Below are 190,235 nucleotides of genomic sequence, written 5' to 3' on the forward strand. Positions count from 1 at the left end.
GATAAGAATTGTCATATCTTAATTCTTACCAAAAAGGAGTCATTTTTTTCAAAAGACACAAGTTTATTTACACTACCAGTATAAGCATTCAAAATGATGACCCATCTTGTACTTCGGTATATTTATTTTATCAGATTTTTAAGAGCCTCTATAATTTGCTCATAAGTAATGTGGGCAGCATATGCAAACTTTTTCTGATACTTTACCCACATATCTTGTAAATCTTCGCTGGTCGATATAACTTTGACAATCATATCCGTATCTTTAATATCTTCAGTACTTCCTCTATGTTCAGCCGTTGCCGCCAGTGCTTCCCGAAACAGTTTTTTATCATAATTTTGCGTTGTGCTGAGGATATAAATATCGTAATAATCTCTCGGTCTTGTATTGAATATGCCGCGACTCAAAATCGTTTCAACTTTCTCCGCCATCACTGTTTCAATGTTATAGCCCCATAGTTTGATGCACACCTCATCATCGAAAATGCCGCTGAATTTATACTGCACTGCAGACGGCGTAATAACATCCCCGGTCGACACATCAATAGAGAGCGGTGTTACTATCGTATCATATACAGCGTTTAATCTTACACAGAATCCACCGTATTTGTCATCCTTGCGAATCGGCAAAATAGACACAGTTTCAAAAACCACATCATCCTCAAGATTGATGCTGCATATATTCTTCACTGCTTCCGCAACTTTTTCCTCGGTCAATGGCAAATTTTTCAAGGTTGTATCCAAGTCCATTGTTGACCGGGTATCCAAGCCTACAATAGCAGCAATCAGCATTCCGCCTTTTATCACAAATTTCTCGCTGTACTCCGATTCAGACATTCTTACCAGAAAACGTTCGAACATATAATTTTGAAGAACTACCTGAGCAGCAATATTGTTACTCTTGGCATATTTTTTTATCTTTGCCTTAAGGCTCATTGCTTTTGAACTCATAACAGTACCTCCAAATATTTTTTCAATTCCCTTGCAACTTTAAATTGTTTAGCATATACAGATAAGCGATTTAAGTCCTTTTTATCATATACAGCATAATTCTTGATAGCGCTAATGACTGTTTCCTCATCGCAACGATTACGGCATCTGAGAAAATCACAAATCGTTCTTTCCACATTATAACATCTGACGATGTTTCCAAAAGTCGTGTTCTTGTGGGTAATTCCAATATCATGCAGTTCCGGCTTCACATAAAAGCAAATGCATTCACCTTTTAATGAATTGGGCAAAGAAGTATTGCTTGGGATAGTCACTGTGTGCGTAAAAGGTGTTCGTTCTGACAATCCATTTAAAAACAGAGCCGTATCATGGGAAAACACGATTCTGTCAGAGCGAAGCATCATCGTATACATATCATCATGTACTGCATCCGGCAAAGTATAAACGCCATGTCTGCACCGTTCCAAAAGGCCCTCTTTCACATAATTCGTCAGCAGCTGTTTTGAATATCCTAATGAAAGCACCTGAGATGTGGTTATCATATTGTTATTTTTTTTAATTTCATCATAGATCGTCTGATTGATATTCATTTTACGCCTCCCATCATTGACTTTCAACAAAGATTGTATCTCTTTTCAATTCAAAAGTCAACATTTAGAGATTGACTTTTGAATTGATATAATTTATTTTTTCAATTTAAAAGAAAAAAAGGCATAGCCAATTGTTACAGCTATGCCTTTTCCTGATATTTCCTGAACAGCTCCATGTCCTTCTCAGTCAGCTTTATGTTCGCTGTGTAGTTCCTGCCCTCCTCTGTAGTGACAGAGACTTCTATCACTGTTCCGGGCCTGACGGCGTCTTTTGAAACTGCTTTGATGAACTTAGGGAGCTTGGGATGGTTTTTCGTAAATTGTGACCAGGCATTGTGAAACTTCAGCATTCTCCTTGGGTCAAATCCCATCCTGCATCACCTCATCTCGTGTTTATGTTTATTTCCAGTCATAATTTCTCAGATGGCCTTCCAGCCTCATATGATCGAAATTATTCTGGCGCAGCGCCTCGTAGAGTACGATAGCCACAGAATTTCCCAGATTCAGAGATCTTATATCACCGATCATGGGTATCCTAACGGCTGTCTCCTGGTTCTCCACAAGTATCTCCTCGGGTATCCCCGCGCTTTCTTTTCCGAACATGATATAACAGTCCGGCTCATAATGGACCTCCGTGTATACCTGCTTTGCCTTGGTGGTGGCCATATAGATCCTGGCTCCCGGATTTCTTTCCAGGAAATCCTCATAGTTGATATATGTAGTCACGTCCAGATCCTTCCAGTAATCCATACCGGCCCGCTTCAGGGATTTTTCATCCAGACGGAAGCCCAGCGGTTCGATCAGATGTAGCCTCGTGCCCGTGGCTACGCAGGTTCGGCCGATATTTCCTGTATTGGCCGGTATTTCCGGTTCAAAAAGCACGATATTCAACTCAGCCATCCTGTCTGCCCCCATCTCTCAGCCGCTTTATAAAGTTCTCCAGCCTGCCAAGGGCCACCTTCAAATCTTCCAGGGAGTATGCATAGGAGATACGCAGATAGCCGTCCCCACAGTCACCGAATGCAGAACCCGGGACTACTGCCACATGCTCCTCATCAAGCAGCCTGGAAGCAAATTCTTCTGAGCTCATGCCAAATTCTTTAATGCATGGAAATACGTAGAAAGCGCCATAGGGCTCGAAGCATTTCAGCCCCATCTCATGAAAGGCATGCATCAGATAACGTCTTCTGCCATTGTAGGCTTTCCGCATCTCTTCTATATCCTCATCGCCGTTTTTGAGGGCCTCAATAGCCGCATACTGGCTTGTGGTGGGCGCACACATGATAGCAAACTGGTGCAGCTTCACCATCTGGCTGATGATCTCCTCCGGACCGCAGGCATAGCCCAGCCTCCATCCTGTCATGGCATATGCCTTTGAAAAGCCGTTAATGAGGACTGTCCTCTCCTTCATTCCAGGAAGGCTGGCGATGGATGTATGTCCCGTCTCATAGGTCAGCTCTGAGTATATCTCATCAGAGAGCACATAAATATCCTTCTCAATGACAACCTGGGCAATCTCTTCAAGCTCTTCTTTTGTCATGATGGCTCCTGTGGGATTATTCGGGAAAGGCAGCACAAGTATTTTTGTCTTCTCTGTAATGGCATCCAGAAGCTGCTGCTTCGTCAGCCTGAACTGGTTCTCTTCCCTGAGTTCTATGATCACAGGAACTCCGTCCGCCATAACAGCGCAGGGAAGGTAAGAAACAAAGCTGGGCTGCGGTATCAATACCTCCTCGCCCGGATTGAGCATAGCCCTCATACACAGGTCTATGGCCTCGCTGCCTCCCACTGTGATAAGCACCTGGCTTGCCGCATTGTAAGACACCCTGCACTTGCGCTCCAGATAACGGCTTATCTCTTCTCTCAATTCCATCAGGCCTGAATTGGATGTATAAAAGGTACGCCCCTTTTCCAGGGAATAGATGCCCTCATCCCTGATGTGCCACGGTGTGTCAAAGTCCGGCTCGCCCACACCAAGGGACACTACCTCCTCCATCTGATTCGCGATGTCAAAAAATTTACGTATCCCTGACGGCTGGATTACTTTTACTTTTTCTGCTATCGGATCTCTCACGGTGTCACCAACATCCTTTCATCTTTAGCCTTTTTTGCGAAAATTGTTCCATGATCCTTATATTTCTTCAGCACAAAATGAGTCGCTGTACTGAGAACAGACGGAAGTGTAGACAGCTTGTCTGATACAAATCCCGCTATCTCCTTCAGGGTTTTGCCCTCCAGTATCACCAGCAGGTCATATGCCCCTGAGATCAGGTACACAGACTGTACCTCCGGATAATTGTAGATGCGCTCTGCAATGCTGTCAAAGCCCTGTCCCCTCTGGGGAGTCACACGGACCTCGATCAGGGCTGTTGTCTTTTCCTTTGATGTCTTGTCCCAGTCTATCAATGTATGATAGCCGCAGATGATCTTCTCCTGTTCCATCTTACTGATCTCATTTGCTATAGATATCTCATCTGATCCCAGGATGATAGCCAGTTCCTTTAAATCGATCCGGCTGTTCTTTTCTAAAAATGTCAAAATCTCTTCTCTCATCTTCTAACCTCCATATTTCCCGCTTTATCATTGCCGCGGGGTCTTTGACTCTTCTTCATCCGTCTGCCCCAGGGCATATATCTCATCTGCCCTTGGCCGCTCCAGAAAACGCCTTTCCCCGCCGTTTAATACGACCCTGTCATTGCCCGGCGTAGCCTTTCCTATGACAACGGAGGGGATTCCCAGCTTTTCCAGCTCCCTGACAAGGGAATAACCGTCCGGAGTGCCGATCAGCAGGGAGCCTCCTGAGATCAGCCCGTATGGGTTAAGCCCGTACATCTCACAGATCTCTATCGTCTCCTGCCGGATGGGTATTTTCCTGAGGTCCGCTTCCAGGCCCGTGCCTGCACACTCTGCCATTTCCCAGAGGGCGCCGAATATCCCTCCTTCAGTCACATCGTGCATGGCATCCGCCCCGAAGCGGCTGGCCGCCCCGGCCTCCTTCACCACCGAAAGGTATTTATCAAAGTCTCTTGCTTCTTCAAGCATTGCCTCCGGAAAACGTTCCGAAAGCTCTTTCCACTTTTCTTTTACAATTATAGATGTGCCTTCCAAGCCTATCCATTTAGTCACCATCAGATCATCCCCCGGCTTCAGCCCTGAGGAGGTAAGGTAGCCGTCCTTTTTAGCCTTCCCTATCCCTGTCACGGTGATAACAGGCATATTAACAGCCGGTGTGGATTCTGTGTGGCCTCCTAATACCTGTATGTGCAGGTAAGCGCAGGTCTGCTCGACCTGCGCCATGATTTCCTTAAGCTCTTCTTCTTCACAGGAAACCGGCAGCAAAATGCTCAGCATCACAGCGACAGGCTCAGCCCCGGCCGAAGCCAGGTCATTCACCGCCGCATGGATACCCAGTTTCCCACAATCCACCGCTGAGGCTGTGACAGGGTCCGTGGTGCACACGAACACTTCGTCAGGCCCCAGCTCCAGAACGCCGCAGTCTTCCCCTACCCGGGGACCTGTGAGCACTTCCGGCCTGGTGGTCTTTAATTGTCTCAAAACGGACCGTTTTAATACGGTTTCCGGAATCTTACCTGCTTTCATACATGTTTCCTCGCTTTAACCATGTTGTCAATACTGTATGGGCTGTCCATTTTCATCATAGCCCTGGGGTGCATCAGACGGAACCTGTTCTTCAGCCGGCGGATTCTCCACCGGGGCTTCTGTGGCATCTGTCTGAGGTGCATCTGTCTGAGGCGCTTCTGTCTGTGGAGCATCTGTCTGAGGCGCTTCCGTGGCCTCTGTGGGAGCTTCAGTCTCAGGCGGTGCCTCTGTCTCACTCTGTCCTGTGCCGCCCGCTCCATTTGCTATGATGCTGTTGACCATATCCAGGTCATTAGCCGCTATTGCCTCATAGATAGCCGCTGATACAGATGGGTCATCTGTGGCTGTGCCTATCTCATAAGAGGTGGGCGTAGCCTGATAAAAGCTGGAATTCACCTGTGTAGTCTCTGTTTCTCCGTTATAATATACATTTTTCCAGAGCACTGCTGTCAAGCCTTCCATGGCTGACTGTATCTGCGCCACATATCCTACATTCTGGTCAGGCTTTGCGTAGAGCTTCACGCCCTCCGGCGTAGTGCGGCTTGTAACTTCACTGACATACTCTACCACTCTGTCAGCAGGTCTTGTCTCATGCCCGTAGATCGTAAATGTCAGCTCGCCTCCATAGGCGTATCCTTCTATATAAATAGGTGCGTCTGTATTATTCTGGAATACCAGGTCCATCAGCCCTTCAGCGATAGCTGCGTCCTTGGACGGATCCACATAGGAAACTGTCATCGTGTGGTTGGAACGCGCCAGCACATCCAGCTCTGATTTCAGAACTGCATTATAAAGTGTAGTAGACACCTGGCAGATACCGCCGCCGTAGGAATCCACCACCTTGCCGCTCTCATAGGAGGGAGCCAGCTCATAGCCGTTTTCCGCTGTAAACGGCACTACTGCATCTGTCACAGAAAAGCTGTCGCCAGGATAGAGAAGATGGCCGTTCAGCCTCTGTGCCCCTACTTCCACATTTACATTCCTGCCGTAAGTAGATCCATAATATGTGGTAGCTGTCCCCAGTACATCCTGCACCTTGCTCAGCTCTTCTTCCGTTCCCTTAGGCTTCACTTCCTCAGCTGCCAGCTGTATGGACGCCGGACTTCCATTGAAAGCTGTGTCCATGTAGTCTGTGATAGCCTTTACTGACTTGTCCACATCCACCTTGACGCCTGTCACGCCCGGCACTATCTCAAAATATCCGTTTTCCCTGGTAAGACTGCCGTCCTGCGCCTCACAGTTGAGCTGTACGCACTCTGTATTCACAAAGGAGGCCAGCTTGCTGCTGTCAGTCGTATACGTCAGATTAAATGTCTTTGTCTCATTTTCCAGATCTTTATTATCTTTATAGCGCTTGATCAGGTTTCCTGACTTGCCCAGGCCTGCGGCCTCATTCACCACGCTCTTATTTTCCCATGTAAGTCCCAGTTCAGCAGCTGTCGTGTCCAGCTGCTTATCGGCTACTCTTAAAGTAACCTTTGTATTTCCCATCTCGGCCACCTTGGCCTCAACTGCCTGGGATGCCTCTTCTACAGTCATTCCTGAGACGTCTACCCCTCCAATGTAGACCCCCTTATTGATCGTTCCTGCGGAATCTGACGCATCCGCCTGAACAGAAAACAATCCGCCTGACAGAACTGCCAGACTCAGTGCCGCTGCCGTTAACAACATTCTCCTTAATTTCATATAAACACTCCTTATCATTATCTAACCCTGTTTGTTGTGAATAGTACTGCGTGTTACATCACAAGTTCCAATACTACAGGCAATATCATCGCCACGACCAGCACGATAATAATTACTGCTGCAATTTTGCGCCTTGTTTTACTGCTGTTAAAATTAATCATATTTGATTCACCTCTTGATCCTGCCATGCTGCAGTATAATTTTATCTATCAACCTGGATGCCTCACTTTTTGTCAGCGTGTCCATAGGCACGTCTAGGTCTATTCTATGATATTTTATCAAATCTATCAAGTATCCTTTTTGGATTTTTGTGGCAGGACACTCTTTTTTCACCCTGCACACCATTGGACAGGCCTCAAACACCTCCGGCGCCTGCTCATAATAGCGCTGTGCCAGCTTTCTGTACACCTCGCTTGCCGCCAGGGCATCATCCAGGGCCCTGTGCTGGTTCTCAGTCTCAATGGAAAGATATCTGCACAGATATTCCAGCTTCCTGCTTGGGAGCTGGGGAAGGCATTTTCTGGCTATCTTCAGGGTATCAATGCCATGGCGTTCAAATTTCAGGCTGTTGTTCACCGCTGCCTGCTTTAAGAAGCTGTAGTCAAAGAGGATATTGTGCCCCAGCAGAACATCATCACCGCAGAAGTCCAGAAGCTCTCCCATGGCCTCCCTGATCTGTTTTCCCCCTGACGCCATCTCATCATCAATACCTGTCAGATTCGTTATAAAGTACGGAATGGGAATCCCCACATTAATAAATGTCCCGTAAGTCTCTGTGACCCTCCCCTCCACGATCCTTGCTGCGCCTATTTCCAGTATTTTGTCACCGGATGGGTTCAGCCCTGTAGTCTCCAGGTCAATAGCTATATACGTATTATTCTTCATTTCTTTTTCGCTTTCTTTTGTTTTTCCTTATATTCCACGCAGTAATACTGAAGGAAACAATCCTCGCACCTGGGGCTCCTTGCAAAGCAGATCTGCCGTCCAAAGGTTATGATCTGGATATTATACAGGATCCAGTGGTCCTTTGGCAGCACCTTCATAAGCTCCATCTCTATCTTTTCAGGATCACTTTCCTTTGTCAGCCCCAGTCTTCTGGATATCCTTTTTACATGGGTGTCCACAACTATACTGGGTTCATGGTAAATGTTTCCCCTTATCACGTTTGCCGTTTTCCGTCCCACTCCCGCAAGTGAGGTGAGATCCTCCAGGGATTCGGGCACCTCTCCGTTATATTCTTCCACCAGCCTTCTGGCACAGGCAATGATATTCTTTGCCTTATTGTGGTAGAAGCCCGTAGGCTTGATATCCTGTTCCAGCTCTTTTAAATCAGCCTGAGCAAATTTTTCCAGGCTGTCGTACTTCCGGAACAGATCCTTTGTCACGATATTGACTCTGGCATCTGTGCACTGGGCGCTGAGCATTGTGGCGATCAGAAGCTGCCACGGGGTCTCATGGTTCAGATAGCATTTATATTCTCTTGTATACTGCCCGTCCAGCAGATCCAGGATTTCTTTGGTGCGTTTTGTCATCTTTATCTCCTCTCATACATAGATGGCTCTGGCATCATCATTCAGCGGATCTCTCTGCTGATAATCAAACAATACCCTATATCTGCCTTTTTGTCCATCCCCCAATACGTCATGAGTAAAGTATTCCAGATGGGTCATTGTCATCATCTGCCTGGCTCTGTATCCTTCATACCCCTTCAGATGCACAGGCTCTTTCTCCTCAGACTTGTAAAATTCATACTTTTCGTCCTTATGAACGGCTTCATCCCCAGCCCACTCCGGCCTGCTCCTGCTGTTTTCCCTGAGATACCAGTCAAGGGTCAAAAGCTCCTCATAAAGTTCTGTCCTGTCATCCCCGCCCAAAGCAGGAACTTCTGTGCCTGAAGGCCTCCAGGGCTCATTTCCTGACGATCTCTCCGCCACAGGGCTGTGCATCATAATGAACTCTCTCAATATCTTAAACCTGGCCATCCTGGAATGGCTCATTTTGCTGTAGCCTCTCTCCCTGTAAAATCCGGCCAGCGCTTCATACATCCCAAAGGGATGTTCAAACTCTCTCTCCAGCCTCCGGACCGTCCTCTCAAACTGATGGCTGTTATAATATACCTCCACCATCTCCTCCACTGATTTTAAAAGAAGCAGACCATCGTATGGCAGCCAGGCTGAGCAAAGCACCTCATACTGGGGGCGGCTGTGGTAGAGGATACCATATTCTCTGGCCTTTTCATGCATCAGAGAGCCCTTCAGCACCTTCAAAAAACCCAGCTGGAACTGGTCCGGTGCAAGTGCATATACATCATTGAAGGAGCGTATAAAGCTGTCCATGTCCTCAAACGGGAGTCCCGCTATCAGATCAAGATGCTGATGGATATTGCGGGCTGAACGGATACTTAAGACATTTCTCTTCACTGCCTCAAAATCCATGACCCTGCGGATCTCTCTGACTGTATCTGTGTTCGTAGACTGCACCCCTATCTCCAGCTGCACAAGGCCCGGCCGCATAGTCTTTAAAAGAGCCATTTCCTCGTCATTCAATATGTCCGCCGCTATCTCAAAGTGGAAATTTGTAATGCCGTTGTCATGATCCCTTATATATTTCCAGACAGACAGGGCATGGCTGTGGCTGCAGTTAAATGTCCTGTCCACGAATTTCACCTGGGGGACTTTATGGTCCAGGAAAAACTGAAGCTCCTGCTCTACCAGATGAAGGCTCCTGAAACGCACCCTCTTATCTATAGATGAGAGGCAGTAGCTGCATGAGAACGGGCACCCTCTGCTGCTCTCATAATACACGATCCTATGCCTGAGGTCAGACATGTCACTGTACATAAACGGTATCTCATCCATGGGCGTAAAATCCCTGGGCGGGGTGGTCAGGATACTGCCGTCCTCCCGCCTGAAGCACAGCCCCGCAATGCGCGAAGCAGAACTGTCCGGCAGGCAGTATCCGCATCCCCTGTCCATCCCGCCCCTGTCCTGGATCTGCCTTCCGCTCCCGCAAATATCCCCGCATTCCAGGTAAGCCTTTAAAAGTTCCAGAAATGTCTGTTCCCCCTCACCAGCCATAACACCTTTAATATAAGGGTTCTTCTTAAGGAATGCACTGCTCTCAAAAGAGACTTCCGGCCCTCCCACCCAGATTTCCAGCGCGGGCATGATCTTCTTCAGCTCCTCCGCCACCTGCCTTATGTATTCCAGGTTCCAGATATAACAGGAAAACGCCGCCACATCAGGCTGCTCCTGATAGACCGCCTCAAGGATCTCATCCGGCCTGTGGTTTATGGTATATTCTAAAAGCTTCACATGCCCGGCATACTCTCCTGCATAGGCCCTCAGGCTGTAGAGCGCCAGATTTGAATGTATATATTTTGCATTTATTGCTGTCAATAAGAATTTCATTTTTCCTCCGTAATATAAAAGGCGGGAGTCCTCCTCCCACCTTCAGCCGCCGCTTTTTGAAGCGGCCCCGTTTTCTTTTTTCATGCCTTATAAATACTGAAGCAGCTCCTTCTTGTTGTTGGAATACTTCATTGCGTCATCCCTTGTGATCTTTCCCTCTCTCACAAGACGTGTAAGATCCATGTTCAGCGAGTGCATTCCAAGTGAAGCACCCGACTGCATAACAGTATTCATCTGGTGGCACTTATTCTCCCTAATCAGGTTTAATGCGGCGTCCGTACCGATGAGTATCTCAGTGGCAGGATAGCGCCCAAGACCTGAAGGCTCAGGAATGAGTGTCTGGGTGATGACTCCCTGGAGCACGCCTGATAACTGGGTCCTGATCTGATTCTGGGCCCCGGGAGGACAGGCATCAATGATCCTGTCAATAGTCAGCGCCGCCCCTGTGGTATGAAGGGTGGATAATACGAGATGTCCTGTCTCGGCGGCGGTCACGGCAGCAGAGATCGTCTCATAGTCACGCATCTCACCTACCAGGATCACATCAGGATCCTCACGGAGGGCGGAGCGCAGGGCAGAGGCGAAATCACATACATCCTCCCCCACCTCCCTCTGGTGGATGACAGAATGCTTCTGCTGGTATACATATTCAATAGGGTCTTCAATAGTCAGGATATGTTCCGCCCTTGTACTGTTGATATAGTCTATCATAGACGCCAGGGTGGTGGATTTACCGCTGCCTGTAGGGCCTGTGACAAGAATAAGCCCCCTCGGCTCATCAGCCAGCCTGCGCAGCACCGGGGGCAGCCCCAGTTCTTCCAGTACCGGGATCCTGTTGTTCAAAAGCCTGATAGTGGCTGCCAGCTTGCGCTGGTAACGGTAGACATTCACACGCTGCCTGTTCCCGTCAGGTGTCTGTATGGCAAAGTCCAGATCCCTGCCGCTCTCCAGCTCCCCTTTCTGAACTGAAGAAAGCATATTCATGATCAATTCCCTGCTCTCCGCAGCCGACATATATATGCCGCTGTCCATAAGACGTCCGTTGATCCTGAATGTCAGATCCATTCCTTCTGACACATGGATATCAGAGCATCCTTTTTCTCTGGCCATCAAAATCATCTGTTCTGCGTTCATATATTTGCTCCGCCCTTCCTATGAATAATAAGCTATTTTGACAAGCTCATCCATGGTTGTGATGCCTGCCCTGACCAGTTCCTGTCCTGCCTGCTTCAGGCTCTTCATATCCTGGGTGCGCACTGCATATTCAGTGATCTCCGCCATAGAAGCCCTGTTCGTTATCATCTGGCGTATCTCATCATCTATGTTCACTATTTCATGAATGGCAACACGCCCATTATATCCCGTAAAATTGCATCTGTTGCAGCCAACCGCCTTTTTCACTGTCATGATCTCTTCGCCCAGGATCTTGCGCTCATCAGGAGTTGTCTCTGCCTCCCTGCAGCAGTGAGGACATACCTTCCTCATAAGCCTCTGGGCCACCACGCCTACAAGGGAGTTGGCTATCATGTATGGCTCCATTCCCATATCGATCAGACGCACGATGGAAGATATGGCATTGTTTGTATGGAGGGTGGACAACACAAGATGTCCTGTAATGGCGGCTCTGATGGAAATAGAAGCCGTTTCCGCGTCACGCGTCTCACCTACCATGATAATGTCAGGGTCCTGGCGCAGAAGAGCCCTCAGTCCTGTTTCAAATGTCAGTCCTGCCATATTGTTGACCTGCATCTGGTTGATCTTTGCCACATTCTTCTCCACAGGGTCCTCAATGGTGGAGATATTCACCTGGCCCTTCGCCAGCTCCTCCAGCACCATATAGAGGGTTGTACTCTTGCCGGAACCCGTAGGACCAGTCAGATAGATGATCCCGTTAGGGGATTTAAGCATCTTCCTGAACTTCATGTAATCCGTTTCATTCATTCCAAAGGCATCCGCATGGTCAATGGCTCCATTGCTGGCCAAAAGACGCAGCACTGCTTTCTCTCCAAATACAGTAGGGATGACAGAAACACGGATATTGATCATCTCACTCTCTATCTTAGTCCGGAAATGACCGTCCTGAGGTATCCTTCTCTCCGCTATATCCAGATCTGCCAGGATCTTCATCCTGGCTATGAGGGATGCGTGGACAGACCTCTGAAGAGTGACATATTCAACGATCGTCCCGTCGATCCTCATACGCACAAGAGTCTTTGTCTCAAAAGGCTCTATATGGATATCACTGGCATGGGTGCTGTAGGCCCTCTGTATAAGGCTGCTGAGCAGCTTGATAATAGGAGCGTCACCTTCGCCCTCTTCCAGCTCAATCTCCTCTACTTCTTCCTTCATGCTGGTATTGGCATTCCTGGTGGCAGCCCTGGCCTCCACTTCCGCGTAATAATATTCTATTGCCCGCGCCACAGGCGCCTTTTCTGCCAGAAGGATCTCAAGGTCCTTCCCCACCAGCTGGCGGATATCCTCCAGCCCATAGAAATTCATAGGTTCATCTGTAACAACAGTCAGATAATGCTCGGATTTCCTGATGGCAAGGATATTATATTTCTCTGCCAGCGCCCTGGGAATCATCTCCACAGCTTCCAGCTCAGCCTGCACGCCTGACAGGTCTGTCAGCCTCAGGGTCAGCCTTTCCGCCAGAGCCTGAAGCTTCTGCCGCTCTGTGATAAATCCCATCTCGATCAGAAGGTCACCAAGACGCTTTCCCTTCTGGGCCTTCAAAGCCTCCTGAAGCTGCTCCTCTGTTATGTACCCATATTCTTTTAAAACCTCACCAATGGGGATATTCTTTATATTCACGCCTATTCCTCCATCTGCCGTCCTGCGCAGTTATCTATTTCTCGCACATGTAGATCTCCAGCCCCAGCCGGAGCACAGTGCTGGTAGAAGTGACAATTCCCTTCTTGTCTGTGATCTCATTAGTCTCATAATTCAGGTCTGTGATCCTGATTCCCGGATAATCATCTGAAAATACATCAATGAGCTGACGGATATGTACTGCATCTCCTTCTGTGGTAAGTGAAACTGCCGCCACAGAGATCATACTCTGCCCGTCTGCTGCTCCTGTGCCCACTGCTGCCGCTCCGCTGTCTGTTCCGGCGGCGGCATCTCCGTTCTGGGCTGCCGCTGCTGCCTCCTGCTTCTGCTGTTCCGCTAAAGCTGCTGCCTCAGAAGCATAATACGGCGCCAGCGACTGGGGTTCCGCCTTAAATGTAATGCTCATGTTCTTAGCTTCAAGACTGCATGAAAGCATCACACCTGTTACCAGTTTGTCAATCTCCTGGCTGCTCATCATATCGCTGAAGTTTAGGGCTTCCTCTTTCCAGGCCTTATCCGCCTCTTCATATTGTGCCTGATAAACAGGAAGAGAGGCGATCTTCTCTTCCATAACCTGTTTGCTCTGCTGGGCAACCTCTATCTCCGTATCCAGACTGGAACCCGTATCCAGCAGCGGAAGTATGCCAAAAACAGTAAACAGCACGCCTATGACAACTACCGCAAGAAATGCCAGCAGCTTCTTATCTCTCTGCGTTACCTCAAATGTCATACTCAATCCACCTGCTTTCCTGCCGTCTCTGCCAGATAGCAGACCACGTTGATATTGTAAACTTTTGCCTCTTCCATATAAGCATATCCTGTATATTCCACCCGGTCAAACAGATTGGCAGCTTCCAGCCTGTCTATGAACGCATTGATCTCCGTTACATTAGCAGCCGTTGCCAGCAGGCTGAGCGTACCCGTCTCCGCCAGATAACTCTGCACCTCAATCTCCACCGTTCTGCCTCCGCAGGCTATAACCGCATCCGTCACCCGGCTGTTCACCTTGGGATAGGAACTTAATGCTGCCTCCACCGTCTGCGCCGAGGCTGTCTTCCTCTTCAGGACTGCCAGTTCCGCTGACAGTCTGTCGGCTTCCATGGACATCTCTATATTATTCATATCCATCAGGTAGGCATCCAGCTCATCCAGCCCGGCCTGCTTGAAATAATTCCTCACAAATAATCCGCCGCAGACTGCCACGCAGATCCCCAGCACCACAAGCCCCGGAACAGCATAGTGTACAGCCTCACCCAGCGCTTTCTGCCTGGCCGGATTCTTCTTATATGCCTGCCAGAAATTAATTCCTTTGGAACGCGCAGCAAATGCCCCCAGCTCAGGAAGGTAATCTCTGGCCTCCTCACCATCCGGAAGGTTCAGCTTTGCATTCAGTGACAGGTCAAATTCCTTCAGTCCCAGACTCTCCACAGCTGATATACAGTCCTCCCTCTGCTTCAGGCCGCCGATACAGAATTCTTTGACAGGCACAGAATCCTTCTGTGTGGAATTAAACTGTATGATAGTGCTGACATTTCTGGCGATCTCCCTGGCGAACTCAGGAGTCCCCTCCTCATTGAAGAGCCGGACTCTTGTAGAATACCTGTAAGCTCCTTCTATCAGCAGAATACTTGTCAGATTGTTTCCGTCCAGGATCTGTATGATACACGTCTTTCCCGACAATTCAGGCAGATATGCAAATACACTCAGCATACTCGTCCTGACCATCTGGATTCCCTCTATAGAGATGCCCAGCCTTTGGAAGAGCTGCACATACTCATCGAGAAAGTTTCTCTCAACCATAGCGCCTATGATATGCATAGCGCCCTTCTTCTCCTGCTTCCGCAGATACATATAGTCGCATAGCGGCGCTTCCTTTCGTTCCGCGTCCGCCATTTCCCTTGGAAGCATATCTAATAGCTTCCTGCTGCTCATATTAGGCAGATCCAGCTCTTTCACTGTAAACTGAGAGCTTCCGATGACCAGCATGATATTCTTTTTAGAAAGCTTATTCTCCGCCCAGAATTCCTTCAGTTCAGCCTCCAGTCCCTGAGCATTGGTGATCACGCCATTTATAAGGCAGCCTTCCGGAAGCTGCAGCTCGCAGATCCTTCCCACCGCTAAACTGCTCCTGCCTCCTGTGCCTTCCAGCACACGGACTGTATTATTCGATAAATAAACTGATGTAACCATTAAAAAGTCCTCCTAATTGTATGCTGAAGTCTCGATTGCACTGTATGAGTCATAGATTGGAAGCATAACAGCAATCATGATAAATCCCACAATAACTGCCATAACCACGATAAGTACAGGTTCCAGCATAGTCACCATCTTGCTGATGGCGATCTCTGATTCATAATCAAGAGTATCTGAGATCGAATCCAGCATAGAATCTAGGCTTCCTGTCTCCTCACCGATCATGATCGTGGAAGAGAGCTTATTTACAAATCCATCTACTGTCTTCAATGCCGCCGATAGATTCCCTCCGGCCCGGACCTGGGCGATCACCTCATCAAACTGCTGGTCCATATAAGAATTGCCCACCGTCTTTCTGCCCACCTGCAGGGCCAGCACTATGGGAAGACCCGCTGAATACAGAGAGCTCAGGGTCCTTGCAAACCTGGCCGTATAGATTACCTTATACAGCTTTCCAAAAACAGGAAGCCGAAGCTTCATTTTATCTTTCCATATATGTACCTTGGGAATACTGAATATCCCTTTGATGACCAGCACCACAACAGCCACACCGGCCAGGATAAAATACCAGTAATACTGAAAAGCATCGCTCACTCCAAGAACCACCCTGGTGGGAAGCGGCAGCTCCTCCATCTGGCTGAACAGGTCAGAAAACTGCGGAATAACAAACGAAACAATAAATATAACAACCAATACGATCAGCACAAGCAGGATACATGGGTAGATCATGGCATTCTTCAGCTTTCCATTCAGCTTATAATCCTTCTCATAGTGGACAGCCATACGCATAGCCGTCTTATCCATGCTGCCGCTCTCCTGGGCGGCCTTTATCATATTTATGAGCAGGTCAGGGAAAGCCCCGTTCTGCTGCTCCATGGCGTCTGACAGTGATATACCCTGACGTATAAGACGGAGCACATCTTCATATATCATCTTCTCATAGAGCCTCAGACTCTCTTCCTGGCTTATGATGGACAATGCACGCACCAGCGATACACCGGCCCCCAGCAAAGTTCCCAGCTGCCTGCAGAATTCAGACAGGGCCTTAGTCTTTAACTTCTTCTTAGACCTCTGCCCGTCCGCCAGCACTGCCTTTTCCAGGTACAAGCCTTCCAGCTTCAGCTTATTATAGAGTTCGTCCTCATTGGGCGCTTCCAGAAGGCCTTTTCGCTTCTTTCCGTCGATGTCCCTTGCTTTATATTTGTAACTGGGCACTTTCATTCCCCTTTCATGATTCCTTTTAATTTAATATAAAAAACCGGCATACCAGTTTATGATCGGTGTCCCGATAAATACTGCAGCCGCCATCCCCGCACAGAGAAACGGCCCAAAAGCAAAATGTTCTTTTCTGCCCTTTTTCTTAGTAATAAGCAGCCATCCGCCATAAGCTCCTCCTCCCAGCACCGCCAGAAAGAACGACAGAAGAGTAAGCTGCCAGCCCAGAAACAGGCCGCAGGCTGCCATTAATTTAATGTCTCCGCCGCCGAAGGCGCCTGGGATTAAAAATGTGATCAGGAGCATTGGAAGGCTTACGCACAGAAAACCTATCAGCCGGGAAAGCAGGCTTATCTGTGGAAACAAAAAAATGGCGGCGATACCGCTAATTAGCGCCGCAATCACAAACCCATTTGGTATCTCCATTGTATCATAATCTACAAAAGCTGTAACAGTCAATATACATAAAAAGGCAAATATTAAAACGGACTGCAGCGACCACCCATACTGCCATACCGCCAGTATGGCAAACACTCCGCCGAGCAGTTCTACCATGGGGTAGCGCAGGGATATGGGCGATTTGCAGAAACGGCATTTTCCTCTTAAAAAGACCCAGTTCAATATAGGGAACATATCTATCGCCTTCAGCTGCTTACCGCATTTGGGACATATGCTGCGGCCTGTGATGAAAGACAGGTGGCGGGGGGTGCGGTAGATTACTACGTTTAGAAAGGAAAAAATGGCAGCACCGGTAAAAAAAACTAGTATATATAACATAATTACAATTAGTTCAATCATAACAACTCCTATAACTAATAAATTCAAATAAAATATGGCTATATAAGGCAATTAATAACTATTGATAAAAAATTACTTTACTCCCTTTTGTATCCATATTAAATCAATATAAAACTATCCCTATCACAGACCTTTGCCCGTGTAGGGATTACTTAATGCATTATTACATGCTTAAATTCATATACATTCCAAATATCCTCATCCCCCACCAGCCTATAATCCACAGCAAAACCATCCTGGATATATAAGAGATGCAGGGCTGAAAAACTTTCTAAATCCCAATCTACAAGATAAATGTCCCCATTACACCCGGTAACTTTTTTTAATTCATCTACTACTCCATCTTCAAAACCATTAGATGATTCCGGATCATAAAATGATTGATTTAGTCCATAGTACTCTAATGCCGTCATCTTTACAGCAAGATGAACTAATTTTGCTTCTTTAAGAACCCTTCTGGCTGACTCTCTCTGGCTAAACCAAATTGCTCCTATTGAAATTAAGAATAAAAATAATATTAGTGATAGTATAATTGTTACTAAATAATTTCGTTTATGTAGCAGGGGGCGTTCCTTCTCTATATGTATATTTTCTTGCAAATAGAACCCCCCCCCATTTAATTACAAAACTACGTGTATACTATATCTCTGCTACATTTCTATCATTACCGTCTCAAACCTAGTAATTACGGCGCAGGCGTAGTCTTATCCGATACAGTCCATTGTGGATTTCCCTTATCATCAAGAGATAAGACTGCCATTTTATCACCCTCAGTGTAAGTTAAAGCATTAACTTTAAATTTGTTTCCTTCAGTTGTATAAAATCCAATGCTTGTTACACTACCTGCTGGTAACTGTGCCAAAGTTTCGACTGCCGTTGTTGTTACATTTGCAACGTCTGGTTGGGTCTTTCCGTACTCTTCTGACGCTAAAGTCTGTGCTGCCAGATAAGCTGTTCTAGCATTCAATACGATCTGTTTCTCCTTAGCCTTATCAATCCATCCCAACAGCGCAGGTACAAGAATAGCAGCTAAAATAGCTAAAATAACAAGCACCACAATCAACTCTACCAGAGTAAAACCTTTTTTATTTTCTCTGGCTTTTTTTGCTTTTGCAAAAATACTTTCCTTCATTTTTCGTCCCTTTCTTTCCAATAGATTTTTGTAACCTATCTGATTACTGATTACATTATACATTCAAATTCGCGTTATTTCAATAACTTTCGATCCTGGGAATTTTTTCTTAAGATTTTCTTACATTAATAATTTACTGTATAGAATTATCCCCTTAAGATTTTATGGATCATATCTGATCCATGTGGCCTTCCCATCTTTTTGATACTCTTTGCTGGAAGGTGCTGCATCCAATACAGAGACATCAAAATTTCCTTTGTCTGTAATAGAAGCCCCATCCTTTTTCCCATAACCATTCTCGTGATAATAATAATTGCCATTATAAAACAGCAGATTTACATTTAAATTTGACGATGGTGCTGCAGCGCCCAATAATACTGTTCCATCTGCCATATATGGCCTCCACTCTAAATTATTATCGCTTGGCGCATCAATAAGCTGAGCCTCCCATTCTGTCAGGCCCGGAAACTCTCCGCCATTTTCTTCCTTAAACACCTTCTGAAGCTCCTGCGTGCCTTTTAAATCATAATTCAGGTTTTTGTCAACTCTTGCATCATCAACCCAGTCATAATACCCCTTGGCATCTGCAGAGTAGCTGCTTCCTATAACGTACCGGACATCTGCATCAATATTGTATGTGACCACGATCCCATCCGCTGTCCTATACCTCAGATAGTTAATAATATGGTTATTATTTATACTGATATTCTGAATAGTACCTGTCACATCAGCAAGTTTTAAAATCTCTGCCTTTGTTTCAGATGCCCTCACATCAAAAACTGTAACCTCCCCTTTCTTTCCATAGATTTCGGTAGCTGTAGCCTGGGATGCATGCACTACCTCCCTGCATTCCAGGATAACCCCCTTTTCCTTTGCCTTGTCAATCCAGCCCAGCAGAGCCGGTACCAGAATAGCCGCGAGGATGGCCAGGATGACAAGTACTACAATAAGTTCTACTAATGTAAAACCACTTTTATCCGATATCCCTCCTGTTGTATTTGCTTTTACATCCTGATTATATCTTTCCGTCATCATCATTATCCTTATTTTATCGCATTATCATCCAAATTATAACATTGGATTATTCTGCTGAATTCAAAATCCTGATTGCTTTTTTCTACTGTGAGTATCATAGTCACTTCAATTAAATTACCATTCAAATGTGCAAACTTCAGACTCGATATTTTTGTACCCAGATATGTACCTTCTTCATATCTCCACTTAACTGGCTCTTCTACATCCCCTGTGGCCGTTTCTACCTGCTGATAAGACAGAACCAGTCTGCCATCCTCTGCGGACATTATCACAGGATAAGCATTTTTATCCACAAATGATACTGTACTATCCGTTACGATCATAATTTCGCCGCTTCCCTGAAAGCTGGCATCTGCTGCGGAACTCAACTCGCTAGTGATTGTTTCCAGAAGCATATCAGCCACTGTCTGAGCATGGGCCAAACTATTGGCCCTTACAAAGACATGTATGGAAGAAGATAATACCACCACTGCAGAAGCCATGAAAATCCCCACGAGTGCAAAACCAACTATTAATTCTACCAAAGTCATTCCCTTTTTGTTTTTCATGCTTCACCTTCTTTCAATGTTCCTTCAAACAATCAGGATACCTTAATGAATTTCTCGCTGAGTTTCATTTCATTCAATTCCTGCTTTGATGTCGTCTTACCTTCTAATGCATCTGTCAGCTGCTGAATACTAAATTTGTAAAACTGGGATGTTTCCTGTGTAGTATTTGTTTTCACACCCAAAATCATCTCTGTTGCCGTAGATACATACAGATGACCATTAATATAAATCATATTCGCCCTCCACGGCTCCGGAGCGTTGCTTGCAATCAGGTAGTATCCTGACTGGCTCCTTTCGCTTGTATTATTGGCATGCCATGTTATTCCCTCCGGCATACTTATTGATTCACCATAAAGAGCTTCCAATGCTTTCTGGGCTGTATTTAATTCTGTAATCAGCGCCGGGGGATATTTTCCATCATTTTTAGACTTGATGTAAGTGTTATAGTTATTGCCGCTGTATGAATTATATCCATTCCCAAATATGGATTCATATTCTGTCCTGTTACTGAAAATATCATCCATTATGTTCTTAGCCCTTTTGTATCCAAGTCCTCCTTCTCTGGCAACAAAATATGCCAGTTGCCGGATACCTGTATCATATGTCCCAAGCTTGGCAGGCATAACAATCGACCCACCTGGTGTGGAGCCTGCCGGCACCAGATCAATATATTTAGGATTTTCAGCCGATGCCCCCCCATCAGTATAGAATATTTCCATTGCTTTCTCTGTATTCTGCCTGATGTCCACTGCTGTGTCAATCAGACGTGTAGCAAATGTAACTGCCGTAAAAAACATGGCAACTGCCAGTAGAAGGATAACAAAGGCTACCATCACTGAAACGATCGTAGAGCCGTCTTTATTTCTCAGTCTCTTCATATTATCTATTCCCTCCACATCCTCTGCCATTTCCACGATACAGGTGCTGTTTCTCCTTCATTTTTATCCACAGACTCCTCATATTGGCATTTTAGTGCATATTGGGATTTCACCTTCTGTGTCTGACCTTTATAGCTGCAAGTCACTACTACTACCAGTATGCTGTTGCTATATCTGAGTTCTTCGTCATCGATGGCAACTGTACCATCTGACTCCCAGTACATATCTACAGCTATATCCCCATAGGCGCTGTCAGACGGCAGGTTTTCTACAGTAAATGAGCGGGTCACTGCCTTTTTTGAATTATGTCCTGCTTCTGCCTCATTATAATAGAGCCATTGCTTAGAACTAATCGCTTCCCTCAGGTAAGTGCGTATACCTTCATTCTCTACCTTGAATGTAGGATCATCGTAATCCTCTGTAAGCTTTTCTTCCAGAGCTTCGCTGAATGTGATTGCTGTAAGCCTGCACTGTTCCCTGGTGGCCGCTTTCTGAGCATTTCCCATAACTACAGATGCAGAGAGAAGCACTGCCAATGATAGAGCCATGAGAACAGCCATGATACATAGTACCACTATCATCGCTGCTCCCTTGTTTCTATCTTTTCTGCAACAGTTTTTTAAAGAGTATACATTCATGTTGTCCCCTCCGTTCCGGATAAACCGCCGTCTCCCGTCTCATCCACAGGGGCTGGCTGCTGCTCGCTCTCCGTCTGTACAGAGACAGCTTCTGTCCCATCCGTAACTGGTGTATTGGTTTCTGACGGAGGCTCTGTGCCAGACTCCGTCTGTGCTTCTGTAGCTGCTTCTGTTGTTGGTCCGATGTTTTCGTTCCCAGGTTCTGTGCTTGGCTGTGATTCTTCCGTCTGACTATTTTCTTCTGTCTGTCCTCCTGTTTCTGTTTGATCACTTGTCTCTGTCTGATTTTGCTCTGTTTCAGCCGAAGTTTCTTCTGTCTGTTCAGTCTCTGTCTCTGTTTCTGAAGATGGTTCCTCTGTGGATTCCTGCAAATTCTCATCATAAGCGGCATTCATAAAGAAGTAATTCTCACCTGTCTGCTTGACAATGAATTTATCGTCTGAATCTACATTTCTGAATACTGTTGTATTAGTCTTTATCTCATTCTGGTCCGTCTGGACCCTTACCCACTCTTCCCAAAGTGAAGACGTATAGAATTCATCCGTTTCCGCCGTTCCCTGAACTGCGGCGTAACTAGTCCTGAGCATTTTTACGTCATGCAGCTCCTCCATATCCGGAAGAAGAATCCGGTAGCTGATATATTCCATAGTCCCTGTATCTGCTCTCTTGTGAACAACAGCTTGTATCCTCGCCGGAACATTTATACTATAGGCAGTACCGGGCTCTGTTTCTCCGTTATAATCAGCTGAGAAATCCTTCAGTTCAAATGAATAGATGTTTACATTCTGTTCATCTGTTACCTCTGGCTGCATCTCATATGTCTTGTCTACGATAACATAATTACCATTTTCATCCATCTCTGTTTCCTTAATTGTCACATGGAACGTAGTTTCATTAATATATTCCAGCTTAACAGGGTATTTCATGCTTTCATCCGCACCCAGGAATTTCATCCATATATTGTAATTCTTTGTCAGACCATCCTGTGCCCATTCTATAAATGGTCTGCTGACTATCACCTCTTTCTCTATTTCTCCCGCTGAACTATTCTGCTTTTCCAACAAGGTATCGCTCACAGTCCCCTGACTCAACTGTGGTTCATCCAGCCTGACTCTTGGCAATCTTACCCACTGGTAATCCGACCACTTAGAGCTGATTGCACTGTCGGAGGTTCTTCTGAACTGCAGGAACAGATACTGACCTGCATATGCTCTGGAAAGTCCGGTAATCGTATATTGAGCACTACTTCCATTATTAGCCATGGACAAAATATCCAGTCCGCTGTCAGAAATAATATCTGTGAGACGTATGCCTAACGGCTCACCTGTCTCTTCATTCATCCCCGGGCTGTCATAAACAGCAGCTTTCATTACAAACTTGATTCCATTATCCGTATTTGGAACAGATACAGTCAGACCTGCACTTTCAAAAACTACCGCTGCGATTCCATCTTCCATTGTCCCATCTTCCCTAGTATAACCGGGTGTCAGTACTGCTACATCTGCGGGCTTTTCCAAACGGGTCGGCACTGTAAAATCTCTCATGACTCCTGTAGATGAATCCTGATAAAGCAGGGAATCCGGCTTAGCATTTGCAATTATATAAAAGGATAATTTTATACCCCCTTCATAACCATCAAGATCAATAAGCGCTTCTGTAGGAATGCTACCTGTATCTACATCAGCCGTAACTTCTGCCAATAGCTGAATATCTGTCCCATCTGTTGCGTATACGGAATAACCTTTCAGATCAGCGAGCTGCCCTTCATCATTTATACCATTCCACGTTATCCTGTAAATAAGCTCGTTCTTTCCTGTTTCTTCATCCAGCTGCGGCGAGCCCGGACGGTCCACTGTATCCAACGGAAGACGCACATCGTAGGAAACCTCTGCACTATTATACAGCTTGCTGACATAATCTCCTGACAAAATCCCTTTTCTTGTCACAACAAGACGCAGTCTCTTGTATTTCCATGTACTGCCGTCTACTTCAACCTGCTTATCAGCTACTTCATTCTGACTGTAAACCAGTACTTCTGTATCATCTAAAGCATACCCATATAACTTCACAGCATATGGGCCTGCTGCCTCAGTACCATTATCCCAGCTGAAAGTATACCAGCCCTTTTCATATCCATATGTGTCAGCTATTATTGGACTGTCTACCCTCCCGGGATTTTCAACAAACGTTTTGGTTTTAACCTGGTTAGCAAATGTTGGCGATTCAAGCAGAAGGCTGTAAATTATATTATATGTACCGTCTACATTCTGCTCCACATCATAGCCTGCCTTTAACCTGTCTGCTTCAGACTCGCCTGCGAAAGCTTCAGGCACCGCCTGAATGAGGCCCTCTATAGAATCAGCTTCGATATTCCTTGCAAGGTAATACGCATATTTTACCAAATCATTTTGGCTGCTCCATGGATAAGTTCTTACTTTTATATTTTTCATATCAGTCGGCAGCAAGGGAAGATTTTTCAGAGTCACTGCTTTACCTGTCATCCCTGACGAAACATACGTTTCTGCCGCTGAACGAGATACCCATATTCCCAGGATTTCATCATAAACAAGATATTCAGCCCGGTAAGTCAGCTGCTTACTATTGATACACCCCATTGTCATATAATACTCCAGCGTATCCTCTGCCACTCCCTTAAAACCTGAGAAAGTAACATAAGCATCATTTTCTTTCAGTTTATCTTTCCACAAAATCTGGGTCTGTCCCGTAGAAGTTCTCGACAGACTTTTCCCATTGCTTGATTTCGCCTGAGCAGAGATTGTATTTACATCACTGTTCAAGGAAGAAGAGACTGGCAGCACACCTTCAAATACACCTGTCAGGCTGCTGAAAGTTATTTCATTTGAGTTTTCATATTTAATAAACGGACTTTTTACCTTAATAAAATACTCCTGATCTGTACCGTATTCTTCTGCATTTTCCAGTACACATGTATACGTAACCTCATTTTTTTCCTCTGCCGTCAACTGAAATGATACTTCCGGTGTTGGCAAAACAGCCGTTAGTTCGTATCTCTGATTTGCAAAAATCTCCTCAGAATCATAACCTGGCTGCGGTGACATACTCTTCGACTTAACAGAAAGTCCTAGGTATTTCCCTATCCACTCTTCCCGAATACTCAAAAAAGCTGTCGTCTGCCCCGTTACATAAATGACTGTTTCCGCACTTGGAGTGTCAGCGTCTATGCTATCATAGATTCTGGCGTATATCTCTGTGCTGTAAGCATCAGGATCCCCCTTCCAGGTAATTTTATAGGCCCCGCCTATATTTTCCCCGTTTATCTCAGATGGATTATCCAATGGCGAATTTCCAAAAACCTTCTGATAATACTGTTCCATTATTAGTGTATCCAGGCCATTGTAAACCTCCTGAGACAGATCCGCATTTGATTTATACGGATCTCTATTTGGATTAAGCGGCATATTCCGTATTATCACCGACCTGTCTTCTGAAAAAGCGGTATAGTCATTTTCACCCTTTTCCTGAACTTTAAGTTCCTCTCCTTCTCCTTTTGCCTGACTGTATACTGCCCGAGCCTCTCCAGATACAGCCGATAGTATTTGAGTGCCTCCGCTGCTGCCCAGCATTTCTATTTCATTAATAGATACCTTATTATAATCTTTTCCATCTGATACTACGGATAGAAGCTCCAATACCACCGTTGCTGTTTTTGCCGAATTCTCAAGACTATGTGCAACCATAACACTTTCCTCATTAGGATTCACTGTCACTTCTGCTTTATCTACAATTACTCTTTCCTCTCCGGTAATTTCTTCCCTATATTTCAGAGAATAGTTATATGTAACTGGCTTACCTTGTGTATTTCCCTCAATTCCCCAATAAATATTAATATCTGACAGCTGTATAGGCGCCTCAAATACTAATTCTATAGACGCATCCTTTTGACTTCCTCCCCCACTTGTACCTGTCCATTTATTCTCCAATGTACCATCATAAAGGGCTGATGTATCCCCATCATTTGAGAAACCATTTACAGCGACACTTGCTATTCTCAGTTTCTCCTCTGGTTCTTCCATGACTCCGTCTTCACCAAAATAATAATTATTACCACTTTTATTGGATAATGTATTAGCTGCCGCGATCGGATATACTGAACCTGAGGCAATACCAAAGCAATAATTAACATCCGGACTGGTATCATTGTTCACATCACTAACTATTCCTGAGAATCTGGGGCTGACAGAATGCCCATAATTTCTACATCTTAAGATTGTAAATTTTCCTGACTGCTTGAAATCAACAATACCGGCACTTGTTGAATTAGAGGATTTCGCTTTGATCTTACCTGTATTAACACTGTCTACCACATTAACAGAAAGATTTGACGATCCCCTGCTGTCCCCGATTATACCTGCCACAAATCCAGTTGCAGAAACAGCCCCATGATTTACTGTATTTCTAATGACAGCCGATTCACCGGCATCCATAGCAAAGAACCTACCCAGTATACCTCCGGCTATACCTCCTAATGTACTGATATCCCCGGTATTCGTACAGTCTCTGACGGTTCCACCTTTATACTTCCACTGGCCAATAATACCGCCCGCCCTTGCATATCCGGAGACAGCACCTTTATTCTCACAATCATAAATTTCCCAGGTACTTGATATCTTGACTTCCTGACGTCCTATAATACCTGCAACTGAATGACAGTTATTCTCATCATAGCCCTTCGGTGTTTTTGTAACTGCTGCTTCATTCACAAGCCCAAATATATCCTCACCTGACTCATTATAGCCAATACATCCGCCCATAGCATGGTCACCGGCAGAATTTCCGGTTGCATTAATTGTCCAGGCAGTACCTACACTGCTGTTATTTACTTTTCCTGTTCCGTAATTTATACCTACAAGACCGCCAATATTTCCGCTAAACGCCTCAACTTTACTTTTTTCTGTCCCGCTTAGACGGCATTCCGTAACTGTCCCATAATTGCTGCCTGATATTCCTCCAATATAACCTACTTTTGACTTTATTTCACCATATTTGACTTCTACCTTTGAGATAGTAGCATTCTGATAATTAATTCCAGCTGTACCTCCAACATTCGATATACTGCTTAACTCTCCACCAGCCTCAATATCCAAAATCGCTCCTGCTTTTGAGACATCTGTGTATAGATCACAATCATGGATTGAAGCAGCTACTCCCCCTGAAGTGCCATTAATCCCTGCTATTCCTCCCATTCCATATTTTTGAGAACTATTTCCAGTAATCGAACCGCTGAAGATCATGCCATATATCTCGCCTTCATTTATGCCTGCAATCCCTCCCATATTCGCCTGCACATTATCCTGTATTTTGTCACCAGACTGAATACTGACGATTATCTGGCACATTTGTCCATAAGTGTAATATTCTTCATTACCAATTGTACCTTTGTTGATTCCTGCAACACCACCTGCGCTTGTTCCATCGGTATATGCATAAATATTAACGTCACTGGCTGACCCAAAACTCATTTCAAGAGTGCCATTATTGATACCCGCATATCCTCCGATCGCACCCATTCCTCCTCTGTTATATATATTTAATTTTCTGACGGCACTTCCTTCTACCCGTCCATTATTAACTGCTGTCATGCCTCCAATATTTGCACTTCCCGAGATTACTACCTTATCTGAGCTTTCAGAAATTATATTGCAATTTTGCAGGGTACCATTGTTGACAGCCGTAATACCTCCTATATCTCCCGTTCCTGCTGTAAGAGTTCCATAATTGGCACTTTTCCATATCAGACCGCCTTCTGAATTTGTTGACATTATGCCGCCGACATTACCTGATTTTACCGCATTGACTGAACCATGATTAAAACATAGGAACATCTCATACCCCCCGCCGGTTGAAGTCCCAATTATGCCTCCTGCATCGCCATTTTGCGCAATTACCTTCGCAAAGTTTTCCAGACTTTCAAGCTTTTCTGTTCCCTCCTGAAGGCCAACCAGTCCTCCTACATTAGCCTCACCTGATACTAGTTCTCCTTCATTTTTTAGTCCGTCTGAAAGGCTTCCCGCATTTCTTCCAACAAAACCGCCAACATTTGTGCCTCTTCCTTCAACAGTTCCGCTTGACTTCACATTTTCAATGGCTCCGCCCTTCATATTGCTTCCCACAAGACCACCGACGTTGCTTCCCATTCCTCTGACACTTCCCGTCAGTATGCAGTTTTTTCCGCCTTCACTTTTAAGTTTCCCATAATTCTCTGAAACAAGGCCTCCCACATTATCCTTTCCGGTTATGATACCTGATACACTGCATCCTGATATTTCTCCTGTCTCTCCATTTACTCCGACAATTCCTCCCACATAGCTTCTGGTATTCTCGCCAAAGTTCCCGGCGTCACAGTTTTTAACTTTACCATAGTTAACTTCTACAAGACCGCCCAAATAAGTTCCTTTGCCTGTAACTTCACCGGAATCCTTATTTGAACACGCAGTCAAAGTGACATTATTTTCTGCAACCCCTATGATTCCGCCTGCAAAGGAATACGTCTTGTCATCTCCAAACTTTAATTCGTCTCCCTTGTCATCAATCAGCCCCGACGCAAGAACTCTTGTCTTATTCGTTATATTGTTAATATACAGTTCTGTATTCTTAGAACTGTATGCCACAATTCCAGCTGTATATACTGTACCTGTAATCTGGTTCAGTTCACTCTTGCCGCTTGTTATAGACTCACTGCTGCTGCCGCCGATAATATACATTTTATTGCCTGATGTACCAAAGCTATTCACTTCCTCTAAAGCTTTGCCGGTTCCTTCTTTTAGATTGACTGACTCCGCTGCTTTTTCCAGGCCTTCTCTCAGGCTCTCCATATCACTGTCCAGAGTCGTCGCCGGAAGAAGGGCATTTATGCCGATAAAGCCTCCTGTGAACGCACCTGTTGCATTGATGGATCCCAGGAAATTATCTGTATCACATTTCAAAGTAAGATCTGATTGGGACGGCACCAGATTAGCTCCGGCGATTCCTCCCACGTACCAGCCTCCCTTTACAAGATTGGGACTGGCAATCCTGTCCTTTTCAAAAAAATGCTCAGATGCATTCAGTCCGGCATAACCACTGACAAAACAATCACCGGAAATATACCCGCCTGTCACCTTATAGTCTGTAATCTCCGCCTTGACATCATTGTAACCTACAATACCGCCAACATAATTCTTACCGGCCGCTACCACAGTTATCCCCTGCATGCTCTTGCTCTTGATAGTCCCATTATTATATCCTGCAATACCACCAACATAACTTCCTGTACCGCCCCAGACCACAGCTGTTTGGAGAAGAGTCTCACCATTTACAGCAGATGTATCCACATCTGTCCTGCAGTCTTCCACAGTACCGCTGTTATAGCCTACGATTCCGCCAGCATATTGCTCTGTAGCTGAGATGATGCCTTCATTAGTCCAGCCCTTTACTGCGCCTTTTTCATTTTTGCCGGTGATTCCTCCTACATACTCTTCACCGATGACAGTAGCCTGATTCTTCATTCCATTCCCATCCAGAATTACTCTTTCGGCTTCTTTACCATCTGAGCCTGAGCTGTCCTCAGAACTTTCCATCAGCCCTACGATGCCTCCTACATATCTCTTCCCTATCACATAGCCGCCGCTTGTAGAACACTCTTCCAGAACGCCTCCCAAGCTGTAGCCCACGATGCCTCCTACATTTATTCCTTTTAGATTTTTGCTAAGTTCTTCTGTATTCTCCCCGGTGCTTAAAGGCGCACTTGTACATGCGGTAAGTTTGCTCCCCGCATTATAGCCCAGAATGCCCCCCACATTCTTATTGCCGCTTATTCCTGCTGTATTCTGCAACTGTATATAGGCACGCTCTCCGCCTGCTCCTTCAGTACCGCCCGTTACACTTTTATCTGCTGCCTCATCCTTTCCTGCAATACCACCAACATTTTCATTTCCGGCCACGCTGCCGCCTTTGACAGTGATCTTCTCCAGTGTCCCTCTATTGATTCCGCAAATCGTCCCCGTTCCAAAATCTTCCGGTTTAATCTCCTCTCCGTTTCCATCAATACTAGTCTTTTTTGCCGCCCCTTCATCCTTGCCTTCTTCTTTATCATTTTCTTTGTCAATTAGTATAGCATTATCTACAACAGCATTTTCAATTATAATATCTCTTATTGTTCCATTATTTTCACAAAATAGGCCCAGACTACTAAAAGTTTCTGCCCCCATGACAGGCAAATCTGTTTTATCCATATCGTTCTGCACAGAAATGCCAGACGCATCATCTTCTGCAGACTTGCCTTCTGTTCTGCTATCTTCCGGTACTCCGTCGTTTTCTGAATCTTTGGGCTCTTCCCCTTCCACCACTTCTTTCGCCTTGCCCAATACCAGTTCCTGTATGCTTACTTCTTTCTTGCCATATCCTTCATATGTACTGCCTTTTCCCAACATCGGAATAGCCGGGAATGCAGTCTCATTCCCTTCTGACCAGGATACGGTATCCCCTTTATCATATACATGCTTAGCAGCCAGTATACCATCTTCGCCCCCCCAGGCAAAGCTCTCTTTTTGTATATAAGTACCAACTGTATTTTCAGTCTCCCTGAATCGTATATTGAACAGATGTCTGGCATTTCGTACTGAAAATTCTTTATCTTCCATACTGCTGTCTGCGAAATAAGGACTCTCTGAATTAGACTGTTTCCATGCACTGGGTTTATAGTTAGCTCCTGATGCCTGTACCCTGGCATAAATTTTCTTACTTGTATCTAACTTCAGCCTGCTGATACTGTAAGTCCCGTCAATAACATTATAATCAGAACCTTTTGCTGTCTCCGTATCGCCTGATTCTTCCATCTTCTGAACATCTGCCGCCAAGTCCAGGCCGTCCAGCGTCAGGTAGACAACGTATTTCGAATCTACATAGGCCCTAAAGGTCAGCTCTTTTGTCTTTGCCAGGGCCTTCCCCTCATCGTCATAAAATGTCACAATTGTGGTTATTTTATTATTTGATGTCTCCTCCCCTTTTACCAACTGGTTATTGCTGTCCTTTGTATTATTTATATCAAAAGATGCTTTCAACTTTTTCTCTTCGTCAAACAGCCTGACTGTATAAATCAGGTTATTTGTTAGCACCTTATACTTATTTGTCATGTTAAACCGCAGATCTAAAGTCTCATCATTCACAAGGGTAACATCCCCTATGGCAGTCTTTTCGTATGAGGATGGTGCACGCTGAGAAAGAGCACTGCTGTAATAACCAAGACAGATATCTTTTCTGGTGCTCTCACGCCTGTCACAGATATTCATAACTCCGCCTGAAGAACTGCCCGCTTCTCCACTATATGTAAAGCTGTCCGCCCTGTCACTGTAGCACACGGCATAGACGACACCATCCATTACATCCATCTCCACACAGATAGATGCACTGAACACTGATTCATCATAAATATAATCGTCCAGCAGTTCATAAAGTGCTTTTCCAAATGGGTCAGAGGTATCCCCGCCCCTGATCATCAGATAGACCAGTCTGTCACCCGAGACATTCTTGCTCTCTGCATCCTCCGGATCCACCAAAAAAGCTGACGGGTTTACATCATGTCCCGTATCCTTGAGCAGTTCTTGCAGATCCTCCAGCTCCCCGCTGGCCTTATAATGCGTCAGCCCGGACTGAGCAGCGGCAAAAATGGTTCTGGCATATTCATTGTTCCGCTTATAATTAGCATATTTCTGATATGCCAGTATTCCAAAGATGGACGCCGACAGAACGATCGCCAGTATGGCCAGCGTGACTATCAGCTCTACCAGAGTAAAACCTTTCCTGCTGTTATTTTTCCTTAAATTTTTACTATTTATTTTCATGGGCTATACTCCACTTCTATGTATTTTCTAAAAAAAGGTACACTTATAGAATTATATTCCCATTTTACACCCCAAAGCCTACTAATTCAACTGTTTTGGCATTTCTACAAAGATACTTCATATTTTCATCACATATCTGGGAGATGTTGGGTAAATCACATGGAAACCACCACATTGCAAACGGCAGAACGAAAAAAAAGCCAGTGCAGGATACCGCCTTTGCACTGGCATATGATAATTACAATAGTATTACTCAAGAACGCTTCGGGGTTCTTGCTGTGAGACGCCTGTCATGCAGAGTATGACATAATACATCTGCACCAGCTCCTAACCTCTGCATTTTTGGTCTATCTCCGCATCCGTATCTTTTGGGTTGGCCCGGATAAGGCTGCAGACTTTCTCCACATAATCTACCTTCTGCTCCAGAAGGTCAGCGATTACCGCAGCCTCATATCCTTTGTTCATTTTAATCCTTATGCAGCGTATAGCCTCTACTGCACGGCCTCTCTCAATGCCCTGGTCTATTCCCTTCTCAATCCCCTGCTCAATTCCTTTCTCAAGACCTTCATCAAAAATAAGCTGAGCCACCTTTGTCATCATAATCGCTCCTTTCACATAATCCGCATATTCTTTGTCTATAACTTTATCCGCAAACGTAATGATTCCTGCCAATGCCTGAATCATTTGGTTTTCATCCGCAATCCCCTTTGCCAGCTCTACCGTATTTTTTACTAACTCCTGCTTAGGCTTTTTTCCCTCTACTGTCAGAGGAAGGACTATGATTTCCAGCAGTTCTTCATCATTTAATATCTCACCACTGTTAATTTTAGCCTTTAGCCTGTTATAGATATGCTCTGTATCCATATCGGTTAAAAATGCCGGTTCAATGCAAAGCTTCATACATCCAAAATCATAAATTTCCGTCCTTATACTTTGAATATCCGCTGAAAAAATAATAATTAAATGCAAAATAGGAATCTCTGTATTTTCCCTGCAAAATCTCTTCAAAATCCGTGCCACATAGTTTACATACTTTACAACATCCTCCATGGAGAATGTGCTCTCGTAGTCAATTAATGCAAGGGAATTATCTTCCAGTATAAACAGGTTGTCTAAACGCAATTCATTGGCCTCTATAGCCGGAAGATTTGTCGGCTGCGCGTCTCTGATCCTTATATGAGGCAGGCCATAGACCCCCAGGCTCTTATGTTTTAAGGCCTCCGTAAGGAATTTTAATGTAACATCCTTATTTTGATATGCAATCTCACTCATATTGCTATCCTCCTTATATTATAACGTCCGTCCTGATTTATTACAACAAAAAACTATACACCTGCGTGCATCCCATAACTTAAATCCTTTCGGATGGGCGTGCTTCGCACGATAAGGTATACACCTGCGCGCATCCCATAACTTAGATCCTTTCGGATGGGCGTGCTTCGCACGATAAGGTATTATTCCTGCATAGGTATCACCTGATTCATGTTTGTTTTTTAATGGGAAATAAAAGAAATATAATTGAAAAAAAATGAATAAAGAAAATTTACTTAGAAGGCAGAATGCCTTCCATGGATATATACAGGCTAACAGAATATAAACTGCTTGTCAAGTACTAAAATTCTGCAGAAGAATGGCCGTTACTATTCACATGACAATGTCCCGCGAGATGTTTTCGTGCCCATTTTGCACGAAAATTCCGGGGAATACAGCACGAAACGGCGTTTTTGCCGTTTCTGTGCTGCACAAAGCCACTGCGTTTTATACGTTCTGCACAGCAATCCCCTACACCGTCTGCTGAAACTGACTGTTATACAGCTGCGCATAGAAGCCTTTCCTCTCCAGCAGTTCTTCATGCCGGCCCTGCTCGATGATATGTCCGTCCTTCATAACAAGTATGATGTCGGCCTCCCTGATCGTGGAGAGCCTGTGGGCCACGATAAAGCTGGTGCGCCCCTTCATCATCTTTGCAAAGGCTTTCTGTATCCTGACCTCTGTCATGGTATCTATGGAGGATGTTGCCTCATCCAGGATCAGCATCGGCGGCAGGCAGAGCATGACTCTGGCTATACAAAGGAGCTGTTTCTGACCCTGGGAGATATTTCCCCCGGCCTCGCTCACGGGGGTGTCATACCCCTCAGGCATCCTCTCTATAAAGCTGTGGGCATGTGCGGATCTGGCAGCCTCTATGATCTCTTCCCTGGAGGCATCCGGCCTTCCATAGGCGATATTGTCAGCTATTGTGCCTGATTTGAGCCAAGTCTCCTGCAGCACCATTCCGTAATTCGTCCTCAGGCTGTCCCTTGTCATGTGCCTGATGGGAATGTCCGCCACCCTGATCTCTCCTGAATCCACATCATAGAACCTCATCAGCAGATTAATGATCGTAGTCTTTCCGCATCCTGTAGGGCCTACGATAGCTACTCTCTCTCCGGGACGTATGGAAAGATTCAGGCTGTCGATCAGAGGAGTATCCGGGCTGTAGGAAAATGCTACATTTTCAAGCTCTACCCTGCCGTCAGCCATCTGCGGTGTCAAAACTACTGCACCTGCATCCTCCGCCACCTGGGGTTCTTCATCAATAAGCTCAAATACCCTGGCTGCAGACGCAACTGCGTTCTGAAATTCTGTCACAACTCCTGATATCTCATTAAACGGCTTTGTATACTGGTTCGCGTAGCTCAGGAAACAAGTCAGCTGACCCACTGTGATCCCGCCTCTCAGCGCTATGAGTGCACCTGAGAGGGCCACACCTGTGTATACCAGTCCGTTTACAAAGCGTGTGGTGGGATTTGTCAGCGAGGAGAAAAATGTAGCCCTCAGGCTGCAGTCCCTGAGCCTTTCATTGATTTCATCAAACTGCTCCTGCGCCTCTTCCTCATGGGAAAAGGCCTTCACTGTCTTCTGGTTGCCTACCATCTCATTTACCAGAGAGGTTATCTCTCCCCTTGTCTTTGACTGTTCCTGGAACATGGAGAATGTCCTTTTGGCAATAAATCCCGCCGTAAACAGTGACACAGGAGTGATGATGACTACTACCAGTGTTATACTGAGGTTGATCGTCAGCATGAAGATCAGCGTTCCCAGTATAGTCACCACGCCTGTGAATATCTGTGAAAATCCAAGCAGCAGACCGTCTGAGAACTGGTCAACGTCTGTGACCACCCTGCTGATGATATCACCGTGCTGATGGCCGTCAATGTATTTCAGGGGCAGCTCTTCCAGGTGATTGAAGGCCTGTACACGGATATCCTTGATCACATGATAAGTGACTCTGTTATTGCACAGGTTCATGAGCCACTGGGCTGCCGCTGTTATCCCCACCACTATTGCAAACCTGATGAGTATGGGAACAAGACCGTCAAAGTCCACATTTCCTTTGCCTATGATAAGGTCAATCCCCTGGCCGGTCAGCACCGGTGCATAAAGTGTCAGCGCTACGCTCACCAGCGCGAATACAAGTGACAGGGCAATCAGATACCAGTATGGTTTTATAAGTTCAAATATCCTGAGATATGTCTCTCTATTACCTTTTTTCTTTTTCATCTCTTCACTTCCTCCTCCGAAAGCTGTGACAGGCAGATCTCCCTGTATACCTGACAGTTTTCAAGCAGTTCTTCATGGGTGCCAAGTCCTGCCTGACGTCCGTCATCCAGTACAAGGATGCGGTCAGCATTCTTAATAGAGGCCGCCCTCTGTGAAACAATAAATACTGTCATTCCCTCTGTTCTGTCCGCTATGGCCTGGCGGAGCCTTGCATCAGTTGCAAAATCCAAAGCCGACGCACTGTCGTCCAGGATGAGGATCTCCGGCTTCCCCACAAGCGCCCGGGCAATGGTAAGGCGCTGTTTCTGTCCTCCGGAAAAATTCTTTCCGCCCTGTGAGACCTTAGTATCCAGTCCCTCCTGTTTACTGTCCACAAAGTCCTTTGCCTGTGCGATGATCAGAGCCTCTTCTATCTCCTGATCCGTCGCCTCCGGCTTGCCCCATTTTATATTCTCACGGATGGTCCCGGAAAATAAGACAGCATTTTGGGGCACGATGCCTACTTTTTTGCGCAGCTGTCTGTAGGTATAATCCTTCACGTCAGTTCCGTCTACACATACCGCCCCTTTAGCGGCATCATAAAATCTGGGGATCAGGTTTATTACTGTAGACTTGCCTGAACCCGTGCCTCCTATGATACCGATAGTCTCACCCGGCATCGCTTTAAAATTAATATCTGTCAGGGATTCTTTATTACCTTTATATGCAAATGACACGTGGTCAAATGCTACTTTGGGCACCTGTTTCCCGGCTGTGCCGGTACCAGTAACGGCTCCGCTGCCTTCCTTCATATCCGCTTTCTGGGCGAATACTGCATTAATGCGGACTGCCGATGCTGAAGCCTTTGTAAATGTGATGATCAGGTTTGCCAGTGCTATCAGAGCCAGCAGTATCTGTGACATATAGTTAATGAGAGCGGCCAGCTCTCCCTGAGTGATGCCTCCCATATCCACAGTCCTGCCTCCTGCCCACAGTACCAGGATGACAGCCCCGTTGATAATAATATAAGTAAGGGGATTTAAAAGCGCCGAGATACGCCCTACCAGCATTTGTATCTTCATAAGGCCGCCGCTCTCCTGCTCAAAGTCCCTCATCTCATCCTCCTGCCTGGAAAAGGCCCTCACGACCCTCACACCGGACAGGTTTTCCCTTGTCATAAGCATGACCTTGTCAAGCCTTCCCTGTACCTTTCTGTAGATAGGTATGGACAGGAGCATGATTCCATAGATGACTACAGAAAGCACCGGAACAAGCACTAAAAAGATCAGAGCCAGCTTTACATCAATGGTAAATGCCATGATCACTGCACCCACCACAATGAAGGGGGAGCGCAGAAACAGCCTCAGCACCAGGTTCACGCCTGCCTGGGCCTGGTTGATATCACTTGTCATCCTGGTCACCAGGGTAGATGTGCCTATCTTGTCCAGCTCTGTGTAAGACAGCCCATTAATATGAGCGAACATGTCCCTTCTCAGCTCTGTGCCGAATCCTGCCGCCGCCTTCGCGGCAAAATACTGTGCCGTAAGTGAGCAGCACAGTCCCAGCAGCCCGAAGGCTACCATGATGGCACACATTTTCAGGATATATGGTATATCCTGGTTCCTGATGCCCACATCGATGATCCTGGCCACCACCAGCGGCACAAGAAGCTCAAAACAGGCCTCCAGCAGCTTAAAAAGGGGGCCTATTATACTTTCCTTCTTATAATTTTTCAGATATCTTACCAGTTTTAACATTTCTCCTCCTCATAATCAAAAGTACTGCTGTCACTCCCGCCAGAATCCCCAGGCTGATCCACTGAGATGTGGAAAGCCCCCAGAATATCCCCCTCTGCGCATCATCAAAGCGGAAAAATTCCAGTATAAAGCGCACTGTTCCATATACTCCCAGATAAAGAAAAACTGTATATATAGTCTTCCCTTTTTTCCATACAAATACAAATAAAACTGCCGCCAGAATGAGATTGCACACAGCTTCCGCCAGCTGTACGGGAAACAGCGGCACATCACACAGGCTGTAGGGTATATTGCGGTAGGTCACGGCAAAGGGTCCGTCATATGGTACGCCATAACAGCATCCGGCCAGATAACATCCGATCCTCCCAAATCCGTGAACCATGGGTATCACCGGAACCACAGTCAGCAGATACTCTTTTATCCTTATCTTATGCAGCTTTGCTCCCAGCAAAAGCCCCAGAACACCTCCTGCCAGGCCTCCGTAGAACACAAAACCGCCCTGCATAAGCTGATTTAGATATTCTAACTCTAACAGCCTTTCCCAGTCAATATATTTTATATTCAGACACAGATATAAAAGCTTGGCCCCTGCCATGCCAAAAAGAAAGCAGTAAGCATACAGCAGAAGGAAATTGTCAAAAACGAGCCGGTGTCTCCTGACCAGCACAGCGCCTGCGGCCCCGGATACAAGAACACCCAGCGCTATCATGACGCCATAGCACGGCAATGTCCTTCCCAAAAATATAAAATATCCTGTCATATATCCTCCCTTTATCATGTGACCGGCAGCACATACTCCGATATATACAAAATGCTGATTTCCCGGCATAAGACACCGAACCGGAAACCAGCATTTTATAATTCAGCCAAAATCAAGAACAAGCTTGACCTTAGCCCGCCCGCTGCCCGCAAAATAAGCTGACATGGGTTATTCTAATACTGAGCCATCCCCACCGCGCAGCCTATGCATCCCACACATGCCACATAGAATATCAGGCAGAGAATCGTCCCGACAATGGAACACACCAGGCCGCCTGTGGCAAGCCCGGCTTTCTGCGGTTCCTTTTTTCCAATTACTGCCAGGATAATACCTACTATACCGCATATACCGCCCACCAGGCTCATGTAAGGCACAAATGCAAATACGATCGACAAGATTCCAAGAACTAAAGATGCAACTGCCATAAATTCCCTCCTGTGTTCCACATTCCTCTTCGTTTATTTGATTCCGTTATACAATACTTTATTCTCAGGCGTGGGATATGTCTGTAAACTCAGATATCTCCCGGCTGATGGTACACAGATCCTCCACACTCAGATCATGGATATCCCTGTGTCCTGTGATCCTGGCAAATGTCTCCAGCTCACGTTTTGTACAGTTCAGGAAGTTTGCCACTCTCTGAGCCGCCGCATCACCTTTCAGCCTGGCCCTTAAAGTCTCATCCTGTGTTGCTATGCCCACAGGACATTTTCCGCTTCCGCAGATCCTGTACTGCTGGCAGGCCGCCGCCATCAGTCCTGCTGTCGCCACTGCAACCGCATCAGCTCCCATAGCTATGGCTTTCGCAATATCAGAGGATACACGCAGCCCTCCTGTTATCACCAGGTCGATATCTGCCCCGTGCTCATCCAGATACTTTCTGGCTCTGGACAGGGCATAGACTGCCGGCACGCTTGTGGCGTCTCGAAGCAGCTTCGGACTAGCTCCCGTAGCTCCTCCCCTGCCGTCTATTGTTATAAAATCTGGCTTTGCAAATATGCAGTATTCCAAATCCTTCTCAATTTTTCCCGCCGCTATCTTAATCCCGATAGGCCTTCCCTCTGATGCGTATCTGAGCTGTTCTACCAGGTCACGCAGATCTTCTTTCGTATTAATATCATGGAATTTAGACGGGCTGATCACATCCTGCCCGAGAGGCTTATTCCTGATCCTGGCTATCTCCGGAGTTACCTTATCCCCGGGCAGATGGCCTCCCATCCCGGGCTTCGTTCCCTGCCCGATCTTGATTTCAACAGCATCAGCCTTCTGCAGGTTCTCCGGTGTCACACTGTAGAGATTCGGCACATATTCAAAAATATACTTATCTGCAGCCTCCATCTCCTCCGGCAGAATCCCGCCCTCACCGCTGCACATGGCTGTCCCGGCCATAGCCGTGCCCCTGGCCAGCGCTACCTTCACTTCCTTGGACAAGGCGCCAAAGGACATATGTGATATGTATACCGGAGCTTCAAGAACCATAGGCTTTAAAGCATTCTTTCCTATTACGGTCCGGATATTAACCTGGGCATGCTCATCTAACGGAGGCGGATTCAGCTGCGCACCCAATATCAGTATATCGTCCCAGCCCGGCATAGGCATCTTTGTGCCCATGGCAGCTATAATAGTTTTTCCGGTCAGAGCCATCTCATGGATATCTTCCATATAGCGGCAGGACGGATCATGCCTCACATATGCGGGATCATATGCCAGGGCATCTCTCCCTGTATCCTGCAATGTCTCCGCCTTCACTGTCTCAACTGTTTCCGGGTTCACGCCATCATGTCCCGGCTCTGCGCCCTGTACACCTTTTCCGCTGTCTTCCCCAGTCTCCCTGATTCTCTCAAACATACTTGACGGATGTCCGCAGACCGGACAGTTTGTCAGTGTCTCAAATGATTTCCCCTCTTTTTCCTCATCAAATATGAATCCGCATACACTACATTTGTATTTTGCCATACGCTTCTCCTTTCCGCATAAAAACTGTACGTTTTCTGCGTGTATAGGACTATTTTAGCTTACCAGAGGGCTATTTACAAGTACACATTATATTTATTGGAGGGTACAAAAAAAGCGGGTGATGGGAATCGAACCCACGTATCCAGCTTGGAAGGCTGGTGTTCTACCATTGAACTACACCCGCATGTATATATTTATTTGTTTGAAACAGTGCCCAGAACCGGAATCGAACCAGTGACACGAGGATTTTCAGTCCTCTGCTCTACCAACTGAGCTATCTGGGCCTGTTCGAAATACTATCATAATTTTCATTGAAACGCAAGACCTTAATTGTACTTTTTTTTATACACGCCCGCTCTCCCCTGCTTACAATTTGCTTACATTATTTTGCGGACTTTTGTGTTATAATAATTTATAATTAATCATGTTAGTACCAGATTCCAAAACATTTTTATTCTCTTACATTCATGGCCCGGCAGCAATCCACATGCTGTCAGGCCGGAAAATGGGCGGGATTTCCTCTTTTGGAGGATACTGCCGGGATTTGGCCGCCTCTTAAGAAAATATACAGTTTTTCTTAAGAATTATTCATTTTTAATTTATGCAACAGACTGCAGATATATTTACACTGTACATATAGCATAGGGCCGCTGAAATGGCCGTTACTATTAATTACATTTATTTTTTCCAATATCCGCCGGTTCGGATTTGGAGGGGGAGAGTACATCATGAATCACACATTACGGCAATATTTTGTTTTATTAAAAAATGCAGGACTTGTGAAGGATTATGAGCTTTATGGAAGAGAAGAACTTGCAGTAAAAAATATGACTTATGATTCAAAACGTCCCGTAGAGGGCGGAATCTTCATCTGCAAGGGACAGAATTTTAAGAAAGAATATCTTCAGGACGCAGTTATGCGTGGAGCTGTATGCTACGTGAGTGAAAATGACTATGAGCTGGAAGGACAAGTTCCTTACATCCTGGTCAAAGACATACGCAAGGCCATGCCCATTCTTGGAAACTTTTTTTATGGGGAACCTTCTAAAGAACTGAGCCTGATCGGCATAACAGGAACAAAGGGCAAGACAACAACAGCCCATTACATACAGGCTATTTTTAACGAATATCTGGATGACTGCGGTGAGAAAGGGATTGGCTTATTCTCATCTGTCACTACATATGACGGCGTGGAAAAAACTCCCTCCCTCATGACCACACCGGAATCCCTTGAGCTGCAGCGTCATTTCAGAAATGCTGCAGATTCAGGCCTCCGCTACGTGGCAATGGAGGTTTCCAGCCAGGCTCTTAAATACCACAGGGTGGACAATCTCACATACGATGTGGGTGTGTTCCTGAACATCTCGGAAGACCATATCAGCCCATGTGAACATGAAGATTTTGAAGACTACTTCAGCTCCAAGCTTTCCATCTTCAAGCAGACAAAAACAGCATGCGTCAATACAGACAGCGCCAATGCAGACAGGATAGTCAAAGCCGCCAGACTGGCCCATGAGACTGTCACCTTCGGCACGACAGGGAATCCTGACATATATGGCTACAATATCCAGACACACAACGGCCAAATATCCTTCCATGTAAAATGTGACCGCTTTAATAAGACCTTCCGGCTGGCCATGCACGGGCTTTTCAATATAGAGAATGCTCTGGCCGCCATAGCCACTGCCTACGTTTACAAGATCCCTGTTAAATATATGGTGGCAGGACTGGCAAATGTTAAAGTGGACGGACGCATGGAGCAGTATACATGCGAAGAGGAACGCATCACGGCCATTGTGGATTATGCGCACAACCGTCTGAGCTTTGAGAGACTCTTTGACTCTGTACTTATTGAATACCCGGGCTACAAGATAGTTTCCGTATTTGGCTGCCCGGGCGGAAAAGCCTACAACAGGAGACGGGACCTGGGACTGATAGCCGGACTTTTTTCCAAACAGGTCTATCTCGTGGCGGATGATCCGGGCACGGAAAATGCCAGGGCCATCGCTGATGAGATCGGCAAGTACATGGATATCGTGGGCTGTCCCTATGAGTTTGTGGATGACAGGGGCGAGGCCATACGCAGGGCTATCGCTGAAGCTGACGAGAACACAGTTGTATTAGTCCTTGGCAAGGGAAATGAAGGCCACCAGAAATATGGAGATCTGACATATCCGTATCCCAGCGACAGTGAATTCGTTAAACAGGGGATCGGGCAGCGCAAAAAGAATGTCCGTGTTCAGGTAGCGCTGTAAAAACATGGCTTTAAAAAGGCCGGATTTTCAGAGATATACACTTATCCTCTCTGAAAATCCGGCTTTCTTCATGCAAATATGCAATACATATCCGCTTCCTGTCCTTATTTATGGTAATAGAGCCTGCATATCTCATCACCTTTGGCGATGGATTTCAAAAGCTTCAGCTTCCCGCCGTATGCCTCTCCGATCCCGTGGTCACCGCACATGGCAATGTCGCAGAGGACGGCAATCTGCTCGTCTGTACAGCCTGCCTTCTGCCATGCCTTTACCAGCGGACAGTAATGAAAATCAATAGCCAGCACATCATCTGTGCTCTTTCTTATTTTCATCTCAAAAACCCACTGGGCCGGTTTTGTGAACAGCTGCTTTCTCAGCCCTTTAAAGCTGTCCGTACCGCCCTTTTTAACGAGATCGGCCCCCTGCCCCTGCCCGCATCTGCGGATCGCGGCACTGCCGAACTCCTCCCAGGAAAGCCCTCTTTTTCCCGCCTCATCGCAGAGCAGGTAAAGCCAGGCAGCCCTCTGCTCCAGCTGCCCCCTTACGGCCTGGATCAGGGCGTTTTTAATCTTTGGTTCATTGTGGATCCTTGACACATGTAGTTCTGACATATTTGTTTCCTCCTTTTTTATATTTCACAAAAATGCAAAGGCTGTATCAGTTCAAAAACATCCCGCGTTCTTGAAGACAGATCAGACTCCTTCATAATTAAAGTCCGGTATGAAGCTCTCTTTCGCAGCCTCCCCTTCCTGTGTAAACCCGTTTTCTATCCCGATCTCCAGGCAGAAATCTATTACCTTCTCATATTCCCTGGCTGTCAGCCTCCTGGACAGTTCAGGATATTCCTTCGCCCATTCCATGGGAGTGTACTGGTTCATGATGCTGATATAGATGGTGTCGCCGTATGTCTCATGAAGATATCTGAGCACTTCCTTTGAGTCCCTTGTATGTCCGGGAAGGATCATATGGCGCACTATAACTCCTTTTTTCATCATTCCTTCTCCGTCAAAGACCGGCGTACCCGTCTGGCGTACCATCTCTGCCAGGGCCTCCTTTGCGCAGAAGCTGTACTCCTTCACTCCCGAATATTTCCAGGCCAGGTCATCGTCCATATATTTAAAGTCAGGCAGATAAATATCCACCCAGCCCTCCAGCATACGGACAGTTTCAGCCCGTTCATAGCCGCTGGAATTATAGACAACCGGTACTGCAAGGCCATTTTCCCTGGCCAGTTTAAGAGCCTCGATCACCTGGGGCACATAATGTCCGGCAGTCACCAGGTTGATATTGGCGGCATTTTTTTCCTGCAGTTCAATAAAGATCTCCGCCAGCCTCTCTATAGTCACTTCCCTGCCTATCTGCCCCGAAGCTATAGGACGGTTCTGGCAGAAAACGCATCCCATGGAACACCCTGAGAAAAATACTGTGCCGGATCCCTGTATGCCTGATATACATGGCTCCTCCCACATGTGCAGCCCGGCTCTGGCCAGCTGTACGGCGCTGTCTTCATGGCAGGCGCCTTTTCTGCCTGCATTCCTGTCTGCATGGCACCGGCGCGGGCAGAGCGTGCAGTCATCCATAGCTTTTGATTTTGTGACCCAATCCTGCATATATAAAACCTGCCTCCCTCTGTACTGTTATTTTACAGCTGCACTGCGTTCTCACAGTCTGTGGCATTTACTGCATAGGCCAGCTGAATGATTATTTTTCATTATACTATATTTTACTGGCTCTGACTAAACTTTTTATCTTTTCTGGTTCACTACAACTGAAAATTATTTCAATCCATATTTCCAGCCCATATATCAGTTAAATTTTTATTCCATCCACTTCACTTTTTTAATCTTATGCTGTATAATAAAAGAACATACGTTTCAGCAATCTTTACAGTTTATGAATTTCGAGGTACCGCTTATGGAACAGCTCTCACTTTTTGATAACAGGGAATTATCCAATCCTCTGGCCAGCCGCCTGAGGCCTCAGACTCTTTCTGACTTTGTTGGGCAGGAGCATCTTCTGGGTCCCGGCATGCTGCTGCGGCAGCTGATTGAACAGGATAAGATCTCCTCCATGATATTCTGGGGCCCTCCCGGCGTGGGAAAGACCACCCTGGCCAGAATCATTGCCGGACACACACACGCGGGGTTTGTGGATTTCAGCGCTGTGACCAGCGGGATCAAAGAGATCAAGACAGTCATGGCCCAGGCTGAGGAAAACAGGAAGCTTGGACAGCGCACCCTGCTTTTTGTGGATGAGATACACCGCTTTAACAAAGCACAGCAGGATGCTTTTCTTCCTTATGTAGAAAAAGGCAGCATTCTTCTTATTGGCGCTACTACGGAAAATCCTTCCTTTGAGATCAACGCCGCCCTTCTGTCCAGGTGCAAGGTATTCGTCTTAAAGCCTCTGTCCACGGAAAATCTTTTAACCCTGCTTTGCCATGCCATTGATTCTCCCAAGGGGTTTGGGGGCCAGAATATCATTATTACCCGCAACCAGCTTGAAATGATAGCCTCCTTTGCCAACGGGGATGCCAGGACTGCTCTGAACACTCTTGAGATGGCAGTCTTAAACGGAGAATTCAGTGAGAATGGGACACTGGTCACTGACAAAATTCTGGAGCAGTGCCTGAGCAGGAAGACTCTTCTGTACGATAAAAATGGCGAGGAGCACTATAACCTGATTTCCGCCCTGCACAAATCTATGAGGAACAGCGACCCCGATGCCGCCGTCTACTGGCTGGCCAGAATGCTGGAGGCTGGTGAGGACCCGCTGTATATAGCCAGAAGACTTATACGTTTTGCAAGTGAAGATATTGGGATGGCTGACAGCCAGGCGCTTCAGGTTGCCGTGTCCGTCTATCAGGCCTGTCATTTTCTTGGTATGCCTGAATGCAATGTTCACCTTACCCATGCCGTCGTCTATCTCTCCACAGCTCCCAGGTCCAATGCGCTTTATAAGGCATATGAGCACGCAAAGACAGATGCTGTGGAAACCCTGGCGGAGCCTGTTCCCCTTATCCTGCGCAATGCCCCCACAGGCCTTATGAAGGAACTGCACTACGGGGAAGGCTATCAGTATGCCCATGATACGGAAGAAAAGCTCACACATATGGAATGCCTGCCCGAGTCAATGGCAGGCAGGAAATATTACCAGCCGACTGAGGAAGGCGCTGAGGCCGCTGTAAAAGACCGGCTTAAAAAGATAGAAGAATGGAAGTATCCACAAAAGAAGCTGTAAACAGCAGTGAGGAAGCTGCCGGTGAAGATGCTATGATCGGTAACGAACCGATACGTTGATTCATCTGTCAGCCTGCCGCATCTTGTCTGGCTCTTCCGGCAGATGCGGGCAGGGCCGGCAAAATGAACTGCTCAGTGAACTAATAAACTCCAATGAACTTAGTGAATTAATTTGATTGAATTAATTTTTTGTTTTTTTCAAAAAAGTGCTTGCAATTTGTTCCCTGTTATGATATATTAAACGTCGTTGAGTCACTTTTGACTCAGAAGGAAAAATATGGCTCCTTGGTCAAGCGGTTAAGACATCGCCCTTTCACGGCGGTAACACGGGTTCGATTCCCGTAGGAGTCATTTCATAGAAAACTTCAGATTTTGTCGATAAGTTTTTCTATGAAGTGAGAGATAAAGACTTGACGTCTTGTTACTCTTTTGCTATAATAAAATAGCTGTAAGGCGACATAGCCAAGTGGTAAGGCATGGGTCTGCAACACCCTGATCACCAGTTCAAATCTGGTTGTCGCCTCTTAAAATCCAGGAATGCAAATTCCTGGATTTTTTTATTTCCGCAGGCAGCGGGCCAAGCGGCCATGCATGCATGAGGACAGATTTGCAGGTAAACTGCAGAAATTTATGATTAAATTACAGCTATAACATTTACAATGGATTTCAGCATCTAAGATGCAGGAGGATTAAAAATATGACTGAGCGTGAAAAAATGTTAGCCGGTGAACTATATGATTGCGGGGATCATGAATTATTGTCTCAATGGCATAAAGCTAAAAACCTTGTGCGTGATTATAACAGGACAGATTCAGAGGATTTTGCCGAAAAAGACAGGATCCTGAATGAACTGCTGGGCGGACGGGGGAGTAATCTTTGGATCACAGCGCCATTTTTTGTGGACTATGGAAACAACATATTCTTTGGAAATAACTGTGAAGTTAATATGAATTGTACATTTTTGGACGATAATAAGATAGTCATAGGTGACAATGCCCTGATAGCACCTAATGTGCAGATCTACACGGCATTTCATCCCACAAATGCAAAAGAAAGGTTCGGAGAGCCAAAAGAAGACGGCTCCTTCGAATTCTGCAAAACTCAGACTGCGCCAGTTATAATAGGAAACAATGTCTGGATAGGAGGAGGGGCAATTATTATGCCCGGAGTGACAATCGGCGACAATGTGGTAATTGGGGCCGGAAGTGTCGTGACAAAGGATATTCCTTCAGACAAAGTCGCCTGCGGTGTACCCTGCAGAATAATCAGGGATAATAACTGACAAAAAGTATTGACCCTCACGGAACGTCATAGGTTAAAATAAAATTACTGGTCACGGAGTGACCAGTAACACGCTTCGCGATGCACAGAAACGGCCAAAAGCGCCGTTTCGCGCTGCAGCCCTCGGGATTTTCGTGCAAAATACGCGCGAAAACACCTCGCGGGACGGTGACATGCGAAGTCATCAGGGGCAGGAGGTCTTATATATGAGGACAGTGAAGGAAATATCAAAACTGACAGGTATCAGCGTGCGCACGCTCCACTACTATGACGAAATCGGGCTGTTGAAGCCCACTAAAAAAAGTGATGCGGGTTACCGGCTTTATGACGATAAGGCATTGGAAACATTGCGTCAGATTTTATTTTTCCGCGAATTTGATATTTCATTAAAAGATATTAAAACTGTGATGGATAGTCCGGCTCTTGACAGAGATAAAATACTACAGATGCAGCGCAAAATGCTGATAAGCAAGAAGGAGCGCATAGAACGCCTGCTTGCCAGCATTGACGATATCCTGAAGGGAGGAAACAAAATGGATTTTGAAGTATTTAATAAATCCGAACTGGAAGAGCTTTGCCAGGCTTCAATCGATCATATGACGGATCTTATGCAGGAATGTATTATTAAAGAATTTGGCGGGATTGAACAGTGGAAACAGCACTATATAGAACGTGCCTCAAAGGAGGACATGCAGAAAGGCTACCAAAAAGTAATAGAATGGTATGGAGGTAAAGAAAGCTACTTAAAAGCAGCCACCAATCCCCCCAGCCCGGAGGCTGCCAAGGAATGTGAAAGACAGGTTGAAGAGCTACTGGAAAAGCTGATTGCAAAAAGGGATTATCCGCCCGATTCTCTTTGCGTGAAAGAACTGATCAGGGAATATGCCCTTCTGCTGAAGGAGTTTACACATGTTAAAGACGAGGAAGGAGTCATGCTGTCCACTGCATCCAGCTACCGGGATGAGAGATTTAGATCATCCCTGGATCAGCGGTACGGCAAGGGAGCCTCTGAATTTTTTGCACAGGCTATTGAGACATATTATAAGGAACATTAAAATATAAAAACAGTTTTAATGGTTCCAGTTCAGACGGGAACTGGAACGTTTAATGCAGGCGGTCACAATTATATGATTGTAGGCCGCCTTTAACTGTGATAGAATAGTTTCAGCAAGATGATTCACTCTGTTATACATACCTAAGAAATGGCAGGTAAACAAAATGACGTGGAATATTGCGCCAGAACTTATTTCTCTGGTAATTCTGGGGATCATATGGATCTATTCCAGAAAAGGCAGCCATCTCCCCTCTCTTAAGAACAGAATGTTCCAGGGATGTCTGATGGTTACTTTTTGTGCAATGCTTTCAAATGTACTTTCTACTCTTATGATCTATAACACAGATACAGTCCCCCTGCTGCTCACATGGATAGTCACTCAGATCTATTTTATCCTGACCCCGCTGATGGGAATGGCTTACTTTCTCTACACCGTTTCTGTCATCTATGCAGACAGTCCCAGTCTTAAGAAAATTATCTGGACAGGAATCACACCCGGCTGCCTGTATGCTGTCATGGTACTGCTGAATCCGGTTACCAGAAATATATTTGACCTGACAGAGGCAAACGGCTATACAAGGGGGCACCTGATCTTTGTCACTTATCTGATCTTTTATGCCTACTGCGTAGCCAGCATCATAGTTACCCTATGCAATCATAAGAAAATTGAAAAGGAGATCTACCGCATTCTGGCGGCTTTTCCACTGCTTGCAGTCCTTGTCATAATCATACAGCAGATCTACTCTGATATTATACTGTCTGGTTCTGCTGCCACCTGTGCGCTTCTGATCATTTATCTGCATCTTCAGAACAAACAGATCTCCATGGACTACCTGACTAATCTGCCTAACCGGCAGGAGCTGCTGAATATGCTGCATCTGCTTACAAACAAATATCCCGTCCGGGGCTTTACCCTGCTGGTAGTTTCCTTAAGGGATTTCCGTCAGGTAAACAATGCCTGCGGACAGCAAAGCGGCGATGCCTTTCTTAAAAGTGTGGGACATTTCTTAAGTACAATCGGTCCTGCCGGAAATGTATACCGCTTCAGCGGTGATGAATTCGCACTTCTCTTTACTCAGGAGAACAGTGATGAATTAGACAGCTGTGTCTCTGCCATCCGGGAGCGCATGGCCCTTCCCTGGCAGATCAATGACTACCGTTTTCTGATCCGGGCTGTTATGGGGATCATACGAAGCGCCGACTGCGATGGTTCTATTGAAAATACCATCGGTGGAATTGAATACGCAGTCTCACAGGCAAAATCAGGCAAATATGGCCGGGTCTGTTACTGTGATAAGGAAATGCTGGAAAAGCGTGAACGTAAGCACAAAGTGATACGCATCCTGAAGGATAAGCTGGCTGACAAAAGCTTTGAGATGTACTACCAGCCAATCTATTCTATCGAGACAGGTAAATTTCAGTATGCTGAATCTCTGATGCGCATAAACGACACTCCCATCGGTCCCATTTATCCTTCTGAATTTATTCCTGTTGCCGAGGAGACAGGGCTTATTATAGAAATCACTTATGTGATACTGGATAAAGTATGTAAGTTTATAAACAGGCTGCGCGATCTTGGTATTCAGATTGACTCCATACACGTGAATTTCTCTGCCATTCAATTTTCCCAGCAGGATCTGAGCAAAAAAGTGCTTGAAATCATAGAAAGCAACAATACTCCCATGCCTGCTGTCAAAATCGAGTTCACTGAGAGTACTCTTGCGGAAAATCCTACTGTGGTTGCCGAATTTGCCGAAGAGATGAAAAGCTATGGCATTATGATGGGGCTTGATGATTTCGGTACAGGATATTCTAATATTGCTACAGTTATCAATATTCCATTCGGAACCCTCAAGCTGGACAGGAGTCTTGTACAGGCCTCTATTAAAAACCCCACTTCTGCCCTTGCCGTCAAAAACCTGGTCAGGGCCTTCAAAGATTTGAATATGAAGGTCGTTGCAGAAGGGGTAGAGACTGAAGAACAAAGGCAGCTTGTTGAAGAATTTGGTGTAGACCAGATCCAGGGCTTCTATTATTCAAAACCACTGTCTGAGACAGAGATGGCAGAATTTATGAGAAACCATTGACGGCCATGCATCTCATGCAACTAACAGCATGAGATCATCTGCCCGCATATGACGTGTGCAGTTTCAGTTCAGCCTGATACTGAAGAGGCGTCATTCCCATCTCTTTCTTGAAGCTGTTGCAGAATGAGGCCGCATCCCTGAATCCACAGGAGTACGCCGTCTCTGTAACTGTATGCCCGCCCTCTGAGAGCATCTGAAGCGCCTGCTTCATTCTGAAGCGCTGCAGATACTGCTTAGGCGGGCATTTTTCTATGTCCATAAAAATCCTGTACAGATATGTCCTGTCTATTCCTATGTATTTTGCCAGGTCACTGATTTTCAGCGGATATCCATAATTGTTATATATATACCCGACGGCCTTTTCAAAGTACTGCTTCTCATAACCTGCCGCTGATAATTTTCTCTCCTGACCAAACAGCGCCAGAACCCTGCACAGGCTGCCCATCAGTTCAAGCCTGCTCTCTGAACGCTCAAAGGCCTCTACCAGCTCATATATCCTGGATTCATCTTTTTTTGTAAACCCGCCTGCTGATACATATCCCCCTTCTGCAAAACAGGTCTGCTCAAGGGCCTCTTCTGCCTCGTACCCGTTAAAGGCCACCCAGGCGTACTCCCACGGTTCCCTGTCATCCGCCTGATAATATGTGGTTTCCCCCGGATAAATTAAAAATGCCTGTCCCTTCCTCAAAGGAAAAGAACTGTCTCTCGTCTGATAAATTCCTCTCCCCTCCAGAATCATATGAAGGAGATAATGCTGCCGCACTGCCGGCCCGAAGGCATGTCCGGGAGGACATTTTTCATGGCCTGCGTAGAAAACATTTAGTGCACTCATATTGTCTTTGCCCGATCCTTTCTTTTATCGTAACTGTTCAGTACCTTCACAGTTACATTTTTGGCGGTCCATCTCTCCACCTGCCCAATAGTTACAACATTTTAACAATTCCCTTGAAACATTTCAAATATCCGTCCGCTATGATTTATTATACAATCAGCTCATAAGAACAACAAGCAAAAAGGAGAGAACTCTATGATAAAAATCACTTTTATGGGGGCTGGAAGTACTATATTTGCAAGAAATGTCCTGGGCGACTGCATGTGCACCCCCGCACTGTGCGAAAGCGAGATAGCCCTCTATGACATCGATAGCAAAAGACTGGCTGACTCTGAGATCATTCTTCAGGCTATCAACAAAAACGTAAATCAGGGGCGGGCTGTTATCAAGACTTACCTGGGCACTGCGAACAGAAAAGCTGCACTCCAAAATGCTGACTTTGTAGTAAATGCCATCCAGGTAGGCGGCTATGATCCATGCACGATCACTGATTTTGAGATTCCGAAAAAATACGGTCTTCGCCAGACGATTGCTGACACGCTGGGGATCGGCGGCATTATGAGAGGGCTGCGCACCATTCCCATCCTGAGGGAATTTGCTGCTGATATGGAAGAGGTCTGCCCAAATGCACTCTTCCTCAATTATACAAATCCCATGGCCATCCTCACAGGCTACATGCAGCGTTACACAAAGATACGCACCGTAGGGCTCTGCCACAGCGTGCAGGTCTGTTCCGAGATGCTTCTGAAGAGCCTGGATATGGAAGACAGGCTGGAGGGGCGCAGGGAACTTATCGCCGGTATCAATCACATGGGATGGCTGCTGAAGCTGGAGGATAAAGACGGAAATGACCTCTATCCTGAGATCCGCCGCAGGGCTGCCGAAAAGAATCTGAAAGAACGCCATACAGATATGGTGCGTTTTGAGTATATCAACCAGTTTGGATATTACTGTACAGAATCCAGCGAGCACAATGCGGAGTATAACCCTTTATTCATAAAGTCAAAATATCCGGATATGATTGAACAGTACAACATACCTCTGGATGAATACCCCCGGCGCTGTATCAAACAGATCGCCGAGTGGGATGCCGAAAAGGCCTCCATTTTAAAAGATGGCAGGATCACCCATGAACGTTCCCACGAATATGCCTCATACATTATGGAAGCTGTCGTATTAAACAAACCCTACAAGATAGGAGGCAATGTCCTGAATACAGGCCTTATTGACAACCTTCCCTCAGACGCCTGTGTGGAAGTTCCGTGCCTTGTAGACGGAAACGGCATCACCCCCTGCCATGTGGGACGCCTTCCTGTACAATTAGCTGCCATGAACATGACCAACATCAATCCTCAGCTTCTCACTATCGAGGCGGCAGTCACCAGAGACAGGAGCCATATCTACCAGGCTGCCATGCTGGATCCTCACACCGCTGCTGAGCTGAATATTGCCGATATCCGCAGTATGTGTGATGAGCTGATCGCAGCCCACGGCAGCTACATGGCAGATTTCTCCTGATAGGAGCAGAACAATATGGAACATTTTATACGCAGGATGCGGCCTGAAGATTATGACGGAGTTAATATCCTGATGACAATTCTGCACGAGGTGCACGCAACCAACCGCCCGGATTTATTTAAACCGGCTCTGGCGCCATATGACTTGGAAGAATTCAGCGGACTGCTGGAGGACAGTTCACGTATTGCTTATGTTGCAGAGATGAGCGGCAAGATTGCAGGGCTCTGCATGGCCTCTATTCATTACCCTGCCGAAAATCCCATTACCTATCAGATTCCTTACGCCTACATCACAGATCTGTGTGTTCTGCCCTCCTGTCAAAAACAGGGGATAGGAAAAATGCTTTTTACCCACATGGAGGATTTTGTAAAGAGCCTTGGAATCCGTCAGATCAGCCTGAAGGTGTGGGCCTTTAACAGCAGCGCCCTTTCTTTCTATGAGGATATGGGCTTTTCTCCCCGCAGTTATATTATGGAAAAGGATCTATGATCCTTTTCCTTTTTATTTATGCCGCAGCTATGGATAATAACAGCTTCCGTCCCATATCATAAGCTGTATATTACACATCTTTGTAACTGTTCAGTGCCTTCACAGTTACACATCTTTTTCATCTTATCATATATTATATAAAATCAGCTGCTGTTTTGTATCAGACAGCTGTCTGTATCCTAAACATCCGGGAGTTTCAACATGAAAAAAAGAATATACGATTTTGCTGTCATCGGGGGAGACCTGCGTCAGGCTGTCCTGGCACAGATACTCACCGCAAAGGGCTGCCGTGTCTGCCACTATGCACTGTGCAGGCCCATTGACGATCCGGGCTGTCATCCTGTCTCATCGCTGAAAGAGGCCGTGCTGTGCTCTGAAAATATAATCGCGCCTGTTCCCATGACTAAAAACAATATGGAACTGAACCATCAGATCCAGACAGGAGATCTCTGTCTCTCTTCCCTGATCAGTCTTTTCTCAGAGGAGCAGTATTTTTTTGCAGGCTGTATCCCTGCCAAATTCAGGGAGGCTGCACGCCTGAGGAATGTCAGAGTATTTGACTTTATGGATTCTGAGGAACTCTCTGTTTTTAACAGTATCGCCACAGCAGAAGGCGCTGTTGCAGAGGCTATCACCAAAAGCGGAAGAAACCTGCATGGCAGCTCCTGCCTCATCCTGGGTTACGGACGCTGCGCAAAGACGCTTACAGTCTGCTTAAGGGGGATGTTCTGCCATACTACTGTATGCGCCAGAAAGCCTCAGGCCATGGCGGAGGCAGCCATTCTGGCTGATAAAGCTGTCAGTATTTCGGATTTTGAAACACATCTGAACGAATATGATTTCATATTCAACACTATCCCTGCACCTGTTCTTTTAAAAGAACATCTTGTTAAAATGAAAAAGCATGTCACTATTATTGATATTGCATCTGCACCCGGCGGTGTGGATTTTGCCGCCGCAGCCAGGCTGAATCTGTCTGCATTTCTGTGTCCGGGGCTTCCCGGAAAATACGCTCCTGTTTCCTCTGCACAGGCTATTGCAGACACTATTTTCAATTATCTGGGGCAGCCGTAAACCGGCCCGCAGGACTAAAAATCGTAAGGAGTATGTCATATGTCATTAAAAGGAAAGAAAATAGGGGTCGCATTTACCGGCTCTTTTTGCACTTATAGAAATGTATTCACTGAATTACAAAAACTGTCTAATGAGGGCGCCGAAATACAGACTATTTTTTCTGATTCCTCCCAGCAGATCAGCAGCAGGTTTGGGTCACCAGAAGAATTTATAGAGAAGGCCCGGACTGTCACAGGAATTGAGCCAATCCTCACCATATCCCAGGCTGAGCCAATAGGCCCAAAGAGTCTCCTTGATATTTTGGTGATCATCCCCTGTACAGGCAACACCATTGCCAAATTGGCCAATGGAATCACAGATACGCCTGTATTAATGGCAGCAAAGGCACATTTAAGGAACGACAAGCCCCTGCTTTTATCTATCTCAACAAATGATGCGCTGGGAATGAACATGAAAAATATCGGCCTTCTCCTCAATTCCAAAAATATATACTTTGTTCCCTTCGGTCAGGATAACCCTGAAAAAAAGCCAAACTCTATGATCGCCCACACAGAATTGCTGATTCCCTCAATTGAGGCGGCTCTTCTGAAAAAACAATACCAGCCGGTCATCCAATAGGGCTGTTAACCAATTATAAAAGATATAGGAAAGAGGGGTATTTATATGTGTGGAATTGCCGGCTTTTGCAAGCCCAGCATCAATCTGGAAAATGAGAGGGGACGGTGGGAATCTGTACTGGATAACATGAACCGTTCCCAAAAACGACGCGGCCCTGACGATGAGGGTACTTATCTGAATAAATCCTGCGGTCTGGCACATGTCCGTCTGGAAATCATAGACCTCCTGACAGGCCACCAGCCCATGGTCAGAAAAAATCCTGCCGGAGAATATGCCATAGCATTTAATGGGGAGATCTACAACATGAAAGAACTGAAGAGGGAGCTGCAGCTGGAAGGAGCAGTTTTCACTACCTCAAGTGACACAGAGGTCATACTAAACGGCTATATGCTGCACGGGGCAGATTACGCCAAAAAGCTTAACGGTATTTTTTCTGTGGCTATATGGGATTCCTCTAAAGAGCAGCTATGTCTGTTCCGGGACCGCCTGGGCGTGAAGCCGCTTTTTTATACATTTTATGATGATGGGCTCATTTTTTCTTCTGAGATCAAGGGACTGTTTGAATATCCCGGCTTCAGTCCTGTAGTTGATAAAAACGGACTGTGCGAGATCTTTGCTCTTGGGCCGGCAAAATCATACGGCCAGGGAGTTTTCAAAGGCGTTCTGGAAGTGCTGCCGGGCCAGTGCATGATTTTTGGGAGATCAGGATGCACCTCCCACTTTTACTGGAAGCTGGAGAGCCGACCCCATGAAGATTCATTTGAAAAAACTGTGGAAAAGACAGCATGGCTTGTAGAAGATGCCATAAAAATGCAGATGCTCTCTGACATCCCTATCAGCACCTTTCTCTCGGGCGGAGTTGACAGCAGCCTGGTAACTGCCATCTGTTCAGCCCAGCTAAAAAAACAGGGTAAAGAGCTGAATACTTTTTCTTTTGACTTTGTTGACAACGATAAGTATTTCCAGTCAAATTCCTTCCAGCCAAGCCAGGATAGGCCGTGGGTGGAAAAAATGACTGCCTTTTCAAAAACAAACCACAGGTTCCTTATCTGCAGCAACCAGGACCAGCTGGACTGTCTGTACAAGGCAGTGGATGCCAGAGACCTGCCCTGTATGGCTGATGTGGAATCATCAATGCTCTATTTCTGTTCCCAGGTAGTGGGCTTCAACAAAGTCACCCTGACCGGCGAATGTGCTGATGAAATCTTTGGGGGCTATCCCTGGTTCCATAAGAAGGAAGCATTTGAAGGCAGCGATTTTCCCTGGTCCATGAGCATGGAGCCCCGGAAGGTATTGCTGGCAGATGATGTGATAAACGAACTGCATATGGAAGAATATGCCCATGCCGCATATGAAAAGACCATCATGGAAACCCCGCGCCTCCCCGGCGAGGTGCAGGAGGAGAAGAGGCGGCGTGAGATCTCCTATCTGAACCTGCGGTGGTTCATGGTCACCCTGTTGGACAGAATGGACAGAACCAGCATGTATTCCGGTCTGGAAGCCCGGGTCCCCCTGGCAGATCACAGGATCGTGGAGTATATCTTCAATGTCCCGTGGAAAATGAAATGTCCAGACGGTATTGTCAAAGGCCTCCTGCGCCAGGCCGGCTCAGATAAACTGCCCGAAGATGTCCTGTGGCGCCGCAAGAGCCCTTATCCAAAGACGTATGACCCGGCGTATGAGCGTCTCCTGGGTGAACGCTTAAAAGAAGTCCTCTCTGACCCCGGCGCTCCTGTGCGCGCACTTCTGGATACCAGGAAAGTAAATTCCTTCCTGAACAGTCCGTCCGACTACGGGAGGCCCTGGTACGGCCAGCTCATGGCAGGTCCTCAGATGCTGGCCTATATGCTTCAGGTCAACTACTGGCTTGAAAAATACAAAATACAGTTAGTATAGGGGAAATGCACTTCCGGAACGGAAGAATATGAGAAACGCGAGAATCACACAAGTATAGTGCGTGATCACATCTTGCAGTTAGATTATAACCCTTATTCTTATTTAAGTCAATGGCTGTCCCCGGGATGGTGAAATATAAAACTGTTTGTGATAAAATGTGAAAAAAGCCTTGACTGTAAAGTGGGTTTATACTCTATAAAGTACCTCAGGAGGATAAAGATGACTATCAAAGAAGTAGAAGAACGGTTAAATATCACCCGGGCAAATGTGCGGTTCTATGAAAAAGAAGGATTGCTGATCGCAGACAGGAATCCACTGAATGGCTACCGGGATTATTCTGAGGAAAATATCAGCACTCTGAAAAAAATCATTTTCCTGAGAGGTCTTGACATTACACTTGAAAATATCAGAGCCCTGCAGAACCGGCAGGTTACGCTTGATGAACTCCTGGAACAGCAGGCTGTGCTTCTGAAAGAAAAGTCGGACAGCTATGCTGCATCCTGCCGTCTCTGTACGGAGATGGTAAAGGAACACCCACTGAGCTATGATGACCTGTCTGTAGAAAAATATAATGAGACTCCCCGGGTATCAGACTATGCCCTTATAAAAGATACCTTTAACAGGATCCCCGGACTCGGGATGCAGCTACTCTTCTGGACACTTATTGTGCTGTCTGTCATAAGCGCTGCTGTCACATGGCCTCTTCTTCCATCCATGATCCCCCTGGAGGGCAACAGCCTGTTTACTGTCAGCAGCCTGGAAAAGTATGTCTTATTCTTATTTCCTGCTGCCGCCGTACTTCTGCATTTTTTGATGAAGCCGCTCGCCTATGGCATTCTATGCAGACAGGCCCCTGTATTTCTTCGTTATACAGATATGCTGGCCGGATATGGCGGGATCTGTTCCGCTGTCATGCTCTTTTCCTGCCAGCTTTACACTATTTTTTATAATCAGGGGCTGCCGCTGAATATAGGCATGGTACTTCTTACTGAAGCTGTATGTTTCATCTTTGTTTCAATGTTTTCTCTTATACTGAAACAATGTCCGCCGCGTTTCCTGAAAATCAGGCCCATCCGGACTTCCCGAAAGTTAAATGTACATGATGGGTCTGCTCCCCACGATCGAGTATGAAATGAGGTAATTGTATGTCCTTAACTTTATGGTACCTGCTACTCTATGCAGCGGCAGCAATAATAATCGTCTCTGTCTTCATTTACGAACACAGAAAAAACAGGCAGTATTTTCTGCAGCACGTACTGGGTACATTTGGCACTAAACCGCCAGATATAAAATATGATTTCGACGAGCTCCGGCTCTACTGGGATTCAATCGCCGAAGAAATTCCGGCTGCTGAAAAAATAGACGAGGTCACATGGAATGACCTGGAGATGGATCTCCTGTTTAAAAGAATCTGCCGCTGCTCTTCCTTTGCAGGGGGACAGGTTCTGTATGCCAGCCTGCACCACCTTGCCTCCCCGGAAGATAGCCTGGAATTTGACAAACTGGCAGGCTACTTTCAGTCTCACCAGGAACCAAGGGAAAAGGTACAAGCTGTTTTTTACAGGCTGGGCTGTGAGGAGGCAGGCTTCTGCATCCCTTCATTTATCTCAGATCTGGACAATCTTGACCTTTCCCACAAAAGTATCTACAGGCTGCTGCAGGTGCTGCTGGCTGCACTGCTGCTGGCCTCTGCTGTAACCTGGAGCCAGACGCTGGCCTTATCTGCTTTGGCAGTCTTTGTAGTGAATGCAGCTGTTTACACTATACAAAAACAGAAAATAGAAATATATCTGGATACACTGGGCAGTATCATAAGGCTGGTCCGTGCAGCAAAGAAGCTTTCCTCCATGAACCTTCAGTGCGGGACAGAACCCCTGTATAAACTCCCGGAACATATATCCAAAAATCAGGCGCTCTTTGACAGACTGGCACGGCGGACGGCAAGGCTTCAGAAGAAAAAACAGGCCGTCATCACAGGTGATATCGCCGGTATCCTCCAGGACTATGTAATAGGAGCCACCTTCTGGGATTTTACATGTTATACCCAGGTTATCAATCTTCTGAAGGGCCATGGAAGTGAATTTATGGAGCTCCTTAAGTACGCAGGCACGATCGATATGGCTGTGAGCGTGGCTTCCTTCAGGGAGAGCCTGCCGCTCTATTGTGTGCCCAGTTCCGTCACAGAGCCTGTCATACATGCAGAAGGCCTCTATCACCCTCTGCTGGATTCCCCGGTCTGCAACGACATCACTCTGAGCAGGACATGTATAATAACCGGCTCAAATGCTTCCGGAAAATCCACCTTCATCAAGGCTGCCGCCATAAATGCCATACTTGCCCAGACCATCTCTACCTGCACAGCAGCCTTCTTCGCACTCCCCCCGTCTCAGGTCATCACATCCATGGCGGTACGCGATGATCTTATATCAGGTGAGAGCTACTATATCCGTGAGATCAGATACTTAGGAAGGATCATAAAAAGTCTGGATACCGGAAGACTTGCCTTCTGCATCATTGATGAAATACTGCGGGGTACTAATACAAGTGAGCGCATCGCAGCTTCGGCCGCAATCCTTAAATTCCTCTCCCGCCCCGGGTGCCTTCCTCTTGTTGCCTCACATGACAGGGAACTGGCTGATATACTCGGAGACAGATGCCAATGCTCCTATTTCGGGGAGCAGGTAAAGGACAGTGATGTCTGCTTTGATTACAAGATTCATGATGGGATATGCAGCACTTTTAATGCCGTCAGGCTGCTGGAGTTCACCGGTTTTCCTAAAGAGATCATACGGGAGGCCCGCTGCCTGCTCATGCATAGTCCTCGATCCTGAGCATCCTGTATCCCATGCCTATATGGGTCTGAATATACTTGGGGCGGGAAGTATCCTTCTCGATCTTTTTTCTCAGAGTTGCCATAAACACGCGCAGGGAGGGGATATCGCTCTCTGCAGTACTCCCCCACACTTCCTTCAGGATATATTTCTGAGTGAGCACCTTTCCCACATTTTTTGCCATGAGACAGAGCAGCTTATATTCAATAGGCGTCAGATGCAGCTCCTCACCGTCCAGATATACGCACCCTTCCGAATAATCGATCTTCAGGCCTCCGTTTATAAATACGGAGGCGGCGGCGCCCGACTGTCCGCTTGTATAATTGAGCCTGCGGAAAGTGACTCTGAGCCTGGCAAGAAGTTCCTCCACGCTGAAGGGTTTTGTCAGATAATCGTCTGCCCCCGCATCCAGGGCGTCTATTTTGTCTCTGTCCTCACTCCTGGCGCTGATGACAATGATGGGCATATTGGACCATGTGCGCACCTTTTTAATGATATCCACCCCATCCATATCCGGCAGGCCCAGATCCAGCAGCATAATATCCGGCTGGTGCGAGACTGCCTCCATAATTGCCTGGCTCCCGTTTGCTGCAGTTATATATTTATATTCCTGTGTCTCAAGTGTGGTTGTGATCAGATTTTTCACAGCCTGGTCATCCTCAACAACCATAATAAGCGGTTTACTCATGTAATGTTACCTCCTCTGCCGGCAGCGTAAATTTAAACCTGCTGCCTCTGGGCTTGTTATCTTCCACTGAGATCATGCCTCCATGGGCCATCACAATGGACCTGCACAGGGCGAGACCCAGTCCCATGCCGCGCCGGCTGTCAGCCACCTTATTTCCCCCCGTATAAAACATTTCAAAAAGCTTTTCCTTGGCTTCATCCGGTATGCCCTCCCCGTCATCAGCTATCTCCACAGCAACAAATCCGCTTTGCCCCTGTCCCCCGGCCTTTTCTCTTCTTGCGGATATCTCAATATGTGATCCCGGCTGTGTGTATTTGATGGCATTATCCACAATATTAATGATCACCTGCACGATCAGCCTGGAATCCATTCTGGCCATGATCATGTCATCGGGGATGACCTTTGTGATACAGTGCTCACAGCCTTTTCTGTTAATGTGCGCCAGCGCTTCGTCAATCACTTCACTGACCAGCTGGGCTTCCATGTGAATATTCATGGTCCCGTCCTCGATCCTTGTAACTGACAGCAGATTTTCCACCAGATTTATGAGCCATATGGAATCATCGTATATATCCTGGTAGAGCTGTATCTTCTTGCTTTCATCAAGGCTGGCGCCATTCCCCAGCAATATATCCGCATTCCCCGATATGCTTGTAAGAGGAGTGCGCAGGTCATGTGAAATAGCCCGCAGCAGGTTGGCGCGGAGTTTTTCCTGCTGTGCCTGCATAGCTGCCTGGTTTTTTGTCTCATACAGCTCTTCTTTCTCAAACGCCAGGGCGCTCTCCCCCAGCACTGATATCAGCAGGTTGTTCTCAAAGCTCTCCAGCGGCTGGTCATTCAGCGCCACTCCCACTACAGCATATACCTTTTGGGAACCTCTGATTGCCAGATACATGCACTTTGCACTGGGCAGTGTATTTGTAAATGCCCCTGCATGCTTGTTATTCTTGTACACCCATGCCGCCACAGCCTGTTCCTCAGGCGTTATATAAAGGGAGGTGTCCTCCCGGCTGCCGTCTATTCTGGAAAATACCTTCGGCTGTACCAGTGTCCCATTCAGCACGGGATAATAGATCACCGTCCTTTTTAAAAGCCGCACCAGCTGATTGGCAGTCTCAAATATGATTTTGGGATAGCTGTCCGTCTGCTGGAGCTTCTGGCTTGTCTCCAGAAGGACCTCCGTCCTGTATGCCTGCAGGGCAGACTGCTTTGCCTGATGCTTTACTCTGGTGGTGAATGTCCCTGTGATCAGCGCCGAAAGGAACATGATCAGGAATGTCACCGGGTATTCAGGCGCATATGCCTGGAAAGTGTATTTGGGGACTGTAAAGAAGAAATTAAATGTAAACACGCTTACAAAGGAGGCAATGATACTATACTTCTTCTGCGATGTCACCACGGCTGTCAGAAGCACCCCCAAAATATAGACCATAATAATATTAGCCTCACTAAAGCCTGTCTGTTCAAATAAAATACTGACTATCGTAGCCCCTGCCAGTATACCTGCTGACTTTAATATATCCCATACCCACTCTGACGGGTCCTGGCTTTTCAGCCTGGCAGCCCTTTTTCTCCTGTACGGGACTGCCGTATTGTCGGGTATGATATAAATATCAAGATTGGGAGCCAGTTCAGAGAGCTTTTCTGCCAGGGACGGCCTGAAGGAGAATAAGCCTTTCTTTGTGTTCGTCCTCCCTATAATGATCTTGGACACCTGGGCCAAACGGGCATATTCTGCGATCTGAAGGGGTACATCCTCCCCATAGGTAGTCACTATCCTGGCGCCCAGCTGCTGGGCCAGCTTTTCATTTGCTCTGAGCCTCCTCTCATCCTCCCCTGACATACCCTTAGACTCAGGAGTCTCCACATAGAGGGCCGTAAAGCTTCCTTTAAAGGCCTTTGTCATTCTTGCTGCAGCCCTTATCACTTTTCCGTTTGACGGGGAAGGCGAGAGGCAGATCAGGATATGCTCTTTCGTAAAATATCCGCCTGAAAAAACCTGTGTTTCCTGCTTGTTCTTTTCAGAGGCCTGGTTTACATGGTCAGCTGTGCAGCGCAGGGCGATCTCCCTTAATGCAGTGAGATTCTCCTCGCTGAAAAAATTCTTTAACGCAGTCTTAGCCTGCTTTTCCCGATAGACTTTTCCCTCATTCAGTCTTTCTATCAGATCAGCAGGCTCTATATCCACCAGTTCTACCTGGCTGGCATTGTCAAATATTTTATCCGGTATGCGTTCCTGGACGATCACTCCTGTGATAGAAGCCACGATGTCATTCAGGCTCTCGATATGCTGCACATTCACTGTAGTATACACGTCTATGCCCGCATTTAACAGCTCCTCTATATCCTGATACCTCTTTTTATGGCGGCAGCCCTCAGCATTTGTATGGGCCAGCTCATCCACAAGTATAAGTGAGGGATGGCGGATCATAGCTGCATCCAGGTCAAATTCTTTAAGCTTTATCCCCTTGTGTTCCACAATGAGGGGAGCAAGCACCTCCAGGCCTTCCTGCAGGGCAATGGTCTCCGGCCTGGCATGAGGCTCCACATACCCGGCCACCACATCCACACCTGATTTTTTTACTATCTGGGCAGCTTCCAGCATGGCATAAGTCTTTCCCACTCCTGCTGCATACCCGAAGAATATTTTCAGCCGTCCTTTTTGACCTGTCTTGTCCTGCTCTTTTAATTTTTCCAGTAATTTATCCGGATCCGGCCGTTGTCCGATCACATTTACACCTCTTTCTGCTTCTCCTGTATAACAGGAAATAATATCTTGAGGAACAGTTTTTCCGCCTCCGAGCCTCTTCCATAGTCCATGCGCAGCCTTTTCCCGTCTTTATCTAAAACCTTAAAGTCATCCTCCTGGCTTTCCACTGATATCCCAAGCTCATCCAGCGCCATACGCAGCGCCAGTTCCCATGTAAACAGATAGACCATTGACCCGTCCTTCAGCGCATTTACCACATATTCGAACTCAACTGCACTCACCTTGTACTCCAGAAATAATATCCAGAGCATTTTCTTCTGGTTCATGCTCAGAGCATTCCAGAACTCCATATCTCCACCGCTCATGGGAAGATAGCGGTAATATGTGTCCGGGTAATCCTCCGCTATGCCTGCAAACAGCTTTTTAGCCAGAAGCGTCCTGGACACAGCCAGATAGTCCTGCCTGTAATCCAAATTAGCCAGGCAGCTGCACAGCTCATCCCGCTCGCCCTCATCCTCTATATAAAACCTGAGGCAGATATTAGATATTTCATCAAAATCTCTTCCCGAGGTACTGCTCTTGATGAGTTCCAGTTCTTTCCTGCCATTTATAAATCCTGCCTCTGCCCACACATGCTCCAGTTCTCCGCTGGTGCCGCAGACGCTGACAGGATATTTTTCAGAGATCAGCGCTGACAGCACTCCGTACTTTTCCAAAAAGTCATCACAGATGAAGCTGGTGTACTCATAGAACACCCACAGTGTCTTCTCCTGCCCTACAATATAGAACTGCGGTATCTTTTCCAGATCTGAAGCCACTGCCCAGACCATCTCCATCATATAGTATGGCGCATTACCCTCCGGGATATTATCCCTGAATTTAATTTTCTGCCTTGCGGCAATCACCTTTTTATGCATAACATTACCCCCATTCAGAGACAAGCCCCGTTCTAGTCAGTCAGAATACCGTCAAGTGCAAGATTTACTTTCAGCACATTGACTACAGGCTCGCCAAAAATACCAAGAAACCTTCCTGTTGTATATTTATCAATGATCTCATTTACTTCATCTGCTGTCATATTATTCCGGGATGCGATCCTGTCTGCTTGATACCTGGCGGCAGCCACGGAAATGTGGGGGTCAAGCCCGCTCCCTGAGCATGTCACCAGATCGACCGGAATCGGCTGCCCTCCTTTCTCAGGGTGGGCTGCCCTTATCTTCTCTGTCCGCTCAGCTACCAGAGCCTCATATTCAGCGCTGGCCGGATTGATATTGGAGGGGGCGGCGTACACAAGCGCCTGGCCATTGTCATCAATGTAGGTGGAGGTATCTATATTCATGATCCTGCCCCACATATGTTTCTCATCTGTATACTGCTGGCCCAGCAGCTCACTTCCGTATTTTTTGCCGTTGACTTCAATTATACTACCATTGGCCTTATCTGAAAAGAGCGCCTGGGCTGCCCCTGTTATCACAGCAGTGTACAGTATACCGCACACTGCTGAAAAAATCAGGAAGAATACAGCAGCTCTTGGTAAAACTTCTTTAAATGTCTTCATAATAAACACCTCTCTAATCTATACATGTACGCCAGTCTCCATTCCTTTATATATTGCCCACAAAGCCAAGCGCAACTATGATCATGTCGATCAGCTTAATGCACACAAATGGTGCGATTATTCCGCCAAGCCCGTAAATGAGAAGGTTCCTGGATAAAAGCCGGCCGGCTGAAACTTCCCGGTATTTCACACCTTTTAATGCCAGCGGGATCAGTGCAATGATGATCAGTGCATTGTAGATGATGGCTGACAGGATCGCGCTCTGAGCATTATGCAGATTCATGATATTTAATGCACTCAGCTGCGGATACAGTCCTAAAAACAGAGCCGGTATAATAGCAAAATACTTTGCCACGTCGTTTGCAATACTGAAAGTGGTCAAACTTCCCCTTGTCATCAGAAGCTGTTTTCCTATTCTGACAATGTCGATCAGCTTCGTGGGTGAGGAGTCCAGATCAACCATATTTCCGGCCTCTTTTGCAGCCTGTGTGCCTGAATTCATGGCCACTGCCACATCAGCCTGTGCCAGGGCAGGGGCATCGTTTGTGCCGTCTCCTGTCATAGCTACCAGATGCCCCTTGCTCTGGAAGTCACGTATCATGGCAAGTTTCCCTTCCGGGGTCGCTTCAGCCAGGAAATCATCCACACCCGCCTCCGCTGCGATGGCCGCAGCTGTCAGGGGATTATCGCCTGTTATCATGATAGTCTTGATGCCTATTTTCCTCAGATCAGCAAATTTTTCCTGCACACCCTGCTTTATAATATCCTTCAGATGGATGACGCCCAGGATCTTGTGGTTTTTTGCTACAAGAAGCGGTGTACCTCCCTGATTGGATATTCTTGTGACCGTCTCCTCACATTCCCTGCTGTATGGGTAACCCCCGTCCTTTGCATATGCCCTGATAGCGTCCGCTGCTCCTTTTCTTATCTCATTTCCCGGAAAATCAGCTCCGCTCATTCTCGTAGCGGCAGTAAATGGAATAAAGGTCATGTGAAGGTCGCTCATATTTCTTCCTCTGAGGCCGAATTCTTCTTTTGCAAGCACTACTATGCTCCTGCCCTCAGGCGTCTCATCTGCCAGGGAGGAAAGTTGTGCCGCATCTGCCAGCTCCCCCATATCAGTGCCGTCCACAGGAATAAATTCACATGCCTGCCTGTTTCCCAGAGTTATGGTACCTGTCTTATCCAGCATCAGGATATCCACATCTCCTGCTGCTTCTATTGCCCTTCCGCTCATGGCCAGGACGTTTGCCTGGTTCAGCCTGCTCATCCCCGCGATCCCGATCGCTGACAGGAGCGCTCCAATCGTAGTTGGCGCCAGACATACCAGCAGCGCCACAAGGGACGTGACAGATGTCGGGTTAACTATTCCCGCCTGCCTGGCTGAAAACAGGGAATATGCATACAGGGAAACTGTAACCAGGATAAAGATAATAGACAATGCCACCAGGAATATCTGCAGGGCTATCTCATTTGGCGTCTTTTTCCTGGCTGCCCCCTCTACCATGGCAATCATCTTATCCAGAAAGCTCTCACCCGCCTCGCTGGTCACCTGGATCACCAGCCAGTCTGAGATAACTGTCGTACCTCCTGTTACTGCGCTCCTGTCACCGCCGCTCTCACGTATTACAGGGGCCGATTCACCAGTGATGGCGCTCTCGTCTACTGACGCGGCCCCTTCCACAACTTCACCGTCCGCCGGGATCTGCTCTCCGGCGCGGACAATGACGTAATCACCTTTTTTCAGACTTGCGGACAGGATCTTTGTAATCTTCTCCTTCTGTGAGGGAGAGGGTATCTTATTTGCCTGCACATCTTTTTTCGCGGCCCTCAGGGAATCCGCCTGGGCCTTTCCCCTGCCCTCCGCGATCGCCTCAGCAAAATTTGCAAATATCACAGTAAACCACAGAATCACGGCAATCGCCAGTGTAAAGCCTGAGGGTGCATCCTTGATTCCAAACAGTGACACTACAAACAAAATGCTTGTCATTATTGCCGATATATACACAAGAAGCATAACCGGATTTTTTGCCTGGACTTTCGGATTTAATTTTATAAAAGAGTCTCTGACCGCTCTTGTGACCATTTTCGGGTCCGAGAGGGCTGTTTTCTTTTTTGTCTCCATTTCTATACCTCCTAGGGATACTTAAAACTCACGCCTATCCAATCATCTGAAAGAAATCAGCTATAGGGCCTAATGCCAGCGCCGGGAAAAAGCTTAAGGCGCCGACAAGCAGTACAACAAAAATCAGTAAGAATATAAACATGGCATTTGTTGTTGATAATGTACCTGCCGTAACAGCGATTTTTTTCTTTCCTGCCATGCTTCCTGCTATTCCAAGCACTGCCGCTATCGGCACAAACCTGGCGAAGAGCATGACAAGTCCAAGGGACACATTCAGGAACGGCGTATTCGCTCCAAAACCTGCAAATGCAGAACCGTTATTGCCGCCGCATGATGAGTATGCATAGAGGACCTCAGAAAATCCATGGGCGCCGCTGTTGTTAAGGCTGTCCGCTACTCCGGGCACCAGGGCTGCTATACCGCTTCCGGCCAGAATGGCGATAGGTGTTGCAAGGCAGGCCAGTACGGCCATCTTCATTTCATAGGGTTCTATTTTCTTCTCCAGAAATTCCGGTGTTCTTCCCACCATGAGGCCGGCTATAAACACGGCCAGGATGGCAAAAGCCAGCATCCCATAAAGACCGCAGCCCACGCCTCCGAATATGACTTCACCCAGCATCATCTGCAGCATTGTAATCATTCCGCCAAGCGGTGTGTAGCTGTCATGCATGGAGTTTACAGATCCGTTGGACGCTGCCGTGGTAAAGGCTGCCCATGTGGCTGATGAGGCTATCCCAAACCTGGTTTCCTTCCCCTCCATATTTCCGCCTGACTGTCCTGACTGACTCAGATCAACTGCACCGCCTGCTGCCAGCTGGGGTGTCGCTGCATGTTCATTGACGGCTATTATAGCAAGTGCAGCTGCCAGCATAATAAACATGGCTGCAAAGATAGCCGCTCCCTGCTTCTTATTTTTGACGTTCCTTCCAAACGTAAAGCACAGCGAAACAGGAATCAGAAGAATAGACAGCATTTCCAGCATATTAGAAAATGGCGTGGGATTTTCCAGTGGATGAGCTGAATTCACTCCAAAGAAACCGCCTCCATTTGTTCCCAGCTGCTTAATGGCAACCTGGCTGGCCGCCGGCCCCAGAGGTACCACCTGCTGTGTTATGATCTGTGCTCCGTCAACAGCTTTCCCGTCAACTGTTACAGTATCACCGTCAATTACAGCATCCTCTAAAATATTTCCATCTGCATCCACAGCTGCCGGTTCCAGCAGGTCAACTGTCTCATAGGGTTTCAGGGTCTGTACCACACCCTGTGAAGCGATACCGATCGATACGATAACAGCAAGGGGTATCAATACATAAAGGATGATCCTTGTCACATCCACCCAGAAGCTTCCCAGTCCCTGGGTCTTTACTCTTGTAAATCCACGGATAACTGCAAACAGGACAGCGATCCCCACTGCTGCGGAGACAAAGTTCTGTACAGTCAGTCCAAGCGCCTGGGTCAGATAAGAAGCCTGAGCTTCCCCGCTGTATGCCTGCCAGTTTGTATTCGTGACAAAACTGACTGCCGTATTAAAGGACAGGTGCCAGGACATTCCCTCTATCCCCTCCGGATTCCCCGGCAGCACTCCCTGCAGCATCTGCAGCAGAAAGAGGAATATGAGGCTTATGCCGCTGAAAGCAAAGACACTCACAGCATATTTTTTCCAGTTCATTTCCTCGTCTTTTTTAACATGCAGTATCCTGTATAGAAAATTTTCACAAGGTACCAAAATACGGGACATAAATACCTTTTCCCCGTTCATTACTTTTCCTATGTATGCCCCCAGCGGTATGGCTAGCGCTGCCAGGATCACCAGGTATAAAGCATACTGCAAAACCGTATTAGTCATTGTCTGTCACCTCGCATCAGAATAATCACATAGTAGATCAGCATTGCCGCTGCAGCCAGTCCAATGACTGCGATTAAGATATCCATAGTCTTTCACTCCTCCTTTTCGAAAAAATCTTATCATAAAGGAGATTAAGATGGTGTTAGGGGTTATTAATGCCATATTAAGATTGCATAAAGAAAGCCGGCAGCTGAACCGCTCCCCAAAGGCCAGACTTATAATCTGACGATTGGGGCCCGGTTCAGTTACCGGCTCCTTCTCTATTTCCAGGAACGCCCTGGGTTCCCGCCGCGGGGCTTGATTTTATTACTCACCGAAAACCATATATCTCCCGCGTCCTTCTTTTTTAGCCCTGTACAATACTTCATCCGCCTTCCTCATGAGCGCCGCATATTCCTGCACAACAGATTCAGCCTGCAATGCCCCGTCCTGGGCTGCAGTATCCCCATCAGTTCCTTCATACCAGGCAAGCCCGGATGAAATGGACAGGCTGCGGGTGGACATATCGGGGAACAGGATCTTCTTTTCCTCCACCAGGCTGTAGAATTCATCCAGAGCGCCAAGTACGGCCTCTTTAGACTCCCACCCGTGAAAACATATACAGAATTCATCTCCTGACCTTCTGGCCGTTATCCCTTTGTCATTGTCAAAGATTTTGAGGAATCTGGCACATATCTGAAGGTAGTCATCCCCCCAGTCGTGCCCGTACTGGTCATTTATTTCCTTAAAGCGGTCCAGATCCAGCATGACAATTGCCGTAGTTCCGGTTTTTCCGCTGCCTGCCAGGGCAGCGCACACATCCTTTTTAAAGGCGCTTATTTTCCTGAGTCCGGTGAGGGCATCATAGTCTCTGTCATGTTCCAGCCTTTTCTTTTCCCCCACCTCCTTTGTCATATCCATGACTACGCCAAAGGTTCCTTCCTCTCCTGTTGTCATATGGATCCTCACCCATTTTTCCGGGTCATCACTTAATTTATATGTCTCACCTTCACGTTTTTCCCAGGACATGACATCTTCCAGCCGTTTCTGGAAAAGCTCTTTATCTTCATAGAGCCTCCCGGCCTCCTCCTCTGTCCACATCATGATCTGGCGCAGACGCTCTGTTGCCATGACTCTGTCCATTTTCTGGCTGAATTCAAACGCACCGATGGGAAGATCCACAATGTCCATCACTTTTGATACCTTGACAGTCGTTCCCAGGATACTCTCTACCATCTTATTTATTCCCGCGCCAAGCTGCCGGAATTCCGGATTGTCATTTACCTGTATCTCCGTACCCAGCCTGCCTTCCGTAATATCCTCCAGCCCTTCCATGATCCTGTGCAGCCCGTCCACGATCTTGATCTTCAGCAGCCGCCTTATGGCAGCGACAGTAATAAGGCCTATGATCATGATTGCAAAAAATATAATGATCATCTGCCTTCCCCGTTCGGAATACAGCCCCTGCTCATCCTTTCCCACACCTATTATAAGGCCGTTGTGACGCTCCAGCACGAAATACATGCGGCCGCCCTCACCTGAGGCAAATCCGCCCTCTGAATACTCTTCTGTCCTGTCTTCAGACAGGCCCAGCACTTCCATATTCTTCCCGTTCATTATCTCATCAGTACTGGCAAGGATCACGCCAGTGGCAGAATCCACTGCGAATATGACACTTCCCGGATCCACAGGCACTCTGGAAAATATGTAGGAAAGTTCATTTTTCTTCTGCGCCTCCAGAAGCCTGACAGGAGCCATCCCTATCTGTACGATTCCTTTCTCGTCCTGCCTGGCTACTCCCACGTACTGGAATATCTTTTTCTCAGCACCGTTAGGCTGGATATCCTGCACCAGGAAATCGTCCGGGTCTTCCAGTATCTTCAGGAATTCTGCAGTCTGTTCTGTGCTTGCAAAGTCCATGCCAAAGTATTTAGGTATAGTTCCGGCAAAAAGGATGCCGTCACTGTCAATCACATGCAGCTCATCCACATTGAGTAATTCCTTGATCCGCCCAAGCTCCTCCTGGCTGTCCAGAACCTTTGGATTCTGCTGGATAATATAGGCGAAAGCCCTGGCTCTTGTCAGGTAATCCTCACTAAGACTGTCCTTAAGCCCTGCTATCTCTGCATTATTTCCCTCTATAGTACCTGCTGCCTGTTCTATCTTCTGTTTTGCATTCTGTACCATATGCTCCTGGGCAGCCTTTCCCTGGAGCAGCCAGCAGATCCCGGCCACGACCAGCAATGCAACTATGATGACTCCACTCATATATTTTGTGAATATCTTCTGCATCTGACCTTCCCCTCACATGCCTCCCCCTTCCGGGCTGACAGTTTTTCTTTTCATTTTACCGCCATTTCAGAAGAGACACAAGAGAAAGAAAAAAAATAAGCTGCTGCCCGCGTTCTTTATGAAAAAACTGCGGGCAGCAGTATTCTAAGCTTGTATTATTCTGTCATATCCTGGTATCCCACCTGCCGCAGAAGACATTCTCGTTATATCTGCCATGGAATCCTGATTTTCCTGTTATTTTCCGGATCGCCGCCTTCATGGCCGGCACTGAATTATGGTATGCGTTAATATACGTTTTTGCCATAGGCACGTCTATCAGATGATTTGGAAAGTTCAGTGACAGGAAGACAGTGGGCACCTCCGACACATACCAGGGCTGGTCAGTGGGGGAGGCCCATTTTATACGCATAGAGTTGAACTGGGCAAAGCCCTGTACGTTCAGGACCACAAGACATGCGTCATAACGTTTTCTAAACTCTTCCATACTTCCCTTGGCGGCAGGTGTGGAGGCATCCGCCTCGAATCCCTCTTCTTCAAGAAGACGCAGAAATTCTTCTTTTACTTTATCACTTCCGTCCTCTACCAGTTTGCCGGCTATGACCATACCCTCCCCTGCTATGAAGACTACCTTCAGCCGTTTGTGGCTCTCTGGTGTCAAAGGCAGGCATTTCTGGGTATCCTTTACTAATGTCACATACTGGTCAGCTATCCTCTCCGCCGCAGCCTCATGCTCCCGGCAGCCTACTATGTCCAGCTGCTCCCTGGGCGGCATAAGCGTCCCCTCCTTCTGCTTCCTGTTCAGGCCGATGGCAGCCTTGACACCAATAATGCGGCGGAGTGCATCGCTTAGTCTTTCTTCTGTAATGATACCTCTTCTGTAACCATCCATCATATACCCAAAATCTTCTTCAACATCATTGAAAAACAGGAACATGTCACAGCCGGCAGCTATGGCTCCCGGTACCTGCTCACTCCTGGGCATGGCAGCAAACATTCCGATCATGTGGGAGGCATCTGTGACTACAAGTCCTTCAAATCCCAGCTTTTCCCTGAGCAGGCCGTTTATCAGCTCTGGTGAGAGCGTGGCAGGCAGGATGTCGCTGTCCCTGAGTCCCGGACACAGTTTTCTTGAATAGGAGGGAAGGGCTATATGTCCTGCCATGATGGTCATCACTCCATCATCGATCAGAGCCTTATAGACTTTGCCGAAGGTGGCATCCCATTCTTCACAGCTCAGATCATTGATCCCCATGAGCAGATGCTGGTCATTTTCTTCAGTCCCGTCCCCTGGAAAATGTTTGCAGCATGTAGCAAGTCCGTTCTCTCTTGTACCTTTAAAAAATGCTTTTGCATAGCGTATAGTATCTTCAGGGCTGTTGTTAAAAGCCCTGGTCTGCACGATAGTATTTCTCCAGTTATATGTCAGGTCTACCACAGGGGCAAAATTCCAGTTGCATCCTATGGCAGCCGCTTCTCTTGCGCCTATGAGCGCTGTCTCATAAGCTGCCTGCTCTGAGTCAGCAGCAGCTATGGCCGCCCCGCAGGCAACAGTCGTCCCACCGTCAACGCCTCCGTTTCCTCCGGCCTCACAGTTAGATGCAATGAGAAGGGGGATTTTTGTATTCTCCTGAAGCACCTTATTCTGCTCATAAATAACTTCCTTTGCAGCGTTATGATAGCGTATTGCCCCTACATGGTACTCCTGCACTGTCTTTTTCAGGCTCTCAGACGATCTGTCAATCACCATATTCACGAACAGCTGCCCTATTTTTTCCTCATCCGACATACCGGCAATCGTGTCTTCCACCCATTTAATATCTTCATCTTTTAAATAATACGGCTTCGCCTTTAAATCAACCATCTGGTCCTCCTTGATCTTTTCTAACTGTTCATATCTTCACAGTTACAGATTACTCCAAAATTCATCCAGCTTCTTTTTCTGGTATGCTCCTGCATACGTTTCATCTGTAAGCCTTGCCAGCGCTTCATTTTTAAATTCCTTCCACGATTCTTCCTCATGTCCCACCAGAACGGGATAGAAAAAAATACCGTTTTTTCCGGCTGCACGGGCATCGCCCGGTGCGTCCCCCGCCATCAGGGCATGGCTCCTGTCATATCCTTTTTCCAGAAGCCTGCCTATACAGGCTGCCTTTGACCCATCCTTCTGCGTGAGCAGGATATCAGTAAATGTGAGCAGTCCATACCTGCTCCACTCATCCTCCACAGCCTTTCTGTTGGCAGATGAAACAATAGCAATATCTGCCTTTCTGCCTGCAGCCTCAAGGGCGTCCCTCACCCCGGTAAATGGTTTCTTTTCATCATCTGGTATCCTGTCTATTGCATCGTTCACTGCCCTGGACCAGGAAAGAGCCTTGTTCAGGATGAGCCTTCCTTCTTCTGTGATCCCCGGATCAGAGGCAGCCCTTTGAAGTGACCTCTCAGACAGCTCATCTGTGCTTTCTGCCCAATGCTCCAGCTCATCGATGCCGGGTATCTCCCCGTACTTACTGTCCGTCTCCCGCAGGGCTCTTGCCAGCCCCTGGAACCTGTTGATCCCTCTCGTCCTGGTATAGAGGTTCACCTCATTCCAGCTCTTCTGTATCTCATCTGCATGGCTCTCCAGAGACCATTCTTTTATCATACATGGCCCAAAACATTTCTTGTGTTTCAGGTCCATGGTATCCATAGCACATCCGTCTGAGTCTATACATATAAGGTACTCTTTCTTCTTAGTAAATCTAATAAAATTATCTTCCATAATCTATGCCCCTCATCTGCTCCCCTCTCTATTCCGTTTCTGACTCCCTGCGCTTCTGAAGTATTTCTGTATTCTCTTCCACCTTCCTCTTTGACAGCGGATATGCAAATATCAGGATAACAGCTACTGCCAGAAAACAGATACCAGGAACAAGAGTAGTGACAGAGTAAATACCATTATTCACCGCTTCCGTCTGGGCATGGGCCAGGGAATCATAGCCGATGGCCCCCAGAGCGAATCCGCTCAGGCCTCCTGCCAGCGCCTGTCCTATCTTACGCGCAAAAGAGTAGACAGCATAAACTGTACCGTCATCCCTCTGTCTCGTCATGACCTCCTGGTAATCAATGACATCAGTGATATTCGCCCAGATGACCAGGTTGAAAACACCGATCCCTATATAACCGCCCACGCTGACTGCTATATATACATAGGGGTTAGTCACTCTCATAAAGAAAAGCAGGATATAGCTGGCTCCTGCCAGAATCATGGCAGCCGCGGCAGCTTCTTTCTTTCCTATCCTTCTTGTGAGAGGGGTGACGAAGGTGGCTATAAGCAGTGTCACGCCTGTACTTATGAAGTTGATCACAGACAGGCTGTTCGTGTTCTTAAAGTAATCCTGGAACAGGTAATTATTCATGCTCTGTGACATAAGCTGGCTGAGCAGAAGCCCGATGGCCGCACCGATAATGGCCAGCAGCGCCCTGTTCCTGAAGATAGCTGAAAATGTCTGCCCCAGCGTCACTCTGTTTGCATCGGGCCTGGGTTCTGTCTTCACACGTTCTGTTGTCATTTTATAGAAGAGGATATAACAGATGATGGCACAGACAGAGAAAACACCTGCGATGACAGTCATTCTGGAACCCACTACTACCTGATTCCCTGCCGCATCTGTGGAGTATACTAGCAGCGGCCCTCCCACACCTATGATCAGGGATGCCAGAGTGGCTCCCACGGTACGGAATACTGACAGTGAGGAACGGTCCTTGGGATCTTCACTGATTGCAGACGCCATAGAACCGTAAGGAATATTAATGGCCGTATAGAATACGCTTCCCCACAGGAGATATGTGACATACATATACACCATCTTCAGAGCCATAGGAGCCCCCGCAAGCCCCGACTGGTACATCAGAAAGCTGGAAATTGCTACCGGTCCGGCTATCCAGCGGACCCAGCTTTTGAACCTTCCGTCCTTTCCCGGCCTCATCCTGTCAACCAGCCGGCCCATCCCCACATCTGTGAACGCATCCACACACCGGGCTACCAAAAAGAGAACACCTACTGCGCCCGGTTCAATGCCAAGTACCTTTGTATAAAATATCATCAGCCACGAGCTGGCAAATATAAAGGTAAAGTCATTGCCAAAGTCTCCAAACATATATCCCAGCTTATCCCGCAGGCCAAACGGCCTGACATTTTTTTCTATATGATTATCCATAAAAATTCTCCTTATTACAAATGATCCAAGAACGCTCTGCGTCCCTGCTCCAGACTCTCATTCTGCCCGGCAGTTATTTTTTATAATCCCGGGGAAGGCTCTTCCATCTCTCCCTGAAGTACCAGGCCGCATCCTTGGGCTGCCGCTGGCGGGTAAATATGCCTTTTTTATTCCCGTTTACCCTCATGATGCCCTCTGTAGTCTGAAAATCGGCAAAGTTCCATACCTGCTCTCCTTTAATGAAGCTGTAGGAATCAAATACTCTGTGGCACATCTTCAGATATTCCATCTGATATTCCTGGCTCCACATTACTGATGGAAGCTTATGCTCCATAGCGCTTGTATCAGCCCCGTATTCCGTAAACAGAAACGGCCTGTCAAGCCCCAGCTCCTTCCATTCATCCATCTCTCGCCTGAATGCCTCTTCTGCATCTGATATCTCATAACCTCCCATCATATACCATCCATAGTATCTGTTCAGGGAAATAATATCTGCGAACTGATAGCAGCTGCATGTACCCGGAAGTGAATTCATCACCAGGGCAAATGTCCTGGGCCTCTTCTGGACATCCAGTTCATGGGCTTTTGCAAAAACCTTCTCAAAATATGGTACAGCCGCTTTATCAGTTGTCTCCGGTTCATTTAAAAGACTCCATGCTATGACACATGCATGGTTTTTATCTCTTGTTATCATCTCTTCTATGGCTTTTAAATGATTTTCCAGAAGCTGGGGAGTTGTCTCTTTTTCAAAAAATGCCGTTTTCTTTCCTGTAGATGCTTCCATAAAATTCATAAGGCTCTCAAACATCCCCACCGCAGCCACTTCATCTATGACCAGGAAGCCTTCCCTGTCCGCCATCTGATAAATTTCCTCACTGTAAGGATAATGGGAGGTCCTGAAGGAATTGGCGCCTGTCCATTTCATGCACTCAAAGTCACGTTTCATCATCCCGATATTGAATCCGCGTCCCACAATATCACTGTCCTCGTGTTTCCCAAATCCTTTAAGATACACCGGCTTTTGATTGATCAGGATACTGTCATGCACAACCTCCACTGTCCTGATGCCGATCTCCTCCGTATATTCATCAATGATCCTGCTGCCATCCAGGATCCTTACTGCAAATGTATAGAGGTAACTGTCCAGAACCTCCCACGGCCTGACATTTTTGATCACAAGTTTTCCTTCTCTGCCGGAAGACAGGGCCACCTCCCGCCCTTCCTCATCCAGGACACGTACCTCCACGGGATGTTTACCCGTAGTCACCACGCTGTAAGACACTTCAGCGTCGCTGCCAAATAATTTATGGTCCACAGTAAAATCAAAGACATATTCTTCCGGGACCATCACCAGTTTAACAGGGCGCTGCAGCCCGGAATAATTATAGAAATCAAAGTAGGGTTTTGACATCTTTTTTCCATTCTTCAGCACTCTTGTCTCACCGCAGGGAATATTAGTGACTGTCAGCTCATTATTTACAAGCACAGAGACTCTGTTGAATTCATTAAACCTGGTGTTTTCTGTTATATCGGCCAGAAGGGGGAGAAAGCCTCCTTCGTGGGAAGTGATCTCTTTTCCATTTACAAAAACAACTGCCCTGTGTGTGGCACAGCCAAATCTGACAAATACCTTATTCCCCTTCCACTCCTCCGGCACAAAAACATCAGTCTCATACCAGAAATCTCCTGTATATTCACGGATATCCTTGTCCGTATAAAAATCTGCAAAGCTGGCGGGTACAGGTATCAGGTCTGCGTCCTTAAGCCCATCCTGCCATCTCTTTTCCCTTCCCTCTGAGTCCGGGTCAAATTTAATTTTCCACATTCCATCAAGGCTGACTGTACGCCTGGTTTTGCTGTTTCTCGGGTACAGCATCGAATTTTCCAACATATTTATCCTTCCTTTCCATCAATAGTTCTCTGACTGCCGGGCAGTATCTGAATAGCTAACAATATTGTTTCCTTTTTCTGCACTTTATACACTGTAAATGCTCAGACCTGCTGAAAAGTTACAAAATATGTATTATAATATATCCATATGAATAAGCCGCATGGTATTCATATGGATATACTGATGGATTTTTGCATTCCTGGTTTATTCTTATGGTCTGTGCAGTTAATGCACGGCCTTGCTGAATGGCTGCTGGAACATTTACACATTATATGAAAAGAGGGGATTGTATGTTTAAAGATAAGATTGCTGTTGTGACTGGCGGAGCCAGAGGAATTGGAAAGGTTATTTGTGAAGAATTTAAAAAGAACGGCGCTGCTGTCTGTGTGATTGACAGGCTTGAGAATGATTATTTTACAGGAGATCTGGCTGATGAAAAAGTGCTGGAGGCATTCAGCCGCAAAGTAATCTCTGATTTTGGCCATGTGGATTTTATTGTAAATAATGCTATGACATCTATGAAGGGTATAGCAGACTGTACCTGGGAGGAATTTAACTATGCCCTCCGGGTGGGTGTATCTGCCCCGTATTACCTGACTAAGCTGTTCCTCCCATATCTGGCGCCAGGGGCAGCTATTGTAAATATTTCTTCCTCACGCGACCGTATGAGCCAGCCAAATACTGAGAGCTACAGTGCGGCTAAAGGAGGGCTCTTTGCCCTCACCCACGCCCTTGCTGTAAGCCTGGCACAAAAAGCGAGGGTCAACTCCATATCCCCCGGCTGGATCGATACAAGCTTCAGGGAATACAGCGGACCGGACGCGGACCAGCATCCTGCCGGACGGGTGGGAAATCCCATGGATATAGCCAATATGGTGATGTACCTCTGCTCTGACAAAGCAGGATTTATCACTGGTGAAAATATATGTATAGACGGGGGAATGACACGCCAGATGATCTATCATGACGATTTTGGCTGGGAATTAACAAACCGGGACCTGTGAGATGGTCCCGGTACAAATAGCCTGCTCAAATAGGCAGACTGTCTCTCACACAAAGCACCCCATACCCCAGCATAGGGTTAGGATATTCTCTGTCTGCCAGAAGAGGCCTGGCTCCTCTTATGAGGTAGGCTTTCACCTTCTCCCCATACAGATAGGGGTCATTGCCCTGGACGATCCCCCACTGCATCAGCAGGGCTGAGGCTCCTGTCACAAAGGGCGTGGCAAACGAGGTACCCGTCATAGGCGCGTATCCTCCGCCGGGAGCCGTGGTCACTATTCCCACACCGGGAGCGGCAATATCAGGCTTTACCTGTGCACCGTCCCTTGTGTATCCTCTCCCGGAAAAGGAAGCATAAGTCCGCAGTCTGGAATCATAGGCGCCCACTGCTATTACCTTCCTGGCTGTGGAGGGAATCGTGAGGGTAGTCTCAGCTGTGGGCTCGTAAAAACGGGTCCCGAAATTAAGCACATTTGAACTGGGGAGCCACATATCAAAACGGCCGTCCGTGATCCTTTTGGGGATCAGCTGTATCCTCCACACGCCGCTGTCTATATAAGTGTCTGTGGGTATAAAATCCACATATATTTCCTGTGCAGTGCTGTAGGGGCTGGGCTCGCCGTAATATACAAGCAGCTGCGTGTTCCCTGCCTGAAACCGCTGGGGCCCCAGAACCTCCTGAAGAGGTCCGATGCGCTGCCCTGACGGGTGGACAAATACTATATCAAATTCATCCACATATGATTTCCATATCTGCAGATTGACAGATAATTCATTATCAGCTATGCCCAGCTCCACTTCCCTGGTCCCTGCCGTGCCCGCCGGAGGGTTTGCCAGCACTCCTGACGTATGTCCCCCTGTTCCGCCTTCATTCCCTGTTCCCACAGAGATCGTACTTTTCCAGAGATTTGCCATATCATCCAGGTATGTTTCCAGCAGAGAACTGCCGTCGTGGGAGCCATAGACATTCCCGAAGCTGAGATTAATGGCCACTGGAAGCTGGTATTCCAGGGACTTCCTCACTACATAGTCAACCGCCTCCATCAGCTCTGTAGTCCTGGGAAATCCGTCTTCACGGGGCACTCCCAGCTTCACCACAAGAATATCACTCTGTGGGGCTACTCCTCTGTACTGTCCTCCTGACGCCCTTCCGTTTCCGGCCGCTATCCCAAGCACTGCCGTACCATGGCCCGACAGATCTCTCTCCGGCACCAGCCGGCTGCGCTCCGCGGCCGTATCTGCCGCAAGAGCCTCATTTATCTGTTCTCTTGTATACTCGGCCCCTGTCCTGAATCCCTCCGGAGGGCCTGGAGGGGCATTTGCCGCGGTCTGATCCCATATATTCAGTATCCTTGTGCTCCCGTCTTCATTCCTGAAATCAGGATGCGTATAGTCCACGCCTGAATCAATCACTGCCACCAGTATCCCCTGACCCTGCAGATTGTATTGGGGCGTCTGCAGAGGACTGATACAAGAGGCCATCCTCCCCTGATTTACAGAAAAGAACAGCCTCTTTGGTTTTTCCACATATTCAATTTCCGGCTGTGCAGCCATATAATCAATCAGAGACTCCGGGAGTGTGATGATCGCATATTCATTTGACAGCTCTACCACCCGTATTGTATTGACCTCTTCTCCCAGCATGGCTTCAAGCCTGCTCCTAAGCCCTTCAAGTGAACCGGAATACTTGACGATCACATCCCAGCTCCTGTCTATAGGGTCATATCCCACGTCCAGCTCCAGGGATTTCCTCCGCTCCTCCTCAGTGGCGTCCAGCGCCAGATTCAGCATATTTTCTATCTTCTGATCCGTCATATTGAAACCTCATTCCACATTGTGTTAAAATTCTGCCTTTTGATTATACGCGGAGAAGGTCAGGATTATGACAGCTGATACAGAGAAAATGCTATTAAGCTGTTTCGTAACTGCACGGACCTGCCGAATAGTTACGCTGTTTCTTCATTCCTGGTCAGTGTCCTGATCCAGTTCCCATAGTGGGATTTCAGATATGCCGGAACACATTTAAAGATCTGGTCTGCATTCAGGCAGCAGACCACTACTGCCGGTGATGCTTTCACCACAAATGCCATGATAAGAGACAGGGGAATGACGATGCACCAGATACTGATAATATCCATCTTTACCACAAATATGGCACTGCCGCCCCCTCTGATGATCCCGTTGTTAGTCGGCATCTGATAAGACATTCCCACGCAGACTACACTCAGGATGATCAGAAATGTATCTGCCATAGCCTTAGTGGACGGGGACAGATCATAGAGGCTGAGGACCGGTATCCTTATAAAGAAGAGAAGTATGCCGGAAAATACGCCTATGATCAGAAACATCCTCTGCAAAGTCCGGGAGTACTCTTTTACCTTTGGAATATCCCCTGTGCCGATTGTTTTTCCGATAATGACAGAGGCAGTGGATGCAGCGCCCACGGCTGTTGATTTCACCAGCATGAACAAGGTAGACGCCGCACTGTTGGCCGCTATGGCGCCTGTTGTCATATGCCCCAGGATAACAGTCTGCATGGCAGTGTTCAGCCCCCAAAGCCCCTGAACAACAAGCATAGGCAGAGTTACCTTTATGTAGTCCTTTTGCAGCACCCGGTCTGTGTGAAAGTAGTCACTGAGCTTAAGCCTCAGGCTCTTCTCCTTTTTCACTATATAGACGATAACTGCTGCACATTCCACGATCCTGGCCGTCAGCGTTCCGATAGCTGCTCCGGCCACGCCCAGCTCCGGGGCGCCGAATCTGCCATAGATCAGCACATAGTTGATGCCGCAGTTGATGACCAGAGTGGACAGCGACAAGTAAAAAGCGATCTTAACGATCTCTACGCTCCGCAGTGTAGCCAGAAGAGTCATGGTAACTGCAAAGAATATATAGGTGAACCGCATGATATTAATATACCGCACACCCTCACTGATGATCGCGCCGTCCGTGGTGAACATGCCCACTGCCCGGCTGGGGAAGAGACTCACCAGAATAAACAGGATCACCGCTGTCCCCAGGGCCATGTGCATAGCCGTGGCAGATATTTTCTTCATGGGTCCCGTCTGCTTTTTCCCCCAGTACTGGCTGCAGAAGATCACCAGACCGTCACCTATAGCTGTCAGAAGCTGCTGGAAGATAAACTGGATCTGGTTTACAGCAGCCACTCCCGAGAGGGAAACTTCGCTGTAGGCGCCCAGCATCATATTGTCAGCCAGATTCACACTCAGTGAGATCACGTTCTGCAGTACCAGCGCTATATAGATAGTAAAAAAATTCTTATAAAAGCCCCTGTCTTTTGTCATGTGTAAACCTCATACTTTCATTTCCTCTTCATGCTGCGTATCATCTGCTTGGTTTCCTTGTCCACACACAGAGATTCTGTGATCTTGGCAAGCGCTTTATTGTAGGTGAAATCATCCAGGCGGGAACGTTTCAGATACTCCAGCGTGATATCCGCAAATCTGATAAAGCAGATGGAGATGGCCCATGCAGCAGCCATCTTCACATAATATTCTTCACTGCACACTCTATCCAGGATTTCAAGGTCAGCCTCTATGTGCTCTTCATCCACAAAATACTGAAGCATCATTACAATAGCAAAACGCACGCAGAATGGCCTTTTATCTTTAAAATAATCCTGGATGAACTCCCACATTTCTGCAGGATACTCTTTTGTGATCTTCAGTCCTGAGCAGAAGCTGTCACAAACAGACCAGTTATCAATCTTTGGTACAAAGTCTCTTATCAGACCCTGAACCACATCCAGATCTTCTTTTAAATAACCGATCACCATACCCTGAAGCATAATTTCCTCATACGAATCATCCAGAGCCTGCTCAAAGTATTCCTTCCAGTTACCGCGCGCCGCCTGTTTAGCGATCCTGCGCAGCGCTGGCAGGCGCACTCCAAGCACATTTCTGACACCCGGCATCAGCCCCGCGGTGAATTCTCTGAAGTCAGGTTCTGACAGCATATCCAGCTGCTTTCTTATCTCTCCAGCAGTCATATACGCCTTCACCCCTGATGTTCCATGGACCTGAGCATAGCAATCTCCCTGGTCCAGCCCTCATCGTCATTTGGCGTCTCCAGAATAAACGGAAGGTCATGGAGCGCCGGATGGTTGATGATCCTTTCAAACGCCTCCAGCCCTATCATGCCTTCTCCTATCCTGGCATGCCTGTCCTTATGGCTTCCCATGGGATTCATACTGTCATTGACATGAACTGCTTTGAGCCTGTCCATCCCGATCACTCTGTCAAACTCTTCCAGCACATCATCCAAATGGCCTGCAATGTCATATCCTCCGTCCCACACATGGCAGGTATCCATACACACTCCCAGCTTTTCCGTCACTTCCACTCTGTCAATAATGGCGCGCAGTTCTTCGAAATTCCTGCCCACTTCACTGCCCTTGCCGGACATCGTCTCCAGCAGTACAATAGTGCTCTGCTCCGGTTTAAGCAGTTCATTCAGCATATCCGCGATCATGGCTATCCCCGCCTCAGGCCCCTGCTTCACGTGGCTTCCCGGATGGAAATTATAATAATTGCCGGGTGTATATTCCAGCCTTTTCAGGTCATCCTCCATGATGTTTCTGGCAAACTCCCTCAGGCCCGGGTCCGCCGAGCACGCATTCATTGTATATGGAGCATGGGCCACAAGCCTTTCTATCTTCTGCTCCCTGGCCAGCTCAAGAAATGCCTCCACGTCTGAGGGCACTATCTCTTTAGCCTTTCCTCCCCGGGGATTCCTTGTAAAAAAAGCAAATGCGTTTGCCCCAAGCTTCACCGCCTGCTTTCCCATAGCCAGATATCCCTTGGAAGACGATATATGGTTTCCTATCTTTATCATTTCTTTCTCCTCCTCTGCTTCATTCCCGCACAGCAATATATCCTGCGTTTTCTTCCAGATATTCCCCTGTGTCATAATTCTGAAGCAGTTCCTTTACATACTGCATCCCCTCTGTAAATCTCTTGTTTTTATGATATACAAGGCTGAAGCTCCTGTTCCACGCATGCTCTCTGCTGTCGAATATCTTTACTTCCCCGCTGCGTATTTCTTTTTCCAGAAGCCTTGACGAGACTACTGCCAGGCAGCCATTCTCCAGAATGGCGCTCCTGATGACGTCGATCTCACTGGCCTCCATCCTTATATGTATGGATATCTTATTTTTGTCCAGATACTCTTCAAACAGCGCCCTTGTACCGCTGCCTTCCTCCCGCATGACAAAGTCCAGACCTTCCAGGTCCCTGACATCCAGGACTTCTTTCTCTGCAAATGGGTGGGTCCTGGCACATGCCAGTACAAGAACATCCTCTATCATAGGTATACTGACAAGTTCAGGGCTCTTTACCCTGCCCTCCACTATGCCAAGATCCAGTTCTGCATTTAAAAGGCGTTCCTCCAGCATCCTGGTATTCCCCACGTATGCATATATCTCTGTCTGGGGGCAGCTCTTCCTGAAATCCTGCAGCAGCCTTGACAGCAGGAAACTCCCAACTGTTCTTGTCACACCGATCTTCAGCCTTTCCTTCATTCCTTCCCCGGACATCTCTTCTTCCAGCCTGTCAAACTGTTCTACAGCAACTCTGGCCAGTCCCAGCAGATGCCTGCCGGCCTCCGTAATATACAGCTTTTTGGCATAGCGTTCAAACAGCTGCACATGGTAGTGCTCCTCCAGCTCACGTATAGCCTGGCTTACAGTGGGCTGCGATATATACAGCTGTTCTGCAGCCTGGCTCATCTTACCGGTGTCAGCTACCGCAATAAATATTTTCAAATGCCGGACCGTCATTGAATCACCTGCCTCTCCTCCTGCTTTGACCCTAAAAAGGCCTCCAAAGTCTTATGACTCTGAAAGCCTTACAAAATTCATATCCGGATTAATATCTTTTTTTAACCCGTGCGCCGCACTTCGAAACCCCACCACGGACGTTACTCTTACAGTTAACTCAGTCCAGGCTGCCTTACGGCACACAGGAGATTCTACTTAGTGCTGCTCCATTCCTGACCTGACACGGTTCATAGATTCCTGTTGCGTAAGACCCAGACGTCAACGCCACTTATAAAAGGCAGCTCCGCAATGAAAGCTCCTCAGATTGGCATCACCCCTACTGTAGCGGATTGTAGGTACAGGGCACCGCTGACTCCCCGGCTGCACGGATATCCTATACTATACCTTGTTTTTTATGTTTTGTCAATTCTTTCTGACCGCACAATTTTTGTTTTCTTGCGCTCTCTTAACTCCCTGAAAAACTCACTCAGCATCCTGCTGCACTCTTCCTGAAGAATTCCTCTCTCCACCTCAGCCTTGTGGTTGAACCCGTCCATCTCCAGGATATTCAGAACAGAACCGGCACACCCAGCCTTTGGATTCATGCTCCCAATGACCACGCGGTCCACCCTTGCCTGAATGATTGCCCCGGCACACATCTGGCAGGGTTCCAGCGTCACATAAAGGGTACAGCCCTCCAGCCTCCAGTCCCCCAGCTTTTTGCTTGCCTTCCTGATGGCCAGCAGCTCGGCATGTGAAAGTGTATTTTTATCCGTATTCCTTCTGTTGTAGCCTCTTGCAATGATCTGCCCCTCATGCACTATGACACATCCAATCGGCACCTCATCCAGGGCAGCAGCCTTCTTTGCCTGACGGATGGCTTCCTTCATATATTTTTCGTCGTCTGTCAATTCCTTCCCGCCTTCCAAATTTTAATTGTATATTTAAGGGTTACTATCCAGTCTACTACATTTCATGCAGCAGCTCAAATATTTTCTGGTCAACTATCTGAATCTGTGATAAAGTTGTTACTGGTCACACGTCACCATCGCGGAGCGTGTTACTGGTCACGGAGTGAACAGCAACATAAAGTTTAGGCATGAAAGGATGCGAGCTATTATGAAAATACATGGATTTAATACTCTGACTCTTCTTGACTACCCCGGGCACCTGGGCGCCACCTTATTCCTGGGGGGCTGCAATTTCCGCTGCCCTTTCTGCCAGAATGCAGGGCTTGTGCTGTCCCCTCAGTCAGAGCCATATATAGAGGAGGAAGAAGTCTTCTCCTACTTAAAAAAAAGAAGGGGTATACTGGAAGGGGTATGTATAACAGGCGGAGAGCCCACGCTGTATGAAAATGAGCTTCCCGGATTTATCAGCAGGATTAAAGATCTGGGATACCTGGTGAAACTGGATACAAACGGAACTAATCCTGAACTCATCAGGACTCTCAGAGAAAACGACCTTATAGATTACGCAGCCATGGATATTAAATCCTCAAAGGAAAACTACGGGAAAGTGGCCGGTGTAAAGGATTTGGATATCTCCTCTGTCTGCCGGTCAGTGGAATATCTGATGAACAGCGGTATGGATTATGAATTCCGTACAACTGTAGTCAGAGAACTGCACAGTACAGAAGATTTCGTGTCTATCGGAAAATGGCTGGCAGGCTGCCGGGCCTATTACCTTCAGGCCTACAAGGACTCAGAGAACGTGATCCAGAGAGGTTTTTCATCCTTTTCCCGGGAAGAGCTGGATGATTTCTGCAGGCTGCTGCGGCAAACCATGCCTCTTGTTAAGACCCGCGGGATTGACTAGAGCATTTTTCGAACAGGCGCTAAACTCTTATCTATAAAGTCCGCCTGCCTGGGTTTTCCCCGGCGGGCGGACTTTTCATTACTGGTCACTCCGTGACCAGTAACACGCTCTGCGATGCACAGAAACGGCAAAAACCGCCGTTTCGCGCTGCAACCCTCGGGATTTTCGTGCAAATACGCACGAAAACACCTCGCGGGATGGTGACTGTGAATAGTAACTGTCACGCCCCTCTATAGCCAAATACACATGCTGTCCTGTCAGTCAACAAGACGGCACCAATATCCGAAGCCTGGCCGCCGCCTTTCCCTGTCTGCTTTTTTAAACAGCGTAAAACCAAACATATTTGCCATGTAGCGTTCCTGGTTGTCAAACACTCCGGGAATACCCAGAATATACCCGCCCTTCTTAAGCCTGCCCATAAGCAGATGGCGGTAATTATAATACCCATGAAGAAGGAAGCTGTTCTTTCCCAGATTCCAGTGATTTTGTCTGAGATACTTAATATCATCAGGGCAGATCCTGATACACTCGATCACTTCATCGTCTCCAAATGGCTGGATAGACGGATACCGCTGCAGAAGCTGGCCCCACCGCTGTTCCAGACTCGGTGCCGGCAGCGGCTGCTGTCCGCCTCTCCTCTGCATATTGGCTCTCTGCTGCATGTTCCCTCTCTGCATTCCCCCAGTCGGTCCTCCCTGCTGTCCTCTCCGCTGTATCCCTCCTGACCTTCCCGTGCCTGCATTCGTAGCAGATCTTCTACCCATAACAAGGGCTTCTGCCGCCTCCTGGGCTGCCACGGCCGGCTCTCTGTCAGGGCAGTTCCCTTCTTCACTCAGACCATCACTGCTGCCATCCCCGGCGCTGTATGCTTCCTCTTCATATACACCGGCAGCTCCCTCCAGCGTATCAGCCTGCTCCGTACATGTCCCTTCTGCCGGCACACCATCCCCCGGCAATTTTCCGCCTGATATTTCAGGCTCCCTGATACGTGTACCTGCTGCATCTGTCGGGTCTTCTATATCTGACCTGTCGGTCTCATCTGGGGTATCTGCCGTTTCTATAGCTTCTGCTCCATGGATTGTTTTGGTTGGATCAAGTGTATCCGCTGGGTCTGCTGCATCTATAGCCTCATCTTCGTCTGCGGTATCAGCTGCATCCCTGGATTCCTCTGCTCCGGCAGTATCTACTGCATCCATGGTCTCCTCTGCCCCCGTAGTTTCTGCTGCATCTATGGTCTCATCTGCTCCTGCGGTTTCCTCTGCGTTTATGTTTTCCACTGCTCCTATAGCATCTGCTGCACCTGTGGTTTCCTCTGCTCCGGCAGCGTCTGTGGTTTCCGCGGCTTCCGCGGCTCCTATACTTTCCTCTGCATCTGTGGATTTCTCTGCTCCGGCAGTATCTGCCGCCTCTATGACATCCTCTGCCCCGATTATTATTTCGGCTGCGTCTGCACCATCTGCTGCACCTATGTTTTCCGCTGCATCTCCCTCCGGTACAGCATCACCAGACACTTTATGAATCTCCTCATCCCCAGCAGCCTCTTCCGTTTCCCGGCCTTCTTCCCCTGCTCCTGTGGGATCAGGTAAATCAGTCATACCAGACTGGCTGCCTGGGACCTCTTCCACCAGCTTAGATACATCCAAAGGCTCATCCACCCAGAAGGCAGCGTACATGCCTCCGCCCTCTTTTTGGATCCACAGGCCTACCAGATCCCTCAGGCTGTATTCTGAGCCGCCGATCTTATCTGAATCTGTCACAAATTTTTTCTCAGCGCTGCCCCCGCTCACAGGCATCATACCCAGATAGACACCGGGCAGCCATTCTCCTTCGCGGATTACCCCATAAACTTTACAGATTCCGTCGTCTTCCTGTGTATCCCGCAGGTGGATCCTCATCCTGCATTCTCCGTTTCTGGATTCTATCTTTGCGAATCCGGCACCGGCATCTTTTCTTCCTTCTCTATACCCGTAGACATAAGCCACAAAACGTCTATATTCCGCCAATCATGTCTCTCCCCGGAAATTCTTTACGCTATTATATGGCTTAAGACTCCAAAACATTCCAAACCTGGATACGCTTTAGGTCCCGAAGGTAGATAGTACGTTCTTCTCCCCCCAGGACTGTCCTGCACCAGCATCTCCTGTCCGGAGTAAACCAGGCCCTGCAGCCTTCCTTATCCCATTCAATATCAACTGTTATGCCTCCTCTGGCCCTCAGTCCATATACAGCTCCGCTCTCCCACTGCTTTGGAAGACAGGGCAGGATATGTATGACGCCGCTATGGCTCTGGAGAAGCATCTCTGCGATACAGCTCGTCAGCCCTGTATTGCCGTCCAGCTCATAAACATTGTCAAAAGACCCGGCTCCCCTTGTGGGCGGATGAATGATAAAGCAGTTAGGCTCTAAAAGCTTTTCCAGCATTGCCTGAATGTGACGGTACGCCTCATCGGGGTGATGAAGCCTGGCCTCGTACAGCATCAGCATGGAGCGGGCCCATCCTGTGTCCTCCCAGTTCTCTTCCGGGCTGAGCCTGGACTGGATCGTCCGCTCGGCTGCCTCTGCCAGCTCTTTATCATCAGCCGTGATCTGGTCAAAGGGAAACAGTCCAAGCAGGTGGCTGGTATGGCGGTGCTGCACGTCAGCTGCCGGATAGTCATGGCTCCACTCTGCAATAGTCCCATCCTCTTTGATCCTGTATGGCAGCAGCTTAGGAAGCTGTTCCTGGACTTTTTTGCGCAGCCTGTTCTGTCTTCTCAGGATCTCACATGTCTGATCATAGATCTTGTAGAGCTCACGGATCATGAGTATCTCATAAGTACACCCATTGCTCATCTGATATGTTTTTCCTCCCACCAGGAAGCTGTTTTCAGGTGAGATAGACGGTCCGCAGGTCAGCATACCAGTATCCCCATCCTCAAACACATAGGAGGTAAAGAATTCCGCTGCCTCCTTCACCGCCGGATACAATACGTCCCGCAGGAACAGCCTGTCCTGGGTGAATTGATAATGCTCCCACATATGAGTCAGTATCCATACTCCGCCCGTAGGACAGGGAGAGATAGGTGATGCCCAGTAAGGTGCAGTAAATGCCCAGCTGTTAGAGACGATCTCCGCCACCCAGCCCTTTCTGCCATAGCTCTCACGGGCTGTCTGCCGGCCTGAGGGAACAAGTCTGTCTGTAATATATCTAAAAAGGCTGTCCTCTGTCTCCGGCAGGCCCGTCACCTCGGCCGGCCAGTAATTCATCTGAGTATTGATATCCAGATGCATGTCACATGTCCAGCCGATCCTGCAGGCCACATTGTCATTCCACACTCCCTGCAGATGAGCCGGAAGCCTGGAATCTTTCCGGGAGCTGGACAACAGCAGATAACGTCCCATCTGGAACATAAGAGGTGCCATCTGTGCTGCCGCCTCACAAGAGCTGCTGCCGATCTTAAGGCTGGCCCTGTTCATCAGGGGCCTGAAATCATCCACATGCTCTTTTAGCAGCCTGTCCAGATCCATGGATTCCGCGCTTATCAGCCAGCGGTTCATCTGCATCTGGATCTCCCTGACCTTTGCTTCCCTGTCCATGTCCTCCATATCAAAATCCGTATTCATTAAAATATAGAGAAGAAGGCGGGATGCCTTCCTTATGGTGATCCCATCCTCTCCGATTTCCGGATAACCATCTGTTACCATAGCTGCTTTTCCCAGCAGCAATGTACCTGTACTTCCGTCACTGTGCATTTTCTCATGGGCATCGCAGATGAAAAAAACTCCACCATCATGATACCTGACATATTCCCCTTCTCTCTCAGATATAAAGCGCAGCGTCAGCTCCATTTCTTTTTTGGGCCCGGTAACCTCATATACCATCAGCCTCCGTACATTTGTGGCAAAAGCCCGTCTGGCAAAATGATCCTCCCCTGACTTATATGATACAGATACGATCCCTGTCTCCAGATCCAGCTCTCTCTCATAATCCGACACATCCTCCGCTCTGTGTCCAAACCCGATCTCCAGATGGCCAACTGGCAGATTCGTACCATAATTATTCCTTCTGCCTATGAATCCCTCCGAAGTCTTAAGTGCAGACTCATAGTCTCCCGCCTCAGTTTCCCTGCGCATCTTCTCAAATGCCCGGGCAGCACCCGGCTGATTGTCCTCTGTGCTTTTATTTCCGCTGAAGAATGTATTTTCTGACAGGTCAATTCTCTCTTTCTCAATTCCTCCGTAAAACATCCCCCCTATATGGCCGTTTCCTATTGGAAATGCTTCCCCCCAGCGGCTTGCTGGTATATTTCTGATTATCTTCATAATTGTTTATCTCCTCATCTTAATTCACTTATATACATTTTAAGGAGAAATTCCTCAAAACGCAAGTGAAACAGGGCATTTATTCATAACTGTTAAAATATTAAAAATACAGCGGTCCGCTCCATCTGTAAATGGCCGTGTACCCGCTGCATTTTTATATTGCCGTGCATTTTTGCACCCTTGCCTCATTTTCTTTTTATTCTTTTACAGCTCCTGATGTGAGTCCTCCCACGATATATCTCTGCCCCAGCAGATATACTATGATTACCGGGAGACATGTCAGTACGATGTCTGCAAAGATGTAGTTCCAGTAGTTGGTATTCTTTCCAAAGAACTGGTACACTGCCATGGTCATAGGGAACATGGAGCTCTTGCTGGACAAGTATAACGGTGTGAGGAAATCGCTCCATACACCCATAAACTGCAGGATAAAGCATGTCATCAGGGTTGGCTTCAGCATTGGGACAATGATTTTAAAGAACAGGCTCATAGGCCCTGCCCCATCGATCACGGCTGCCTCATCCATTTCCACAGGCACAGATGAGATAAAGTTTCTGATCGTAAAGACACAGAACGGAATCATTGCGCTTGTAAATACTATCAGGATACCTATCTTTGTATTGTTCAGGCCTATCGTAGAGAGTACCCTGACAAGTGTTACATAGTTTACAGGGAAGAAAAGACCGCACAGTACGAAATAATACAGGAAATTATTTACTTTATTTCTTCTCCGGCTCATGACAAATGAGGCCATTGCTGATGATACAACTCCCACAAGTGTAGAAACCAGCGCATAGAGCATACTGTTACTAAATCCCTGCAGCAGCTTTCCTTTCTCAATTACCTCCACATAGTTGGAGAACATCCACTCTGTGGGAAGGGAGAGGCTCATCCTTGCCGCTTCCGACTTTGTTTTAAAGGAGTTAATGAGCACCATGAAGAACGGAAGCACGACCGCCAGACACAAGGCTATCATCAGCGCATGTTTTAAGACAGACTGTATTCTCTTTTTCGTCATTGCTGCACCTCCTGCTTACTCATCTGTCTGACCACGAACACTCCGATGATTGCCGTGATTACCAGAAGTATAGTATTAAGCGCCGTGGACATTCCATACTGGCCTGTAGAATAGAGCTGGTATGAATATGTAGACAGTACCTCTGTGGCATGTCCGGGACCGCCGTTTGTCAGAACGTAAACGATATCAAATACTTTCAGGCCGTATGTAATACCAAATACCAGGTTGATCATGATAGATCCTGAAAGCATGGGCAGCGTGACATGGCGCAGCCTCTGCCAGAAATTGGCTCCGTCGATCTGGGCCGCCTCATAATAGGACTTTGGTATAGCGCTCAATCCTGCTATGAAGATCGTCATAACATAACCGATACCCCTCCAGGCGTCCACACCGAAAATAGATTTCCAGACAACGTCCAGGTCAGACAGCCATTTCTGCTTCAGGAACCCTAAATGTAATGCTTCTAATGTAACATTCAATAAACCTGTCTTATAATTAAAGATTGATTTAAAAATCAGGCCAATGATCACAAACGGAAGTATGGACGGAAGATATAACAGCGTCCTGTATAACCCTTTTGCTTTCATGCCTTCATTCAGAAGAATGGCAAGCAGAAGAGCCGGGATCAGTTTAATAATATTGGAGACTACCGTAAACATCAGGGTATGTCCTATACCCGTCAGGTAGTCCTTATCTGAGGTAAAGATCTCCTTGTAGTTTTCAAACCCGATAAAATTCACTTCTCCCAAACTTCTGGCATTCCAGTCTGTGAAGGAATAGCCCACGCCCAGAGCACTGGGAAGGAGGAAGAATATTGCATAGAGGGCAATCGGGATAATTAAAAACCAGGATGGATAAATTCTCTTTTTATTCACGATATCACCGCTTTCTTCTTATATGTCACGCGCCTGTCAAACTCTGCCATTGTGCATTGCCGCAGTACCCGTGTTAGATAGAATATGCCGAGAGCAGTACTCTCGGCATATATGCTTGATATACTGTCGGGTGACCCCTGCCAGTCCTTAGTTCCAAGCCTCGTCTTTAGCAACCTTCGCTGCCTCAGCCCTGTTTGTGTCCATGTTCTTTAAAACATCGTTCGCTTCCATTGTTCCCTGGCAGTAGGATACCAGGTCTGCTCCGAAGTTTGACCAATAATCATTTGTATATTTTGTACCTGTCTGAAGTACTGGTGTAGACATTTTAGTCTTGTCAATAGAATTCATGAACTCTTCTTCTTCCGGCAGCCAGTGCTGTTCGATTCCGTCATCATTCATATCCAGGTTTGTATAAGAAGGTGAGTTGTCCAGGATCTCCTGTAAGCTTTCTGTTGTTGTTACAAAATCAAAGAATGCTTTCACTAAATCCTCATGCTCTGTTCCCTTGTATCCAAACATTGTAGGTCCTGCAGGGTTAGTCGGGAATGTGTCATTGTCGCCTAATGGAAGGAGGAACAGTCCCCACTCATCATCAGAACCAGTTTCTTCCTGGAGTTGTTTGATATAGCTGGAGTTTGCCATTGCCATTGCACAGGCTCTGTCACCAAATTCATTTACCATGTTAGAGCTGTCTGTTCCGATCCAGTCTTCTCCGAAGTATCCTTTGTCAGAGAGTTCTTTGAACTGTCCCAGCACTTCGAGCATCTTCTCATTGTCTGCAAATGTAGCTGTATTATTATTCAGTCCCTCATACAGTCCCGGTGTTGCTTCTTCATATACGCCGCCGATCTGGAAGAAAGCCAGCTGGTGCTGCCATCCGTCTGCGCCCGGCAGGAACCACGGTGTGATGCCTTCAGCTGCGATCTTATCGCAAGCGCTTAAGAGTTCAGCATATGTTGTAGGAATTTCAATTCCCAGTTCTTCAAATAATGTCTTGTTATAGACCATTACATACTCCGGTGAATTATGCCAGATCTGAAGCCCGTATAATTTATCATTGAATGTACAGGATGAAAGTCTTGTCTCCGGCATTTTGCTTTCCCACTCAGCGCCTGTGAAATCGATGCAGTATTTTTCAGGATCTACGATCACAGAACCGATAGCAAATGGGTTTGACTGGATCCAGAAGATATCAGCACATGAATCAGTTGATAATTTAGACTGAAGCACATCTGAATACTGGTCAGCAGGAATTGTCTGAAGGTCAACAGTTACATCATATGTCTCTTCAAAGCGGGCTATTGTCTCATCATAACGGTTGTCCATCCAGCCTGTTGATACCAGGATACTGAGTTCCTCACCTGCAAAATCAGCTGTGGCATCATCTGCCGCCATTGCTGTTCCCGGAACCATTGTTGCTACCATTGCTGCGCATAACATAGCGCTGACTAACTTTTTCTTCATCTTGTTACCTCCCGTTTTTGGTTTGATTTGTTTTCTCCGCAAGCTTTTGTTTAATGTTTAAACTAATTGTACATGAAACGGTTCGTTCAGTCCATGCACTTTTTTTCACAGATTTTGGACATTTTTTACATTTTGCTTAATTTCAGCTGTATTTAAATCATTTTTTAGTCAAAATCACATTTATATGTTTCTCCCATTTAAAATACTCCTGGCTTTTTGTATATTTTAGTTATAATTGAACCCTTTACTGTTCTGCGGGAAGTTGTTGCTGTTCAATATTTTATTCTTTTCTTTTTTATATATTTTGATATACTGATATACAAGACACTGTAATTTATCTGAACTATACCACCTATAAGGAGCCTGCACAAATATGAAAAAGATGAAACTGCAGACCAGATTCTTTCTGGCTTATTTCTTTCTGGCCCTCGTTATCATATCTGCTTTTTCTGTCATCTTTTACCGCTATACCTCCCGTATCCTTATCGAGCAGGAGACAAAAGCGGCAATCAGCCTGAACTCAGGTTTTCTTACACAGACTGAGCAGATCATAGATGACATGGACAGCGTTTCTATCAATATCAGCTACAGCAACCTTGTCAAAGACAGCCTGTACGAGGATCTGGATATTGCAACAGGATCTGATGAATTCCGGAACCTGGCTAACCTTTTTGTGAGCATCAACGGCGCTGATATTAAAGTGGACCAGATCAACCTGTATGATTTTGAGGGTCACGTAATCCAGGTGGGCATCAAGTCAAAAGCCTCTTCTGTAAATCTGGAGGAATATGACTGGTTTGACACAGTCCAGGCTCTGGAAGGCAAAAAGTATATCAGCACCCCCTACCAGACGACAGCCCTTTCCGCCAACTTAAACACAAGGCTTTCTCCTGTGTGGTATATTTCCCTGTACCGCTCCTTCAATAATAAATACAAAAAGGAAATGGGCGTTATTGAGACAGTAAAAAAATGCAATTCTGTATTTAAATACATTATCTCTTACCAGAAAAAAAATGATAACCCTGCAGGCGTATATATCTACAACAGCGAAGGCACTCTGATGTATCCCTTTTCTATAGGTAGTGAAGAGAAGGACAAGATCCCTGATTATTATCATGCAATTGATGATTTTGTTTCCAGCAGAAGCTATACTAACCCCATAAGCGGCCTCAGAGAGATCATGGCTTATGAATCTTCCTCCTACACAGGCTGGACATATATTACTGTACAGCCCGAAAATATCATCCTGGCGCCTGTTCACAATCTGGTGAAGCTGCTCCTGCTGGTGGTATTCCTTATGCTGGTTTTCTCAGCTTTTTTGTCCTACCAGCTGTCCAGAAGCCTGTCACGCCCAATCAAACAGCTGCGCAGCATTATCAAAAAAACAGCTCTTGCCACACTTGGCCAGCAGCCCGCCCCCATCAACATGCCATATGATGAGCTGGAGGAACTAAACCAGGCATTCCAGAAGATGAGCTCTGACTTAAAGACTTCAATGGATGAGCTTATTGATACAAGACAGCAGGAGCTTAAATCCCGCAGCCTTGCCCTGCAGTCCCAGATCAACCCTCACTTTTATTACAATACTCTCTCCAGTATTATTGTGCTGGCGGAAAACAACCAGTCTGACGAGGTGGCCGTCCTGTGCAGGAATCTGACCAAGATCATGCGGTATATCACAAATTCAGGTACTCAGACAGTAATGCTTAAAGAGGAGATCGAATACGTGAAGGAGTACCTGTACTGTATGAAGGTGCGCTACCAGTCCAGCCTGGATTATGAGATCGATATTGATAATTCCATATTAGAGGAGCCTATACCGAAGCTGATCATCCAGCCTATTGTAGAAAATGCCCTCAAATACGGGACAGACTGCATCCCTCCATGGAACATCACTGTAACAAGCCAGGTCACTCCTGATTTCTGGCAGATCGATGTAACAGACTCTGGAAATGGCTTTACCGAGGACAGGATCGCTCTCATAGACAGCAGGATAAAAGAAGCCGGGGAGCGTACAGGGATGCCGGAGCTTCAGATAAATGGGCTGGGATTGTTAAATGTTTATCTAAGATGGAAACTTTACTGCCAGGATGATATAATTTTTACATATGGAAACACTGAGGATGGCCATGGAAAAGTATCCATAGGCCGAAGAAAGAAAATAACAGGAGAATAACAGATGGAACAGCCAGCTTATACCATAGTTGTGGCAGAGGATGAAGAACTGCTGCTGAACAACCTGATTCAGAAAATCGAGAAAGCAAGCCCTTATTTCACAGTTATAGGCAAAGCACAGACAGGCATACAGGCTTATGAGCTAGTCAAGGAGCTGAACCCGGACCTTGTCATCACAGACATTAAAATGCCTGTAATGAATGGCATTGAGCTCCTTGAGAAGGTACATAACCGTTATCCCTTTATTAAATTTATCATAATCAGCGGATTCTCTGATTTTGAATATGCAAAAAGCGCGATCCGGCTGCAGGTCTCTGATTACCTTTTAAAGCCTGTTGACCCGGAGGAATTAAGCTCTGCCCTTGCAGCCGTCCGCGAACGTTTTGAGATAGAGCGAAGCGCATATGCGGATATTTTCAATCCTGAAATGACACGCAATACCCCTGAACAGATCGCGGAAGCACTGAAAAATTACCTGGTGCACAATTACAATGTAGATATCAATCTGAACCTGATAGCCACCAACATGAATTACAGTTCCAGCTATCTGACAAAAATATTCTGCCAGAAATACGATGTGACGCCGTCCAGGTTCATCACTTCCATGCGTATCTCCCAGGCTAAACACTACCTGCTCCACAATCCCGAGCTGTCTATAAAGCAGATCGGCGAACTGGTAGGTTATCAGGACCAGGGATACTTCAGCAGGATCTTTAAGAAACAGGTGGGTGTCAGCCCCTTCGATTACCGGGAGAATCCCTTATAATGAAGCATGCTTATGAAGGGAAGAGCTTTTTCTTCCGGCTGCGGACCAGATGCTTACAGGAACCGTCAAAAGCTCTGCTGCGGGAACAACTGCCCACACTCCCTCCATCCCCCACAAGCGGGGAAAGATCATGACAAGAATGATATCAAGTACAACACCTCTTAACATGGCTATCAGCAGGGATGGGCCCGGCTGTCTTTTTGCGGCGCATAATGCGGATGCGACCACATTGATCCCCATTGGCACAAATGCCAGAAAATAAGTCTCAATCCCTCCTCTGGCTGTCTGCCAGAACCCATAATCACCTGAATGGTTAAAGACCCTGATAAGGAAATCCCTTCCCAGGATCCCGCCCACGCAGCAGGCTGTGCCCAGGAAAAGGGCCAGAATAAGGCCATGGGACCGTATATATCCCACTTCCTTATACTTTCCTTCCCCATATTTTCTGCTGACAAGCGGCTGTATTCCCTGGGCGATGCCTGTGAATACAGCTGCTGCTATGAGGGCAATATTAGCGATCACACCATAAGCCGCTACCCCTGTATTCCCTCCGATATCCAGAATGACAAAATTAAACATCAGTATCACGATTCCCGCCGATACCTCAGTAACAAATGAAGCACCGCCCAGGAGAACGATCCCTGTCACTTCCTTTATCTTAAGATGTGATCTCTGATACTTAAAATGATTCTTTTTCTTTATAAAATACAGTGACAATACACACATGCTGATGACCGGAGAGAGCCCGGTGGCGAAGGCCGCCCCAAACATTTCCCATTTAAATCCAAACACAAACAGGATATCCAGCACGATATTTGACATGTTTCCCGACATCATGGCTGCCATGGAAAGCTGGGGGCTTCCGTCATTCCTTACAAAACTTACAAGGACATTGTTGATCAGAAAAGCCGGGGAAAACAGCATCAGTGTCCTCATATAAGGAACCAGTTCCCTGAGCACCGAATCGTCGGCCCCAAGCGCAGTGCCTATGGCGCCGGTGAATATTCCCCCGGCCAGCATAAATAAAACTCCCGCGGTCACAGCCAGAATTACCGCCTGCGAAAAGGCCCTGTCTGCAGCCTCATACTCGCCTTTCCCCCTCGCCATAGAATATCTGCTGGCAGCCCCAATGCCAAGCATAAGCCCGGTTCCATTTACCGCCGCATAGACAGGCAGCACAAGATTCAGTGCCGTGAGTCCGTTATTTCCCACGCCGTTAGCAATGCACAGGGTATCCACAAATATAAAACAGGACATTCCGATCATGCTCAATATATTAAGTGTGACATATTTCCAAAAAGTATTTCTCAGCTGTATTTTTTCAAATTGTGTTATATTTTCCATTTTTCTCCTGATAGCTGCGTAAAAAGCACCAGCTCTCTATGCCCAAGGCCTGACGACATAGATGCTGATGCTTTTTGATCATGCTCCGCCCGGCGACGAAAGCATTAAGCTCTTATAATTTTTATTTCTCACTTCAAATGACTGTCCCTGCCTGGTGATATCCGCTACAGTCTCTATCCCGGGTTCATCCTTATACTGCTGTTTAAACTTATGTATCACTGTATAATCACTCCAGCAGTGCATTGGAAAGATGATTCCCGCTCCCACGCTCCTCATGAAATATTCTATTCCTCTTGCATAGTGCTGTTCGAGCCTTCCGTCAAGAGGCAGGAATGCCGCGTCAATCTCACGGCCCTTCAGCTTGTCTGTGTATTCCCGGTATTCCCGGCTCATCTTCTCATTGTCTTCTTCCGGCTCGCCTTCCCATGTCCAGTCATTCAGATCTCCTGCATGATAGACTGTATCCATGCCTGCACTTACCAGAAATGCCACCCCTTCATCAGTGGATCTGACAGTCTCAACAATGATCTGGCCTGCTTCCCTCTTCATATCCGGCCCCATAAATACGGTCCTGTCCATCATTTCATCAGGCACCCTGCCCTTACGTATATCATCTGACAGGATAAATACGGCCTTTGGAAACAGCTTCGGCAGATCAAAGATCGCAGGTGAAAAATGATCGCCATGCCTGTGGGATGCAAATACATAAAGAGGCTTTTCCCTGTTCATCGGCGGAAGCGTGCCCTTAAAGTAATCAAACAGAAGATATACAGAACTGCACTCCACCAGAAATGAGCTGTGATAAATATAGGTTATCTTCATTTCGTGTTACTCCCCTTAAAAATTAGCAGCTGCCATATTCCCTGGCGGCCTGCAGCTGCGCGATATTTGACTTCCGGCTCTATCCTATCACAGCTTGACCGCCTTTGTCTATCAGGTATTTGAATTCTTTATCGCAAGTTTCCCCTTTCTCTTCTCTCCGCGCTCGCTTTCTCACTCGTCATGTCGAAAACAGGTTTCCCGTTTGAAGTCAGACGGCATCTGACCCGGCATCTGGGCCTCTCCATGATAAACTGAGACATTCTGCCCCACCGGGGAGCTCTCAGGGCAATTCCTCCGCCTTTTTCCCTCCCTGCGGTCTCCTTACTGCTTTGCCCGGATGTCTCATACATCCTTACCTTAAGCAGCAGGTCCTTCTGCCTGATCCATATCTCATTTCCGTCATTTTTTATGATCCTGGCCCCTTTGTAGGTAGTTATCCTGTACTCCTCTCCGCCGATCAGTGCTGAAAAGATAATACCTGTAAACGTCCCTGGACTCTTAGTGATCTGACTGTCCTTACATAACCTTCCGGCCACAGGATGCCCTGCGAAGCCCGGAAGCGGTATTTCCGCCACTGCCAGCATAAGGCTGTGACCTGCACGTTCCCCCCAGCTGCACTGCAGCCATGTGTAGGCAGATGGGAATGAAGTGCCCCTGTCTTTTTCTATATATCCTCTGCCCCCGTCAAAATTAACCGTCCTGCCGTTTATATCAAGCTCGCCTTTAAGCTCATGGGACATGCTCAGTATACCGTGGTAGCACTGCATAAACGGGACTGCCGCAAAGGGACCCATGATATCCTTCTTGGGAGGCTTTACCTGACTGTATTCTATTTTGCCTTTTACACGCATTCCCTCACACTCAAAATCAACCTCAATGCTGTTAATGGAAAACCTGCTGTTTCCGATATGGCAGTAAAATCCGCTTTCCGATGCATAGAATCTGGACGCCGGGTATTCCATGAAGCCTGTTTTTTCATTTACAATGACCTGGAGAGAGGCAGATCTTTCCCCTCTTTCATCCACATGAAATGCAGGGATAAAGCACACCGTATCTTCCCCTGACTGATGTTTCAGGTACCATCCCTCAAAGTAACTGCTCTTTTTATTTCTCCCATGAAATTGTTTCATCGCAGATTCCCTCCTGTGCCGGATTATCCAGCAGATTTCCCCTGTAATCAAATCTCGAACCGTGGCATGGGCAGTCCCAGCTCAATTCCTGCGGATTCCATGTGAGCTGACAGCCCAGATGGGGACACCTGGTAGTCACAAAATGAGGCTCACCGCTTTCATCCTTATATACGCCCACCTTTTCTCCCTGATACTGAACTACTCCCCCATGTCCGGCAGGTATCTCATCCACCTTTTCCTTTGGCAGAGAAAAATTCTGGGCTATCAGGCTCTTCGCCGAATGAACGCCCTCTTTAAACATCTCCGGAACTGCCGTGCCAAGCTGGAACCGCTGCGGGCTGAAGACCTCAGCATATGGCACCCCGGCCCCTGTGATCATACCTGTAATGACAGTCGCTGCTGCCATAGATGAGGTCATTCCCCATTTCCTAAACCCGGTGGCCACGTACCAGTTGGCAGTCTTGGCAGAATATTTCCCGATATACGGCACCTCATCTATTGTCATGCAGTCCTGGGCGGACCAGGCCGTCTTAAGCCGGCAGCCGGGCCAGTAGGAATTCGCCGCTTCCTCCAGGCGTTTGTACTGTCCTCCTGCTTCATTTTCTCCGGTACGGTGCCCATAACCGCCTAAAAGCAGATAATCCCCATAACCTCGGAATGACAGCGCCCTGCCGTCATAATTCCCCACATGGCTGCCAGGACAAGGGTCTACCCCAAGATACATATCCTTCATCCGGGGGCATCCGGTAAATGCCGCCGCATAACTTCTCTCCTGATGCATCCTCATAAAATAGAAACCCGGAACATTGATAAAAGGGAAGTGAGAAGCGAATATAATATGTTCCGCCTTCACATTCCCATATTTAGTCTCTATGACGCCGCCCTCCACACGCTCCACAGGAGTATTTTCCACAATATCAAGTTCCTCCGAAACTGCCTTTAAAAACTTGAGCGGATGGAATCTGGCCTGATCCTTATACGCTATAGCTGCCCTCACCTGAAAAGGCAGCTCTGTCTGAAGAGTAAACTTGGCGCCCAGGCCCAGTTTTTCAGCCGCCCTGGTCTCTTCCCATATCTCTTTTTCTTCCATTACCGAGTACAGATATGAGGTGCACTCCTCAAAGTCACAGTCAATTTTTTTCTCTTCTATCAGTCTTTTATAATGGCGCAGAGCCTCCTGATTTGCGAACGCATATTGCTGGGCTTTCCCCAGTCCCATCTCGCGGATCAGGTTCTCATAGATCAGTCCGTGGGAAACTGTGATCTTGGCCGTAGTTCTCCCCGTCTGCCCGCTTCCGATCCTGCTGCCTTCTATGACCAGCACATCCATTCCCGCCTGTTTTAAAAAGTAAGCCGTGAGGATCCCTGCAAGGCCGCCTCCTATCACAGCAGCCTGGACGTTTCTGCCTCCGGAAAGCTGCTCCCGCCCAGGTATCTCAGTTGTCATCTCCCATATAGATTCCATGGTTCACCTTCTTATCTGTCATAATCCGTTATTTCCATCGGAAACTGTTCGATGCCTTCACAGTTACATGCACAGACCTGCTGAATAATTACTTCAATCGTTACTATTTGTCCGCGGAAATGAAACGGCAGTTTTGCTGCCTTTTTAGTATGTATAATTTACGAAATTTTATACAGTTTATTTTATCCTCAGTAAGTCAGGACACACTCACGGCCCATTTTGCAATCTGCTGAAACTTAAGGGTCAGCTTTCCTTCATAAATATTTACCGGAATATCTGCATCAATGGGATAGATTGCTGGTGAAACCTCACCTTTAAAAAAATATACCAGCACTCTCTTCTTGTAGGGATCTACGATCCAGTATTCATGCACTCCCGCCTGTTCATATTTATACAGTTTTGTAATATAGTCCCTGTGCTTAGTCCCCGGTGAAATAACCTCAAGGACAAAATCCGGGGCGCCCATTATGTTACGTCTTTCAATCTGGTCCGGATTGCACACAATGATCACATCCGGCTGGATCATTGTCTTCTCATCGTTGTCCAGCTGGACGTCTATGGGTGAGATAAAGGGCGTACAGGCTCCGCCCTGCTCCATAATGTAATTTGCTACCTGCCGGTATACTTCGCCTGCCATGAGCTGATGAAAGGTTGTGGGTGATGCCATATCATAAAAGTATCCATCGATCAATTCTACCCTCTGTTCATCCGGCAGCGCACGATAATCATCTATGGTATATGTGCCGGGCTTCCTCTCTGCTCCATAGGCCGAAGTTTCCCTCACCACCATCGGCTCCGCAAACACCCGCTCAAGCGCAGTGAGAGTATCATACCTGGGACTCTTCGTCTCACCGTTAAAAATCTTCTGAACCGTCCCAAGCGGCACGCCGGACAGATCCGCGATCTGGGCATATGTATATCCCCGCTCCTGCTTCAGCTGTTTCATTTCCTGAATCGTCATAAAATATTCCTCCTTTTATCCACTTTTGTTATATATATAATACCATTTAAATCACCGTTTGTGAACCTTATTTTAGTTTTTATTGGATTGTATGCGGTTATTTTTACATTTTTTATTATCATTTTTTATTATTATCCCCGTAATTAAACCGTTTTATATCCATGTCTCACAATGCTCTAAAAAAACCGTTGCTTATATTAGCAACGGCCTTACTATTTCTTATTCTAAACATTATTGTAATTGTTCAGTACCTTCACAATTACATATAAAAATCCATTTAAAATCGCCTTCGGCGATGGGATTTTTGCACCCTTGAATCATTTTCTTACGATCTGTGCAGTAAATGCACAGACCTGCTGAATAGATACACATTATTTCATATAACGTTTTAATTCCTCATAAAAATTCTCACGTGTACCTGCCAATATTACAACGACGACTTTATCATCCTCCTCATAAATGCGATAGGCTATTTCATAGCTTGTCAAGGAAGAAGCGGAAACTCTGTATCATCATAATTGTTAACTGTTAACTTTCTGAAAGCACAGCGGCCGCCGCCCCACTGCGCAGCAATTCACCCTACCCGTATAACCCCCTTCACTATCTCAGCCTTATTCTCAACGCATTCCTCTAACGCCTCCTGGATATCGTCCAGTTCAAAATAATTCGTTACTATATTTTGGATATTCACTTTTTTCCCGGCAACCGCTTCTATTGCCAGGGGATATATATTCCTGTAACGAAAAACAGATTTTAGTGTAAGTTCCTTATCCAGAACTGTCCCTATTGGGAGATTCATCATTCCGCTGGCGCTATAGCCGACAAAGACTATCACCGCTCCCTTCCTGGATGCTTTGATGAGACAGGAGGCTGTTATTTCTGAGCCGGCAGTCTCGACCGACAAGTCACACCCTTTTCCCTGGGTCAGCTCTATGATCCGTCTCACGGCATCCTCTTCCTTCCCGTTGATCACCTGGTCAGCGCCAAGCTCCAGCGCTTTTTGAAGCCTTTTTTCTATTACATCCACCACGAAAACTCTGGATACCCCCATGGCCTTTAATGCCAGAAGAGACACCAGCCCTATGCAGCCTGCGCCTGTCACCACAGCAGTTTGGCCTATTTTGGCCCCTCCCTGCATAGCCGCATGGAATCCCACAGCCAGAGGCTCTATCAGCGCTCCTTCAACCGTGCTCATGCCTTCCGGAAGTTTAAAGCACAGGGACGCCTCATGAGTCACATATTCCTGGAATACACCGTCTACAGGAGGTGTTGCAAAAAATACTACATCTTTACACAAATTGTATTTCCCGGCTTTGCAAAATTCACATTCTCCGCATGTTTTTCCCGGCTCTAATGCCACTCTGTCTCCGGGCTTCAGGCTTTCTACATCTTTTCCTGTCTCTACCACTATCCCGCTGGCCTCATGCCCCAGCACAAAGGGAGGCTCCACAACAAAATCGCCAATCCTGCCAGATTCATAATAGTGCAGGTCTGACCCGCAGATCCCCACATGTTCTATCTTCACAAGCACTTCATTATCTTTTGGCACCGGTATGGCAGCTCTGCGGATTTCTACTTTCCTTATATCCGTCATGACCGCCTGCTTCATTGTCTTTTCCATAATATCCTCCTATAACCCCTGATATACAAACCAGTCAAAATCGCCGTAAGCATCTGACTCTTTACCGTTTGAAGTCGCATATGGCCCCAGATATGCACCCGTGAATCCTTCATTTACATCGGAGCTGAGCAGGCTTGCCTCCATGTCTTTCTGGAATGGGATCATCTGATTTTCCTTATACCCGTAATAAAACTCATATGTCTCTCCTGTGCAGAATACAGTGAAGTATATCTGCCCGGCTATTTTCTGCCGGCATTCCCCGCTATCTTCTGTGTATTTTCTGTCTGTAGCCAGTTCGCGCGCAAGCTCCTTTTTAGAATCCTCCACTTTGTACAGCCTGATTACCTGTCTGCCGTCTCTCATACCTGTCACGAAGCTGTAATGATATCTGTCATCCTGCACCAGGCAGATACCGCATTCTTCATTTTCATTCTCCGGCACAAATTCCATCAGGGTTTTGGCCAAAAAACTCTTATGCTGCTGCCTTCTTCCTATAAATGACGGACAGCATATCTCTTCCATTGTCTCCTTTTTCAGATAAAGCCTCAGCCAGCCGCTCCTCTTGGAAAGCGAATAAAATGGCTCCCCGGGCGGATGAATAGTATTCCACTGGAAGGACAGCGAGTCCTCTCCAAAAGAGTCCCAGGAGGGCAGCGGCAGTACCGGGTGTTGCTTTAGATTTGGAAGCCTCTCTTCTATATTTACCATTCCAGTCTCATTATCCGCCATCGGCCAGCCGTCAGACGCCCAACGCATTGGTATCAGAAAAGTTTCCCTTCCTGTGTTGAAATGAGTCTCCTGGTAGGTACGGATTCCCAGAAGCACCATCCACCACTCTCCATTCTGCGTCTCAAACAGGTCACCATGCCCTACTACAGAGACAGGTATATCAAGGGGCATATGCCTGTGGGTGAGGATAGGGTTCCTGGGGCAGGGCTCGTATAGGCCCTCTATCTGTTCTGACCTTGCCATCATTACGCTGTGGTTTACAAAGGTCCCTCCCTCAGCCACCATCAGATAATAGTAACCGTCTTTTTTATAAAGATGAGGCGCCTCGATCCATTTACTTCTGGTGGCTGCACCATCCCAGATGACCGTGCGCTCCCCTTTAAACTGAAAGGTATCTGCATCCAGTTCACACAGGTAGATACCATGATGCCCCTCATACAGCGCTTCCCCGGTTATGAAATTACCTGTATACCACACTCTGCCGTCATCATCAAAAAATAAACTGGGATCGATCCCGTCAGCGCCTTCTATGAATATGGGATCACTCCATGGTCCTTCTGGTGAGTCTGCTGTGATAATAAAGTTATCCCTTCTGGCTTCCCTTCCCTCTGACACAAATGTGTTTATAATGTAAAATTTTCCGCAGTGCCACCGGATTGTGGGCGCCCACAATCCAAGTGAAGTTTCACAATTCTTATAATCCAGCTGTCCCGGCCTTTCTATTCCATGGCCTGTCTGTTCCCAATGTACAAGATCCCTGCTGTGGAACACAGGAAGGCCCGGAAAGTATACAAAAGATGATGTCACCATATAGTAGTCCTCTCCAACCCTGCATATGGAAGGATCAGGGTAAAAACCGGGCAGGATGGGGTTGCTGAATGTCCTTTTTTCCATTTTTCTTATGATCTCCTCTCTGGTATTGGCAGAAGTTTCACTGCCGCTATTCTTTTACTGCTCCCATTGTGATCCCGCTTATAAAGGTCTTAGCTGTCAGCATAAATAGAATAAGCAGGGGGATGATGCCGATACTGAGCGCCGTGATCTTTGCCGCCAAGTCATTCCTGTAGGCAGAATTCAGGTTGATGATCCCAATCGGGACTGTGTATGTATCTGATTTATTCAGCACGATCAGCGGTACTAAAAAAGAATTCCAGTTTGTCACGAAATTCATAAGTCCAAGTGAGGCGATCGCCGGTTTAATACATGGAACAGCTATGGAAAAAAGTATCCTGGGTTCTCCCGCTCCGTCAATTCTGGCGCTCTCCATCAATTCTTTCGGGAAATTGCTGCCTATAAAATTTTTCATCCAGTACACCCCAAAGCCTGTCGCAGCCGGAGGCACAATAAGAGGAAGCAGTGTATTCATCCACCCTATACTCTTCATCTCCACCACAAAAGCCACCAGCCCCAGCTGCGTTGGGATCATCATTGTCACTAAAACAAATGCAAACAGGAACCTGGCGCCTTTAAACTCGTACATGGCAAATGAAAATCCGCAGAGGGTGCTCACAAACAGGGACAGCGCCGTAGCTGACACAGCCACGATAATACTGTTTTTATAATACATTTCAAAATGTGCATTAAATACCGTCTTCAGGTTCTCTATCAGATAGCTGCCCGGAAGGAATGTTATTCCCTTGTAGATATCCTCTGTATACTGGGTGCTCATGATGATCATGAAGTAGAATGGGAGCAGGCAGATAAGAGCTACAAGAACCATGATTACAAAAATTATTATATTTTTTACTTTTTGAGTTTTCATCTGCCGTCCCTGTCCTTTCTCCCAAGAATTTTCATTACAATAAAGGCTGCCAGCGAAAATACCAGGATGAACATAAATGTCCCGTATGCCGCCGCTGCTCCCTTGCCATAGCGCATCTGTGATCCAAATGATGTATCGTAAATATACCAGATGGCAGTCATGCAGGATTTCAGCGGTCCCCCTACAAGACTGGAAGCACCTGTTGACGAAGTCCATGAGCTGAACAGTACCTTAGGTTCATCAAACAGCTGGAAGCCCCATATGATATTCATGATCACCAGATATTCGATAATCGGCTTAAGCAGAGGAATCGTGATCCTTGTGAATTTTGTAAAGCCGCTGGCCCCATCCACATCCGCCGCTTCATATAATTCCATAGATATGCCTGATATACCTGCGTTGAAGAATATCATATGGTACCCTATATACTTCCAGCAGATCATCAGAATGACTATCATCCTTGCCAGGGAAGGAGTCCCCAGAAAATTAATATGCTTGCTGATCAGCCCCGCCCTGGCAAGCAGCTCATTTATAGTGCCTGAATTCCAGTCAAAAAGCAGGCTGAATAATACGCCGATGGCGACAGGTATGGTAATGTATGGTAAAAAGGCAGCTGTCCGAAAGAAATTAGCTCCCTTCAGCTTTCTATTATTAAATGCAGATGCCAGGAGTAATCCGCCTAAAATAACAATAGGAATATCAAAAGCCATAAACAGCAGCGTATTTCCTATCGATTTAAGGAAATACGGATCTTCCGTAAATATATTTTTATAGTTTGACAGCCCTGTCATGACAGGCTCAGTAAATCCATCCCATTCATTCAGGCTGATAAAAAACGTGTAGATAAGCGGATAACAGTTAAATGCAATGTAAATAACAAAGAATGGCAGGATAAACATATAAGGCCACACCTGCCTGCTCCTTATCTTGCGCCTCCCCCCAGTACTGCCTGATGCTTTTACCTTGGGTACCGCCATTTTAAACACCCCTTTCCTTTAACTGCCCCGGCGTATATGACGGTGATGCCTGCCTATATGCCGGGGCTTTTCATTTATTTTTTGTCCGCAGCCTGTGTCTGCCTATTTTTTCAGTTCCGGAGCCAGAGTGTACATCTCATTTTCAAACATGGTGCAGGCTGCCTCAAAGTCAATAGAAGAATCACTGTTCACCGCTTCTGTAACCATTGACCATACTTCCATTATGGTTGCATCATGAGTGCTCACCGGACGTACCTGTATGTTTTCCATTGCCTTGTTAAACAGAAGTTCACCAATATTCTGCCCGCCGAACCATTCGTCATACAGCGCTGCAAATTCCGGATCCTTATAAGCCTCCACATTGGAAGTATTGTAATTTACCACTTCTCTCTGTGTCCTCGTTCCTTCTTCTGTATTCATCCATGAGATAAAATCATACGCCGCCTGTTTGTGCTTTGCATCCCTTGGTATCATGAAGGCTGATCCGCCCCAGCTGAAGCATCCCTGAGGCGGCACGGTCAGCCCCCAGTTTCCTGCCCCCTCCGGATCGTTTGGCTGGATGACGTAGTTAGGCGTCCAGCCCGCACACGGATAAAAGATGTGGAGATCATCCGCATAGGATGCGCTGTATGCAGTTGAGGATTCCAATATATTGTCCACAATGCCCTCGTCCCTGAATTTGATCATCCAGTTCAGAGTCTCTTTTACAGAGGTCATGTCAAGCGTATCATTCTGCACGATCGGCTGCGGGTTCTGCCCGTCCATGATCTGCTTCACATTTGTAAGACTTGCAAACATGTATACCTTTCCGCCGCTTTCCTCCCTGATTTCTTTTCCTTTCTCTAAAAATTCATCCCATGTCTGAAACATTGCCGATATTTCATCAGGATCATCTGTACCCAGATATTCCTTTGCCAGATCCCTCTTATAAGCCAGCCCTGCAGTGCTCACATCCCATGGGAGCGCACACAGCTCACCTTTTTCATTGCTGCACAGTGGGATCTCATATTCAAATATCTGGCTCTTATCAAAGTTGTATGGGGCCGCACTCAGATCCTCCCATATATCAAGTGAGAGCATCGTCCCCCTCTGATTCACCTCGCTGGGCACGATATCCGGAAGGTCCAGCCCTGCACTGATGGTAGTCTGCAGCTTCTGGAAAGATTCCTCCTGCTGGACAGTCACATAATCAAGTGATACGTCAGCTCCTGTCTCTTCTTTATACGCATTAAAGATCTTCTCTATATCTCCCGCGTTCCATCCCCACATAGTGATTGTCTCTGTTCCCTCCCCCTTTGTCTCTTTTTTAGGTTCTGACAGATCTCCTGCCGCCTCCGTTTTCACAGCCTCACTGCTTCCCTTATCGGCTTCAGATGATACACCCCCCGATGTACCGCATCCCGCCAGTGCAGAGCAGATTACAGTAATCACAGTTCCCGTTGCCGCCAGCTTTTTCAGATTTTTGTACCTCATTTTCAGTTCTCCCTTCTCTATGTGCATTTATTTCTTGAACATAGTTAGATTTTAAGCTGTAACATGACTAAAAACAATTATTCAAACTATAGTTTCTGTGTAGTATCTATATATTTGTGCTATGATATGTGCATAGGCATCAGACCTGCTTCACACAAACGCTAAAGGAGTTAACTCAATGGATGGAAAGCTGAATGTAATACTTATAGATGATGAAGATCTGGTTATAGAAGATATGCGGGAATTGATCGACTGGGAGGCAAATGGATTTCACGTTTCCGGTTATGCTTATAATGGAATGCAGACCATGAAGCTTGTCAGGTCTGTCTGTCCGGATATCGTATTTATGGACGTCTCCCTGCCTGACACTGACGGTATCCGGCTGTCCAGGCAGATCAGGGAGCTTTTTCCTGACGTGGTGATCATAATCTTAAGCGGATATATGGATTTTTCTTACGCCCAGGGCGCAGTGGAGATCGGAGCTCTCTCCTACCTGGTGAAGCATCAGATGACACCCTCCCGCCTTCTGGAGGTGTTGTTCCAGGCCAGAGAAACAATTGAAAAAAAGAGGCTTTCACAGCGTCTTGGAAACCGCCTTCTGCTGCGTGATATCCTGGAACAGAATGCAGTCTTACCGGAAGATACGCTGGAACACCTGGCCGCCTACCGGGATTCCTTTGTGCTCCTTCTTCTCTCCCCGGTTACACCTGTCTTTCAGACAGACAGCACCAAAGATCAAATACGCCAGCCCCACTCCTCTGCCTTTTGTACACTGAATGAACCTCAGATGAAGATCCTGGACTTACTGATCTGCCATTCCAATCTCGCCGTATTTATTGGAATAAGCCCGGAAGAAAAGGCCGGAAGGGGTTACCTGGCCCGGCTTGGCCTGTTCGTCAGAAGGCTTCTGGACATTATGCTGCAGACGGCCAAAACTCCTTTTTTTGCCGTACACCTGGGCCGGGAAACGGTAATTTCCGGTCTCCATGACGACTTTAAGCTGTTAGAGTCACATGCCGGGGATTACCGCTTCTGGCCCGGCCAGAATATCATTGACCTGAGCCGTATTCCGTCAGAAGCCTCGGCATTGCCGGCACCTGATACGGTTTTTCTGGACCGTGAGAATTTTCTTTCCCATAACCAGCAGTTTTACATACAGCTGTCAGACTGCTTTGAGCATCTGCTTAAAACAAAGGATGCCGTATTCCTGTCTTCTCTCTGTTCCGGGATCAGGCATCTCTTTCGGGACCTCGGAGAAGAACATCTCCTTGACGGCCTCACCTGCACTTATGCGCCGGACATCCTCCCCCAGGTACAGGAGCACTTCAAAAAAATATATGAGGAAGTACAGCGGCAGCAGCAATACTCTCCCTCTACTAATTACATGATCCGGTATATCCGGCAGAATTATAACCTCAGCCCGTCCCTTCTTGATATATCCGCCACTCTAAAGAGCAGCTCCATGTATCTGGGACAGAAATTTAAAAAGGATACGGGCCGGACATTCCATGACTATTTAAATGAATACAGGATAGAACAGGCAAAAGAACTGCTTTCTAAGACAAACATGAAGATCTTCGAGGTATCTGAGAGCATAGGCATCACAAACAGCCAGTATTTCAGCAGGATATTCAAGGAAATGACAGGCCGTACCCCCAATGAATACAGGGCAGAACATTTTTCTATATAGAGGTGTACTAAATGAATCACAGTTTAAAATTCAGAATCTTAAGCAGAATGGTCCTGAGCATCAGCATCATATTTCTGGTCCTTTCTGTCTCTATCTTATTTGTTATCTCAGATATCCTCCGCTTTTCACTGGAAAGCCGCGGAAAGGATGATATGCAGCTGCTGGCCTATTATATCAGCGATGCCCAGGAGGATGCAGAACAGGCCAGCAAGATCCTGGCTATCAATGAAAATGTGCAGCAATTCCTCATCAGGGAGCAGAAGGAGTCTGTATCCGATGAGGTGACTTCTGTGCGTTCTATGATGTCCTCCATAGAAAAAAGCGTACTTTTGCATGACTATGTCCAGAGCTTCTGTATTGTCTCTAATTCACACAGGGGCTACTGGAATACAAGTCCTAACAGCAATGATTTTCTGGAATGGTTTGAGGAGCATGCACTTGGAGGAAGCTCCGTCATGGATTTCCGCGGCTTTACTGATAATTATACATTCCCGGTCACTATAAACAGCTCACAGCCTGTGCAGCTTGTAAGCTATGTCTGCCCTGTCACCAGCATTACAAGAGATCACCAGTTGACGATTGGAAGGCTTATCATCAACCTGAACTTTGACCAGCTCATCTACAAGCTGAAAAACCAGTCAAATATATTCAGCCAGATAGCCATATTGAACCAGGACAGAGAACTGCTGTATCTCTCATCAGGTGATGAATCTGAATTTATGGAGGCTGCATCCGCCATCACCTCCAACTCCCAGAAAATAGGCGGAAACTATTATATTTCCCAGTATCTTCCCTCCACCGGGTGGTATCTGGTCACTGCCGCCGACATGTCCCAGTCCATACATTTTCTCCAGGGCTCCTACGTTGTGATCGGTATCATTATCATGCTTTTTATAATCCTGTGTATCCTGTTCTGCCTCTACCCTCTTCTGAACAAGATAACAGCACAGATCGGCGGCTTAAGCAGTGCCATTGACCAGGTCAGGCTTGGCAATCTGGACACAAGTGTACAGCTCACCGGTTCCAGTGAGCTTACTAATATCTCAGAGGGCTTTAATCTGATGACCGTGTCCATCAGGGAGCATATCCGGACGTCTATTGAAGAGACAGAGCGCTCCCAAAAATTGTCCTTTGAACTGCTGGTAGCTAAAATCAATCCCCACTTTATCTACAATACACTGAACTCTATTATTTATCTTGCCCGAAAAGAACAGTGCCAGGATATCATACAGATGACAGGTGCCTTTATCTATCTGCTTCAGGACAGTATCCATCTCGGACATTCTCCTCTGTATGCCCGGTGTGAGAATGAGGCTGAGGTCATCCGTCAGTACATCATCATACAGAAATACAGATACAGGGACCGTTTTCAATTCCATCTGGAATTCCAGCCTGAGCTGAAAGGATATTATATTCCCAGGAACATACTGCAGCCCCTGGTAGAAAATTCTCTAATTCATGGGATCTGCACCGATGATAAACCCGGTACGATCACACTCACCATGAAAAAGCAGCAGGATCTCATGGAGATCGTGCTGCTTGATGACGGTGTGGGTATGGACCAGGAATATGCAGATAAACTGCTTCTCGCCTCTGACGACACTGATGCAGACAGAAGAGCCAGAGTGCGGCCTATTGGCATCAACAACATAGCCGGCAGGCTGAATTACCTGTTTGAAGGCCGCCATGACTTCATTATAAAAAGCCAGGCAGGAGCCGGAACTAAGATAACTATACATATCCCTCTTGTAGATGACCCTGATAAAAACGGGAAATAAAATTGAAATACTTATCTGCTCTGCCCATTCAGAAAAACTCTGTACTTTTCTGTGTCTTTGCCCCGGATCTTAAAGACTATTTCATCTGTCCGGAGGCTCTGTGGTATTTCGGCCTGAATATGGAGCTCGTTATCTGTAAAACAGGCCTCCTTCACTTTAATCCCCCAAAGCCCCAGCGCCTTTTCCTTTGAAGGATCTGCAAAAATCATCCCCATCTTCTTATCCAGGTATTCTGCCGCTGTCAGTATGATGCCGCAGCCCCAGAGAAGGCTGGAATCGTACTGCATGCCCTCGTAACCACAGTGTGCCCAGTTCTCATACGGTAGGTTCTGGAATCCATCCTGCATGGCGGCCGCTGCTCTCTCCAGATATTCCCACCTTCCGGTATCAATATAATATTCATAAAGCAGGATTGCACATAATGCTTCCCTCGCATCATTCCATTCATTGTCTGTATTCTGTACTGTGAATCCGCCATATGTGTCTATTTTTATTCCTGGGTGGTCCCATACCTGCTGTGTCAGCAGCAGATAGTCCAAAACCTCCTGGGCCGCTTCCAGATGGGCAGGATCCCCTGTGATACGGCTTCGCTTCAGATAAGCAAACGAGGCAAAAATAGCCGACAGGTTGCACTGTGGGTACTGGGCTGTATATCCGTCATAGAAGCTGAAAGGCTTCTTGGCACATGACAGAAATGTCTCCAGATCAAACCATCTCTGACGCGGGCGCACATATCTCTCCACAAACTCCACCGCCTGCATACCGCAGGCCGTAAGATCTTCTCTGCCTGTGATTTCTCCCAGTTCCAGCAGGAAAATGGCACTTGCGGCAGTCTCAGCATTAAAATCGCGGAACTGCCGCCGGCTGGGATTTCCCTCCTCATCGAACCAGGATGGGATACAGCCGTCTTCATGCTGCACCCGGGCCAGAAATTCTCCATAGGGTACACAGAAATCTAATATCTCCTGCCTCCGCTGCGGAAATACACTCCTGGCCCAGCATACAAGAAGCCATGCCGTATACGACATCTGCAGCGTGTGGAACTCGTTCCTGTATCCGGCCCATCCGTCATCCCGAAGCCATGTCTCTTCCCCATCTTCTTCCAGATAGCATATGACAGGAAACATCCCCTTTGTCCTCGGAGCGCTCAATATCAAATCCAGGATCTGCTCAGAGCGTTCTGTCCACTCCCTCCTGCCAGTCTTTTCTCCATAACGGTACATCCCATAACCTGTAACCAGCTCCTGAAGCCAGCATGCAAACCATGCATCATGCTTATAGTCGGTCCGGCTGAACCATTCGCCCTGCCGTTTTCCGGTTATTGCCCCTACTGTCCTTCCATTCTTTTCATATGTATAGTAGTCTTCTACAGCTCTTTTATCCCATACTTCCTTTTCCCACTCCTTTAAAGTAAAGATTCCCGGAAAACGTATATTTTCAGCAAGCCCTCTGCTTGTCTTATCCCTGTAAGCGCTGTACCGCTCCCAGATATATCTCACTGCCCTGCGGTATCCCAGCTTCGGCTTCTCATCACTTACCATAATTGAATAACAGTACGTACATGACTCCCCTGATGCCAGATGGATCTGGATAAAAGACTTGTCGCTTCCCCTCACGATGTGGGTATGTCCTGCTTCGCAGGGCTGGTCAGGATCCACTCCCCTGATGCCGATTCCTCCATATGAGAACCATGGGTGTTCATTTTCTGTAACATCCAGATCCATTCCCAGAGGCATAGCTGCCAGATCTTCCTCTGTGATTCCCTCAAGCCCTGCGATGATACCGGCAAATATCTCATTCTGCTGCATCATCACTGCAGGGGTGCGGAAGTTGTAGTGGGAAACAACATCTGTCCTGAATGTCTTGATCCTCTGGCTCCAGACAAAGTCAAGAGGCCCTTCCAGCTCTGTATCACTTTCCCGTTTGGGGATCATATAATTCCACTTGTCTTCTATTGCCCTGAGATCCAGTTTTTTCCTGGCAGTAAGAGTCACTCTGAAATTTATCACATTATCTGCATTTTCTGCTGTCCAGTTGTTTCCCTTCATAAGTATCCTGTCCATACTCACTTCCCGGACCAGAGTATAGTCAGGATGCTCTATGCGGATCTTTGCATTTCCATCTGTACAATCGATCTCCTCTGTCCTGCTGTCATCCTGATAATATACTGCAAATAACCTGTCGTCCAGCAGGTTGGCCGCATGTGGAAAAGACTCCAGGACAAGCCTCTCCGTGGCACCATCTGTCAGGCTGATCCTTTCCCTGTACGGCCTTCTGTGTGCTTTGCCCTCTTCTGCTCCTCCTCTGTCAAATGATATTTTTAACTTCCCTTTTGTAATTGAATCTTTCATTTTAATATCCATCGCCCCTGTTCCTTTCATCTTTTAGTTATAAATGTGTATTTACCGCTGCCTGTTTCAAAAATGCAGTCATGTCTGTCTTCTCCGGCCTTTTTTATCTCCGTAACTTCTCCATTAAAAAGAATACGGCTGACACTCCCGCATTTCCCGGGTATGTATATTTGGGCCCTTGTATTAAACGGCACTGTCACCTCCAAAATGAAGTTCTCCTTTTCTTTCCTCCAGGAGGATGTCACTTCACCATTTAGTATTTCCATCTGTACATGCACCTTGTTTAATCCCTCCGGCACTGAAGGTCTTATGACAAGCTGCTGCAGACCGCTGCTTCCGGGCTGTACCCGGATCCCTCCCAGATATTTATAAAACCATACACAGACTGCAGCCAGCATGGGATGATTTCTGGAGTTCATGATATTATTGTCCTCATCTGCCTCCCATCGTTCCCAGACTGTTGTCGCTCCCTTATCCAGCATGTAGCCGAACCCCGGCGCTGTCCTCACTGTCATGATCTCATAAGCCTCATCGTCTCTTCCCGCCTGGCAAAGCACTTCCAGCAGAGCCTTTGTTCCCATGTTTCCTGTCGTCATATGCCCATTGTGCTTTCTGATATCTGCTGCTATGTTATCTGCCACTGCGTCCTTATATTCCCCGGGTACCAGCCCCAGGGCCAGAGAAAGTGCATTTGCGCTCTGACTCCCCATATCATACTGGAACGTCTTTTTATTTAAGAACCGCTCATTATATTTTTGCCGGACTGTCTCCTGAAGCCCTTCCAGATATTGTATATCGTCTTTTTTCAGTATCCGGGCTATCTCTTTTATCTGTGATATGGAATAATACAGATACGCCGTAGATACAAGTGTGGGAGTGACATTTTTAGATGCAGCGCCGGCTCCGTACTCTTCCCTGATGCACTCTTCCCTGGGGCACGCCCATTCCCCAAAACCTGTCCTGGAAATCAGGTAGCCGTCGGCCTCTTTTAAAAGAACCATCAGGTATTTCATCATACTGTCATAGCACTCTTCCAATATCCGCCTGTCTCCATACACCTCATACATCAGTAGAACAAGGCTGACCGGAGTATTTACCTGAGGGTCACAGGGCCTGCGTCCCCATCTGAACGGAGCTGTATCCGCAAAATACCCCTTTGTATCCTGCGTGTCATAGACATCCCTGGCCCATTTCTCAAAAAAGCTTCCCATATCATAGTGATATGTACAGCCTTCCGCCCGTGAAGTAGTGTCCGTAGTCCATCCATGGCGTTCATCCCTCTGGTCACAGTCTGTAGGTATCCCCATCAGATTGCATCCGTCTGTATGCCTCATGACTGCTGCCAGCCTGTTCAGAAATTCATCATCAGAGCTAAATACTGCATTCTGTTTGACACTGCTCCTTATGTATTCTGCTGTCAGTTCAGATATCTCTGCCTCCCCCTCAATCTTTACTGTGAAATACCTGAATCCATGATAAGTAAACCTGGGGGCATACTCCTCGCTTTTTCCAGTTCCTCTCAGAATATAGCTATCCTCGCATCTGGCCAGACGCAGAGCCCTCTTGTCCAGATCACCGCTTTCATCTAATACTTCAGCAAATGAAAGCGTTATTTTGGATCCGGCCTCACCTTTTGCCGTCAGCCTCACCCATCCTGACTGATTTTCCCCCGCATCATACAGTTTCCTGCCATCCTTAAAAGTCCTGATATATTCAGGCTTTGTCCTTTTCATCACCCGCACAGGCGGAAGCAGTTCCCCGGTCCTTTTTCCTCCCGGATCTTCCACCACAGTGGCCAGTATCCATCCATCCGGCCTCTGATGCTCCTTCAGGAACCGGGATTCATATTCCGGCGTATCCCATCCGTCCTTCTCCAGTCTGGCATCATAGTCTTCTCCATCATAGATACTGTTATAGACCACAGGTCCTTTCGCAACACACCATCCGATTCCCCAGTCTGTAAATTCCTCCTGTATGCTGCCATCCTCATACTCAATATTGAGCTGTACAAGCACCTTGGGCTGTCCGGCCCAGCCTGTGCCCAATATGAGACCTATCACATTTGCCCCCGTTCTCACATCCTCTGTTATATCGTAGGCAGAATACAGCAGCGTCCTGCTGTAATCACTTGGCGCCGGATCCAGCAGTTTATCTCCTATCTTCTTACCATTCATGCGCAGCTCATAATAACCCGCGCAGCAGACATATGCCCTGGCCCTCTCTATTTTCTTACCCAGACTGTTAAAAGAATAGCGCATGAGAATGCCGTTTCCTATCAAACCGCCTAAAAAGCCCATCCACTTCCCTTTCCAGTCTTCTTCCTCAAGCAGCCCCATCTCAAACCATTCCGGGGCGCTATATCCTGATACTTCACCGTTCTGATTCCAGATACATACCTTCCACCAGACTCTCTGGGCGCTTTTTAACGGTGAACCTTCATATAAAACCCCATAACATCGGCCGCCCATAACCTTCCCTGTGTCCCACAGGTCATAAACCTTTCCCTCAAGCTTCTCCTGATCAGATGCAGCCACTATCTGATATGCCGACTGAAATGCATCTCTCTCATCTGACTTTACCTGCCAGCTCAGCAGAGGCTGACTCTTTTGTACACCCATAGGCCTCATCTCATACTCGCACCGCAGGTTAACCGGAATATAATGGTTCATGTTCTCCTCCTTTAGCAAAATAATTCTATTTGATTGATAACCCCATTATCTTCGGTTTTGTACTGTGCTTCAATCATTCAAAGTATATGTTTTGTGTGTCTTTTATAGATTTTAATAGATTTCCCTGAAAAATATTAACGCTTGAACAATAATAATTAAAAAGCTGCCCGCTGCTGATCAATAAGCTTATTTCCATGTGACAAGGTTTTACTTGTCTGCCTGGAAAGCAGCATATTGATCAGAGCGCACAGCTTCTTACTTTATTATGAAATTTTTATAAATGCACAGACCTGCTGAATCGTTACAAGTTTTCTACATATTAAATTAACCACACATTTTAATCAGCCTGCTTATTTTAACAATCCTTCTGTGCGGCTGTCACTCTCATTTCCATCTGTTTTCTGCAGCTTATCCTTTGCTGTTTGAATATATCCCTCCAGTTCCGGATAATCAGCCTTATCCTGTATGCCTTCCCATATTTCCAATGCCGTCTTATACTGCAAAAGTTTATAATACGCTAATCCCAGCTTATATTCTGTATCCTGATAGTTACGTATTTTCAGATATTTATTTATCGCATTTACATATACTCCGTCATCCATCAATTTATTTGCTGACTGGTATATAATTTCCTGGTCTGCCATTTCTGGTTCTGGATTATAATCTATAATCTGGTATATTTCAGCCGCTTTTTCAGAGTCTCCCTCTTCCGATATTCTATCTGCCTCAGCTATCACTGCCTCTTTACATCTTGAACTGGCATTTGCAGCAGCTTTTATTCTCTGTTTTATCTCCATCACTTCATCGAGCCTGGAAGAGCTATAAAGGATTCTATAAAAATTAAATTGTGACAATAAAGCATCTATCAACAGCTCATCCGAATCTTTATATCCCAGCAATTTTTCAAATTCATCTGCCGCTGCATTATAACTGTGATTATTAAGCTCCCCCTCCGCATATTTGTAAGAACATTCCTGAGTCATTTCCTTTGCGTCCCTAAAATATCCTGCCTTCTCAAAATCCTCTGCTGCATATTTATAATCTCCGCTTTCCAAATGTACCTGTCCTTGCAGATAGTATTCCAGAGTTCTGTTTAGTAATAGTTCTTCATTTTGAAATAATTCAGGTTCCTGATATCCCAGTTGATCAAATAATTTCTTAGCCTCGGTATAATTACCCTCGTAAAATAAATTTACTCCTTCATTATACTTTTTTCTAGGCACTGTTACCCTATAGTGATAATTTACCCATGCAAAAACTATGACCGCTATTATGGCAGCACCTGCGCATAATATTCTCTTTATTAAGTGCGTCTTTTTCTCAACTATTCTGGAAATTTCGTCATTCAGTTCAGCTGCCTGTTCTTTTAATTTCTCTAACATCCCCTTCGCTGCAGGAATATCGGGTAAACAGTTTTCCAGATTTTCTCTATCTTCATTTTTAAGATATGAAGCCTTTAATACCAACTGGCTCCTTGTATTCCCGTATTCATTTATATATATCAATGCATCATCACAGGCCCCTTCCAAATTAGAGATAAGGATCTGGGTATCATAGTACTTACCCCTATATGGATTCATTTTTTTTGCTATCAGCCAATGTATACTCTTTTGAAATGTCTCTTTATTCTCTCTGATCTGCCTTATCAATTCATCTGCTTTCTTTCTATAATCCTCAACTTTTTCTAAGTCCTTGATTATTTCCTGCTTCAAAGTTTCTGTCTCTTCAAGCAGTTCATCATAATGTTCAGCCCAATAGCGGCTTTGTTCCTGCTCCTCCCTGATCCTTTGTGCTTCTCTGAGCGCTTCCTTTTCCTGCTCTTCAAATCTCTTTAGCTTCAGCCGAATATTTTCTAATTCCTGCCGTATTTCATTCCCGGGGATTACCTCCCCACTTCCAAGATAGTAAAGATCATATTTGGATGATTTCTGTAATGTATCATTTATTAAGCATTCCAGCTGCTCTCTCATTTCAGCGTTCTTGCATGTTATCTGATTGTCCAGCAGTTTAATTACATAATACCTTATGTAGCAGCACTTTTCTGCCACTTTCAGCAGTTCCTTCCCCATGTCGTTTTTTCTCTGCAGGATTTCTTGATCTGACTCGTAAATCTTACTGAACATTTCCAGCGAGACTTCTGCATACTTTACAAGTTCCCGGGCCTTTTTATCATTTTCCCGGCCCAGGCAGACCCCTTCCCAAAACACAGCCTCATAATTATCAGGATCCATCTCAAGCACACGTGAATAACGTTCTTCCGCCTCATGGTAATCTCCTGCCTTATAAGCAATCTGCGCCGCTTTCATAAGATTTTCTATTGCTGCCTGATTATCCACGCATACCTTCCTGACAGCTTCTTTCACAAGAATCTTGCTGCCGCAATACATACAAAATGCCTGTTCCCTGCTGTCATCCAACTGCAGTTCTCCCCCACAATTTGGACATATTGCAGCCTTAAACTCTTTTTGCCGTACACTTCCCGGTATAGTTTCCGGCTTATCCATATTTCCTTCCATATCCTGATCTCCCACAGTTTAATGTTATACTGATGTAACCTTTCCTTTAACGGGCACCAGGCTGCTGTTTCTTTACACGTCCTGATGCCCATACAGTAATTCTATATTACCGTCCTGTAATAATCAATATCCGCCTTCAGGCACTCCGCCCTGGTCCCGGCATATGTAGTCTCTCTCTCCACAATATATGCCTCACATCCATTCTGGTCTGCAGTCTCTTTCAGCAGTTTCCAGTCCACCAGCCCCTGGCCGGCAGGACAGTTGATCGCCCTGCTCTCTTCCATGCTCTTTTTCACAGCTTCCGGCAGCACCGGATTCCCATCTGCATCCTTGTCAAATGAACTGAAGTCCATGGGCGGCTGAGGGCCGATCACCCGGCTGCTCTCCTTTACATGGATCAGCTTAAATCTTCCGGAATACTGCTTAACCAGAAACATTGGGTCTGCCCCCGCTGCGGCACACCAGCCTGCATCCAGTTCAAAGCTGACATAAGAGGGGTCTGTATCCCTCACAAGCACATCTATGATCCTCTTTCCGTTACATGAATTAAATTCCTGTGTATGATTATGGTACGTCAAAGTAATGCCGTGGGCAGCACACTCTTCGCCCAGTTCGTTGAGCGTATCCGCAAAACTGTACACATCTTTTTCATTCTTCATCACTTCCATGCCTATCCCCATAAACTTCATGCCAAGGGCTTTGGCATACGGAATCATCTCCCTGATCTGCCCTGTCTGGGCGTGCATAGAAACAGCCTCCAGACCGTATGTCTCAAGCTGCCTCTTCATCTCTTCAGCCGGAACAGCAAAGTTTCCCCCGAACAGCTCCACGCCGTCATACCCCATAGCCGCGGCCAGTCTCAGGTTTTCGCATGTATCATTCATGGTACCGTCCATAAACGAATACATCTGCAGATAAATCTTCCCCATTTTAAATACCTCCAAAAGTTTTGATGTCACCATTTTATCATTCTTTATGCATAAATGCATTATATTTTTCTTCCGGTGTTTTCTGTGTATCGCGGTTTCTCCTGCGTAAGTCGCTTGGCGCCGCATTATAAAATTTCCTGAAGGCCCTGTTAAATGTCCTGTTGCTCTCAAATCCTGAGGCATAGCATATGTCTGTCAGTGAATCCTGTGTACTGCGGATCAGATAGGCGGCATAGTCCAGTCTGAGCTGATTTATGTAATCATTAAAATTTGTGTGCAGTTTTCCCGAAAAGATACGGGACAGATGATACTTGCTAACACACAGCTCTCTGGCAGCCTGCTCTAAAGAAAGTGGTTCCAGATAGTGCGCTCCTATGTAGAGCAGCGCCCTGCTGGTGAGGTCCAGAGCCGGATGTACCTCCTGCCTTTTAAATGTCATACACTCCAATAGGCGGGCACAGATTAAATGCAGCAGGGCTTTACAGACGTCAGTGTTCTGTGCCTGACCGCCTTCCCTCTCAAGAGAACCCATTGCATATGTAATATCCTGATGCAGGCTCTTAGCCCGGACAACAGGAGAATCAGGCACAGCTCCTGAAAACAGGGCTGCATACTCACCCAGCATTTCTGTAGAACAGACCACCATAATACATTTCCCTCCGGGATTTGAGTAGGCATGTATGGTATTGGGAAGTATCACTGCCAGATCCCCCTCATCTATTCTATAATCACATCCGCCTGCCATAACGTCAAGACTGCCGTCCAGCATCAGGACCATCTCCGTCTCCTTGTGCAGATGCGCCGGAAAGGAAAGACTGCATGTATTGACAGATACCATATGGTGTTCATGGTTTTCATAAAAAGGAATCATATTTACATCCTTTCATACAGCAATATTTGTCCAAAAAAAGTATTGATTTGACAATCATTATATGTGAGAAAACGATATAATTCAAGCATGAACAACAAAGGAACAGAGATAATTGCACAAGGACAAAAAGAAGGAGATTAGAAAATATGGCTAATAAGAAAGTTCTGATTTTTGAAGGCGGCTGGGACGGCCATGAACCGCAGCTCGTCTCAGCCAGGTTTGCCAGGATCATGGAGGCAAACGGCTGTGAAGTAACCATCAGCCATACTCTGGAGGTTCTCTCCGAAAAGGAGCGTCTGATGGAATATGATCTTATCGTACCCTGCTGGACAATGGGGCAGATCAACCCTGAATATACCCGCAGTATAATGGAAGCTGTAGCTCTGGGCACAGGACTGGCCGGCTGCCACGGGGGCATGAATGATGCCTTCCGCAATGACACTGACTGGCAATTTATGACAGGCGCCCAGTGGGTCAGCCATCCCGGCTGTGACGGCATACACTACAGGGTAAATATTTGCAGAGGATCCAGCCCCATAACAGAAGGACTGGAGGATTTTGATGTCTGCAGCGAGCAGTATTACCTGCATATAGATCCTGCCATAGAAGTTCTGGCCACCACCCGTTTTCCTGTATACGAGGGCTGCCACACTACAAACAAACCTGTGGATATGCCTGTAGCATATACGAAATTCTGGGGAAAAGGACGGATCTTCTATTCTTCCCTGGGCCACCACGATGATGTTTTTGACAAATATCCCACAGCGGAAACCCTGATGGAGCGCGGAATGCTGTGGGCATGCAGGAGATAAGGCGGCTGTGAATAGCTGCGGGGTTTTTGACCCTCGCGGCAGTCGCCAAGGTCAAGCGAGCTTGACTTTGGCTCGTTGCTCGCGGGAATAAGCACTATAATCCAAAGGAGGATGTGAAAATGAAACGGACAGGAATCGGAATTCTGGGGGCAGGCGCGATCAGCGGCATCTATTTAGAAAATCTATGCCGTCTTTTTACTGAAACAGAGGTGGTCGGCGTATATGACCTGGTAGAAGAAAAGGTAAAAGAAGCACAGGAAAAATACGGTTTTCGGAAATCATATAAAAGCATGGAAGAACTGCTGGCTGACTCTGAGGTGGATATTGTGCTTAACCTGACAAGGCCCTTTGAACACTATGAAACAACAAAAGCAGCCCTGCTGGCCGGTAAACATGTATACAGTGAGAAGCCGCTGGCCGCTGTATTTGAGGAAGGTGCAGAGCTTGCTGCCCTTGCCGCAGAAAAAGGCCTCATGCTTGGCGGCGCCCCCGACACATTTTTAGGAGCTGGGATCCAGACCTGCAGAAAGCTGATCGATGACGGGTTTATCGGACAGCCTGTGGGCGCTGCCGCTTTCATGATGTGCCGCGGACATGAGAGCTGGCACCCCTCTCCGGAATTTTATTATCAGCACGGAGGCGGCCCGATGATGGATATGGGGCCATATTATCTGACAGCGCTTGTCAATTTATTGGGCGGCGTATCCGGGGTCACGGGAATCACCAGAAAAAGCTTCCCCCAGAGGGTCATTACAAGCGAACCTAAAAAAGGTGCCCTGATAAATGTGGAGGTTCCAACGCACATCACTGGTATACTTGACTTTGACAATGGAGCCGTGGGAACCATTACAACTACATTTGACGTCTACTATGAGCATCAGTCCCGCCTGGAGATCTATGGTTCATCCGGCACCCTCTATGTTCCCGACCCCAACAATTTTGACGGCCCCATCTATTTGTTAAGGCCTGAGGACGGAACAAAAAAGGAGATCCCCCTGCTCTTTGATTACAGTCAGAACAGCCGGGGGCTGGGTTTGGCGGACATGGCTAAAGCCCTTTCGGCAGGCAGGCCGTTTAGGGCTGACATATCCCAGACCCTTCATGTACTGGAAATCATGACGGCAATAGAAAAAAGCAGTCAGGAAGGAAAATACCAGAAACTGCAGACCAGCTACCGCCGCGGGGACGCTATGAAGCATAATCCTGTCAGAGGCATATTAGATTAACAGCAGCTGTTCGTAACTACTCATCTCCGGAAGGGTAAATGCAATTAAATGAGGGCCAGGTGTAACTCTTACGAGTCGTACCTGGCCCTGTCTGAGACTGTCTGTTTCCCTGCTGCCTATTCCGCCACGGCGGCCGCATATCTCATGACTGCCTCTTCACTTGCTTCTTCTCTGCTGATCTCACCTGTGATCCGCCCTTCGTGCATGACAATGATCCTGTCGCAAAGGGAGAGCAGTTCAGGCAGTTCAGAAGATACCATAACTATGCCGATTCCCTGACTGGCTATTTTCTGCAGGATGGCATACACCTCCGCCTTGGCTCCCACATCAATCCCCCTTGTAGGTTCATCGCACAGCAGTATCCGTGGATCATTTGCTATCCACCGGGCAATCACTACCTTCTGCTGGTTTCCGCCGCTCAGTGTCATGATGGAGTCCTTTACATTCCCGGCTTTGATGGAGTATTCCTCCATCATCTCTTCCATGACCCCGGAAGCCTTTTTTCTGTTGATCAAAAATCTGCTCTTCAACCTTTTCATGATCGTCATCTGGGCATTCTGCTGGATGGTCATCTGAGCTATAAGCGCATCATCTCTTCTGTTCTCCGGTATCATGCTGATTCCATTTCTTATTGCATCAGATGGTGACTTAATATCCACCTTACTGCCATTGACCCAGATCTCCCCGGCATCAGGCCTGTCCGCCCCGAAAATGGCGCTTAACACCTCCGTCCTTCCGGCCCCTACAAAGCCTGCAAACCCCAGGATCTCCCCCTTTCTCAGTTCAAAGGAGATATCCCTGAATTTTCTGTTCCTGCTCAGATTCTTAACACTCATAAGTACTTCATCAGTGGCATAACTTTTCTTCCAGGCGGACTTTTCTATCTTTCTGCCCACCATGCCTGTCACAAGGTCATCGATAGTGATATCCTTTATATCCCTGGTGGATATAAAGTGGCCGTCCCGCAGTATAGTTGTCCTGTCGCCCAGCTCCATGACCTCTTCCAGCCTGTGGCTCACATACATGACAGTTGTCTGCTGCTCTTTTACCAGCTTGCGCACGATCCTGTAAAGCACTTCCCTCTGGTCATTTGTCATAGCTGATGTCGGTTCATCCAGTATGAGGATAGACGGTTTTGAATAGACAGCTTTTGCGATCTGTACGATTGCCTGTTCCGCAATGCTTAAGTTTCCCACCAGTTCTCCCGGGTCTGTCTTCATCTGAAATTCTTCCAAAAGCTCCTTTGTCTTTTCCCTCATATACTTTTCGTTAAGAAATATCCCTTTTCTTCCTTCCGGCGAGCCCAGGAATATATTGTGGGCAATAGTCATATTGGAGCAGAGAGGCACTTCCTGGTGTACAATGGCAAACCCCAGCTTCTCAGACTGCTGTACATTCTGGATGCGGACACTTTTACCGTCTATCAGGATTTCACCCTTAGTGGGGGTAAATACCCCGCCGCAGAGATTGATCAGTGTTGACTTTCCTGCCCCGTTTTCACCGCACAGACAATGTACCTCCCCTTTTCGGATCTCAAAGGAGACATCATTTAATGCAACCGTGCCGCCGAACTGTTTTGTGATATGCTGAAATTGTATATACGGTTCCACCTTATCCCCCCTAACTGATCCTCTCTTTGCGCCCGATCCAGGTATCCAGAAGAACTGCCAGAATAATAATGACTCCGATAAAGCCCGTCTGCCAGAACACAGGAACGCTCATCAGCACCATTCCGTTTTTTACAACACTCATGATGATAGCTCCTATGAAAGTGCCCAGAATGGTACCGCGTCCGCCGCTCAAAGCTGCCCCTCCCAGGATAACTGCCGCGATCACGTCCATCTCTCTGCCTTCTCCGGCAGTCGTTGGCACAGACTTCAGATAGGCGATGCTGATCATCCCTGCCAGGGCGCACAGGGAACCTGTCAGCATGAAACAGATGATCTTTATCCTGTCCGTATTGATCCCGGCCAGCCTGGCAGCCTTCTGGTTCCCGCCTGTGGCGTAGATATCAAAGCCCAGCTTTGTCTTGCTCATCACTATATGTGCTATCACGTACAATATCAGCATGATAATGACCTGTACAGGAATAACTCCCACGGATGCTCCAAGTCCAAATACCCAGCTGTTCATAGCTTTATCCGGGAAGACGCTGATACTCTGACCGTTTGAGATAGCATAGGCGATGCTTCTGAATATCTGCATGGTCCCCAAGGTCACGATGAATGCAGGCATCTTTGCCTTTGCCACCAGAGTACCATTGACAAGTCCAATAGCCGCGCCTGCCAGAAGCATCACAATAAATACAAGAGTAGGGTTAACCTCGTTTTTAAACAGGAGCGCACCCAGCATAGCTGCTGCCCCGAATATGGAGCCCACTGACAAGTCCATCTCAGCTGCGATGATCAGGAAAGACATCCCGATAGCCATGACCCCTATTTCTACAGTCTGCCTCACTATATTCACCAGATTGACCGGCTTTAAGAATACAGGGGACACAATAGAAAGGATTATGACAATAACACCCAGCACGATCAGGACACCCAGCTCCCGAAACCGCTTTATCCTCATCATTTACCTCTCCCCACCGTTATTCCGGAGTAGCGTCTGCTACATTATCCTGCGTAACAAGCTGTGCCCCTGTATTGATATCAATAAACGCTGCATCATGGGCCAGGTTCATATACAGCTCAGCTACCGCATAATATCCCTGCAGATACGGATTCTGACCTACAGTAAGCTGCATGGAGCCATTGGAGATATGCTTTAATGTACCCTCTGTCAGGTCAAATCCGGCGCCCTTTACCTCACCTTCCAGCTTATAGGCTTCTACAAAGGTACCGATTGCTTCGCTGAACACATCCACGCCCAGTATGGCGTTCACGTCCGGATGTGCCAGATATGCGTTTTCTATGACACCATAAGCATTTGTCAGGTCTGTACCAATATCAATGATGTCAATGAACTCAATGTCGGGATATTCTTCCTGCGCCTTTTTGATTCCGTTGGCTCTGGCTATGAGCGCCGTGTCAGAAGGGCCGCAGCTGGCGATGATATACTTTCCTTTTCCTTCCATTACTTCGCCAAACATATATTTCCCCATCTGATATCCGGCATCCTCATACTCCTGACCGATAAATGCCTTTGTTCCGCAGTCTTCTGCATCCATATTGAAGCCTACCATAGGGATACCTGCATCCGATGCTTTCTGGATGACGGAATTAAATCCTGAAGGATCCCAGGTCACTGTGGCGATCCCATCATAGTCAGCTGTGATACATGATTCTATCAGGCTTACCTGCTCTGACAGGTTGCTGGCTGTGGTCGGTGAGGTGACATCCACCGTGATGCCAAAATCCTTGCCTGCATCCCTTGCCCCATCTGCCAGCTTTGTGTAGAATGAGCTGTTCATGGCATGAAGGACTACCGCTATCTTCATATCCTTAGCCTCTGTATCAGAAGCCTCTGCCACACCTGCCATTGAAAATGCCATAACCGCGCTTAATACAACCGCCATAAGTTTCTTCTTCATATTACATACCCTCTCTTTCGTCTTTGCCGCTTTTAACTAAAACCTTCTCCTGTTTAGTTAAACGTTTTCGTAACATCCTAAAAAAAATTAACCCGCTGCTTCTGCCGTAAATCTGTGCTTTTCCTTACTGTACCTCGCCTGCCCGCTCTTCATAATAATCCGGCACGATACAGCCTTCCTTCTGAAACCACTTATTCGCGTCTATCCCTGATGCCAGTACTATGTTCCCCCATGGTTCAAACCCTCCTGTCCGCACAATATATTTCGCCTGCGGCAGGTATTTTTCCATCAGCTCCCTGTGCGGAACTGTCTCTACCTGGCAGTGTACTGACATGTCACATACCGCCTGATAATGCTTTGGATTATACATCTTCTGCTCTTCCGCCACTATTACTCTCTCATAGATCATCTCGTCCTCGATAAGCTCCAGAACCTGGCGGACTGTTGGCAGCTCTTCTGCTATAGCCAGGTCTATGCGCTTTGCCTGGTCGCTTACGGGAACTCCTGCGTCTCCTATGACGATCAGCTGTTCATGTCCCATATCTGCTATAGCCTTCATCAGCTCTTTGTTTAAAATACCCTTTCTTTTCATGCTGTACCTTCTCCTGTTTCCATTAACTGTTTCTATTATCTGTTTCTATTATCTGTTTTTACAGTCATACTGCTCATTATTTTGATTGTCTGTTTTTGCGGCCATACCGTTTATTATTATGGCAGGGGTTTTTACCCTATACTGTCCACTTCTTTTCTGTACGGTATGGACTGTATTACACCGTATTTTGTAACTGAAAGGCCCGCCGCTTTTACTGCCAGGGCAACAGCTTCTTTTGTATCTTTTCCTTCTGCCAGCGCCACACAGAAGCTTCCGCAGAAGGTATCTCCGGCGCCTGTGGTGTCCACTGCATTTACACGGATCCCATCTACTTTTGTCATCCCGGTTTTATCCACGATCAGGGCGCCATCCGCTCCCAGAGTCATAATTACACATCCCGCACCCATCTCCCATATCCGTGAGGCAGCCTCCTCATCCGATATCTCAGATCTGGCATCAAGCCCAAGCATCAGCCTTGCTTCTGTCTGATTAGGGATCAGATAATCGCAGAGTCCTGGCAGTTTTTCCGGCATCTGTCTGTAAGGAGCCGGATTCAGCACGAACGGTATTCCAAGCTCCCTGCACTTTTCTGCTGTGTAAATAACAGTATCCATATTGATCTCCAGCTGCATCAGCACAAGTGAGCACTCTTTCAGAGCCGGCACCATACGGTCGATATCCCCGGCCGACAGCTCCTCATTAGCCGCAAGATCTATGACGATCTCATTTTCACCCTCCTCATTGACATAGATAAGCCCCACCCCCGTAGAGCGCCCTGTCTCAGACCTTACTATATAACTTCCTGTGATCCCCTCTTCCTTCATTAGATCCATGCACATATCGCCGAAGCTGTCACATCCCACGCATCCGGCAAACAGGACATTGCCCCCCAGCCTTGCCGCTGCCACCGCCTGGTTAGACCCTTTTCCCCCATGCATCATCTCAAAATTCCTGCCCGGTACTGTCTCTCCGGCTGCCGGGAAATGGCCGCAGGCAATAGTCATCCCCACTGCATAACTGCCGATCACTGCCACAGGACGGCCGCACTTTACTTTTTCCATCTTTTCATCCCTCCTTTATCACGGTTCTTTTCCGTCCCTGTACCAGGAAGGTACTCCATACTTCAGTGCGGTGTCAAAGAGAGCCATTATCTTCTCCGGTGATATATCAGCCTGAATGTTATGGATCTGAGAAAATACGAATCCTCCCCCCGGAGCATATATTTTTATCATTTCCTTAACCTCATTGACGATATCATCAATACTGCCGTGAGTCATGGTTGTCTGTGTACTTAAAGCCCCGCCCCATATAGTCATCTTCCTGCCATATTCACGCTTTATCCTGACCGGATCCATATTTGCACATTCCTTCTGGATCGGGTTGAGGATATCGAACCCTGCTTCTATAAAATCTCCTATCAGCGGATAGACGCTTCCGCAGCAGTGAAGCGAGATATGCATATCCTTCTTCTTCCTTCGGATCGCCTCATTAATTCTGGCATGACGCGGCTTGAAGAATTTCCTGTAGATTTCAGGCGATACCAGAAGCCCCGTCTGTGAACCAAAATCATCATTATTCTGGACTACCTGGACATAATCCCCGACCGCGTCCAGATACCGCTCCATCATGGTGATATAAGCATCTGTCATCTTGTCCAGATAATACTCAACAAGCTCCGGCTCCTCATAAAATTGTATCAGATAATTTTCGTATCCCCAATCCTTTGTACCCTTCTCAAACAAACTGAAGCTGGTCGCCCCTGATATGGCAAAATCCGTATTTTCATAGATATCCTTTGCCTTTATCCTCTGAAACTCCATCTCTTCATCTGTAATCTCAGGCAATGACAGATTCCTGTCAATATCCGCCTCACTCTCCGCATTTTCCAGAGGATGATACATCTCATCAAAATACAGACCGTCTTTAGGCCTCTTTGCCAGCAGATGCCCCTGGCTGTCATAGACTCCCAGTGAGCCATCCTCCAGCTGCACCGGCTCAAAGCTTTTGGCCAGCAGGCAGCTTCCGCCGCCTCTTGGCAGCTCCCCCAGTTTATACTCATCTATGGGAATCCCTATAGATGGCACAAGCCTTGGAAGAATAACCACATCACAGCCGATCCGCCGCAGTATCTCATGATCCGGCTGTGCCAGAAGCTGCTTCACGTCAAACAGCACTGTCTCGCCCGGAACGCCCAGATATTTCTTCAATGCCTTGTATGCGATGGCATTGATACCTGTAGACCGTGAGGATCCCAAGTCAATCGGCACCCTGTCTGTCTCCTCATGGGCCAGCGCCATCAGCACCCTCTCCCTTGATGTTAAACCCATACATTACCTCTCCTTCTCCTGCATCCTGTCCGCAGCATGGCACCCTACAGCGTCATATCTGTGATGTCCCTGATGCTGCTTCCTTCTTTTATGACTGGTTCAAATATAACCTTCTTCTCCCCTGCCTCCTTTCCTTTTATAAGTTTTAAAAGATTTTCTGCCGATACCTTCCCCATATCGTATCCATGCAGCTCTATGGTATAAAGAGCCGGCTGGTATAACTCCGCCAGCATCGTACCATCAAAACCAATTACTGATATATCATCCGGAACAGATTTCCCGGAATCACGTATAGCCTTGCACGCCCCAACTGCCATCTGGTCATTAGAGGCTATCACAGCTGTGAATTCCTGCTCAGAAATAAGCTTTTTAATGCTTTTATACCCGGAAGTCATCTGATAATCCCCGGCGCATACAAGTGCTTTTTCGTATTTAATACCTGCCTCTTTCAGCCCCTGTTTATATCCCTCCAGCCTGAGCACTGCATTTGCTGCATTGGCCGGACCTGTAATAAAGGCGATCCTTCTGTGTCCATACTCATACAGTCTTCGCACTGCCATGCACATGGCTTTTTTATTGTCAAACAATACACCGGGTATCTGTTCCAGGTCGTCCCCATAGCGCTCTACAGTCACGATAGGAAATCCGCCCTCTGAGAGCTTTACAATATAGTCATTATTCTCTGAACAGTTTCCTGTCGTGATCATAATGCCGTCAACCATCCCCTGTGTCAGGCTTTCCAGGAACTCATTCTCCTTTTTCGCCTTCCCGTCTGTGTTGCACAAAATAAGTTTATATCCTTTTTTGCCCAGGTAATCCTCGGCTCCTTTAAAGAACTCCTGGAAAAAGTAATTATATATATCCGGAAGGATCACTCCTATAATATTTGTCTCTTTCGTCACAAGTGATCTCGCCGCAGGATTTGGACGGTAATGCGCCCTCTCCACAGCCTCCATCACCCTTTTCTCTGTTTCAGGAGTACAGCATCCCGGTTTTTTATTTAATATTCTGGAAACAGTCGTTATAGATACCCCACACTCTTTTGCTATATCTTTAATCGTCACACGCTTTGTCATTCTCTTTCCCCCTTGATGCCCAGGCTGCACTGCCCTTGCTGAGTTAGTTAAACCTTTTACGAAAACGTTAAACTAACTTTATAATTTGAGTATAGGCCCGGACTGATGATTTGTCAATCTCTATTGTGCATTTTGCCATAATACACAATATTTCACCTTCTTTTTTAGTTATTTATTCCTACACAAGTTATTGTACTTAACAAAATTTTTATCTGCCTTTGATGTGGCTGTTACAACCGGCTGTTATGATAAACCTGCGCAACGATCCAACAGGCCTGCAGATATACTGCACCGGCCGTAAAAAATGATCCAAGAGTGAAAAATCACAAAAGAAGGAGAAAAACTATGTTTAACCTGAGAAAAAAAGCAGCGATCTTATCAATGACAGCAGTACTGGCAGCCACTGCTGCCTCTTCTCTCACAGCCCAGGCTTCTGATGCAGCACAGGGGGATACCTACCAGCTTTCCATCGTGTATAACAATGATATCCATGGACGTGTGGACCGGCTGCCACAGTTCAAAACCCTTATCGACCAGGCAAGAGAGGAATGTGACAACCTTCTGGTATTAAACGGAGGAGATATCTTTCTCCGGGGTGAATTCCAGGAGCAGCAGGGAATCCCTGAGATGGAACTGTTAAACGCCATGGGTTATGATGCCTGGGTATTAGGAAACAACGATTTCCGCGTACCTCCCAAGGGCGGGAGCATCGTACAGGGCAATGAACAGCTCCAGAACCTGATCGGACTCGCTGAGTTTCCAACTCTCTGTGCCAATGTAACCATGAATAACACAGGAGAATATATCGACAACGCAGACCCTTATACAATTAAAGAAGTCGGGGGATTAAAAGTGGGGATTATTGGAGTCACTTCCCTAAAGCCTCAGGACAGAGACTGGAAAGAGGTTTCTGACAAAACCTTTGAAAGCGGCGAGATCACGGTTGGTAAGATTATTGAAGAGGTGAAGCCGCAGACAGACATCAATATAGTACTTTCCCATACCGGTCTGGCAGTAGACACAAAAATAGCAAATGTAGAGGGTATAAGTGCGGTGATAGGCGCAGATGACCATTATATTATTACAAGCCCTGTCTATTATCCGGGAGATGAAGGCTTCAAGAGTACTCCAATTCTACAGGGAGGAGGAGAACAGGATCAGTATCTCGGCCGTCTGGACCTGACCTACATTTATGACGAGGGGACGTGGACACTGGACGATTTTAATGGATACCTTTACGATTTAGAAGGAGTAGAAGGGAACAGCGAAATACAAAACCTTATTGATACATATCGTGCTGAGGCATCTGAGGATGCTGCCTGACTAAAAAACAAAATATACACCTTGTCGGCTTTTAACCTGCCCTGCGCCAGGGCATACAAAAAAGCGGGTGATGGGAATCGAACCCACGTATCCAGCTTGGAAGGCTGGTGTTCTACCATTGAACTACACCCGCATTTTCTAACTCTGATAGTATATCACTTTGTTTCAAAAAAAGCAAGGATTTTTTGTTAAAATATCCTGACAATATATACCTTGCTTTTTTACGCCATTAATTTAAAAATAAATTTTTACATTTGTTCTGCCAATTTCATTTTTTCATATCCCATACTAACTAACATTTCATCTAATTTTTCAAACAGAACAGTTCTTGCAAGAGGTATAAGCTTCTGTTCTGCAATCATGTTATAATCATCGGGTATCTGATCCAATTCAAAGATAGTATCAGCATCAAATTCAATCTTTAAATCATCATTTTTTGCCCCTACACTTAATTCTATATTCAACAGCACACTTTTATTATCCTCTTCACCAGGCGTCTTTAATTTGGCCCGGCATTCTACGCTTACTTCTAATCGCTTTAAAGGTCTTCTGGATACAATAATATTAGCACTGATTATCTTTAGTTTTATTATTTTCGCATTAATTTCCGACATATGACACACTCTCCTTTTTAGTCACAATAGAACCCACCTGACAAAATACTTTAAATGATTCGTCCGCCCCATTTTCCCAGTCTGTTTGCCTTGTACCATATGGAATATAAATAATTGTTTCTTTACTGCCTTTATTTTCTTCAAAAGATTTATCTATCGCCTTAACAACATACTGATTTAAAGTTATTTTTTGCTTTGCTGCTGCTAAAGCAGCCTTTTTGTGAAGTTCCGGTGGTATTCTTACATTAAAGGTTCCCTTAAATTCTTTATCTGGATTTTTTCCTATTTTCTCACATAATTCTAAATAATTATCTATACATTGTGAAAAAGTGTTTTTCAATTCATCAACAGAATTTCCATGAAAATTTAAGGAATCTGTAATGCCAAATACATCACCAACAAAAATATCATCTTCTGCATCATATTCTATAGTTGCATGATATCCCTTATATTCTAACATTGAGCTCATATAATCACCTGCCAATATTTTTTATTCAATCTCGCCAATATCCTTTAAAAATTGTATTGTTTTCTTGATCTGATATCCATATAGCTCATTTCCCGGATGTGGTTCATCAAACTGTAATACTCTTTTCGTAAAGTTCTTAGGTATAGGTTTTCTGCACAATTTTTCTAGCAGATCACTTTTCTTTGGCATCTATATTTATCACCACCGCTGCTTTATTCTATGCAACTATTTTTTAGTTACTTAATTATATCATGCTAAACCAAGTTTGGCAACATATTGCAATCCATATTATTAAAGATTTAGTAACAATTCAGCAAGGTACGCAAGATAGGCTGTCAAATGTAACGGCTGATCCTGTAATATCCTCTGGAAATTTTCTTTCCGCTTATAACAGACCTTCCAATCAGTTCTATTTCCTGCCTGCCAACGCGCACATCCATGACTGAGCCTTCGGTCCACTCACCTGCTGCCAGTGTCTCTCCTGTATGCAGGGCGGAGGGGCATATACATGCGTCATTGACATAAATATTCCCTCTGCCCGCATCATACTCCACACATCCCGGCAGCTCATTTAATGATATATGGGTGTGCCCTGATATAAATAAAATCTGGCTGTGCCTGTCCAGGAGCTGCTGTAATTCTTCATCCCGGCTCAAATATGGGCTTTTCGTACCGCCGCGGCGCATGGGATTATGGGACATCATCGGAGCATGGCACAGTACTATATGCAGCTTTCCATCTTCCACACTTTCCAGGTGCCTTTCCAGCCAGTTCAGCTGTCGTCCGCCCGGGAATACAAACCTGCGCCAGTGAGATACGGCATTCAGGCCTGTTATATCTATCTCTTCACCGCCTGCTCCTGCATAGGCACTGTAAGCACCGCTTATATCCTGTTCCCATTTTATCCCGGCCCGGCGGGCTCTCCGGCACAGCCAGTCCTGCAGCCTGTAATAGCTGCCCACATTCTGGTCCACCTGAGGCAGAGGTTTTAATAGTATGTCATGGTTGCCTGCTACTGCAAACACCGGAATATCTGCTGCCTCCTCTTCGATACACCGGCATACCTGCTCAAACTGTTCCGGCCTTCCGTCATTTGTCAAGTCCCCGGCCAGAAGAATGAAATCCGGATCACCAGCCGTCCTGAGCGCCCTTCTGAAACTGCCTGATTTACTGGAGAGATGGATGTCACTCATTACACAGAAGATGGTTTCTTCCTCCGTATGCATAAGTTTCCGGCATCCTGGTATAGGCGCCAGAATTTCTTCCCGGCCGGAAAAATCCGGCTTGACTGCCCTGGCCATCACATGGGTCGCCTCCGGCGGCACCGCCCTCCCTCCGGTAAACCTGAAAGTTCCGCATCCATTTCCATTCAGCGGGATATAGGCAAAAGCTGTCCAATCCTCCAGAGGGCCCTTTTCATCTGCCCACTGAAGGGACGCTGCCATACATCCGCCAGCTTTTATCTGATAAATTCCGTCTGCGGATCCCGGATCTTTCAGATTAAGATGCAGCTTCAACCTTCTATCCCCTTAATTGCTTCTTCCGGCGTCATTACCCCAAACATTACAGTAAGCAGACCATTGCCATATTTACTAAATGCCTGATGCGGAAAAATAATAGAATTCCTGATAACTGCACTTGAAGGCATACATTCATCACAGTCTACAGCAACCCTGAATCGTATTTCCCCATCCCTGTAGTCCATCTCAAAACTTCCAAACAGCATCCCGTAATTTGCACGCGTCAGGAATTCTGATACTGCAGCCCGGCATTCTTCATCTGCATTAATATCAACTGTGGCATAAACTATATAGTCTGATTCCCGGACGCCAATGGCATAACGTATATTTTTTAATTTACCTTCCATATTGAATGTATTTGTAATAACACCTCTTTCTTTATCAAAAGAATAATGAAAATTATTATCTTCAAAGTAAGAAACTATACTTGCTGCAATCTGTTTTGAATAATCCATATACCATATCCCCCCTACAATTTTTTGTATAAACTAAATATTTTCCGCATGGTGCAGCATCGGCCACTCAGATGTCCCCAGCTCTTCCTTCATCACCCGGATGTCGTGCTGAACTGCTATCAGATCCAGCAGTTTTTCTGAAAAAAGGTCTGCATAAGCAGAAAATTCTTCAATTTCACTCTCATATCCCCCGGTGATCTCAGCGGGCTGCTGTTCTCCTAAATTCTTTATAATATTATTAAAATACTCTTCTGCAATTGCCTTTAATTTAGGCAGCAGCCTTGCTTTAACTGCTTCCACAGCCGCATCCACATAATTATTGTAAACACGGTAGCTTTTTCCAAAACGCCATCTGTCCGGATCAAATAACCCGCGCTCTACTATATGGAAGGATGGCTCCGGGACTTTAAAATAGTATACACTGCGCCTGAAGCTGTCTCCTAATCGCTCCTGCTCTGCCTGTGGGTATTTCTTCCTTATGCGTTCGTCAACCTCATCACCTTCTCTTACAAACACATCGCTGACAAAGCTTTTCGCTCTTTCACTGAATCCGGTAACACCGCAGGATCTGATATTTCGTCTCAGTTCATCTATACAATCCAGGGTCAGCCTCTGGTTTGTCCGGCTCAGTTCATTTCGCAGCGCCTGCTTCATGCCGTCCAGAGTGCTGCGGCTCTTCTGCCTGACTTCACGGATATTTTTATCGTTAAGCTGCCTCAGTTCATTAATCCGCTCCCATACCTTACGTATACAGCGGTCGCTCTCCACGCTGACCTTACGAATCTCTACCAGTGCCATGTTAAGGGGAGTATCCTTTTTGATCACCTCAGCTTCCGTCTCTATCAGGTGTTCCAGCCAGGCATCGAAACCATTTAGCTCCACTTCTCCTTTCCTGGAGTCCACCATGAAATATCTGCCTTTCCCCACTCTCTGGTTCCCATACTCCTGCAGGATCTGCTCTGCCCTTTTTTCCAGATCGATAACCTGCTCCTCCTGCTGAAGATAATTCATACAATTCAGGATTGAAATAAAATTCCCATTTGTCAGTTCATTCACTTCCCCCAGGAAACCCCGTTCATCATAAGTTCCAAACTTCGTGCAGTTAAAAGTTACAATGCAGAAATCAGCCTGATGAATTTCCTGCCTCGTCAGTTTATCCAGCTTCTTTTCCCGATCATCCCCCAATCCGGGTGTGTCCACCAGAACCACTCCTTTTTTAAGAAATGGTGAAGGCATTTCAAAATAAATATCCATATCCTCCTGCCCGGAATCCGCCAATTGATCTGTGATCAGCCGGCTGGCGGCCTCAAAAGATACCTCCCACTGCTGGTGGCTGGCATGGTTTTCCAGGATTATCCGCTGACGCTCTCCATAGCGCAGAGTTGTTATGACCTTTGTCACCGGATTGACCCCTGTGGGCAGGTCACATCCAAGCAATGCGTTAATTAATGATGATTTTCCGGTAGAGAATCCGCCGCATAATACAACAACAAGGGGGCGGTCCTGCTGAAGCTGTTCCAGCCTTTTTCTCCCATATTCCACTGTGCGGGCAACGGCCATGAGCTTCTCCGGGTCACACCGCACAGTTTCTTTAACTGTCCTGTCCATATTTTCTGCAGATTTCTGTTAATCGGAAACCTGCTGCTGTAAGCTGTTCTTTATATGCCGCCTTTAGAGCCGCCCCTGTACTGCATTTTCTTTTCCTAATGAGGCTGCTGACTCCCCCATATGCGGCAGCCGCTCCTGCTGCTGTCATAACTGCACTGAGCATAACATGCACATCTGCAGCTATGCAGATTGCAGCACAGGCCGCCCCTGCTGCAATTGCCCCTGCCGGCGCTGCAGCCCCGAAGGGCGGGACAACCGGAACTTCTTTTAATTCCAGTTTCTTAAGTTCTGACTTCATTTCATCCTGAAACTGTGGATTACCGCTATCCTTAAGCCATCTGCCCTCCGGCTGCATCTGGGTAAACCAGCGGTCCATTTTCTGCTGGTAAACCCTGTTCAATTCTGCGTGGTCTGGTTTTGCCCGGTTATTTAATTGGAAATTAATCAGCTCAACCATTTCTTCGCTGAGTTTTTCCCATTGTGTCTGAAATACCTCTTCGTAAGTCATCTTACCAATCCTTTCTCCTTCATCCTTCTGCCGGTTCCAATATTTCACCTTCCGTATAACCTTCTCCCATAGCTGCCCGCGAAAAATCATTAAAACTGTCTGTCAGCTTTCGCTTTATATTATCCAGCTTTGCCAGTTCTTTCATAACCTCTGTTTCCCTCTCTTGTTCCATTTTTTGAATGTCTGCCGCCTGCTCCTCTTTTAATATCACTTGCCTCTTAAGTGCTTTCGTAAAGCTCTCACAGCTGTCATTCATCTTTGCGGTAAATTTATTTTCCAATAGTTTCAGGAAACCCAGGCGTACATATCCCAGCATTTTAACAGCTTCATTCCTGGCATATTCCAGAACCAGGGCTCCTATATCCTGGTTCTTTTTCGTAAAGTATGTCATACCCATGGTATATGAGTCTGCCTCATCTAAATTTTCTTTTGTAAAATCAGGTATAACTTCTGTAATACATTCTGTTGCTGTCAAAGGGGCAATAGCTTCCTCAACTAAATCTTTCCAGGGCTGCCCGCTTAATTCCAGCTCATTCAGAACTTCCGCATATTCTGTGGCGAAACTGCTGAAATGCTTCATAAAAGCATTTCTATTTTCACTCACAGTAAATGTTATATTTTTTTCCTGCTCTCCAATATAAGAATTAACAGCTTCCAGCAGCTTGGCAGAATCCACCTCCCCGGCATTTCCAATGAAATTGGCTTCCATTCCTTCAAAATGTTTTCTCCAGCCCTGGCTGACACCGCTTACAAAATTATCATATCCAGCTCTAATAACAGCCCTATATTCAATACAAACTTCCTGAAATGCATACCTGAAAACACTGTCACACTCTCTTAACTTCTTTATTTCTGCCTGCTGGCTTTGTGTACTTTCCGCAGACTCTGAGTTTTCCTTTTTCAAACAAGATTTCAGCCCTAAGATTTCCTTTTCGATATTCTTAACAGCGCTGCGAAATATCTCCGTCAATTCCTGTACATACTTCTGATACTTCCGTTTTTTTAATTCAGATGACTGCAAGTACTCACCCAAGGCTTCTTCGAAGTCTGGTATACCTGTATATGCATCATCCTCCGGCGGAACAGCTGTCTCAATAAACTTATCCCCTCTTCTTCCCTTTTTGTATATACCTGTCCGGGCACATTCAGCAGTGTAAGCATCTACAAAAAATACCCGGGAACGATACAGTTCTTCATCAAACCTGCCATCCGTATCTGTAAAAACGTCGTGCAGTTCATCGAAGTATATCTTTTTACATACCGCCTCGTCTTCTTCACGCACCATATTCCACCAGTTAACTACAAAATAGACATTGTTCGGGCAGCGGCGCTCAAAATTTTTATGTATATACAGATGCTCATCCTTATTCGGCATATGCATCACATTCATCACAAATACAATCACATCTGCTTTTGCACTTCTGTCCTGGATCTCCATACTGATCAAGTCCGGGGAATCCACATAGGTTATATTTTCATCAGGCATTTTATTATACACTGTCACATAATCTACCTCTTCATATTTATGTTCACTTCCGCACTCAGCCCTGTAATTTTCGAAAAAATCATGGACAGATAATTTTTCATCCGGGCGTTTACTATCCTTGAAGGTAATAACCACCTCATCCACGCTGTCCCCAGCCGTGATTTTTGTAATGACCGCAGTAGACGGTACAATATTTGTGTACAGCGTTTTCTGACGTATCAGTGCATTTATCATGGTCGATTTACCACTACCAAATCTCCCAAGAAAAAACACCTCCGATTTGTGATTTTTAAGCCCTTCCATTATGTTCTCTGCCTGCGCTGCTTCTGCATTCCTATCAGCTAACCGCAGTGTCTTTACAAATTCACACATATACGCAGTTAGGGCGGGCTCTTGCCTCCCGCCATATTTACTTATCTCCAAACTGCTCCTCCTTACTTGTCCTCTTCTGCCGGATGCGGAACCGCCCATTCTAAAATATCACTTTCTGAGAAGCCGCGCCCAAGCAGGATCCTGCCCAGGTCATTAAAGTTGTCCATGAGCCCTTCTTTAATTCCGTTCAGACGTTTCAGTTCTGTTTTTGAATCATAATCTTTCTTCCGCTTACTTTCAAGCAGGTTCTTTAACTGACGTTCCTTCTGTTCAATCTGGGCCATGAATTCACCCGTAATTTTTGTCCTGCTCCTGCCCAGATTTTCTCCAAATTTATTTTCCATTTTTATTGCAAAACTATCATGCTCATTTTTTAATGTCTGGACAGTCTCGCCCTTTGAAGACATTATGATTTTTTTACCAATATTCTGAGCGTTCTTATTGATCCGCAGCAGACCCCAGAGAGCGCGGGCAATCAGATAAATCAGATATGTCCCTGTAAATATACTTACTATGGTCGCAATACAGTATTCCGTAATGGTAGTAACAAGTGCATCTTTGATAAAGTCTCCCCATGATTTCCCACTTACCATATCAGTAAATAAATTATCAAAATCCCGGAAGAATACAATTCCCACAAGCAGCTGTCCTAAATTGGCTTTGCCATTGATAATGCCAATATCTACATTCGCCGACAGCGCTATATTCCTCAGGATCTGTTCTCCATCCATACCGCTGGTACTCAGGTCTTTTATGTTCTCACAATAATCCATTATTGTCTGGGTCATACGGTTAATAGCTCCGTCACTGGCTGCGGCAGCAGAGTGGGCCATCTTCTCTGCCTCTTTCCTGATATACCCATTAATGGCATCCACAATAGGAGCCACAATTTTACGGAACTCTTCGTCCCGCGCCATTTTATCCTCCTGGCCCTGAGGCTTATCCTTAAATCTTCCGATAAGATCCTGCCCCCAGTATTTTACTTTCAAAGCGACTATTTTGCCTTCCTGTTTCATGCCAAACTTTACATCCTGGTTTGCAAAATATTCTTCCCAGTTATTATCAACACTGCGTACAAATCCGTCATAGCTTGAGCTGATATTTACCAGTATTTCCTGCAGTGCACTGTCAAAGGCCTGATTGATGCCATTGATTGTACGCTTAAGTTCCCTGGCTGTCTTTTCCTGTTCACGGAGCCTTTTTTCAAGCTCTTCCACACTCTTTCCTGCTTCCTCACCATATGCGTTGATGGACTCAGCGGTTGCCTTATACATAGCAGCCATCTGAGGAAGATATCCTTTATACCCTTCTTTATCAGCGTCAGAGGAGAGCAGGAAATTATTCAGAGCCGTTTCAAATTCCGGAACTCCCGTATACTCATCATCCTCCGGCTGAACTGGCGTCTCTACAAATCTTATTCCTTTTCGCTCTTTTTTAGGCATACCGGTCCGGGCACATTCAGAAGTGTAAGCATCCACAAAGAACACCCGGGAACGATACAGTTCTTCGTCAAACCTTCCGTCCGTATCTGTAAAAACTTCGTGCAGTTCATCGAAAACTCTCTTTTGAAATTCCTCCGTGCTTTCTTCAGTCACCATATTCCACCAATTAACTACAAAAAAGACATTGCGCAGGCTGCGGCGTTCAAAATTTTTCTGCACATACTGGCGTTCATTCTGATTCAGCGCATTTGTTGCATTTATCATAAATACGATCGCATCCGCTTTCGCTGAAAATACTTTTGCGATCCTGTCTTCAGTACCTGTATTATTCAGGCCCGGAGAGTCCACATACATTACAGTCTTATTCGGCATTTTCCTATGTACTGTCACATAATCAATTTCTTCGTATTTATGTTCATTTCCGTTCTCTACCCTGTACTTCTCGAAAAAATTAGTGACTGATATTTTTTCATCGGGGCGTTTACCATCCTTAAAAGTAATGACCATCTCATCCCCGCTGTCACCGTTAGCGATTTTTGTAATGACCGCTGTCTCTGGATTAATACTTGTACGCAGCATTTTTTGCCGCATCAGGGCATTCAGCAGGGTAGATTTTCCTCCATTAAACACCCCTGTAAATAGTACCTGGAATAAACCGGCACGGAATTCTTCACTTTTATCCTCCATCCGCCCCGCCTCAACGTCCATTCCTGCCAGATGCAGCAGTCTGGCAAATGCATCCATTTTTGCAGTTACTTCATTCCTCAGTTGCTCCACATCTTTGTAATTCTCCATCTTTTACTCTCCTTTGTTTTATTTTTATGCCTTTAAGAAAGGCTGTTAATCAGAGATCATGGCATACAGGCGGGGTAAATCCACCTGTGCGGCCTGACGGATTTCCTCCATCTTCCCATATACCTGCTGTGCGCTTTCCTTTTGCTTTACCAGCTCATTAAGCACTGCACTGACAAATCCATCATAAGCACTCTTTATATCTTTTTCTGCCTTTTCTGCGATATCTATAAGTGCAGCTTTCAGTTCCTCCGAAAGTTCACTTGTTGTCCTCTGGCATATCTCGTGGGCTTCCCTTTTCAATACCTCTCTGTTCTCCGCCTGGATTTTTTCCCGGGACAGCTTTTTAATAGCCTGCGATCCGATAAGCGTCCCCAGCGCCAGAGGCAGGGAGCCCAGGATCAGGACTGGGACAGAGCCTATAAGGAGTGCTTTGGATATCCTGTTTATTTTGTTCTCCGTCTCTCCCTGGGGTAATTCAACTCTGTCCGGTACTGCCGGCTGCATACAGATCATATCCAGCGCCCACTCCGGCACATCAGTAAAAAATTCCCCGGCATCCAAACGCATCTGTTCTTCCATTTCAGACACTATATTTTCTGCAGTAGACCTCATTTTCTTTGTCTGCTCCACACTAAGCTGTTTCCACGCAGAGGAGATAAAATCCGGAATCATTCTGGCTGTTTTGTCAAGATCAGATGACTGGCCGATCCCCTCGCAGATATTTACGTACATCTGGCTTCCATATTTCCTGACAGCCGTAATACATTCAAATGCAGCTTTCCCAGTCAGCTCCCCATGTACATTATTTGCGGCAATTGCCCCTTTGCGGCGCATCCCATCCCCGCATTTCTGCAGCTGTGTGATATAGCTCTCAAGCTCTTCTATATCCACGGCAGAGTGCTGCTGCATCTCATTGAGCACCTCTGCCGTCTCATCACAGCAAAGTTTAGCCGTCTGCAGTGCGGAGAGGTTTCTCAGCTCTTCCCCTACATTTGTAAGGTTATCAAAAATATACTGCTTCAAGCTGCCGTCACCTGCTTCAAAGGAACGGCACTGTCTCCCTAATGAATCCAGGTACCAATCCAGGCGTGACTTAAGCTCTTCATATGCCTCTGGATCATTTATCATCCCCATATCAGTAACCAGGATCGCAAACCGGGGCAGTCCAAAGTACCTCTTTACACACTGCTCCACAAATTCCCGTTCTTTAGCTGTCAGCATCTGTACCGCACTCGTAACCAAAAAAGCATAATCTATTTCCGCAAATTCCTTCTTCCAGTCAAAGTCCTCAAAGCCATTTACGTCACAGATCAGCTCTGCATCCATCTTTTCCAGGTTTTCACTGGCACTTTGAAATACTGCATGGACAGGCTGTTCCCCTCCTGCCAGCTGCTGCGCCGCTGACACGTCATCTGTCGTTTCTGTATCCGAATGTACATAACGGATACATACGGAACTTCTGACACTGCTGCTATTCATGTCTCCCGGCAGTGCACTGATAGAAAAAACCTCTTCCAGGGCATCGGCCAGCCCCTGAAACCTGCTGGAAATAAAGGCTGCCCTCATCTTGGAGGAATGCTGCAGCTGTCTTAAGCCTTCACTGCCAGCCTGTGTGATCGCCAGGCTTCCTAATTTTCTGCCTATTGCCAGGCAGCCATTACAGATATCTTCTGCATTTTTACAATTAAATTGATTCATTTTTCCACTCCTGTCATATTAATTTATACTTATAGAATTACCTTAATAATTTCCCCTGTTTCTTTTTCAAGCGTTTTATCATCAAGCAAGATTTCTCCATGCTCAGGAACCAGCCCGCTCAGCCGGTAGTACTTTTCTGAATGCGCAAACAGCCGCAATGCCTCCATCCGTTTTGACAAGACGGGGTGTTCTGTCATTAACTCTCCATATCTGCCAATATGCGCCTCGTTTAAATGAGTATTGGAATCATTAATATATTCTTCAATATCAATGCTGTCCGCATTCATAAACCCTGCTTCCAATTTCAAAAGTGTTCTGCAGGCTGTCTCCACATCCTGGCAGCAAAGCAGCCCGGCCCGGTCCGCAGAAATCTCAGAACGCCTGCCCCACGCCTTAAGCGGCCAGGCAATAGCCTGATAGATCACCGGCCCTGCCACTGGAAGCAGTTCTGCAATATTTCCGAATGAACTTAAAACGGTGTGGTACAATACGTGTCCCAGAGCAATATGTCCGCATTCATGCCCCAATACAAACTTCATTTCCTCCTCTGTGAGGATTGCCTTCATCAGACTGCTCACCGCTATGTAACTGAATTCATCTGTCCCCATTGTCATGGCGTTAATGCCTCTGACAGAGGAAGACACAACAGTATAAGGTACTGATATACCAAGCGTACCTGCGCAGTGCCTGAGTACAGCAGACAGTTCCGACTCTTTATTATCCACGCGGATACCTGAAGATAGCGTCAGTCCATAAAACGCATCCACGGAAAGATCCACCGCCCCTTTAAAGACTTTATTTACCGCCGGGGTATCCAGCACCCGGATAATACGTGCATCTATCGGAAGTGCAAAATCCAGCGCATGCTGCCGGAATTTTTCCTTACTGCCCTCCTCCTTTTTCCCGGCGAAATCCAAAAAAGATGGACACTGCATACTGTAATCTTCTTCATTCATTTTGTTCACTCTCCCCACCTCCTGTATATCAGGCCTGCATTTACCCTCAGCAGATTCTTTGTCAGTCCCTTTTAACCAAAATCCCCATCCCTGTATCATGCTGTCATATATCATCTGCCCCAGCACCCGTGGATCACAGCAGCTGACATATGAAGAATGAAGAGAACGGACCTCGATTTCAGGAGCGATGTATGTTTCCTGATTCCTTACCATATAAAGCCTGATGCCTAAAAGAATATCCGCCAGCGCATCAAGAGCCGGCTCCTTTGTATGTGTTGCCCCGGAAATAACCGTAAAACCATCCTCCAGAAACAGATTAACTTCCGGATAACCGTCCCCAGATTGGGTTATTACAGTCTCTGTGCCGCCGCCAGGCAGCATCTGCTCACTGATGTTTATATAAAATGATCCGATCTGACTTCACCCCATTTCCTGTTTGATAGGCACAGGATAACATATCGGCTAACTCATGTTGTCACTCTAAAAGTGACATTTATATATTCTAATCAGAGTATCCAACCGGCTTTTCATTAAACAGGTCCAGCATCTGGTTGAGGGTATCTATCGTATAAGGCCCGTTTTTAATCACGTAGGAAATAATCGTCTCCCGTCTGCTGTCCTTCCTGAATGTATAACCCGCGGCATTCAGTACCCTCAAGGTATCCCAATAGTCCAGCTGAAGCCCCGCCGTCAGCCAAAAGAGTGTCTCTTTTCTGGGATTATAGCCGGGCCTCTTAATTTTATTGAACAGCTGCCGTGAAAAATGGAGCGAATTGTAAAAATCCGAATCAGTAGAATAGCCTTTCTTCTCAATATATTCCCCAAGAATCTGATACAGCGAAGGATGTATTTCCTTCAGCTTCCTGTCTATGCCTTCCTCTGCCAAATGCTTGGCTGCACCATCCTTTGTACGGATTCCGGCAATAATCTGCCCGATTTTTGAACTTTCGCCATATTCTGCAAGCAGCTCATCCAATTCTCTGTCATTGCAGTGGGTAAGGATAGAATACAGGAGCGTTTCATCCGAATCATTTTCCTGCCTGATATGCATGCCGTCCCCGTTAAAAGGTCCACAGAACTTTACATACATTTCTCTCCAATGTTTTTCAGGGCTTCTTCCCGCCAATAGACCCGAAACCAGGTCTCCCGGCTTGCTGCGTTCCATAGATACACTTTCTGCCAGCAAATCTTCTTCCTGATTATCTTCCGTCCTGACAGGTAATTGCTGCAGTATTTTATTTAATTGATCAGCTTCTTTAAAATTAATCATTCTATTAATCACCTCTGTTTGAGTGGATCCATCCCGCACTCATTAAATTGTATCCATTGATGCCATTATATCAATTAATCGTTATATATTCAACTTTTATACGTCATATACATCTTTATTCAAATTCTGCCGCAGGCATCTGTTTTTCTATGCCGGACAGATGGATTATGATATCTTATTGCTGGATATTGAGATGGGAACTATGGAATTCATTTCTTGATAAAGCCCCGCAGCTAAGATATACTTAATGGAGCGAAGTATGCCCATCCGGAAGCACTAAGATATATGCTACATGCAGGCGTATACTTAATATTGGCTGGAAGAATGGGCGGACAACATCTGTCTGCATTCTATCCCCCGGGAGATGACATGAAATATACCATTATTAAAAGATTAAATAATATACCATTGAAACAAAAAATACTGGCTATAGTGCTTATAGGAGTATCTGTCGTGGCCGCAGCGTCTTTTACTGCTGTCCATATCTTATCCGGCTCTTACAATAAGCTTCTGTACCAGACCCTGTCGGAATCCATGGAGTATTCCTCCGGTGAGATTGTTGAATACATGCAGAAGATGGAAAACCTCACCACTATGTTTCTGGCTGAAGAAAAGGTGCAGGCTAATCTGACAGCAATAAAAGAAAGCAGCCGGGATTCCAGCATTTCTATGAGTTCAGTACAAAATATGCGTTCCTATATTGGCGAGTACTACCAGTCCTTTTCTGATGGGATTCTTAAATATATCAGCCTTTATATGAATACGTCCACAGTATATACAAATATAATTGCTGCAGATAAGACTCCGAAGGAAATACAGCAGGAGATTATCCGGCAGGCCGATATTAAGGACGGTGCGCCCTGCTGGGTAACAGGCTACATGGACGAGTATGGCCTTTTTCTGGCCAGGAAAATCCGTCAGATTGAAACTCTCCGGCTGGATAATCTGGGGACTATCCTTCTGAATATAGATATGGATGCTCTTGTTTCCTACAGCACAAAGCTGGAAGACCAGTATGGAGAATCAGGATATGTGATACTTGATGGGGAAAAGATTTTATATCATACCGACAATCTGCTTCAGGATCCCTCAGAGCAGATCCATCTAAATAAGATCAGCAAATATGGGGTACTGCAGCTGGACGGCAGTAATTATTTTGCAGTCCACGGCAGCATAAAGGAATATGGCTGGGACTATTACTGTCTCATTTCTTACGATGGAATATCCAGCCAGCTTGCAGGGATCAAATGGATCTGCCTTCTCATCATTATTTTAGATTTTCTGGCAGTGATCTTTTTATCTGTCAGGCTTGTCGGCAGGCTTATGGTCCATGTGAGCAGACTCACTCATAAAATGCAGCTGTTTGCAAAGGATAATACCAGGGTGCCGGAGGTCGGATATGACTATTCCCAGAGAGGTGATGAGCTTGGAACCTTGAATCGTCAATTTGATGAAATGAGCGAAACAATCATACGGCTGATACAGGAAAACTATATTAATGAAATCCTGAAAAAGGAAGCACAGCTCAAAGCGCTGGAGAATCAGATCAATCCCCACTTCCTCTACAATACTCTGGATTCTATCAAATGGCGGGCCAGGGCTGCCGGTGAAAGAGATATTTCCGATATGGTGGAAGCCCTGGCAACGCTGCTTCGCACCTCTCTGAATAATAAAGATCAGGATGATTTTACTGTGGGCAAGGAGATGGAGATCATACATTCCTACATAACAATACAAAAATTCAGATATGAAGACAGGCTGGATTTTGAAAACCGCATCTGTCAGGCGTACTATCCTGTATCTATCCCCAAGCTTGTCATACAGCCTCTGGTAGAAAATTCCATCTACTATGGACTGGAATCAAATGTAGAAGAATGCTATATTATCTTAGAGGTAAAGGAACAGGACAATATACTGCATTTCTATGTCAAAAACACAGGGTCCGAAATGGAAGAAGATCTTCTGGTCAGGCTTAAGTCGCATGATATCACTCCGCATGGGCACGGAATCGGACTTATCAATATAGACAAAAGAGTAAAGATGCAGTACGGCGATGAGTATGGCCTCCGGCTGTACAATGAAGAGGACTATGCCGTCGCTGAACTTATCATTCCAAAATTACAGGGAGATCAGGGATGCTGAAATTAATTATTGCAGATGATGAACGTGTAATTCGTGAGACTATATCCAGACTGATAGACTGGGAGAGTATCGGGGTGGAAGTCGTCGGTCTGTGTAAGAATGGAATTGAAGCCTACAATATGATTCTGGACGAATCTCCGGATATTGTGATGACAGACATCAGAATGCCTGGATTAACAGGTCTGGAATTAGTCAGGGAAATCTCCCAGTCAGACCAGAGAATACAATTTATAATCTTGTCCGGCTATGAGGATTTTGAATATGCAAGGGAAGCTATGAAATATGGTATACGCCACTATCTGCTGAAGCCCTGCAATGAAGAAAAGATTAAGGAAAGCATTCTCAAAGCCGGTGAAGACTGCAGGGAGGCAAGGCGCCGCCTGGCGGAAAAGGAGCAGCAGAGCCTGATGACAAAGACGATCCGCCAGGATATTGTCTATCATCTGCTGATGGACGGCATTTCTCTGAAACATGAGAAAGATGACGGTCTAAAGAAGAGGCTGGCAGAGCTGGAGGAATTTTACGGACAGTATGCTGATTTCTACCAGCACCCATGCCGCCTTTATTACGTCTATTTCCTGGAGCAGCAATATCTGGAAAAATTACTCGGCCGTCTGCGCCAAAATGAAGACAAAAGCCAAAAACAAAACATCTTTTATGGCGTTTATGTAAAAAACACTCTCCTTCTATTCTGCTATGAGGCTCTGGATACAGGGGGCCTGAAAGCAGAATGCGGGGAAGCTTCTGACTCAGTGACTGTAGAAGAATCCGCATACTCCACCCTTCTGGAGCTTCTGGAAGCCGTGCTTGTCAGGATAAGAAGATATGACACTATATATGCCATACACAATTTTAAACCTATCTCTATACTCAATAACCAGAATATCCTGCCGCATATCCAGAATATTTATCTTCAGCTGGAAAAATCAAAGGGCGATGATGCAGGAAAACTGTGTGCAGAGCTGCGTCTAATGGCTGAAGGTGCTACCCAGGCTGACTTTCTAAAAATGCTGGGAAGCAGTATTTGCATCCATTTGCCTACAATAGTGGCATGTTCATCAGTAGAAGTGGCAGAACTGATGAAGGAGATCAACCAGTCAGAAGATATTGAACAGCTGCGGATAATGACTGCGGACATAATCAGCCGGATTGAAAACGAATTGTGTCTGACCGGCCAGGAGTACGGAGTACTGGTGGATAAGGTTATGGCCTATGTGGAGGAACACCTGTCAGATAAGAATCTGACCCTGAAAAAGATCGCAGAACAGCACCTGTATATGAATGTGGACTATGTAAGCCGTCAGTTCAGAAGGATAACAGGAATTAAATTCTCACAATATCTGTCGGATCAGAGAGTAAAAAGAGCAAAAGAACTTCTCATGGATGCCGGCACAGGAAAAATACAATATGTGGCAGAACAGGTAGGTTGCGGCAATAATCCGCAGTATTTCAGCCAGATATTCAAGAAGTCTGTAGGAGTCACTCCTGGAAAATGGGCATCACAGATGCAGAATAAGTAATTTCAGAAACGCCTCGGTTTTTTGAACACAGTAGTCGGTTTTCACGGATTGAGAAAACCGGCTATTATTCTTATAATAGGATCATCAACTAATTCAAAAGACAAAGTGAGAGGAGAACTTAACAATGAAAAGAAAAGCATTAGCACTGGTGCTGACGGCAGCTATCACAGGGTCGCTGCTGGGAGGCTGCAGCACAGCTGAAGAACAGACCCGGACAACAGACACAGAGGATACGGCAGCCGTCAAAACAGACTTACAAAAGGAAGTAGTCAAGTCAGGCAGCTCAGATGACATTAAACTAAGTGTATTCTGGTGGGGGAGACAGCTGCGGAACGAAAAGACTCAGCAGATATTAGACATGTACGCAGCCGAACATCCGGGAATCACTTTTGACGGCCAGTTCTCGGCAGATTACTGGACAAGGCTGGCAACGCTTTCTGCCGGTCATACAATGCCGGACGTGGTCCAGATGGATTATACATATATTTCCCAATATGCCGAAAAGGGCCTCCTGACAGACCTGACGCCCTATATTGAAGACGGTACCATAGATGTGAGCAATGTGTCTGAAGATATCCTGGAAACAGGCAGGGTAGGCGACGGCATTTATGCGATCTGCAACGGGATCAATGCCCCGGCGCTTCTTTATAATAAAACACTGCTGGACGAGGCAGGTATCCAGATACACGATTATATGACATTAGAAGAATTTAAAGATGTCTGCCGGGAAGTATATGAAAAAACAGGATATAAGACAAGCCTGAGCTACGGCAGCAACACAAACGGAGATTTTCTGCCATATCTGCTGAGGGCGCAGGGTAAACTCCTTTACGGCGACGGCAAATTCGCAGTTGACAGTGCAGATGATTTTGTGCAATTCTTTTCAGTATTTGAAGATGGTATCAAAGAAGGATGGCATGTAGATCCTAGCCTGTATGTTGAGAGGACAAGAGGCCAGGCTGAACAGGATTGCCTTGTATATGGAAGCAGTCCAGAGACAATGTCATGGTGCGGCTTTTACCATTCCAACCAGCTGGTAGCCATGCAGAATTCAGCTCCTGAAGGCACTGACATCGCTATGACTACATTTCCTTCAGATAATCCCGAAATCTCCAATTATCTGAAGCCCAGCCAGTTTTTCTCCATCAGCACAGACAGTAAGTACCCGGATGAAGCGGCCGCTTTAATTGACTATATAACTAACTCTGAAGAATGCAACAATGTCCTGCTGGGAGAAAGAGGCGTTCCCATTTCCAGTGTGATCTCAGAAGCTATATCTGTCAACCAGTCGCCGGATGAGCAGGAAGTGGTACATTATATCAACGATGTAGTGACACCGAAATCTACAAAGATCAATCCTCCTGCTCCCGGAAATGCAAGTGAGGTTTTCAGCCTGATCGATTCTCTGACTGAAAAGGTTCTTTATGGGGAGCTTACAGCAGAGGAAGCTGCAGCTTTGCTGTTTGAACAGGGCAATGAATACCTTGCAAAGGAGTAACCTGACGCAAATGAAAAAAAGACACAGAATCAGTATTTATAAGGAAAGTACAGCGGGAATTATTTTTTGCCTTCCATTTATAATCGGTTTTCTGCTTTTCCTTGTCATTCCCATGGGGATATCTCTGTATTATGCCTTTTGTGATTATGGAATTTTATCCCCTGCAGTTTTTTCCGGATTAAAAAATTTTAAGATCATGATGGCAGATGAACTGTTCTGGAAATCTCTGCAGATCACCATTTTCTATGCCGTAGTATCAGTTCCTTTAAAACTTGCCTTTGCTCTTTTAGTGGCCATCCTCTTTCAAAAGACTTCAAAGGCAACAGGGCTGTACCGGGCTCTGTATTACCTTCCTTCTATTATAGGAGGTTCAGTAGCTGTTTCTATCCTGTGGAAAAGGATGTTTGCTACGGACGGCATGGTAAATCAGATACTTCATGGACTGGGGATCGAAGCCAGCATACCATGGCTGGGAAATAAAAATACTGCCATATGGACACTGATCCTTCTGACTGTATGGCAGTTTGGCTCTTCCATGCTCATATTCCTGTCCTCACTAAAGCAGATACCCCGTACATTTTACGAGGCATCTACAGTGGACGGGGCAGGCAGATGGAAGCAGTTCACCAGCATAACCCTGCCGCTGCTGACACCCACCATATTTTTCAACCTGGTCATGCAGATGATAAACGGACTGCTGGCATTCACTCAATGCTTTATCATCACCCAGGGCCAGCCCTTAAACTCCACGTTATTTTATATGGTCCATATGTATAACCAGTCATTTGTACACTATAATACCGGCTATGGCGCTGCACTTGCCTGGGTAATGATACTTATTGTAGGCACTGTAACAGCAGTTCTGTTTGCCACAAAAAAACGCTGGGTATACGACGGAGGGTTCTGATGAAGAAAAAGACTAAAATCAAAAAGACCGCTTATCACATCTTTGTCAGCGTGTTTGGAATAATCATGATCTATCCTCTTCTGTGGATGGTCATGAGCTCCTTTAAAGAATCAAATACGATTTTCATAACAGCCGGCTCTCTGATTCCTGAAAAGTTTGTACTGGATAATTATATCAACGGATGGAGCGGATTTGCCAAGATCAGCTTTGGGACCTTTTTTAAGAATTCCGCCTTTATATCGGTGACTGCCACTATAGGAACCATCATATCCTCATCACTGGTAGCCTTCGGCCTGGCCAGGTGCCGTTTCAAGGGCAGAAAGCTCCTGTTCGGAGCCATGCTGCTGTCCATGATGGTTCCGGCGCAGGTGCTCATGATCCCGCAGTACATCTGGTATCAGAAGCTGGGCTGGGTAGGCTCCTACCTGCCTTTGATCGTTCCATACTGTTTTGCCATCCAGGGATTCTTCGTGTACCTGATGGTCAATTTCATAGACAGTATTCCAAGGGAACTGGATGAAGCCGCCAAAATTGACGGGTGTTCCTATTTTGGGATCTATTACCGCATCGCACTGCCTCTTATGGTTCCTGCCATGGTGACAGCAGGCATCTTCTCTTTCATGTGGAGGTGGGAGGACTTCCTCTCCGCGCTCTTATATGTGAATGAAGCCCAGAAGTACCCGGCATGCCTGGCTCTGAAACTATTTTCAGACCCCGGCTCCTCTTCAGACTATGGCGCGATGTTCGCTATGGCAACGCTGTCTATTATACCTATCATATTGATATTTATCTTCTTTCAGAAATATCTGGTGGAAGGAATCTCCACCTCAGGCCTGAAAGGATAGTCATAAACATGACTGCTAAAAATTTTAAGGAGGAATAACGTGACTGTGAAGTTACTATTTGCGGAACCGCGCTTTCAGCGGGGCCGCGAATAGTAACACTGTGAAAGCACCGGACAGTTACAAAATAATCGATCATGCTTAGAACATTTGAGACACACAAGATCCGTAAAACAACTGAATTATCAGGCAGACTGTGGGATTTCACCGCACTCTCAGGTGATAAAGAGGGTGTATCCATGAAGGTGATGGTCCCAAGCTGCCTGGAGACGTATCCAGGTTTTGGAAACTACAGGGGACTGGCTTCTTATGAAACTTCCTTTGAAGCTGAAGGGAACATCCGCCTGGAATTCAAGGGTGTAAGTCATTTTGCCAGAGTCTTTGTAGATGGAGAGGAAACAGCACAGCACTATGGCTCCTATACTCCCTTCGATATATGTGTAAAAAACCTTTCTCCGGGAATGCATTCCCTGAAAGTCATAGTTGATAATGACTTCCGGGATGAATATGTTTTAGACTTCCCTAATGACTACATGTCATACGGAGGCATTTCCAGGGGAGTCGCCCTTGAATACATAAAAGACATCTATATTGACTGGATACATGTAACGCCTCTGAGGGAAGCTGACGGCATATGGAGCATCCGCGCTGAAGTCGCCTGCCAGAACCTGTCGGAAAGCCCCCTGTATGCGGATGTCCGTTTAAAATTTCTGGATACTGAAGCATGCTGCCAGGGAAAACTGCTGCCGCCAGGCAAAAGTATCATTACCTTTGAAGATCTGGAAATAGCAGACGCCTGCCCCTGGAGCATGGAAGACCCTGTCCTGTATCCGGTTTCTGCCGCCCTTCTGCAGAATGGCGCTGTGGTGGATGACATGATCGAGCGTACAGGGCTGCGTCTTGTGCGTGTAGAGGGAACCTCAGTCCTGCTCAACAATAAGCCCTTGCGTATCAAAGGCTTCTGCAGGCATGAAGACCATCCTCAGTATGGATGCGCACTTCCTGCGGAAGCCATCGCCTATGATTTACAGCTTATAAAGGACCTGGGCGCCAACTCCGTCCGCACTTCCCACTATCCCAACGATGAGCTCTTCCTTGACATGTGCGATGAGCTTGGCATACTTGTGTGGGAAGAAAACCACGCCAGGGGAATCAATGGGGACCGCATGAAAAGCCCTTATTTTGAAGAACAGTGTGAACAGGTCATCAGGGAAATGATCACGGCGCATTATAATCATCCTTCTATATATATCTGGGGTATCTTAAATGAATGCGGCAGTGAGACAGAATATGAGAAGAGCTGTTACCGCCGCCAATATGACCTGATCAGGCACCTGGATAAAAGCAGGCCCTGCAGCTCTGCATCCTGCAGATTTGGCACTGATATCTGCCAGGACCTTCCCGATGTCTGCTCCTGGAATATTTATCCCTACTGGTATGATGATGACACTGCCTCCCAGAAACTGCAGAAGCTGCATGACTGGCTTAATACAGATGGAAACGGCGGGGGCAAACCCCTTCTGATCACGGAAGTTGGAGCAGGCGGCATCTATGGTTTCCGTGACACCTCAAGTGATGTATGGAGTGAAGACCTACAGGCAGAGATCCTGGAAAAACAGTTAAAGGAGATTGCCGCCAGCGATGACTGCATAGGTATGTATATCTGGCAGTTCTGTGATGTCCGGGTCAGCAGGATCTGGTGGGCGCTCAGACGGCCCAAGAGCCGCAACAACAAAGGTATCGTAGACGAATACCGCAGGCCTAAGCTGGCCTACCGCATTGTACGTGATATATTCACCAGCCTTCCTAATTATAGGGAAAAATAAACAGAAAACTACTTCTGATACCCCACCTCCTGCAGAAATAATCCCTTTGCCTCTGCAGGAGCGCTGGCCATCTCATCAGAATGCGCATCGAATATATCTCCCGCAGCCGTCACCTCTCTTTTTCCCAACCCAATATCTAAAAGAGTGCCCGCTATCATCCTTGCCATATTGTGGAGGAAACCGTCAGCTCTCATAGTGATCTGTATCTCCCTGGCATCCTGATATATATCGATCTCTCTCATATCTTTTACAGTTGATTTATTCTTTTTGACTGTAGAATAGTACCTGAAATCATGTTCACCCAGAAGTGCTTTGGCTGCTGTTTTCATTCTCCTGATGTCCGGAGTCTTGAATGAATAATAGGTGTAACGCCTGTCAAAAACACTGGGCACATCGCCTATGGCAATCCGGTATACATAAGTGACTTCCTTCGCATTCAAAGACGCATGAAAACGCTCCGGCATCTCCTCCGCCTCCAGGACTGCAATATCCATTGGCAGATAACGGTTCAGATAATTTTTTATGTCCTTTATCTCCAGGGCTGTGTTCGTCTTAAAGCTGGCTGTCTGTGCATACGCATGCACCCCTACCTCTGTCCTGCACCCGCAGAATAATTCCACATCCTGACCGTCCATTTTCTTCAAGACTTCTGTGATCTTATTTTCAATCGTATTTGTAGATTCTCCCTTGCCCAGACGCTGCCATCCATTGTAACGCGTTCCATCGTATTCCAGGGTCAGTTTAATATTTTTCATTATAATCCTCTTTCTTTTATCAAATTAATATGACAGCTGAATGTTTTTATTATAACATGTGAAATATCAGAATACAATACGGCTCCTATGGCGGGATGCAGGGCCAGACAGCGGATGGAATGGCAAATTAACAGCCAGAATATACACAGAAAGACTCACCTTTTTACTTCCAGAATATGCCTGCCTTCCAGATCCAAAGGTATCTTTGTACACAGCTTACCATCCAAGTAAACTGCTTTTATTCCCTCTCCTCCCTGTATATGAATATCATACACGGCCTTTCTGAATGGAAGGTTTAAAATCTCCAGTTCCTTGATTGACCCGGGCATACATGGGGAGAGTCTCATTCCATCCTCATCGTAGGAGATGCCTGCTGCTCCCCCAAGCACTGTTGCAAGAAAACCTGCCGCATGCCAGAGCTGGCCTGGCCATCTCCATGCAAGACCTGTTCCGTAATCTATCACCTCATAAAATTCTTTATTCAACACACAGCCTCTCACCTGCTGCCAGAGCAGCATTTCCAGCAGTCTGCTGTCTTTCTCCACGGAGGCTGCAGCCGCAAAGCCCGCCTGCCATACATACCATATAGAATTGCAGAGATGGTTCTTTTCCTTCCGGTACGGAAACAGACAGATACCATAGTCATTCATAGCTGTCTGGGGAAGCTTTTTTAAAATCCGTCGCCTCTGTTCCCCATTTGCAATATTAAAACGCGGCCACAGAACACTTTCCTCCCCAGATGTCTCCCAGAAACCTTTTTCATATGCTTCACTGCCCTTAGGGCCGCATGTAAAAAAGCCGCATTCTTCGTTCCAGTACAGATTCTGGACAGACTCCCTCATAAGGGCCGCCTTTTCTTCCCATAATTTTACTTTGTCCTCCCTGTAATTTATCAGCCGCCCCATCTTCCCCATTGCCTCATAAGCCTGCTGATAATATACTTGTGCCGAAAGTGCATAGCCGCCGTTCTCCGGTTCAGGAAATGCGTCATTAGATACTGCATTGCCGGCTTTAACCAGGTGCCTGACACTGTCATACAGGCCGTCTGCCTCCTCGGTTCTCTGCAAAAGTGCGGGCCATGCCTCATATAAAATTTCTTTATCACCTGTTGCCAGATAATAATCCCAGATTCCTGCCTGAGACATGGCCGCACCGTCAGAACCATTACTGATCCCCTTTTGGGAAATGTATAGTAAACTCCGTCTGGCATGCAGTCTGTCCGCCAGACTGCCCATTCTCAGTGCAATATGGGCAGTATCTCTCAGCCAGACGCCAAACCCTTCCCCCTCTCCCTGAAACAGCCCTGCATTCCACATCCCCTTCTGTCCGCTGAGTGCATAGCTGTCCCGGGTACATCTGTAAAATGTGTCAAATGCCAGCTTACAGGCACTATCCAAAACTGGTATTCCTGACTTAACAGAAGGATAAGCGTCTTGTTCATACGATGGATACCACTGTCCTGTTCTTCGAACCACGCGCGTCATATCGCCCCATATATTCTTTCTCCAGGAAAATTCCTCCACTACACGGAGCGGAGAATAGATACTGCCGTCACCTTTGACCCACGCAGCAGGTTCACCGCATGAAGCATCTTTTATACAATTCTCATAGATAGTATAATGGGCAGACTCAAATACCTTCTTCCCTATGGATATTTGTGACAGAACCTTCCTTTCTTCCTCTGACCAAAATATGCTTCTAAGTCCCCAGGCAGCAGCTGATTTCAGCACCGCAGTTTTCCCCGCACAAAATCCAATCCGGAATTCCTGTTCCTTCTCCAGACAGAAGGACAGATTATCTGTCATATCATTTGAAAACCTCTCTGTCTCCTTTTCCTTTTCTTTTCCGCACACAAAAAACACCCTGTTTTCTCCCAGCACAGCCAGCCACTCCGGTTCCATCCATCCCCGCAGCACAATGCTGCCCTTGTCTGCCTGCAGAGGCATTTTAAACCCTCCGCATTTTATCCATCCATTTTCCCATATCATCTTCCATTGGCCCAGATGAAACTCAGCAAAGGATTCCTCCCCCATATCTGCCTCTATGCAAAATTCAAAAGTACTCCCGCCAATATCCGAGCTTGTTCCTTCCGCCTCAGCAATTCTGATATCCGGCCACCTGCCCGGAAGGATACGAAAGTGCAGCGGTTTTAAAAAAGGAAGCTCCAATTCACTGTCCTCCCACACTCTTTTCCAGACACGCAGCTTTTCCAGTCCCTCCACAGGCTCTGTTTCCATTTTCTGTTTATTTTTCTTTCTCCGGAATACAGGCGAGAATCCATCACCAGCCAGAAATTGATATTCATAATTTCCTCCGGGAAAAACAGTCACAATACTTCCTTCTGACCCATACCAGTAATCCTGTCTGTCTGTAACAAATGGAATATCCTCCCTACTGCCGCAGCCTGCTTCATCCCGGTAAACCCAGTGAACCCAGTCTTCTGTGAGAGCATAGCCTTCCTGATAAACCTGGGTGCATCCTGCAGGAGTATACAGAAATTTTATCCAATATATGCCTTCAGACAGGAATATCCTTTCAATTTTTTTGATTACACCATACTGAAAAATAAAACGTATTCCCCGTAATGATGGCTCTTTTAGCTCTTCTACTGTCTCCGCCGCACCTAAAAGTACATTGTCCTGCTCTGAATAAATCTCTATCTCCCTGCCTGACAGACACGGCGGAAGCCTGATAAATGTCCATTGATCCACCCTGCCCTCCGACAGGCTCACCATATAGTCCCATTGGCCGCACTCCCCCTTTACACTTACAGCTGAAGGCAGCTTTTGCATATCTGCCGGAAGTTTTAAATACTTTTTCCCTGTCATTACGAAATCTCCGCCTTTAAACCATAGCCCTCCAGTATACACTTCAATTCCATCATCCGTTCATCTCCCGGAGGGTTAAATCTCTCCTGTACCACCCCGACCTCCCGCGCTTTCTGTACCCCAAATTCGTGATAGCTCAGCAATTCTGTCTTCAAAAGGTGTTTTCCAAGTCCGCTTAAAAATTTTCCGGCTGCATGCATATTTTCATCATCATCGTTTACCCCCTGGATCACAGGCATCCTTACAATCACCGGAGCCTTCCCTGCCGCTCTGGACAAGTTCGCCAATATCCTTTCATTAGACACACCGGTATAGAGTCTGTGCCTTGCCAAATCCATGTGTTTCAGGTCAAACAAAAACAGATCCACAGCCGGAAGGCAGTGTTCAAACACTTCCCACGGGATATTGCCCGCGGTATCCACAGTGATATGAACCTTCTCTTTTTTCAGAAGCTCAGCTATTTCCATCATTCCCTGCCATTGAAGGAGAGGTTCCCCTCCTGAAAATGTGACTCCGCCTCCTGATATTTCATACAATTTTCTGTCTCTGAGTAGTTCTTCAAGTAACTCCTCTTTTTTGACCCCGCCCAAAAGTTCCAGTGCTTTCGCATTACATACCCCGGCACATCTGCCGCATTTTATGCATCTGTCCCAAATAATACTGTGCACACCCTCATCTGAAAAAAGGTGTGCCATTTGAGAACAGACTTTTTCACATGACCTGCAGCCAATACAGGAGTTTTCCACATACCTCAAAGTCTTTTCCACATCAACCGACTCCGGATTATGGCACCACCTGCACCTGAGATTGCAGCCTTTTAAAAAACATGTCGTCCGTATTCCTGGTCCGTCATGAATCGAAAGATGCTGTATATTAAAAACATTCAGTCCAATCATTTATCCTTACTCCCGCTGAGTTCTGGCGATTACCTCGTCTTGCATGTCCTTGTCAAGTGACCAAAACGGAGCGCTGTATCCGCATACACGGACAATAATATTTTTATGGTTTTCCGGGTCTTTGCGCGCCTCTAAAAGCTGCCTGCGGTCCACCACATTAAAATCCATCACACTTCCTCCGTTTTCCATAAAATAATAAATTACATCTCTGTAAATATTGCAGTCTACTCCTGTCTTTGTAACAGGAAGATCCATATAGATCACCGCACCTCCCGGATATCTGCCATAATCCATAGATTTTTGCGCGTAAGTCAGAGTTGCCGCGTCTATTCCCCCTGTACTTTCACTGGGATTGATCCCCCTGGACAAAGTATGGCCCGCCAGACGTCCATCTGGAGTCGCTCCTGTATTCTCCTTCAGCCAGGAGTAAGCATAAAATGAAAACAGAGATGGTTCATAATTTCCTCCATGGCCGCTGACAAGTCCGGGCAGAGCCGCCGCCACATCCTCAGCCGCTCTCGCAGAAAACTCCATGATTTCTTTATCCGCAGTCCCATATTTGGGAATTCTATTTAGTATGTACTGCCTGAGTACCTCATGCCCCTCAAAGTTATGATCCAGGATCTGGATCAGCTGATAAAGAGACAGCCTTTTCTCCTCATAGACAAGATATTTAATTGCGTAAAGAGAATCGATTAAAGTACCAAGTCCGGAAACGCCAAAATTATTTGTATTGTAGTCAGCACCTCCCTCGGATACATCCATCATTCTGGGAATACATCCGCTCATCAGCATGGAAAACATGGGACAAGGGTTATAATATCTCCACTGTCCCTCAAATTTATTGAAACTCACAGCAATCTGCTGAAAAATCATACGCATATTCTGTCTGTATCTTTGATAGAATTCTTCAAAATCCCAGCTGCTCTCCAGATGTTTTAAAAACAGGCCGTCCTCTTCCGTAAATTTCCAATTTTCCGGATGAAACTGCATCAAAAGCATCTGGGGAAGGTTTAAATATACATTCGCCCGGCAGTTTACCTCATTCTGAAGCACCAGTTCCTGACATCCTCCCGCCAGATAAGAATAACAGTCTCTTTCCTTTTTTCCCTGACGTTTCTGGGCATCAATAATTACCGGATCATTAAACACTGAGAGCACATTGCTCCCCTTTCCCGCAAGCTTTCCTATCATTTCCAAATACTCCGGCGGATGAGCCGGACTTACACGCGCCTGGAGTTTGGGATTTGCCAGGTTATTTTCCTGAAAGGCTTCAATAAACATCTTTGTCACATCATTAAAAATAACCTTCCCGTCAGAATCCGTACCGCCAATCATCACAGTGGCATTCGTGCCCCCCGGAATATCCGTCAGGTCCCATCTGGCATCAGTCAGCGCCAGAAAACAAAGGATCAGTTCTTTGGCTGAATTTCTGTCGATCCTTCCTTCTCTCAGATCTCTTTCATAAAAGGGATACAGCAGACGGTCAAGATGTCCCAGCACTGCAAATCCCATACCCTCAAATGTGTTGCACATCTCCCTCACGAACCACACTGCGGCAAGTGCTTCATAAAAAGTCTGTGCCGGACAGGCTGGGACACGGTATGCTGTCCTGGCTATCAATTCCAGATTTCTGCGGCTGCGTTCCTCCTTCTCTGTCTCAAGAAGTTCTTCCGCTTTCCTGGAAAACCGCTCTCCAAGGCAGCACATGCTGTCGCAGGCAATCTTTACACTCTCAACAAACTCCTTTTCTCTTTTTGTTACAGGCCTGCATGCTTCTGCCTCTTTTTTAATTCCCCGGTATCCCAGACGGATCACCCGCTCTACGTCTGCATAATGGTGTGCGCAATCCGTATACATCTCACCTGCGAATAAATCTCTTTTACGGTATTCCAGGCTCCATTTCAAAAAATTCTCAGCAAATTCCTTATTCTGATTCATCATCCAGCTTGCAATGCCAGGGCCAGGCGGAAAACTGGACGTTACTGAATTTCTCTCCCTGCCTGATATCACTTCTGCATAGAAAGGACTCTCAGGGAAAATATGCACATCACATTCTCTTGCTCCAATTTCATAAATCATTGCTTTCCGGCGCAGTTCCCCAAACTCTGGATGTTCTTTTTTTCTTTCATCCAAATTTCGTAATATACTGGAAACATCCACCGGATAGGCAGTATATAATTCATTACACTGCTGAAACAATTTTTCTAAGTCCACGCTGTAGTTCAACATTGGCACTTCCTTCTTTCTGTGGATTATTCTTTTTATTATTGATAATACAGGGAAACCTTCAGACATTTTCTGCTTTTAATCAGCTCAAAACCCTTTTCGTATTCCTCTATGGGCAGCCGGTGAGTCACAAAATCTTTCAAATCAATTTTCCCATCCTGTATATATCTGACCACTTCATCGTGAACAGAGGCTTCTATTTCAGGTACCGGCCATTGAACTGAATGTATCTTAAAGTTATATGGTCCGTTTCTCCATGCAATTCCCCGGTCTTCCTCCAGGCCGATCCCATATACTCCTATAATCCCGTCATCTTTGATCAAAGTAAGGGCTTCAGAAATTATTACGCATCTCCCCACTGCATCAATATAAAAATCCAGCTTTTGCGGCAGCTTCTTTTTTAATACTTCTGCAAAATTCTCTTTCTTTGAATTCACAGCCAGGTCAGCGCCTAATTTTTTTGCTGTTGCAAGGCGGTCATCGTGGTGCCCGGACAGAGCCACAAAGGATGCCCCAGCCAATTTGCAAAATTTTACAAGAGCCAGCCCTACAGGACCGCAGCCTGAGACAGCCACCTTATCTCCCGGTCCTACTCCCAGACGTTTAACCGCAGCACATACCTCTTTCAGTGTGATGACCATGACTCCGTCCACCGGATCTATATCCGCAGGAATAACCTGCTGGGAAATATTACTGATGTCGGCCTCAGTCACGCCATCCCGGATCATGGCCTGATAGTCCGTCACCCGTCCATATTCCCCAAAGCTGCCCCAAAGACTGTGATACAAAGGGTACGTATCATCAAGGCCGCTGCGCAGCACAAGATCACCTTCTTTATAGGAAATGACCTTTTTTCCCGTTCTCAGTACCCTCCCCACAGATTCATGCCCCAGTACCGCCGGGTAAGTATCAAAACCATTCAGATGCCCTTCTCTTAATTTCAGATCCGTTCCATTACAGATTCCACAGGCCGCAGTTTTCACAATAGCAGTATAATCAGATAACTCCGGCACAGGGATATCATCCTTCAGCGCTATATTTCCTTTTCCATCTATTACTAATCCTCGCATAAGCTCCTCCTATTTTCCTCCCATTCCTGTCATAGCGATCCCCTCCTGCAGATAGTTCTGGAAAAGAAGATAGATAATGAAGCTGGGTATAATGGCAATAGTGGTTGCACACATTAAGGCAGACCAATCTGTGCCATACTGTCCTTTAAACATATACAGGCCTAAGGGAATTGTCTTCAGATTTTCCTTGCTTGTCACAATCAGCGGCCATAGGAAAGACTTCCAGTTATCCACAAAGCTGAAAATGGCAAGAGATGCTATGCCGGGCTTAGCCAGCGGCAGCATAATATTCCAGTACAGTCTGAATGGATTGCAGCCGTCTATTTTTGCCGCTTCCTCCACTTCAAATGGAATCGTCACAAAAAACTGGCGCATTAAAAAGGTACCAAAAGCAGTAAACGCCGGAGGTACTATCAATGCCAGATAACTGTTGTACCAGCCTATCTGCTTTAATATCAGATACAGCGGCAGGATCAATACCTGCTGGGGTATCATTAAAGTTCCCAGATAGGCCAGAAACAAAATATCTCTGCCTTTAAATTTAAGTCTGGCAAAGGCATAGGCAGACATAGTAGATGTCATTATAGTCAGCATTGTGCAGCAGATCCCAACCAGAACAGAATTCAGCAGAAATCTGGGAAAATTAATAGAGGTCCATGCTCTTGCTATATTTTCCCATGCCAGATGATCAGCCACCAGTTTAAATGGTTTTACCATTACCTGATCTGCCGGTTTCAAAGCCGTTACCAGCATAAACAAAAGTGGGATTACAAATAAAAACACCACAAGGGAAATAAGTACTTGATTTACCGCAGCGTTGATTCTCCTTTTTCTCTCTTCCTTTGTCTTTACACTCTTTTTTGCTATGGTTTTTTCTTTTGACATTGCTTCCTCCCCTTTAATCGTAAACCACCCATTTTTTCTGAGCAAACCACTGGAACACAGTTATGATCATTATGATGGCAAACAGCACCCAGGCTATGGACGATGCGTACCCCATCTTCATAAAGTTAAATCCGTTCTGGTAAATATACATGACTGCAGTTGTTGTAGAGTAAGCCGGACCGCCGTTAGTTCCGATAAATGTCTGGTCAAATACCTGAAATGAACTGATGATTGTCATGATCACCGCAAAGAAAATACTCGGTGACATGAGGGGAAGAGTTACTTTAAAATATGTACGGATACGTCCGCAGCCATCGATCCTGGCAGCTTCCTTTAAGCTCTGCGGAACCCCCAGAAGCCCCGCTATAAAAATTACCATATTATATCCAAATCCCTGCCATACACTCATAATGACAATGGACATCATTGCCGTTTTTGTACTTCCTAAAAAGTTAATTTCTTTAAATCCAAAGGTATTAAGAGCGATATTGATCAGCCCGTATTCCGGCAAAAACAACCATTTCCAAAGCATAGTTGTAGCAATGACCGGTATTACCTGGGGCATAAAAAACGCTGCCCTGTAAAACTTCAGATTCTTTATCTTGCTTGTCAGCCAAACCGCCAGCAGCATTGCAATTAAGATATTCAGCACTGCATAAGCGGCCACATAAAAAACTGTATTCCCCATAACCTTTCCAAAAAGGGGATCCGCAGTAAACAGGTTTTTATAATTATCAAATCCAACAAACCGCCGTTCTCCTACAACAGGCCAGTCATAGAGACTCATTACAAAGGACATCACAACCGGGATTGCAGTAAAAATCAGAAATCCAATCAGATTCGGCGCCAAAAAACAAAGCGCTGTCAGGCCTTCCCTGTGCTTCTTTTTCATATTTTCCCTCCTTCAGAAGGGACCGGCAGCATTCACCGGCCCCATTCATATTATTGTGCGCTCTGGATAACAGCGTCTCCCATGGATTGAATAATACCAACCACATCAGATGCCGGCACACCATCCATCATTACACCTGCCAGATTCTGATTGATTATAGAGTAAACCTCCTGGAAATTCTTAGTTGGGTAGTAAGGAATCCCAAAACCTTCCTCACAAGAATCTTCCACTGCTGTCTTAAGCCCGTCAATATAATCATTTGCCTCATAGTAAGGTTCCCTCACAGAAGCCCTGGAAGGCAGCGCCCGTCCCCATTCTGCCAGTTTTTTCTGGGCTGCTGCTCCTGTAATATACTTTAACGCCTTATATGCCTCTTCCGGATGTTTTGTATCCTTTGTGATTGCAAATCCGGATCCATTGATGGTCGTCATTTGTTTTTCTGACTTATACATTGTACAGACACCTGCATTAAAATCGCAGTATTCCTTTACCCTTGTAACAGTCCAGGGTCCATCTATAACCATACCGATATTTCCTGCCTGAAACGCTTCCAGATGCCAGACAGTATTACCGCTGTCTGTGATTGGCGCTGCTACCTTTTCCACATTGATAAGATCACTGATTTTCTGAATAGCATCTGCTGCCGCTTCTGTATCAATATTTAAGTTCCCATCGGCATCAGTTATTTCAGCACCTTCACATAAGAGCTGGGGATACAGATTATCAATATTAGGCAGCGTTGCAAAACCGTAGTCACCATCACCAGTCAGCGCCCTGCACTTTTCCAGAAATTCATCCCAGGTCATACTGCTGGTAGGATATTCTACCCCGTGCTTGTCAAATAGATCCTTATTATAATAAATAATGTACGGGCCAAAATCATAAGGCAGTCCATATACATCACCGTTCACACGGTAAGCATCCAGTATTCCGCCGTAAAAATCATCTATGTCAATGTCTTGATCCGCCTCAATATACGGCTGCAGATTCAGGAAACTGTCCCCCAGATAATCTTTCGCACGCATAGCATGCATATATACAATATCCGGTGCATCTCCGCTTGCCAGATCTACCGGCAGTTTCGTCCAGTAGCCATTCCAGTCAGTATATTCAAACTCTACTTTAATATTAGGATAAAGGTCTGTCACATCATCAGCCAGTTCTTTCCACTGGCCTGCTTCTGCATCATTCTCTACCTTTGTAAACCAGCGTAAGACAACCTGCTCACTATTATTTTCCTCCGCCAGGGCTGTCATAGAAGATCCACTCATCCCCATTACCATGATTCCACTTAATAAAGCCGCAAAAATTCTTTTCTTCATTTACAATCTCCTTTCATCATCTGTTTTTCCTGCACCCAATTGCTTAACACGCTCTTCTTTTTCTTACCCTCTCCTTTATGAAATATTTTTGGTACCGCTTTCAATTCTATATTTACACTTTTACCTGCTATTTGTCAATTGTTATTTCAATATATTTGACTTTTTCTCTATTATTCACTATTTTCATCCTTTATTTTTGTACATTTCGTCCTTTTTATTTCATTTGGAAATTCCATTTTTTGGAACCGCGTTCAGCTCTTGAATAACAACTCACAAATGCCTCTACTATTTTTATTGAAATCCCATCCGAAACACACTATAATAACAATAGCAAACCATCAGTCCTTTTATAAATAAAATGAAAAACGGGGAGTTTACATGAACACTATCAAAAAGAAATTAACAATTGATGACATTGCCAGACTTGCAAATGTCTCCAGAAGTACAGTTTCACGGGTGCTCAACAACAATCCTAATGTAAATGAAGCCAAACGTAAGCGTATTATGGATATTATAGATGAACAGCATTTTGTCCCCAATTCTATGGCAAGAAACCTTGGTACCGGTTCCACCAGGACTATTGCCATTTTTGTGGGAGAAATCACAAATCAATATTTTTCAGAAATAATAAGAGGTGCCGAAGAGGTGGCCATCAGCCAGGGCTATTTCCCTCTGATCTGTTTAATCCAAAATCCCGGACGTGAGCAGTTCTATATCGAAGAGATGATCCAGCAGCGGGCCTCCGGCGCCATTATCGTCAGTTCCAGTATCAAAAATGCTGCTTCTATCCGTCAGCTTGCTATGAGCATGAGCCTGGTTTCCATCCAGTCTGAACTCTGCGGCATCGCTCCGCTCTATTACCTGGACACAGAAAATCAGCTTGGGATTTATAATATCACAAAGCATCTGATCCAACTGGGACACCGGAACCTGGCATATTTATCGACGCTGCCAAACACAACCGTCCTGGAAGAACGTTATGCGGGGTTCTGCAAAGCATGTTCTGACTTTCATCTTTCTTTCGCCGAAGACCATGTGCTTCACGGATACCATAAAGAGGATATCTCTGTATCTGTGGAGAATTTAATTCTTTCAGAGAACAGGCCTACGGCTCTCTGCTGCTGCAATGATTTTTCCGCCGGCATCGCATACCAGAAAATCCGTCAGCTGGGCCTGCGTATTCCTGAAGACATCTCCCTGACCGGTTTTGATGACCTTCCGATCGCCACTATCATGAACCCCATGCTGACCACTGTTAAGCAGCCCATACGTGAAATGGGGAGGCGGGCCATGAAGCTTTTAATTGAATCTTTGGACAATGCAGAAAATCCGGTATCCGGCACTGTACTGCGTTTTCCTTCAGAAGTTATCCTCCGTGAATCCACCGCCCCTCCTGCAGCTATATAACCTTATCTGACCCCAGCTCCCTGAACCCTTCGCAGCTCAATGATTTCAGGGGGCTGGTTCTGTCATATATACTTTGTCTTATACGAAAAACATAATTTTCTTCTTGACAAAGTCAAGTAGCAGTCATATACTTGACTTTGTCAAGAAGGAGGGATTAAAATGTTTCAGACTTTAGCTTATTACTCTTCTGTATTTCACAAGGAATTTGTTGGTTATACAAGTGATAAACTGCAAAAACTGGGGATCAATTTTGGCTCAGTGTTTTTTCTCATTTATGTCGGAAATCATCCCGGCTGTACGCCGTCTGAACTCACAAAGGCATTGCAGATGGACTGGGGGCATTCTCAGAGAAGTGTAACGAAGATGGTAAATGAAGGATTTATGACAAAAGATAAATGCGGGCGGATCTACCACTTAAATCTGACTGAAAAAGGCCAGCAGGCATTCCAGGTCAGCCATCAGGTATTTTTTGATTGGGACAAAGAAAAGCTTAAGGCTTTAACTGATGCAGAATGCAGACAGTTGTTTGAGCTGCTTCAAAAAGCTGCTATGGGAAAGAAGGATGTTAAAGATGAATGATAAAATTTCAAGCCCGGTGGATTATGGCGGAATACAATTAAAAAACAGGATCATTTTTGCCCCCACTACTATGGGCTTAAAAAAAGATGAATACTTAAAAAAGCTTCAGAAGATCGCCTGTGGAGGATGTGCAATGATCATTATCGGTGATGTGCCGGTGGGGAGGGGCGGCTTTGGCCAGAACCTTTTCACAGGCAAAGGACAGGAATATTACCGGACTCTGACAGAAACTATCCATCAGGGAGATTGTCTTGCCTGTGCACAATTACACCAATCCGATTCCAATTTCCGTTCAATGATCAAATACATCCCCGGAGTGCTGAGCAAGAAAATCAGCATGGAACAGCTCCGTCCCTTGCTCAACAAGGAGGTAGGCCCATATATATCGGAAATGCCTGAAAAAAAGATACAAAAGATAATCACATCATTTGGAAAAGCTGCTGTCCAGGCACAAACTCTGGGATTCGATATGGTCCAGATTCACGGTGACAGAATGTGCGGCAGTTTTAGTTCAACCGTCTTTAACCACCGGGCTGATAAATATGGCGGAACCATACAGAACCGTGCCCGCTTTGCAGTGGAGGCAGTACGTGAGGTGAGAAAGAATTTACCGGATATTCCAATTGATTATAAGCTGGTTATCAGACAGAAAAATCCTGATTATGGCAATGCAGGCGTTCTCCCCGAAGAACTGGAGGAATTTGTTCCCATGCTGGAGGAAGCGGGTGTCACCAGCTTTCACGTGACTCTGGCAAACCACTCTGACTTATCAGATACCATACCCCCTGCCTCCCATCCTGTCTTTGGAGGAGAAGGCTGTTTCCTGGGTTATTGTGATATGGTAAAGAAATACACAAAACTGCCAATTTGCGGCGTGGGAGGATTAACTTCCCCTGATTTTATAGAACAGCAGCTCTCTTCCGGCCGCATCGACTGCGCCGCCATGAGCAGGCAGCTGATCGCTGATCCTGACTGGCCTCAGAAGGTTATAGAAAATCATCCCGAGAAGATCCGGCGATGTATCCGCTGCAATAAGAAATGTCTGGGAGGTATGATGGAGCATACGGGAGTTCATTGTATTTATGAGAAGGGAATGCTGAAATAAAAAAAGACCGGAATCCCATAAAATAAGGATTCCGGCGCCCCTGCCAAGGAGTCGATGCGACAGGATTTGAACCTGCGACCTCTGCGTCCCGAACGCAGCGCTCTACCAAGCTGAGCCACGCATCGTTAAAAATTGTCATAACCTGTAACAGCTTTATCATTATAGCATCGGTCTGCTTAAAAATCAAGTATTTCTTCAAATTTTTCTAAGATTATTTTGATGCTGTTTTTTACTCATCAGCAGGTCTGTGCAGTACTGCACAGACCGCAAGAAAATGATTCAAAAGAACAAAAACACTTTATCCCACCATCAGCGCAGGATTCAATTTACTGTCTGTGCTTTTGATGTCAAGCAGCTGAATACTTTTCCTTTTAATCTTTATAACCTTCTCCTCTTCCAGCTTCTTCAGCAGCCTGGATATTACTTCTCTGGAAGATGCCAGTTCCTCAGCCAGCCGTTCATGAGTGACCGGAATCGTATCCGTCTTATATAAAATACAGTATTCAAAAAGCTTTTTCTTTAATCTTTCTTTCAGAGAAAGGAAACTCAAGTCATTGATCAGCTCCAGCAGCTTGCCGACCATTTCCATATAGCAGTGATACTGCCACTTTCTCATACTTGCGCATTCATCATATATCTGCATGCTTAAACGGTCCGGTATATAACAAAGCTCCGTCTTTCCGACACATATAGCTTCTATGCTGTAGATCAAGGAATCCAGGCAGCCTTTCGGCAGGATGAAACCTGAATTCTCAGCAGTGATCTTTAACAGAACGATCGTCTTGCCCTCCACATCACGCATAACAAGATGAATTTCCCCCTTCAGCAGAGTCCATATCTTTTTTCCGCCGAAAAATTCATCCATGTCAATATCTTCAGAATCTTGAAATTTACATAACACTATTTTGTTTTTAATTTGTTCTTTTGTGGAAGATTTTAGATTATTTAAATCCCCCCCCCCCAAGATTTCTTACAATTTAAATAGCTATCAGAATTTAATATGCTCTTCTCCATTTGTCGCCCTCCCGATACTACAATAATACCTTTTACGTCATCCCAATTAGAATCTAAAGCTGATCATACCCTCTCCGGCACCTGCCCCCTTCTCCTTTCATCGGCATATTTATTAAGAAACTATTTTCTTAAAATGTTTTCTTATAATATAATACTATACTTTTTCATTCTTTGTCAATGGTATTCTGGAAGTTTTTGTCATTTTATCCAGTATCAGATGCTTTTTTTCATTCACTTTGCCACCACTTTACCCATTATTATTGACAAACATAATCTTTTGTCACATAATATTAGTAAATAATGCGGCCGTCCCATTTCAGAGGATTACTGGCTTTGACAGCCAACACTAAACTATCATGAGGTATTTAACTATGACGATAAAAGATATAGCCAAACTGGCAGGTGTATCCATTTCTACTGTTTCGAAAATCATAAATGGGAAGGATGAACATATTAATTCTCAGACACGTACAAGGGTGCTGCAGATTGTTAAGGAATATAATTTTACCCCCTATGGTACAGTCAAAAATGCGCCGGGTGCGAAAAAATTTTTACTGGGTGTCCTGCTTAGATCTTCCGAAAAATCCAGCCTTATGCTGAGCGGCATTTTACAGACAGCCCAGGAACACGGTTATGGGATTTTATTGCTGGACAGCCTGGGGGACAGCAGTCTGGAGGCAAAGCATATCACCGTTCTCTGCAAAAATCAGGTAGATGGCGTTCTTTGGGAGCCTGTATCCGCAAACAGTCATGTTTTCAGCCAGGACCTTGCCAGGCAGATGATTCCGTTCTGCTTTCTAAACAGCACTCTTCAGACTCCTTCTTTCTTGATCGACTTTACGCAGCTGGGATATATACTAACACAGAAATTAATTGAGAAGAAACATTCAAATATTGCCTGTCTTTTGAAAGAAAACAGTATCCGCTCCGAGCCGTTTCTGGAAGGTTTCCGTAAATGCCTGTATGATAACCAGATCCCCTATTCAGATGAGATGATATTTTACACGCCGGATGGGGATTTCATGCAGAGGATGATCCAGTATAATATCACAGGCGCAGTGAGCACGCACTTTGAAGCCTCCCTGGCCTTATATGAGACAATGGCAAAACAGCACTACGATATACCTTCCAATTTTTCACTTATCAGCCTGAAAGGGGGACGCTACGAGGATGCATACCATCCTTCTATTTCCAGCGTTCAGATTCCTTTCTATGAATTCGGGTGCCATACATGCCGCCAGCTCATACAGATCTGTGAAAAATCAGCTTCATCCCGGCCTGAGTATTTATTTCTTCCTCCCTGCAGCCTCAACCATGAACAAAGCATCAGCCAGCCGGCTTTTCTAAAAGAAAAGATCTTTATTTCTGTAGGCAGTATCCACAAAGATATCACATTTAATGTCAGTATGCTGCCTCAGCTGGGCAATACCTTAAAGATCCACAATTCAGCCACTTCCATCGGAGGAAAAGGCGCTAACCAGGCAGTGGGCATTGCAAAATTAGGTCACACGGTAAGTCTTGTGGGCGCAATCGGAAACGATTTCGAAGCCACCTTTATACTTAATACCCTGGAAAAAGAAAATGTCTCTACCCAGGGCATCTACCGCAACAAGAACAGCCGCACAGGCAAGGCTTACATCTATACAGAGAGTGACGGCGAAAGCGCCATAACCATACTCCCCGGGGCTAATGATGACCTTGTCTCAGCAGATATTGAGAACAGCCTGTATCTCTTCCGCAATGCATGTTTCTGCCTTATATCAAGTGAAATACCGCTGGAAACAGTGATCATGGCGGCCGAGACTGCCAGACGAAACAATGTCACTACTATTTTCAAGCCATCTGTACTGGAAGAGATGCCTGAGGATCTATATAAAACTATAGACATCATGATCCCAAACAAAAAAGAAGCTTCCACGCTCTGTCCAGAATATTCTTCTGTGGAACAGCAGGCGGAATACTTCTTTAACCGTGGTATTCCTGTGGTTATCATCACATTGGGGCATGAGGGCTGCTATCTGAAGACTCGTGATACTTCCAGATATTTTCCCGCTGTTAACTTAGCCGTAGTGGATACCACAGGAGGCGCTGATGCATTTATTTCAGCGCTTGCTTCCTATTTATTTGACGGATATACTCTTGAAAAATCCATACAGATTGCCATGATCGCTGCAGCATTCTGTGTTTCCAGGCAGGGTGTTTCCTCTGCCCTGATTGATAAAAACAGCCTTGAAGTGTACATTGCAAAAACCAGGCCCCAGCTGCTCATGGCGGATACGCAAAAGGTTATGGCAGAATAAGTTTTTTGTTTATGGCTGTTATTCAGCGGAAGACAGCTTAAAGCGGCTCACCCTGTTTTTTAAAAGCTGAGACTGCCCGTATAGTTCCTCAGAAGCAGCCGCTGCTTCCTCCGCAGTAGCGGAGTTAGTCTGTACTACCTCCGATATCTGTCCAATGCCTGCGGATACCATCTCTGTCGCATCCGCCTGTTTTTTCGATGCCTCCGCTATTTGATTTATTTTAGATATCATTTCATCAGTGCCGCTCACAATGTTCATTAATGAAGCTGCCGTCTTTTCTGCTAATTTCGTTCCGCGTTCAACCGCAGTAAGGGACTGTTGGATCAATATCTCTGTACTCTTGGACGCATCTGATGATTTTCCGGCCAAATTACGCACTTCCTGGGCCACAACTGAAAATCCTCTGCCTGATTCCCCCGCCCGTCCTGCCTCCACAGCTGCGTTGAGCGCCAATATATTTGTCTGGAATCCAATATCATCGATCATCTTGATGATATCTCTGATCTGTGTGGAGCATGCATTGATCTCCTCCATAGCAGCCTTCATTTCCTGCATTTGCCCGTTACATGCCATAAGATCTGAAGCCATTTCACCTGCCGCTACTTTTACCAGCTGGGAGTTCTCTGCATTTTCACTCACCTGCCGGGATATTTCTGACATTGTTGCTGCCAGTTCTTCCGCTGAGCTGGCCTGGGAAATTACACCTTCAGAAAGCACCTGCGCGCCGCTGGCCACCTGATCAGATCCGCTGGCCACCTGGTCAGAGAACTTATTAATTTCTGATATTGTCTCATTTAAGGAATTGACCACAACAAAAAGCGCTTCCTGTACAGGCAGAAAATCCCCCTGAAATGCATCATATCTGGGCATATCCAGATTACCGTCAGCCAGCTGCTGCATGGCCCTGGAAATCGCATCCATATAATAAAAAATCTTATCTGACATTACACGCATACTGTTAGAAAGACTTCCCAGTTCATCCTTTGACATATATTTAATATGGACCTTCAAATGTCCCTGCGCCATCTGCCTGGATGCAGCCTCCAGCTCCCTGATAGGTCTGGTAATGCTGCGGGCAATATAAATGCCAAAAATGGCGCTCACAGCTACACTGGCAGCCCCCAATACAGACAACAGAACAATGAATTTCGTCTGGGCAGCACGCAGATTGACGATCAGTGTATCTGCTTTCTCGTCTGCTATGTTGATGAGTTCATCCAGTTCTGCCTGTGCCTTATGGATGGTAACTACATTGTTGGCTTCCATATAGGCGGCCGCTTCCTCTTTTTGGTTCTGTATGGCAAGTTCCAGGACATGCTGGCGCTGGGGCGCAAGTTCATCCAGCGCCGCCTGGAGCCGTTCCACTATTTCCGGATCTCCTAAAAAATCTTTCTGGATAACAGGGATCTGTTCTTGAATTTTACTTGCACATACCTTAGTATTCTCCAGGGCTTGTTCTGCGATTTCCTGGTCGGTACTGGATATGGCACGAAACACCGATTTCTGCATTGCCTCAAAATTGGAATTCACAGTATTAGCTGCATTGAGCACTTTGAAGGGACCATTATAGAAGACCTCCACCCTTGTCCTTATGCTTACTAAATTTCCAACACTCACCGCAATACAGGCGATCAGCAGCGCTAAAATAAAAGCATAAGATATAATAAGTTTCCTACTGACTTTCAAATTCTTCACAGCTGCTTTCCTCCTGCCAGCGGCATAATTTTCTGCTGCATAATATCAATATTTATCAGATTTGCCAAACTGTTCTTTTTATTTTTATTGTGTTCATTTAATATTTTTTATTATAAACTATGTTCTCAAATAATTCAATAAAATAGTACTTTTTTACCTTTGATTAATCATCCACGCACAAAAGAGCCGCCCTGATCCGGCAGCTCCCCTGTATATGAATATATTATATATTATTTTTATTTCTCTTTCTTTTTAGAGAGCATATTGCCCTGCACAATTTCTATATAAGCCGCAATTACAATTACAATACCTGTAACGATGTACTGGTAGAAGGTATCCACACCCATAACCACAAGCCCTACCTTCAGGGCCGAGAACAGAACTGCACCTATCACAGTACCGAAGATATTTCCTCGTCCTCCTGCCATTGATGTGCCGCCGATAGCCGCAGCTGCGATGGCATCCATCTCATACCCCTGGCCGGTAGACGGGTCGCCTGTGCCCAGACGGCCGATCATGATCAGCGCCGCCAGTGTTGTCCCCAGCATTCCGATCCCGTACAGCAATGCTTTTGTTCTTTCTACACGCACACCTGAAAGCCTGGCTGCGTCCTCATTGCCTCCGACTGCATACGCATATGTACCTATTTTCATCTTTTTCAGGACGAAAGTAATGATGATGGCAAACAGGAAGAATACTATGACTGAAAATGTAATGACTGACGTTATCTTAAAATTAAATACATTTCTGTAATTGCGAGGCACATTCAACACAGGGAATCCTCCTGTGATCACGTATCCGATACCTCTGTAGATCTGCATGGTACCCATGGTCGCGATAAACGGCTGCAGCTTCATGACTCCTACAAGCACACCGTTGATAACTCCCATCAGGAATCCAAGCGCAAGACACACAACGATCCATATAGGTATGGGCATACCGGCTTTTGCAAGCTGTGCGCCCACGCAGGCAAGCAGCGCCAGTGAAGAGCCAACTGACAGATCGATCCCTCCTGTAATGATCACACACGTCATACCGATGCCCATCAGTCCGTATGTGACGGACTGTGTTACAATCGTTGCAATGTTGGTTGCAGATAAATAAGAATGTTCCAGCACGCTGAACAGGATAATCGTGATAAACAGTGCAATCAGGGCGCTCCATTCTCTACGGTATTTTTTATAAATAGCATTCATGACACATCCTCCTCCACTGTATAACTCAGGATACTCTCCTCAGAAAATTCATTTTTTGAAAGCTCGCCGGTAATCGCGCCATCACACATTACCAGGATACGGTCGCTCATCCCCATAACTTCTGTAAGTTCAGATGAAACCATGATGATCGCAATGCCTTCAGCTGCCATTTTCTCCATCAGAAGATAAATATCCGCCTTAGCTCCTATATCTATCCCTTTAGTAGGCTCATCAAAGATCATTACATAGGCATCTGTGGACATCCATCTGGCCAGAATTACCTTCTGGGCGTTTCCGCCTGACAGGCTCACTGTCATAAAAGAAGGATCATTTGGCTTTAGTCCCACAAGGGCTCCTTTTTCTTTTGCATTCTTATTCTTTTTACCCTCATTTATAACGATTCCCGACATATATTTTTTAAGGCTTGCCAAAGCTATATTATCCATATTATCAAAATTTGGCATGATTCCTTCTTCCTTGCGGTTTTCAGAGATCAATGCGATTCCCTGCTCAATAGCATCGTGGGGAGATTTACAGTGGATCTCTTTTCCGTTTAAGATCACCTTCCCGCTGCTGTAGGGATCTGCGCCAAAGACGGCACGCATGACCTCAGTCCGCCCTGCCCCTACAAGGCCAAAAAATCCAAGTATCTCACCGGGATACAGTTCAAAGCTGATATTGCTGAATGCCTCTCCAGTTATATCTTCCACCTTAAGGACCGGAACATCCCCTTTCTTCTGGCATGGCATTGTACGTTTTGCAAACAGAGAGATATCACGCCCCACCATTGCCTGGATCACTTCGTCACGTGTTGTCTTATCCATCTCGATCGTTCTGATAAATTTCCCGTCACGCAGCACAGTTGCACGGTCGCACATGCGGAAAATTTCATTCATCTTGTGGCTGATATATAAAATCGTGATTCCTTTACTCTTCAAATCATTAATGATCTTAAAGAGAGTCTCCACCTCTTTGTCACTGAGTGACGAGGTCGGCTCATCAAAAGAGATAACGCTGGCATTTACCTCCAGGGCCTTTGCAATAGAAATCATCTGCTTTTGGCCGGCTGAGAGATCACCCATCCTGTCTTTTGGCCTGATATCACAATTCAGCCGTTTTAAAAGCTCTGCTGTATCTTCATTCATCTTTTGTTTATTGACAATCCCAAAACGCCCGGGTTCTTTTCCCATAAAGAGATTTTCGGCTACTGTCATATCCGGGATACTTACGATCTCCTGATGGACCTTTGCAATGCCGAAATCAATCGCATCTGCTATGCTTGAAAATTTTGCTGCCTTTCCACCGATCCGGATCTCACCGGATGTTGCCGGAAACACTCCATGCAGTATATTCAGGAGCGTACTCTTTCCCGCTCCATTTTCTCCAATGATCGCATGAATCTCTCCCTTTCGGATCGAAAAGCTGACATCGTCCAGAGCTTTCTGACCCGGAAAGGTCTTCACTATATGCTCAAATTCGATGTATTTATCCATTTATACACCTCCGTTTGAAGTTCAGAAAACAAACTTAATAAAATGGGGGCGGACATATTACCGCCCCCGCTATCCATTAATAATTATTCGAATTCCGGGCTGTAGTCATAGCCAAAGATTTCTTCAAAGGACTTATCTACATTATCTTTGTCACGGATACTCTGCGGAGCATAGATAACCTTAGGTAATTCTTCGCCTGCCAGTTTACGGATCTGCATCTCAACAGCGATCTCTGCCATCTTGTTCGGGAAGAAGTCTACAGTTGCATCCAGCTCACCGGCTTTGATGGACTCTGTTGCTTCGCTTGTTCCATCTGTTCCTACGATCACGCACTCGCTGTCAGAAGCTACTACTGCTTCCAGAGCGCCCATTGCCATTGTATCATTGTTGCAGTAGATACCTGCCAGATCCGGGTACTGCTGCAGGAGTGTTTCTGTAATGTCATAAGCCTTCTGACGGTCCCAGTCACCATTCTGAACTGCCACTACTTCGATTTTATCTTTGTCTTCAAAGAAGTCGTTGAATCCTTTAGTACGTGCCTGTGCAGCCGTTGCCTGTGAAAGGCCTGTGATACATGCAACTTTTCCTTCTTTGCCGATCTTGTTGTAGATCCACTCAGCACCCTGTACTCCTGCCTGATAATGCCATGCGCCTACAGTTGTTGTAGCATACGGCGTAAATGCATCCATAACTGTTGTCAGATCGATGCCCGCCTCGATAGCAGCCTCCATACCTGGAACAAGGTTTGCTTCTGAGATTCCAGATACAAGGATCGCATCATATTTTTTGTTGACCATATCCATGAGAAGCGTCAGCTGTCCTTCTTCGTCTGTCTCTGTCTGAGCGCCGCGCACATCCATCGTCAGTTTATAGCCTGCATCCTGGAATGCCTTCCCTGCTGCTTCTGCTCCGTCTTTTTCCATGCGCCAGAACTCATTCTCAAATGTCTTTGTAGCAAAACCTATTGTGATCTCCTTATCCAGTTTCGGCACCTTGCCAAGATCTTCGCGCAGGTCATTGTAAGAAACCGCATCCTTATAAAAGTCATATCCCTCTTCTGCCACATCTGCGCTTGGAAGCTCTGCCTCTGCCGCAAACGCTGTCATTCCCATAGACGCTGTGAGCGCCAGTGCTGTTGTAACTGCTAACATTTTTTTCATATACATGTCCTCCTGATTTTAATTATATAAATTTATTTCTTATCACTTACATGGAAACAGAATTCACCTTTTGTAAACTTAAGTTCCGGAAGTATGCCCGGTTTATTGTCCCCCACATATCTCTCTGCGGTAGGAACAGTGACTGTAAATTCACCCTGGAGCAGTCCGTCATCTGTTTTCTCTTTAAGGGTCACTGTACTCTCAACATCCTTCCCTGAGGATTTCTTTGTAAAATAATATCCTACAGAAGCTTTGTCAGAGCTCACTACTTCAATCTGGGTGATGGCATTTTTATCCATTTCCTTATCTACTTCCAGTGATTTGTTAAAGATAACTGTCATAGTAAAATCTTCTGACTTAAAGGTATATGTTGTCCCTGTAATACCCTTTGTCTGGCCGGCATACTCAAATTCAACAGGCTCCTCATTGATTTCGGCTGTAAGCCATCCTTTTCCTTCTTCAGGATTGTAGTCACGTTCTTCTGTCTCTTCTGCTGCTTCCGTCACTTCTTCTGCTGCCGACTCTTCTGCTGTTTTAGTTTCTGCTGCTGCGGCCGTGACGCTTGTACCCATTACCATGACCGCAAGTGCAAGTATGGCGATTAATTTTTTCTTCATGCTGCACATCCTTCCTGTATCTGTTAGAACTGTGTACCGTAAAGGTCAGTTACAAATGTCCAGAATGCATCTCTGTCAATATTAAATACGATCTGAACGTTCTTTGACTTGTAAGGCCCGTTTCCGCTTTCCCATGTCACAGCATTTGCATAGCTGTAAGCGGTGCTGTTGCAGTCAATTGCAAGATCCCTTGTCTCTGTCTCTGTGATCAGGTCCGGGCAGAGGAAGATACCAGCTGTGATAGCATCCCAACAATAATGGGACTGAGTGGGGTTCTCTTCATAATCCGGATATACGCGGTCCATGAACAGCTGTGTGATCTTTGTATTGTTCTTGTCTTTCATCATATCAAATACGTCTTTTTCAAGAGGCACTTTAGATGCAATGTCGTGAGGAACAACGATCTGATACGGGAAATCATTATTCAGACAGATCTGTACTGACTCCGGATCATAGAACCAGTTAAATTCACCGCATGCATTTGCATTTCCAGGAACGTCGATGGCGCCGCCCATGTAGATGATACCTGCTGTATTTTCAGCAAATGTAGGATCCATCATGCAGGCAAGAGCAACATTTGTACAGGAACCGATAGCGAAGATAGTAACTTCCCCTGGATTCTCTTTTACTGATTTGATCATAAACTCTGCTGCATTCATATCTGTCTGTGCTTCTGACTTTGAATATCCCCAGGATTCATCCAGAAGGTCTCCAAGCTCATGATAATTCTGCGGCTCCACATACTGCTCAAGCTCACGGTATCCGCCTGTCCACTGGAATCCTCCGGTCACCGGCTGGTCTGACGGCAGATCGCGGAATCCCATAACAGGTATGTCTGTGCCGATATAAACCGGTATATCCGTTCTTTCAATTGCATCCAGCTGATTTAATATTGCGTTCGTACCTGTAGCACAGATCTCATTTCCGCCTACAGAAGTCACACCCAGAAAATCGATCCAGCCTGCTGCATCAGCCTGTGCCAGAATGAACATGCAGTACGCGTCATCCCCGAGATACCCCATATCACAGTCTAATATTACTTTGTTGCTCTCTGCCGAAGTTACAATCTCATAATCCTCCAATGCTGCTAACGCTGTCGTAGGTGCGAAAAGACTTCCTACCATTCCTGCCGTTAATACTAGTGACAAAACTTTTTTCTTCATGAATCTTTCTCCTTTCATTTTTAAGTGTATCTCTTGTTGTGCTGCAGCAAATTAACTGTAAATCACTTCCCGCATACTCATTAAGTACTGTCATTATCCTTCTTTTGCCGTTTATTGTCTGTGATATAAGTCACCTATATTTTATTTTTGCCTTTTTACTTCACATCAGGCTTTCCAGAACCTCAGATGCTGACGGGATAGATCCTGCCGCCCCGGGACGTGATACAGCTATAGATGACGCCTTGGACGCCGCCTTCAATGCCTCCGCAATACTTTTCCCCTCTATTAAAGAAGCCATAAAAAAGCCAGTGAATGTATCCCCGGCAGCTGTTGTGTCCACCGCCTGTACCCGGAATATCTTCTGATATGTTTTCTCTTTTCCGTCAAAATACACGGACCCTCTGCTCCCCAGAGTCAGCACAAACCTGGCAGATGGAAATTTTTCTGCAAGGCTGTCCAGGATCTTATCAGGCTCTGTATATCCGGTAAACTGCTCACCCTCAATTTCATTCAGCATAAACAGGTATATTTTTGTCAGGTCGCAGACCTTGAGCTTGTCATCAAATGGCGAAGGGTTTAATACGATCTTCATACCTCTCTCAAATGCCCTGTCAATAATATAGTCTAAAAGATTGATCTCATTCTGCAGCATCAGGAAATCACCTGCACCAAAATGCTCCAGCACCTCATCGATATATTCTCTTGTCTGCATCTGGTTAGTGCCTCCATAGAGGATAATGCTGTTCTGGCCGTTTTTATCTACCTGGATCACTGTGTGTCCGCCCTTTTCAGGGAGCTTCTTTATATAGGTGGTATCTACCCCATACTTCAGGCAGGTCTCCAGAAGAAACTGCCCTTCCTCCCCAATCAGCCCCGCATGGTATACTGGTATCCCTGCCCTGGCCAGGGCAATTGACTGATTCAATCCCTTTCCGCCGCAGAATGTTTCTTCTTTAAAAGAGAGGATCGTCTCTCCCCCCTGCACGATATGATCCACGGAATAGACATTGTCTATATTTAAAGAACCAAAATTCAATACCTTCATCTGATACCTCCTTTTCATAAAAATTATTTTATTTTTATTGTATCTCACAGGTAATACATTAATCTGTGATTCCAATCACAGTTCAGTAAATTTCCTGCCTTTGTTCCGGCTCTGTAAATCAGCGCAAAAAAAGAACACTTGATTTCTCAAATGTTCTTAAAGGTTCTTATACTGCCGCTTCCGGTTCTTGTTCTTGTTTAAAGATCACCTTAAAAATCGGGAAGAATACCCAGAATGAAATAGCACAGTTGATGATCATTGTGATCACGTCCGCCACAGTCACACCCGCAGACCCCAGCAAATTCTGGCAGAATTGGTAGATAGGATCTTTATAAAATCCCTGCAGCGCCGCAGCTCCGATCGATATGACAATATAGGCAAGCACATACCACATGGCAGCTTTTGCAATGGAACTGTTGGACTTGAAGGTCACCTTTCTCTGAAGGAAGAAGTTGATCACCTGCGCAACCGCCATGGTGATCTCCACCGCCAGGAAGTACGCAAGTCCGCCTCCTCCCCCCGCTGATATGGCGCCTGCCGCATAGTTAAAGACGTAGTAAGGTTCCCCGCCTACAGCGCCGCAGCGCAGTACCTGAAATCCAGTATCCACAAGTGTTGTTTTATCTAATCCGGCTTTCATAACAGGCATCAAAATCATCTGCAGGACAGTTACTCCATTGCTTACTATAAAAAAAATAAGAAATTGGGACAGTGCCGGATGTCTCTTTGTAAAGTCAGCCCACAGTGATTTTATTTTATCCATATTGTTACCTCGTTTTTCAATGTTTTATTTCTCCTTCAGATAATTTTCTGGCGAACTGTCTGTTTGCCTTCCTGTTTTCAAAGAAACCTCTGATAATATGACCCATTCCTTTAAAGAAGTGTCCATTTACTACAGTGACCATCCCCTCTGCCATCTTCATACTTACTATTCCGTTAGTCATTTTGGCAATTCCCCGAAATGGTATATTATATATAAACAAGACATTTAAATCAGGCTTTCCTTTTTCCTCACTTCTGTCCTTGATATTTGTCAATATCCGGTATATCAGTCTGGCCAGCGGACTTTTGGCCTTTTCCATCTGACAGAGAGCATCATTTACAGTCAGTTCTTCTGTTGTTCTTTCCTGCGGAATCTTCCCTCCCATAAGAGCTGCAAATTGTGCATCCGGTACTTTTCTGATTTTTCCTGTATAATAAGACTCCATCATACTCCTGCTGTAAGGGATAATATCCGTAGTTCCTTTCACACTCAGAGCAGCTGTCAGCCGGATATCCCTGCTGCTGGCCCCAATCATGATCTGGTATTCTCCTTCTTCCACTTCCCACCGGCCGGTTTTTACATCCCAATACCGAAATGCCTTTTCATCAAGAGGGACCGACACCTTCTTCTCTTCTCCTGCTTTCAAAAATACCTTTGTAAATCCTTTTAATTCCCTGACCGGGCGGAATACTTTGCCGTCCCGGCAGCCCACATAAAGCTGCGCGACCTCTGCCCCGTCCCGTTCTCCGGTATTTTTCAGGATAAATGCCGCCTCGTTTTGAGTCACTGTAAGCTCTGAATATTCAAAAGAAGTATAAGACAGCCCATATCCAAATGGATACTGTACCTTTATGTCTGCTGTATCATAATAGCGGTATCCCACATAAATGCTCTCCCGGTACTGGGAATCTCTGAATTTTGCCGGATAGTAATTAAATGCAGGCGTATCTTCATATGACACAGGATATGTTTCGTTCAGCTTACCGGAGGGATTCACCTGACCAGTCAGAACTTTCAGCATAGCTCCGGCCCCCGCCTGGCCTCCCAGATATCCGTGTACAATTGCCGCACAGCAGTTTTCCCAGGGCATCTCTATAGATGAACCTCCATTTAACACAGCAATGACCTTTTTGCCCAGTCCTGCCAGCCTCTTTAACAATGCGATCTGATTTTCCGGCAGTTTCATGTGCTTCCGCTCCATACCCTCCGCCTCAATGATCTCATCCAGGCCTGAAAAATACAGGATCTGATCTGCCTGAGAAGCTATGGCCAGAGCCTCCTCTTCCAGTTTCGGATCCCTGGGGCTGTTACGCCGGTACCCCTGAGCATACCCCAGCATTAGAATCGGGTACTCTTCCAACAGATCTGTCACATTCTCCTGGCGGATACTGTTTACGTTGGATGAGCCTGCTCCCTGATATCTGGCTTTCCTGGCAAAATCACCTATAACAACAGTTCTGGCATTTGGATCCAGAGGTAATATCCCGTCTTCATTTTTAAGAAGTACAATACTCTCCGCAGCAGCCCGCTCTGCTAATTTATGATGTTCCCGGGCATCTTCTTTGCTGACAGCCGGTTCCGCGGTTCCAGGACTGTTTTTATCCTTCAGAGAAAATATCACTTCCAGCAGTCCTTCCACGCAGCGGTCAATCTCTTTCTCCGTAATCTTTCCGTCACGCCATGCCTGTACCAGCGAAATAGCTGAGTCAAATCCCGGTGTGGGCATTTCCAGATTGGAACCGGCAGCCACTCCCGCTATATGGTCATTGGAACCGCCCCAGTCAGTGATCACAATTCCCTCAAACCCCCAGTCGTCCCGCAGTATATCCTGGAGCAGGTGCTTATTCTCGTTTGCATAGACCCCGTTAACTTCATTATAGCTGGTCATCAGTGTCTGCGCCCCGCCTTCTTTTACCGCAATCTCAAATCCGGTGAGGTATATCTCCCGGAGGGTACGTTCATCCAGCACCGCATTCATAGACATCCGGCGCTCTTCCTGGCTGTTCACCGCAAAATGTTTTGGACAGGCAGCCACTCCCTGGCTCTGGATACCCCGTACATAACCGGCTGCCAGTTTACCGGAAAGATACGGATCTTCCGAAAAATACTCAAAATTCCTCCCGCACAGCGGGCTTCTCTTAATATTAAGACCCGGCCCCAGGAGAATATCTACTCCCAGAGCCGCTGCCTCACTTCCCAGCGCTGCACCGATCTGTTCTGCCAGCTTAATATCCCAGCTGTTTCCAATTGTTGCAGAAGTAGGAAAACAGGTGGCTGACAGGGATGAATTCAGCCCCAGATGATCACCTTTCCCCACCTGCCTGCGTATCCCATTTGGGCCATCGGAACAGGTAACGGAGGGTATCTGCAGCCTTGGAATATCCCTTGTCTCCCAGACAGTCTTCCCGCTGAGCAGAGCGGCCTTTTCTTCGATCGTTAATACCTTTAACATCTGTTTAGTCTTTTTTGAACAACTCATACATTCACTCCGTTATTTTTCCTGATCGCTGCTACAATGCCATCATAATGAGCAGGGCTGCAGATACAGCGCACCATACCAGCTGAGGCACTCCAATACGAGCTATCAGCCCCCGGCTTTCCTTCTCATTTTTTCTGGCAGTTAGAGTTACAAGTACATAAACAATAGTTCCCAGGGCCGCTCCGGCTGCCAGATTCGACAGCAGGAAAGTGCCTGCCACTGTCATAGCAAACGGCGCTGTCTCTTCGATACTCTTCCAGCTGATATCCATACAGCCTGCTGCCATGGACAGCCCCACCAGGACCATCATTATATCTGCTACCACAAATCCCGTCTCTGCCATCAGCTGCATTACCGTACCGTAATGACCATACAAGTTAAAGCTTATATTGTAAGAAAAAGCTGTTGCAAAGATAAACGGGACAATCCATACAAATATGGAGATCAAAAATCCAATAGAGGCCACCACAGAGGCCAGGCCTGATTTTGCACCGTCCTTTACGGCCGCTACCGACTCCTTTCCAATACTGGCCGGCGCTGCACCTATCAGTGGCGCTGCGATATTAATAAGCGCATTGCAGAAAAGCGCTTTTTGCACCCCTTTTTGTTCCCCTGAATCGAATATTTTTGTTTCCTTTGATACTGTCTGTAGCACCGCCTGAGATTCATACATATTTAAGAGCAGAAACGTGAGTATCCCCACAGCAAAAAGCAGGACCACATTACCGCCAGCCTGGGTATATGCACTGAAGTCAGACCCCTTCGTAAGCACCCTTGTAAAAGAAAAGCTTCTGAACATAGCAGAAAGGTGTGTCTGCATGGCATCTTCACTCCCCACCATCCACAGACGGCCCCACAGAGAATCAAGAGTAAACTTCTTTGTATTCCAGTCAAAACATACTACAGCAATGCTTACAGCCAGAAAGAAAAATGTGCCGCCCATAAAAGAGATGAAATAAGGGCGTTTTACACGCTGGCGCACCGCCAGGAACAGGACCACGGTAAAAATCACCGCGATCGCCCCGATCAGAAGCAGAGGATGGTATTTATCGGAGGAATAAGAGTACCTGCTAAGAGCGACACCTCCGGATAACAGTACATTCTCATTGTCCAGCAGTCCATTGCTCCCTGCTCCGTAAATGCTGATATTACTGGTTCCAAGGTTTATAATACCTGTCAGCTGAATGGCAATCCATGACATAAGAAGTCCTGCCGCAGCCGGAAGCGCTTTTCGTACAGGTTCAGGAAGAGCCCTGAAAATAAACTGTTTTACTCCCGGTGTGATCACAAGTACTGTATACACGATTGAACTGACGAAACACACGAACAGCAGATTATAGTAGCTGAGCCCAGTCTCAATGCCGATCATGGACACCAGAACTGTGGATATCCCCAGGCCTGACACCTGTATCAGTGGAAGCCTGGCTACCAGGCCAATGAGAAGACTGCCTATAAAAGCAATGATCATAGATAAAAACCAGGTCTGTGCATAGTACTCGCCGTTTACTGCAATCTGCTGTGTATTTGCCGCTGTATAGGCGCCTGAGATACTCAGCTTGGCAATTAACTGCATGTTGATGAAAAGCCCGCAGACCGCCAGGAAAAACATTCCCAGTCCTGCAGCGATCTCTCCTTTCAGAGTGCCTCCTCTGTCTTTGTAATGAAAAAATTTGTTTAACATAATCTTCACCTGTTCATCTTTTTTTGGTCTTTGATCAATCGATCAACTTTCCCGAAATACCCTGCTCTGCGCTTGTGTCGATCCTGTCAGGCTGCTGTCCCGGGTTTGCTCCAGGCATGTCCTTAAGCTGAGGATCCTGCCACAGTTCAGTAGTCACATATTCAAATTCTTCCGCAGGCTCTTCATCTGTCAGGGTAATCTCCACCGGCGTGCTCACCTTTGAATCCAGGGTAAACTCATCCTTTGTCAGTGCCTGCGCCGTCACATAGTAAGTTCCGGCTTCCAGTTCATATGTATAGATATCATTTTTAAATGCAAAGGTCTTTTCACTTGCCCCAAAAGCACTGTCACCATCTGCCTCCGGATTTACTGCAGTATAGAAATGAGGCCCCTCTGAAGTACTCCATCCCCATATATAGATGACACCCGGAGGGTTCTTCCTGAGAGTATCCATCAGCGGCTCCAAATCCACTACATCTGTTAAAACCTCCTGGGTGCACTCTGCATCTGAGTAAAAAGTGAATTCCATGCTGGGCATATACTGGGTAAAAGCATAGTCACACAGCGTCCACCAGTCCACCACCAGTTCTGCCTGGTTTCCGCTTGTCATCACCAGCATTTCCGGACGTTCCAGAGTCTGTCCCACCCCATACTGCACTGTCAGCTTCACTGGATCAGGATTTTTAATATCTGTTCCGGCAGGTGCAAAGGCTGTGAGGTTAACATGATAACTTCCCCAGGCCGCTTCCGAAAGATCAAGAGTTCCCGTGATCGTCCCCGTTGTTCCTCCTTTGATGCGTTTCGAACTGGTAATGTATTCGCCTTCTTCATTTCCTTTCTCATCCAGAGCGTAAAAGCGTACAAAATAATACCCAGTTCTATCGTCTGTTGCTGTAAAGGAATATTCTCCTGTATTTGGATCCATCACAAAATCTGTTGGGGCTGATAACTGATCCTGTAAATCTTCCCCATCTGCTTCTGTCTGGGCAGCCGTTTCTGCGGCGTCTTCCGTTATTGCTTCTGACGCGGCCTCCGTGCTTTCCTCCGCGTAAACTGTCAGGGACATACCTGCTGTCAGACTGGCACACATAAGCAGTGCCAACATTTTTTTCCTGTTCATAGAGTTCTCCTCTCCTTCCTTAAAGTGCAGCTGCCCCGCTGCCAGCCATGAGGCAGCGGTCAGCCGCAGTTATAATTGCTTACTCTTTGTCCTATTCAGCCTCAGATGCGTCTGAAGATCCGCAGTACTGATAAAGTGCGTCACGCATTACATTGTGGAGCATATAGCGTGCATATACAAATTCTGTAGGATCTCCGTAAGCTTCCACGGTTGCTGATGAATTAATATAATTGCTGATACTGAGCATGCTTCCCTCTATGCAAAGCATTGCCTGAGGACTGTTGTACACATCGCCTGCAGCGCCGTCCCCGTCTGTGATCAGCATTCCATGCCAGCCCCATTCGTCTCTCATCATAGTCTTGTACATTCCGTAGTGGAACCAGCTCATACCTATGCGGTTCAGAGAACCCATCACACCGTCTGCGCCATATTCTTTAATGCTGATCTCATAAGGTACCATATAGATTTCACGGATAGCCTGTTCATTTGCCCAGGTGGTATTTCCTCCGCGGTTTGTATCGCCGTCATTCAGTGAACAGTGTTTTATAAATACATTAGTGCCTGTAGACATGATACCTGCTACAGCGCTGCCCCCAATCTGTCCGGAGAGCAGTCCGTCCTCAGAGTAGTATTCAAAGTTACGTCCGCCGAAAGGAGAACGGTGCATATTCATAGCCGGTGCATAAGCACAGCCTATGCCGTAAAGTACACACTGGTTTCCATAGGAGACTCCCTGGCTGTTTGCCAGATCCCTGTTCCATGTAGAAGCGATTGTAACTGCACATGTAAACCAGGTACCGCCGCTGTACTGTCCATTTCCAGGTTCTCCAGGTCCGTCAACTGCGATTTCTTCCTTCTTATCCACACTGTTTACAGCTGCTACTTTCCATCCTGCATTTCCCTGAACCTCAATAGCTTCCGCCATAGAAGTCTCAGATGCCAGCATATCCCAGATAGCCAGTCCTTCTTCTGTATCAATAGGTACATTTACCATATCTGCACAAGTCAGTTTATGGTAGCTGCCGTCTGCTGGTTCTTCCGCTGTCACTACAGGCAGCCCGCTCTCAGTCGTCTCGCCTTCGATCACATAGTATGTCTGGTCCCACAGAGGATCTTCCACTGCAGCTGCATCCTGTCCGTCCGGTGTACTCTCTGAGAACGGCATCATATTATTTCCATGCGCATACAGAGTTTCTGTAATAGAAGTTTTTTCACCTTTTTTATATGTTTCAAATGTATAATCATAGCTGTCTGTTCCTGTAAGAGCCAGTACCGCTGCTATACCGTCTGATACTGTCTCATTTGGCTCTTCATTAGATGTATGCTTCATGATCTCTGCCATACCGCCTGCGATATCATTTCTTGACAGATAACCGTCCAGCATATTTCCATCGCCAGCAGTTACATCGTCCATGGCGTTCTTTGCTACAGACACATCAGAGGCTCTTGCTCCTGCATATTCTGCCTCAGCCACGTCACCGCTCTCATCATAGATGATAGACGCGGCCAAAGCCGCTTCTACAGTTGCGCTTGGGGCATTTTCGCTGCCTTCTTCTCCCCACTGGTGGGCATCCTTCTGGACATTAAATTTGTAATCACCTTTTTCCAGCACGTAGCAGCCCTGGCCGAAATTATCAAAGGAAGCCAGATTATCTGTATCAAATTCAATGGTCACTTCCTGGGAAGCGCCTGGTTCAAGTATATCCGTCTTGTCAAATCCCACGAGGACAACCTTGGATTTTTCCAGTCCCACTCCTTTGATACCGAAATTTTCAGTGTCTGTCTGGTAAGGAGCTTCCATATAAAGCTCTACCACATTCTTGCCTGCCACATCTCCAGTATTAGTAACCTTAACTGTAACACTGTTTGTTTCATGGGCTTTCAGACTGATCTGAGAATCTGTGATCTCTTCAGTAAATTCGGTATAGGAAAGACCATAACCAAATGGATACTGGACTACCTGCTCATATCCTGCAGCCGTGCCGTTCTTAAACTCATGGCCCGTGAACTCGTCTGCGTCAAAATAGCCGACAGCATCTGCTGTTTCATAGTAACGGTAACCCACGTAGATACCTTCCTCATACTGGTAGAAAGTCTGGTTATCCGCATTTGCGTAACGGTTATCATCTGTATTGTAATATGTCGGATTGGTTGTCATATCATATGCATAAGTGTCAACAAGACGTCCGGAAGGGTTGGTCCGCCCTGTCAGGATAGTTCCCACACCTACCACACCGGCTTCACCGGGATGTCCGATCCACAGGCAGGCATCTACGTTATAGTCTTCTGAATCCACAAACCCTAATTCCATAGCCGTGGCGGAGTTTACAAGCACAATGGTATGTCCGTAATTCTCTTTGCAGAAGGAGAGCAGATCCTTTTCTTCCTGACTCAGTTCCAGATATGTAGATCCTGTCAAAGTGCTTCCGTCTCCGTCATAATCCATGGAAGGAGAGGCCCCCTCCGCCCCGGAACGCGAAAATGTTACAATTGCATAATCCGTATATCCATCAGCTGTAAGTGCGTCTTTTCCATCCTCATACACATCAGCGCTAAATTCATGTATGGTGCTGTAACTTGTCCAGTCTCCTGCCGAAGACCCGAACATATCATCTCCTCCTGCGCCGGCTCCTCCCGGATCAGAGGCAGCATCATTTCTTGTTCCTCCGCACTGATCCTCCAGCCAGCTCCAGCCGTCCGCATTGACATCAAGCCCGGCCTCAGCAAAAGCGTCATTCATCATAACCGTATTCTCATCGTCTTTGCCGCCCGCAGATCCTGTGCCGCCTTCCACATAATTGTAAGACATTGCGCCCAGGACCGTCACCTTAGTCCCCTCTGCCAGAGGCAGGCAGTTCTCCTTATTTTTCAAAAGAACAGCCCCTTCTGCCTCCAGCTGAACATTCACATCGTAACCTTCTGCATAACAGTCATCCGCAGTCATAGTACCCTCTGCCAGAGCTGTTACGGAACTTGTTCCAATCAGTGACAGTACCATTGCTGCCGACACCGCCATACTTGAAACTTTTCTCCTCAAGTTACACTTTTTCATGTAATTTTCCTCCTTTTTACTACCTTTTCAGGTTTTCATTTTTGTTGTGATTAATATATCACTCAACTTACAGCCGTGCCGTTATTTACATAAACTGCACATTTTTTTCACAAACTGCAGACTATATTGTGTTTTTTAATAATTATTTAATTCCTTTTTTATGCATTATGCACAACAAAAAACACCCTGACAGAGATACGCTGATGTCCAGCCACCCTGTCAGGGTGTGTATTCCTGAATAGTTACAATTTTAATTCTTATCTGCTCTGGGAATCAGTATCTTTAATTCAAACCAGTTATCCTTCTGGCTGATGCTGACCGCCCCCTCATATTTACTGACCGCATATTTAATACTTCGAATACCGAAACCATGAAATTCTCTCTTTTTTGTTTTGGTTGTAACCGGCACTCCATCTCTCATATCCAGTTTCCCTTCAAAATAATTCTCAAACCGCAGAATAACAAAATCCTTCTGAGAAAAGATTGCCACATGGATCAGTCTTTTCTCCGGATCGTCCACCTTCTTTTCATATTCAATAGCATTGTCAAGTGCATTGCCCAGAATACTGCAAATATCCATAGTGTCCATAAAATTCAGCAAAGTCCCGTCCGCCACACAGTTCATAGTAATTCCATACTTTTCACAGGTAACACTTTTGCTTGTCAATATCGTATCAACTACCTTATGACCTGTCTTATTCTGCATTTCATACTGGCGGATCTCCTCCTCCATTTGGTTAAGAAAAGCATTCCTCTTGTCCACATCCTCCTCCGCCCGCAGCACCCCAATCTGATGTTTCAGATCGTGGTACTTGTAATTGATCATGTCAATACTCTCCTTCGACTGCTGATACTGGAGATACTGATTCTGCACTATATTCTGCATCACCTCCAGCTCCTGGCGCGCCCGCATCTCACATCTCTGTACATAATTGGCATATACCATTGCCACGCCTGCAAAGCCCACAATAGTCCTGATACTGGCGACAGCCGGCCCATCTGAGCTGGAAAACAATGTAGTTACAGGAAGATAATTAATATTGCTGACCGCAAATATAGCTCCGGCAATAAGCGCAGCCGCCAGTAATTCTCCGGGCTTTATATTCAATATCCTGTCCGGATTTTTGGGAAGGCTCCAGAGTCTCCAGGCTGTCAGATAAATTACCCCGTACACTGCCAGCAGCACAAGGTATTCTATCAACACTGAAGTATTGTCATATAAAAAGTAACAATAGCACTGCCATTCCAGTGAAGCTGCAAACTCGGCAATGATAAAGGCCTGAAGTCCGCAATAGGCCGCATCGTACCAGCTTCCTCTGATACAGATCCGGAGATAAATAATCATCCAGACTATAGCTGCCAGCATGCAGGGCACCCAAAGCCACAGCTGGATATTCCTTGTAATGATCAGAAAAAGTGACTGCCATACCAGCATCAATACAGTAATACCCGCCAGCTTTAATTTATCGAGCCGCGGTTTCAAATTTAATATAAAGACCATACATGCCGCAGTCTCGGCAAGAGCCGTAAAAAAGCGCGGAATATCCGGCAAAGCATTGTTCATCATCTCACCTCGCTCCAGTAATTGGTCAGGGCCTCCATAAAAAGTGCTTTTCTGGACCGGCTCAGCAGCAGTTTCTCACCACGTACCACTGCACAGCCATCCTGTACACTGTCTACATGGGCTAAATTAATCAAATACCCCTTATTTCCACGGACAAAATTGTATTTTCCAAGGCTGTCCTCAATTTCTTTCATAGTGCCGGCGGCTTCATAGTCTCCCGGGCTGGTATGATATATCAGAGTATGGCCCTGGCTTTCAATATAAAAAATATCTGTCACACTGATGCGAAGCATTCCTCCCCTGATGTTGACCAGAATGTTTTTTCTCATTCTGCGCTGTATCTTGTCAATAGCACGGTTCAGCCGTTCCGAAAAAGCAAAGTATGAGATAGGCTTGACTATGTAATCAAGAGCCTCCACCGCATAACCGCGGATAGCATATTGCCGCATATTTGTGATAAAAATGATGAGCACTTCTGAATCTACTTTACGGATTTCCTCCGCTGCAGACATGCCATCCATAAATTTCATCTGCACATCCATCAAAATAATATCATACTGCGCTTTATAATTATAGACGATCCCATCACCATCAGAGAAATAGGAAATCTCAAAAACTTCCTTCTTTTCTCTTTCAAACTGATGCAGAAATCCTTTTAGCTGTTCAGCATAAGTCTCCTCATCCTCCACGATTGCGATCCGTATCATTTCTTTTCCCCCATGTCCCTTTTTCTTCAGTATATTTGTAACACAATTATACATGAAAAGAGAGCTTTTGGGACAAAATTATTTCAGAAATAAAAAAAGGCCTCCCATAATCCAGGAAGCCTTTTAATATTATTCAGTATGAAATATTATTTCTCTGTTTCTGTTTCAGTCTCGTCAGCTGCTTTGTCATCTGCTCCATCTTTTGTGAAGATATAAGCATATTCCCACTCAGCATCGCCGTCACGCTCAATGTGGTCTTCTGAGTAACCCAGTATGAGCTGTCCGTCTTTGTTCATTCC

143 protein-coding genes, 6 tRNA genes and 1 other RNA gene are annotated in these 190,235 nt (G+C 46.2%); 33 read left to right on the forward strand and 117 right to left on the reverse strand.

The window, feature by feature from the left end; genetic code table 11:
- Positions 1–122 precede the first annotated feature (122 nt).
- The 32 genes from NSB28_RS15155 to NSB28_RS15310 form a co-directional block, all read right to left on the reverse strand.
- Positions 123–950, reverse strand: a complete 828-nt coding sequence (locus NSB28_RS15155) for a nucleotidyl transferase AbiEii/AbiGii toxin family protein (protein ID WP_109747605.1) — start codon at positions 948–950, stop codon at positions 123–125.
- Positions 947–1,540 carry a type IV toxin-antitoxin system AbiEi family antitoxin domain-containing protein gene (locus NSB28_RS15160; protein ID WP_109747604.1) on the reverse strand — a complete coding sequence of 198 codons (594 nt, stop codon included), beginning with the start codon at positions 1,538–1,540 and terminating at the stop codon, positions 947–949. Before NSB28_RS15160 ends, NSB28_RS15155 begins: the two co-directional genes overlap by 4 nt.
- 140 nt (positions 1,541–1,680) lie before the next feature.
- Complete coding sequence (locus NSB28_RS15165) at positions 1,681–1,911, reverse strand: hypothetical protein (protein WP_109747603.1); 231 nt, start codon at positions 1,909–1,911, stop codon at positions 1,681–1,683.
- A 28-nt stretch (positions 1,912–1,939) separates the two neighbouring features.
- On the reverse strand, positions 1,940–2,440 hold the full coding sequence (locus NSB28_RS15170; protein WP_109747616.1) for a tRNA (cytidine(34)-2'-O)-methyltransferase: 501 nt from the start codon (positions 2,438–2,440) through the stop codon (positions 1,940–1,942).
- Positions 2,433–3,614 (reverse strand): aminotransferase class I/II-fold pyridoxal phosphate-dependent enzyme, encoded by a 1,182-nt coding sequence (locus NSB28_RS15175; protein WP_109747602.1) that lies wholly within the window; start codon positions 3,612–3,614, stop codon positions 2,433–2,435. Before NSB28_RS15175 ends, NSB28_RS15170 begins: the two co-directional genes overlap by 8 nt.
- Positions 3,611–4,093 (reverse strand): Lrp/AsnC family transcriptional regulator, encoded by a 483-nt coding sequence (locus NSB28_RS15180; RefSeq protein WP_109747601.1) that lies wholly within the window; start codon positions 4,091–4,093, stop codon positions 3,611–3,613. The genes NSB28_RS15175 and NSB28_RS15180 overlap by 4 nt, the downstream gene beginning before the upstream one ends.
- A 27-nt stretch (positions 4,094–4,120) precedes the next feature.
- The gene (locus NSB28_RS15185) at positions 4,121–5,140 is read right to left on the reverse strand and encodes an AIR synthase family protein (protein WP_109747600.1); all 1,020 of its coding nucleotides are present in this window, start codon (positions 5,138–5,140) and stop codon (positions 4,121–4,123) included.
- Between the two features lie 27 nt (positions 5,141–5,167).
- Positions 5,168–6,826, reverse strand: a complete 1,659-nt coding sequence (locus NSB28_RS15190) for a VanW family protein (protein WP_187374324.1) — start codon at positions 6,824–6,826, stop codon at positions 5,168–5,170.
- A 168-nt stretch (positions 6,827–6,994) separates the two neighbouring features.
- The gene (locus NSB28_RS15195) at positions 6,995–7,711 is read right to left on the reverse strand and encodes a 3'-5' exonuclease (protein WP_109747598.1); all 717 of its coding nucleotides are present in this window, start codon (positions 7,709–7,711) and stop codon (positions 6,995–6,997) included.
- Positions 7,708–8,358: an endonuclease III gene (gene nth, locus NSB28_RS15200; RefSeq protein ID WP_109747597.1), complete on the reverse strand. Its 651-nt coding sequence runs from the start codon at positions 8,356–8,358 to the stop codon at positions 7,708–7,710. Before nth ends, NSB28_RS15195 begins: the two co-directional genes overlap by 4 nt.
- Before the next feature lie 12 nt (positions 8,359–8,370).
- Complete coding sequence (locus NSB28_RS15205) at positions 8,371–10,236, reverse strand: B12-binding domain-containing radical SAM protein (RefSeq protein WP_109747596.1); 1,866 nt, start codon at positions 10,234–10,236, stop codon at positions 8,371–8,373.
- 87 nt (positions 10,237–10,323) lie between these two features.
- The gene (locus NSB28_RS15210; protein WP_109747595.1) at positions 10,324–11,370 is read right to left on the reverse strand and encodes a type IV pilus twitching motility protein PilT; all 1,047 of its coding nucleotides are present in this window, start codon (positions 11,368–11,370) and stop codon (positions 10,324–10,326) included.
- 18 nt (positions 11,371–11,388) lie between these two features.
- Entirely contained in the window at positions 11,389–13,050 is a 1,662-nt protein-coding gene (locus tag NSB28_RS15215) for a GspE/PulE family protein (RefSeq protein ID WP_257497573.1), read from the reverse strand.
- Between the two features lie 34 nt (positions 13,051–13,084).
- Positions 13,085–13,798, reverse strand: a complete 714-nt coding sequence (locus NSB28_RS15220) for a hypothetical protein (protein ID WP_109747594.1) — start codon at positions 13,796–13,798, stop codon at positions 13,085–13,087.
- A 2-nt stretch (positions 13,799–13,800) separates the two neighbouring features.
- The gene (locus tag NSB28_RS15225) at positions 13,801–15,258 is read right to left on the reverse strand and encodes a type IV pilus biogenesis protein PilM (protein WP_109747593.1); all 1,458 of its coding nucleotides are present in this window, start codon (positions 15,256–15,258) and stop codon (positions 13,801–13,803) included.
- A gap of 12 nt (positions 15,259–15,270) precedes the next feature.
- Positions 15,271–16,476 carry a type II secretion system F family protein gene (locus tag NSB28_RS15230; RefSeq protein ID WP_109747592.1) on the reverse strand — a complete coding sequence of 402 codons (1,206 nt, stop codon included), beginning with the start codon at positions 16,474–16,476 and terminating at the stop codon, positions 15,271–15,273.
- Between the two features lie 30 nt (positions 16,477–16,506).
- Complete coding sequence (locus NSB28_RS15235) at positions 16,507–17,274, reverse strand: prepilin peptidase (protein ID WP_109747591.1); 768 nt, start codon at positions 17,272–17,274, stop codon at positions 16,507–16,509.
- Between the two features lie 152 nt (positions 17,275–17,426).
- Positions 17,427–17,873 carry a hypothetical protein gene (locus NSB28_RS15240; RefSeq protein WP_109747590.1) on the reverse strand — a complete coding sequence of 149 codons (447 nt, stop codon included), beginning with the start codon at positions 17,871–17,873 and terminating at the stop codon, positions 17,427–17,429.
- A gap of 86 nt (positions 17,874–17,959) precedes the next feature.
- Positions 17,960–18,406 (reverse strand): type II secretion system protein, encoded by a 447-nt coding sequence (locus tag NSB28_RS15245; RefSeq protein ID WP_109747589.1) that lies wholly within the window; start codon positions 18,404–18,406, stop codon positions 17,960–17,962.
- 162 nt (positions 18,407–18,568) lie between these two features.
- Complete coding sequence (locus NSB28_RS15250) at positions 18,569–19,438, reverse strand: type II secretion system protein (RefSeq protein WP_109747588.1); 870 nt, start codon at positions 19,436–19,438, stop codon at positions 18,569–18,571.
- A gap of 11 nt (positions 19,439–19,449) precedes the next feature.
- Positions 19,450–19,989, reverse strand: a complete 540-nt coding sequence (locus NSB28_RS15255; RefSeq protein ID WP_109747587.1) for a PilW family protein — start codon at positions 19,987–19,989, stop codon at positions 19,450–19,452.
- Positions 19,990–20,021: 32 nt separating this feature from the next.
- Complete coding sequence (locus NSB28_RS15260) at positions 20,022–20,867, reverse strand: type II secretion system protein (RefSeq protein WP_148410782.1); 846 nt, start codon at positions 20,865–20,867, stop codon at positions 20,022–20,024.
- Positions 20,868–20,872: 5 nt separating this feature from the next.
- Positions 20,873–21,448, reverse strand: coding sequence for a type II secretion system protein (locus NSB28_RS15265; RefSeq protein ID WP_148410783.1), 576 nt, complete (start codon positions 21,446–21,448; stop codon positions 20,873–20,875).
- Positions 21,449–21,501: 53 nt separating this feature from the next.
- Positions 21,502–31,365 (reverse strand): prepilin-type N-terminal cleavage/methylation domain-containing protein, encoded by a 9,864-nt coding sequence (locus NSB28_RS15270; RefSeq protein WP_109747614.1) that lies wholly within the window; start codon positions 31,363–31,365, stop codon positions 21,502–21,504.
- 327 nt (positions 31,366–31,692) lie between these two features.
- Positions 31,693–32,637, reverse strand: coding sequence for a hypothetical protein (locus NSB28_RS15275; protein WP_109747584.1), 945 nt, complete (start codon positions 32,635–32,637; stop codon positions 31,693–31,695).
- Between the two features lie 510 nt (positions 32,638–33,147).
- Positions 33,148–34,908: an ABC transporter ATP-binding protein gene (locus NSB28_RS15280; protein WP_109747583.1), complete on the reverse strand. Its 1,761-nt coding sequence runs from the start codon at positions 34,906–34,908 to the stop codon at positions 33,148–33,150.
- Positions 34,905–36,644, reverse strand: a complete 1,740-nt coding sequence (locus NSB28_RS15285) for an ABC transporter ATP-binding protein (protein WP_109747582.1) — start codon at positions 36,642–36,644, stop codon at positions 34,905–34,907. The genes NSB28_RS15280 and NSB28_RS15285 overlap by 4 nt, the downstream gene beginning before the upstream one ends.
- Positions 36,610–37,404: a prolipoprotein diacylglyceryl transferase gene (locus NSB28_RS15290; RefSeq protein WP_257497572.1), complete on the reverse strand. Its 795-nt coding sequence runs from the start codon at positions 37,402–37,404 to the stop codon at positions 36,610–36,612. The genes NSB28_RS15285 and NSB28_RS15290 overlap by 35 nt, the downstream gene beginning before the upstream one ends.
- A gap of 173 nt (positions 37,405–37,577) precedes the next feature.
- Positions 37,578–37,829 carry a hypothetical protein gene (locus tag NSB28_RS15295; protein ID WP_109747580.1) on the reverse strand — a complete coding sequence of 84 codons (252 nt, stop codon included), beginning with the start codon at positions 37,827–37,829 and terminating at the stop codon, positions 37,578–37,580.
- Positions 37,830–37,893: 64 nt separating this feature from the next.
- Positions 37,894–39,360 (reverse strand): glutamate synthase-related protein, encoded by a 1,467-nt coding sequence (locus NSB28_RS15300; RefSeq protein WP_109747579.1) that lies wholly within the window; start codon positions 39,358–39,360, stop codon positions 37,894–37,896.
- A gap of 113 nt (positions 39,361–39,473) precedes the next feature.
- A tRNA-Gly gene (locus NSB28_RS15305) sits at positions 39,474–39,544 on the reverse strand.
- Between the two features lie 27 nt (positions 39,545–39,571).
- Positions 39,572–39,644 (reverse strand) — tRNA-Phe (locus NSB28_RS15310).
- A 444-nt stretch (positions 39,645–40,088) separates the two neighbouring features.
- Between NSB28_RS15310 and NSB28_RS15315 the strand changes: the two genes are divergently transcribed.
- Positions 40,089–41,615 carry a Mur ligase family protein gene (locus NSB28_RS15315; protein ID WP_243134919.1) on the forward strand — a complete coding sequence of 509 codons (1,527 nt, stop codon included), beginning with the start codon at positions 40,089–40,091 and terminating at the stop codon, positions 41,613–41,615.
- Positions 41,616–41,719: 104 nt separating this feature from the next.
- On the opposite strand, the gene NSB28_RS15320 is transcribed toward NSB28_RS15315, so the two are convergent.
- Both NSB28_RS15320 and NSB28_RS15325 read right to left on the reverse strand, forming a co-directional pair.
- Entirely contained in the window at positions 41,720–42,226 is a 507-nt protein-coding gene (locus tag NSB28_RS15320) for an L-2-amino-thiazoline-4-carboxylic acid hydrolase (protein ID WP_257497571.1), read from the reverse strand.
- Between the two features lie 81 nt (positions 42,227–42,307).
- The gene (locus NSB28_RS15325) at positions 42,308–43,225 is read right to left on the reverse strand and encodes a radical SAM protein (protein WP_257497570.1); all 918 of its coding nucleotides are present in this window, start codon (positions 43,223–43,225) and stop codon (positions 42,308–42,310) included.
- 304 nt (positions 43,226–43,529) lie between these two features.
- Between NSB28_RS15325 and NSB28_RS15330 the strand changes: the two genes are divergently transcribed.
- The 6 genes from NSB28_RS15330 to NSB28_RS15355 all read left to right on the forward strand — a co-directional run bounded on the left by NSB28_RS15330 (position 43,530) and on the right by NSB28_RS15355 (position 49,276).
- Complete coding sequence (locus NSB28_RS15330) at positions 43,530–44,855, forward strand: replication-associated recombination protein A (protein ID WP_109747577.1); 1,326 nt, start codon at positions 43,530–43,532, stop codon at positions 44,853–44,855.
- A 278-nt stretch (positions 44,856–45,133) separates the two neighbouring features.
- Positions 45,134–45,205 (forward strand) — tRNA-Glu (locus NSB28_RS15335).
- Between the two features lie 101 nt (positions 45,206–45,306).
- Positions 45,307–45,377: transfer RNA gene (locus tag NSB28_RS15340), tRNA-Cys, on the forward strand.
- Between the two features lie 174 nt (positions 45,378–45,551).
- A complete protein-coding gene (locus NSB28_RS24995; RefSeq protein ID WP_109747576.1) occupies positions 45,552–46,136 on the forward strand; it encodes a sugar O-acetyltransferase in 585 nt (194 codons plus the stop codon).
- A gap of 205 nt (positions 46,137–46,341) precedes the next feature.
- Entirely contained in the window at positions 46,342–47,190 is an 849-nt protein-coding gene (locus tag NSB28_RS15350) for a MerR family transcriptional regulator (RefSeq protein ID WP_109747575.1), read from the forward strand.
- Positions 47,191–47,353: 163 nt separating this feature from the next.
- Positions 47,354–49,276, forward strand: coding sequence for a putative bifunctional diguanylate cyclase/phosphodiesterase (locus NSB28_RS15355; protein ID WP_109747574.1), 1,923 nt, complete (start codon positions 47,354–47,356; stop codon positions 49,274–49,276).
- A 34-nt stretch (positions 49,277–49,310) separates the two neighbouring features.
- Here the strand turns inward: NSB28_RS15355 and NSB28_RS15360 are convergent, their stop codons facing one another.
- Complete coding sequence (locus NSB28_RS15360) at positions 49,311–50,108, reverse strand: AraC family transcriptional regulator (protein ID WP_109747573.1); 798 nt, start codon at positions 50,106–50,108, stop codon at positions 49,311–49,313.
- Between the two features lie 195 nt (positions 50,109–50,303).
- Here NSB28_RS15360 and melA point away from each other — a divergent pair, with 195 nt between their 5' ends.
- The 7 genes from melA to NSB28_RS15395 all read left to right on the forward strand — a co-directional run bounded on the left by melA (position 50,304) and on the right by NSB28_RS15395 (position 58,534).
- A complete protein-coding gene (melA, locus tag NSB28_RS15365; protein ID WP_109747572.1) occupies positions 50,304–51,626 on the forward strand; it encodes an alpha-glucosidase/alpha-galactosidase in 1,323 nt (440 codons plus the stop codon).
- A 15-nt stretch (positions 51,627–51,641) separates the two neighbouring features.
- Complete coding sequence (locus NSB28_RS15370) at positions 51,642–52,115, forward strand: GNAT family N-acetyltransferase (RefSeq protein WP_109747571.1); 474 nt, start codon at positions 51,642–51,644, stop codon at positions 52,113–52,115.
- Positions 52,116–52,316: 201 nt separating this feature from the next.
- Positions 52,317–53,189, forward strand: coding sequence for a dipicolinate synthase subunit DpsA (gene dpsA / locus NSB28_RS15375; RefSeq protein ID WP_109747570.1), 873 nt, complete (start codon positions 52,317–52,319; stop codon positions 53,187–53,189).
- A 39-nt stretch (positions 53,190–53,228) separates the two neighbouring features.
- Positions 53,229–53,807 (forward strand): dipicolinate synthase subunit B, encoded by a 579-nt coding sequence (locus tag NSB28_RS15380; RefSeq protein ID WP_109747569.1) that lies wholly within the window; start codon positions 53,229–53,231, stop codon positions 53,805–53,807.
- A gap of 45 nt (positions 53,808–53,852) precedes the next feature.
- On the forward strand, positions 53,853–55,703 hold the full coding sequence (asnB, locus tag NSB28_RS15385) for an asparagine synthase (glutamine-hydrolyzing) (RefSeq protein ID WP_109747568.1): 1,851 nt from the start codon (positions 53,853–53,855) through the stop codon (positions 55,701–55,703).
- A 219-nt stretch (positions 55,704–55,922) separates the two neighbouring features.
- Positions 55,923–56,834 (forward strand): MerR family transcriptional regulator, encoded by a 912-nt coding sequence (locus NSB28_RS15390; RefSeq protein WP_109747567.1) that lies wholly within the window; start codon positions 55,923–55,925, stop codon positions 56,832–56,834.
- Between the two features lie 14 nt (positions 56,835–56,848).
- Positions 56,849–58,534 (forward strand): MutS-related protein, encoded by a 1,686-nt coding sequence (locus tag NSB28_RS15395; protein WP_109747566.1) that lies wholly within the window; start codon positions 56,849–56,851, stop codon positions 58,532–58,534.
- Here NSB28_RS15395 and NSB28_RS15400 read toward each other — a convergent pair.
- The 11 genes from NSB28_RS15400 to uidA form a co-directional block, all read right to left on the reverse strand.
- Entirely contained in the window at positions 58,512–59,222 is a 711-nt protein-coding gene (locus NSB28_RS15400) for a response regulator (RefSeq protein ID WP_109747565.1), read from the reverse strand. The genes NSB28_RS15395 and NSB28_RS15400 overlap by 23 nt on opposite strands.
- Positions 59,215–61,953, reverse strand: coding sequence for a sensor histidine kinase (locus NSB28_RS15405; RefSeq protein ID WP_109747564.1), 2,739 nt, complete (start codon positions 61,951–61,953; stop codon positions 59,215–59,217). The genes NSB28_RS15400 and NSB28_RS15405 overlap by 8 nt, the downstream gene beginning before the upstream one ends.
- A 2-nt stretch (positions 61,954–61,955) precedes the next feature.
- Positions 61,956–62,849: a hypothetical protein gene (locus NSB28_RS15410; RefSeq protein WP_109747563.1), complete on the reverse strand. Its 894-nt coding sequence runs from the start codon at positions 62,847–62,849 to the stop codon at positions 61,956–61,958.
- Positions 62,850–62,881: 32 nt separating this feature from the next.
- On the reverse strand, positions 62,882–63,490 hold the full coding sequence (kdpC, locus tag NSB28_RS15415; protein WP_109747562.1) for a potassium-transporting ATPase subunit KdpC: 609 nt from the start codon (positions 63,488–63,490) through the stop codon (positions 62,882–62,884).
- Between the two features lie 46 nt (positions 63,491–63,536).
- The gene (gene kdpB / locus NSB28_RS15420) at positions 63,537–65,615 is read right to left on the reverse strand and encodes a potassium-transporting ATPase subunit KdpB (RefSeq protein ID WP_109747561.1); all 2,079 of its coding nucleotides are present in this window, start codon (positions 65,613–65,615) and stop codon (positions 63,537–63,539) included.
- 34 nt (positions 65,616–65,649) lie between these two features.
- Positions 65,650–67,461 (reverse strand): potassium-transporting ATPase subunit KdpA, encoded by a 1,812-nt coding sequence (gene kdpA / locus NSB28_RS15425; RefSeq protein ID WP_109747560.1) that lies wholly within the window; start codon positions 67,459–67,461, stop codon positions 65,650–65,652.
- A 306-nt stretch (positions 67,462–67,767) separates the two neighbouring features.
- On the reverse strand, positions 67,768–69,732 hold the full coding sequence (locus NSB28_RS15430) for a sensor domain-containing diguanylate cyclase (RefSeq protein WP_109747559.1): 1,965 nt from the start codon (positions 69,730–69,732) through the stop codon (positions 67,768–67,770).
- Between the two features lie 163 nt (positions 69,733–69,895).
- Positions 69,896–71,593: a glycoside hydrolase family 3 protein gene (locus tag NSB28_RS15435; RefSeq protein ID WP_109747558.1), complete on the reverse strand. Its 1,698-nt coding sequence runs from the start codon at positions 71,591–71,593 to the stop codon at positions 69,896–69,898.
- Positions 71,594–71,635: 42 nt separating this feature from the next.
- Positions 71,636–72,490, reverse strand: coding sequence for an HAD family hydrolase (locus tag NSB28_RS15440; RefSeq protein ID WP_109747557.1), 855 nt, complete (start codon positions 72,488–72,490; stop codon positions 71,636–71,638).
- A gap of 28 nt (positions 72,491–72,518) precedes the next feature.
- Positions 72,519–73,928: an MFS transporter gene (locus tag NSB28_RS15445; protein WP_109747556.1), complete on the reverse strand. Its 1,410-nt coding sequence runs from the start codon at positions 73,926–73,928 to the stop codon at positions 72,519–72,521.
- A 73-nt stretch (positions 73,929–74,001) separates the two neighbouring features.
- The gene (gene uidA, locus NSB28_RS15450) at positions 74,002–75,819 is read right to left on the reverse strand and encodes a beta-glucuronidase (RefSeq protein WP_257497568.1); all 1,818 of its coding nucleotides are present in this window, start codon (positions 75,817–75,819) and stop codon (positions 74,002–74,004) included.
- 290 nt (positions 75,820–76,109) lie between these two features.
- Between uidA and NSB28_RS15455 the strand changes: the two genes are divergently transcribed.
- Complete coding sequence (locus NSB28_RS15455) at positions 76,110–76,823, forward strand: SDR family oxidoreductase (RefSeq protein ID WP_109747555.1); 714 nt, start codon at positions 76,110–76,112, stop codon at positions 76,821–76,823.
- Between the two features lie 25 nt (positions 76,824–76,848).
- On the opposite strand, the gene NSB28_RS15460 is transcribed toward NSB28_RS15455, so the two are convergent.
- From NSB28_RS15460 to tadA, 7 genes are all read right to left on the reverse strand, one after another.
- Positions 76,849–78,636, reverse strand: a complete 1,788-nt coding sequence (locus NSB28_RS15460) for a S8 family peptidase (protein ID WP_109747554.1) — start codon at positions 78,634–78,636, stop codon at positions 76,849–76,851.
- A gap of 131 nt (positions 78,637–78,767) precedes the next feature.
- The gene (locus tag NSB28_RS15465) at positions 78,768–80,126 is read right to left on the reverse strand and encodes an MATE family efflux transporter (RefSeq protein ID WP_109747553.1); all 1,359 of its coding nucleotides are present in this window, start codon (positions 80,124–80,126) and stop codon (positions 78,768–78,770) included.
- 17 nt (positions 80,127–80,143) lie between these two features.
- Entirely contained in the window at positions 80,144–80,830 is a 687-nt protein-coding gene (locus NSB28_RS15470) for a DNA alkylation repair protein (RefSeq protein WP_109747610.1), read from the reverse strand.
- 8 nt (positions 80,831–80,838) lie between these two features.
- A complete protein-coding gene (locus tag NSB28_RS15475; protein WP_109747609.1) occupies positions 80,839–81,675 on the reverse strand; it encodes a deoxyribonuclease IV in 837 nt (278 codons plus the stop codon).
- Between the two features lie 19 nt (positions 81,676–81,694).
- Positions 81,695–82,603, reverse strand: a complete 909-nt coding sequence (locus tag NSB28_RS15480) for a LysR family transcriptional regulator (protein WP_257497567.1) — start codon at positions 82,601–82,603, stop codon at positions 81,695–81,697.
- A gap of 121 nt (positions 82,604–82,724) precedes the next feature.
- Positions 82,725–82,986: signal recognition particle sRNA large type (gene ffs, locus NSB28_RS15485), an RNA gene on the reverse strand.
- Between the two features lie 24 nt (positions 82,987–83,010).
- Entirely contained in the window at positions 83,011–83,508 is a 498-nt protein-coding gene (gene tadA / locus NSB28_RS15490; protein WP_109747551.1) for a tRNA adenosine(34) deaminase TadA, read from the reverse strand.
- A 208-nt stretch (positions 83,509–83,716) separates the two neighbouring features.
- On the opposite strand from tadA, the gene NSB28_RS15495 reads away from it, so the two are divergent.
- A complete protein-coding gene (locus NSB28_RS15495; RefSeq protein WP_109747550.1) occupies positions 83,717–84,415 on the forward strand; it encodes an anaerobic ribonucleoside-triphosphate reductase activating protein in 699 nt (232 codons plus the stop codon).
- Positions 84,416–84,672: 257 nt separating this feature from the next.
- Here the strand turns inward: NSB28_RS15495 and NSB28_RS15500 are convergent, their stop codons facing one another.
- The 5 genes from NSB28_RS15500 to NSB28_RS15520 all read right to left on the reverse strand — a co-directional run bounded on the left by NSB28_RS15500 (position 84,673) and on the right by NSB28_RS15520 (position 92,074).
- Positions 84,673–86,418 carry a DUF6128 domain-containing protein gene (locus NSB28_RS15500; RefSeq protein ID WP_109747549.1) on the reverse strand — a complete coding sequence of 582 codons (1,746 nt, stop codon included), beginning with the start codon at positions 86,416–86,418 and terminating at the stop codon, positions 84,673–84,675.
- Positions 86,419–86,458: 40 nt separating this feature from the next.
- On the reverse strand, positions 86,459–88,717 hold the full coding sequence (locus NSB28_RS15505; protein WP_109747548.1) for a glycoside hydrolase family 95 protein: 2,259 nt from the start codon (positions 88,715–88,717) through the stop codon (positions 86,459–86,461).
- A 196-nt stretch (positions 88,718–88,913) separates the two neighbouring features.
- On the reverse strand, positions 88,914–89,735 hold the full coding sequence (locus NSB28_RS15510) for a carbohydrate ABC transporter permease (protein WP_109747547.1): 822 nt from the start codon (positions 89,733–89,735) through the stop codon (positions 88,914–88,916).
- Positions 89,732–90,610 carry a carbohydrate ABC transporter permease gene (locus tag NSB28_RS15515; protein WP_109747546.1) on the reverse strand — a complete coding sequence of 293 codons (879 nt, stop codon included), beginning with the start codon at positions 90,608–90,610 and terminating at the stop codon, positions 89,732–89,734. Before NSB28_RS15515 ends, NSB28_RS15510 begins: the two co-directional genes overlap by 4 nt.
- 147 nt (positions 90,611–90,757) lie before the next feature.
- On the reverse strand, positions 90,758–92,074 hold the full coding sequence (locus NSB28_RS15520; protein ID WP_109747545.1) for an ABC transporter substrate-binding protein: 1,317 nt from the start codon (positions 92,072–92,074) through the stop codon (positions 90,758–90,760).
- A 373-nt stretch (positions 92,075–92,447) separates the two neighbouring features.
- Here NSB28_RS15520 and NSB28_RS15525 point away from each other — a divergent pair, with 373 nt between their 5' ends.
- Both NSB28_RS15525 and NSB28_RS15530 read left to right on the forward strand, forming a co-directional pair.
- The gene (locus NSB28_RS15525) at positions 92,448–94,250 is read left to right on the forward strand and encodes a sensor histidine kinase (protein WP_109747544.1); all 1,803 of its coding nucleotides are present in this window, start codon (positions 92,448–92,450) and stop codon (positions 94,248–94,250) included.
- 3 nt (positions 94,251–94,253) lie between these two features.
- Positions 94,254–95,015, forward strand: coding sequence for a response regulator transcription factor (locus NSB28_RS15530; protein WP_109747543.1), 762 nt, complete (start codon positions 94,254–94,256; stop codon positions 95,013–95,015).
- Here NSB28_RS15530 and NSB28_RS15535 read toward each other — a convergent pair.
- The 11 genes from NSB28_RS15535 to NSB28_RS15585 all read right to left on the reverse strand — a co-directional run bounded on the left by NSB28_RS15535 (position 95,010) and on the right by NSB28_RS15585 (position 107,299).
- Positions 95,010–96,359, reverse strand: coding sequence for an MATE family efflux transporter (locus NSB28_RS15535; RefSeq protein WP_109747542.1), 1,350 nt, complete (start codon positions 96,357–96,359; stop codon positions 95,010–95,012). The genes NSB28_RS15530 and NSB28_RS15535 overlap by 6 nt on opposite strands.
- A gap of 78 nt (positions 96,360–96,437) precedes the next feature.
- Entirely contained in the window at positions 96,438–97,181 is a 744-nt protein-coding gene (locus tag NSB28_RS15540) for an MBL fold metallo-hydrolase (RefSeq protein ID WP_109747541.1), read from the reverse strand.
- 128 nt (positions 97,182–97,309) lie between these two features.
- The gene (locus NSB28_RS15545; protein WP_109747540.1) at positions 97,310–98,311 is read right to left on the reverse strand and encodes a tocopherol cyclase family protein; all 1,002 of its coding nucleotides are present in this window, start codon (positions 98,309–98,311) and stop codon (positions 97,310–97,312) included.
- Positions 98,286–99,776, reverse strand: coding sequence for an FAD-dependent oxidoreductase (locus tag NSB28_RS15550; protein ID WP_109747539.1), 1,491 nt, complete (start codon positions 99,774–99,776; stop codon positions 98,286–98,288). Before NSB28_RS15550 ends, NSB28_RS15545 begins: the two co-directional genes overlap by 26 nt.
- 196 nt (positions 99,777–99,972) lie before the next feature.
- On the reverse strand, positions 99,973–100,737 hold the full coding sequence (locus NSB28_RS15555; RefSeq protein ID WP_109747538.1) for a Uma2 family endonuclease: 765 nt from the start codon (positions 100,735–100,737) through the stop codon (positions 99,973–99,975).
- A gap of 371 nt (positions 100,738–101,108) precedes the next feature.
- Positions 101,109–101,225, reverse strand: a complete 117-nt coding sequence (locus tag NSB28_RS15560; RefSeq protein WP_148411904.1) for a type II toxin-antitoxin system RelE/ParE family toxin — start codon at positions 101,223–101,225, stop codon at positions 101,109–101,111.
- 86 nt (positions 101,226–101,311) lie between these two features.
- A complete protein-coding gene (locus tag NSB28_RS15565; RefSeq protein WP_109747537.1) occupies positions 101,312–102,358 on the reverse strand; it encodes an NAD(P)-dependent alcohol dehydrogenase in 1,047 nt (348 codons plus the stop codon).
- A 9-nt stretch (positions 102,359–102,367) separates the two neighbouring features.
- Entirely contained in the window at positions 102,368–103,981 is a 1,614-nt protein-coding gene (locus tag NSB28_RS15570; protein ID WP_109747536.1) for a glycoside hydrolase family 43 protein, read from the reverse strand.
- A gap of 46 nt (positions 103,982–104,027) precedes the next feature.
- On the reverse strand, positions 104,028–104,849 hold the full coding sequence (locus NSB28_RS15575) for a carbohydrate ABC transporter permease (RefSeq protein WP_109747535.1): 822 nt from the start codon (positions 104,847–104,849) through the stop codon (positions 104,028–104,030).
- Entirely contained in the window at positions 104,846–105,826 is a 981-nt protein-coding gene (locus NSB28_RS15580; RefSeq protein WP_109747534.1) for a carbohydrate ABC transporter permease, read from the reverse strand. Before NSB28_RS15580 ends, NSB28_RS15575 begins: the two co-directional genes overlap by 4 nt.
- A gap of 102 nt (positions 105,827–105,928) precedes the next feature.
- A complete protein-coding gene (locus NSB28_RS15585; protein ID WP_109747533.1) occupies positions 105,929–107,299 on the reverse strand; it encodes an ABC transporter substrate-binding protein in 1,371 nt (456 codons plus the stop codon).
- 178 nt (positions 107,300–107,477) lie between these two features.
- On the opposite strand from NSB28_RS15585, the gene NSB28_RS15590 reads away from it, so the two are divergent.
- Positions 107,478–108,989: a response regulator transcription factor gene (locus tag NSB28_RS15590; protein WP_109747532.1), complete on the forward strand. Its 1,512-nt coding sequence runs from the start codon at positions 107,478–107,480 to the stop codon at positions 108,987–108,989.
- 11 nt (positions 108,990–109,000) lie between these two features.
- On the forward strand, positions 109,001–110,767 hold the full coding sequence (locus NSB28_RS15595; RefSeq protein WP_109747531.1) for a sensor histidine kinase: 1,767 nt from the start codon (positions 109,001–109,003) through the stop codon (positions 110,765–110,767).
- 11 nt (positions 110,768–110,778) lie between these two features.
- Here NSB28_RS15595 and NSB28_RS15600 read toward each other — a convergent pair whose 3' ends face one another.
- The 5 genes from NSB28_RS15600 to NSB28_RS15620 form a co-directional block, all read right to left on the reverse strand.
- Positions 110,779–113,130: a hypothetical protein gene (locus tag NSB28_RS15600; RefSeq protein WP_257497565.1), complete on the reverse strand. Its 2,352-nt coding sequence runs from the start codon at positions 113,128–113,130 to the stop codon at positions 110,779–110,781.
- 14 nt (positions 113,131–113,144) lie between these two features.
- Positions 113,145–115,787 carry an alpha-L-rhamnosidase gene (locus NSB28_RS15605; RefSeq protein WP_109747529.1) on the reverse strand — a complete coding sequence of 881 codons (2,643 nt, stop codon included), beginning with the start codon at positions 115,785–115,787 and terminating at the stop codon, positions 113,145–113,147.
- Between the two features lie 350 nt (positions 115,788–116,137).
- Entirely contained in the window at positions 116,138–118,303 is a 2,166-nt protein-coding gene (locus tag NSB28_RS15610) for a tetratricopeptide repeat protein (protein ID WP_109747528.1), read from the reverse strand.
- 101 nt (positions 118,304–118,404) lie between these two features.
- Positions 118,405–119,232, reverse strand: a complete 828-nt coding sequence (locus NSB28_RS15615; RefSeq protein ID WP_109747608.1) for a sugar phosphate isomerase/epimerase family protein — start codon at positions 119,230–119,232, stop codon at positions 118,405–118,407.
- A gap of 37 nt (positions 119,233–119,269) precedes the next feature.
- Positions 119,270–120,103, reverse strand: coding sequence for an AraC family transcriptional regulator (locus NSB28_RS15620; RefSeq protein WP_109747527.1), 834 nt, complete (start codon positions 120,101–120,103; stop codon positions 119,270–119,272).
- A 146-nt stretch (positions 120,104–120,249) separates the two neighbouring features.
- On the opposite strand from NSB28_RS15620, the gene NSB28_RS15625 reads away from it, so the two are divergent.
- Together NSB28_RS15625 and NSB28_RS15630 are read left to right on the forward strand one after the other, a co-directional pair.
- The gene (locus NSB28_RS15625; protein WP_109747526.1) at positions 120,250–120,915 is read left to right on the forward strand and encodes a ThuA domain-containing protein; all 666 of its coding nucleotides are present in this window, start codon (positions 120,250–120,252) and stop codon (positions 120,913–120,915) included.
- Positions 120,916–121,034: 119 nt separating this feature from the next.
- Positions 121,035–122,141 (forward strand): Gfo/Idh/MocA family protein, encoded by a 1,107-nt coding sequence (locus tag NSB28_RS15630; protein WP_109747525.1) that lies wholly within the window; start codon positions 121,035–121,037, stop codon positions 122,139–122,141.
- A gap of 116 nt (positions 122,142–122,257) precedes the next feature.
- Here the strand turns inward: NSB28_RS15630 and NSB28_RS15635 are convergent, their stop codons facing one another.
- The 7 genes from NSB28_RS15635 to NSB28_RS15665 all read right to left on the reverse strand — a co-directional run bounded on the left by NSB28_RS15635 (position 122,258) and on the right by NSB28_RS15665 (position 129,668).
- Positions 122,258–123,751, reverse strand: coding sequence for a sugar ABC transporter ATP-binding protein (locus NSB28_RS15635; RefSeq protein ID WP_109747524.1), 1,494 nt, complete (start codon positions 123,749–123,751; stop codon positions 122,258–122,260).
- A 10-nt stretch (positions 123,752–123,761) separates the two neighbouring features.
- Complete coding sequence (locus tag NSB28_RS15640; protein WP_109747523.1) at positions 123,762–124,715, reverse strand: ABC transporter permease; 954 nt, start codon at positions 124,713–124,715, stop codon at positions 123,762–123,764.
- Positions 124,716–124,731: 16 nt separating this feature from the next.
- Positions 124,732–125,673 (reverse strand): substrate-binding domain-containing protein, encoded by a 942-nt coding sequence (locus NSB28_RS15645; protein ID WP_109747522.1) that lies wholly within the window; start codon positions 125,671–125,673, stop codon positions 124,732–124,734.
- Between the two features lie 124 nt (positions 125,674–125,797).
- Positions 125,798–126,265 (reverse strand): D-ribose pyranase, encoded by a 468-nt coding sequence (gene rbsD / locus NSB28_RS15650; protein WP_109747521.1) that lies wholly within the window; start codon positions 126,263–126,265, stop codon positions 125,798–125,800.
- 131 nt (positions 126,266–126,396) lie between these two features.
- The gene (gene rbsK / locus NSB28_RS15655; RefSeq protein ID WP_109747520.1) at positions 126,397–127,326 is read right to left on the reverse strand and encodes a ribokinase; all 930 of its coding nucleotides are present in this window, start codon (positions 127,324–127,326) and stop codon (positions 126,397–126,399) included.
- A gap of 18 nt (positions 127,327–127,344) precedes the next feature.
- Positions 127,345–128,592, reverse strand: coding sequence for a uroporphyrinogen decarboxylase family protein (locus tag NSB28_RS15660; RefSeq protein WP_109747519.1), 1,248 nt, complete (start codon positions 128,590–128,592; stop codon positions 127,345–127,347).
- A gap of 44 nt (positions 128,593–128,636) precedes the next feature.
- Positions 128,637–129,668, reverse strand: coding sequence for a LacI family DNA-binding transcriptional regulator (locus NSB28_RS15665; RefSeq protein WP_109747518.1), 1,032 nt, complete (start codon positions 129,666–129,668; stop codon positions 128,637–128,639).
- Positions 129,669–130,013: 345 nt separating this feature from the next.
- Between NSB28_RS15665 and NSB28_RS15670 the strand changes: the two genes are divergently transcribed.
- Positions 130,014–130,991: a bifunctional metallophosphatase/5'-nucleotidase gene (locus NSB28_RS15670; RefSeq protein WP_109747517.1), complete on the forward strand. Its 978-nt coding sequence runs from the start codon at positions 130,014–130,016 to the stop codon at positions 130,989–130,991.
- A gap of 62 nt (positions 130,992–131,053) precedes the next feature.
- Here NSB28_RS15670 and NSB28_RS15675 read toward each other — a convergent pair.
- The 12 genes from NSB28_RS15675 to NSB28_RS15730 form a co-directional block, all read right to left on the reverse strand.
- Positions 131,054–131,124, reverse strand: a tRNA-Gly gene (locus NSB28_RS15675).
- A gap of 115 nt (positions 131,125–131,239) precedes the next feature.
- Positions 131,240–131,605: a hypothetical protein gene (locus tag NSB28_RS15680; RefSeq protein ID WP_109747516.1), complete on the reverse strand. Its 366-nt coding sequence runs from the start codon at positions 131,603–131,605 to the stop codon at positions 131,240–131,242.
- Entirely contained in the window at positions 131,592–132,074 is a 483-nt protein-coding gene (locus NSB28_RS15685; RefSeq protein WP_207708168.1) for a type II toxin-antitoxin system HicB family antitoxin, read from the reverse strand. Before NSB28_RS15685 ends, NSB28_RS15680 begins: the two co-directional genes overlap by 14 nt.
- 335 nt (positions 132,075–132,409) lie before the next feature.
- Positions 132,410–133,591, reverse strand: coding sequence for a metallophosphoesterase family protein (locus NSB28_RS15690; protein WP_109747515.1), 1,182 nt, complete (start codon positions 133,589–133,591; stop codon positions 132,410–132,412).
- Positions 133,588–134,049, reverse strand: a complete 462-nt coding sequence (locus NSB28_RS15695) for a type III secretion system chaperone family protein (RefSeq protein WP_109747514.1) — start codon at positions 134,047–134,049, stop codon at positions 133,588–133,590. The genes NSB28_RS15690 and NSB28_RS15695 overlap by 4 nt, the downstream gene beginning before the upstream one ends.
- 33 nt (positions 134,050–134,082) lie before the next feature.
- The gene (locus tag NSB28_RS15700; RefSeq protein ID WP_109747513.1) at positions 134,083–135,657 is read right to left on the reverse strand and encodes a dynamin family protein; all 1,575 of its coding nucleotides are present in this window, start codon (positions 135,655–135,657) and stop codon (positions 134,083–134,085) included.
- Positions 135,641–136,213 (reverse strand): hypothetical protein, encoded by a 573-nt coding sequence (locus NSB28_RS15705; RefSeq protein ID WP_109747512.1) that lies wholly within the window; start codon positions 136,211–136,213, stop codon positions 135,641–135,643. Before NSB28_RS15705 ends, NSB28_RS15700 begins: the two co-directional genes overlap by 17 nt.
- The gene (locus NSB28_RS15710; protein WP_257497563.1) at positions 136,185–138,074 is read right to left on the reverse strand and encodes a dynamin family protein; all 1,890 of its coding nucleotides are present in this window, start codon (positions 138,072–138,074) and stop codon (positions 136,185–136,187) included. Before NSB28_RS15710 ends, NSB28_RS15705 begins: the two co-directional genes overlap by 29 nt.
- Before the next feature lie 11 nt (positions 138,075–138,085).
- Complete coding sequence (locus tag NSB28_RS15715) at positions 138,086–140,260, reverse strand: dynamin family protein (protein WP_109747510.1); 2,175 nt, start codon at positions 140,258–140,260, stop codon at positions 138,086–138,088.
- A gap of 45 nt (positions 140,261–140,305) precedes the next feature.
- On the reverse strand, positions 140,306–141,958 hold the full coding sequence (locus NSB28_RS15720) for a phospholipase D-like domain-containing protein (protein WP_109747509.1): 1,653 nt from the start codon (positions 141,956–141,958) through the stop codon (positions 140,306–140,308).
- Positions 141,959–141,987: 29 nt separating this feature from the next.
- Positions 141,988–143,295, reverse strand: coding sequence for a M48 family metallopeptidase (locus tag NSB28_RS15725; RefSeq protein WP_109747508.1), 1,308 nt, complete (start codon positions 143,293–143,295; stop codon positions 141,988–141,990).
- A gap of 121 nt (positions 143,296–143,416) precedes the next feature.
- Positions 143,417–144,184, reverse strand: coding sequence for a hypothetical protein (locus NSB28_RS15730; RefSeq protein ID WP_109747507.1), 768 nt, complete (start codon positions 144,182–144,184; stop codon positions 143,417–143,419).
- A 369-nt stretch (positions 144,185–144,553) separates the two neighbouring features.
- On the opposite strand from NSB28_RS15730, the gene NSB28_RS15735 reads away from it, so the two are divergent.
- The 6 genes from NSB28_RS15735 (at position 144,554) to NSB28_RS15760 (ending at position 152,919) form a co-directional block, all read left to right on the forward strand.
- Positions 144,554–146,326, forward strand: coding sequence for a sensor histidine kinase (locus NSB28_RS15735; protein WP_257497561.1), 1,773 nt, complete (start codon positions 144,554–144,556; stop codon positions 146,324–146,326).
- Positions 146,320–147,846, forward strand: coding sequence for a response regulator (locus NSB28_RS15740; RefSeq protein ID WP_109747505.1), 1,527 nt, complete (start codon positions 146,320–146,322; stop codon positions 147,844–147,846). The genes NSB28_RS15735 and NSB28_RS15740 overlap by 7 nt, the downstream gene beginning before the upstream one ends.
- Before the next feature lie 124 nt (positions 147,847–147,970).
- Positions 147,971–149,344, forward strand: coding sequence for an ABC transporter substrate-binding protein (locus NSB28_RS15745; RefSeq protein WP_109747504.1), 1,374 nt, complete (start codon positions 147,971–147,973; stop codon positions 149,342–149,344).
- A 10-nt stretch (positions 149,345–149,354) separates the two neighbouring features.
- The gene (locus NSB28_RS15750) at positions 149,355–150,251 is read left to right on the forward strand and encodes a carbohydrate ABC transporter permease (protein WP_109747503.1); all 897 of its coding nucleotides are present in this window, start codon (positions 149,355–149,357) and stop codon (positions 150,249–150,251) included.
- On the forward strand, positions 150,251–151,096 hold the full coding sequence (locus tag NSB28_RS15755; RefSeq protein ID WP_109747502.1) for a carbohydrate ABC transporter permease: 846 nt from the start codon (positions 150,251–150,253) through the stop codon (positions 151,094–151,096). The genes NSB28_RS15750 and NSB28_RS15755 overlap by 1 nt, the downstream gene beginning before the upstream one ends.
- A gap of 236 nt (positions 151,097–151,332) precedes the next feature.
- Complete coding sequence (locus NSB28_RS15760; RefSeq protein WP_257497560.1) at positions 151,333–152,919, forward strand: glycoside hydrolase family 2 protein; 1,587 nt, start codon at positions 151,333–151,335, stop codon at positions 152,917–152,919.
- Between the two features lie 8 nt (positions 152,920–152,927).
- On the opposite strand, the gene truA is transcribed toward NSB28_RS15760, so the two are convergent.
- The 8 genes from truA to NSB28_RS15800 form a co-directional block, all read right to left on the reverse strand.
- Entirely contained in the window at positions 152,928–153,674 is a 747-nt protein-coding gene (truA, locus tag NSB28_RS15765) for a tRNA pseudouridine(38-40) synthase TruA (protein ID WP_109747500.1), read from the reverse strand.
- Between the two features lie 155 nt (positions 153,675–153,829).
- Positions 153,830–156,502 (reverse strand): alpha-L-rhamnosidase-related protein, encoded by a 2,673-nt coding sequence (locus tag NSB28_RS15770; RefSeq protein WP_109747499.1) that lies wholly within the window; start codon positions 156,500–156,502, stop codon positions 153,830–153,832.
- Positions 156,502–157,398, reverse strand: a complete 897-nt coding sequence (locus tag NSB28_RS15775; RefSeq protein ID WP_109747498.1) for a glycyl-radical enzyme activating protein — start codon at positions 157,396–157,398, stop codon at positions 156,502–156,504. Before NSB28_RS15775 ends, NSB28_RS15770 begins: the two co-directional genes overlap by 1 nt.
- Positions 157,399–157,404: 6 nt before the next feature.
- Entirely contained in the window at positions 157,405–159,630 is a 2,226-nt protein-coding gene (locus tag NSB28_RS15780) for a pyruvate formate lyase family protein (protein ID WP_257497559.1), read from the reverse strand.
- Between the two features lie 35 nt (positions 159,631–159,665).
- Positions 159,666–160,697 carry a zinc-dependent alcohol dehydrogenase gene (locus NSB28_RS15785; RefSeq protein WP_109747496.1) on the reverse strand — a complete coding sequence of 344 codons (1,032 nt, stop codon included), beginning with the start codon at positions 160,695–160,697 and terminating at the stop codon, positions 159,666–159,668.
- A 9-nt stretch (positions 160,698–160,706) separates the two neighbouring features.
- Entirely contained in the window at positions 160,707–161,582 is an 876-nt protein-coding gene (locus NSB28_RS15790; protein WP_109747495.1) for a carbohydrate ABC transporter permease, read from the reverse strand.
- Positions 161,583–161,595: 13 nt separating this feature from the next.
- Positions 161,596–162,474: a carbohydrate ABC transporter permease gene (locus tag NSB28_RS15795; RefSeq protein ID WP_109747494.1), complete on the reverse strand. Its 879-nt coding sequence runs from the start codon at positions 162,472–162,474 to the stop codon at positions 161,596–161,598.
- Between the two features lie 50 nt (positions 162,475–162,524).
- Positions 162,525–163,796 (reverse strand): ABC transporter substrate-binding protein, encoded by a 1,272-nt coding sequence (locus tag NSB28_RS15800; RefSeq protein WP_109747493.1) that lies wholly within the window; start codon positions 163,794–163,796, stop codon positions 162,525–162,527.
- 378 nt (positions 163,797–164,174) lie between these two features.
- Between NSB28_RS15800 and NSB28_RS15805 the strand changes: the two genes are divergently transcribed.
- From NSB28_RS15805 to bilR, 3 genes are all read left to right on the forward strand, one after another.
- Complete coding sequence (locus NSB28_RS15805; RefSeq protein WP_109747492.1) at positions 164,175–165,203, forward strand: LacI family DNA-binding transcriptional regulator; 1,029 nt, start codon at positions 164,175–164,177, stop codon at positions 165,201–165,203.
- A 159-nt stretch (positions 165,204–165,362) separates the two neighbouring features.
- Positions 165,363–165,782 carry a bilirubin utilization transcriptional regulator BilQ gene (bilQ, locus tag NSB28_RS15810; protein WP_109747491.1) on the forward strand — a complete coding sequence of 140 codons (420 nt, stop codon included), beginning with the start codon at positions 165,363–165,365 and terminating at the stop codon, positions 165,780–165,782.
- Positions 165,775–166,887, forward strand: a complete 1,113-nt coding sequence (gene bilR / locus NSB28_RS15815; RefSeq protein WP_109747490.1) for a bilirubin reductase — start codon at positions 165,775–165,777, stop codon at positions 166,885–166,887. Before bilQ ends, bilR begins: the two co-directional genes overlap by 8 nt.
- Before the next feature lie 51 nt (positions 166,888–166,938).
- On the opposite strand, the gene NSB28_RS15820 is transcribed toward bilR, so the two are convergent.
- Positions 166,939–167,012 (reverse strand) — tRNA-Pro (locus NSB28_RS15820).
- A 173-nt stretch (positions 167,013–167,185) separates the two neighbouring features.
- Positions 167,186–167,752, reverse strand: a complete 567-nt coding sequence (locus NSB28_RS15825) for a Crp/Fnr family transcriptional regulator (protein ID WP_187374418.1) — start codon at positions 167,750–167,752, stop codon at positions 167,186–167,188.
- Positions 167,753–168,272: 520 nt separating this feature from the next.
- On the opposite strand from NSB28_RS15825, the gene NSB28_RS15830 reads away from it, so the two are divergent.
- Entirely contained in the window at positions 168,273–170,201 is a 1,929-nt protein-coding gene (locus NSB28_RS15830) for a PfkB family carbohydrate kinase (RefSeq protein WP_109747488.1), read from the forward strand.
- Between the two features lie 18 nt (positions 170,202–170,219).
- On the opposite strand, the gene NSB28_RS15835 is transcribed toward NSB28_RS15830, so the two are convergent.
- The 14 genes from NSB28_RS15835 to NSB28_RS15900 all read right to left on the reverse strand — a co-directional run bounded on the left by NSB28_RS15835 (position 170,220) and on the right by NSB28_RS15900 (position 189,936).
- Entirely contained in the window at positions 170,220–171,896 is a 1,677-nt protein-coding gene (locus NSB28_RS15835; protein ID WP_109747487.1) for a methyl-accepting chemotaxis protein, read from the reverse strand.
- Between the two features lie 236 nt (positions 171,897–172,132).
- Positions 172,133–173,092: an ABC transporter permease gene (locus NSB28_RS15840; RefSeq protein ID WP_109747486.1), complete on the reverse strand. Its 960-nt coding sequence runs from the start codon at positions 173,090–173,092 to the stop codon at positions 172,133–172,135.
- On the reverse strand, positions 173,089–174,585 hold the full coding sequence (locus NSB28_RS15845; RefSeq protein ID WP_109747485.1) for a sugar ABC transporter ATP-binding protein: 1,497 nt from the start codon (positions 174,583–174,585) through the stop codon (positions 173,089–173,091). The genes NSB28_RS15840 and NSB28_RS15845 overlap by 4 nt, the downstream gene beginning before the upstream one ends.
- Before the next feature lie 83 nt (positions 174,586–174,668).
- Positions 174,669–175,745, reverse strand: coding sequence for a substrate-binding domain-containing protein (locus NSB28_RS15850; RefSeq protein WP_187374419.1), 1,077 nt, complete (start codon positions 175,743–175,745; stop codon positions 174,669–174,671).
- 32 nt (positions 175,746–175,777) lie between these two features.
- Positions 175,778–176,362, reverse strand: a complete 585-nt coding sequence (locus NSB28_RS15855; RefSeq protein WP_109747483.1) for a hypothetical protein — start codon at positions 176,360–176,362, stop codon at positions 175,778–175,780.
- Positions 176,363–176,385: 23 nt separating this feature from the next.
- Complete coding sequence (locus NSB28_RS15860; protein ID WP_187374420.1) at positions 176,386–177,525, reverse strand: nucleoside hydrolase; 1,140 nt, start codon at positions 177,523–177,525, stop codon at positions 176,386–176,388.
- Positions 177,526–177,685: 160 nt separating this feature from the next.
- Complete coding sequence (locus NSB28_RS15865; RefSeq protein WP_109747481.1) at positions 177,686–178,570, reverse strand: ribokinase; 885 nt, start codon at positions 178,568–178,570, stop codon at positions 177,686–177,688.
- A gap of 166 nt (positions 178,571–178,736) precedes the next feature.
- Positions 178,737–179,333, reverse strand: a complete 597-nt coding sequence (locus tag NSB28_RS15870) for a hypothetical protein (protein WP_109747480.1) — start codon at positions 179,331–179,333, stop codon at positions 178,737–178,739.
- A gap of 16 nt (positions 179,334–179,349) precedes the next feature.
- Positions 179,350–181,812 carry a glycoside hydrolase family 3 C-terminal domain-containing protein gene (locus NSB28_RS15875; RefSeq protein WP_109747479.1) on the reverse strand — a complete coding sequence of 821 codons (2,463 nt, stop codon included), beginning with the start codon at positions 181,810–181,812 and terminating at the stop codon, positions 179,350–179,352.
- 31 nt (positions 181,813–181,843) lie between these two features.
- The gene (locus NSB28_RS15880) at positions 181,844–183,493 is read right to left on the reverse strand and encodes a hypothetical protein (RefSeq protein WP_109747478.1); all 1,650 of its coding nucleotides are present in this window, start codon (positions 183,491–183,493) and stop codon (positions 181,844–181,846) included.
- 34 nt (positions 183,494–183,527) lie between these two features.
- Positions 183,528–184,613, reverse strand: coding sequence for a hypothetical protein (locus tag NSB28_RS15885; protein ID WP_109747477.1), 1,086 nt, complete (start codon positions 184,611–184,613; stop codon positions 183,528–183,530).
- Between the two features lie 91 nt (positions 184,614–184,704).
- Positions 184,705–187,665: a glycoside hydrolase family 3 C-terminal domain-containing protein gene (locus tag NSB28_RS15890; RefSeq protein ID WP_109747476.1), complete on the reverse strand. Its 2,961-nt coding sequence runs from the start codon at positions 187,663–187,665 to the stop codon at positions 184,705–184,707.
- 250 nt (positions 187,666–187,915) lie between these two features.
- The gene (locus NSB28_RS15895; RefSeq protein WP_109747475.1) at positions 187,916–189,232 is read right to left on the reverse strand and encodes an ATP-binding protein; all 1,317 of its coding nucleotides are present in this window, start codon (positions 189,230–189,232) and stop codon (positions 187,916–187,918) included.
- Complete coding sequence (locus NSB28_RS15900) at positions 189,229–189,936, reverse strand: LytR/AlgR family response regulator transcription factor (RefSeq protein WP_109747606.1); 708 nt, start codon at positions 189,934–189,936, stop codon at positions 189,229–189,231. The genes NSB28_RS15895 and NSB28_RS15900 overlap by 4 nt, the downstream gene beginning before the upstream one ends.
- Between the last annotated feature and the right edge of the window lie 299 nt (positions 189,937–190,235).

This window comes from Murimonas intestini (assembly GCF_024622195.1).
In the GTDB taxonomy this organism is placed as follows: Bacteria; Bacillota; Clostridia; order Lachnospirales; family Lachnospiraceae; genus Murimonas; species Murimonas intestini.

Excerpts from the sequence above, each read along its gene's own strand:
- NSB28_RS15700 (WP_109747513.1), bottom strand. The coding sequence starts at position 135,657 with ATGGACAGGACAGTTAAAGAAACTGTGCGGTGTGACCCGGAGAAGCTC.
- NSB28_RS15170 (WP_109747616.1), bottom strand. The coding sequence starts at position 2,440 with ATGGCTGAGTTGAATATCGTGCTTTTTGAACCGGAAATACCGGCCAAT.
- NSB28_RS15585 (WP_109747533.1), bottom strand. The coding sequence starts at position 107,299 with ATGAGGTACAAAAATCTGAAAAAGCTGGCGGCAACGGGAACTGTGATT.
- NSB28_RS15860 (WP_187374420.1), bottom strand. The coding sequence starts at position 177,525 with ATGAAGAAAAAAGTTTTGTCACTAGTATTAACGGCAGGAATGGTAGGA.
- NSB28_RS15180 (WP_109747601.1), bottom strand. The coding sequence starts at position 4,093 with ATGAGAGAAGAGATTTTGACATTTTTAGAAAAGAACAGCCGGATCGAT.
- NSB28_RS15355 (WP_109747574.1), top strand. The coding sequence starts at position 47,354 with ATGACGTGGAATATTGCGCCAGAACTTATTTCTCTGGTAATTCTGGGG.
- NSB28_RS15580 (WP_109747534.1), bottom strand. The coding sequence starts at position 105,826 with ATGGCGGTACCCAAGGTAAAAGCATCAGGCAGTACTGGGGGGAGGCGC.
- NSB28_RS15270 (WP_109747614.1), bottom strand. The coding sequence starts at position 31,365 with ATGAAAATAAATAGTAAAAATTTAAGGAAAAATAACAGCAGGAAAGGT.
- NSB28_RS15245 (WP_109747589.1), bottom strand. The coding sequence starts at position 18,406 with ATGAAGGAAAGTATTTTTGCAAAAGCAAAAAAAGCCAGAGAAAATAAA.
- NSB28_RS15865 (WP_109747481.1), bottom strand. The coding sequence starts at position 178,570 with ATGAAGGTATTGAATTTTGGTTCTTTAAATATAGACAATGTCTATTCC.
- NSB28_RS15870 (WP_109747480.1), bottom strand. The coding sequence starts at position 179,333 with ATGGATAAAATAAAATCACTGTGGGCTGACTTTACAAAGAGACATCCG.
- NSB28_RS15255 (WP_109747587.1), bottom strand. The coding sequence starts at position 19,989 with ATGAAAAACAAAAAGGGAATGACTTTGGTAGAATTAATAGTTGGTTTT.
- NSB28_RS15290 (WP_257497572.1), bottom strand. The coding sequence starts at position 37,404 with ATGACAGGATATTTTATATTTTTGGGAAGGACATTGCCGTGCTATGGC.
- NSB28_RS15565 (WP_109747537.1), bottom strand. The coding sequence starts at position 102,358 with ATGGAAAAGACAATGAAGCAGGCGGTCATGACGGATATAAGGAAAGTA.
- NSB28_RS15780 (WP_257497559.1), bottom strand. The coding sequence starts at position 159,630 with ATGTTGAACTACAGCGTGGACTTAGAAAAATTGTTTCAGCAGTGTAAT.
- NSB28_RS15370 (WP_109747571.1), top strand. The coding sequence starts at position 51,642 with ATGGAACATTTTATACGCAGGATGCGGCCTGAAGATTATGACGGAGTT.
- bilQ (WP_109747491.1), top strand. The coding sequence starts at position 165,363 with ATGTTTCAGACTTTAGCTTATTACTCTTCTGTATTTCACAAGGAATTT.
- NSB28_RS15455 (WP_109747555.1), top strand. The coding sequence starts at position 76,110 with ATGTTTAAAGATAAGATTGCTGTTGTGACTGGCGGAGCCAGAGGAATT.
- NSB28_RS15475 (WP_109747609.1), bottom strand. The coding sequence starts at position 81,675 with ATGATAAAGATAGGAAACCATATATCGTCTTCCAAGGGATATCTGGCT.
- NSB28_RS15785 (WP_109747496.1), bottom strand. The coding sequence starts at position 160,697 with ATGCGAGGATTAGTAATAGATGGAAAAGGAAATATAGCGCTGAAGGAT.
- NSB28_RS15390 (WP_109747567.1), top strand. The coding sequence starts at position 55,923 with ATGACTATCAAAGAAGTAGAAGAACGGTTAAATATCACCCGGGCAAAT.
- NSB28_RS15880 (WP_109747478.1), bottom strand. The coding sequence starts at position 183,493 with ATGTTAAACAAATTTTTTCATTACAAAGACAGAGGAGGCACTCTGAAA.
- NSB28_RS15750 (WP_109747503.1), top strand. The coding sequence starts at position 149,355 with ATGAAAAAAAGACACAGAATCAGTATTTATAAGGAAAGTACAGCGGGA.
- NSB28_RS15440 (WP_109747557.1), bottom strand. The coding sequence starts at position 72,490 with ATGGAAGATAATTTTATTAGATTTACTAAGAAGAAAGAGTACCTTATA.
- NSB28_RS15770 (WP_109747499.1), bottom strand. The coding sequence starts at position 156,502 with ATGACAGGGAAAAAGTATTTAAAACTTCCGGCAGATATGCAAAAGCTG.
- NSB28_RS15680 (WP_109747516.1), bottom strand. The coding sequence starts at position 131,605 with ATGTCGGAAATTAATGCGAAAATAATAAAACTAAAGATAATCAGTGCT.
- NSB28_RS15430 (WP_109747559.1), bottom strand. The coding sequence starts at position 69,732 with ATGCAGAAGATATTCACAAAATATATGAGTGGAGTCATCATAGTTGCA.
- NSB28_RS15830 (WP_109747488.1), top strand. The coding sequence starts at position 168,273 with ATGACGATAAAAGATATAGCCAAACTGGCAGGTGTATCCATTTCTACT.
- NSB28_RS15840 (WP_109747486.1), bottom strand. The coding sequence starts at position 173,092 with ATGAATGCTATTTATAAAAAATACCGTAGAGAATGGAGCGCCCTGATT.
- NSB28_RS15510 (WP_109747547.1), bottom strand. The coding sequence starts at position 89,735 with ATGACGAAAAAGAGAATACAGTCTGTCTTAAAACATGCGCTGATGATA.
- NSB28_RS15730 (WP_109747507.1), bottom strand. The coding sequence starts at position 144,184 with ATGATTAATTTTAAAGAAGCTGATCAATTAAATAAAATACTGCAGCAA.
- NSB28_RS15205 (WP_109747596.1), bottom strand. The coding sequence starts at position 10,236 with ATGAAATTCTTATTGACAGCAATAAATGCAAAATATATACATTCAAAT.
- NSB28_RS15165 (WP_109747603.1), bottom strand. The coding sequence starts at position 1,911 with ATGGGATTTGACCCAAGGAGAATGCTGAAGTTTCACAATGCCTGGTCA.
- NSB28_RS15530 (WP_109747543.1), top strand. The coding sequence starts at position 94,254 with ATGGAACAGCCAGCTTATACCATAGTTGTGGCAGAGGATGAAGAACTG.
- NSB28_RS15795 (WP_109747494.1), bottom strand. The coding sequence starts at position 162,474 with ATGAAAAAGAAGCACAGGGAAGGCCTGACAGCGCTTTGTTTTTTGGCG.
- NSB28_RS15550 (WP_109747539.1), bottom strand. The coding sequence starts at position 99,776 with ATGGAATCTATATGGGAGATGACAACTGAGATACCTGGGCGGGAGCAG.
- NSB28_RS15775 (WP_109747498.1), bottom strand. The coding sequence starts at position 157,398 with ATGATTGGACTGAATGTTTTTAATATACAGCATCTTTCGATTCATGAC.
- bilR (WP_109747490.1), top strand. The coding sequence starts at position 165,775 with ATGAATGATAAAATTTCAAGCCCGGTGGATTATGGCGGAATACAATTA.
- truA (WP_109747500.1), bottom strand. The coding sequence starts at position 153,674 with ATGAAAAATATTAAACTGACCCTGGAATACGATGGAACGCGTTACAAT.
- nth (WP_109747597.1), bottom strand. The coding sequence starts at position 8,358 with ATGACAAAACGCACCAAAGAAATCCTGGATCTGCTGGACGGGCAGTAT.
- NSB28_RS15220 (WP_109747594.1), bottom strand. The coding sequence starts at position 13,798 with ATGACATTTGAGGTAACGCAGAGAGATAAGAAGCTGCTGGCATTTCTT.
- NSB28_RS15725 (WP_109747508.1), bottom strand. The coding sequence starts at position 143,295 with ATGCTGCCTGGCGGCGGCACAGAGACTGTAATAACCCAATCTGGGGAC.
- NSB28_RS15715 (WP_109747510.1), bottom strand. The coding sequence starts at position 140,260 with ATGGAGAATTACAAAGATGTGGAGCAACTGAGGAATGAAGTAACTGCA.
- NSB28_RS15535 (WP_109747542.1), bottom strand. The coding sequence starts at position 96,359 with ATGGAAAATATAACACAATTTGAAAAAATACAGCTGAGAAATACTTTT.
- NSB28_RS15540 (WP_109747541.1), bottom strand. The coding sequence starts at position 97,181 with ATGAAGATAACCTATATTTATCACAGCTCATTTCTGGTGGAGTGCAGT.
- NSB28_RS15360 (WP_109747573.1), bottom strand. The coding sequence starts at position 50,108 with ATGAGTGCACTAAATGTTTTCTACGCAGGCCATGAAAAATGTCCTCCC.
- NSB28_RS15645 (WP_109747522.1), bottom strand. The coding sequence starts at position 125,673 with ATGAAGAAGAAACTTATGGCGGTTGTATTAAGCGCGGTTATGGCATTT.
- NSB28_RS15160 (WP_109747604.1), bottom strand. The coding sequence starts at position 1,540 with ATGAATATCAATCAGACGATCTATGATGAAATTAAAAAAAATAACAAT.
- NSB28_RS15350 (WP_109747575.1), top strand. The coding sequence starts at position 46,342 with ATGAGGACAGTGAAGGAAATATCAAAACTGACAGGTATCAGCGTGCGC.
- NSB28_RS15520 (WP_109747545.1), bottom strand. The coding sequence starts at position 92,074 with ATGAAGAAAAAGTTAGTCAGCGCTATGTTATGCGCAGCAATGGTAGCA.
- rbsK (WP_109747520.1), bottom strand. The coding sequence starts at position 127,326 with ATGGAAAAAGTAAAGTGCGGCCGTCCTGTGGCAGTGATCGGCAGTTAT.
- NSB28_RS15325 (WP_257497570.1), bottom strand. The coding sequence starts at position 43,225 with ATGCAGGATTGGGTCACAAAATCAAAAGCTATGGATGACTGCACGCTC.
- kdpA (WP_109747560.1), bottom strand. The coding sequence starts at position 67,461 with ATGACTAATACGGTTTTGCAGTATGCTTTATACCTGGTGATCCTGGCA.
- NSB28_RS15260 (WP_148410782.1), bottom strand. The coding sequence starts at position 20,867 with ATGAAGAGACTGAGAAATAAAGACGGCTCTACGATCGTTTCAGTGATG.
- NSB28_RS15900 (WP_109747606.1), bottom strand. The coding sequence starts at position 189,936 with ATGATACGGATCGCAATCGTGGAGGATGAGGAGACTTATGCTGAACAG.
- NSB28_RS15720 (WP_109747509.1), bottom strand. The coding sequence starts at position 141,958 with ATGAATCAATTTAATTGTAAAAATGCAGAAGATATCTGTAATGGCTGC.
- NSB28_RS15615 (WP_109747608.1), bottom strand. The coding sequence starts at position 119,232 with ATGGGGAAGATTTATCTGCAGATGTATTCGTTTATGGACGGTACCATG.
- NSB28_RS15660 (WP_109747519.1), bottom strand. The coding sequence starts at position 128,592 with ATGGGTTTAACATCAAGGGAGAGGGTGCTGATGGCGCTGGCCCATGAG.
- NSB28_RS15600 (WP_257497565.1), bottom strand. The coding sequence starts at position 113,130 with ATGGATATTAAAATGAAAGATTCAATTACAAAAGGGAAGTTAAAAATA.
- NSB28_RS15695 (WP_109747514.1), bottom strand. The coding sequence starts at position 134,049 with ATGGATTATTCAAAACAGATTGCAGCAAGTATAGTTTCTTACTTTGAA.
- NSB28_RS15250 (WP_109747588.1), bottom strand. The coding sequence starts at position 19,438 with ATGACGGAAAGATATAATCAGGATGTAAAAGCAAATACAACAGGAGGG.
- NSB28_RS15380 (WP_109747569.1), top strand. The coding sequence starts at position 53,229 with ATGTCATTAAAAGGAAAGAAAATAGGGGTCGCATTTACCGGCTCTTTT.
- NSB28_RS15225 (WP_109747593.1), bottom strand. The coding sequence starts at position 15,258 with ATGGTTACATCAGTTTATTTATCGAATAATACAGTCCGTGTGCTGGAA.
- NSB28_RS15575 (WP_109747535.1), bottom strand. The coding sequence starts at position 104,849 with ATGAAAACTCAAAAAGTAAAAAATATAATAATTTTTGTAATCATGGTT.
- NSB28_RS15410 (WP_109747563.1), bottom strand. The coding sequence starts at position 62,849 with ATGCATAAAAAGGTGATTGCCGCAAGGCAGAAAATTAAATTCAGGGAT.
- NSB28_RS15265 (WP_148410783.1), bottom strand. The coding sequence starts at position 21,448 with ATGATAGTGGTACTATGTATCATGGCTGTTCTCATGGCTCTATCATTG.
- NSB28_RS15895 (WP_109747475.1), bottom strand. The coding sequence starts at position 189,232 with ATGATGAACAATGCTTTGCCGGATATTCCGCGCTTTTTTACGGCTCTT.
- NSB28_RS15855 (WP_109747483.1), bottom strand. The coding sequence starts at position 176,362 with ATGAAGAAAAAATTAATCGCCATACTTGCACTTGCGGTCATGGTAATG.
- NSB28_RS15300 (WP_109747579.1), bottom strand. The coding sequence starts at position 39,360 with ATGGCAAAATACAAATGTAGTGTATGCGGATTCATATTTGATGAGGAA.
- NSB28_RS15800 (WP_109747493.1), bottom strand. The coding sequence starts at position 163,796 with ATGAAGAAAAGAATTTTTGCGGCTTTATTAAGTGGAATCATGGTAATG.
- NSB28_RS15620 (WP_109747527.1), bottom strand. The coding sequence starts at position 120,103 with ATGATTCCTTTTTATGAAAACCATGAACACCATATGGTATCTGTCAAT.
- NSB28_RS15665 (WP_109747518.1), bottom strand. The coding sequence starts at position 129,668 with ATGACAAAGCGTGTGACGATTAAAGATATAGCAAAAGAGTGTGGGGTA.
- NSB28_RS15545 (WP_109747540.1), bottom strand. The coding sequence starts at position 98,311 with ATGAAACAATTTCATGGGAGAAATAAAAAGAGCAGTTACTTTGAGGGA.
- NSB28_RS15875 (WP_109747479.1), bottom strand. The coding sequence starts at position 181,812 with ATGAGTTGTTCAAAAAAGACTAAACAGATGTTAAAGGTATTAACGATC.
- melA (WP_109747572.1), top strand. The coding sequence starts at position 50,304 with ATGATAAAAATCACTTTTATGGGGGCTGGAAGTACTATATTTGCAAGA.
- NSB28_RS15605 (WP_109747529.1), bottom strand. The coding sequence starts at position 115,787 with ATGAACCATTATATTCCGGTTAACCTGCGGTGCGAGTATGAGATGAGG.
- NSB28_RS15275 (WP_109747584.1), bottom strand. The coding sequence starts at position 32,637 with ATGAGTGAGATTGCATATCAAAATAAGGATGTTACATTAAAATTCCTT.
- NSB28_RS15195 (WP_109747598.1), bottom strand. The coding sequence starts at position 7,711 with ATGAAGAATAATACGTATATAGCTATTGACCTGGAGACTACAGGGCTG.
- dpsA (WP_109747570.1), top strand. The coding sequence starts at position 52,317 with ATGAAAAAAAGAATATACGATTTTGCTGTCATCGGGGGAGACCTGCGT.
- NSB28_RS15470 (WP_109747610.1), bottom strand. The coding sequence starts at position 80,830 with ATGACTGCTGGAGAGATAAGAAAGCAGCTGGATATGCTGTCAGAACCT.
- NSB28_RS15805 (WP_109747492.1), top strand. The coding sequence starts at position 164,175 with ATGAACACTATCAAAAAGAAATTAACAATTGATGACATTGCCAGACTT.
- rbsD (WP_109747521.1), bottom strand. The coding sequence starts at position 126,265 with ATGAAAAGAAAGGGTATTTTAAACAAAGAGCTGATGAAGGCTATAGCA.
- NSB28_RS15885 (WP_109747477.1), bottom strand. The coding sequence starts at position 184,613 with ATGAACAGGAAAAAAATGTTGGCACTGCTTATGTGTGCCAGTCTGACA.
- NSB28_RS15280 (WP_109747583.1), bottom strand. The coding sequence starts at position 34,908 with ATGAAAAAGAAAAAAGGTAATAGAGAGACATATCTCAGGATATTTGAA.
- NSB28_RS15740 (WP_109747505.1), top strand. The coding sequence starts at position 146,320 with ATGCTGAAATTAATTATTGCAGATGATGAACGTGTAATTCGTGAGACT.
- NSB28_RS15465 (WP_109747553.1), bottom strand. The coding sequence starts at position 80,126 with ATGACAAAAGACAGGGGCTTTTATAAGAATTTTTTTACTATCTATATA.
- NSB28_RS15190 (WP_187374324.1), bottom strand. The coding sequence starts at position 6,826 with ATGAAATTAAGGAGAATGTTGTTAACGGCAGCGGCACTGAGTCTGGCA.
- NSB28_RS15525 (WP_109747544.1), top strand. The coding sequence starts at position 92,448 with ATGAAAAAGATGAAACTGCAGACCAGATTCTTTCTGGCTTATTTCTTT.
- NSB28_RS15590 (WP_109747532.1), top strand. The coding sequence starts at position 107,478 with ATGGATGGAAAGCTGAATGTAATACTTATAGATGATGAAGATCTGGTT.
- NSB28_RS15315 (WP_243134919.1), top strand. The coding sequence starts at position 40,089 with ATGAATCACACATTACGGCAATATTTTGTTTTATTAAAAAATGCAGGA.
- NSB28_RS15890 (WP_109747476.1), bottom strand. The coding sequence starts at position 187,665 with ATGAAAAAGTGTAACTTGAGGAGAAAAGTTTCAAGTATGGCGGTGTCG.
- NSB28_RS24995 (WP_109747576.1), top strand. The coding sequence starts at position 45,552 with ATGACTGAGCGTGAAAAAATGTTAGCCGGTGAACTATATGATTGCGGG.
- NSB28_RS15625 (WP_109747526.1), top strand. The coding sequence starts at position 120,250 with ATGGCTAATAAGAAAGTTCTGATTTTTGAAGGCGGCTGGGACGGCCAT.
- uidA (WP_257497568.1), bottom strand. The coding sequence starts at position 75,819 with ATGTTGGAAAATTCGATGCTGTACCCGAGAAACAGCAAAACCAGGCGT.
- NSB28_RS15555 (WP_109747538.1), bottom strand. The coding sequence starts at position 100,737 with ATGACGATTCAGGAAATGAAACAGCTGAAGCAGGAGCGGGGATATACA.
- kdpC (WP_109747562.1), bottom strand. The coding sequence starts at position 63,490 with ATGAAGACATTTAAAGAAGTTTTACCAAGAGCTGCTGTATTCTTCCTG.
- NSB28_RS15630 (WP_109747525.1), top strand. The coding sequence starts at position 121,035 with ATGAAACGGACAGGAATCGGAATTCTGGGGGCAGGCGCGATCAGCGGC.
- NSB28_RS15155 (WP_109747605.1), bottom strand. The coding sequence starts at position 950 with ATGAGTTCAAAAGCAATGAGCCTTAAGGCAAAGATAAAAAAATATGCC.
- NSB28_RS15445 (WP_109747556.1), bottom strand. The coding sequence starts at position 73,928 with ATGGATAATCATATAGAAAAAAATGTCAGGCCGTTTGGCCTGCGGGAT.
- asnB (WP_109747568.1), top strand. The coding sequence starts at position 53,853 with ATGTGTGGAATTGCCGGCTTTTGCAAGCCCAGCATCAATCTGGAAAAT.
- NSB28_RS15790 (WP_109747495.1), bottom strand. The coding sequence starts at position 161,582 with ATGTCAAAAGAAAAAACCATAGCAAAAAAGAGTGTAAAGACAAAGGAA.
- NSB28_RS15610 (WP_109747528.1), bottom strand. The coding sequence starts at position 118,303 with ATGGAAGGAAATATGGATAAGCCGGAAACTATACCGGGAAGTGTACGG.
- NSB28_RS15495 (WP_109747550.1), top strand. The coding sequence starts at position 83,717 with ATGAAAATACATGGATTTAATACTCTGACTCTTCTTGACTACCCCGGG.
- NSB28_RS15320 (WP_257497571.1), bottom strand. The coding sequence starts at position 42,226 with ATGTCAGAACTACATGTGTCAAGGATCCACAATGAACCAAAGATTAAA.
- NSB28_RS15400 (WP_109747565.1), bottom strand. The coding sequence starts at position 59,222 with ATGAGTAAACCGCTTATTATGGTTGTTGAGGATGACCAGGCTGTGAAA.
- NSB28_RS15845 (WP_109747485.1), bottom strand. The coding sequence starts at position 174,585 with ATGGATAAATACATCGAATTTGAGCATATAGTGAAGACCTTTCCGGGT.
- NSB28_RS15185 (WP_109747600.1), bottom strand. The coding sequence starts at position 5,140 with ATGAAAGCAGGTAAGATTCCGGAAACCGTATTAAAACGGTCCGTTTTG.
- NSB28_RS15685 (WP_207708168.1), bottom strand. The coding sequence starts at position 132,074 with ATGAGCTCAATGTTAGAATATAAGGGATATCATGCAACTATAGAATAT.
- NSB28_RS15640 (WP_109747523.1), bottom strand. The coding sequence starts at position 124,715 with ATGATGAGGATAAAGCGGTTTCGGGAGCTGGGTGTCCTGATCGTGCTG.
- NSB28_RS15285 (WP_109747582.1), bottom strand. The coding sequence starts at position 36,644 with ATGTTAAAACTGGTAAGATATCTGAAAAATTATAAGAAGGAAAGTATA.
- NSB28_RS15460 (WP_109747554.1), bottom strand. The coding sequence starts at position 78,636 with ATGACGGATCAGAAGATAGAAAATATGCTGAATCTGGCGCTGGACGCC.
- NSB28_RS15670 (WP_109747517.1), top strand. The coding sequence starts at position 130,014 with ATGTTTAACCTGAGAAAAAAAGCAGCGATCTTATCAATGACAGCAGTA.
- NSB28_RS15295 (WP_109747580.1), bottom strand. The coding sequence starts at position 37,829 with ATGGCAGTTGCATCTTTAGTTCTTGGAATCTTGTCGATCGTATTTGCA.
- NSB28_RS15435 (WP_109747558.1), bottom strand. The coding sequence starts at position 71,593 with ATGGTTGATTTAAAGGCGAAGCCGTATTATTTAAAAGATGAAGATATT.
- NSB28_RS15330 (WP_109747577.1), top strand. The coding sequence starts at position 43,530 with ATGGAACAGCTCTCACTTTTTGATAACAGGGAATTATCCAATCCTCTG.
- NSB28_RS15825 (WP_187374418.1), bottom strand. The coding sequence starts at position 167,752 with ATGGATGAATTTTTCGGCGGAAAAAAGATATGGACTCTGCTGAAGGGG.
- NSB28_RS15595 (WP_109747531.1), top strand. The coding sequence starts at position 109,001 with ATGAATCACAGTTTAAAATTCAGAATCTTAAGCAGAATGGTCCTGAGC.
- NSB28_RS15235 (WP_109747591.1), bottom strand. The coding sequence starts at position 17,274 with ATGATTGAACTAATTGTAATTATGTTATATATACTAGTTTTTTTTACC.
- NSB28_RS15395 (WP_109747566.1), top strand. The coding sequence starts at position 56,849 with ATGTCCTTAACTTTATGGTACCTGCTACTCTATGCAGCGGCAGCAATA.
- kdpB (WP_109747561.1), bottom strand. The coding sequence starts at position 65,615 with ATGGAGACAAAAAAGAAAACAGCCCTCTCGGACCCGAAAATGGTCACA.
- NSB28_RS15570 (WP_109747536.1), bottom strand. The coding sequence starts at position 103,981 with ATGGAAAAAAGGACATTCAGCAACCCCATCCTGCCCGGTTTTTACCCT.
- NSB28_RS15850 (WP_187374419.1), bottom strand. The coding sequence starts at position 175,745 with ATGAAAAAAATGTTAGCAGTTACAACAGCACTGGCGCTCACAGCGTCT.
- NSB28_RS15760 (WP_257497560.1), top strand. The coding sequence starts at position 151,333 with ATGAAGGTGATGGTCCCAAGCTGCCTGGAGACGTATCCAGGTTTTGGA.
- NSB28_RS15210 (WP_109747595.1), bottom strand. The coding sequence starts at position 11,370 with ATGAACGCAGAACAGATGATTTTGATGGCCAGAGAAAAAGGATGCTCT.
- NSB28_RS15745 (WP_109747504.1), top strand. The coding sequence starts at position 147,971 with ATGAAAAGAAAAGCATTAGCACTGGTGCTGACGGCAGCTATCACAGGG.
- NSB28_RS15505 (WP_109747548.1), bottom strand. The coding sequence starts at position 88,717 with ATGAAGATAATCAGAAATATACCAGCAAGCCGCTGGGGGGAAGCATTT.
- NSB28_RS15755 (WP_109747502.1), top strand. The coding sequence starts at position 150,251 with ATGAAGAAAAAGACTAAAATCAAAAAGACCGCTTATCACATCTTTGTC.
- NSB28_RS15735 (WP_257497561.1), top strand. The coding sequence starts at position 144,554 with ATGAAATATACCATTATTAAAAGATTAAATAATATACCATTGAAACAA.